We start from the raw sequence: 226969 nt of genomic DNA, 5'->3' as shown, positions 1-226969 counted from the left end.
GGTGCCGGCGATTATTCGATGCGGGTCTGGGTCGATCCGCAAAAGGCGGCCGAGCACGGCCTGACCGCGAGCGACATTGTCAAGTCGATCCAGGCCCAGAACGTCGAGGCCGCCGCCGGCGTGGTCGGCTCCTCCCCGAACGTCAGGGGTATCGACCTGCAAATGTCAGTCAATGCCGAAGGCCGGCTCGCCAACGAGGAACAGTTCGGCGACATCGTGGTCAAGACCGGCACCCGCGGCGAAGTCGTGCGGCTGCGCGACGTCGCACGCATCGAGCTTGGCGCGTCCGAATACGGCCTGCGCTCGCTGCTCGACAACAAGCAGGCGGTGGCGATCCCGATCTTCCAGGCGCCGGGCTCCAATGCGCTCGAGATTTCCGACCATGTCCGCGCCACCATGGCCGAGATCAAGAAGAACATGCCGGAGGGCGTATCCTACCAGATCGTCTACGATCCCACCCAGTTCGTGCGCTCCTCGATCGAGGCCGTCATCCACACCCTGCTGGAGGCGATCGCGCTGGTGGTGCTGGTCGTGATCCTGTTCCTCCAGACCTGGCGTGCCTCGATCATTCCGCTGCTGGCGGTGCCCGTGTCGATCGTCGGCACCTTCGCGGTGATGCATCTGTTCGGCTTCTCCATCAACGCGCTCAGCCTGTTCGGCCTCGTGCTCGCGATCGGTATCGTCGTCGACGACGCCATCGTCGTGGTCGAGAACGTCGAGCGCAACATCGAGGGCGGCCTCTCGCCGCGCGATGCCACCTACCAGGCGATGCGCGAGGTCTCCGGCCCGATCATCGCGATCGCAATGGTGCTGATCGCGGTGTTCGTGCCGCTCGCCTTCATCTCCGGTCTGACCGGTCAGTTCTACAAGCAGTTCGCGCTGACCATCGCGATCTCGACCGTGATCTCCGCCGTCAACTCGCTGACGCTCTCGCCGGCGCTGTCGGCGCTGCTGCTCAAGGGCCACAACGAGCCGAAGGACCGGCTGACGATCATCATGGAAAAGGGCCTTGGCTGGTTCTTCCGCGGCTTCAACAAGGCGTTTACGCGCTCGTCAGAGAATTACAGCGGCACCGTCACCAAGGTGATCTCGGGCAAGGCGGCTGTGATGGGCCTCTACGTGGTCCTGGTCGGCGTGACCGCCTTCCTGTTCCAGCAGGTGCCGAGTGGCTTCGTGCCGGGCCAGGACAAGCAATATCTGGTCGGCTTCTCACGACTACCCGACGGTGCCGCGCTCGATCGCACCGAAGAAGTGATCCGCAAGATGAGCGACATCGCGCTGACCCAGCCGGGTGTCGAGAGCTCGGTCGCGTTCCCGGGCCTGTCGATCGCAGGCTTCACCAACTCGTCCAACGCCGGAATCGTGTTCTCGACGTTGAAGCCGTTCGACGAGCGCAAGGGTCCGGCCCTGAGCGGGAACGCCATCGCGGCGGATCTCAACAAGAAATATTCCGGGATCCAGGAAGCCTTCATCGCCATGTTTCCCCCGCCGCCGGTCAACGGCCTCGGCACCATCGGCGGCTTCAAGCTGCAGATCGAGGACCGCGCCGGTCTCGGCTATGAGGCGCTGAACGAGGCGACGAAGGCGTTCATGGCGGCGATGCAGAAGGCGCCGGAGATCGCCGGCGTCTTCTCGAGCTTCCAGGTCAACGTGCCCCAGCTCTTCGCCGACATCGACCGCACCAAGGCGCTTCAGCTCGGCGTGCCCGTGACCGAAGTGTTCAACACCCTGCAGATCTACCTCGGGTCCTACTACGTTAACGACTTCAACAAGTTTGGTCGCACCTACTCCGTCTACGTCCAGGCCGACGCGCCGTTCCGCGCCCGCGCCGATGACATCAGGCAGTTGAAGGTGCGCTCGTCCTCGGGCGACATGGTACCGCTGTCGGCGCTGCTCACGATCCGCCAGAGCGCGGGGCCTGAGCGTGCTATCCGCTATAACGGCTTCCTGTCGTCCGACATCAACGCGGCGGCTGCTCCCGGCTTCTCATCGGGCCAGGCGCAGGAGGTCGCGACTCGGATCGCGGCGGAGACGCTGCCGCCGGGCTTTGCCTTCGAATGGACCGACCTGACCTATCAGGAGTTCATCGCCGGCAATTCCGGTCTCTGGGTGTTTCCGCTGGCGATCCTGCTGGTGTTCCTGGTGCTGGCGGCGCTCTACGAGAGCCTGACCTTGCCGCTCTCGATCATCATGATCGTGCCGATGGGGCTGCTGGCTGCGATGTTCGGGGTCTGGATCTCGAAGGGTGACAACAACGTCTTCACCCAGATCGGGCTTATCGTTCTCGTCGGACTCTCCGCCAAGAACGCCATCCTGATCGTCGAATTCGCGCGCGAACTCGAATTCGCGGGACGCACGCCGATCCGGGCCGCGATCGAGGCGAGCCGCTTGCGACTGCGTCCGATCCTGATGACGTCGATGGCGTTCATCATGGGCGTCTTGCCGCTCGTGCTCTCGACCGGCGCGGGCTCGGAGATGCGGCGCGCGATGGGCGTCGCGGTGTTCTCCGGCATGATCGGCGTCACCGTGTTCGGCCTGTTCCTGACGCCGGTGTTCTATGTGCTGCTGCGGACCGTCACCGGCAACAAGCCGCTGGTGCATCACAGCAGCGACACCAGCGCGGCGCGGGTCCAGGGTCTCAAGCACGAAGGCGCAGGCCACTAGATCAGGGAAATCCCCGAGAGCAACAACAGAACGAGCACGGTCTTGCGAAAGACCGTCTCGTTGACCCGGTGAAAGGCGATCACACCGAGCGCTGAGCCTGCGAACAGCGCCGGCAGGCTGATCACGAGGTCGACGAACACCTTCGACGATAGATCCTGGTGTCCGACCAGCAGCGCGATCGCGAAGACCTGCATCGCGGCGATGAACGGCTGCACCAGGCCGCGCTGCTCGCTCTTGGGCATGCCGCGCATGTCGCACCAGATCGTGGGGATCGCGCCAGGCATCGCGGTCAGGCCGCCGACCAGCCCTCCCCCGAACCCGATCAACGCGACCCAGGGCCGGCCGACGGCTTCGCCCGCCGTCACCAGCGTCGGCCGCAGCAGCATGTAGGCCGCATAGAGCGCGACGATGATACCGAAGCCGCGGCGGAGCAGATGCGTGTCGGTGGATTGCAACAGCGACACCGCAATGGGAACGCCGATCAATCCGCCGACGATCAGCAGCAGACTGCCCTCCCACCGGATGCTGCGCCGAAGCGCCCACAGATTGGTGGCCTGCACGCCGATGCTGCACGCCATCATCAGCGGCACGGCCTCCAGCGGCTGAAACACGCGAAGCAGAATCGCGCCCGCCACGGCCGAGAACGCGAAACCCGAAAGCCCCGAGACGAAGGCGCCCGCGAACACGGCGACGCTCACGAGAAGGCTGGTCGTGATATCAGGCACGATGCGTTCTCCGGGTCAGTCGTAGGGTGTCTGCGTCGCCGGGACATCGGCAGTCCCGGTGCAGAGTTCCGCATCGTGCGAATTCAGGAGAGGCCGAGAGACCGGCTGCGCGTGCGAACGCTCCAGCATCGCCAGCCCGACCAGTTGAAGCGTGACGAGCGCCGCCGTCAGCGCGGCGGCGACAATGTTGACGTTACGCGCGTTCGAACGTGGTGCGGCCGGCCGCGCGCTCGCGCGGATCAACTCTGTTGGCATTTTCAAAAGTATCCTCTTCATTGCAGACGGGAACAATTTCATTCAAACGCGACGTTTCATGCGACTGCTCCAGCAAATGGCCGTAGCGCCGCAACGCGCGCTTCGCGTCGATCTCGCGCTGCGCGCGGAATGCCGCGCCGATGCGCGCGACGATGTCGCGGAATTTGCCGGCCGGAGCTGGTGACGCCTTTCGCATGACAATCTCCTCTCAACTTGTGCGAGAGATTGATGAGGTTCACTTCCGCTTGCTGTGAGTTGCTTCACACGAAGATCGAACGCGTCGAGCAAGAAAACGTGTGAGTTCTCGTAGAAGAGAGCGCGGAGAATCGCGTCATTCGATCGAACGACCCGCGATAACTTTCTAATGATGCTGCTGCTTGAACCTATCGCGAGCCGGAGCGATTCGCTTGCGCCTTCGGAAAGCGCGTCAGTGCAGAACCGGATTGGAAAATCCAGCCGCGAGCTTCACGAGGTCCGCCTGTCGCGAGACGCCGGTCTTCGCGAACACCCGATGCAGATGCGTCTTCACCGTCGTCTCCGCGATGCCGAGCGCCACGGCCGTCTCCGGCACACCGCCGACCTCGACGATCGATTGCATGACCCTCAGCTCCGCAGGGGTCAGTTCGAACGCGCGGTCGATGAGGCCGGCACATGAGCGGCCGTCGAGTTCCGCCTTCCAGATGAACAGGGCGCCGACCGCCGACATGCGCTCCGCCGCGCCTTCACGCAACAACGACGGCAGCGCGATGACGTGCGCGACGTAGTAGGAGCCGTCATGCGACATCAGCGGAATCTTTCGTCCGGCGGCGGCCGCGACGGCAACCTCGCCTGCGTCACGGAAGATATCGCGCAGCGCCGAATTTGCCGCGGAAGATCGTGCCGCCAGCCGGCCCGCGACAGAGCGCAGGACATCATCGGCGGCGAGCAACGTGTCCGCGGCAGGATTGCTGTGGACGATGTTGCAGGCCGTATCGAGCAGGATGACGCCGGCATTCAGCCGATCCACGACATCGGCGAGCGCGATCGCCCGCTGCTGCTTCCGCTCGATCGCCCGGTTGATCAGCAGCGCCCGGCTCGCATGCGGAACCAGGAATTGCATCCGCGCCCGCTGCTCCGCATCGAGCATCCCCTTGCCGGGGATCACGGTGATCAGCATCGGACACGGCGACTTCGACTGTTCCAGAACGACGCTGGCGACATCGACGCAGCCCTGGGGCCGCAGCCATTCCTGATAGAACCGCCCGCGGCGATATTCGTCGAAATTCACGAGATCGGGGATGTTACGAACCTCGCCATAGCGAGGCAGCCGAGCCAGCGGATCGTACTGGGCGTAGGTCTCGGCATAGAGCTGGATGTAGTGCGGATCGACACCGCAGTAGTAATGCGTCGCACCGGACTTGCTGACCGGATCCTTCGAAATCAGCCCGCAAGCCTGGCTGCCAATGAACGCATTGAGCTTGACGACGACATCGCTCCACAACTCAGGGTGGAGACCCGCGTCATATATATTCTCGATCAACTCGGACTGTTTGGGAGGTCGAGACATCAGAACAGCCAATGGTGACTTGGAGATCGCGAAATGTTCGTCATGCCCGGCGGCACAATTGAGTCTATCGTGGGAGCAAAAGGTTCAACCCCGACAGCGATTGACCAATCAGTTGACGAGCGGATTGGAGAATCCCGCCGCGAGCTTGACGAGATCGGCCTGACGCGAAACGCCGGTCTTGGCGAACACCCGATGCAGATGCGTCTTCGCCGTGGTTTCTGCGATACCGAGCGCTGCCGCCGTTTCCGGGACGCCACCGACCTCGACGATCGACAGGAATACGCGCAGCTCGGCCGGCGTGAGGTCGAAGGTCCGTGCGATCAGCTCGCCATAGGACTGCCCGCCAAGCGACACCTTGCGCAGGAGCAGCGCACCGGCGGCATCGACCACCTGCTCGCTGCCATTTCGCAGCACGGACGACAGCGGCAGAATATGCGCGACATAACGCTCGCCGCTCGGCGAAAGCAGCGGGATCGCATGGCCCCGTGTGGCAAGCAGGGCAATTTCGCTGCGGGTCGCAAGTGCCTCGCGCAGCGTCTGATTGGCCTCCACGCTGCTGGTTACGAGCTGCCCGGCAACGGACCGAACCACGTCGTCGGCGGCAAGCAAGGCGTGACCGGCCGAATTCGCATGCACCACCCGGCAAAAGGCATCGAGCAGGAAGATACCGGACGCCAGATTGTCCAGAACATCCACCAGCGCCGTCGCCAGTGTCAGTTGCGAGGTGATGGCGCGGTTGATCAGCAGCGCGCGGCTGGCGTGCGGTACGATCAGCGAGAGCCGATGCTTCATCGCCGGGTCCACCATGCGCCGGCCCGACAGCACTGTCATCATCACGGGGCAGCTCGCATGCGATGTCTCGAGCACGACGTTGGCCGCGTCGCTGCAACCCTGCGGCTGCATCCACTCCTGGTAAAAGCGCCCTTTCCGGTATTCACCGAAATTGACGAGATCGGGGATGCTGACGATCTCGCCATGCGGCGGCAGCACCGTCAGCGGGTCGAACTTCGAATGGGTCTCTGAATAGAGCCGGATATAGTGCGGGTCGGCCCCGCAATAATAATGGGTGACGCCGAATTTGCTGATCGAATCCTTGGAAAACAGCCCGCAGGCCTGCCCGCCGACGAAATCGCGAATGCCGGCAACGGCGTTGTTCCACAGCGAGGGATCGAGCCCCGCGTCATAGATGGACTCGACCAGTTCGGGCAGCTTCCGTAGTCCGCGCATGGCTTGAAATGGCCTGAGTGATCAATATCACCAAACATACTACAACCACAGCATGCGGCGTCCTCCGATCGGAGGAGGCGCCGGCCGGGCGGATGGGGCCCGGCCGGCGGGCATCGCATTCGAGCCGCCAGGGCTGATGCCGGCTCAGAACGCGACGCGAACGCCACCCTTCGCTGTGCCGGTGCGGCTCCGGTCGGACATCATCATGCCCTCGACCGCGCCGAACACGGATACGTTTTGGGTGGTGCGGTAGTCGAAGCCAAAGCCGGCCATCGCAGCATTGTTAAGTACTTGGCGCCGCGACCTGTTGTCGGCGTTGCCGCCCCGGAAGGTGAAGCCGGGACCGTCATGCCTGGTCCCAGCCGACCTTCTCGACATTTTCTGACCAGACCGCGGCGCGATAGACCTCTCGTCCGCCGGCATCCCTGACGCGAATCCAGGCGTCGCGATCGCGCAGATCGTCACGCCAGACAAACAGATGTCTCGCCATCTCGTCGGCCACGACGAACGTGGCCCTAGCCTGCTCGAAGACCATGCCGCCCGGATCGATCTTCACGACATTGTCGACCAGGAGATCAAAGAAGAAGCGGCGCATTCACAACTCCGATTGCCGGCGCCGTCCGAAACACAGCGTCATCGTTCTACTCCGCGCGCCAGAAGACGTAGTCGGCCGAATACGCGCACTGCGATAGGCACCCGCCTGGTCGCGCGAGCCGCGCACCGCGCGCAGTCACAGAGCTTCGCCGCTCCTGACGCCGCTGGGCGTCGCGCCATAGGCCCGCCGGAAACAACGATTGAAATAAGAGAGATCGCCGAAGCCCACGTCGTAGGCGATCGAGCTCACCGGCCGCCCGGCGAAGTCAGGCTCGCGCAGCATGCGATGCGCGCGTTTGAGGCGCTGCCCGGTCAGGAAGGACGAGAACGTCTTGCCGTCGGCTTCGAACAGCCGCTGAAGGTAACGTGTGGTCACGCCGAACTCCTGCGCCACAGTCGCGACCGAGAGGTCCTGATGCCAGCAATTGTTGACGATGAAGGACTTCACCTTCCGCAGCCGCGCGGCCCGGACGCCTCGGCGCCCGGCCAGCTCGTGAACCTCATCCGTCGCGCCGAGAACACGCGCCATCAGATCGTGGAGATGTGCAACAGCGAGCTGGCGCAATGCGGGCACCGCGAACGCGCGCTCGCGCACCAAAGACGTCGCGTAGTCGACCAGCAGGCGAAGTCCGGTGGCGCGCTCCGGAATGATTCGCATCACGGTGTCGTCGATGTCCACGATCATGGGCGCCAGCACCCGCCGCGGCACGCGCAGCGACAGACAATTTCCAAGCGAGAGGCGTTCGTAGATCGTCGCGTCCTCCGCGCTCGTCAGAACCGCGTCACCGGGATGAAGCCTCAGATCTCGTCCTCGCGCAGATACTTCGACGATGCCGGATCGGTTGATCATCAGGCCAAGGCTGTCGTTGCCGTCGACGACCAGTTGCTTGGTACGGATGACCCGCGCTCCGACCAGCCCGCCGATCACCAGCTGGACGTCCGGCAAACCATGGGATGTGAGGCTCGCCGCGAACGGTTTTTCGTCCGTCGGCTCGACCTCCGCCTTGAGCACGCCGCGGCAATAGAATTCGCGCAGCAGCGGCACACGCTCGTCTTCGGGAATGTGGTCCGTCGAAACATTGAGAATGGAAAATTCGTCCTTGCCGCTCACTGCAATTTCTCCAACCGACAGGCAGGCTCGCTCACGCGCTGTCGTCTCCCGCACCCGCGTCCGGTGCCGGCGCGCATTGCTCCGTGGCGCACGCTGCCCTTCTCATTCAAGTGGCGCCATATACGAAAGTATCAAATGACGCGCGTCGTACGTTCGGAGGACCAGACGATCCTGCTCATCACAATGGATTGACATTGCATCGCCGCGCGGCTTGCGCCGTCAAATGAATCACATGGTGTCGTCGTCGCGGCGCGTTCGCTGTACAAACGGCGCGGTGAAGCCGGCCGCGATCTTCACGAGGTCGGCCTGCCTGCCGGCACCGGTCTTCTCGAACAGGCGACCGAGATGCGTCTTCACCGTGGTCTCGGCAATGCCGAGCTTTGCCGCGATATCGGGAACGCCGCCGACCTCGACGATGGCCATCAGCACGCGCAATTCGGACCGCGTCAGCCTGAAGGCCGCAGCAATGGCGTCGGGCACGAGCGATGGCACCATCGCGGCCTTCTGTACGAGGAGCACCGTGGCCGCGACGTCTCGCGGCAGGCTGCGCTCCCGCTTCAATGGAAGGACTTGGACGAGATAGTGCTGACCGTCCGCCGACGTCGCGAGCCCGATGCGGCGGCGACCGGCCGGGTGAGTTTCACCATCTGCGGCAACTTCGAACAGGCCGCGGAATATTTTGTCGGCCTGGGTGCTACGGACCACGATCCGGTCGCCGACCATCGCGAGCAGGTTTGCATCGACGAACAGCTGCCGGCACGCCGCGTTGGCGTGGACGACCCGGCCATCCGCATCGAGCAGGCAGATCGCCGTGCTCAGGCCGTCGAGCACATCGGCAAGATCGTCCACGGTGTGCGAGCGAGCCCTGATCTGCCGGCCCATGATCCTGGAACGCTGGATGTGGGGTGCGAGCAGCCGCATGCGTTCGCGCATCGCCTCGTCGACGGTTCCGCGGGATCGGTGGCGCAACACCTGCAAGACCGTGGTACGCGCGTCCGATCTCTCGAGCGCGACGGTCGCGAGGTCTATCGCGCCCTGCGGCTCGACCCACTCGCGATAGAAGCTCGTCGCCACGAAGTCCGCGTGCGGCATGATATCGGTCACGCCGATGGCGTGCCCGGCCGCAAAAGCGAGATGACGATCGAGCAGAGGATCCTGCTCGACATATCTGTCGCGGTAGAGCTGGCGGAAGCGGGATTCGGTGCCAAAATGCTGGTGAATCTCGATCGAGAGCCTTGCCGCATCGCGGGACAGGATGGTCGCGGCACACCCGCCGACGAAATGGGAAACCTGTTCCAGCGCGCCGCTGCGCAGCGCAGGATCGACCGCCGCATCGTAGATCTCGCCGACGAGAGACGAGAACCGGTTTGCCTGGAGGATCGTCATCGGAACGACGATGCGATCGGCGTGCGGCCCCGGTGACGAAGGGAGCTTGCGCATTGGACATTGGCAGAGCCGACAGAGCGGTCGATCGTCGCCGTCGGCGTAGAAAAAGCAGTGCAACGAGATGCTAAAATATCGAACATCGTCCTTGCGTAACGTCAACCGCAGGGTGCGGCTTGGACGTTTTCGCCAAAGACTAGGATAAAAGCGAACAGCACGCGGGCTGTGTGCTGTGGGTCACGCGCCCTCGCGCTGCTTGCTCGATCGCGCGCGCTGTGCGCGGCGCAGCACTTTATTTCCGGTTCTCCTCGCAGAACTTCAGCGCGGCCAGCGCCTCGCCGGCGCGCGGGATCTGCATCTCGATGCTGTCCTCGTCATCATCCTCGAAATCGAGCGAGAGACGCCTGGCCTTCGACAGCCGGTCCATGATCGTCTGGTCGTATTCGAAGATGCCGCGCACGGTGGTCTTGTCCATGACCTCCCACTTCGCCTTCTTCATGATGTCGGCGTCATCGGTGCCGACGTCGGCCCGGAGGATCTCGCCGACCTTGTCCCACTCCCAACCGTCATAGATCATCACGATCACGATGGCCTTCTCGGAATAGGTGATCACGATGACGTAGTTGCGGTTCTCGTCTTCCTTGTCCTTGTAGCCGCGGCTCGCATTGCAATGCGTGTCCTGCGCGCGCTTCTCGATGGTCCAGTCGCCGACCCTGGATTGCTGCGCGAACGCCGGCCCTGTGCTCGATACGGCTGCGCCCAAGGCGCCCGCGCTCAGCAAAGCGGCAAGAAGGAATCGTCTCATGTCAGCCTCCAGCGTTCCCCACGCGGAGATGACCACCTCAGCCTGCGGCCCGCAAGGGCTCGAGGAGGCTGATCCCGGCCGATGCTGAACGTCGCCGGCCCTACACCCGCCTGGGGATGATGGCGATCGGGGTGAAGGTGTAAACCTCCTCGCCGTTCTGGTTGAACATGGTCCATTTCACCAGCGCGATGCCCTGCGGCTTCGACTTCGACGGCGTCAGGCTCATGACCTCGCCGACCAGATGCAGGCGGTCATTGGGCCGTACCGGGATGGTCCAGCGCAGACCGTCGACGCCCGCGCCGATCAGCGGATGCGGGCCGAACGGGCGGGCCTGGATCGCGAGGTTCATGGCGATCGCGGCGGTGTGCCATCCTGATGCAGCCAGGCCGTTGAACAAGGTCTGCTTGGCGGCCTCGTGGTCGAGATGCATCGGCTGCGGATCGAACTCGGCTGCAAAGCGCTTGATGTCGGCTTCGGTGACTTGCACCTCGGGGGATTTGAACCGCATTCCGATGGTGAGATCGTCGAACCACTCGACCTGCGCCATGATTTTGCCTCGCAGTATGACTTGCCGCCCACCCGAAAGGCGCGGCTGAAGGACTGAGCAGAGCGGGATGTAGCGGGTCTGCGGTGCACAAACCAGCCTTGGGGTTCCCCGCGAAACCCGTTTCCCAAAACGACGAAACACGCCTGAAACAGATTGCCGGTTATCTGGTTGTCAAAATCATACAGGGACGGCCACCATGCAATTCTTCCTCGACCTCATCGTGGATTATGCCTGCTGCCAAAATCTCGTCTCCCAGCCGCTACGGTAGGATGAGCTATGATCGAGCTGATCTCAGCCGTGCTCGCGCTTTGCAGCGTAGCTGTCTTCGCGGCACATGCTTTGGATGCCTACCGCACCACGCACTCCTGATCTGTACGCCCTCCGGCCGCTAGAACGGGCGCCGGTAAAAGTGCTCCGAGTGCGTGGCCGGCGGAAACCGGTTGGCGAGCGCGATTGCCGCGTTCTCGTCAGTCTCGAGCGCGACCTTCTGCGCCAGCATCACGTCGCCGGGCACGAGAAAGCCTGACGGGACGAAGCACCATCCCATCGCCGCACGCCCCTCATCGTCGATCTCATGGACATTGGCGGCCGTGCCGTAGTGGATGCGGTACCTTTTGCCGGTATCGCAGCCGATGACATCGAAATACCGATGCTGCTCGAATTGCGCGCGCTGCGCCGCCGACAGCCATTCGGCCAAAAGCCGGCGGCCGCGGGCATCCGGCGTGTTCTCGCCGAAGAAGCGCCGATAGAGCTCGCGCAGCGCATGCAGACGCGCACGCGCCGGCGCACGGAGCCAAATTGCCGCGATCATGAGCAGCTCAGATCAACCGCCGACCAGGCGGGGATAGAACAGCGTTTCGTGCGCGGTCGGATCGAATGACTTGATGCGGGTGACTTCACCGGGTCCGGTACGATAGGCGGCGGTGAAGCCCGCTCCGGTCAGCTCACGAAAGCGCCGTTCGGCTCGCGCCAGCGCTTCGACATTGTCAGGATCAAACTCGTGGCGCGTGTCGCCCGTCTGGTCCATCACGATCTGGGTAGCCATATTGAGTCTCCTCATGCCAGCCCTGCCCCCGATCAAAGCAAACCTCGTGCCGTCAGTTCCTCAACGCAAGAACTTTCTCGTGCGCGGCCGAGCCTTCATGCGGCCTCAACGCAACGCGGCCGCCCCTCCTCCCTCGTCGATCTGCCGTCCCATCAGGGCGATTGCCTTCTGATAGACGCCGGCAGCATTCCAAGCCTCGATAGCGGCAAAATTCGGTTCGCCCGGCTGGTAACCGGCTCCTGCGCGCCAGCCATGAGCTTTCAGGAAATTCGCCGTCGAGTTCAGCGCATTGGCGGCAACCTCGAGATTGCCGGTGCCATAGGCCAGGATGTTCTTGGGCATGAACTGGGTCTGGCCGACCTCGCCGTGCATGGAGCCGCGGGTCGCCCCCGACAGCGTGCCGCGGTCGATCAGCTTGAGGGCGGCATAGAGCTGGTCGGTAAAAAATTCGGGACGGCGGCAGTCATAGGCAAGGGTCGCGATCGACGACAGCATGTTCTGGTTGCCGCGCTGGCTGCCGAACCCGGTCTCCATGCCCCAGATCGCGATCAGCGGCCCGGGCGGGACGCCGTAGCGCTGCTGGATCGAGGCGAACAAGGCGGCCTGCGACTGCTTGAGCTGCCGCCCCTTGGCGACGATGGTGGTGGCGCCGCGCTTGGCGAGGAACTGGTCGAGCGTCAGCGAGAAGCTGCGCTGCCCGCGGTCGGCTGCGATCGTGGCACCGGCGTAATTGGTCTGCATCAGCGCCGAGAGTGCGGTTTGTCCGACGCCCTTGCCCTGCGCCTCCGCGCTGAACTCGCGTTTCCAGGCCTCAAAGCCCGCCGGCGAGCTGCCGCATTGCGCGGCCTCGGCCATGGATATCAGGGACATGGGCGCCAGCGAGAGAAGCAGCGCTGCAGCGCCGATCATGGCCGTCGCAACGGTCCTGCCCTTGGTCATTCCCTGGTCCTCTCACATAAACGTGCGCGACCGGCTCGCGCGGGCCCATGATCCTACGTCGGCCCTGATCGCTCAAGCCCCATCCGGCGCAACCTGTGCCTTGACACCGGGGCAACCGCCTACCCTTCCCCGTCGCGGCCGAGCAGGAAATCCACCATGATGCCCTGGTGCTGCTCGTACATGTCCGTACCGGTCCCGGTCACGCAGCCGATCCTGCGGGCCGCAGCGATGAAGGGCGAGACTTCCGGCTTTGTGATGACGCAGCCGCAATAGGCCGTCGGCGCAAGCCGCGCGACATCGACCGGCAGCGGATCGCCCTCCTTCATCCCGGCGGGTGTCGCATTGGCGACGAAATCGAAGCCCGCGGGATCCCCGGTGCCGACCCGCACGGGCGTTCTGCCGCGCCCGTTGAGCCGGCCGATCAGTGCGTCGCGGCGCTCGGCCGCGCTGTCGTGAATCGCGAGATCGCTCACGCCGGCCTCGACCAGCGCCAGCGCGATCGCCGATCCTGCGCCGCCGGCGCCGACCAGCAGCGCCCGCATGCCCCGGGGATCGATCCCCTTCGCCCGCGCCGCACCGACGAAGCCGAGGCCGTCCACCATGTCGCCATGCCATGAGCGGTCGGCGCGCCGGCGCATCAGGTTCGCGGTGCGCAGGAAATGTGCGCGCTCGGTCGCACTGGCGCAGGCCTGGTAGCAGGCAAATTTGTGCGGGATGGTCACGACGATGCCGTCGAGGTTCTTCAGCCGCGTTGCCACCGAGAGGAAATCCGGCAAATCCGCTGGCGCGACCTGAACCGGAACGAGAATGCCGTCATGGCCGCGCGCAGCGAAGGCGGCTGTCACGCCTGCCGGCGAGCGCACCTGCGCGATGGGATCGCCGACAATGACGTAGAGCCGCGTCGCGCCTGATAGACCCGGGATCATCCCGTTGAAGCCGGAACCTGAGAGCCGCCCGCCTCGATCCCGTGGGTCAATTCCAGGCCATCCAGATTGCCTTCCTTGCGCCATTTGTCGAGCAGCCGCAGGAACGCCACCGGCCCGCGCCAGTACTGGCTGTTTCTTGCCGCGATCGGGTCGAACACGCCCTCGTTGTTGTAGTAGCCCGGCGTGCACTCGGCCAGATAGGTCTGACGGCCGAGCGCGGCCTTGACGACCTCGTCGACCCAGGCGTTCTCGGCGGCGAGCGTCGGCTCCAGCGTCCGCGCCTTGCGCTTGCGCACTTCTGCGATCACATAGGCGATGTGCTGCGACTGCTCGTCGATGATGTGCGGAAAATTGGCGCTTTGGCCGGCCTGCACCGTGACGATCAGGAAGCAATTCGGGAAGCCACGGCTGTAGAAGCCATGCAGCGTCTTGACGCCATCGCGCCATCGCTCGGACAGGCTCACGCCGTCGCGGCCGTAAACCTCGAAGCCCATGCGGCGGGCGTAATCGGTGCCGACCTCGAAGCCGCTGGCATAGATCAGGCAGTCGAGCTCATAGGCCTTGCCGTCAACCACGACGGCGTTCTCGGTGATGCGCTCGACGCCCTGCCCTTTGGTGTCGACCAGATGCACGTTGGGACGATTGAAGGTGTCGAGATATTCGTCGTGGAAGCATGGGCGTTTGCAGAACGCCTTGTACCAGGGCTTGAGCGCCGCCGCGGCGGCTTCGTCCTTCACGACGTTATCGACGCGCGCGCGGATCTCTTCCATCTTGCGGTAGTCGGCCTGCTCGATGACCTTCAGCGCCTCTTCGAGCGAGGTCACCGGCTGCGGCTGGCGGCGCGGCGCCAGCAGGATCTCGCCAAGCAGGCCGGTCCAGCCGTCCTGCACCAGGTCCCGTTCGAACGGCTCGCCGGAGATGACCGCAGTGAAATTGTCCATGCGCTCGCGCTGCCAGCCGGGCTCGAGGCTCTGCGCCCAGCTTGCGTCCGTCGGACGGTCATCGCGCACGCCGATCGCCGATGGCGTACGCTGGAAGACGTAGAGCTCCTTCGCCGAGCGGCCGAGATGCGGCACGCATTGCACGGCGGTCGCGCCGGTCCCGATAATGCCGACGCGCTTGTCGGCGAGACCGGTGAGACCGCCTTCAGCCGTGCCGCCGGTATAGCCATAATCCCAGCGGCTGGTGTGGAAGCTGTGTCCCCTAAAGGTCTCGATGCCGGGAATACCCGGCAGCTTTGGACGGCTCAGCGGGCCACCGGCGAGAATGACGAAGCGCGCGCGGATGCAATCGCCACGATCGGTCTCGACCAGCCAGCGTCCCTCCTGCTCCTGCCATTCCATCCGCGAGATGATCGTCTGAAACAGCGCGCGCTCGTAGAGGCAGAAATGACGGCCGATGCGGCGGGAGTGTTCGTAGATCTCGGGCGCGCGCGCATATTTGCGCACCGGCATGTAGCCGGTCTCTTCCAGCAGCGGCAGATAGATGTAGCTCTCGGTATCGCAGGCCGCACCGGGATAACGATTCCAGTACCAGGTGCCGCCGAAATCGGCGGCCTTTTCCACGATACGAAAATCCTCGATGCCGGCCTCGCGCAGACGCGCGCCACAGAGCAGGCCGCCGAAGCCGCCGCCGACGATGAGAACTTCGGTCTCCTCGCTGACAGCTGCGCGCGCAAATCCGGGATCGGCCCAGGGATCGTCGAGGTAGCGGCCGAAATCGCCTGCGACCTCGACATATTGCGCCTTGCCCTCGGCGCGCAGGCGGCGGTCGCGCTCGTCGCGATAGCGCGCGCGGAGTGCGGAAATATCGACCGTAGATTCGCCGGCTGCACCGGTCTTGTGTCTTTCCGCTGACATCGATTTCCTCCACGGCGGACGCTGCTTCGGATCAGTTAGCCCCGAAAAAGTGACGCATGCAATCGCGTCCCTCGCTTTTTGCGTGAACGTCCCGTGACGTTCCGCTAACCTCGCACGAAAATCACAAGCGTACGCCACGCAACGACGTGGCAATCCGGAGGAGACCATGCAGGGATTGATGATGGATATGCCGCTCCTGATCAGCGGCCTGATCCAGTATGCCGCGGACTATCACGGCGAGGCCGAGATCGTCGCGCGCGAGATCGAGGGCGACATCCATCGCTACACCTACGCCGACGCCCATCCACGCATCAAGCGCATGGCGCTGGCTCTGAAGCGGCTCGGCATGAGGCAAGGCGACCGCGTCGGCACCCTGGCCTGGAATACGCACCGCCATTTCGAGATGTTCTATGCCGCGCCCGGCATGGGCTACGTGCTGCACACCATCAATCCGCGGCTGTTCCCCGAGCAGCTCGTCTACATCATCAATCACGCCGAGGACCGGCTGCTGTTCATCGACCGCGCCACGCTGCCGCTGGTCGAGGCGATCGCGCCGCAGCTGAAGACGATCGAGGCCTATGTCGTGATGTCCTCGCGCGAGCGGATGCCGGAGACCAAGCTTGCGAACGTGCATTGCTATGAGGATCTCCTCGCCAGCGAGAACGACGCCGGTTTCGTCTGGCCGGAGTTCGACGAAAAATCCGCCTCCACCATCTGCTACACGTCGGGCACGACCGGCAATCCGAAGGGCGTGATCTACTCGCACCGCGCCGCCATCCTGCAAACCATGACCTGCTGCAATTTCGACTTCCTGCCGGGACATCTCGAAGGCGTACGCGAAGTCATGATGCCGATGGCGCCGCTCTTCCACGGCAACGGCTGGAACATGCCGTTCACCGCGCCTTACACGGGATCAAAGCTGGTGCTACCCGGCCGCAACTATGAGCCCGACAAGCTCTATGAGCTGCTCGAAGGCGAGAAGGTGACGCTCTCCGCCGGCGTGCCGAGCTTCTGGCTGATCCTGCTCGACTGGCTGGGTCGCACCGGCAATAAATTCTCGACGCTGCGCGCGACGCTGTCGTCCGGCTCGGCGCCGCCGCGTGCGATGGTCGAGAAGCTCAAGCGCGACTATGACATCGACTACATCCAGGCCTGGGGTATGACCGAGGCCCTGGGCTGCTCGATGCCGGGCTTGCGGCCCGGCTCCGAGCATCTCGGCGACAAGGAGAAATTCGACCGGCGCCAGGTGTCGGGCCGCGCCTGCTTCGGCACAGCCTTGCGCATCGTCGACGACGGCGGCAACGAGCTGCCGCGTGACGGCAAGACCGTCGGCCATTTGCGCGCCCGTGGCCCGTGGGTCGCCTCCGGCTACATGAAGCTTGACGAGGGCCTCGACCGTGATGGCTGGCTGATCACCGGCGACATGGCGGTGATCGACAGCCAGGGCCACGTCACGCTGACCGATCGCTCCAAGGATGTGATCAAGTCCGGTGGCGAATGGATCTCCTCGATCCAGCTCGAGGACGTCGCCTTGTCCCACCCCGATGTGCTTCAGGCCGCCGTGGTCGCGATCAACCACGAGAAATGGCAGGAGCGTCCGCTGCTCCTCGTCGTCCGCAAAAAAGGCGCGACCGTCGACGGCAAGACCTTGCTCGACCACATGCGCCCGAAGATCGCGAGCTGGTGGATGCCGGATGCGGTCGAATTCCTGGACGAATTTCCGATGACCGGCACCGGCAAGGTGCTCAAATCCGCGCTGCGCGAGAAGTTCCGGGGGTACCGCGTCGTCTGAAGTGCGCGCGCCTTGCCGTGCCCGGTCTTCATCTTTTGGTAGATTCGACGGCGATATATCGAGGTGTCGCTAACTCCAGGGATCGAGGACAGCATGGCGTTTTCCGGATTGGGCCTGCATCTCGGCAATCTGTCGCGCCTGTCGAATGCGCAGACGCGCTCGATCAGCCCCGAGAATTTCACCGGCGAGAAGGGCAAGGGCGGCATCTCGGTCGACGGCCCTGCCGCACGCCAGGCCCGCGATCTCGGTCAGGGCTGGAAGATCTCGCCCTATGTCGTCATCGAGCCCGGCGCGACCTTTACGCTCGGCGACATTCAGGGCCAGGGCGCGATCCAGCAGATCTGGATGACGCTGGCGCGCGGGCGCCTTCGTCACTCGATCCTGCGCATCTACTGGGACGACCAGGCGCAGCCAAGCGTGGAATGCCCGGCCGGCGATTTCTTCGCCTGCGGATGGGAGGAATTCGCGCAGGTGTCCTCGCTCGCGGTCTGCGTCAATCCCGGCCGCGCCTTCAACTGCTACTGGGAAATGCCGTTCCGCAAGCGCGCGCGCTTCACGCTGGAGAACCGCAGCGAGGAGCAGCTCACCGTCTACTACCAGATCAACTATGCGCTGACCGACGTGCCCGAGGACTGCGCCTATTTCCATGCGCAGTTCCGGCGTACCAATCCGCTGCCGTACAAGGAGGTCTACACCATCCTCGATGGCGTCAGCGGTGCGGGCCATTATGTCGGCACCTATATGGCCTGGGGCGTCAACAACAACGGCTGGTGGGGCGAAGGCGAGATCAAGTTCTTCATCGACGGCGATGGTGCATTCCCGACCATCTGCGGCACCGGCACCGAGGACTATTTTTGCGGCGCCTATAATTTCGATCCCTATGTCGCGCATTCCGGCCAGGGTCCGGCGCAACAATCCCGCTACCAGGAATTCACCACGCCCTATGCCGGCCTGCCGCAGGTGATCCGTCCCGATGGCGCCTACAAGTCGCAGCAACGCTTCGGCCTGTACCGCTGGCACATCCCCGATCCCGTGCGCTTCCGCTCCGATCTGCGCGTGACGATCCAGGCGCTGGGCTGGCTGCCGGGCGTCAAGGAGGCGAAGTATCTTCCATTGCAGGACGACATCGCCTCGGTCGCGTTCTGGTACCAGACGCTGCCGACCCCGCCCTTCCCGACATTGCCCGGCCCGGATTATCTCGAAATCGGCTAGCCGCCCTTCCCTGCGCTCACAGCATTTGCGCCGCCCGGACGTCGTGAAGATCGTCCGGGCGGCGCCTTCGTGTTCGGCGCCGGCTACCAGGAATACTGGAGCCCCACGCGTCCAAGGGCGCGCACGTCGCTCCACGACTGCGCCGGAAGCGCCACGCCAAACTCCGTCGCGGTCCGGTTGGACGTGGACGTCAAGCTGCCGCGATCGAGACCGAACGCGATGCCCATGGTCAGTGACAGGTTTCCCTGGATCCTGATCATTCCGACCACACCGGCGGCATGCTGCCCGTCGAAGACGGCCCAGTGCGTCGAGATCGCATAGTTGGTCCCGTCGGGCAGGAACGGATTGACGAGCGAAGTCGCCATGGCCGTTCCCGTCGCTGCACGGGTAATCTGGCGTGCGAGATCGAACTGGCTCTGCACCGTCTGCCCCGCGTTCACGCAGGTGTCAGTACCCGGTATGTAGAAGAAGTTGGCACCGTAGACCGAGCAGATCTTTTCGTACTCGACCGCAGCATGGCCGGGCGTCGGGATCGCCAGAACCAGAGCGGCAGTCGCAAGGATAGCGCGCAGGTGACGTCGGAAGACGTCTCGTGCCGCGTTGATTTGCTTCCACATGTTTGTCTCCAATCAGTGACGTTGGCGCGGCTCAGTAACGAGCAACGATGGCATCGCCGTTGAAGCGGTAGTTCACGCCGAGCTTCACGAGATGAAGGTCATGGTCGACGTTCTGGGTGCTGATCCGTGTGCTCAGCGCGATCGCGGCCGGACCGAAATACAGGTAGTCGTACTCCAGTCGCGCCGAGAGATTGCTCGTCAGCGCGTATTCAAGGCCGACGCCGCCGGTCAAGCCGGTCCGCTGGTGGTTCACGTCGAGCGGAGCAACCGTGCCGACATAGGCCTGGTAGGCGACATTTGCCCAGGCAACGCCGCCTTTGGCGTAAGCCAGTACGTTATCAAACGCGTAGCCGATGCGACCGGTGCCCGTCGCCATCGCCTGGTACGACACTGAAAGCCCGGACAAGATGGGGTTCGCGGGATCGAACGGACGATTGCCCTTGATCGACGCCCAGGAAAGATCGAGCTCGGCACCGACCACGATGTTGTCGAACTGCCAGTTGGCGCCAACCTGCGCACCTGCGAGCGCGCCCTTTGTGTCCATCGTGAAGCGATCTTGCGCGAATGCGAAGCTCGGGTCGACGAGCCGGCTGCTGCCCATGCCATAACCGCCATGAGCACCAATGTAGAAGCCGTTCCAGAGCGGCACCGGAGCGACGACCGGAGCCTTCACGGTCATGTCGGCCGCGTTCGCGGATGTGGCGGTGAGCGGCATGGCCGCGAGAAGCGGCGTGACGGCAGCAACGCAGGAGAGGAAGCGGCGCGCCGATCGCGAGAGAGAGATTGTCATGGGATGGTCTTTCAAATGTCAGAATGAATTTTAGGAGCGAGTGTCGCGTGCATCACCAGGCGTACATGAACCCCGCGCGGCCGAGGCCACGGACGTCACTCCACGATTGCGCCGGGATCGCCGTGCCGAATTCCGTCTGCGTGCGGTTGGTGAGGGACGTGAGGCTTCCCTTGTCGAGGCCGAGCGAGAAGCCGCCCGAGAACACGAAATTGCCGGAGACCCGCACGAGCCCTGAGAAGCCCGCTGCGTGCTGGCCGTCATAGGTCGCCCAGTGGGTCGAGACCGCGTAATTGGTGCCGGTCGGAAGCCACGGCGCGACGAGCGACGCGGCCATCGCGGTGCCGGTCGAAGCGCGGGTCTGCGCACGCGCGAGATCGAACTGGTTCGTCGCGATCTGGTTGGCGTTGGTGCAGGTGTCGGTGCCCGGAATGTAGAAGAAGCCGGCGCCGTACAAGGAGCAGACCTTGACGTACTCGACTGGAGCGGCGGCGTGGCTTGGTGCGGCGATCATGGCGCCGAGGCCGGCGGTGACGACTGCGGCGATCTTGGACATGGTGGACATGATGTTGTCTCCGAGGATTTCTGTTGAATGTTGTTTCGATGTGCCGGGGAATTAACGCGGGAGGCCGCTGTCGCCGTTGAAACGGACGTTGATGCCGGCCTTCACCACCTGGACGAAATGCTTGATCTCGGAGGTCGTGTCCTGGCTCACCCAATGCAGCGTTTCGGTGGGGAGAAAGATCGCGTTGTATTCGACCTTGGCGGAGACGTTGCGCAGGAAGGCCACTTCCAGGCCGACGCCGCCGACGGCACCGAACAGCTCGCGGTTGTAGTTGGTGATCTCCGGGGTGAACCGCGACGAGAGCTCCATGCGGGCATAGGCGGCACCGCCCTTGGCATAGGCGAGCCATTGGCCCGATGCGTAGCCGACACGGCCCGTCGCGGTCGCGAGGGCGGTGTAGCCGACCCCGTTGGTGGTGCTCGACGTGAGAAGGGGCGAGGTGCTGGTGTTGCCCTTCACGAAGGACCAGGAGCCGTCGACCTCGGCACCAAGGACATAGTTGCCCAGCTGCCAATTGTAGCCGAGCTGCCCGCCCGCGAGCGGTCCGTTGTAGTAGGCAAAGAACGGATTGTTGGCGGGGCTGTTGAGGGGATCGCGAAACTCCGACTTCCCCCATCCCCAGCCGCCATGGACACCGGCGTAGAATCCAGACCAGGAGACGACGGGTGCAGGCAGCGGACCGCCGGCGAAAGCAGGTGAAGTAATAATCGCGCTCACCGCTGCAACGGCGGCGGCGAGCCTGATGCGGTGAGTGACGGAACGTCCTGATTGCGTGTGCATGTCGATGTCCATTTCCTTTTCAAATTAAAGATGCTTCTCTTATATTTCTCTATTTTAGATTGTGCCTTGAGATGCAACGTTTGGATCAAGCCCTTGCTTGCTTTTGAACGAACGAAACCGGCGACCGCGCAGCTTGCGGATCGACGGGACGAACTACCGGTTGTTGGAAGAACCCGCGCGCAGTCTAGGACAGTGCGCTCCGCGTCCTATCGACTGGCGAACTAGGGGCGCGCGATCCGTAAGGATGTGCTTCCGTAGTCCCCTTGTGTTGTCATGACTGCTGCCCCCACTTTTGATTGAGGCCGATCTTAGGCACGACCTTTCGGATTGCCAGTCGCGTCAAAGTCACAGTTGCTGATTGTTTCCCACGCGCTTCTCATTCGGTGCACAAACGCAAGACAACGCATGAATGGACGTTAATATCGCTACGCAACAGGTGAGCTCTGACGCGATTTGCGCAGAGCCGCGCCGATGAAAATGCGATGAGGCAAGCGCCGCTATCGCCGACTCGATTCTGATGCAGGCCGGCCCCGCGTGCAGGCGCTGCTTGATCTACAGGAGGTCCAGATGCTCTACCCGATGTCGCCCAAAGTCGTCGAACTCAAGCGCAAGCTCGAAAGTTTCATGGACCGGCACATCTATCCGAACGAGGAGCGCTTCTATCGCGAAGCGGAAGAGCTCGGACCGTGGAAGGTCTATCCCGTCGTCGAGGAGCTGAAGCCGCTGGCGCGCGCCGAAGGTCTCTGGAATTTGTTCCTGCCGGAGTCCGGCCACGGCGCGGGTCTCACCAATCTCGAATATGCCCCGCTCTGCGAGGTGATGGGGCGCACGCATCTGGCGCCCGAAGTGTTCAACTGCTCGGCGCCCGACACCGGCAACATGGAGGTGCTGGAGCGCTATGGCACGGAGAAGGACAAGGAGCGCTGGCTGAAGCCGCTGCTCGCCGGCGAAATCCGCTCCTGCTTCGCCATGACCGAGCCCGCCGTCGCATCATCCGATGCGACGAACATCGAAAGCTCGATCGTGCGCGACGGCGACCACTACGTCATCAACGGGCGGAAATGGTACACGACCAACGCGACCGATCCGCGCTGCAAGATCTGCATCTTCATGGGCAAGACCGATCCGGACAATCCCGACCGCCACAAGCAGCAATCCATGATCCTCGTGCCGATGGACACGCCGGGCATCGAGGTCAAGCGTCCCCTCCCCGTGTTCGGCTTCTACGGCGTGCCCGACCGCGCTTCCGAGGTCGTCTTCACCAATGTGCGCGTGCCCAAGGAGAACATGCTGCTGGGCGAAGGCCGCGGCTTCGAGATCGCACAGGGCCGCCTCGGCCCCGGCCGCATCCATCACTGCATGCGGCTGATCGGCCTTGCCGAGCGTACGCTGGAAAAGATGTGCCGCCGCGTGCGCAGCCGCGTCGCCTTCGGCAAGCCGGTCTCGGAGCAGACCGTGACGCAGGAGCGAATCGCGGAAGCCCGCATCATGATCGAGCAGGCCCGGCTGCTGACGCTCAACGCCGCCCATGCGATGGACACGGTCGGCAACAAGGTCGCGAAGGCCGAGATCGCGATGATCAAGGTCGCCGTGCCCAACATGGCCTGCCAGATCATCGACTGGGCCATCCAGGCACACGGCGGCGGCGGCACCTCGAACGATTTCGGTCTGACCCAGGCCTACGCGACCGCGCGCCTGCTGCGGCTTGCCGATGGGCCGGATGAGGTGCACCGAAACCAGATCGCGCGGTTCGAGCTGAAGAAATACTCGAATGCCTGAGCAGACGCTGGTTCGTCAGTCCCGAGCCGACGCCTGAGCGTCGGAGTCTAATCGATGCTTGGCGGCTCCTGGATGGGTGCAGAGACATTTTGCTTCGAAATCGCTTCGAGCATCGCTCCGAAAATGATGATCGGCAGATAGAACGCAAGCATGATCGTATTCCTCCTGCTGTGACAACCTTGGCCTGCAGGACCAGGTTCCTCAAATTGACACTCGCCCGCCTCGGAACAATTTCGTCGCTTACCGAGCTACCGACGAAACCGAGTCGCAGGCAGTATCAGGAACGCATCGCGTCAATCGCATGGGCGATCAGAACGACTGCGCTCGCGGCAATGAGAAACACAAACAACCAGCTCATGTCCGCCTCCGATCCCGGAAGTGAACGCGGTCATCCATGCACAGTCAAAAACCATCGGTCTGGAACCGCTATTCAACGGCTGGCTGATGCTTCGCAGCAACATTTGCGTCCGCTCGCGGCTCTATCGGCAGAATGCCAGAAGGAGCAACGCGCTGACGACGCAGGCTGCCAGGACTAAAAACCAAACGCCCATACGGTCCCCCGACTCACACAAGCGCGTCAGGATTAGCCCTGCGATTTGGCATTGAAACGCCTGTTGGTGGTTTTCCCCAAGCCAGGCGCGATCCATGGGCTCGTTGCGTTAGTCCAATACCTCTACCGTCGCGGAGCGGCCGGCGACGAGCGAGATGGTGTCGGGGACATTGTCCAACGCGATGCGCACCGGGACGCGCTGGGCGAGCCGCACCCAACTGAAGGTCGGGTTGACATTGGCAAGCAGGTTCGCGCCCTCAGCGCGGTCGCGGTCCTCGATGCCGGCGGCGATGCTCTCGACATGGCCTGACAGCGTGACCGTTTCGCCCATCAGGCGGACCCGCACCTTGTCGCCGGTGCGGATGCGCGCGAGCTTTGTCTCTTCGAAATAACCCTCCACGTGCAACGTATCCGTGTCGACCAGCGCCATCACGCCCTTGCCGGCCGTGACGTAAGCGCCGGGACGCAGATCCATGTTGGTGATGACACCGTTCACGGAGGCGTGGACCTCGCTGCGATCGAGGTTGAGCTGGGCGACCGCGCGGTCGGCGACGGCCTGATCGAACGCCGCCTTGGCCTGGAGCTGGGTGGCCAACACCTGCTCCTGCTTCTGCTGCGACACCGCATCGGTGGTCAGCGCGCTGTAGCGCTTCAAATCGGAATTGGCCTGGTCGAGCGTGGCCTGATGACCCGCCACCGATGCATCGGCTTGCCGCAAGGCCAGCGCGAAACGTTCGCGATCAATCCGGAACAGCACATCGCCGCGATGGACTTTCTGGTTGTCCTTGACCAGCACCTCCGTGACGAACCCGGATACGTCAGGCGCGACCTGCACCACGTCGGCGCGGACGCGGCCGTCGCGGGTCCAGGGCTGCTCCATGTAATAGACCCAAAGTTCACGGCCGACCGCGAGCGCGGCGACGACGGCGAGAACGGTCAGCGCAAGGCGGCCAAACCAGGCGAAATTCCCCTTCATGGCAAAAACTCCGAGAGATAGACGACGCCGCCGAGAAGACAGACGAAAATCGCGAAATCGAACAGCGCACGGTGCCAGACCAGCCGGTAGAGGTCGAAGCGCTGCATGAGCCGGCGCAGGATCGCGCTCAGGACATAGGCGACGATGATCCACAGCAGTAACGCCGGCACCAGCACGCCATAGATGTCGATCACGTATCTCATGCGGCAACACTCTCGCCTGTACGCGGCCGGTAGGCCGGTGCGTCCGGGAACAGGCCGCGGCGGATGCCGACGAGGCCGATCAGAGCGTCTTCGCGCGCGCTGTCATTGGAATCCGTCACCGCTTTGGCCAGCGCCCGATCGACGCTGGTCAACAGCTCGGTCGGCATTGCTCCACCGGCATGGCTGCGGCAAGCGATCGCGAGCTGATCAAGCATGTCGTCGATGACGGCAATGGTGGTTGCGGCAAGCCCATAGCGGGCGCGGCGCAGGTCGATGATATTGATCCCGATTCGAAGCTGCACGAGGCTGTCGGCATCGTGGCGATCGCTCTCGGAGAGGAAGGCGATCCGCTGCACCAGAAGGCCCAGACGGTGCAGCATGAGGCCCGCAAACTCTGCCCGATCATGCTTGCCACGGCGCTCGGCAGCGACTGCGAGCGTCTTCCAGCTCGATAGCACCAGGCGATTGGCGATCCACTCGGCGCCGACCCCGCGCGCGATCCGCGTCACGAGCTCGGCGATGACGACGCCGACGAAGAAGGCGACCGCGGAATTGGCATAGGATGCGAAATCCGCGCTGTAGGTCGATTGCAGCGCCAACAGCGTTGCGGTGTTGGCCGCGAGCGCCATGCCTGTTCCCGCCGTTGCCGGCCGTCCGATCAGGAAGCCGTAGAGCAGAAAGGTCGGCGCCAGCGCGACGATCAGAACCTCAATATGGGAGATCGTGGGCACCAGCGCGAACAGATAGATCGCGACGACCACGATGGCGACCAGCGACCACAGGCCAAAACTGCGGATGAAACGTGCGGGCTCGTCCTGCGCGGCAAAGAAGGAGCATGCGACCGCCGCCATCATCGGCGCCGAGGCGCCGTCCGGCCAGCCGGTCCCGATCCAGAACGCGCAGCAGATCAGGATGGCCGTGGCCGCGCCGGCCGCCGACCACAAGGCAAGGCCGCGGTCGCGATGGCGCACCGGCGCGGCGCCGGCCTCGGAACGGAAGGCCAGATCGAGCGTCGAAACATTGCGGCTCTCGGCGATGGCCTCGCTGAGCACGTGGCAGTCGCGCGAGAGGTCGACCAGCTCGCGCAGCCGCAACAGCAGGCTCGTGGTGATGATCCGCTCCCATGAGGCGCTGTCATCGAGCACCGCCTGTCGCTCTGCAATCATGGCGCGGATCGGCTCGGCCGGTTGCCGCGCGCCGACATCGCTCGCAATCCATTGCGCAAGATCCTCCAGCAGCCGCTTCAGCTCGGGCTGCCGGCGCAACGCCTCCTCCCCCAGCGCAGCCAGCCGATCCTCCAGCGAGGCGATCACCGGCAACAGCATCAGCATGCGCAGCCGGATCTCGCCGAGGCCAGTCACCGCATTGCGATCGGTCAGCCGGTCATACGCAAGATGAGTGGAAAGCGTGTCGATCTCGACGATGTCGGTCGCAAGCTTGAGTCGCCTGCCGCGGCGCGTTTCACTCGTTCCCTGACGAAGCAGCACCGCCTGGCTCACGCGCTGCGCATCCGACAGCCAGGCGTCGACGCGATTGGCAACGGCTGGCGCGACGCTGCGGGGAAAGACGATGGTGGAGACGAGGCTCGCGCAGATGATGCCGAGGGAAATCTCCTCCACCCGCGCAATGGCGGTATCGAAGATGGCGCCGGGCTCGGAGACGGAGGGAAACCCGATCAACGCGACCGTGTATCCCGCCAGCATGAAGACATAGCTGCGCGGCGTGCCATCCAGCAGCGACAGATAGAGGCAGAGCCCGACCCAGAGCGCGATCGCGAGGCAAAGCAATTCCGGCGCATCGATCAGGTTCGGCACCAGCGCCACCGTCATGGCGGCGCCGACCAGCGTGCCCATGACGCGGAAGAACGCTTTTGAGCTGGTCGCGCCCGCCAGCGGCTGCGAGGTGATGTAGACCGTCGCCATCGCCCAATAGGGCCGCGGCAGGTCCATGGCGAAGGCGATGACGAGCGCCAGCATCGACGCGGCAAACGTCTTCAACGCAAAAATGACGTCCGCGTGGCGGACCAGGAACGGCTCTTGCGCACGCATGCTATTTCGTCTCTGGACCGGTCTTGGTGTCCTGCAGGCGACTGGCCCGCTGTTCGATGCGCTGAAGAGTTTCGAAGGTTATCGCAAGTTCGTCCGCGCCGATATCCTTGAGCAGGCTTGCCCGCACCCGGCGCAGCACCCGGTTGGTCTCCTCGACCTTGACCTCGCCCGCCTTGGTCAGATGGAGCGTTTTGGCACGGCGGTCACTCGGATCCTCGCGACGTTCAACCAGCCCCTCGGCCTCGAGCAGATCGATCAACCGGACCAGCGACGGCCCCTCGATGCCGAGCTCGTCGGCGAGCACGCCCTGTCGCACGTTCTCGCCCTGCCGCGACAGCACCAGCAGCGGAATCGCGGTCGCATAGGACAGGCCATGATCGGACAGCGCCTGATCCGACTCGCGGCGCCAGATGCGGGCCAGTCGCGCGATGAGACGGCCGATCTCGCCGTGGATATGAGCCTGCGAGGGAGCCATGCAAATTAGATAGGACGCGAACTATTAGCCTGCAACTATATAATCCGGCGTATCGCAATCGATCACGCAAATGCGAACGAGGACAGCGCTGGATGGGACCGGGTTCCGCGAGCGGGGCAAGGGAGACGATGGCGGGCGAGAGCACGCTGACGCTGGTCCCGACCTTCGTGGTCGTCGCTGTGGACGCCACGGGCATGGGAATCATCCTGCCGTTGCTGCCGTTCTACTCGCAGCGGCTCGGCGCGACGCCGTTCCTGCTCGGCGCGCTGATCTCGGCCTATGCCGTCTGTCAGCTCATTGCCGGCCCTGTGGTCGGCATGCTCTCGGATCGGTACGGCCGGCGGAAGGTTCTGGTCGTCAGCCAGATCGGGACTTTCATCGGCTTCATCCTGCTCGCATTGGCGGGCAACCTGACGCTGGTGTTCCTGGCACGCATCATCGACGGCCTGACATCAGGCAACATCTCGGTCGCTCACGCCTATGCCGCCGAGCACAGCGCGCCGGCAACGCGCAAGCAGGCACTCGGCATGACCAGCGGTGCGATCGGAACCGGGCTGCTGCTCGGCCCTGCTCTCTCGAGCTTCCTCGTGCATTACGGCCAGACCGCGCCGGTGTGGGCTGCGGCCGCGCTCTCGCTGATCAGCATCGTTGCGACGATCGCCCTGCTCCCGCCTGATCACCCGGCGTCCGAGCCGCTCTACCAGCACCGCGTGCCTGAGCCGACGCTGACCCGCAGCCTGCTCGGCATGCGCTATGCCTGGCGGCTGCTCGGCCTGCTCATCGTGTTCTTCTTCGTCAACTCGATGTTCCTGTCGCAGATCGGCCTGTTCCTGTCGGCGCGGTTCTCCTGGGACGGACATCCCTTCGGCGCGCGCGAGCTCGGCTGGATGTTCGCCTATGCCGGTTTCATCAACATGGTGGTTCAGGGACTGCTCATCACGCGTGTGAGCATCATCGCGTCAGACCGCAGCATCGTGATGGCCGCGTTCGCTTGCATGGGTCTCGGATTTGCCGGACTTGCGGCCCGCGACAATGTCGGCCTGCTCGCGATCAACCTGACACTGATCATCGTCGGCACCATGTTCGCGCGCAGCACGCTGACGGCCGAGCTGTCGCGCTCGACCGCGATCAATCGTCAGGGCATGATTATGGGCCTGAACCAGTCGCTGATGTCGGGCGCGAATATCAGCGCGCCGCTCCTGAGCGGCGCGCTGATCGGTCATCGGCTGTTCGTTCCGTGGGCGCTTGCTATGGCCGCCATCGCGGCGATCGGCGCGGCGCTGGCTGGCCAGCTGCTGGATGCACCGCGGGCGCGCTAGCTCCTCGCCTCACTTCACCAGATAGACGTCGGGGTCAGCGCTCGAGCTCGGCGACTTGAAAGCATTGCGCAGGGCCGCCGACATCGGGACATTGTAGTTGAGGCCGTTCGGCGGAGTCGGCGATTCCAGCCAGCGCTTGTAGAGCACCTCGATCTCCGGGCTCGCGTAAAGCTCCGCGGTCGCACGATCGGCCAGCGCCTTGAACGGCGCATCCTCCCGCCGCAGCATGATCCCGAACGGCTCGGCCTTCGAGAACGTCTCCTCGCTGATCATGAACAGCGCCGGCTCCTTCGACCGCGCAATCGCGACCGCAAGCTGGACGTCGTCGAGCGCGTAAGCCTGAGCGCGGTCGGTTTCCAGCAGCAGGAACGCTTCGGCTTGATCCACGGCCGGCATTATCCTGATGCCGAGATTTCGCTCGGTGTTGACCTTGGCAAGCTGATTCAGATTGACCGAGCCTGCCACCGCCGTGACGGCCTTGCCCTTGAGATCGTCAATGGTGTTGATCTTCGCGGCTTTCTTTGCTGCAAACCGGGTCGCGCTGAGGAAATGCGTGTTGGTGAAGGCGACCTGCTTCTGGCGGTCGGCGTTGTTTGTTGTCGCCGAGCAGTGCAGATCGAGGGTGCCGTTGACCATCAACGGAATCCGGTTCGACGACGTCACGGCGAGCGTGTCGACGGCGATGTCGGGCATGCCGAGCTGCTTCTTCACGGCATCCACGATCTTGAGGCAGATATCCATCGCAAAGCCGATCGGCTTCTGGTTGCCGTCGAGATAGCTGAACGGAACCGAGGCCTCCTGATAGCCCAGCGTGATCTTCTTGGTCTCCTTGACCTTCTGGAGCGTGCCCGACAGGTCCTCGGCTGAAGCTGCGCCCGCAAGACATGTGACGGCCAGGATAATTGTGGGAAGACGCATCGCAGGGCTCCTCAAGGGGGTCATGGGCTGCGCCGCGGCGCAGCCGCGCGTGTGATAGCCCAGAGCCGGACCAACCGCCAGACGAGGTTCCGCCTATCAGCTATCGCGGTTTTATATCGGCCGGACCTAAGGGGGGCGTGGCGCCCCGCCCTATTCGCAGGTGAGCTGCTGCTCGAACCAGCCGGAGACCCGCTCCGACAGCGGCGGCCAAACGCGCTGGAAGTTCGAGAGCTTGCCGACATTGACGCGGTACATCGCCCGCAATTCCTGCTCGATGGCCGGCAGGTCAACGCCCATGCAGGCCCCGTCCTTCGCGATCGCCTTACCGGCAACGACGACCTCCTTCACCAGCGACGCATTGCCCCGCGCGAACAGAAGCGCCATGGGGTCAACGGGCATGATCTGATCTCGGTCCAGCCGGTCGAGGTCGATCACGACGAAATCGGCGGGATTGCCTGCGACGAGCGCGCCGCTCCCGGGCGCGCCGGTGGCACGACGCCCGTTGCGGACAGCAAGCGCGAACAGCTCGGCCGGCGTCCATGTCGCCCTGAAGCCGAGACCGCCGTGGACCATCTGCACCAGCCGCATCTCGCGCAGGATGTCGTCGTCCTCGTCCAGCGCCAGCCCGTCGACGCCGACCGCGATGGCGCAGCCACATTTGTGTGCGGCGGCGATCGGGGCGAGCCCCGAGCGCAGATGCATGTTCGAGCTGAAATTGGTGACGATGCGCGCGCCGGAGGCTGCGATCATCTCCAGCTCATCGGGACGGGCGTGGATGCAGTGCGCCAGCGTCAGCCGCTCCGAGAGGAAGCCGATATCGCGCAGCCAGCGCACCATGTCCGGAAAGTTTTGGTCGGCCCAGGCGCGCTGATAGACGGTCTCCAGCAGATGCATGTGAATGCGGCGGCCCGTCTGCGCCGAGTTCTCCGCCACCGCCTCCAGCAGTGGCTTCGAACACCATTGCACGCCGGCGGGCCCGAGCTGCACGTCGACCATCGGGCCGGAGATGGCCGCGGCAATCGCATCGGTCAGCTCGATATAGGCCTTCGGAGACATCGGCGCGCGGACAAAGAGGTCTTCGATGCTCTTGCGGTCATCACTGGGGAGGCCGGAGAGAATCGGCTCGGCATCGCCATAAACGATCGGATTCAGGTCCCGCACCGCGAGGGCAAATGCCACGCGGATGCCGACATCGGATGCCGCCCTCGCAATCGCCTTGGCTTCATCGAGCAACGGCATCGTCCCGCTTGGGCGGGTGTAGTGCACCATCATCGCCGCGCAACCAGCCCTGGCGGAATGTGCCAGTGCGGAGGCCGCGGTCAGATAGGGGTCGATGGGCGAACCGAGCGCGGTGCGCAGGATCCAGCTTTCGAGGGGCATGCCGACCGCCCCGAAGGACGACGCGGTCGCGCGCGCATGATCATGGGCGTTGACGAAGGCGGGAATGACGAAGGAGCGAGGGCCGCCGGCAGGCCCCGCTCCTTCAAGAATGTCGGTGATGATACCGTTATCGTGCCGCAGCACGACATTGTCGGTCACACCGAGATCGGGGCCACGGAACAGGCTGGTTGCCGCAATCTCCGTGGCCATGACCGTCTCTCCAAACTTAGTTGGCAGTATACACCAACTCCCGCTCCGCGCGCGGCGGCAGGAACTCGCGCGAGAACACCTCTGCGGGCGTCGGCGCGCGGGCGAGCTGATAACCCTCGACAACGATGCCGATCGCGCGCGTCATGCGGTCATCCTTGATGTCGCCGATGCCGATCTCCTTCATCTCGGGCGAGACGATCAGCTTGTCGAAGGAATATTGCAGCCGGCGCTTCTCGACGGCGACGTCGATCAGATTGTCGTAGTTCAGCGCCGCCTTCATGCCGGCGTTCTGGTCCTTGGCCACCGCGATTGCGCCCTTGTTGATGGCGCGCACGAGCCCGGCCACGGCCTTCGGGTTCGACGCGATCAGCTTCTTCGAGACCATCACACCGTTGGAATAGAGATCGAGGCCGTACTCACCGAACGAGAACCATTTGAAATCCTTGTCGGGGTCCTGGCGGTTGAGCACCAGGTTGAAATAGCTGGTGATGTTGAACACGAGCGCGGCGTCGATGTCGCCCTTGATCAGCATCGGCTCCTGCAGGTTCGGGGCCATGTTGGAGATCTTGATCTTCTCGCCATCGAGCCCGTTCTTGCGGGTGAACACCGGCAACAGGCGCGTCGTCGGCGTGCCCTGCGCGCCGCCCAGCGTGTGGCCTTCAAAATCCTTAATGGTGTTGATGCCGCTGGTCTTCTTTGCGACGATCGCGAACGGCGGCTGGTTCCACATCATGTAGACCATGACGGGCGCCTCCTGCGGCTTGGTCGAGGCGTTCTGGATGATGGCGTTGACGTCGCCGAAGCCGGCGTCATAGGCCCCCGACATCACGCGCGTGACGGTGGCGCCGGAGCCCTCGCCCTGGTCGATGACGACGTTGAGGCCTTCCTCTTTGAAGTAGCCGTTGTCCTTGGCGTAGAAGAATGCGGCATCGCTGCCTTGCGTCTTCCAACCCAGCGTGAACTTGATCGTGGTGTCCTCGGCCGCGACGCCCCCCGCAGACAGGGCCAATCCCAGCAGCGCGACAGTTACTTTTCTCAACATCGAGACCTCCTCAGCTTCGTTGCATGACGGTTCAAGAATTCAGGTGGCGATCACGTCGTTCTTGCGCGTAGCCCAGCCGGTGACACGGCCTTCAATCAGCGAGAACACGGCGTAGAGCGCGACACCGAGGCCCGCGAGCACGAACAGGCCGGCGAACACCAGCGGCACGTTGAAATTCGAGGACGCGGTCATCATGACGTTGCCGATGCCTCGGTTGGAGGCGACCGTCTCCGACAGCACCGCACCGACGAAGGCATAGGAGATCGCGACCTTCAGCGAGGCGAAGAAGAACGGCATGGTCCCGGGCAGACCGACATTCCAGAGGATGTCGAACTTGCTGGCGCCGAGCGCCTTCAACACGTCTTCGAGCTCGGGCTCGGTGGTCGCAAGGCCCGTGGCGATATTGACGACGATCGGGAAGAAGCAGATTGACAGCGCGGTCAGCACCGCCGGCACCGTGCCGGAGCCGAACCACAGCACGAAGATCGGCACCACCGCGACCTTGGGGATCGAGGAGAAGCCGATCAGCAGCGGATAGCAGGTGTCATAGGCTGTCTTGGAGACGCCGATGATGGCGCCGAGGGCGACCCCAAGCGCAACGCCGAGGACGAAGCCGAACATGGTGGTCGCGAGCGTCTGCACGATGTGCGGCCACAGCACCGGAAAGCGCTGAAACAGCGTGACAAAAACCTGTGATGGCCGCGGCAGCACCAGGTCCGACATGCCGGTCATCAGGCAGAACAGCTCCCAGGCGACGAAGAACAGCACGATCAGTCCCGCCGACCATGCCTTCTGCCTGACATCGATCCCGAACATCAGCCTGTCCCCTGTTGGGCTGCACTGCGCGCATCCTCGATGAAGGCGCGCAGCTTCTGGTTCAGCGCGACGAAATCCGGCTCGAACGTCATCGCGACGGTGCGCGGGCGCGCGAATTCAACTCGGCTGTCGTCGAGGATGCGACCCGGACGCGCGCTCATCACGCAGATGCGGCTGGCGAGGAAACCGGCCTCGCGCAAATCGTGCGTCACCAGCAGCACGGTCGGCTTGTGCGTCATCCAGAGGTTCTGGAGGATCGCCCACAGCTCCTCGCGGGTGAACTGATCGAGCGCACCGAAGGGCTCATCAAGCAGCAGCATCCGCGGCTCATGGATCAGCGCACGGCAGAGATTGGCACGTTGGAGCATGCCGCCGGATAGCTGCCAGGGATAGCGGCTGCCAAATCCCCTGAGGCCGACCTGCTCCAGCAGCGCGTTAGCTTTGTCGCGAAACTCGGTCTTGCGCAGCTTGCGGAAGTTCGAGCGGAACGGCTCGACGATCTTCAGCGGCAACATGATGTTCCGCTCGATCGTCATCCACGGCAGCATGGTCGGGTTCTGGAAGGCCATGCCGACCCGCAGCGCCCGCGCCGCGACCTCGCGGCCGCCGACAATGACGACGCCGCTGGTCGGCTGCACCAGACCGGAGACGAGGCGCAAAATGGTCGATTTGCCGCATCCGGACGGGCCGACCAGTGCGACAAACTCGCCGTCGGCGATCCGCAAGCTGGTCGTCGATAGAGCGGGCACGGCGCGGTCGCCGCGCCCGAAGGTCACAGTGGCCTCGGACAGCTCGATGGCAACAGGGCCGGAGCCTTCGGGAACGGGCTGGCCGTCAAATTGGGCGTTGGGTTGCATGCGCATCACAGCCAAAGTGCATGCAAGCTGGGTGCCAGTCGGTCACATCCGCAAAATCAATGATTTGGCCAAATACATCGTCGGATGGCCGGATTCGATTTAGGCAATCCGGACGCCAAACTGTATGCAATTGGAGCGCTGGATTGGCGCGGGGTTGTGCTAATGAGTGTTCGACCCTCCCCGCAAGGATTCGCCGATGGCGGCGCGCACCACCAGCAAGAGCTCTGAATCATCGGACAAGGTCGGCGTGATCTGCCGCGCGCTCAGGCGCGCGATCATCGAGCAGGCGCTGGAGCCCGGTGCAAAGCTGCCTGAGGATGCGTTGGGCGAACGTTTCGGCGTCAGCCGCACCATTGCGCGCCATGCGCTGGGGCAGCTTGCTGCCGAGGGCCTGGTCGAGCTCCGCCGCAACCGGATCGCGGTGGTGGCGACGCCGAGCTGGCAGGAGGCGCGCGACGCCTTCGACATCCGCATTCAGCTCGAGGGCCTCGTCGTCCGCCAGCTCGCGGGCAAGCTGAGCAAGAGCCAGATCGCCGAGCTGAATGCCCATGTCGATGCCGAGGACCGCGCACGCGGCGGCACGGATGCAGTTTCGATCCGGCTCGCCACCGAATTCCACATCCTGCTCGCGCACATGACGAACAGCCCGATCCTGGTGCGCTATGTCAGCGAGGTCGCCTATCGCTGCTGCCTGACGCTGTCGCTCTACAGCCGACCGCATTCCACCGAATGCGCGATCAACGAGCACCGCGCCATCATCGCATCGCTCGCCAAGGGCGACGAAGCCAAGGTGATGCAATTGATGCATCATCATCTGGATTCCGTGGCCAATCGTGCATTGGTGGCCCCCACCCCGCAACGTGGCCGCGACCTGCTCGATATTCTCGCGCCTTATGCGGATGAAGTGACGAGCGACCGCGTCGTCAAGCTGCCGAAAGTGGCCCGCAGGGGTTAGGCCTCAATCCCGCGCTGGACCAGGATACGCTCGGCGCTGTCGTTCCAGACGTCCATCTTCACGATCTGCCCGCCCCGCACGACAAAGCGATCGACATAGCGATTGCCCTCGAACGGCGTGCCGTCCATCCACTCGCCATAGAGCGTGCCGACGCTGTAGACGACCGTCTCGTCCGCGCCGGGGCAAACGTCGAACCGGTCCATCTTCTTCTTGACCCAGCGGTAGCGTTTCGCATTGAAGCCGGTCGGGCCGTGCGGATGATCGAACTCGCGCCCGCCGGTAAACGTGATCACGGTGCCCGGCTTCATATAGGCCGCGGCGGCGTCGGGATCGGGTATCATCGAGGCCGTGAGATAGGCCTCCACGATCTCGGCGTCGGTCATCGGGCGTTCGGCTTTTGCGGGGGCGGACATGCTGGGCTCTCCGAGGTATCGGCATTCTACGAGTTGCGCCCCAAAGTGCATGCACATTTTTTGAACAACTTGGTGGCATAACTGCACACAATCTGGAGCTGCCCACTTCCCCAGCTTCCGCTAGGCTACCACAGCTGAATCCGACGCCATGACCGCCCAACCCGCCTTCGACCTGATCTTCCGCAACACGCTGTTGCGATCACCCGCCGCACCCGTCGATATCGGCGTGAAGGGCGGCCGCATCGCCGCGATCGAGCCGCAGCTTGCCTGCGAGGCCGTCGAGGTCGATGTCGGCGGGCGCCTCGCCCTGCCCGGCTTCGTCGACACCCACATCCATCTCGACAAGGCCTGCCTGCTCGGCCGCTGCGGGCACAATCACGGCAGCGTCTCGGACGCGATCCGCGCCGTGGCCGGGATGAAGAAGGACTTTACGGTCGAGGACGTCTACGCGCGCGGCGCAAAAGTGCTCGAACGCGCCATCGTGCATGGCACAACGCGCATGCGGACCCATGTCGAGATCGACCCCCGCATCGCCTTGCGCGGCTTCGAGGCGGTCAAGGCGCTGAAGCGCGACTATGCCTGGGCGATCGACCTGTCGCTCTGCGTCTTCCCGCAGGAAGGCCTGACCAACGACCCCGGCAGCGAAGAGCTGCTGGTGCAGGCGCTGCGCGACGGCGGCGAAGCAATCGGCGGTTGTCCCTACATGGACACCGACCCGAACGCGCACCTCGAGCGCATCTTCGATCTCGCGCAGGAATTCGACGTCGACGTCGACCTCCATCTCGATTTCGATCTCGATCCCTCCTGGTGGCACCTCGACGAGGTCTGCCGGCAGACCGAGCGGCGCAACTATGGGGGACGCGTGGCGATCGGTCATGCCACAAAACTCTCGGCGCTGCCGCCGGAGCGGATGAAGGCGGCCACCGCGCAGCTGGCGACATCAGGCGTTGCCGTCACCGTGCTGCCCGCAACCGATCTCTACCTAATGGGCCGCGAAGCCACCCACAACGTGCCGCGCGGGCTGACGCTTGCGCACAAGCTCGCCGGCGACGGCGTGCTGTGCTCGGTCGCCACCAACAACGTGCTCAATCCGTTCACGCCGTTCGGCGACGCCTCGCTGCTGCGGATGGCAAATTTCTACGCCAACGTCGCGCACGCCTCGGTCAGCGACTTCGATACCTGCCTCGATCTCGTGACCGAACTGCCGGCGCGGCTGATGAACCTTGGCGATTACGGTATCAAGGTCGGCAACCCCGCCGACCTCGTCGTGCTCGATACCCAGGACAGCCGCTTCGCCATCGCCGAGTTGCCGGACATCGTGATGGGCTTCAAGGCTGGCCGGCAGACGTTTGAGCGGCAGCGGCCCACTTTGTTCGGCCCGGGCTGACCGACTTTCCGCGCCTTGCGCCCTACCCGCAGCTTGCGCGATGATCATCGCAATCGACCAGCGGAGCAACCGGATGGCCTTCGACACGATCTTCCTGAACGCGCGCTTTGACGGCGGAGCCCGGCATCACATCGCCGTCGCCGACGGCCGCATCGCCGCGATCACGTCCGTCGATGAGCGTCCCGCCGCAAACGAGACCATCGACCTCGGCAACGTCCTCGTCGTTCCCGGCTTCGTCGAAGGCCACATCCATCTCGACACCAGCTTCTATGGCGACGCCTGGCGTCCGCACAAGCCCTGCACCAGCGGGTTCGACGTGCATGAGCGCGTCTCCTTCCAGGCCCAGAACATGGCCGTATCAGCGCCGATGGATGTGCGCGCACGCAACCAGCTCGACCTCTGCATCGGCCACGGCACCACGCAGATGCGCAGCCACATCATGGTCGACGGCTCGGTCGGCCTGAAATCGCTCGAGACGATTTTGCGCGTGCGCGAGGAATACAAGGGCCTGATCGACATCCAGCTCGTCGCCTTCCCCCAGAGCGGCATCCTGATGAGCCCGGGCACGCCGCAATTGCTGGACGAGGCCATCGGGCTCGGCGCCGACCTCGTCGGCGGGCTCGATCCCGCGAGCTTCGATCGCGATATCGAGAAGCATCTCGACGTCGTGTTCGGCGTGGCCGGCAAGCACGGCGTCGACGTCGACATCCATCTGCATGACATGGGCACGCTGGGCGCGTTCGAAATCGAGCAGATCGCAGCGCGCACCCGCGCGCTCGGTATGGAGGGACGCGTTGCCGTCAGCCATGCTTACGGGCTCGGCGACATCCCCATGGATCAGCTCAAGAAGATCGCCGACACCCTCGCCCGCTCGGGCGTCGCGATCATGACCAATGCGCCGGGCGCCCGGCCCTTCCCGCCGATCCTGGCCCTGCGCAATGCCGGCGTCACCGTCTTCAGCGGCAACGACAACATCCGCGATTCCTGGTGGCCCTATGGCGACGGCGACATGCTGCGCCGGGCCACGACGCTCGGCTATCGCTCGGGCTTCAACATCGACGAAGAACTGCGCGTCGCGTTCGATGTCGTCACCGTATCAGGCGCAAAAGCGCTGCGGCTCGAAGGCTATGGCCTGCGCGTCGGCGCCAAGGCCGATTTCGTGACACTGAATGCCGAGCATATTCCTGAAGCCGTTGTCGGAGTGCCGCACGGGCGCTCCGTGTACAAGGAAGGCAAGCTCGTCGCATGCGACGGTAAGATTGTCGGGAAGCGCGGCTAATGATCGGATCTTTTCCGTTCGATTATACCGCTAGCTTTCCTCACTCCCCAATCCGGTAGAATCCCTGACCGTAAATACGCGCATTGCACGACAGGCCAAGGAGATCATACTAAGACCCGCACTGACATCTGCGTTCTCCGGGGAAGTATGGAATGTTCAGCGCATTCAGCAGCATCGATTACCATTCCATTCGGGCCAACACGCCCGCCGAGATGGCCATCAAGCGACTGACCGGCATCGGCGAAGTCCTGTCGGGCATCGACATATCGGCAATCCGCACGCAGGACGACATGGCCCGCGCGCTGTTGACGCTCGATACGGCCGACAAATGCATTCGCACGATTCTCACCGAGTTCCGCACCGAGCGCACCACGGAAGTCGTCCGCGAAGCCACGAGCCTGATCAGCCTGATCGAGCTCGCGCGCGACGAACTCTCGGACTACGCGGCGGCAGCAGAGTCTTGAGCTGAATGCGCGCTGGATCTCAGCGCTTGATCTTCGCCAGAATGCGATCCGCCTCGGTGCGCCAATCGGCGCTGCGGGCAAATTCCTTCGTCCCCTTGATGCCGAACAGGCCGTCATCAGCGAGATCGGCGACCCACGCCTGCCGCTCGGCGGTGCCCTGCGCCGACCATGGCGTCAGCCCGACCTCGCGCACGGTCTCGGCGACCTCCCGCACCTCTTCGGCGCGGCGACGGCCGTGCTCGATCACGCGCTGGAAGCAATAGGCGCCCTGCTTCTCCCAGTCGATCGCCGGAAACGTCTCCGCGAGCGAAGCCAGCACGGCGTCCTCGACGCCATAGGCGCGCGCGGTGGTAAAGCTCTCGATGACCATGGCCTCCAGGCCCTTGATCATGATGCTGCGGCACATCTTCACCGCCGAGGACACGCCGAGCTTGTCGCTCGCAACCTTGGCCGCAAAGCCAATCGCGTTCAGCAGCGGCTCCAGCTCCGTCGCGCCGGGACCGCCGAGCAGCAGCGGCACCTTGATACGATAAGGCGGCACCGAGGTCATCACCGCGCCCTCGACATAGCGTCCTGCAGCGCCGTCGATCAGGGCGGCGGCGCGCTGCTTGGCACCCGGCGAGGCCGAATTGAAATCCAGGAACCAGGTGCCCTGGTTGATTGCGCCAGCGCAGGCTTTTGCAACGGGCACGGCCTGGCTCGCCGTGACCGCGGAGATGATGAAATCGGATTTCGCGGTCAGCTCGGCGTGAGACACCGCCAGCGTCACGCCGAACTTCGCCGCATGCTCCTTCAGCGGAGCGCCGTGCCCGCCTCCGAGCTTGATGTCGTAAGCGGCCACCTTGATGTCCTGCTGCCGCAAATCTTCAGCCAGGATCCTGCCGACCTCGCCGTAGCCGACGAGCCCGATCTGCCAGCGCCTGGGATCACCTGCCATCAATTCAATCCTCGCGTCGCCTCGTCGAACAGTTCCTCGACCGCATAGCGGCGCGGGATCAGCGCCTGCTGGAATGCGTAGTCGACGATCAGCTCCAACGGTTTTCTGTTCGCTTCGATCCCGAACGGAACGAGGTCGGGCGTCGCCGCGGGTCCCACCTGCGCCTTGTTCCGCTTCAGGAGATCATAGATGCCTGTGACCAGGTCGGGGCGCGATCTCGCAAGCTGCTCGGTCACGACCACGAGATGATTGACCGGGACGACGCCACGACGGGTGTACCATTTGGCAGCCTCTGCGGCAGGATCGGAGAATAGCGGCTTCAACGTGGGATGATCAGAGGCCTCGCCGAGGACGGCGTCGAGCTCGCCATCGATCAGCATCTGCAAGATCTTCTTGTCCTTCGGCGCACGCTCGGTGGTGTCGACATATTCGGCAACGTGCGGATCCTCGAAGGTGATCCAGCGGATCTTGTCGAGATTGACACCGTAGTCGTTGGCGAGAATGCCCCTGATCCATGCGCCCGTCGTCGTCGTGAACGAGCGGATGCCAACGCGCTTGCCTTCGAGATCGGATGGCCCGAGCGCTCCCCTTGCAGGGTTGTAGAGCGCGTAGGAATGCTGAAAGCGGCCGAGCATGGTCGCCGGTAGCAGCACCAGCGGCTTGCCATGCGCCTTCGCCATCAGATAGGTGACGATCGCCATCTCGCAGACGTCGAACGCCTGCTCGCGCACCATCGGCTTGAACGCCGTGTTGGTCGGCGTGTACGCGATGAAATCGAGGTCGAAGAGGTCGGAGCGGAGCTCGCCGCTCTTCACCGCCTGCACGTGAGGGTGACTGCCGAGCACAGCCTTCAACTTGAGACGATCCATCCGCCCGCTCCGCTGATTGCCTTAGACGTCCTCGGGATTGTCGACATAGACGAGCCCGGCTTTCGCCAGCGCCTCGCGCATGTTGTACATGTCGAGGCCGAGCTCACCGGAGGTCAGCCGCTTGCGCTTGCCGCCCTCGTCCGCGTTGCGCTTCTTCGCCTTTTCGGCGACCTCAGAGGCATAGCGCTTGGGCACCACCACCACGCCGTCGTCATCGGCCACGATGATATCGCCGGGATCGACGTTGACCCCGGCGCAGACCACGGGAATGTTGACCGAACCGAGCGTCGCCTTGACCGTGCCCTTGGCCGAGACGGCGCGCGACCACACCGGAAACTTCATCTCGTGCAGCGCTTTCACGTCGCGGCAGCCGGCGTCGATGATCAGCCCCTGCACGCCGCGCGCCTGCAGCGACGTCGCGAGCAGCTCGCCGAACATGCCGTCGGTGTTATCAGTGGTGCAGCCGACGACGAGGATGTCGCCTTTCCTGCACTGCTCGACGGCGACATGGATCATCCAGTTGTCGCCGGGCTGTGCCAGCACCGTGACGGCGGGGCCAGCGATCGACGCGCCGGCCCAAACGGGCCGCAAGTAAGGCTTCATCAGGCCGAGGCGACCGTAAGCCTCGTGAACGGTCGAGACGCCGTATTCCGCCATCCCGGCGGGATCGGCACGCTTGATGTTGCGAACGACGACGGGCTTCATGCCAGCTCCTCCGCAACCGTCGGGAACAGGCGCTGATAAGCCTCGCCATAGGTCATGGGCACGCCGGTGTTGCGGCTGCCCTGGATGCCACGGTTGAGCGCGACGCGCTCGTAGTAACCCCAGAGATGTTTTTGCGCGGCGAGGATCTGGAACGCCTCGTACTTCTCCTTCCAGACCTCGTCGATCTTGAGGAGCAGGTCCGGCTTGTAGTTGCACTGCTCGGGCTGGTGCGGCTCGAACAGGAACACCGGGGGCGCCGAATATTTGTACTGCGCGCCGGGCTTGTGGCCCATCGCCTGCGCGACCACGCGGGTCTCCTGCGCGAAATGCGCCGCGTTCGGATGGTCGAAATTATAGGGATCTTCCAGCGCATGCGTCAGCACGAAGCTCGGATTGAGCTCGCGGTAGATGTCGACCATGCGATCGAAATGCGCCTCGGTGAGCTTCAGCGGATAGTCGCCGCAGTCGAAGAACTCGATTTCGGCGCCGAGCAGCTTCGCCGCCCGCTCCGCCTCGTCCTTGCGGCCGGCCTTGACCGATTCCAGCGTCGCGCCCTTTTCCTTCCAGGCGAACTGGCTCTCGCCGCGCTCGCCAAAGGACATGCAAACGATCTTCATGCGATAGCCCTTCTTCGCATGCAGTGCGATGGCGCCGCCGGCGCGCCAGACGAAATCGCCGGGATGGGCGGTGATCACGAGACCTGTTTTCATGGGACGAACTCCCCTCTTTCCTTGATAAGCAACGTATCGATCGCGAGCACCGTCATGTGTCGAACCCGAACAGGCGCGCGGGATTGTCGACCAGGATCTTCCGCTGGAATTCCGGCTCCGGCGCGAACAGCGGGATCAGGTCGACGAGGTCGCCGTCATTCGGCATCACCTTGACGTTGGGATGCGGCCAGTCGGTGCCCCAGATGACACGGTCGGGCGCGGTCTCGACGATCTTTCGCGCGAACGGCACGGCGTCGGTAAAGGGCGGACCGGCTGAGGACACCCGCTCCGAGCCGCAGATCTTGACCCAGCATTTTTCGTCGCGCTGCATCAGTTCGATCACGATTTTGAACGGCAGCTGGTCCAGCCCTTCCGACGCCTTCACCCGACCCATGTGGTCGATGGTGTAGCTCAGCGGCAGCTTTGCCAACATGTCGGCATATTCGGGCAGGTCGATCGCGTCGAAATGCAGATCGATGTGCCAGCTGAGCGGCGCGACCATCGCGATGACGCGGTTGAACACGCTCTTGTCGGGGACGCCGCCGAGATGGCGCACGAAATTGAAGCGGCAGCCGCGGAAGCCGCCCTCGTGCAGCACCTGGAGGCCACGCTCGGTGATGGTGTCGTCGATATTGGCAACCGCGCGATAGGCGCCATTGCTCTGCGCGATCGCATCGAGCGCGACCGTGTTGTCGGTGCCGTGCACGCTGGCATTGACGATGACGGCGCGCTCGACGCCGAGCTTGGCGTGCAGCGCACGAAAGTCCTCGAGCGGTGCATCCGGCGGCGTGTAGGAACGGTCAGGCGCGTACGGATATGTCGCCCCGGGCCCGAAGATGTGGCAATGCGCATCGCAGGACAGCTTTGGCAGCTTGAACTTCGGGATGCGCGTGTTCAGATCGGGCGGCGGAATGGTCGGCGTGTACATCGTTGTCATCAGGTGAACCGCCGAGCGAGATCGCTTCTTTCAAGTCTTGCTGCTGACGACCGGCCGCCGCCGTACCGGCGCAGCCTGATCGAGCGCCGGCGCCTGGAAGGCGGCGACGGTGGCCTGCACCAACTGCTCGATGGCGCTGGCGGCATCGCTGCCGTCGGCCTCGCCGCGCGACAGCCGCGAGACGCGATCCGGCGTCACCAGCGAGTAATAGAGCGCGCCGAGCAGGAAGTGGCTGCGCCAGACGATGTCGGTGCGCGGAATATGCGGCAGGCTCTCGTGGACTGCGTCGATGAAGGCGTGGCTGGTGTCGTCAAAGGTCTGCGCGATGATTTTTCGCACGACCTCGTTGCCTTCGGCGGACATCACGGCGCGCAGCCGCGTGAAGCGCGCCCCGCCCCCGGCGAGATCGCTGCCCGAGGTGAAGGCCGGCACCACATAGGCGCGCACGATCGCCTCCAGCCGGTCCTGGAGGTCGCGCACGCGCTTGGCTGCGGCGAGCAGCTCGGAACGGCGCAAATTCATCGGCCCGCAATGGCGCTGGTAGATCTCCAGCAGCAGACCGTCCTTGGTCTTGAAATGATAGGTCACACTGCCGGGATTGGCGCCGGCGGCCTGCGCGATGTCGCGCACCGAAACGGCATTGAAGCCGTTGGTGGCGAACAGCTCTTCGGCCGCGGCGAGGATCGCCTCGCGCATGTTCGGCTTGCGGGCCGTTTCCTTGCTGGTGGGCTTGCGTACCATGTGATTTGTACTATCGTACAAAAGATCAGGTCTCGTCAACAAGAACCATGGGCGGCGTCCGGACGGCTCGGAACACCGAGGCAGGATGCGAAAGCCCGCAAGGAGTGCTGGAAAATGCTGGGTTTAAACAAGACAATCGGCGGTTTGATGCTGGGTGCCGGCCTGCTGCTCGGCGGCACCGCGCACGCCGCCGACAATTACCCGAGCAAGCCGGTCCATATCCTAGTGCCCTACGCGGCAGGCGGCGCCGTCGACGTGCTCGCGCGTACGCTCGGCCAGGCGCTGGCGAAGACCTGGGGCCAGCAGCCGGTGATCGACAACCGTCCAGGCGCCGGCGGCATCGTCGCCTCGCAGGCGCTGACGCAGGCCGCCCCCGACGGCTACACGCTGATCCTGGTCGCGAGCGGCCATCCGCTCAACCAGTTCATCTATCCGAGCGTGCCCTACGACACGTTCAGGGATTTCACCGCGATCACCGAGGTCGCCTCCTCGCCGCTTGCGATCGTGGTCGCGAAGGACAGTCCTTACAAGACGCTCGACGATCTCCTCGCCGCCGCAAAGAAGGAGCCCGACAAGCTCTCCTACGGCATGTCCGGCAACGGCACCTCCGCGCATCTCGCCGGCGAGCTGCTCAAATACATGTCCGGCAGCAAGATCGTCGCGATCCCCTACAAAGGCGGCGCTCCGGCGCTGACCGCCGTCATCGCTGGCGAGATCCCGCTCAGCATCAATCCCCTCGCGGAAGCGATCGGCCAGCTCGAAGGCGGCCCGGTGCGCGCGCTCGCAGTGACCTCGGCCGAACGCTCCAAGGCGCTGCCGAATGTTCCGACCGTCGCGGAATCAGGCGTCCCCGGCTACGACGTCTCGGTCTGGTGGGGCGTGCTCGGTCCGGCCAAGATGCCGCCGGAGATCGTGGCGAAGCTCGAGACCGATCTGAAGGCGGCGCTGCAGGACCCGAATGTGCTGTCGACGCTGGGCAAGATCGGCGCCTCGCCGGTCGGCTCCTCCGCCAAGGACTTTGACGCCTACATGCACGCCGAGGCGACCAAATGGGAGCCGGTGCTGAAGGCCGCCGACATCCGCGCGCAGTGAGGCTCGTCACATGAGGACCTATTCCCGGCGATTTGCGCGCACCGCCCTGCTCGCATTGGCAACGACCGGCCTGCTCGGCGCGCCCGCGCGCGCCGATGGCGAAGCCAGGCTGCTGGCGCCGAGCGGCAGCTTGCGTGTCGGCATCTATCCGGGCAGCCCGACCTCGATGGTGACGGATGCGGCCGGCAAGCCGCATGGCCTCGCCTACGATCTCGGCGGCGAACTGGCCAAAAGGCTCGGCGTGAACGTCGACTATGTCAGGTTTCAGCGCGTCGCCGACATCGTCACCGCGATCCATGACGGCCAGGTCGATTTCACCGTGACCAACGCCACGCCGGCCCGCGCCAACGAGGTCAGCTTCAGCCAGCCCGTGCTGGCGATCGAGCTCGGCTATCTCGTCCCGGCGAATTCGCCGATCGGCAAGATCGAGGACATCGACAGACCGGGTGTGAAGATCGGCGTCACCAAAGGGTCGACCTCGGAACGCACCTTGCCGGCGAAGTTCAGAAACGCGACCATCGTTCCCGCCGAAAGCGTCAAGGTCGCCATCGCCATGTTCGGCCGCGGCGAGATCGACCTCTACGCCACCAACAAGCCGACGCTGTTCGAGATGTCCGACCAGATGCCGGGCGCGAAAATCCTCGACGGCAATTGGGGCGCCGAGCATATGGCCATCGCGATCCCCAGGGGGCGCGAGGACGCCCTTCCCCTGCTCAACCGCTTCGTGACGGACGAGCAGTCGTCCGGCGCGCTGGACACGATCCAGCAGCAGGCCGGCCTGCGCGGCGCAACCAAGGCGACGCGCGAGTAGCTCGCGGACTGGGGTGAGGTGTCCTCCCGCCCTGCCCAATACAGTATTCCCCCAATGCAACCGTCCCCGGATTGCGCTAATTTGCGTCGATCATGACTCGCCGAACCGGCAGCGCCGATCTTCCCCTTCACACCGGCCGGGTTCCACCCTGGCTCGCCACCCGCATGTCGTCGCTGGGCGCGATCGTCACGCAGGCGATCGTGCATCATTATGGACGCGACGCCTTCCTGCAGCGGCTGTCGCATCCGTTCTGGTTCCAGTCGTTCGGCGCTGTGATGGGGATGGACTGGCACTCCTCCGGCATCACGACCTCCGTGATCGGCGCCCTGAAGCGCGGGCTCGACCCGCTCCAGGATGAGCTCGGCATCTATGTCTGCGGCGGCCGCGGCCAGCATTCGCGCAAGACGCCGGACGAGCTGTTGCAGCTCGGCGAGCGCGTCGGCTTCGACGGCGCAAAGCTCACGCGCGCCAGTCGCCTGGTCGCAAAGGTCGACAGCGCCGCGGTCCAGGACGGGTTTGACCTTTATCTGCACGGCTTCTTCGTCACCGCCGACGGCAAGTGGACGGTGGTGCAACAGGGCATGAACGGCGACAAGCGGCAGGCCCGCCGCTATCACTGGCATTCGGAAGCATTGAAGAGTTTTGTCGACACGCCGCATAGCGCGATCGACGGCCCGCAGCAGGGCGAGATCGTCAATCTCACCGATCACCGCGCCGATGTCTCGCGCGCCGCGCAGCTCGAACTGTTGAGCGGTCTCGGCCCCGATCGCATCCTCACGGAATTCGAACGCCTCGTCGGGACGGCGCCCGCGCCGGCGCAGGCGATGCTGCCGCATCTGATCATGCCCGCGCATCATGATGTCAGGCCCAAGGACGTGTTCGCGCGCCGCCTGCACGGCACGCTGGCCGCCGCGGCCGAACGCGGCCCGGTCGATTTTCCGGAATTGCTGCTGACGCCTGGCGTCGGTGCGCGCACCGTGCGCTCGCTGGCGATGGTTGCCGAGGTCGTGCATGGCGCGCCCTATCGCTTCAACGATCCCGCGCGCTTCTCGCTCGCCCATGGTGGCAAGGACCGGCATCCCTACCCCGTCCCGATCAAGGTCTATGACGAGACCATCCGCGTGCTGAAGGGCGCGGTCCAGAACGCCAAGCTCGGACGCGAAGAGGAGATGCAGGCAATCAGGCGGCTCGACGACCAGGCGCGGCGGCTGGAGCGGACTGCCAGCGGTCCGTCGGTCGAGGCCTACATCGCCGGAGAGCGTGAAGCCTCGCCCGATCTCGACGGCCGCTCCGTGTTCGGCTGGGAGCGCGATGTCGTGGCGTCACGGAAATCGACGGGCTGACTGTCCACCGCGACGACCGGCAACTCCGCGATGGCACGCATGCCCGGCCGCTTGCGCCAGTGAATCTGCGCGGGATCGACGGCGAGACCGAGCTTCGGCCATCGCGCAAGCAGCGCCTCCAGCGCACAGGCCGCCTCGATCCGTGCGAGCTGATGGCCGAGACAGAAGTGAATTCCCGTTCCGAACGAGATGTGGCGGTTCGGCTTGCGCGTGAGGTCGGGCCGCTCGGGCTGGTCATGCACCGCCGGATCCATGTTCGCCGCGGCGAGCATCACCATGACGCGATCGCCCTTTTTCAGCGGCACGCCCGCAAGCTCGATATCCCGCCGCACATAGCGCGGCTTGGAAAACTGCACCGGTGACACGAAGCGCAAAAACTCCTCGACAGCGAGCCCGACACGGCTTCGGTCTTGCTCCAGCCAATCGCGCAAGCCCGGATTTCTGAGGAGCTCGTAGACCGAGCCGCTGATCAGATGCGTCGTGGTCTCCGATCCTGCCGCGAGCAGCAGAAACACCATCGACACCATTTCGTCCGGCGTGATCTGGCCACCCTCACGCTCGACCTGAACCAGCTCGGCAATCAGGCCCTCGCCGCCCTGCACGCGCCCGACCTGCAACTGCCGTTCGAGATAGGCGCGCATCTTGCGAAACGCGAGCAGCAGGCGGAAGAAGCTGACGACATTCGTCAGCGACGACATCTTGTTGGCCCAGGCGATGAATCGTGGCCGATCGGCCGCAGGCAGGCCCAGCAATTCGCAGATCACCGACACCGGGAGGATGCGGGCGTAACGCTGGACGAGGTCGGCGGGGCTGCCATCGGCGAACAGGTCGTTCGCCAGGCCGTCGGCGATGGCGCGAATGCGTGGCTCCATCGCCACGATCGCGCGGCGGCGAAAAGCCTCGTCCACGATGCTGCGCAGCCTCGTGTGATCAGGCTCGTCCATCGTCAGCATGTTGTTGGCGATGGTGGTGACGAGTTTTGGCATCCACCAGCGCAGGCCGGCGACTTTGCCGTCCCCCTTGCGCAGCGTGAAGGTGGTGCCGTCCTTCAGGACCTGCGCCGTGGCGTCATGGGTCGTGGTGACCCAGACATCGCCGACCAGAGGAAATCGCGTCGCGATCACGGGGCCGGACGCGCGCAGCGCCGCGATCGCCTTGGGCGGATCGCGGAAGAAGGCCTCGCTGGTGAAATCGAGGCGCGGTGTCATGGGATCACCGTATTGGTTGGTGGCGCCTCAACCAGATCGTGTGTACGCGGCGACGCGCAAGGGCCGGAACCGCGCGAGAAGAAGCGAGCCTATCCGCGCCCCGGCGAGCGTTGGCCGGTCTTGCGCTGCTGATTGGTGTAGGCGTCCCAATGGCTCCAGCTACCGTTGGCGAGGCTTTGCAGATCGGTGCCGAGGGGGCGGCGCGTGCGCTTGTCGTGATCGGCGATGACGCGCTCGGATAGCGAGATCTTGCGCTTGAGTTCCGCAATCGTCTTCTGGGTCTCCCCATTCCGCTTCGAAGACGCGATCTCGCCCATCGTGAAGCGCGCGGTCTCCAGCGCCTTCAACTCGGCGCGGTTCTTCTTCAACTGGACCCGGTGCCAGGCGATGTTGCTGTCGCTGTCCGCAACCATGTGGGAACTCCGCTGATTCGTTCCCACAGTGTATCGCGCACGGAATCGGCGCCGCAACGCCCGCCGAACGGCGGAAATACGGTCTTATTACGCGAAAAACCCGCGATCAGCGCTCGGCAAAGGCCTTTTCGACCACGAATTGGGCCGGCTCGCCGTGATTGCCCTCAATGAGGCCACGCTCGCCCAGCAGCACGCGGGTGTCAGCGACCAATGCCGGGCTGCCGCAGATCATGACCCGGTCATGGGCGGCTTCCAGCGGCGGCAGGCCGATATCGGCGAACAGCTTGCCCGAGGTGATGAGGTCGGTGATGCGGCCGCGGTTGCGGAAGGGATCGCGAGTCACGGTCGGGTAATAGATCAGCTGATCGCGGATGTACTCGCCGATCAGTTCGTCCTTCGGCAGCGTCTCGGTGATCATCTCGCCATAGGCGAGCTCCTTCACATGCCGGCAACCGTGCAGCAGCACGACCTTCTCGAACCGCTCATAGGTCTCGGGGTCCTTGATCACGCTCAGGAACGGTGCGAGGCCGGTGCCGGTGCCGATGAGGTAGAGGTTGCGGCCCTCTTCGAGATTGTCGATCACCAGCGTGCCGGTGGCCTTGCGGCTGACGATGATCTCGTCGCCTTCCTTCAGATGCTGGAGGCGCGAGGTCAGCGGACCGTCCGGCACCTTGATCGAGAAGAACTCCAGCGTGTCCTCGTAATTGGCGCTGGCGACGCTGTAGGCCCGCAACAGCGGCTTCTCGCCGACCTTGAGCCCGATCATGGTGAATTCGCCGTTGCGGAAACGGAAGGTCGGGCTGCGGGTGGTCTTGAAAGAGAACAGCGTGTCGGTCCAGTGGTGGACGCTCAAAACGCTTTCCTGATTGAAATTGCTCATCTCACCTTCCCTGTCGCTTCCAATGCGGTTCCGAGGCGGGCAGCTATGCGTCGTTTGTACACGATCATTCGTGTACTAATGAATAATCCTGCTTGCTCCCGGGGTCAAGGCTGCCCAAGATCGCGAGCGTTGCAGTTAGGAACAAGGAGCCCCTTCCATGGCGCATGACGCACCCCAGGCCACCGGACCCTCGAAGCTCGTGATCCGGAATATCGGCCTGATCCTGTCCGGCGCCCTGGAAAAGCCGATCCTGGACGGCGACACCATCGTCGCCGAGAACGGCAAGATCACCGCGATCGGCCGCTTCAAGGACCTCAACACCGAAGGCGCGACCACCATCGTCGAGGCCAACGGCACCACGGTCGCGCCCGGCCTGATCGACAGCCATGTCCACCCTGTGGCGGGCGACTGGACGCCGCGCCAGAACCAGATCGGCTGGATCGACAGCAATTTGCATGGCGGCGTCACCACGATGATCTCCGCCGGCGAGGTTCACATGCCCGGCCGCCCGCGCGACGTCGTCGGGCTGAAGGCGATGGCGATCTTCGCACAGCGCGCATTCTGGAATCTGCGCCCGGGCGGCGTGAAGGTTCACGCCGGCGCGCCGGTGATCGAATGCGAGATGGTCGAGGAGGATTTCAAGGAGTTGGCCGCGGCCGGCGTCAAGCTGCTCGGCGAGGTCGGCCTCGGCGGCGTCAAGGACGGTCCGACGGCGCGCAAGATGGTCGGCTGGGCCCGCAAATACGGCATCCAGAGCACGATCCACACCGGCGGCCCTTCGATCCCCGGCTCCGGCCTGATCGACAAGGACGTGGTGCTGGAGGCCGACACCGACGTGGTCGGCCACATCAATGGCGGCCACACGGCGCTGCCCGACGACCAGATCCGCTGCATCTGCGAGGGCTGCAAGCGCGGCCTCGAGCTCGTTCACAACGGCAATGAGCGCTCGGCCCTGTTCACGCTGCGCATCGCGCGCGAGATGGGCGACCTGCACCGCGTCATCCTCGGCACCGACGCACCCGCCGGCTCCGGCGTGCAGCCGCTCGGCATTCTGCGCATGGTCTCGATGCTATCCTCGCTCGGTGACCTCCCGGCCGAGATCGCGTTCTGCCTTGCGACCGGCAACACCGCGCGAATGCGTCAGCTCGATTGCGGCCTGATCGAGGTCGGCCGCTCCGCCGATTTCGTCATCATGGACAAGGCCCAGCATTCGCCCGGCAAGACCATCCTGGAGAGCGTGCAGCTCGGCGACCTCCCCGGCATCGGCATGACCATCATCGACGGCATCGTGCGCACCCAGCGCAGCCGCAACACGCCGCCGGCCGGCCGGGTGCCGGACGTGGTGGCGAAGTGACGCAGCCGGAGCGGCTCGCCGCTCCGCGTCGCGCCTCGCAGGCGTTGAACAAGTCTGCTGCCTGCCGCGTCTAACGCAGGCAGCCCTCGGCGGCGGCAGTTCATTGCTGGACCATCGAGGGAGACATGAAAAGTTCGCTGCGGATTGCCGCCGGTATCGCCGGTGCGGTGGCAGGCTTCATCGCCACGATCGGGCTGCTCGAGCTGACCGGCTTCGGCAATCGTGCAGACCCGATCACGACGGGGCTGGTCGCCCTGTTCGCCATCGCCCCCATCGGCGCAGTGATCGGCCTGGTGCTCGCCACCAAGCTGGCGACACGCAAGGACGACAATAGCGGCGGCCTCGCACGCAACAGCCTGAAGTCACTCGGCGTCGTCGTCCTGCTCTGCCTCGCCGCCGGTGTCACTTACGCCGTCTACGCGTATACGACCGCCACGCCCTGGCTCAATCCGAACGCCAGCAATCCACTGCTCGTGTTCGAGGTTCGCTTTCCGGCCGGCGTCGTGGTGCCGACGTCACCGCAGGGCATCGCAATCGAATTGCAGACCGACCTCAACACCATGCCGGGCGAAGTGACCCCCGCGGCCTTCTATCGTGATGGTGAGCAGCCCGTCATCGCAGGCGAAGTCGAGCTTGCCTTTAGAACCTCGCACCGGCAGCTCACCGTCAACATCCAGGGCCAGCCGAGCCGGATCTATCCGATCGACTTGACGGCCCGGGCGCCGCATACGCCGGAGTTCGGCACGTGGCGGCGGCTCGCCGATGGCAGCGAAATCCGCTACCGCGCCAAATGGCCGGGGAAGACGTAAGGGATCAGCGCTTCTTTGCGATCTCACAGCGCACGTAGGTCTGGCGCTTGGCCTGGCCGACCGGGCCATTCTCGATCACCAGCCGGCCATCCGCCGCAACGGAGACTCGGGGATTGGAGCGAAACTTTTCGCCCTCGCCTTCGCAGGCAAGCCGCATCTTCCAGCTTTGCTTGCCGTCTGCGGTGATCTCGCTGGCGCGGCAGCGCGTCTCGTACCAATAGAGGCGGTTGCCGCCTTCGATGCTCATTCGGCTGGCGCTGTCCTGATCGCAGCAATCCTTTTTGGTCGACGCCCAGAACCCCTCATAGGTCTGCGCCGCCCAGGCAGGAGCGCATTCGCCCGCCAGCGAAGCACCAAGACCCAAAATCAGTGTGAACCGCGTCGCCGCTCTCATATCGGAAGACCTCGACAAACCCTTCATCGAGGTTAGTCGCCAGTCCCCGCAGCTTGTTCAACTGCCGTAGGGTGGGCAAAGCGTAAGCGTGCCCACCGTTCTTCGCCAAGCCGCAGAGAGGGTGGGCACGGCGCTTACGCGCCTTTGCCCACCCTACGGCGCCTTACTCACCGCAGCTTGTTCAACAGCGCCATCAGCATCTCGCGCTCCCTGGCGTCGAGCGGCGCAAGCGTTTCCCTGGTGATCGCGAGCGCACTCGGCGCGACCTTCTCCGCAAGCTGCTGACCGGCGCGCGTCAGGCTGACCAGCAGCCGCCGCCCGTCCTCGGGGTCCTGGCTGGTCTCGGTGAGCCCGCGCGCCGTCAGCCGATCGATCACGCCCTTGATGGTCGCGACATCCATCGCCGTCAGCCGCCCGAGCTGGTTCTGCGAGCACGGCCCGGTCTCGGCCAGCTTCGACAATGCCGCCCACTGCGTCGGCGTGAGATTGGTGCCGATGTCGCGCGAGAAGATCGAGCTGTGGCGCTGCCAGACCTGACGCAGGATGAAGCCGACCTGCTCGTCGAGCACGTAAGACGATTTTGCCGGTTTGACGCTTTTCTTCGCCGCGACGCTTCTTGCCATCCGCTCCCCGCCCCTTACAACGACAGATGCGCGTCGCGGATATCCGGACGCGCGTCGAGCTCGGCCATGGTGCCGCCGAAGCAGATACGGCCACGCTCGATGATATAGGCGCGATCGGAGATCAGCCGCGCAAAGTGCAAGTTCTGCTCGGACACGACGATGCTGACGCCTTCCTTCTTCATGGTCAGGATGGCATCGACCATCTGCTCCACGATCTTCGGCGACAGGCCTTCCGAGGGCTCGTCGAGCAGCACCAGCGACGGATTGCCCATCAGCGTGCGCGCGATGGTGAGCATCTGCTGCTCGCCACCGCTCATGCGGCCGCCCGGTCGGTTCTTCATCTCACCCAAATTTGGAAACAGCGCGAACAGTTTTTCGCGGGTCCAGTGCGGGGCGTTCGGACGCTTCGGCTGCCGGCCGACCTCGAGATTCTCCTCCACCGTCAAATCAGTGAAGATGCGCCGCTCCTCGGGCACGTAACCAAGCCCGTCGCGCACGATCTCATGCGTCGGGCGCGCCGAGACATCCTTGCCCTCGAACATGATGCGCCCCGAGCGCTGGGCAACGAGCCCGACGATCGAGCGGAACGTCGTCGACTTGCCGGCGCCGTTGCGGCCGAGCAACGCCACCACCTCGCCCTCGCCGACCTCGAAACCGATGTCGAACAGGATATGCGCCGGGCCGTAATGGCTGTTGAGGTCTTGCACCGTGAGCTTCATGCGGAGGCTCCATGCCCGGCATCATAAAGCAGGCCCTCGCCGAGATAGACGGCCTGCACCTGCGGATTGCCGCGCACCTCGGCCGGCGAGCCTTCGGCGATCAGCGTGCCGCGGTTGAGTACGATAATGCGGTCGGCATGTTCGAACACCACGTCCATGTCGTGCTCGGTGAAGAGCACGCCGATCGATTTTTCCCGCGCGATCTGCGCCGTCAGCCGCATCAGATCGACGCGCTCACGCGGCGCCATGCCGGCGGTCGGCTCGTCCATCAGCAGCAGCTTGGGATCGTTGGCAAGCGCCACCGCAAGCTCGAGCCGCTTGAGGTCGCCATAGGCGAGCTCGCCGCAGGGACGATCGGCGTAGCCGCCCATGCCGACGAGCTCGAGCAGCCGGCCCGCCTCTCCGCGGTCGAAATTTGGGGCCGAGCCGAAGAGATTGAACAGCTGCTTGCCATGCGAGATCAGCGCGACCTGCACGTTCTCGCGCACGGTCATCGTCGCGAAGGTCGCGGTGATCTGGAAAGTGCGTCCGACGCCGAGCCGCCAGATCTCGCGCGGCTTCTTGCCGGTGGTCTCCTCGCCCAGCAGGCGGACATGGCCGGTATCAGGCTTGTTCTGGCCGTTGAGCATGTCGAAACAGGTGCTCTTGCCCGCGCCGTTCGGGCCGATCAACGCCAGAATTTCGCCTGATCGCAGCGAGAACGAGACGCCGCGCACGGCGTGGATGCCGCCATAGGATTTGGACAGACCTTCAACCGCGAGAAGTGGGGGTGCGACGCTCATTCGACGGACTCGATCGGCTTGGCGAGCAAGGGAGATCCCGGCGGCGATGTCTTCCTGCGCCGCTGCGCCAGCATCTCCAGCATGCCGACGATGCCCTTCGGGAAGACGACGACGATCAGCACGATGAAGCCGCCGAGCACGAGCTTTGACAGGTCGGTCTGGCTCACCAACCAGATGTTGAGCGCCTTGTAGACGATGGCGCCGATCACCGCGCCCGATACCGTCTCGACGCCGCCGAGCAGCACCATGACGAGTGCGTCGACCGACAGCGAGATACCGAGATTGTCGGGGAAGACGCTGCCCTTGAGGTAGGCGAACAGCGCGCCGCCGATGCCGGCGGTCGTGCCTGCGATCACGAACGCCGTCCACTGGATGCGCTTGGCATTGATGCCGACCGCCTCGCTGCGCAGAGGCGAGTCGCGTGTGGCCCTGAGTGCGTAGCCGAACGGCGAGAATACCATGGCCCGAAGCGCGACCGTCACGAGTGCCGCAACGCCGAGCGCCAACCAATAGAAATGCCCCGGGCTCGCCGCCCAGCTTGACGGCCAGACGCCGAGTATGCCGTTGTCGCCGCCCGTTACACTCACCCACTGGAACGCGATCGACCAGACGATCTGCGCAAACGCAAGCGTCAGCATCGCGAAATAGACGCCGGAAAGCTGCACCGCGAAGAAGCCGAACACGGCCGCGCCCATGCAGCCCAGCAGCGGCCCGAGCAGCAGGCACACGATCATCGGCAACCCTGCCATCTTGGCGAGGAAGGCGACGCCGTAGGCGCCGAGTCCGAAATAGGCGGCATGCCCGAACGACGCGAGCCCGCCGACCGACATCAGGAAATGCAGGCTGACGGCGAAGATCACGAAGATCGCGATCTCCGAACCGACCGTGAGAACATAATTGCCGGCGAACAACGGCAGCGTCGCCGCGATGACGAGCGCGGCAAGCGCCGCGAGCCGCTCGTTCGACGTCAGCGGCCGCCAAGGATTGACGGTGAGGCCTGGTGTCTTGCGCGCGGGCGCCTCGGGCTTGCCGAAGAGACCCCAGGGCCGGACGATCAGCACCACCGCCATCACCAGGAAGACCAGGATGATGGAGATTTTTGGAAAGATCAGGATGCCGAAGGCGTTGAGCTCGGAGACCAGCACCGCCGCGACGAAGGCGCCCACGATACTGCCGAGGCCGCCGATCACGACCACGACGAAGACCTCGACGATGATACGCAGATCCATGGCGTGATGCACGGCATCGCGCGGGATCTGGAGCGCGCCGCCGAGTGCGGCGAGGAAGACGCCGACCGCAAACACGGATGTGAACAGCCATTTCTGGTTGACGCCAAGCGCTGCGACCATGTCGCGGTCCTGCGTCGCCGCGCGCACCAGCACGCCCCAGCGCGTGCGCTGGAACAGCAGCCAGAGAATGCCGAGTACGACCGGGCTGAGCACGATCAGGAACAAATCGTAGCTTGGGATGTTCTGGCCGAAGAAATCGATGGCGCCCTTGAAGCCCGGCGCGCGGCGGCCGACGAGATCGTCGGGGCCCCAGATCAGCACGACGAGATCCTCGACCATCAAGGTCAGGCCGAAGGTCGCAAGCAGCTGGAACAGCTCGGGGGCATGATAGATGCGGCGCAGCAGCACCATCTCGACGATGACGCCGATCAAGGCCACGGCAAACGCGGCGATGACGATCGCGCCCCAGAAGCCGAACGCGCCCGAAAGCCGCTCGGTGAGCGTGAAGGCGATGTAGGCGCCGATCATGTAGAAGGCGCCATGCGCGAAATTCACGATCCGCGTCACGCCGAAGATGATCGACAGGCCCGAGGCCACCAGGAACAGCGACGCTGCGCTGGCGAGACCGGTCAGAAACTGTACGACATAAAAGGCCATCGGCGGTCCGGGTTAAGAATAAGTCTCAGTATGGGGCTTCATCCTTCGAGACGGCGCTACGCGCCTCCTCAGGATGAGGTCCGGGACCCTCATGGTGAGGAGCGCGGCAACGCCGCGCGTCTCGAACCACGAGGCCCCGGTTCCTCTTCACATCAATCCTTCGGACGCAGCTTATCGACTTCGGCGTCGCTCGGCAGATAGTCCGAGCCCTTCTTGTAAGAAGAATCCACCATCACGCCCTTGCCGTCCTTCAGCGCGGTCTTGCCGACATAGGCACCGAGCGTCGACTGGTGGTCGATCTTGCGGAAGGTGATCTCGCCGAACGGCGACGGCATCGACAGCCCCTCCGCCGCTGCGATCAATTTCTCCGGATCGGTCGAGCCGGCCTTCGCAAGGATCGCAGCAGCCGCCTTGATGGTCTGGTAACCGACGATCGAGCCCAGGCGCGGATAATCGTTGTACTTGGCCTGGTAGGCCTTCAGAAACGCGTCATGCTCGGGCGTCTTGATCGAGTACCAGGGATAGCCGGTGACGATCCAGCCCTCCGGCGTCTCGTCCTTGAGCGGATCGAGATATTCAGGCTCGCCGGTCAGGAACGAGACGACCTCGCGCCCCTTGAACAGGCCGCGGGTGTTGCCTTCACGCACGAGCTTCACGAGGTCGGCGCCGAAGGTGACGTTGAGGATCGCTTCGGGATTGGCTGCGGCAACCGCCTGCACCACCGGACCCGCGTCGATCTTGCCCTGCGGCGGCCACTGCTCGTCGACCCACTGGATATCAGGACGCTTCTCCGACATCAGCTTCTTGAACACCGCGACTGCGGACTGGCCGTATTCATAGTTCGGCGCGATGGTCGCCCAGCGCTTGGCCGGCAGCTTGCTGGCTGCTTCCACCAGCATCGCCGCCTGCATGTAGTTGGAGGGGCGCAGACGGAAGGTGTACTTGTTGCCCTTGGACCAGGTGATGGCATCCGTCAGCGGCTCGGCCGCGAGGAAGAACACCTTCTTCTGGTTGGCGAAGTCGCTGACGGCGAGGCCGATATTCGAAAGGAACGTACCCGTCAGCATCGCAACCCCCTCGCTGGAGACGAGCTCGTTGGCCGCGGTCTGCGCATCGGCCGGCTTGCCGCCGTCGTCCTTGGAGACGACGACGAGCTTCTTGCCGTTGATGCCGCCGGCCGCGTTGACCTGTTCGACTGCGAGCTGCCAGCCCTTGCGATAGGGCTCGGTGAACGCCGGCAACAGCGAGTAGCTGTTGATCTCGCCGATCTTGATCTCCTGCGCCACGGCCGAATGAGCCATGCCGCCCGCCAGCAGCGCGAAGGCCGCGCCCACAAAAGTGTTTCTCGCTCGCATCCCAACCTCCAGTTTTGAACTCTCTACGTCTTCAGCGTGATCTTGTCGGAGAAGCTATGCCCGCCTCCCCGGTTCAAACTCTATCTCAAACCGTCTTCGCCTTTCACTTCCGCAACCGTCAGGCCGCCGACGCGCGGCAAGGGGCGGCCGCTATCGGTGACGGCGACCGCGACCATGATCTCGTTGGCGCACGGCGCGTCGTTGATCTGCACCTCCATGCCGTCAAAATGGCTGCGCACGAAGGCCGCGTCCTTGTGACCAAGGGGAATGTCCAGCGTCGTGCCGGGGCCGCTGCGCTTCTTCGACGACGGGATCAGCGCTGCGCCCTTGCTCAGAACCTTGCGCACCGGGGCACCCATCTTCGGATGCAGGATAGCCGCCGCATGCTCCAGCTCGCCGTTCTCGCCGACCGCCGCGGCCTTGCCGTAGCTCTGCGCCTTCGCGCCATCGATGCCGAGCGCCGCCACCGCGCGCTTCGCCAGGAGATCGCCGAGCTCCTCGCCGATGGCGATCAGGGGCGAGAGATCCTCGACATATTTGCCGGCAAAGGGATTTTCGATCACGGCGATCGCCGCGGCACGCCGCGTCGGCGGCGAGACCTGGCGGCCCATTTCCATCTGCGTCTCTTCGACGACGGTGACGATCTTGCGGATGATCGCGCTCATGTTTCGCTTCCCTGTTCAGGCATAGACCGCGTTCTCCAGCATGAGCGGGCGCGTTCGTTGCTCTTCTATATCCTTGGTTCCGATGACAAGCATATCACCACAAAGCTGCAACACGGCACCCTCGATCAATCCGCGATCGAACAATTGCCGTGCACATTCCGCGCCAGATTCCAGCGCGGCCGCGACCTCGCTCTGTGACAATTCACCGACATTGCGGGTGACGAGACGCACGCCGAGGTCGCTGTCGGGCTGAAGCTCGTTCGCAGGCTTTCTGATGATGACGGGATGCCCGGGCAGATCGACGGCATTGGCGATGACCGTCGCGGCCGCATCGGCCTGCGATGCGGTGGCAGCCAGCACCGTGACCGCGTCGGCAATGCCGAGCGAAAAGCTGCGGCCATGACGCCCGCTGGTCGCAATGCCTCGCGCGGGATCACCTGAGTAGACCCTCATCTTGCGCAGCACGCCGTCACGATCAGGCCGATCCATCAGGCCGACCGAAAAATGCTCGCCCTCGCCGAGATGCAGCGCGATATCGCCGCCATTGTTGACATAGGCCTGATCGAGCGCCGCAGCGCCCAGCATGGCGCCAAGAATCTCCTCCGCCACGCTGCCGGCAACCGCGGCCATCGGCGTAATGAAGCAATCGGCGGCATAGGGTGCGACAGCAGCGTGCATCCGACGCGCCACCACGCCTTTTAGCGAAGTCTGCTTCTCAGCAGCCGTCCGCAGTTCCAGAAGTTCGGCGCAGAGTTCGTCGAGCAGTCCGGTGAATCGCTGCGTCGCCGCCTCATAGGCCGCACGCACTGCGTCCGCGCGCCCCCTCGCCTCCACGATCAGATCAATCGGTCCATCCTGCAAATGCAGCCGCCGGCCACCAGACAGCAATGCGATTTGCGGGAGCCTGGTCATGCCCGGCGTCCCGGAATCGGGTTCTGCCAGGGCAACTGGCGAACATCTTCGCCGTTCTGCACCTCGGAGAGCGGTTTGACGTAATCCATGTGCCCGCCGAGCGCGGCGTAGTCCGACAGCTTCATCGTGAACTCGATCGGCGCGACCAGCGCCGGTGTCGGAACGTAGCCGAACGCGCCTGCAGGCATCTGTGTCACGTCGACCATGTAGGTGATGCCGCCGCCCGGCCAGACATAAACAGGCGCGCCGCCGCTGGTGACGCGCGTCAGCGCGTCCTTCACCGAACGCGTCAGCCGTACCGGATTGTCGGTGACGCCAGCGCGCAAGGAGCCGCCGGCCCCCGCCATGAACAACACCGTGCACAGCGCCGGCTCGCAATTCTCCTGGATGCGCTCGACCGAGAACTTCAGGTCATCAGGCATCTCGGTCTCGACCGGCTTCAGGGCTTCGTCGAGCACGTAGTAAGACGAATGCTCGCCGGTCGTGGAGACCATCAGCATGGTCAGACCAGCCTTGGCTTCCTTGGCATCGAACGGCCCGAGAATCGCCAGCGGATCGGAGATGTTGGTGCCGCCCCAGCCCGTGCCGGGATCGGCGACCTGGAAATAGCGGCCCGGCGTCGAGCGGCGGCCCTTCATCTTGATGCCGGTGTCGGCGATGTCGAGCAGCTTGCCGGCCTGATGCTCAGAGAGCACGCCGGTGATGTGGTCGTCGACGACGACGACCTCGTCGACCTTGCCGTGCCATTGCTTGGCGAACATGCCGATCGTCGCCGAGCCGCAGCCGACGCGCATGCGCTCTTCTTTCATACCGTTGACGATCGGCGGCTGGCCGGCCTGCACCACCACGCTGGCGCCGCCGTCGATGGTCAACTCGACCGCCTTGCAATTGGCGAGATCCATCAGCGTGTCACAGGTGACGCGGCCCTCTTTCTTGGAGCCGCCGGTGAGATGATGCACGCCGCCGAGCGACAGCATCTGCGACCCATATTCGCTGGTCGTGACGTGGCCGACCGCCTCGCCTTGCGCGCGGACGGTCGCGGTTTCCGGGCCGAGATAGCGGTCGGTGTCGATCTTCACCTTGATGCCGCAATAGGAGAAGATGCCCTCGGTGACGACAGTCACCATGTCGACGCCATCGATCTCGGACGAGACGATAAACGGCGCCGGCTTGTAGTCGGGATAGGTCGTGCCCGCACCGATCGCCGTCACAAAGGTTGAGGGCTCGTGGACGATCTTGCCGTCCCAGTCTTCGGTGCGGCTGAACGGAACGAGCTTGCCGCCATGCGAGACGGTGCGTTCCAGGATCACGTGCGGGTCGACGCGGACGAGCTTGCCATCGTGATTGGCATAGCGATCGCAGGCGCCCGCCGCGCCCGGCTTGATGTAGCACATCACCGGACAGGCATCGCAACGGATCTTGTCGATGGCGGCGCTCGTCGTTTCAGTCACCATGTCCAAAGCCAGCCGACTGCAGTTATCATTCGTATACGAACGATGTTGCGCGCCCTCCCGAAGGCTGTCAAGCGGCGGTGCGGCGCAAAAGATGCGGCTGCCGCATAAAACCCCATTTGCCTATCCGCTCTGTCCACAAAGAAGGCAGTCGCGCTGCAGTGCGGCATGCGCGGCTTGCACGTTTGTGTACAAACGGTATCGTCGCGACGTAGGTTTTGACGAGCAATTGGCCACGGGCTTGGGAACGAGGATGACGCAGACACCGATCCGCCTCACCGTGAACGGCAGGATCCACGAGATCACGGCAGCGCCGCAGACGCCGCTGCTCTATGTGCTGCGCAACGATCTCGCGCTCAACGGTCCGAAATATGGCTGCGGCCTAGGCGAATGCGGCACCTGCACTGTCCTGATCGACGAGCAGGCCGCGCGCTCCTGCGTGATTCCCGTGAGCGGCTGCGCAGGCCGCGACATCCTGACGCTCGAAGGGCTCGGCACGCGCGACAAGCCGGATGTGGTGCAGCAGGCCTTCATCGACGAGCAGGCCGCGCAATGCGGCTATTGCCTCAACGGCATGATCATGACCACCAAGGCGTTGCTCGCGATCAACCCGCGGCCGACCGAGCAGGAGGCGCTCGCGGCGCTGCGCTACAATCTCTGCCGCTGCGGCACGCATGTCGAGATCCTGCGCGCCGTGATGCGCGCATCCGGCCAGATCACTGAGGCCGTTGATTGATGGCCTCCCCTCTTTCGAACGGAGCTGAGCGGCAATCGGGTTCGCTCGTCGTCGTCCGCACCGTGGACGAAGTCACGTCCGAAACCTTCGTCCGCATCACCGCGGATGGATCGGTCTCGGCCTATAACGGCCATGTCGATCTCGGCACCGGGATCCGCACCGCACTCGGCCAGATCGTCGCCGAAGAGCTGGATGTGTCCTTTGCGCGCGTCGTCGTGGTGCTCGGCGACACCGCCGTGGTGCCGAACCAGGGCGCGACGATCGCCAGCGAAACCATCCAGATCACCGCCGTCCCCCTGCGCAAGGCCGCAGCCCAGGCGCGGCACTTTCTGATCGCGCGCGCAGCCGAGCGGCTGGAGTTGCCGGCCAGCGACCTCAAGATCGAAGACGGCCTCGTCCGCGGGCACAACCGCAGCGTCAGCTATGGCGAACTGATCGGCGGCGAGACCATTCGCCTCGAGCTTGCCGACGACGTCGCGCTCAAGCCCGTTGGCGACTACGCCATCGTCGGCCAGTCGACGCCCCGCGTCGACCTGCCCGCCAAGGCGACCGGCGAGCTGACCTTCGTGCACGACATTAGGGTGCCCGGCATGCTGCACGGCCGCGTGGTGCGCCCGCCCTATGCCGGCGTCGATGCCGGTCCGTTCGTCGGCACCAGCCTGATCGCGGTGGATGAGTCCTCGGTACGCGACATTCCCGGCATCATTGCCGTCGTGCGTATCGGCGATTTCGTCGGCGTGGTCGCCGAGCGCGAGGAGAACGCGATCCGCGCGGCGGAGCAGCTGGCGGTGCGCTGGAAGCCGACGCCTGGTCTGACCGATCTCGCCGACGTCGAGACCGCGCTCCGCGCCCATCCATCGACGCCGCGCACGCTGATCGACAAGGGCGATGTCGATGCGGCGATATCAGGCGCGGCCAAGCCGATGCAGCGCACTTATGTGTGGCCGTACCAGATGCATGCGTCGATCGGCCCCTCTTGCGCGGTCGCCGACGTCCAGGACGGCAACATCCGTGTCTGGTCGGGCACGCAGAACCCGCACGTGCTGCGCAGCGATCTGGCGCTCCTGCTCGAGCGTCCCGAGAGCGAGATCGAGGTGATCCGCCTGGAGGCCGCCGGCTGCTACGGCCGCAACTGCGCCGATGACGTCACCGCGGACGCGCTGCTGCTGTCGCGCGCCGTCGGCCGCCCCGTACGCGTGCAGCTGACGCGCGAGCAGGAGCACGCCTGGGAGCCCAAGGGCACAGCGCAGCTCATCGACGTCAATGGCGGGCTCGACGCGGACGGCGGCGTCGCCGGCTACGACCTCGCCACGCGCTACCCTTCCAACGCTGCGCCGACATTGGCGCTGCTGTTGACGGGGCGAATCTCGCCGGTGGCCGATGTGCTCCAGATGGGCGACCGCACCGCGATTCCGCCTTACGACTACGACCACATGCGCGTCGTCGCCCACGACATGGCGCCGATCGTGCGCGCGTCCTGGTTTCGCGGTGTCTCGGCCCTACCGAACACTTTCGCGCATGAATCCTATATCGACGAGGCCGCGACCGAGGCCGGTGTCGATCCGATCGAATACCGCCTGCGCTACCTGAAGGACCAGCGCGCCATCGATCTCGTCAACGCGGTGGCCGAGCGCGCGGGCTGGACGCCACGCCCCGTGCGCGAGGAGAAAGACGGCGAGATCGTGCACGGGCGCGGATTTGCCTATGCGCTCTATGTCCACAGCAAGTTTCCCGGCTATGGCGCGGCGTGGTCGGCCTGGGTCGCCGATGTCGCCGTGAACAAGTCCACCGGCGATGTCAGCGTCACGCGCGTCGTCGCCGGGCAGGACTCCGGCCTGATGATCAATCCGGACGGCGTGCGCCACCAGATCCACGGCAACGTCATCCAGTCCACCAGCCGCGCGCTGATGGAGGAGGTCTCGTTCGAGCGCGGCGCGGTGGCGGCGCGCGAATGGGGCGCCTATCCGATCATCCCGTTCCCCGACGTGCCCAAGATCGACGTGCTGATGTTGCCGCGTCAGGACCAGCCGCCGCTCGGCGTCGGCGAGTCCGCCTCGGTGCCGAGCGCAGCCGCGATCGCCAACGCGATCTTTGATGCCACCGGTGTGCGCTTTCGCGAGCCGCCGTTCACGCCGGAACGCATCCTGAAGGGATTGCACGGTGAGGCATCGCCCGTGCCGCAAGCCCTGCCCGCACCCGCTGCGCCAAAATCGTCCGGCATCTGGGATAATCCCTTCGCCAAGCGCGCCGGCATCTTCGCGACGATCGCAGCCGTCTGCACCGCCGCGATCGGCATCGGCGCAGCATTCTTGCCCGGGCGCGCCATCGCGCCGATCGCACGTCCCGATCCATCGGTCTATTCCGCCGCGACGATCGCGCGCGGAGAGCAGCTTGCAGCACTCGGCAATTGCGCGGAGTGCCACACCAGCCTCAATGGCGTGCTCAACGCCGGCGGCCGCGCACTTCAGACGCCGTTCGGCACGATCTACTCAACCAACATCACGCCCGACGTCGAGACCGGCATCGGCGCCTGGTCCTATCCCGCCTTCGAGCGCGCGATGCGCGACGGGCTGCACCGCGACGGACGGCAGCTCTACCCCGCCTTCCCCTACACCCATTTCGCCAAGACCAGCGACGCCGACATGCAGGCGCTCTACGCCTACCTGATGACCCAGCCTTCGGTGCGCGCCACGGCGCCGGCGAATGCGCTCGCCTTCCCGTTCAACCTCCGCCCGCTGCTTGCGGGCTGGAATGCCCTGTTCCACAGGACGAGCGAATTCAAGCCCGATCCCGCCAAATCCGAGCCGTGGAATCGCGGCGCCTATCTCGTCGAGAGCCTCGGCCATTGCAGCGGGTGTCATTCGCCGCGCAACGCACTCGGCGCGGAGCAAAGTGAGGCCTATCTCGCCGGCGGCTTTGCCGAGGGCTGGGAGGCGCCGGCACTGACCTCGCTCTCACGCGCACCGATCCCGTGGAGCGAGGACGAGCTGTTCGCCTATTTGCGCACCGGCCATTCGCGCTATCACGGCGTCGCGGCCGGCCCGATGGCGCCGATCATCAGAGACCTCAAGGCCCTGCCCGACCCCGACATCCGCGCGATGGCGGTCTATCTCAACTCGTTCAACGACACCGCGATCGATGCGCAGGGCCAGGATGCACTTGCCGCAAAGCTTGAAAGCTCAACGCAGGTCACGGTGGCACCCTCCACCGGCGCGCGGCTCTATCAGGGCGCGTGCGCCGTCTGCCACGAGGTCGGCGGCCTGCCGCTGTTCGGAACTCGGCCCTCGCTCGCGCTCAACAGCAATCTGCACAGCGCGACATCGGACAATCTCGTGCAGGTCGTCCTGCACGGGGTCAATGAGCCCGTCTCCAGCGAACTCGGCTACATGCCCGCCTTCAAGAACAGCATGAGCGACGCGCAGGTCGAAGAACTCGTCACCTTCCTGCGCAAGCAGTTCGCACCGGACAAGCCCGCCTGGACCGGCGTCAGCGAGACGATCGCGCGGGTGCGCACCTCAACGCATTGATCTTTGGAGCATGACCCAATCGGAAAACCGCTTCACGCTTTGCGCTAACGCGACCCTTCGGGTCCGGGTCTAGCCGTGCTTCTTCGCGTCCACCGGCGGTGTGCCGTGGGTGTGGAACGACTCGATCGTCTTCAATCCCCACGCCTGCCCCTTCTTGCGCTCCTCCTCGGTCCACACGATCGGCTTCCAGTCGGGGGCGAGGATGAGGCGCGCGCCGGCGTTGGCGACTTCGACGCGGTTGCCGCCGGGCTCGTAGACATAGAGAAAAAAGGTCTGCTGGATCGCGTGCTTGTGCGGGCCAGTCTCGATGTGCACGCCGTTCTCCAGGAAGATATCGGCGGCACGAAGAATCTCCTCGCGGCTGTCGAGCGCGTAGGTGACGTGGTGGAAGCGGCCGGGCGTGCCGGAGTGGTCGAGCGAATAGGCGAAGTCGTAGCTCTTGTTCGACATCGTCAGCCACATTGCCGCTTCCCGCCCATCGTTGAGCACGATCTGCTCGGTGAGGCGGCAGCCGAGATAGTTTTCGAAGAACTCGCGGTTGGCCTTGATGTCGACGGCGAGACAGTTGAGGTGGTCGAGACGGCGAACATTGACGCCGCGCGCAGGGAAACGTTGCGCCTGGTTCTTCAGCGCAGGTCTAAGCTCCGGCGGCGCCTGGTACCATTCGGTCTCGTAATAGAGCTCGACGATATGGCCATCGGGATCGCGGCAGCGGAAGGTCGGCCCCTGCCCCATGTCGCCGTCGATCCAGCCGATGTCGAAGCCGGAGCCTTTGAGCGCGGCGACGCGGCGCTCCAGCGCCTGCTGGCTGCGCGCGCGCAGCGCCATATGCTCCATGCCTGATGTCTTCGACGCCGTCAGCTTGAGCGAATAGCGCTCGTAATCGTCCCAGCCGCGCAGGTAAACCGACTCGCCCTTCTGCCCGCTGACGGTCATGCCCATGACGTCGACGAAGAATTTCAGGCTCTCGTCGGGCTTCGGCGTCAGCAGCTCCATGTGGCCGAGATGAGCAAGATCGAGGATTGGTTCGGGCTGCATGCTTTCCTCCAAGACTTGGGCTTTAAGGCGTGGCTGCGATCCGCCGGACCGGATCGCGCAATCGGACGCAAGGCTGCAAACGCGCTCAAGTGTCCGGGGGCGGCATCCAGGCCGCAGGTTCATTTGTACTAATGTACAAATGATTAGGTCCCGTCAACAAATCAAAACATCGCCGCCCGGATCGAATGACGCGCCAGCCGGGATGACCTCCATCCCCGAACGGCGGACCGACTGGCCGAATGGTAAAATCTTCCTTAAGCGCTGTCGGGCCTATCGGCCTAGAAAAGCGGCATTCCCCTACCGATTCCGCCCGCAAGTATGCATTAGGAGCAAATCTCTCAACCGAATTGTCGCAGATTTAACAAAGCCCCCGCGCCTGCCGTTTAACCGTTTGTCCAGCCGCGGCACGCATAGTCAGGGTTAAACCCCTTGCTCATGCCAGGTTCATTCATCGTGACATCCTTTGGACGCGTGATTTCGGTACGCGGGTCGCTCGCCCGGGTCGGGCTGCTGGCGGCAAGCCAGATGCCGGTCTCGGAAATTCGGGCCACCGTCGGCCGTTTCGTCAGCATCCGCTGCGCCAGCTCGGTGATCGTCGCCATGATCACCGAGGTGTCCTGCGAGAACCTCTCGAGCTCCGACTACATCGCCATCGCGTCGGTCGACCTGCTCGGCGAAATCCACAATGCCGCCGACAAGGCCAAGTTCCAGCGCGGCGTCACCAACTATCCGACCATCGGCGATTCCGTCGACCTGATCACGAGCCAGGAGCTGCGCACGATCTACGCGCCGACCGGATCGGACCAGATCAATGTCGGCTTCCTCCAGCAGGACCGCTCCGTCGTCGCCTATGTCGACGTCGAGGAAATGCTCTCCAAGCATTTCGCGGTGCTGGGATCGACCGGCGTCGGCAAATCCACCGGCGTGTCGCTGCTGCTCAACGAGATCCTGAAATCACGCCCGAACCTGCGCATCTTCCTGCTCGACGTGCACAACGAATATGGCCGCTGCTTCGGTGATCGCGCGCTGGTGCTCAACCCGCGGAACCTGAAGCTGCCGTTCTGGCTGTTCAACTTCGAGGAAATCGTCGACGTGCTGTTCGGCGGCCGCGCCGGCGTGCCCGAGGAGCTTGACGTCCTCGCCGAGGTGATCCCGATCGCCAAGGGCATCTACACCCAGTATCAGAACACCGATCGGCTCGGCCTGAAGCGCATCGATCCCAAGCAGGTCGGCTTCACCGTCGACACGCCGGTACCATACCGTCTGGTCGATCTGATCTCGCTGATCGACGAGCGCATGGGCAAGCTGGAAAACCGCTCTTCGCGCATCATCTATCACAAGCTGATCTCGCGCATCGAGGCCGTCCGCAACGACCCGCGCTACGCCTTCATGTTCGACAACGCCAATGTCGGCGGCGACACCATGGCCGAGGTGATCAGCCATCTGTTCCGCCTGCCCGCCAACGGCAAGCCGATGACGGTGATGCAGCTCGCCGGCTTCCCGGCCGAGGTCATCGATTCCGTCGTCTCGGTGCTGTGCCGCATGGCCTTCGACTTCGGCCTGTGGAGCGACGGCGTGTCGCCGATGCTGTTCGTCTGCGAAGAGGCGCACCGCTACGCCTCCGCCGACCGCAATGTCGGCTTCGGGCCGACCCGCAAGGCGGTGTCGCGCATCGCCAAGGAAGGCCGCAAATACGGCGTCTATCTCGGCCTCATCACCCAACGTCCGGCCGAGCTCGACGCCACCATCATCTCCCAGTGCAACACGCTGTTCACGATGCGTCTGGCCAACGAGCGCGACCAGGCGCTGTTGCGCGCCGCGGTGTCGGATGCCGCCGCGAACCTGCTGTCCTTCGTGCCATCGCTCGGCACCCGCGAGGTGCTGGCGTTCGGCGAAGGCGTTGCGCTGCCGACCCGCCTGCGCTTCAAGGAGGTGCCGCCGCACCAATTGCCGCGCGGCGAAGCCACCATCTCAAGCGTGCCGTCGGTCACCTCCGGTCACGACATGCATTTCGTCGGCGCCGTGCTCGAGCGCTGGCGCGGCGCTACCTCGCAGCGCGACGTGCCGAACGACCCGGTGTTTTCGCAGCCGCCCGCGAAGACGCTCGCGACCGCCGAAGCGCCGATGCTGCAGCCCTCGATGGGGCTGGACCCGGATCGCTTCTCGCTGCTGAAGAAGCCGCTGCGGTAAGGAACGGACACCGCTTCGGCAAATTCCGCTGTCATGCCCCGGCATGACCGGAGCATCCAGTACGCCGCGGCCCCTCGATTCAATCACGATCGCCTCTGGAATTTCCCGAACAGCGGACAGTCGTGAAAGACGGGGAATGCCCCCGGATATCGCGGCTCAAGGCCGCGTCTCGCGGATAGCCCAAGGCTTGTCCTTCGTGCTACCCTTGCCTTTTAGAGCCGGTTTGAGCACGCGGGGCGCGAGGATGTCCGTGGGCGGTGCCAATATTGCGGATCGTAACATCATAACGGTGCTCGCCGTCGACATGGTGGGTTCAACTCGCCACATCGCGGCTTGCGATCCCGATGAAGCTCAAGCGTTTTTGGACCAGTGGCTGGATCACATCCGCAACTCCGTGGAGCGCCTCGGGGGACAGATTGTCCACTATGCGGGAGACGGTGGCATTGCCATATTCGGCTGGCCAACCGCATATGAGGATCATGCGGATCGTGCGTGCATCGCAGCCTGGGACATTCAGAGTCATAGCCAGTCGTCCGGCCCCAGGGGAGATCCGGTCAATTTTCGCGTCGGACTTCACTCCGGCCTGGTCGGCTTACGCATAGGCGGCAAAAATGCCATCGCCCGTTTCGACGTTGCCGGAGCGACTGTGCACGTTGCTGCCAAGCTGCAGCAGGAAGCAGCGGCAGGCGAGATCAGGGTTAGCGCCGAAACCGCAAAGCTGTGCCGATCGCCACTCGGCCTTACGGCGCACAAGACGACTTCGGGAATCGCCGATCGGGTCATCGAGGCCTACACGCTAAATGCCCGGCCGGACGATGTCGATCACAACGAAATCGCCAGCCGCTATCAAAATCCGATCGTGAATCGGGTCGACGAACTTGCGGCGCTTCGGGAGCTACTCCCGCGCCCGGGCGCCAAAAGCTGCTCCGTCACGCTGCTGGGCGAACCAGGTATCGGTAAGAGCCGCCTTGCGACAGCCGTAATGACCGAGGCACTGACATCCGACGTGCGATGCTGCGTCTTTTATGGCGGCGTACAGAAACGTGCCACCGCATTCGCCGCCGCCCGCACCTTGGTGGGCGACATGCTCGCTGCAAACAGCTCATCTTCGGATGCACATATTCGTGAGGCTCTCGCGGAACTGCACATCGAGGCAGCCGATCGCAGAAAGCTCGAAGCCCTATTCATCGCCGGAAAAGCGTCCTCTCGCCAACGATTGACCGACAATACGCAAACGCAAATTGCACGTGCACTTGTCAATGCCTTCCTCGCATTGGCGCTTGATAGACCAACTCTCTTGCTGATCGAAGACCTCCAGTGGATCGATCCGGAAAGCCGCCATTTCCTGAAATTACTCGCGCGCGCAAGTACCCCAAAGCCGCTTTGCATATTGCTGACCGGACGTCCGGAATCATCAGACCAGTCCATGGAGATTGCGGACTCGCTCATTCATCTACAACCGCTGTCGCGGGCCTGCATGGAGGCTTTGGGACGCCAATTGTGGCCGAAAACGCGATCCCCGACCGTGTTTGCGAGAGCAATCGATCGCGCCGACGGCGTCCCCTTCGTATTGGAAGAGTTCCTGCGTTCGGCGGACGCGACGAACGCAACGAGCGAACATTCGCTACCTCAGAGCGTCGAGTCCGTGATTCATGCGCGGCTGCAACGGCTTTCTCCGAAGTTGAAGGCATTCGTGCAGACGCTCAGCCTGCTGGGAGACGAGGTCGAAATCCAATTGGCTACGACGGTGCTCGGCGTGGACGTAGGCGAGCTGCTGACTGCGTTGTTCGAGCTTGCCCGATTTGCTTTTGTCCATCCGCTTGCGGGTAACTCCGTGCGTTTCCGGCATCAGATCATCGCCGAGGCCTGTGCAAACACGATACCGCGCGGCCGGCGTCTGGAAATCCACCAGGCCGCTGTCCAGGCGATCATTCGGCGTTACCCGAATCTGGATGGTCGTTACGAACAGTTGGCCTTTCATGCAGAGGAAGCCGGAGATGCTGATGCTGCACTTGGCTATCTCTGGGACGCCGCCGTCGAAGCGCGCCGGAACGCCGCAGCCTCATCGCTCAGTTTGATATACGACCGGGCGATCAAGCTCATCGAGCGTCTTGGGGAAGCCGCCGAAGAAAAGTATGTCGACTTCGGTCGAATGAGCTTCGCTTCGATGCTGCAACTCGGCGAATTCAAAAAAGTAAATATGCATTTGCCACGAACGTTGGAGCTGGCGCGGCGCCAAGGCAGGATTGCTCACGTGTGCAGCGTCCAGTCGCAACTCGGGATGGTCTACTGGTTTGAGGGCCGGTATGAAGAAGGGCTGCAAATAACGAGCGAGGGATTGAGAACGGCTCGAGCGCTGAAGTCGACCGCACTCATATTTTCAAATCAGACCATCATGGCAAATGTGTTGCACAGCATGGGCCACGTCCATCGCGCGATTGCGGCGATGGACGAACTGAATGAAATGCTCACAGGAGAACTCGAGACTGCCCGTCTCGGGACACCGGCCGGTCCAAAATGCACGGTTTTGGCATTCAGGAGCTGGTTCATGAATGCAACAGGTCAATATGCGGAGGCGCTCGGATTTGCATTGCGTGCATTGGAGATCGCAGTTCGTGAACAGGATACATATGGGCAAGTGCTCGCCCGCATTACGATGGGGCGAAATCTCCTCATGCTCCATCGAAATGACCAGGCTGTGGAATGCCTGTCGATTGCAAGGGAGATCGTCGAACGTAACGGCTACGATGCCAGCAAGGCCAACCTGACCGGAGCAATGGCGACCGCTCTGGCACGAACAGGCCAGGCACGTCAGGCCGTCGACCTGATAGACGCTTGTATGGAGAGCGGCACGCATCTGCGGACAGGCCAGATCGAGCTCTGCCTTCTCTATACGGGTTACGCTGAGGCTCTCGTTCGGGACGGGAAATCCGAACGTGGCCTGAGCGCCTTGGATGACGCTCTTTCCATCGCCAGGACCATCAGGAATCAATGGCTGATTGTCGAATGTCTTGGCTTGAGGGCGCGACTGCTCGCCGAGGCGAAGCCCGGCACCGCCCGCGTCGTTGAGGATCTCGCCGAGATGCACGCGATTTGCGATCAGTTTGGCATTGTTGCCTGGGACGGATCCCGGCTCGCGGTTTAGCAAGGCCGCTCGTGTCGAGACACACCAGTTCACCGGGCCCGTTTCGTGGGCTCGCCGCGCTTCAACGGGCGTGGCATGCAATCCGGGGCTCCGACCCGGACCAACGACCTTGACGGGACTTTGCCAAGAAGTACAATCTCGAGCATCGGACGGCTATTTCTGACAGCTCTCGTCGCTACCGGGCGAGCTGCGTCTCGCCCAGCTCCGCATATCTGCACAGATTCTGGTTTCGAGAAAACGGGTGGTTCAATTGTAGTTCATGGAGGGTCATGCGATGCGTCGTATCGCTTTCCTCATTGGCTTTGCGCTGGTCGCCGCCGCAAGTTCGGGAATTGAGACCGCTCTCGGCGATCCCATTTATGTCGATCAAGGCCCGAAATGGACAGCGGAAGACAGGGCCGACTACTACACGCGCGACCAAGGCTCCCGCTTAATCAACCTCACCTGGTTACGGGCATTGAAAGCGAAGGACGGACAACCGTTCCTCTCGGATGGTCTGACCCGATACGGCTTTCTCCCAAATCCGGGCAATAATACCGACCTCCCCGTCGGCCTCCACACCACGGGTCCCGCAGAGTCCCAGATGGTCGGGATAACATGCTCCGCGTGTCACACGCGGCAGGTTGAAGTTGGGGGCAAGACGTACCGCATCGACGGCGGTCCGGCGTTTATGGATTTCCAGGAGTTCCTGAGCGACCTGGACAAGGCGGTAGGAGACGTAACCGCCAGCGACACGGCATTCGCTGCATTTGCTGCGGCCGTCTCCCAACCTGCGACACCTTCTGCTGCCGATGTTGCCGCACTACGTCAGAGGGTTGATGCATGGCACCGGCGCGTTCATGCATTCGTGACCGGTACATTGCCGCCAGTTGGTTGGGGCCCCGGACGTCTGGACGCGATCGGGATCATCTTCAACCGCATATCCGGCACCGACGTTGGGCCGCCGCCCGATTTTTTGATCCCGGAGAACATGAAGATTGGCGATGCTCCGGTGCGCTATCCTTTCCTGTGGAATTCACCGATGCAGAACCAGACCGACTGGGCCGGTTTTGTGTTGAATGGAAACCGCGTCTTCGCACTAGCCCGGAACGCGGGACAGGCTCTCGCATTCGGCAACTTCGAACCAAGGCGCTCGTTCGGCCCGTTCTTCAACTATGCCAACTCCATCAACTTCGATGGACTGAAACGACTTGAGGAATTGCTCCTGAAGATGGGCCCGCCAAAATGGCCATCAGATTGGCCTATCGACTCGAAGCTGGCTAAAGACGGTCAAAAAATCTTCGAGAGGCAGTGCAGCAAGGGGTGTCACGAGAAGAAGGAAGTCCGTGCCCTGCGCGACCTGTTTGTTACGACGTGGGTGACGCCGATTCAGAACGTCGGCACCGACACACGTCAATTCGACGAGCTTGGTTGGAGGGTGAAGACCGGCGCGCTGAAGGGAGCAGGTATCCCGTTGATCGCCAGGCACCTCGAGGAGGAGGATTATGCCGTCCACATGATGTTCAGTGCAGTCGCCGGAGCGATCCTCGACAATAAGCTGTATCTGGGGAGCGACGTCGGCTCTGGTGACGGCTTTGGCTCCTCGTTGCCTCCCAACGCCCAAAAGGCGCCCTCCACATCCCTCTCTCTGTCACCGGCTCCGGTCAAGGCGTCCATCGCGCCGCCCAGCAGCGCGCAACCTCCGAACCAGCCAGAAAGCCTGACGATCGAACCTGGGACGCTTCTTGAGCGGACCCTCAACAGAGGCGAGTATGAAGCTCGCGTGCTGGAGGGAATTTGGGCCGCAGCGCCTTATTTGCACAACGGCTCGGTGCCGACATTGGCGGAATTGCTCGTACCGCCTGCGAAGCGCATGTCACAATTCAAAGTTGGCGCGAGATACGACATCAAAAATGTTGGTCTTGACGTCACACAAGAGGGGCCAAATCGTCCGGTCACCGATTGCAATGACCTCAATTCAGGAAACAGCCGATGCGGGCATGACTATGGCACGCGCTTGAGCGACGACGAAAAGAAGGCACTCCTCGAATATTTAAAGACTCTTTGAGAGCCTCGGCTCTTTCTGCACTAGCCAGGATGTAGTCCGCGCAAGCGCTTTGCGCGAAGGACTGCGATCGACTATGTTCCGCGTTTCCCCGAGAGCCCCATCCGGAACATCGTCATGTCCCCTCCTCCTTCACAACGCTTCCCCGCACCCGCCCTCGACACGCTCCCCGACGACATCCGCACGCGCCTGCTCGCCGTGCAGGAGAAGAGCGGCTTCGTGCCGAACGTGTTCCTGACGCTGGCCTACCGGCCCGACGAGTTCCGCGCGTTCTTCGCCTATCACGACGCGCTGATGGAGAAGGACGGCGGCCTCACCAAGGCCGAGCGCGAGATGATCGTGGTCGCGACCTCGGCGGCCAACCAGTGCCAGTATTGCGTGATCGCGCACGGCGCGATCCTGCGCATTCGCGCCAAGAACCCGCTGATCGCCGACCAGGTCGCTGTGAACTACCGCAAGGCCGACATCACGCCGCGGCAAAAGGCGATGCTCGATTTCGCGATGAAGGTCTCGGCCGACGCACAGCGCGTCTCCGAGGAGGACTTCGCGGCGCTTGCACCGCACGGCTTCAGCGACGACGACATCTGGGACATCGCCGCAATCTCCGCCTTCTTCGCGCTGTCCAACCGGCTGGCAAACTTCACCGGCATGAGGCCGAACGAGGAGTTTTACCTGATGGGGCGCTTGCCGAAAAAATGACGGAGCTCGACTGGCCCGAAATCCTTGCTCGTCTCGGTGCCGCGACCGTCGCCGCCGGCGCGATCGGCCTCGACCGCGACCTGCACGGCAAGCCGATCGGGCTGAAGACGCTCGGCATCGTCGGGCTCTCCACGGCGACCGTGGTTCTGCTCGCCCTGCAGCTCGCCGAGCCAACCAAGGTCGCCGATGCCACCAGCCGCGTCATCCAGGGCATCCTGACCGGCATCGGCTTTCTCGGTGCCGGCGTCATCGTGCATCAAAGCATGGGATTTCGCGTCCGCGGGCTGACCAGCGCCGCCTGCACCTTTCTCGCGGCCTGCATCGGCATCGTCTGCGGTGCCGGACAGTGGAAGATCGTCGCCGTCGCGCTGGCGCTCGCCTTCGTGCTGTTGACGGTGGGCCGCCACATCGAGCGACGGTTGCACCGCGTGCTCGGCGGCAAGGAGGATGCGCACACCGCTGAGACGTCTCCGGACGCGCCGCCGCGGACCTAGCCGGCTGCGCCAGCACGCGGCTCTCACATCCGTCACGTTTTCCGTCGCTGGCTCCAGAAGCTTCCGATACCGACGATGGCGGTGACGAGCAGAACGGCAACGAAGGTCTGGATGATCGTGAAATTCAGGGCATCGCGCGCGACGAACAGCGCGGTGATGGCACCGGCAACGATGAAGAGAATGCGAAAGATTGCGCTCACGGTGATGCCTCCGGGTCAGCATGACTCGGAGCCACCTGCGCCCTCGACATTCAGGCAACACCGGTTCGGCAATCATGCCGACGGACCATAGCGCCCTGCGCCGATACGAATTTGCGGTAGGTCAAGTCGCCTGCGCGCCTCAAAGCATTGGCGACTGATGCAGGTAACGGCCGTCGAAATCGGCAAGGTCCAGAAATTTCCGCTCGTCCAGCACCGTGACGCGGCCGCGGTGCAGCTCGACGATGCCCTCCTGCCGCAACTGCTTGATCACGCGGTTGGCGTGCACCCCGGTGATTCCCAGGGCTTCGCCGATCTGCTCCTGGGTCAGCGGCATCTCGAAGCTGTTGCCGTCAAGACGCTCGATGACCCGGAGGCGTTCGCGCAGCTCGATCATGACATGGGCAAGCCTTGCGGGCGCGGGACGCTGGCCGACATTGACGATCCATTCGCGAAACATGGCGGCGTCGATCAGCGTGTCTCGCCAGAACATCTCGGCGACGCTTGGACTGCGCTGGTGCAATTTTCGCAGCGTTTCGTGACTGATGAAGCCGAGCGTGCACGGTGTCAGCGTCGACAAATCGTGATCCATCACGTGCAGGAACAGGCTCATCAGGTCGGGGATCTCGCCGGGGATGTGGATGGAGAGGATCTGACGCTTGCCGCTTGCTATCGTCTTGGAACGCGCACAGAAGCCGTCTGCGATCAGGCAGCAATCGGTTGCGCGCTCGCCGTCGCGCACCACGGGCGTCTCCGCCGGATATTGACGAACCGCAATTGGGAGCGCCTCGATCTCCTTCACGTCGTCGTCCGAGATGCCCGAAGATGTACGCAAACGCCTGACAAGCGCAGCACGGATCGTATCGCTAGGCACGCGAGCTAGCTCCGGTTGGTATGAGGTGGGACCTGTATTGCAATCCCTGGCGCCGAAGCGCCGCTGCAATGAAAAACCCGCGATCCACGCCCCCGGTTCCAACAAAAGTTAAGGACGCCACTCGCCTCCCCATGGTTGGCTTCGCGCCGGAAAGGTGCAGTCATGACCAAGAAGCGCAACCGCACGCGACCGGCCCTGTCACTCCAGGAGCGCCTGAACAGGTTCACGCAGGACGCCCGCGCCGCGGCCAAGAAGCTGCCCGCCGGCACCGAACGCCACACACTGTTGCAGAAGGCGCGCAACGGCGAGGCAGCCGCCGAGATCGAACGCCTTCTGTCCTCACCCGGCCCGCAGGACCAGAAGTGATCGTCCCACCGTTGCGTAGCGGCGACTGCGAGGCGCTACACCGCTAGCGCTGCGCCATCAACTCGAGCGCCGGAGCAAAGCGCTCGGAGAATGTCAGCGTCTTGGCGTGGCGAACTGCGGCAAACGATGCCGAGATTCCTGCTGTGGCGACTGCGAGCAAGGCGATTACGAAAACCAGACGGCGCATTTCGGCCTCCTGTGTGAGCTCGACTACCCCACAGAGATGGGGTGGCTCTGTTTCAGGACGGTTTCATCCCTGCAGAAAATGACTTCGCTCAAGCGGCTGTGATGAGATCCAGCTTCTCGGGCCGCTGCGCCGTAACCAACTAATAATCATCGTCGTTGTCTTGCGACGGTCGCGAGCGGTACCGGGAATTTCACGCCAGCGGCCACGATCATGAATCGCAAGACTGCCGCGATAAGCAGTATTCGCAGCAATGCGGAGTCATCGAGGATTGCTCAAATGAACGTCGTCATCCGGAAGCTCAATGGTCTGTGGCACCTCGTCGTCGGCTCGTGCCAGATCCGAACGCCCTTCCTGGCAACCCAGGACCGCGCGTTGGTCGTGAGCTACGCCCGGCGCGTCTACCCGGGCGCCAAGATCTTCCAGCGCGACTGATGCGAGCGGTTGCGCCTAATCGTCATCCGCCGGCCCGCACCAGCCGGGCAGATAGACAGCGTCCTTGCTCTTGGCCGCGGACAGGGCCTTCTCGAGCGCCTTGTCGAAATTGGCATCGACTGCCTTGCGCGTCAGTTTCCGGCGCAGAAAGTCGGCCCACAGGAATTCCGAGAACGGCGTGGTATCCTTCGCGAAGCCGCCCATGCGGCGGAGCTCGCCGGCAAGGCTTCGGAATGGATCGTCCTTGAGATCGACGACCGATTTCGGCAGATCGCGGAACGGCCGCCGTTCGCCCTTGGAATCGTAAGGATAGACCCAGCGCTTGTTGTCCATCACGCCCCAGAAAGCCTCGCGCTCGACCATTCTGAGGTCGCCGACCACGGTCACCAGCACTTCCTTGACGCCCTCGTCGTGCAATGCGCGGCCGAGATGATGATGGTCGATCACGTAGTAGCGCTGGTCCGGTCCGTAGACGACGGGGATCATGTGATTGCCGAGCAGGTCGGCCTGCTTCTTCTTGTCGTGCTCGCGCCAGCGCTTGCGCTTCTCCTTGACCTCGCGCATGCCGACCGTCATCTGCGTCGGCCGGAGCGACAGGATCGGCACCGGATGCACTCTCGGTTCGCGCGCGTTGGTGGTGGTCATGATGAAGGCCCCTCACATGGTTGCAACCGGTGGTCCAGTTCCCTTGATTATGCCATGGGCCGCGCGGTGGCAAAATGCGTTCGATCCGGCCGCGGAGATCACAAGCGGATGTACACGGGAGCCGACGGTGCGTGCTTCGGCGGTGTTGTTGCAACGCAACCTCAGCTTCCTGTCACCGACCTGACAGCCGGCGGCGCATTCGCTCGCGAGCCGTTCCGGAAAGATGCCATGCAAGATAGTGCGAAAGCGCAATGCACGTGCGCGTTGAGAAGATTTTCTGCAAGGCATTCACGACGTATGCTATCTAAAAATCGCTGCTTCGGAGTGATCCCCGCACCATGAAAACACAGCGGCCCATCAGCTCGGATGACGAGCACCGGGTGCTCCAGTTCAGGCCGCGCAACGCGTCTCCCCCGCCGGTCCAACGGGGCAGCGGTACCGTCCAGCCGCTGCGCGTCGCGCCCGAGCCGCTCGACCTGTCGCGCTACGAGAAGCCCCGCCCGGAACCGGACAATTTCCGCCACCGCATGCTCGCCAATATTGCGGCGCTCGCCTTCACCATCGCGCTGACCGCAATCGGGATCTGGCTCGCGGTGAGCATTGCCGACCTGCGCCGCACCCAGGATTGCGTGCTGATGGGCCGCCGCGACTGCGCCAAGATCACGACGCCCCATATCTAGGCACCCCCCGGGTGAAAAGGCCGCCGACGGCATCCCCAGCCCTGTCGCCGGGGCCGCCCGGCTCCATTGAACTCAGGGCGGCGCTCCGATATACGGGCTTTCGACCCGGCCAGAGGGGGGGTTGAGGGCATCATCGGGGCGCGATGCCCACCCACCGTTCCACTCTGGAACCTCAGACAAATATCAGCAATATATCAAAGGCTTAGTGATGTCCTCCACATTCGATCAGGTCGCTACGATCATCGCTGAAACCTGCGACATCCCGCGCGACACGATCACGCCGGATAGCCACGCCATCGATGACCTCGGCATCGACAGCCTCGATTTCCTGGACATCGCGTTCGCGATCGACAAGCAGTTCGGCATCAAGCTGCCGCTGGAAAAGTGGACCCAGGAGGTCAACGACGGCAAGGCGACCACCGAGCAGTATTTCGTGCTGAAAAATCTGTGCGCCCGCATCGACGAACTGGTTGCGGCCAAGGGCGCGAGCGCCTAAGCGCGCGATCATGCAACTCGAATACTTCCACATGATCGATCGCGTCGTCGACCTCAACGTCGACGCGAAGACGATTGTCGTCGAAGCCCTGGTCCCCAAGGAGAGCACGATCTTCGAGGGGCACTTCCCGGGCTATCCCCTGATGCCCGGCGTGCTCCTGATCGAATCGATGGCCCAGGCCTCGGGCTGGCTTCAGCTCGGCGTGCTCAAGTTCGAGCGCATGCCGATCCTGGCCGCCGTCAAGGAGGCCAAGGTCCGCGGCTCGGTCTTCCCCGGCGATCTCATGACCATCGAGGCGACCCTGTCGCATCAGGGCTCCGGCTATGCGGTGACCGAGGCCAAGATCAAGGTCGGCGGCAAGCTGCGCGCGAATTCGACGCTCACCTTCACGCAGATCCCCTTCCCCAATGCGGATATGCGCGGCTTCATGGACGCGGTCGCCAAACGCGTCGGCTTCCCGCAACAGGCCGGATCGCCATGACTGACACTGCTTTGAAGCCCGGCCAGACGGAAGTCTGGATCACCGGCATTGGCCTCGCCACCTCGCTCGGCGAAGGCCTGGACGCCAACTGGGCCGCGCTTCAGGACAAGCGCATCAATGTCGACGAGAAGGGCTTTGCGCCCTGCATCGTGCATCCCCTGATGCCGGTTAGCTTCGACAGCCAGATCCCGAAGAAGGGCGACCAGCGCCAGATGGAAGCCTGGCAGCGCATCGGCACCTATGCCGCGGGCCTTGCGCTCGATTCCGCCGGGATCAAGGGCAACAAGGACATCCTGTCGAAGATCGACATGGTGGTGGCCGCCGGCGGCGGCGAGCGGGACCTCAATGTCGACTCCGGCGTGCTCACGGCCGAGGCCAAGGGCGCCAATGCGCCCGGCTTCCTCAACGAACGGCTGATGAGCGATCTCAGGCCGACGCTGTTCCTGGCCCAGCTCTCGAACCTGCTCGCCGGCAACATCGCCATCGTGCACGGTCTCGGCGGCACCTCGCGCACTTTCATGGGCGAAGAGGTCGCGGGTGCCGATGCGGCGCGCATTGCGCTCGCGCGCATCGCCTCGGGCGAGAGCGACATCGCGCTGATCGGCGGCTCCCACAATGGCGAGCGCAAAGACCTGATGGTCCTCTACGAATTCGGCGACTTCAACCTGAAAGACAAGTTTGCTCCGGTGTGGGCGCGCAAGGATCACCCCGGTTTCGCGTTGGGATCTGCCGGCGCGTTCCTGGTGCTGGAATCGAAGGCGCACGCGGAAGCGCGCGGCGCAAAGCCGTTCGCAAAGCTGTCGAGCGTCGTTGCCGACCTCGCCCGGCGCAAGCAACCCGGCGACACGGCCGCGACGCTGGAGAAGCTTTGGGAAAAGCTGCCTAGGCGCGAGGGCAAGGGCGCGATCATATCGGGCGCGACCGGCGCGGAGCCCGCGACGTCAGAGGAGCGCGGCTTCCTGAAGGGCCATGCTGACTTCCCGGTGCGTTCGACCGGCACGATGTTCGGCCACGCCATGGAAACGCAATTCCCGCTTGGCATCGCGCTCGCGGCGCTGTCGATCTCGCGCGGTGCGCTGTTCCCGCCGAACGATTCCACCGGGACCGAGATTGAAATGCAGGGCGCGCCCACCCAGATTGTGGTGGTGGGGGCCGGACACTGGCGCGGCGAGGGCATGGCTCTGGTCGAGGCCGTAAGCTGAAGCGCGTCGCGCTTTGGCGGATGCTCTAGCTCAATCGGGGGATCGACATGACTGCACCACGCGACAAACTCGGGCGTCCCGTCGTCGTCGTCACCGGCATGGGCATCATGACCTCGCTCGGCAACGGCAAGGCCGACAATTGGGCGAAGCTCGTGGCTGGCGAATCCGGCATCCGCACCATCACGCGCTTTCCGGTCGACGGCCTGAGGACGACGATGGCCGGCACGGTCGATTTCGTCAGCGTCGATCCGTTCTCCTCCACCGGCCTGTCCGAGCGGATGGCTGAGCTCGTCACGCAGGAAGCGCTCGCGCAGGCCGGCATCGGCGCCAAGGCCGATTTCCCCGGTCCGCTCTTCCTTGCAGTTGCACCGGTCGAAGTCGAGTGGCCGCAGCGCCGTGAGCTCGGCCGTGCCGTCGGCGCGCAGGATATCACCTATGACGATCTGCTGCGCATCTCCGGCGGCGGCAAGTACAGCGCCTATCACCACCGCTTCATGTTCGGCTCGGTAGCAGCTTATCTCGCCGAGACCTTCGGCACCAAGGGCTCGCCGATCTCGCTGTCGACGGCCTGCGCCTCGGGCGCGACCTCGATCCAGCTCGGCGTCGAGGCGATCCGCCGCGGCGAGACCGATGCCGCGCTGTGCGTGGCAACCGACGGCACCGTGAACCCCGAAGCTCTCGTGCGGTTCTCGCTGCTCTCGGCGCTGTCGACCCAGAACGATCCGCCGCAGGCGGCCTCCCGCCCCTTCTCCAAGAACCGCGACGGTTTTGTCATGGCCGAAGGCGCCGGCGCCCTCGTGCTGGAAAGCTACGAAGCAGCGACCGCGCGCGGCGCAAAAATCCTCGGCGTGATCGCCGGCTGCGGCGAGCTCACCGATTCCTTCCACCGCACCCGCTCTTCGCCTGATGGCAAGCCGATCATCGGCTGCATGAACAAGACGCTGGCCGATGCCGGCATGACGCCGGACCAGATCGACCACATCAACGCGCACGGCACCGCGACGCCCGAGAACGACAAGATGGAGTTCAACACGACATCGGCCGTGTTCGGCGATCTCGCGCAGAAGATCCCGGTGACCTCCAACAAGTCGATGGTCGGCCACACCATCTCGGCCGCGGGCGCGGTCGAAGCGATCTTCTCGCTGCTCACCCTCGAGCATCAGCGCATTCCGCCGACGATCAACTACGACAATCCGGATCCCACGATCCTGTTCGACGTCGTCGGCAACAAGGCGCGCGATGCCCGCGTCACCGCGGTCATGTCGAACTCGTTCGGCTTCGGCGGCCAGAACGCCTCGCTGATCCTGACCCGCGAACCGGCCTGACCGGACGCATGGCGCTGCTTCCTGCGAGCACGAAGGCCCGCGCGCGGGAGGCCGCCAAGTCGATCGGCGGCAGCCTGATCGGCGCCGCCACCGTCGGCATGCTGCGCACCACGCGCTATTTCGATCCGGCCAAGACCTCGGACTTTTTCGCACGCGTCGTGAAGACGATCGGCCCGCGCCTGCGCGAGCACCGCATCGGCCGCGCCAACCTCACTGCGGCCTTCCCCGAAAAGTCGCCGGAAGAGATCGAACAGATTTTGATGGGCGTGTGGGACAATCTCGGCCGCGTCGGTGCCGAATTCGCCCATATGGACCAAGTCTGGGATTACGACCGCGATCATCCGGACAAGAGCCGGATCGAACTGCCCCAGCGCAGCATCAAGCTGTTCGACCAGATCCGCGACGACGGCAAGCCGGCGCTGATCTTTGCAGCCCATCTCGCCAACTGGGAACTGCCGGCGCTCGCCGCCGTCGCGCATGGGCTGGACACTGCGATCCTCTATCGCCGGCCGAACATCGCCTCTGCCGACCGCATCATCCAGGAGATGCGCCAGGTCAACATGGGCACGCTGATCGCTGCGGGGCGCGACGCGCCTTTGCGCCTCGCGCAGGCGCTGAAGGACGGCAAGCACGTCGCCATGCTGATCGACCAGTACCTGACCGGCGGCGTCGAGGTCACCTTCTTCGGCCGCAAGACCCGCGCCAATCCGATGCTGGCGCGCCTGCTGCGCCAGGTCGAATGCCCGATCCACGGCGTCCGTATCATCCGCCTGCCCGGCAACCGTTTCCGCGGCGAGCTGACCGAGGAGATCCCGCCGGTGCGCGATGCCGACGGCAAGATCGACATCCAGGGCACGACGCAGGCGATCACGAGCGTGGTGGAAGGCTGGGTGCGCGAGCATCCCGAGCAGTGGCTGTGGCTGCATAGAAGGTGGCGGTAGCGAGCCGTCAAACGGCTAACGCGGCTACCTAGTCCTCATCCTGAGGAGCGCGAAACGCGCGTCTCGAAGGATGCAGGCCCGGCCGGTGGCCTCGCCCTTCGAGACGCGCGCGAAGAGCGCGCTCCTCAGGGTGAGGGTCTGGCCTTCTCTCTACCGAAAGACTTCGTCCCAAACAAAAAGGCCCCGGCGCATGACCGGGGCCTTCGCGTTCAAGCTCTCGAACCGTTCAGTACTTCGCGACCACCGGTCCGCCGAACGTGTAGTTCACGCGCACCGTGCCGATGTCGATGTCCTGGCTGATGCGGTGGGTGCTTGGCGGCGCGGCGAAGGGGGCAATGGTGTTCGTGGTCACGTCCCGGCTGCCCATGAACAGATGATCGTATTCGACAGCGACGGACCAGCCCGGCGCGAAGCCGAACTCGATTCCCGCTCCCACGGTCCCTCCCCAACGCGTCTCGGAGCCGACGGCACCGGTCTGGCCGGCGACGACGGCGAAGAACGGCGCGAGAGCGGCCGCGCCGGCCGGCGTCAGCGTGAGCGAGTATTTGTCGTGAACGACGGCGGCACCGCCCTTGGCATAAAGCAGCACATTGTTGAAGGCGTACCCGACCTGCCCCGTGAACAGGCCGAAGGCGTTGACCTTGGTGACGTCGTTGAGGAGAGAGGTGGTACCAAAGACGGCATACTGGCTCGCGTTGCTGCCCCTAAAATCGGCCCAGTTGCCCTGCGCCTCCAGGCCGAACACCCAGTTGGTCGCCTGCCAGCGATAGCCGACCTGGCCACCGACGGTGGCGCCCGTCGCGTTGTGGCACCCCTCGGGAACTGACGGCACGATCGGGAAGCCGGAATCGTTGAAGATGTCCCAGCAGGTGTGCGCAGAACCGCCGCCACCGTTGATACCGAGATAGAGACCGCCCCAATTGTAGACCGGCGCCACGACAGGAGCCTTGGTGTAACGCGGGGCCATGTCGGCCGCCGACGCAGCGGTGACGAACAGCAACGAGCCAGCCGCAGCCAGAACAAATTTCTTCATCGGGGCAATTCCTATGAACGAATATATTCCGGTTCCATACACCGGAACCGCGCCGGACGCTGTCACCCCAAGGACACATCCGGATACCATCGCAACGACGTCAGGTTGTATGCGCAATCTGAGAAGACCGGCCGCAGATCGGCACCGCGCGCGCTGCTTCAGGTCATTGCGTCCGCGCGTCAATGAAGTCAGGCGTCATCGCAACTTAAGCACCGCCACCGCCGGCGACCCGCAGGTGACGCTTCTACTGTGCATGGGGTTGTTTTGCAGATTTTGGCTTCCGGGCGGTCCCCAGAGCGACTACCTTCCCGTCTTCACCTTTGTCCACAGCCGGTTGATGATCCGCTGCGTCGCAGGCTCACGCGCCGTGATGACGAACAGTTTTGTTAGCGTCGCCTCGTCCGGATAGATGTTCTTGTCGTTCAGGATCTTCGGTTCGACCAGCTTCTGGCTGGCGAGGTTGCCGTTGGCGTAGGACAGGAAGTCCGAATTCTTGGCGGCGACATCAGGACGGTAGAGATAGTTGATCAGCTCGTAGGCTTCCTTGACGTTCTTGGCATCCGCGGGGATCGCGAGATTGTCGAAGAACATCTGCGCGCCCTCTTTGGGAATCGCGTAGCCGATCTCGATGCCGCTTTTAACTTCAGCCGCGCGGGCGCGGGCCTGCATGATGTCGCCGGACCAGCCGACCACGATGCAGATCTCGCCGGTGGCGAGCGCGCTGAGATATTCGGACGAGTGAAACTTGCGCACCGACGGGCGGACTTTTGCGACGACGTCGGTGGCCTTGTCGAGGTCGGCCTGCCTGGTCGAGTTCGGATCGAGTCCGAGATAGTTCAGCGCCGCCGGAAAAATGTCGTCGGCGGAGTCGAGCATGTGGACGCCGCAATCTCTGAACTTCGCCAAATTCTCCGGCTTGAAGACGATGTCCCAGCTGTCGATCTTCGCGTCGGGCCCGAGGATCTGCTTCACCTTGGCGACGTTGTAGCCGATGCCCGTCGTGCCCCACATGTAGTTGGCGGCGTAGACATTGCCGGGATCGTAAATGCCAAGGCGCTCGGTCACCACCGGCCAGGCATTGGCCAAGTTCGGCAGCTTCGACCTGTCGAGCTTCTGGAAGATGTTGGCCTTGATCTGGCGCTGGAGGAAATAGGCCGTGGGCACCACGACGTCGTAGCCGGACTTGCCGGCCATCAGGCGCGTCTCCAGCGTCTCGTTGGCGTCGAACGTGTCGTAGACCACCTTGATGCCGGTCTCCTTGGTGAAGGCATCAAGGACGTCAGGCGCCATGTAGTTGGACCAGTTGTAGAAGTTGACGACCCGCTCCTCGGCTCCTGCGGGGGCGGAAAACAACGTCAGCGCCGCGGCGATTGCAAAACCAAGGCAAAGCCAGGAGCGGCCGACGTTCGTCATCTTTCCTACCTCTTGCGTCCGCGCACCGCGTCCGACAAGCGCTCCAGCGCGGTGTCGAGCGTCTCGTCCTTCTTGGCAAAGCAGAAGCGGACCACGGAGGTCACCGCGTCCTGCTCGTAGAAGGCCGACACCGGGATCGCCGCAACCTTGTAGTCTTTCACAATCCGCCAGCAGAACTCGGTGTCGCTCTCGTTGAGCCCGAGCGGCGACAGGTCGACGGTGAGGAAGTAGGTTCCTTGCGACTTCAGCACGGGGAAGCCGAGGCTCTCCAGCCCCTTGGTCAGGCGGTCCCTGCTCCGCGTCAAATCCTTGCGCATCGACAGGAAGTAGTCGTCGGACTTGCCGAGGCCGTAGGCGACGGCGGCCTGGAGGTTCGGCGCGGTGGTGAAGGTCAGGAACTGGTGCACCTTGGCGGCCACGCGCAGCAGCGGCGGCGCGGCGCAGACGAAGCCGATCTTCCAGCCGGTCAGCGAGAAGATCTTGCCGGCCGAGCCGACCTTGATGGTGCGATCGCGCATGCCGGGGATGGTGATCAGCGGGATGTGCTTGTGCTCGTCGAAGGTGACGTGCTCCCAGACCTCGTCGCAGATCGCGATGACGTCGAACTCCTGGCAGTAGCGGGCGAGCAGCTCGAGGTCCTCGCGCGGATAGACCACTGCGGACGGATTCAGGGGATTGTTGAAGAGCACCGCCTTGGTCTTTGAATTGAAGACGCTTTTCAGCATGTCCTCATTCAACCGCCAGTGCGGCGGCTCGAGCCGGACCAGGCGCGGAATGCCGCCGGCCTGGCGGATGATCGGCAGGTAGGAATCATAGACCGGCTGGAAGCAGACCACCTCGTCGCCGGGCTGGACCACCGCGAGGATCGCCGAGGTCAGCGCCTCAGTGCCGCCGGAGGTCACCATCACCTCGCTCATCGGATCGAGCTTGAGGCCGTGCCAGTGACCGTAATGAGTCGCGATCGCCTGGCGCAGCTCCGGCAGGCCCATCATCGAGGGGTACTGGTTGTAGCCGTTCAGCGAGGCATCGGCCGCGGCGCGGCGGATGTCCTCAGGCCCGGGATCATCGGGAAAGCCCTGGCCGAGATTGATGGCGTTGTTGTCGCGCGCGGCCTGCGACATCGCCTCGAAGATGGTGACGGGAAGGTCGGCAAAGACCTTGTTCAGCGAGGAGCTCTTGGTCGTCATCGCGAGGTCAGCCACCGACCTTGCTGGGAAGACCCGCCGCCTTCCACCCCAGCATGCCGCCGGCCAGATGCTTGTCATAAGGCAGACCCGCCGCCTGCGCCGCGAGCGAGGCCGTCACCGAGCGCTTGCCCGAGCGGCAGGCGAACACGACCTCCTTGCCCTGGGGATCGGGGATCGCCTTGGGATCGAAGGTCGAGAGCGGCACGACAACGCCGTAAGGATAGGCCTCAGCGTCGACCTCATTCGGCTCGCGCACGTCGACGAGCAGATAGCGCCCTTCCGCGACACCCTTGGAGACCTCGTCCGGGGTCAGATCCTGTACCTGGTTTGCCACATCATCCTCCAACGTCACGAGCCGCCTGCCGGGGCGATCCCGGCGGGCGGCAACCTCGCCTCTCGGCAGGCGAAAATCAAGCGCTACAAAGGCTTGAGCTGCATGCCGCAAGTTAAAGCTAAATCGCAGCGACTTGAAGTGCGGCTTTCAGGATGCCTGCGCCTGCTTCGCATCCCACCACGCGCTCGGTGTCATTCCCCGCGAAGGCGGGGAATCCAGTACGCCGCGGCCTATCGATTCAACCACAACTGTCTCGGAGTACTGCGTCGCCCGGTCAAGCCGGGCGACGACGGCGGTGGGGCTAGATCGTGACCTGGGTACCGACCTCGACCACGCGGCCGGAGGGGATCTGGAAGTAGTCGGTGGCGTCGTTGGCGGAGCGGCTGAGCGAGATGAACAGCCGGTCCTGCCAGCGCGGCATGCCGGAATGGGCGGCGGGTTTGAGCGCCCGCCGCGACAGGAAAAACGAGGTCGACATGATGTCGAACTGCCAGCCGAGCTTGCGGGCGATCGCCAGCGCCTTCGGCACATTGGGCGATTCCATGAAGCCGAACTTCAGCGTCACCTTGGAGAAGGTCGGTGAGATCTGCTCCAGTCTCACGCGCTCGGCGGGATCGATCCGCGGGGTCTGCGCGGTCTCGATGGTGAGAATGACATTCTTCTCGTGCAGCACTTTGTAGTGTTTCAGACTATGCATCAGCGCGGTCGGGGCGCTGAGCGGGTCTGAGGTCAGGAACACTGCGGTGCCGGGCACGCGCTGCGGCGGCCGCTTCTCCAGCATCGCCACGAGGTCGGCGAGCGGGAATTCGAGCTTGCGCGACTTCTCGAACAGCAGCCGGCTGCCGCGCCGCCACGTGTACATCAGGATGATCATCAGCGCGCCGAGCGCCAGCGGCACCCAGCCGCCCTCGAACACCTTGAGCAGGTTGGCGGCGAGGAAGGTCAGGTCGAGGAACAGGAACGGCACGATCAGGGCGGCGGCAGCGAACGGCGACCACTTCCAGACCTTCCAGATCACGACGAAACCCATCATCGCCGTGACCACCATGGTCCCGGTGACCGAGATGCCATAGGCCGATGCCAGCGCGCTGGAGGAACGGAACAGCAGCACCAGCAGCACCACCGCGACCAGCAGAAGCTGGTTGATGCGCGGGATGAAGATCTGGCCCGAATGGGCTTCAGAGGTATGGCGAATTTCGAAGCGCGGCAGCAACCCGAGCTGAATCGCCTGGCGCGTCAGCGAATAGGCACCGGTGATGACGGCCTGGCTCGCGATCACCGTGGCGGCGGTGGCGAGAACGACCATGCAGCCGCGGAAAAAGCCTTGCGGGAACAGCTGGAAGAACGGGCTCACGATCGCGCCGGGATCGCCGAGGACGAGAGCGCCCTGCCCCAGATAGTTCAGCGCCAGCGACGGCAGTACGATGAACAGCCAGGCGGTCTGGATCGGCCGCTTGCCGAAATGGCCGAGGTCGGCATAGAGCGCCTCGGCACCGGTGACCGCCAGGAACACGGCGCCCAGCGTCACGAAACCAATGATGCCGTGGTGGAACATGAAGGACACGGCGTAGAGCGGGTTCAGCGCGAACAGCACCTGCGGCTGCTCGATGATCGGGTGGATGGCCGCGATCGCGATCACCGCGAACCAGACGCACATCACGGGACCGAAGAACGCGGCGACGCGGGCGGTGCCACGCGACTGCACGGCGAACAGGCCGACCAGGATGATCACGGTCAACGGAACGATGTAGGGCTCGAAGTGCAGGGTGACGTCCTTCATGCCTTCGATGGCCGACAGCACCGAGAGCGCCGGCGTGATCACGGCGTCGCCGTAGAACAGGGCGCCGGAAATGATGCCGAGCAGGACGATGGTCGCCCCGCCGGTGCCGACCGCGCGCTGGGCCAGCGCCATCAGCGCCAGCGTGCCGCCCTCGCCATTGTTGTCGGCGCGGAGCAGGATCACGACGTATTTGAGCGTCACCACGACGATGAGCGCCCACAGGATCAGCGAGAGCACGCCGAGCACGGCCGCCGGCGTCGGCACCCCCTCCGCGCCCGAGGCCGCCATCACCGCCTCGCGGAACGCGTAGAGCGGGCTGGTGCCGATATCACCGTAGACGACGCCGATGCTGCCGAGCGTCAGCGCACCGAAACGGGCGGTGGTGTGGGCTTCGCCATGCCCATTGGCCGCCGCCGTTTCCGGGGCGGAAATCGCTACGTCACTTGTCATGGGAGAGCCCAGTGGCCTCTAGAATGCTTCACTGCACAACGGCGGAAGAGCGCGCGGCTTATAGTCCTGCGCTGCCGGCATAGCCTAGCCCGATTTTGGGCCCTTGCCATGCGAAATTTGCATGACTTGGCCAATTGCGTTCAGATGGTGACTTGGGTGCCGACTTCAACCACCCGCCCGGTCGGAATCTGGAAATAGTCGGTGGCGTCGTTGGCGGACCGGCTCAGCGCGATGAAGAGATGGTCCTGCCACAGCGGCATGCCCGACTGCGCCGAGGCCTTGAGCGACCTTCGCGACACGAAGAACGAGGTCGACATGATGTCGAACTGCCAGCCCTGCTTGCGGGCGATCGCCAGCGCTTTCGGCACGTTCGGCTGCTCCATGTAGCCGAAGCGCAGCCTGACCTTGGAGAACTTGTCGCTGATCTTCTCCATGCGGAACCGCTCGGACAGCTCGACCCGCGGCGTGTGCGCGGTCTCGATGGTCAGGACCACGTTGTGCTCGTGCAGCACCTTGTTGTGCTTGAGATTATGCAGCAGCGCGGTCGGCACGAAGGCGGGATCACTGGTGAGGAACACCGCGGTGCCCTTGACGATGTGCGGCGGGCGTTTTTCGAGGCTGCGGATCAGGTCGTCGAGCGGCACCTCGATCCGGCGCGTCTTCTGGAGCAGGATGCCGGTCCCCTTGCGCCAGGTCCAGATCGTCCCGGCCATGACCGCGCCGAACAGCAGCGGCACCCAGGCGCCCTCGAGCAGCTTGAGCAGATTGGCGCTGAAGAAGCTGATGTCGACGACGACGAAGGGCACGATCACCGCCGCAGCCGTCGCAGCGCGCCAGTTCCACAGTTTCCAGATCACGACGAAGCCCATGACGCCGTCGGCGACCATGGTGGTGGAGACCGCGATGCCGTAGGCCGAAGCCAGATTGCTGGGGGTGTGGAACAACAGCACCAGCAGCATCACGCCGATCAGCAGCAGCCGGTTCACACGCGGCAGATAGATCTGGCCGGCATGGGTCTCGGAGGTGTAGCGCACCTCGAAGCGCGGCAGGAGGCCAAGCTGCACCGCCTGATAGACCAGCGAATAGGCGCCGGTGATCACGGCCTGGCTCGCGATCACGGTTGCCGCGGTCGCAAGTCCAACCAGCGGCAGCACCAGACTCTCGGGCACCATGCGATAGAACGAATGCTCGATCGCGCTGGGATCAGACAGCACCAGCGCGCCCTGCCCGAAATAGTTGATCAGGAGCGCGGGCAGCACGAAGAACATCCAGGCCGACTGGATCGGCTTGCGGCCGAAATGGCCGAGATCGGCGTAGAGCGCCTCGCCGCCCGTCACCGCCAGGAACACGGCGCCCAGCGTGACCAGACCGATCGTGCCGTGCGACAGCAGGAATTGCAGTGCGTAATAGGGATTGATTGCCGCCAGCACCGACGGATCGTCGGCGATGTGCACGGCGCCCATCACCGCAAGAACGGTGAACCAGATCACCATCACCGGCCCGAAGGCCGAGGCCACCAGCGCCGTCCCCTTGCTCTGGACCGCGAACAGCAACACCAGGATGATGACGGTGAGCGGTACGACATAGTGGTCGAAGGCGGGGGTCACGAGCTTCAGACCCTCGACCGCCGACAGCACCGAGATTGCCGGCGTGATCATGGAATCGCCGATGAACATGGAGGCGCCGACCACGCCGAGCGCGAGCAGGAACCAGCTTCGCCGCCCGAGCGCGCGCTGGCCGAGTGCCATCAGCGAGAGCGTGCCGCCCTCCCCGTTATTGTCGGCGCGCAGCAGCAGCAGGACGTATTTGGCGGTGACGACGATAAAGAGCGCCCAGAGAATCAGCGAGAGCACGCCGAGCACCATGACCCGCGAGACAGGCTCGCCATGGGCCGCGCCCCTGACCGCCTCGTGGAATGCGTACAGCGGCGAGGTGCCGATATCGCCGAAGACAACGCCGATGCTTCCGAGCGTCAGGCCCCAGAAACCCGAGGTGACCGGCCCGTCCTGAGCGTCGGTCGATGTGATGCTCGCCGTCATGTGAGATGAGAAACGCTTCTTCCCGAGAATTGATCCGGCGCCTTTTGACCGTTCCGGCGCGCCTGTCAATCGGCACACCACCATAGCAGCCGCCGGGGCTGATGCTGTGACGGCGCAGCAACGATCGTTGTTAGCGCGACGACATGCCTCAGGTAAGATGGTAGCGCAAGTGCCTGGAGCCTTCCGCTCCGCGGGAAGCAGAATGGGCCTCGAGATTCCGGGTTTGACGCGCTTTCCTCAGGCGAAACCGGCGGCCGCTTCGCGCGAAACGCTCTAAGGCTTCAAATTCGGCGGCAGCGGCGGATCCTCGCGCATCAGCGTGATCGTCACCCGCCGGTTGGCCGCGAGCGAGGGATCGTCCGGAAACAGCGGCTGGGTGTCCGCCTTGCCGGCGACGGCGAAGATGTGGGACGGCGGCAGGCCCTCGCGTTCGAGGATCTGACGCACCGCGTTGGCGCGATCGGCCGACAGGTCGAAGGCGCCATAGTCGCTGCGGGTCGGCACGAATCCGGCCGCGGTGTGGCCGGCGATGGAGACACGGAGCGGCGTTGCCTTCAGCGGGATCGCGAGCTTCTCGATCAGGCGGCGGGTGCGGTCATACGGCACCTTGGAGCCGTCGGCGAACATCGAGCGGCCATCCTGGTCGACGATCTCCAGGTTGAGCCCCTGCTTGGTCTCCTCGAACATGATGTGCTTGGACATCTCGGTCAGTTCCGGCATGTCCTGCAACGCCTGGCGCAGCGAGGCCGCGGCGAGCGCAAAGTTGCGGTCGACCTTGATCTTCGCGCCCGACGTGCGGTCGCGGTCCTCCTGATCCGGCGTCGGCGTGTTGGAGGCGTCCTCGGGCTGGATGTGGTCGACATTCTTCAGCCGCGGGCGGGTCGGCAGGCCGTCGGACTCGACGATACCGGCGTAGCGCGCCTCGCTCTGCACGCCGAATGCGTCGCGCATGGAGCCGGCAACGATCTTCAGCTTGTTGGCGTCCTGGGTCGAGAACGCGACGAGCATCACGAAGAAGCTCATCATCAGGCCCATCAGGTCGGCGAAGGTCACGAACCAGCCGTGACCGCCACCGTGAGCATCGCCGCGCTTCTTCTTGGCCATCTCTCGAGATCCCGGGCGGCGGCTTTACGCCGGCACCGGCTCGCCTTCGGCGTGACGATGCTTCTCCGGCAAATAGGCCAGCAGCATTTCGCGCACGAGCGTCGGGCTCTTGGAGTCACGGATCATCAGGATGCCGTCGATGATCAGCGTGCGGTTGGTTTCCTCGTCGAGCAGCTTGCCGTGCAGCTTGTCGGCGATCGGCAGACAGAACAGGTTCGCGACGAGCGCACCGTACAGGGTTGCGAGCAGCGCGGTCGCCATGAACGGGCCGAGCTTGGAGGGATCGGTCATGTTGGCGAACATCTGCACCATGCCGATCAGGGTGCCGATCATGCCGAAGGCCGGAGCGCAGTCGCCGATGGCGCGGTAGATCTTGCTGCCTTCGTCGAGGTGCATGAGGAAGTTGTCGCGGTCGCGCTCGAGATTGTCGCGGATGAAGTCGAGGTCGTAGCCGTCGGCGACGTAGCGGATGCCCTTGGCCAGGAACGGCTCGTCGGTCTCGACCTTTTCGAGGCCGACCGGGCCCTGCTTGCGGGCGATCTCGGCGATGCGGGCGAGCTCGTCGACGAGGTCGTGCGCCGACAGGCGGCTCATGGTGAAAGCGAACTTGGCGCCGAGCGGAAGGCCGTGCAGGAGCGCGCTGAGCGGAAAGCGGATCATGGTGGCCGAGACCGAGCCGCCGAAGATGATGATCATGGCATGTTCGGAGATGAACATGTGGAGGTCGCCGCCCATGAAGATCATCGCCGTAATGACGATGATGCCCGCAATGAGCCCGACGCTCGTCATGATATCCATGGGACACTCCAACGCGAACGCAACAACGGCCGTCCTGGCCGCTGGCGCGGCCCAACCCTGAACCGCATCGGAAACCCTAGAGTGCCCCCCTTAAAGCCGCGTAAAGGTTAAGTTGAGCCGGGGCGCCAGACCGGCGCAGCGCGCTGACAGGACGCCGGCTTTGCCCGCGACCGGCAGGAATCTCAATACTTCGCTAACCATGATCGCGGGGCGCCAGGACGGCAGCTCAGGACGAAAGCCCGGTCAGCTCGAGGCTGAGTGCGCGCAGGAGCCTGCGTGCGCCGGCATCGTAGGCCTGCGGATTGGCGCGGGTCTCGTTCATGCCGTTGAAGAACAGTCCGCTCTTGCCGGCGACATCGTCGCCTTCGACGAGGTGCAGGATCGCCGCACCGCCCTGCTCCACCGTCGAGATCGGCGTGATGCCGCCGGCGCGCACCATCGTGGTGTTCATGTAGGTCGCCGGATGTAGCGCGTTGACGGTGATGCCCATGCGCTTCAATTCCTCCGCGAAATCGATGGTGAACATGATCTGCGCGAGCTTGCTCTGGGCGTAGGCGCGTGAACCGCTGTAGCCCTTGCTGATCATGACGTCGTCGAAATCGATCGGATGCTGACCGAGGGAGGCAACATTGACGACGCGCGAAGGTGCCGCGGACGTCAACAGCGGCAGCAGCAAGTGCGCAAGCAGGAAGCCCGAGAGGTAATTCACCGCAAAGCGCAGTTCGTAGCCGTCGGGACTCTCCTGACGTTGCGGTCCGTCGTTCTGCGAGCCGATGCCGGCGTTGCTAACGAACACATCGAGACGCTGGTGATCGCGGAGAACGGCCGCGGCGAGCTCTCGCGTGCCTGACATCGACGACAAGTCGGCCTGGTAGAATGTCGGCGCGGCGTGGCCGGCCTGCACGATCTGGTCGATCAGCGCCTTCGCGCGCACGGCATCGCGGCCGTGGAGCAGGACCCTCGCACCTGCTTCGGCCAGCCGGCGCGCGACGTGACGGCCGACGCCGTCCGTCGAACCGGTGATCAGGACGGTTTTGCCAGTCATCTTCATTGTGCGTCCTCCGACTGCGGCCCTGCGCCACATCCGCGACGAGAGATCATGCAGTATTCTATCGCCGGGCGGCATGCTCCATCGCAGGAGCCGTTTTGCCATGTTGACGCTGTTCGGTCTTCTCACCGCGCTGCCCGCGGTACTGGCGCTCCACCTGCTCGAGCCAGGGCTCGTCCTGCCGGCGTTCAGCGTCTTGCTGTTTGTCGAGGCGGGCTTTGCCGTGATCGCAGCGCGCTTGATTCATGTCCCAGATAACGCCGAAAACATCACCCTCTGGGATCTCGCCGGCGGCTTCACCCTGATCGGATGCGCCGCCGCAGTCTTCGGCGAGCCGGATCAGGCCGCCCTGTTTCTGACGGAACAGGGCGGCCCACGGCCGGCAACGCGGCCCTAAGTCGTTCGGTCGCCCGTTAGTGAATCTCCGCCGAGCGCTTCAGCGCGGCCTTCAGCTTCTCCAGCGAGAAGTCGGGGCTGCGCGCGATCTCCAGGATCGGCGTCTCGCGGCGGCCACAGAGTTCGGCAGCCTCGGGAAGCTTTGCGGCGATGTCGAGCGGGATCACGATCGCGCCGTGCTGGTCGGCGTGGATCAGGTCGTCGGATTTCACGGTCATGCCGGCGACGCGCACCTCGCCACCAAAACTTTCCGCATGCACCCAGGCATGCGACGGGCCGATCGAGCCGGCCAGCGCCTGAAAGCCCGGGGCCCATTGCGGGATGTCGCGAATAGAGCCGTCGGTGACGACGCCGAGGCAGCCGAGCGCCTTGTGCACGTTGCTCTGCACCTCGCCCCAGAACGCGCCGTAGCCGACGTCGGGACCGTCAATGTCCTGGATCACCGAGATGCGCGGACCGTGGCCGGTGCCGACATATTCGTAATATTCGATGCGGCGCCTGGACTGCTCTTCGGCCGGCAGCGAGGACTTCAGCACCGAGCGGATCGCAACCGTGCGGGCATAGCCAACGATCGGCGGCAGGTCGGGAAACGGGCAGACCAGTTGCTTGGTGGTGTAGCCGATCAACCGGCGCTCCGGCGCCACGATCTCCATGGCATTGCAGATCGTCGGGGTGTCATAGCGGCCCAGCGCTTCGAGGACGGAAGCGGGCAGCGGCCCGGTCGCTTTATCAGTCACGGCGTTCTCTCCCAGATTGGCGGCCGCTGTTGGCGCGGTGCCGCCGGCACAGGGCGATATAGCCGAGATCGGGCTTCAACCCAACTCGGCCGCCTTCATGGCAGATATCCGCGAAAACCGCTCAGTGCATGATCCGGAAAAGTGCGCAGCGGTTTTCCGAAAAGATCATGCTCAAACAACAACCTAAAGCGCGATGACGATTCAGCCAAATCTCATTGCGCTTTAGTGCAGCCGTCCGGGCCGGTCGTCGTCGTCGTGCGGCGGCTCCGACAAATTGGCCAGCGTCGGCGCCGAAGGCGGCGACGGGACCTCGCCTCCGGACGGCGCGGTGGCCGCCATCGCGCGCGCCTGGTCGCGGTAGGATTTGTAGCCGAGCGGCAAACCGAGCAGATACAGTACCGTGCCGATCGACAGCACGTGCCAGGGATAGGCGATCAGGATAGCGATGAAGACGATCACCGCGACGAACGCCGGCAGCACCAACTCGGGCGGCACGCGCATGCGCTTGGTCTTGCCGGAGAATACCGGCAGGCGCGACACCATCAGGAAGGCGATCAAGAGCGTATAGGCCGCCGTCACCGCCGCGGGCAGCCGGCCGAGATCGAGAAACGCGACGTAGATCGGCAGCAGCACCGTGATCGCGCCGGCCGGCGCCGGCACACCGGTGAAGAAATTGGCGGCGAAGGCCGGCTTGTTCGGATCGTCCATGGTGGCGTTGAAGCGCGCGAGCCTCAAGCCCCCGGAGATCGCGAACACCATGGCGGCGATCCAGCCGGCATTGCCGAGCTCATGCAGCTGCCAGAAGTACAGCATCAGGCCGGGCGCGACGCCGAAATTGACGAAGTCGGCGAGGCTGTCGAGCTCGGCGCCGAACTTGGACTGGCCCTTGATCATGCGTGCGACGCGACCATCGATGCCGTCGAGCGCGGCCGCGAACACGATGGCGTAGACCGCGAGCGTCATCCGCCCCTCGATCGACAGCCGGATCGAGGTCAGGCCGGCGCAAATCGCCAGCAGCGTGATGACGTTGGGCACCAGCATCCGCACCGGGATCGGGCGGAACCGCCGGCGGCGCACGTCAGGATCTTTGAAATCGTAGGGGGTCATGGATTACCTCAAGGCGAGATATAGCAAGCCCCGTCCCCCTCCGCCATTGCGGCGGAAGGCCCTGATGCACCTACCAATGGTTAATTGGCGCGGTAGGCGCGGCTTGGGTCGTCCCCGGCAAGATCGGCCAAAATCGTCTCTCCGGCGATCGCGGTCTGCCCTTCCGACACCAGCGCCTTGGTACCCAGGGGCAAATAGACGTCGAGGCGCGAGCCGAAGCGGATCAGGCCAAACCGCTCGCCCGCCCCGATCGCCTGCCCTTCCCTGACGAAGCAGACGATGCGCTTGGCGACGAGCCCCGCGATCTGGATCACGCCGATCTTGGCCGTCGGCGTCGTGATCACGAGCGAATTGCGCTCATTGTCCTCGCTCGCCTTGTCGAGCTCGGCGTTGATGAACAGGCCCGGCCGGTAGGCGATGCGGTCCACCCTGCCCGCGATCGGGCTACGGTTCACGTGGCAGTTGAACACGCTCATGAACACCGAGATGCGCGGCAGCGGCCGGTCGCCGAGCCCGAGCTCGGCCGGCGGCAGCGCCATAGTGATCATCGAGACGCGGCCGTCGGCCGGCGACACCACGAGCCCCTCGCGCACCGGCGTCACGCGCACGGGGTCGCGGAAGAACAGCGCGCACCACACGGTCAGGATCGTGCCGATCCACCCGAGCGGCGACCACAGCCAGAACAGGATCAGGCTTGCCAGCGCAAAGCCGCCAATGAAGGGATAGCCCTCCTTGTGGATCGGCGGGATCTGACGCTGGATCGAATCGAGGATGGACATCGCTATCTGCCGCCTGGGGAGTTGATGGCGCCGGGTCGCCCCCGCGCGGTGGAGTTGTTTAGGCCAGAGTTGGGACCCGAGACAAGGTCACTCCGCGGCCGCCGATGTCGCGAGGGCGTCATCGACCGGCGGCGGCTCCCGGTTGGGCGCCTCGCTGGAATCCGCCATCTTGGCCAGTTTCTCGCGTGCCGCCTCGGCCTCGCGCTGCCTGTTCCACATGCTGGCATAGAGGCCGCCCTGCACGAGCAGCTTGGCGTGGGTGCCCCGCTCGGCGATCCGGCCCTGGTCCAGCACGATGATCTCGTCGGCGCCGACGATGGTAGACAGCCGGTGCGCGATCACCAGCGAGGTGCGGTTCTTCGACACGCGGTCGAGCGCGCCCTGGATCTCGTGCTCGGTGTGGGTGTCGAGCGCCGAGGTCGCCTCGTCCAGCACCAGGATCGGCGGCGCCTTGAGCACGGTGCGCGCGATGGCGACGCGCTGCTTCTCGCCGCCGGACAGCTTCAGGCCGCGCTCGCCGACCTGGGTCTCGTAACCCATCGGCGCCATGCGGATGAAATGGTCGATCTGCGCCAGCCGCGCCGCCTCTTCGACCTCGGCATCATCGGCATCCCAGCGGCCGTAGCGGATGTTGTAGCGGATGGTATCGTTGAACAGCACCGTATCCTGCGGCACCATTCCGATCGAGGCGCGCAGTGAATCCTGCGTGACCTCGCGGATGTCCTGGCCGTCGATCAGTATCTTGCCGCCGGAGACGTCGTAGAGACGGAACAACAGACGCGAGATGGTCGACTTGCCCGCACCGGACGGGCCAACGATCGCGACCGTCTTGCCGGCGGGCACCTCGAAGCTGATGCCCTTGAGGATCGGCCGCGTCGGCTCATAGGCAAAGCGCACGTCGTCGAAACGCACGATGCCGGCGGAGATGACCAGCGGCTGCGCATCGGGCATGTCCTTGATCTCGGCCTCGCGTCCGATCACGCCAAACATCTTCTCGATGTCGATGATGGCCTGCTTGATCTCGCGATAGACCATGCCCATGAAATTCAGCGGCTGGTAGAGCTGGATCATCATGGCATTGACCAGCACGAAATCGCCGACCGTGTTGGTGCCGTTGCGCACGCCGATCGCGCACATCAGCATGGTCGCGGTCAGCCCGAGCGTGAAGATCACGGCCTGGCCGGTGTTGAGCACCGCGAGCGAGGTATAGGCCTGAACGCTCGACTCCTCGTAGCGCGCGACCGACTTGTCGTAACGCTGCGCCTCGCGCGTCTCCGCGCTGAAATATTTCACGGTCTCGTAGTTGAGCAGCGAGTCGATTGCCTTGGTGTTCGCCTCGGTGTCGGAATCATTCATCTTGCGGCGGATGCCGATCCGCCACTCGGTCGCGATGTAGGTGTAGTACATGTAGACCGCGACCGTGATCAGCGTCGCGACCACGTAGCGCCAGTCGAACTGCCACAGCAGCACCGCAAGCAGCAGCGTGACCTCGACGATGGTCGGGATCAGCTGCAGGATCACCATGCGCACGATGACCTCGATACCCTCGCGGCCGCGCTCGAGCACGCGCGTCAGGCCGCCGGTCTTGCGCTCGAGGTGAAAGCGCAGCGACAGCTCGTGCATGTGGATGAAGGTGATGGTGGCGAGCTTGCGCACCGCATGCATGGCGACGCGAGCGAAGATGCCGTCGCGCCATTGCGTCAGCACCGCCATCAGGATGCGCGTCACGCCATAGCTTGCGGTCAGCAGCAATGGCGAGGCGATCACCCAGAGGTGCCAGTTGTCGGGCTGCACCGGTGCGGTGTTGGCGCCGGTCAACGCATCCGTCGCCCATTTGAAGCTGAACGGCACGGTCAACGTGATCAGCTTGGCGGCGAGCAGCAGCACCATCGACCAGACCACCCGCATCTTCAGGTCGAAACGGTCGCCCGGCCAGATATAGGGCCACAGATGCGCCAGCGTGCCCATCAGCGTGGCTCGCTCCAGCGATCCCCCTGCGGGAGGATCGGGAACGTCTGCGCCGTCGAACGATTGAGGTTGGTCCATCAAGAAGCCTGAAAGCCCGCCGGGTGCGGGCAGCGTTACGATTTGCGGTTTTCGCCCGTCATATAGAGCCTTCCCGATGCCAGCGCACCCCGCCAGATGGCGAATCTTTGATTGTTTGTCGCCATTTACCGGTAGATTTCCGGGTGATCCGAATCACCGATTGGGCTTGACGCCCCTGCGCTGCAATGCATCATGGCACCAATGAGCACGATCAAAACTGTCTGCGTCTATTGCGGCTCCGGCCCAGGAACCAATCCCAGCTTCACCGAAGGCGCCAAGGCGTTCGGCAAGGCTCTCGCCGAGAACAACGTCCGCCTGGTCTATGGCGGCGGCTCGCTCGGCCTGATGGGCTCGGTCGCGACCTCCGTGCTCGATCACGGCGGCACCGTCACCGGCATCATTCCTGAATTCCTCCGGAAGCGCGAGAACGCGCTGACCCGCGTGCAGGAGATGATCGTCACCCCCGACATGCACGAGCGCAAGCGGCTGATGTTCGAGCGCTCCGACGCCTTCGTGGCGCTGCCGGGCGGCGTTGGCACGCTCGAAGAGCTGGTGGAGCAGCTGACCTGGAAACAGCTCGGCCGTCACGCCAAGCCGGTGCTGCTAGCCAACATCGACAATTTCTGGGAGCCGCTGTTTTCGCTGCTGTCGCACATGCGCCAGACCGAGTTCATCCGCGCCGGCCTTTCGGTCGACATCCTCAAGGCCGATCGCGTCGAGGATATTCTGCCGAAGCTGAAAGCGGCAGCGGCACAGATCGCCGAATCTGAAACGCAGCTCGCCCCGGAAGTGGCGCGCAAGCTCTAGCGCCTTACTCCGCCGGAAACGTCACCGCCTCGATCCGGTTGCCATCGGGATCGGTCACGAAGGCCGCGTAGTAGCGCACGCGGTCATGCGGACGGATGCCTGGCGCGCCGTCGGACGCACCGCCGGCGGACAGCGCCGCGGCGTGAAACGCATCGACCTCGGCCGTCGTCTTCGCCCGCAAACAGATGTGCACGCCGCTCTCCGCTGCCACGCGCGGCATCCCCTCGCGCAGATTGATCCAGAACTCGGGATAGGTCTTGCCGAAGCCGACCGTCCGCGGCCGCACGACGAGCCGCGCGAGCCCAAGGGCGGCGAGCGTGGTCTCGTAGAATTTTGCGGAGCGATCGAGATCGGTGACGCCGACGGAGATGTGGTCGATCATATACCGTACTCCCTCCCCTCGTCATTGCGAGCGAAGCGAAGCAATCCAGAGTCCCTCCGCGGAACGATTCTGGATTGCTTCGTCGCTTCGCTCCTCGCAATGACGGCGTTTGTGGCCGCGCCGTCCCTTACGTAGCCGTCCCTTACGCCGGCGCCCCCGACTTCACCAGCTTGTAGATCACCGAGTCCATCAGTGCCTGGAACGAGGCGTCGATGATGTTCGGGGACACGCCGACCGTGGTCCAGCGATCGCCGTTCTCGTCCTCGCTCTCGATCAGCACGCGCGTGACCGCGCCGGTGCCGCCGTTGAGGATACGGACGCGGTAGTCGATCAGCGTCAGGCCCTCGATGTACTTCTGGTACTTGCCGAGATCCTTGCGCAGCGCGACGTCGAGCGCGTTGACGGGGCCGTTGCCTTCGGCGGCCGAGATCAAACGCTCGCCGGCGACGTCGACCTTGACCACTGCAAGCGCGACGGTGACGCGCTCGCCGTGCGAATTGTAGCGCTGCTCGACATTGACGTCGAACTGCTCGACCTCGAAATAATGCGGCACCTTGCCGAGCGTCCGCCGCGCCAGCAGATCGAACGAGGCGTTGGCGGATTCATAGGCGTAGCCGGCAGCCTCACGCTCCTTCAATTCCTCGACCAGCCGCGTCAGCTTGGGATCGCTCTTCTCGTAGGCAATGCCGGCCCGGTCGAGCTCGGCGATGACGTTGGAGCGTCCGGCCTGGTCTGACACCAGCACCTTGCGATGATTGCCGACCAATTCCGGCAGCACATGCTCGTAGGTCTGCGGGTCCTTCAGCACGGCGGAAGCATGAATGCCGGTCTTGGTGACGAAGGCGCTCTCGCCGACATAGGCCGCATGCCGGTTCGGCACGCGGTTGAGCATGTCGTCGAGCGTGCGCGAAACCTTGACGAGAGTTGCGAGCTTTTCGGGCGTGACGCTGATCTCGAAGGCGTCGGAAAACTCCTTCTTGAGCTTCAGCGTCGGGATCAGCGAGCACAGATTGGCGTTGCCGCAGCGCTCGCCAAGGCCGTTCAAGGTGCCCTGGATCTGCCGCGCCCCGGCCCGCACCGCGGCCAGCGAATTCGCCACCGCCTGCTCGGTGTCGTTATGGGCGTGGATGCCGACATGGTCGCCCGGGATGTGCTTCGTCACCTCGGCGACGATCGCTTCGATCTCGTTCGGCATGGTGCCGCCATTGGTGTCGCACAGCACCACCCAGCGCGCGCCGGCCTCATAGGCGGCCTTGGCGCAGGCGAGCGCGAAGGTTGAATCCTCCTTGTAGCCGTCGAAGAAGTGCTCGCAGTCGAGCATGACCTCGCGGCCCGCGGCCTTCGCCGCCGCGACGCTGTCGCGGATCGACGCCAGATTTTCTTCCTTCGTCGTCTCCAGCGCGACGCGCACCTGATAGGCCGAGGACTTCGCCACGAAGCAGATCGCATCGGCCTTCGCTTCAAGGAGCCCGGCCACGCCGGGATCGTTGGAGACCGAGCGCCCTGCCCGGCGCGTCATGCCGAAGGCGGTGAAGCGCGCATGCTTCAGTTTGGGCTTGGTGCCGAAGAACTCGGTGTCGGTCGGATTGGCGCCGGGATAGCCGCCCTCGACATAGTCGATGCCGAGATCGTCGAGCATCGCCGCGATGACCTGCTTGTCGGTCAGGGTGAAATCGACGCCGTTGGTCTGCGCGCCGTCGCGCAGCGTGGTGTCGAACAGGTAAAGGCGCTCCTTGCTCATTGTGCGGCTCCGAGCGTCTTCTTCATCGTGGTGTTGGCGAGCCACTCGTCGTTGATGGTGATGCTGTTGCGCTGCATGGCGACATAGCCGCGCTTTGCGAAGAAGTTTTGCGCGGTGTCGCTGGCATCGACCGACAGGCTGGTCGCGCCACGGCCGCCGGCGAGCTTCTCCAGCGCGTCCACCAGCATCGTCGCGATGCCCTGACCGGTCACGGCGGGATGCACATAGAGCATATGGATGTGATCGGCCCCGCGCAGCGAGGCGAAGCCGACGGGCGAGCCCTCCAGCGTGGCGACCAGCGTGAGATCGGCCGCGAGCCGCTTGCCGAACTCTTCGGTTTCCGCCGCTTCCATCCAGGCCTGCTGCTGCGCCTCGTTGTAGTCTTCGCCGGTCAGCTCCTCGATGCTTGCCGTGAAGATCGCGGCGAGAACCGGCACGTCATCAGGCAGGAACGGCCGCAAGCCGGGTTTTGGCAAAGTCTGTCCCATCGTCTTCACCACATCCCATAGAGTTTCAGCGCCAGCGCCACGGCGGCCGCGAGCAGCAGGATCTTCAGCGCGATGTAATAGAGCCAGTGCCGCGGAAAAGGCGTGTCGGGTCGCTTCATCGCGCGACCTCCCAGGTCGTCCCGTCCTTGGAGTCCTTGATCGCAACGCCCATCGCGGCAAGCAGATCGCGAATGCGGTCGGACTCTTTGAAGTCCTTGCGGCTACGGGCGGCCGTCCGCTCCGAGATCAGGCGCTCGACTTCCCTGGCATCGACCCCGCTGGCCTGCTGCTTGCGCCCTTCCCACTGCGCGGCGCTTTCGGAAAGGAAGCCGAGCAGGTGCAACGAGCCCGCCAGCGCGCCCACGTCGCTGCCACGCAGGCCATGCAGCGCCGCGATCGCCAGCGGCGTGTTGAGGTCATCGAGCAACGGCTCGACCACGGACGCGGCCGGCTGGCCGGGCTCGGCGTCGGCCGCGACCCGATACCAGTCGTCGAGCGTCCTGGCGCTCTCCTCCAGCGACTTCAGGGTCCAGTCGATCGGCGAGCGGTAATGCGTCTTCAGCATGTTCAGGCGCAGCACCTCCCCCGGCCAGTCCGCGAGCAGCTCGTGGATGGTGACGAAGTTGCCGAGCGACTTCGACATCTTCTCACTCTCGACCTGGAGGAAGCCGTTGTGCATCCAGTAGTTCGCCATACGCTGCTGATGAAAGGCGCAGCAGGTTTGCGCGACCTCGTTCTCGTGATGCGGAAACACGAGGTCGATACCGCCGCCGTGGATGTCGAAATACTCGCCGAGATGCTTCCAGGCCATGGCCGAGCACTCGATGTGCCAGCCCGGGCGTCCCTGCGCGGTGATCCCGGCCGGCGACGGCCATGCCGGCTCACCCGGCTTGGACGGCTTCCACAGCACGAAGTCGGTATTGTCCTTCTTGTAGGGCGCGACGTCGACGCGGGCGCCGGCGATCATCTCGTCCAGCGAGCGATTGGACAGCGCGCCATAGCGCGGCAACTCGGAATTGGCCGCGTTCATCGCCTGCGGCGAGAACAGCACGTGATCCTCGGCTGCATAGGCAAAGCCGCCCTTGATGAGCCTTTCGATGATCTCGCGCATCTCGCCGATGTGCTCGGTCGCGCGCGGCTCGACGCTCGGCCGAAGCGCCCCGAGCGCGTCGACGTCGGCGTGAAACTGCTTGCCGGTCTGCTCGGTGACCTTGCGGATCGCCTCGTTGAGCGGGAGCCCCGGAAAATCGCGCGCGGCGCGGTCGTTGATCTTGTCGTCGACGTCGGTGATGTTGCGGACATACGTCACGTGCGCCTCGCCATAGAGATGGCGCAGCAGCCGAAACAGCACGTCGAACACGATCACCGGCCGCGCATTGCCGATATGGGCGAAGTCGTAGACGGTCGGTCCGCAGACATACATGCGGACGTTCTTCGCATCGAGCGGCACGAAGGTGCGCTTGTCCCGGCTCAGCGTATCGTAAAGGCGCAATTCCATATGGATACCCGTCGGCTGATGGCCGGGCGTCCGAGGCTCTCAATGTTTTTGAGAAAAGACGGCTCCAGCCAGCGAATCGCTAGCTCGTAATCTCGCGGCAAATGCCACAAATGGCGAGGAGACCGTTCATGCGGGAACATATGGGCTATCAGGCGCCCCCGCGTCAAGAGAGCCGCGAAAACGCCGTTTTATCTCCGCAAAGCGCGGCCGTCCCGCCTTGATGGTTCATCATCCTTAACCTTTTGAGTTTACTTGGAACCCGGCGGTTCCCTAAAGCCCCGGTGCACCCATGCGATCCCTGCTCGCGCTCGTCTCTTGTGCCTCCATCATCGCGGCATCCAGCGCGCTCGCCGAGACCCGCGTCTTCATCATCGCCAACCAGGCGGACGGCTACGGTGTCGACCAGTGCCTCGCCAAGGGTGAGAAATGCGGCGCACAGGTCGCGCGCACCTATTGCCAGTCACGCGATTTTGCCCAGGCCTCGGCCTACCGCCGCGTCGATCCCGACGAAATTACCGGCTCTGTCCCCAAAACTGGCGCAAACTGCTCCCATGGCCATTGCGACGAATATGTCGCAATCACCTGCCAGCGCTGAATTCCCTCGGAGCTGGCGGACCTTAGGACCAGTTTTCGGCCCCTGAAACGACGTGACGATGCCGCAGGAAGCGGCTATTGGAGGGCGCGCGTCGGCCCCCAAAATCACGCTGGGCCGTGACCTCGCTAGAATGGCGGATATGCCTGAATTTTTGTCTCTCTCCCGTGCTCGCTCCATCCTTGCCTGCACCGTGCTTCTGAGCACGGTCGTGCTCGCCAACGGTGCTTTCGCGCAAGCCGGCCCGCCCGGCCCGCCGCCTCAGCCCGGCCAGAACGGGCTTGGCCCCAATCCGATGTGCGTGCGGCTGGAAGGCCAGCTCGCCGGGCTCGATCGTGGCGGCGGCGGTGGCGACCCCGCGCGCGAAGACCAGATCCGCCGCTATCAGGATTCCCAAGCCAAGCAACAGGCCGAGCTCGACCGCGTCACCATGCAGGCCAAGCGCATGGGCTGCGATTCCTCCGGCTTCTTCTCACTGTTCAACGGCCAGTCGGCGCAATGCGGCCCGGTCAACACCCAGATCCAGCAGATGCGCGCCAATCTGGACCAGATCACCGGCAATCTCGAACGCCTGCGCGGCGGCGGCCCCGGCGGCTTCAGCCCGGAGCGCGACAACCAGCGCCGCTCGGTGCTGGCGGCGCTGGCGCAGAACAATTGCGGCCCGCAATATGCCAACGCCGCGCAATCGCAAGGCGGCGGCAACTTCCTGAACAATCTGTTCGGCGGCGGCGGCAACAACCCCAACAATCCGCAAGGCGTGCCGCCCTCCGATCTCGGACCGCAATCCGGCACCTACCGCACCGTGTGCGTGCGCACCTGCGATGGCGCCTATTTCCCGGTCTCGTTTGCCACCGTGCCGGCGCGCTTCCCCGACGACGAGAAGACCTGCAAGGCGCTGTGCCCGGCCGCGGAAGCCGTGCTCTACACCCATCGCAATCCCGGCGAGGACATGAACTCCGCGGTCTCCACCAGCGGCCAGCCCTACACGGCGCTGCCGACCGCGTTCAAATTCCGCAGCGAGTTCAACCCGTCCTGCTCCTGCAAGGCCGCGGGCCAGACCTGGGCCGACGCGCTGAAATCCGCCGACGACAAGGCGGCGGCCGAGCAGCAGGGTGACATCATCGTCACCGAGGAGAGCGCCAAGAAGATGCAGCAGCAGCGGCTCAACAAGGGCACGCCTGCGACTGCCAAGAAGGGCGCGGCTCCCGCGCCGACGACGGCCAGCGCGCCGGCTGCGGCCGCGCCTGCTGATACCGGCACGGCCCCCCCGTCGTCGGAGAACAAGCCGATCCGCTCGGTCGGTCCGACGTTCCTGCCGCAGCAGCAGAAGTAGGCTCTAACCCGTCATGCCCCGCGAAGGCGGCCGCCAGGTGCGGCCGTTTCGCTGTTACTGCTTACCCTCGCGGCTCCACGGGAAGAGATTGGCCGGAAAGTCCGCTGCGTAGCGCTTTCCCTTCGGGGGCGGGGGCGGCTCGTCCGGTGGATTCGGATTCGGCTCGACCACCCGCCGATAGAGGTGCCAGGTGGCATGACCGAGCACCGGCAGGACGACAGCGAGACCGACGAAGAACGGCAGCGAGCCGATCACGAGCAGCGCCGCGACGATGAGGCCCCATCCGGCCATCGCAACCGGATTTGCGGCCACTGCTCGGAGCGACGTGCGGATCGCGTCGATCGCAGTCGCATGCCGGTCGAGCATCAACGGAAACGACACGACGCTGACGCACAAGGCCACAACCGCAAACAGGAAGCCACAACCGCAACCGACGATGATGAGCGACCAGCCCTCCGGTGTCGTCAGCACGCGCGTTGCGAAGTCGGGAATGCTTGCGGCCGCCGCGTGACCGAAGATCGTGACATAGATTGCGTTCGCGACACCGATCCAGGCCCCGAACAGGACCAGCAGGAGCACGCCGAGCTCGACCATGGCGCCGAACGACGGTGCGCGCAGCACCTTGATCGCATCCCATGCATCGACCTCCTCGCCGCGCTCGCGACGCCGGCTGAGTTCATAGAGACCGATCGCGGCAAAAGGGCCGATCAAGGCAAAGCCGGCAGCCAGCGGAAACAGGAGCGGCAGCACCGAATAGCCGAGAACCATCCTGAACAGGACGAGACCGAGAACGGGATAAATCACGCACACGACGATCGCGTGGCTCGGCATCGCCTGGAAATCCTCCCAACCCAGGCGTAGGGCCTCGGTCAGGTCGGACAAGCTGATCTTGCGAATGGGGTAGGAGGCCGCTTCGCCGAACAGGTGCCGCTTTATGATGTTGTCGGGATAAAGAGTGGCCATGGACACACCCTCCTCTGCTGAAAGTCGCGGCGGCAAACGGCGCGCTTTCCGGCCGCGCGTATCCGCCCTTATGTGCGGGAGACGCGATCGAGCCGAGTACGGCAGTTCCAGGCTCAACGAGGAAGGAGCTTAGCCGGACGAAACCCGTCGCGACCTGCGCCCCGAGCTTAGCGCGCGCGATCTGGAATGACCAGCGCTCCCGGCGGGGTGAATTGTGCGTCGCATATTTTGTGCGATGCATCACATCGAGAATGCGACTGACGCTCGCCAGCTTGCACGGCAACATGGATCGCCCACGCCGCCTAAGCGTGTTGACATGCTATTGACGCCGGGTTCGCGGGGGATCATTTTAAAAGTCTGGACGCCCCCAGCGGTCGCGGTGTTCCTCTTGAATATCGCGACCGGTTGAATGGGCGAGGCAAGAGGCGCGGTGATGGCGCATATGTCAGCATAGATGTCCGCGTAGAGAAAGTCCGCCATCGCGACAGACGTGAGCTCCGCCCTGGATTCGTATCCGTAGCCTTCGATGGCAAGGATGGATCAGGATGGCTGTCGCACTGATACTGCTTCTGGTCGCGATCGGCTCGGTGCTGTTTCACCTCTACAGCCCGTGGTGGTGGACGCCGATCGCCACGAACTGGGCCTATATCGACCACACCATCAGCATCACGTTCTGGATCACGGGCTTCGTTTTCGTCGCGGTCATCGCCTTCATGGCCTATTGCGTCTTCCGCTTTCACCACAAAGAGGGAAGACGGGCCGACTACAATCCGGAAAACAAAAAGCTCGAATGGTGGCTGAGCGTCGGGACCGGCGTCGGCGTCGCCGCCATGCTCGCGCCCGGTCTCGTGGTCTGGCACCAGTTCGTGACGGTGCCTGCGGATGCCACCGAGGTCGAAGTCATGGGCCAGCAATGGCAATGGAGCTTCCGCCTTCCGGGCAAGGATGGGCGGCTGGGCACATCCGATGTCCGCAACATCGCTTCCGACAATCCGATGGGACTCAATCGTGACGACCCGCACGCGCAGGACGACGTCGTGATCGAGAACGGCGACCTGCACCTTCAAATGGGAAAGCCGGTCAAGGTTCTGCTCCGCTCGGTTGATGTCCTGCACGATTTCTACGTGCCCGAATTCCGCGCCAAGATGGACATGGTCCCTGGCATGGTGACCTACTTCTGGATAACGCCGATCCGAACCGGAACGTTCGATGTTCTATGTGCGGAGCTTTGTGGCGCTGCTCATTATCAGATGCGGGCCAAGGTCATCGTCGACGAAGAGCGTGAATATCACGCTTGGCTGGAGCAACAAAAGACGTTTGCCGAATTGTCGCCGGTAAGAGCTGTCGTGAAGGCGACGTACCAATCCGGTGGCAAGTAGCAGGCTGCCGCTGCGAAGATGGATCGGGTGCACGAGGCCGACGCCTCACCCCCGATGGAAACGACCGAGGAGGTTTCTATGGTCGATATTCCATATGAAGGGATCGCAGGCATCCCGCCTGCCGAAGTACCTGAAGTCGAGCTCTATCATCCAAGGAGCTGGTGGACACGGTATGTCTTCTCGCAGGACGCCAAGGTGATCGCCATTCAGTATTCGCTGACGGCCTCGGCCATCGGGTTGGTGGCCCTGGTGCTGTCGTGGCTGATGCGACTGCAACTGGGATTCCCCGGTACCTTCTCTTTCATCGATGCCAACCAGTACCTCCAGTTCATCACCATGCACGGCATGATCATGGTGATCTATCTGCTCACCGCATTGTTCCTCGGCGGCTTCGGCAACTACCTGATCCCGCTGATGGTCGGCGCCCGGGACATGGTCTTCCCCTATGTGAACATGCTGAGCTACTGGGTCTACCTGCTCGCAGTCCTGGTACTGGCCTCGACATTCTTCGTGCCCGGCGGCCCCACCGGCGCCGGCTGGACGCTATACCCGCCGCAAGCCATCCTCTCCGGAACGCCCGGGCAGGATTGGGGCATCATTCTCATGATGTCGTCCCTGATCCTGTTCATCATCGGCTTCACCATGGGCGGGCTCAATTACGTGGTCACGGTTCTGCAGGCGCGCACCCGCGGCATGACGTTGATGCGCCTGCCCCTCACGGTGTGGGGCATTTTCACGGCGACCGTCATGGCGCTGCTGGCATTCCCTGCGCTCTTCGTTGCCTCGGTCATGCTGCTGCTCGACCGTCTCCTGGGAACCAGCTTCTTCATGCCCTCCCTCGTCGAGATGGGCACGCTTTCGAAATATGGCGGCGGCAGCCCGCTGCTCTTCCAGCACCTGTTCTGGTTCTTCGGCCACCCCGAGGTCTACATCGTCGCCCTGCCCGCCTTCGGAATCGTCTCGGATCTGATCAGCACGCATGCGCGCAAGAACATCTTCGGTTATCGCATGATGGTCTGGGCCATCGTGGGGATTGGTGCGCTCAGCTTCGTCGTGTGGGCACACCACATGTATGTGAGCGGCATGTTCCCGCAATTCGGGTACTTCTTCGCCACCACGACGCTCATCATTGCCATCCCCACCGCGATCAAGGTCTACAACTGGGTGCTGACGCTGTGGCGCGGCGACATTCATCTCAGGGTGCCGATGCTGTTCGCCCTCGGCTTCATCATCACCTTCGTGAATGGCGGCCTCACCGGCCTCTTCCTCGGCAACGTCGTCGTGGACGTGCCCCTCTCGGACACCATGTTCGTGGTCGCGCATTTCCACATGGTGATGGGCGTGGCGCCGATCATGGTCGTGCTCGGCGCGATCTATCATTGGTACCCCAAGGTCACGGGGCGGATGCTGAACGACCTCCTCGGCAAGTTTCACTTCTGGGTCACCTTCCTCGGCGCCTACCTGATCTTCTTCCCCATGCACTATCTTGGACTGCTCGGGGTTCCGCGCCGGTATTTCGAACTCGGCGACACGGCGTTCATCCCGTCCTCGGCCCATACACTGAACGCCTTCATCTCCGTGGTGGCTTTGACCGTCGGCTTCAGCCAGATGGTGTTCCTGTTCAATCTTGCCTGGAGCCTGTTCAAGGGTGAGGCCTCGGGCGGCAATCCGTGGCGGGCGACGACGCTGGAGTGGCAGACGCCGGAGACGCCCCCCGGACACGGCAACTGGGGCAAGGAGCTCCCGGTCGTGTACCGCTGGGCCTATGACTACAGTGTGCCCGGCGCCGCGGAGGACTTCATTCCGCAGAACCAGCCGCCACGCGCGACGCAGCTCGTTCAGGGAGCTGCTTCGTGAGCGCCATCATCCTGTTCCTGGCTGTGCTTGCGGTGATCGCCGGATGGTGGCTGTCGCAGCAGCGGCTGATGGCCAAGCCCTGGCTGGAGGAAGGCTCGGTCGGTGACTTCCCCGGCGGCGATAGCATGACCTGGCCGGCAGCGAAGGTCGGACTTGGCGTGTTTCTCGCTGTAGCGAGCGCACTGTTCGTCCTCTTCATCAGCGCCTACTCGATGCGCATGAGCGTGGTGGACTGGCGGCCGCTGCCGGTCCCGCGGCTGCTGTGGGTCAACACGGGCGTCCTGGTCCTGAGCAGTGTCGCGCTGCAATGGTCGTACGTGGCTGCCGGGCGAGACGATACCGAGAGCGTCAAGATCGGTCTGCTCGCCGGCGGCGCTTCTGCCGTGATCTTCCTCGCCGGACAGCTCCTGGCCTGGCAACGGCTCGGGGCTGCCGGATATTTCGTGGCGTCCAATCCGGCCAATTCCTTCTTCTACCTGTTGACTGCGGTGCACGGGCTGCATCTGACGGGCGGCCTGGTGGCCCTCGGGCGAACCTCGGCCAAGGTGTGGCGCGGCACCGAGATCGCCGACATGCGCTTGAGCGTGGAGCTGTGCGCCATCTACTGGCACTTCCTGCTGTTGGTCTGGCTTGTCCTGCTCGGTCTTCTCACGGGCTGGACCGACGATTTCGTCAACATCTGCCGTCAATTGCTGAGCTAGGGAGGCGAGACCAGATGGCTGAAACCGTGCTGACACATTCGAGCCAATCGCCTGCGCGGCTTGAAGGCTGGCGCGGCATCGCCGCCGACTGGGCGTCCGATCAGCGCGCCTTCAAGAACGTGTCCTGGGGCAAGGCCATGATGTGGATCTTCCTCCTCAGCGACACCTTCATCTTCAGTTGCTTCCTGCTCTCCTACATGACGGCGCGCATGTCCACGACCGTGCCGTGGCCGAATCCCAGCGAAGTCTTCGCCCTCAATATCGGGGGCAACCACATCCCGCTGATCCTGATCGCCATCATGACCTTCGTCCTGATCAGCAGCAGCGGAACAATGGCGATGGCCGTCAATTTCGGCTACCGCCGGGATCGCGTGAGAACCGCAATCCTGATGCTGGTCACGGCGGCATTCGGCGCAACCTTCGTCGGAATGCAGGCGTTCGAATGGACCAAGCTGATCATGGAGGGCGTTCGACCCTGGGGCAATCCATGGGGCGCGGCGCAGTTTGGCTCAAGCTTTTTCATGATCACGGGTTTCCACGGCACCCACGTGACGATCGGCGTGATCTTCCTGATCGCGATCGCGCGAAAGGTCTGGCGGGGCGACTTCGACATCGAGAGGCGTGGCTTCTTCACAAGCCGCAAGGGCTATTACGAGATCGTCGAGATCATGGGCCTGTACTGGCACTTCGTCGATCTCGTGTGGGTGTTCATCTTTGCATTGTTCTATCTTTGGTGAGGTCGGCGCATGACAAACGCGGCGGTACACATGGAAGGCCAGCTCCACGCTCCGGCGCACGGCGCAGTCGCAACAGCAGCCGTGCACGCCAAGGGGCAACAGCACCCGATCAAGCTCTACCTCGTGGTCTGGGGCTGGCTGTTCGTCCTCAGCACGTGCTCCTACCTCGTCGACTACTTTGGCCTACACGGCTACCTCAGGTGGTCGCTGATCCTGCTGTTCATGGTGTTGAAGGCCGGCCTGATCGTCGCCGTCTTCATGCACATGGCCTGGGAGCGGCTGGCCCTCACCTATGCCATCCTGCTGCCGCCGATCGCGGTAATGGTGTTTGTGACCATCATGGTGCTCGAATCCGAATACACCCACTTGCTTCGGGTGATGTTTTTCGCAACCCCGTCGTAGCGGCAAGCTGATTTCGCACTGTCATGCCCCGCGAAGGCGGGGCATCCAGTAACCCGTGTCAGCAGTCGGTTCCTACAATGCCCGCCACGGAGTACTGGATCATCCGCCCCCGCGGATGATGACAGCGGTGGGGCGCCATCGCCTGCCCCGCCGCGCGGCTCGCATCAGCCCTCGAACGCGTCGATCGACGCCTTGCTGCCGCGTGAGACCAGTGTCTCGTCCGCCGCAGGCGACGGCTCGCCCTTGTCGCGAAAGCGGTTGGTGATGGGATAGCGGCGGTCGCGGCCGAAATTCCGGGCCGTCACCTTCACGCCCGGTGCAGCCTGGCGGCGCTTGTATTCGGCGACGTTGAGCAGATGATCGATGCGGGTGACCGTCTCGCGGTCGAAGCCGGCGGCGATGATCTTGTCGAGCGGCTCCTCGCGCTCGATCAGACGCTCCAGGATGGCGTCGAGCACGTCATAAGGCGGCAGCGAGTCCTGGTCGGTCTGGTTCTCGCGCAGCTCCGCCGTCGGCGGGCGCGTGATGATATCGGGAGGAATCACCTCGCCCGCAGGCCCGAGCGCGCCGTCGGGCTTCCAGTGGTTGCGCAGCGCGGCCAGCCGAAACACCTGCGTCTTGTAGATATCCTTGATCGGATTGAAGCCGCCGTTCATGTCGCCATAGAGCGTGGCGTAGCCGACCGACATTTCCGACTTGTTGCCGGTCGTCACCACCATCGGCCCGGTCTTGTTGGAGATCGCCATCAGCAGCGTGCCGCGGGTGCGGGCCTGCAGGTTTTCCTCGGTGATATCGGGCGGCAGATTCTTGAAGATGCCGGACAGGATGGTCTCGAAGCCGGTCACGGCTTCAGCGATCGGCAGCACCTCGTAGCGGATTCCGAGATGCCCGGCGAGCTCGCCCGCGTCCGCGATCGAGCTCGCCGCGGTGTAGCGATAAGGCAGCATCACGCCATGCACCTGGTCGGCACCGAGCGCATCGACCGCAATCGCCGCGCAGAGAGCGGAGTCGATGCCGCCGGAAATGCCGAGCAGAACGCCGGGAAATCCGTTCTTGGCGACATAGTCGCGCAAGCCCAGCACGCAGGCCGCGTAGTCGGCGTGGTCGCCCTCCGGCTGCGCGGCGATCGGCCCGGCGCAGCGCCAGTCGTCGCCGTTCCTGGTGAAGCGCAGTGTGGTAACGCTCTCTTCGAACGCCGGCAATTGCGCCGCGAGCGAGAGATCGCCGTTGAGCGCAAAGGAACCGCCGTCGAACACCAGCTCGTCCTGGCCGCAAACCTGGTTGAGATAGACCAGCGGCAGGCCGCTCTCGGTGACGCGCGCCACGGCGACCGAGAGGCGCACGTCGCTCTTGTCGCGGGCATAGGGCGAGCCGTTCGGCACCAGGATGATCTCGGCGCCGGTCTCGGCCAGCGTCTCGACCACGTTCTCGTAATCCTCGGACTCCTCCAGCCAGATGTCCTCGCAGATCGGCACGCCGATGCGCACGCCGCGTACGGTCACGGGACCTGCGGCAGGTCCGCGCGAAAACAGCCGCTTCTCGTCGAACACGCCGTAATTCGGCAGATTGCACTTGAAGCGAAGTGCGGCGATTTTTCCGCCATCGAGCAGCGCGCAGGCATTATGGAGCCTGCCGTCCTCGACCCAGGGCGTGCCGACCAGCACCGCCGGGCCGCCATCGGCGGTCTCGCGCGCGAGCGCCTCGATCGCGGCACGGCAGGCGTCCTGGAACGCCGGCTTCTGCACCAGATCTTCCGGCGGGTAGCCGGCGATGAACAATTCCGGAAACAGCACGAGATCGGCGCCGTCGGACCTGGCTTGCGCGCGCGCGGCACGCGCTTTCGCGGCATTGCCCTCGATGTCGCCCATGGTCGGATTGAGCTGGGCGAGCGTGACCGCGAATACGTTGAGACGTTCGGTCATGGCCGCCGCACTCCGCTTCAGAGGAACCCCAATCGCTCGACGATGGCGATGATCCAGAATGCGCCGGCCATCAGCAGCGCAACCCCGACCGCGGCCGAGCCCATGTCCTTGACCCGGCCGATCTGCTTGTCGTGATCCATGGTCAGGCGGTCGGCAAGCTTCTCGATCGCGGTGTTGAGCAGCTCGACCGTCAGCACGAACGCAACCGAACAGACCAGCTCGACCGCCCGCAGCGCCGTCGCGGCGACGAACCATGCCAGCGGCACCGACAGGATGAGCGCAAAAATCTCCTCGCGAACGGCCTGCTCCGACCGGAACGCGAAGGCCAGACCGTTGCGTGAATTGATCGTCGCCTTCCAGATCCGCAGCAAGGTGTTAGAGCCCCGCGGCGACCGGCATCGGCCTGGCCTTGCCGGCGCGTTCCTGCTTGAGGAGCTCCGCGATCAGGAAAGCCATGTCGATCGATTGCTCGGCATTAAGGCGGGGATCGCAGACCGTGTGGTAGCGGTCGTTGAGATCCTCGTCGGTGATCGCGCGGGCGCCGCCGATACACTCGGTGACGTCCTGACCGGTCATCTCCAGATGCACGCCGCCGGCGTGCGTGCCTTCCGCCGCATGGATGGTGAAGAACGACTTCACCTCCGACAGGACGCGGTCGAACGGGCGCGTCTTGTAGCCTGACGTCGAGGTGATGGTGTTGCCGTGCATGGGATCGCACGACCAGACCACAACCCTGCCCTCGCGCTTCACGGCGCGGATCAGTCCAGGCAGATGGTCGGCGACCTTGTCGGAGCCGAACCGGTTGATCAGCGTCAGCCGGCCAGGCTCGTTGTCGGGGTTGAGCACGTCGATCAGCTTCAAGAGCTCGTCGGGCTTGAGCGACGGGCCGCACTTCAGGCCGATCGGGTTCTTGATGCCGCGGAAATATTCGACATGGCCGTGATCGAGCTGACGGGTGCGGTCGCCGATCCAGATCATGTGGCCCGAGGTCGCGTACCAGTCGCCGGTAGTGGAATCGACGCGGGTCATGGCCTGCTCGTAGCCGAGCAGCAGTGCCTCATGGCTGGTGTAGAAATCGGTCGCGCGCAGCTCGGGATGGGCCTCGAGATCGAGGCCACAGGCGCGCATGAAATTGAGCGCGTCCGAGATGCGGTCGGCCAGCTCCTTGTAGCGGCGGGACTGCGGGCTATCCTTGAGGAAGCCGAGCATCCACTCATGCACGCTGCCGAGATTGGCGTAACCACCGGTCGCGAACGCACGCAGCAGGTTCAGCGTCGCAGCCGACTGGCGATAGGCCATCAGTTGGCGCTGCGGGTCCGGCACGCGCGCTTCCTTGGTGAAGGCGATGTCGTTGACGATGTCGCCGCGATAGCTCGGCAGCTCGACGCCGTTCATCTTCTCGGTCGGCGACGACCGCGGTTTTGCGAATTGGCCGGCAATGCGGCCAACCTTCACCACCGGCACCGCGCCGGCATAGGTCAGCACCACCGCCATCTGGAGCAGCACGCGGAAGAAATCGCGGATGTTGTTGGCGCCGTGCTCGGCAAAGCTCTCGGCGCAATCGCCGCCCTGGAGCAGGAAGGCCTCGCCGGCCGCAACGCGCCCCAGCGCCTTCTTCAGGTTGCGCGCCTCACCCGCGAACACCAGCGGCGGAAAGGTCGCAAGCTGCGCCTCGACGTCGGCCAAGGCCTTGGCGTCGGGATAATCGGGCACCTGTAGCACCGGCTTGCTGCGCCAGGACTCGGGCGTCCACCGCTCGGACATCGCAATCTCTCCGTGAAGTAAAAAAGCACAACCTGATCTGTGGGTTGCGAGGGCCGCCTTATACACAGCCCGGTCCCCGGCCGCCAGTTGTAAATCCATTTCGCACTGCAAACCCTTGCGGGGAAAGCCGAATTCGCATTTGCTGAGGGCTGGCAAGGAAACTGGCAGGACATCGGCTGCCCATGGACGCGGCGCGCGACGACGTTTTCATCGACGAGATCACCTTCCCGGCGACGGACGGGTATCCGCTGGCCGGCACCCTGTTCCTGCCGCGCGGCACCAAACGCCATGCCGTGCTGATCAACTCCGCCACCGCCGTCCCGCGAAAGATCTATCGCGGCTTTGCCTCCTACCTTGCCCATCGCGGCTGCGCGGTCCTGACCTACGATTATCGCGGCATCGGCGATTCCCGGCAGCCGGCGATGGTCGGCTACAACCAGCCGAAATCGCTGGTCGGCTTCAGGGCCTCGATGTCGGACTGGGCCGCGCAGGACGTCACCGCCGCGGTGCGCTGGATGCGCGAGCGCTACACCACCCTGCCGCTCGCCTATGTCGGCCACTCCTTCGGCGGCCAGGCGCTCGGGCTGATCGACAACAACCGCGACATTTCACGCGCCGCCTTCGTGGCCTCGCAGGCCGCGACCTGGCAGCTGATGGCGTCGCCGGAAAAATATCGCGTCTACGCCTTCATGAATTTCGTCGGCGTACCGCTCGTCCACGCGCTCGGCTACGCGCCGGCCTGGGCCGGCATCGGCGAGGATCTGCCCAAGGGCGTCTTCCTGCAATGGGCCGACTGGGTCTCCAGCCCGCGCTATCTGTTCGACTCCAAATTACCGGCGCTGGAGAACTTCGCAAAGTTCAAGGGCGAGCTGCGCGCGCTCTGCTTCTCCGACGATCCCTGGGCAACGCGGCCCGCGGTCGAGCTGCTCGCGAGCGGCTTCTCCGCGATCAAGCCGGAGGTGCTGACGGTGAAGCCGTCCGACGTCGGCGCCAAGGCGATCGGCCATTTCGGCTTCTTCCGCCCCGAGCACCGCGACACGCTGTGGCGCGGCGTGGCGGAATGGATCCAGGGGGAGTGACATTACGCGGCCGCCGCGGGCAGTTTGATGACGATCCGCAATCCGCTTCGTTCGCCCTCCGTGATGTTCGCAGCGTCGATCGATCCCCCAAGTCGATCGACAATCCGCTTGACGATCGAGAGGCCTAGACCGACGCCCTCGCCTTGCGGCCGCTGCCCACGGAAGAACGGCTCGAATATCCGGCCGATCTCTTCGGGGGAAACGCCTGGTCCATTGTCCTCGATCCGAAGCACAGCCTTGGTGCCGTCCCGGTAAATCGCCACATCGATCCTGCCGCCCACCGGCGTGAAACGGAGCGCGTTATCGAGAAGATTGCGGATCATGGCTGCGAGCATGACCGGCTCGCCGCGCACCGGAACAGACTCGGCCCGTTCGAAACCGAGATCGACGCCGCGACTGATCGCCTCCCGCAAGAGATCGGCGATGACGCTCTTCGCCGCGTGATCGAGCTCCACAACCTCCCATTGCCCGCAAACGGGGGGCGCAGCGTCGTGTCGTGCCAGCGCAAGCAACTGCTCCAGAAGATGCTTGCTGCGACCCATGCCCTGCCGAAGCGCCGCAAGGCGCTCGCGCGCGGCCGGTGGCAGTTCGACATGATCGAGATTCTCAGCCTGTACGCTCAACGCCGTAAGCGGAGTGCGCAGTTCGTGCGCGGCGTCCGCGATAAACCTTCGCTGCTGCCCTATCATCTCGTGCATGCGCTGCAACAGGCCGTTGATGGAAGACACGAACGGATTCAGTTCGCTTGGGAGGTCGCGCAGCGGCAAGGCCGTCATGTCATCCGCACGCCGTGCGTTGAGTTCGTCCGCCAGCCGGACCATGGGTCGAAGCGATCCGGCTATGACAAGGGCGATCACCAGCATCAGGCAAGGGATCAGCGCGGCGATCGGAAGCACGGTGCGGAGCGCCATGTCACTTGCGATCTCATCCCTGACCCCCGTGCTCTGGGCCACAGCAAACCGGCTGCCGTCGGATCGCGTCTTCAGCACCACCCGGACCGGCTTTCCCTGACGCGTGGCATCGCGCATCCCATCCTGTAGCCGCCACAACTGGCGCTCCTCGGGCGTGCCTTGCGGCGCCTTGCCCAGCTCCATCAGCCAGACCTCGGAGTTTTCATCGACCCCATGGAGGTCCTGAGCTCCGGTGAAGCCACCGCTCTGAACGAGGCCCGCGATCTGGATGAGCACGGAGTCCTGCGTCTCGATCGCCTCATCGAATGCCCACCGGTGTGCGAAGACGCCTCCGATGAGGCCGGTTACCAGCACGATCGTCGTCAAGCTGATGAACAGCCGGCCGCGCAGCGAGTTGATCATGGCGCGCGATCCACCATCCACCCCATCCCGCGCACGTTGCGGATCGCCTCCGTGCCGAGCTTCTTTCGGATGGTGTGGATCAGGAATTCGACCGCGTTGCTTTCGACCTCCTCGTTCCAGCCGTAAAGCTGCCGCTCGAGTTCGCTCCGCGACAGGATGGTGCCGGGGCGCGTCAACAAAGCCTGGAGCAACGCGAACTCGCGCGCGGTCAGGAGGGCCGTTTGGCCACACAGCGACGCCTCGCGGGTCGCAGGATCGAGACTGAGCCTGCCGTTGCCAAGCACAGCGGGCGCACCGCTGCCTTCGCGGCGAAGCACCGCCCGCATCCGCGCCAGCAATTCGCGTATCTCGAACGGCTTGACCAGATAATCGTCGGCGCCGAGGTCGAGGCCTTCGATCCTGTGATCGACGCCATCCCGCGCGGTGACGATAATGACCGGGCACCTGCAGCCATTCGCGCGCAACTGCCGCAGGACATCGCGGCCGTCCGCGTTCGGCAGGCCGAGATCGAGCAGCAGCACCTCGTAAGACTCGGCTGAGGCGGCAAGCAGCGCGGACTCGCCATCCCTCACCCAGTCGACGGCATAGGCAGCATCCTTCAGCGCCTGTTCGACGGCGGCTCCAACCATCCGGTCGTCTTCGATCAGCAGTACCCGCAAAGCTCGATCCTCGAAACCGCCGGGCCATCCGGCCGTCAAAATCATGACCGTTCCGACTTAGCGCAGAGTTAGGGAACGCCAGCAGGCCCAAAATGCGGCGAAGGCCGCGCTGCATTGAAAATTCTCGCCCCTAAGCCCGGCCTAAGTCGCCTGCGCGACGGTCTCGCATCGCTTCGGCTTTGGGAGATTTGGGCGTGTCGCAATATTCAGGTTTTGGCGCAAGACGGATGCTGAACAAGGTTCCGGAGGTTACGGCGATCTTCTGGGCCATCAAGATTCTCTCGACCACGGTTGGCGAGACCGGCGCCGACTATCTCGCGGTGCATGTCGGCCTCGGCGCCAGCCTGACCGCGATCTGCATGAGCGGCCTGCTGGTCGCTGCCCTGCTGCTGCAACTGAACCGCCGCGTCTACGTGCCCTGGATCTACTGGCTGACCGTCGTTCTCGTCAGCATCGTCGGCACGCAGCTCACGGATCTCCTGACCGACAAGCTCGAGATCAGCCTCTACATCAGCACCGCGGCGTTCGCTTGCGCGCTCGCCGCGACCTTCGCGGTCTGGTACGGCGTCGAGCGCACGCTGTCGATCCACAGCATCGTGACGACGCGGCGCGAGCTGTTTTATTGGACGGCAATCCTGTTCACCTTCGCGCTCGGCACGGCCGCAGGCGATCTTGCCACCGAAGCACTTGGTCTCGGTTTCCAGCTCGGCGTTGCCGCCTTCGGCATGCTGATCGCGGCGGTGATGATGGCCTATTACTTCGGCGCCAATCCCGTCCTCACCTTCTGGCTTGCCTACATTCTTACCCGTCCGCTTGGCGCCTCGCTCGGCGATCTGCTCTCGCAATCGCGCGAGTACGGCGGCATCGGACTCGGCACGATCCAGACCAGCATCGCCTTCCTGACCGTGATCGTCGGCCTCGTCGCCTGGGTGACCTTCGAGGGCGACGGCAGGCGTCGCGCCGATCCGGCGCAATAGCTTCAACCGCGAAATCCCGCTCTCTGCATGAAGCAGGAGCTCCACCAGGAGAAACCACATGATGAAACTGATTTCCGCCGTCGCCGTCTGCCTCGTGACGACCTTCGCAGGCGAGCCGCGCATTCATGCGACCCAGCACTTCACCTTCGTGCCGCTCGCGGAAGCCGCGACCGCAAAGCTCGGCGATCTCACGCCGTTCCGGAGCATCGTGGTCGACGTCGCCGCGCTGATCGACAAGGGCGACCTCCCCGCCGCCAAGACAAGGATCAAGGACCTCGAGACCAAATGGGACGAGGCCGAAGCCGGATTGAAGCCGCGCGCGGCAGCCGATTGGCACACCGTCGACAAGGCGATCGACCGCGCGCTGGAGGCGCTGCGCGCGAGCGCGCCGGATGTGGCGAAGTGCAAACAGGCAGTCGCTGATCTGCTCGCGACCATGGATACCGCCACGAAGTCCTGACGCCTCTGCGCGCCATCATCCCGTCAGCCGCGGATCCCGGTCCGCGGCTGACGTATCAACGAGGACACCATGGAAGATCAGACCAAAAGCAATATCATCAGCGAGAGCAAGGTCCCCGAGGTCACGCTCGGTTTCTGGATCATCAAGATCGCCGCCACCACGCTCGGCGAGACCGGCGGTGACACCGTCACCATGACGCTGAACTGGGGCTATCTGGCCGGGACCTGCCTGTTCCTCGCGGCCATGATCGTCCTGGTCGCGGCGCAGGTCCGCGCGCGCAAATTCCATCCGGCACTGTATTGGGCCACCATCGTCGCATCGACCACCTTCGGCACCACGATGGCCGACTTCGCCGACCGCTCGCTCGGCATCGGCTATACCGGCGGCTCGACGCTGCTGCTCACTTGTCTCGTGCTGGTGCTCGGCCTCTGGTATCGCGCCGAGGGAACGATCTCGGTCAACAGCGTCAGCACACCGCGCGTTGAGGCGTTCTATTGGGGCGCGATCACCTTTTCGCAAACACTGGGTACTGCGCTCGGCGACTGGATCGCGGATACCGGGGATATGGGCTATCGCGGTGGCGCACTGATCTTCGCGGCCGGACTCGCCGTTATCGCAGCACTTTACTTCTGGACGCGCGTCTCACGCGTCACGTTGTTCTGGGCCGCCTTCATCTTGACGCGTCCGCTGGGGGCGACCGTCGGCGACTTTCTCGACAAGCCGCTCGACCACGGCGGCCTGGCGCTGAGCCGGCCGCTGGCCTCGGTCGTGATCGCAGCTTTTATGCTGGGGTGCCTGCTGCTGCTCCCGCAACGCGCGGGGCAGCATCCCGGCAACACCCCGGCGCCGGAGCAAGCCTGAATGGCCGAACGTTAGCGGATGATGGTCGTCAGAGACGAGTAGCGCCGGTTCGGCTTGGCCTCGCCCGGCGCAAACTGCGCGAAGGCCTCGCTGACGCGGACCGCCGGCGGCGTATCGCTGGCGAAGCGGAATTCCTTCGGCCGCGGCGCGTAGAAGCTGGCGCTGTAATAGGCGTCGTCGAAACGCGCCTCGCCGACGCCGAACAATGCGTCGCAGACGAACAGGAGCGCATACACTCCTGCAACCGCCGCAACGATCTCCCTCAGAACAGACATGCCGATGCCCCAACCTTTTGCAGGCAGGATGCACGCCGGTTCCAAAGCGGAGGTTTAAGGCAGCAGCCTTCTTGTCCGCAGGGTTTTCCGCCACTGAGCGGAATGCAGACAATTTTATCGATTTCGAAAAAAGAGCCCGCCTGACCGGGATCAGGCGGGCCCAGGATTGGCCGATCGGGAGGTTATCACACGGCCAGATTCATCCAGACAGCCTTCGGCTCGGTGAAATTGTCGAGAGCGGCGGTGCCATGCTCACGGCCGAGGCCGGAGTCGCGCTCGCCGCCCCAGGGAAGGCGCACGTCGGTGTAGCCATAGGTGTTCATCCAGACCGTGCCCGCGCGCGCCCGCTTGGCGAAGCGCTGGAGCTTGCCGATGTCGCGGCTCCAGACCCCGGCGGCGAGGCTGTAGGCCGTGCCGTTGGCGATCCTGAGCGCATCGGCCTCGTCCTTGAACTTGATGACGCTGACGACGGGGCCAAAAATCTCCTCCTGCGAGATCCGCATCTCGTGTGCGACGCCTGCGAACACCGCGGGGCTGATGAAATAGCCGCGATCGCCGACCTTCTCGCCGCCGGTGACGAGGGTCGCGCCCTCCTTCTGGCCGATGTCGACATAGTCGAGGATCGACTTCATCTGCTTCTCGGAGATGACGGGGCCGAGCGCCGTCTTGCGATCGAGCGGGTCGCCGATCCTGAGCGACTTTGCGCGCGCGGCCAGCCGCTCGACGACCTCGTCATAAGCCTTCTCCTGCACCAGCACGCGGGAGCCGGCCGAGCACACTTGGCCGGCATTGAAGAAGATGCCTGAGGCCGCAGCCTTGGAGGCCGCTTCAAGATCGGCATCGTCAAAGATGACGTTGGCCGACTTGCCGCCGAGCTCGAGCGAGACGCGCTTGAAGTTGCTCGCCGCACCCTTCATGATTCCACGGCCCACGCCGGGCGAGCCGGTGAAGGTGACCTTGTCGACATCGGGGTGATTGACCAGCGCGTCGCCGACGACGCGGCCCGGACCGGTGACGACGTTGAAGACACCCGCCGGCAGGCCCGCTTCGAGTGCGAGCTCGGCGATGCGCAGCGCCGACAGCGAGGTCAGCTCGGCCGGCTTCATCACGATGGTGCAGCCGCAGGCCAGCGCCGGCGCCAGCTTCCACATGCCGATCATCAGCGGGAAATTCCACGGCACGATGGCCGCGACCACGCCGACCGGCTCGCGCACGGTATAAGTCAATGCATCGTCGCGCACCGGCACGACGTCGCCGCTGATCTTGTCGGCCCAGCCGGCGTAGTAGATCAGCGTGTCGACCGCGGCCGGAAAATCCTGGCGCGTCGTCGCTGAGATCGGCTTGCCGGCATCGATCGATTCGAGCTCGATGATTTCTTCTGAATGTTGCTTGAGCAGGTCCGCCCAGCGCAGCAGGATCTGGCCGCGCTCCGACGCCCGCATCGTGCGCCACGGGCCTTCGAATGCCCGGCGCGCGGCTGCCACGGCGTGCTCGACATCGGCCTCATTACCCTCGGCGACGATGGCGATGACCTGCCCGGTGGCGGGATTGAGGGATTTGAAGGTACGGCCGGAGCTGGCGGGGACGCGGCGGCCGTCGATGAGCAGATGCTGCGGCCGGGACATGAATTCGGTGGCCGGCGAGTGCGCAAAGTCATATGCAACGGACATCATATTTCCTCCTGTTCTGGTATACCAGACTAGGCGCCTATTGGCTGGAGTAAATATGATATGGTTTGCAAATGGACGTCCCACATATGAAGCGAAGTTCATAAGGAAGACCCATGCTTCAGATCGAGATCGAGGCCGTCTGGCGGTTTCGCCGGGAAGGCAATCCGCGCACCGTGGTGGTCATGCTCGGCGTCCTCAACGAAATCCGGAAGACCGGAAAGATCACGAGCGCGGCCAGCGATGTGCACCTATCCTACCGGCACGTCTGGAATCTGATCGAGCAATGGTCCGAGTTCTTCGGAACCCCTCTGGTCGAAACCCAGCGCGGCAAGGGCTCGAAACTCACGCCCTTCGGCGAACGGCTGGTGTGGGCCGGCGAGCGCATGCAGGCCCGGCTCGGGCCGCAGCTCGAAAACCTGGCACAGGAGCTGGCGAGCGAGATCAAGCCGTTCCTCGAACAGCGCCCTTCGGTGATCCGCGTTCATGCCAGCCACGGCTTTGCCGTGGCAAAACTGCGCGAATTCCTCGATCGCGAGCCTGGCATCGGCGTCGACCTGCGCTATGTCAGCAACCAGCATTCGCTGGTCGCGCTGGCGCAAGGCGCCTGCGATCTCTCGGGCCTGCATCTGCCACACGGCGCGTTGCGCGCGCAAGGCATCAAGGCGGCGCGCGAATGGCTCGACCCGCGCGAGGATCGCATCATCAGTTTCGTCACGCGCGAGATGGGGCTGATGGTCGCGCGCGGCAATCCGCTGCGCATCGCTTCGCTTCATGACCTCACTGGGCCAAAAGTCCGCTTCGTCAACCGCGACCATGATTCCGGCACGCGGCTGTTGTTCGACCAGCTGCTTGCCGCGAACGGCATCGACGAGAGCAAGATCAACGGCGCGCAGCAGATCGAGTTCACCCACGCCGCCGTCGCGGCCTATGTCGCGAGCGGCATGGCGGATGCGAGTTTTGGCGTCGAGGCGGCCGCCCGCCACTTCGGCCTCGATTTCATCCGCATCCTCACCGAGGATTATTTCTTCGTCTGCAAGCGCGCCTTCCTCGATACCGGGCCGATGCAGCGCATCCTGGAGATCATGCGCAGCGCCGATTTCCGCGCCGCCGTCGCCACCCTGCCCGGCTACGTGCCGTCGGATACCGGCAACGTGACTGGCGTGAAGGCGTTTCTGGAGATGCACGCCGTGCGATGATGCTCGGCTCGGCAACGATCTCACGTCCGGCCGATGGGATACGCGTTACGGGGACTATCGGCAGCGGCCGACCTTCGTCGGCTCGCTCAAGTTGATCGTCAATCATATCTGATCCGGCGCGGCACCTTATTGCCGAGCGCTCGGACTCAGCAGGCAGGCCGCAAGCTCGGTGCGGTTGTGCACGCCGAAGCGTCGGCACAGGTTCGCGACGTGCTCCTTCACGGTCTGATCGGAAATCCCCATCTCGCGGGCGATTTCCTTGTTGGTCTGGCCGCGGCAGACCCGGATGGCGACGTCCGCGGACCGTGGCGGAAGCGATGCCGAGAGCGTCGCCACCGGCGTCGTTGCCGGCTCGGGGACCCGGATTGCGGCAGGATGGGCGTCGATCGCGCCCGCGTTCGTCATGTTGGTCAAAGCGAGCGAGCCGGCCCGACACAGCATCTCCATGCGCTGCCGCGACCGCATCGTGTACGGCGCGTCCGTATCAGTCGTCGCCGTAAACAGCACGCCGACGATCTTCTGCCCGCACCACAACGGGCCGCCCATGTTGTATGCAAAGCCCCACTCGTGCAGCATCTCGAAGGACGGACTGTGCCGCCATTGCTGCGGACCGATCACCGTTTCGCCGTCGACCGCGCGGCCTTGGGTCATGATGCAGTCGAGCACGGGGTCGCGCTTCCAGAAGCCGGCCCTGTAATTGTCGAGCAGGCCTTCTGCGACGTGCCGGCTGTAGACCAGTTCCGGTTCGAGCCCGTCGAGCAAATAGAGGCCGACGGTCGGCGATCCCGTCAATTCCGTGATCGCCGAGCAGCAGGCAATGCCAAGGGCGCGCACCGAGCGGCTCTCGGCGATGGACATCAGCCGATCTGCGAGCTGGCGCTCGGGCAGACCATCCAAATGCTCCTGCTCGGCTCTCACCGCCACTCCTCGCGCGAACGCGCGGTGCCCTCGGACACACGCGCGTCATTGCCGATTGTTATAGGCTTAAAATTTCTGCCTCGCCTGACCTTTGGTCAAGCGAAAAGAAGCGGCAAAACACGGCTCTCCCGGCCCAGCTTTGCGGCAGAGCAGCATGGCCAACACCCCCCATGATGGGGGATTGCTGCTTTAGCCGCCTCATCTCTAGCATCCTGGCCATCGGGATCGCGTAACGACGTTCGCGCGGTTCCGAAGGGGACATCTCGACACCAACGCGAGCCCGTCGCGCGCACCAACAGTCGTTGGCGCGTGTGGGCGGAGTCTTGCCCGCGACCGGCGTCTGTTCCGCCCGACCCAGATCTTCGTGACCAGCAGCGTTGCGCGAAGAACCAACAGCCCGACGTGGAGACACCGACCATGAGCCCTTCCGTGCAACTCGCCGTAAAGCCTTCCGCGACCCCGACGGTGGCCGAGTTCCATGCGCGCCTCGACGCGCTGCTACCGCTGGTCGAATCCAGGGCCGCGGAGGCTGAGACACAGGGCTATCTGACTGACGACGTGGTAGCGGCGCTACGCAAGGCCGGCATCTACACCATGCTGTTCCCGAAGGAGGTCGGCGGCGCCGAGCTTCTGCCTTACGACGCCATGACCGTGATCGAGCGGCTCGCTTACGCACACGCCTCCGCCGGCTGGTGCGTCATCGGCAACAACATGGAAGGCACGACGCTCGCCATCTACATCGAGGACGAAGGCATCAAGAAAGTCTTCGCGGGCGGGCCCGACATCACGATTGCCGGCAACGGCGTGCCGCGCGGCTTCGCCCGACCGGTCGATGGCGGTTACATGATCCGTGGCAACTGGGCCTATGGCAGCGGCATTCAGCACGCCGAGTGGGTCCATTCAGGCTGCTTCGTCACCGACGCATCCGGCAAGGACATGGTGTTCGGCCCGAACGGCCAGCCCAAGATCGTCGTCACCCACCATCCGCGCGCGACCATCAAGTTGATGGGCAATTGGGACGTGCTCGGCCTGCGCGCGACGGGAAGTTTCGACTACACTTTGAGCGAGGGCGACGAGCTGTTCGTACCCACGCACATGACCTACGATTTTGACATTGGCGCGCCGCGCCGAGGTGGCGTGCAGGGTGCGCTGGGACTGGCGGGCTACAGCGCCTGGGCGCATTCCGCCTGGGCCGTCGGTGTCGGCCGCCGCATGCTCGACGAACTCGTCAAGGTGATCGTCCAGCGCCAGGATCCATTCGGCAAGTCGCGCGACAGCGCGAGCTTCAAGTTCCAGTTCGCGCAGGCCGAAGCTCGTTTCCGCGCAGCACGTGCGTTGGTCCACGAAACCTGGAAGGACGTCTCGGAGACTTGCGCCGGCGGTGAAAGTCCGTCGCTGGAGCAGATGACGATGATCAAGCTGTCACTGCGCCACGTCCACGACGTTCTGTCGGATGTCGCCACCTTCGCGCATCGCGCCGCGCGCGGCGCCTCGCTGCACAACACGCCGATGCAGCGGTTCTATCGCGACATCCATTCGGGCACGCAGCACATCCTGATGGCCGACCAGATCGTCGAAGAGTGCGGCCGTGCGCTGCTCGGCCTCCCCGGCCCTGGTGCGCAATGGACGGTCTTCGGGGTGACGGGCTGAGCAAGCGACCAGACACGAGGGCGTCGAGGTGAGGACATCCCGCATCGTTGGCTTCTGCGGCAATAGTTGGCGCCCGGCGAAGTCGCGCATGCTGGTGGAAGCCGTCGCCGCCGATCTTCAGGCGCAGCATGGACTGAAGACCACCGTCCTCGACCTTGTCGACGCCGGTTGCGGCATCGCCGGCTTCACCCGGACTGCACTCGATGACAACGCGCGCGCCGTCGTCGAGGCCATCGAACAGGCCGACGGCCTCGTGATCGGATGCCCGGTGTTCCAGGGCTCTTATCCCGGATTGTTCAAGCACGTATTCGACTTGATCGAACCCAGCGTGCTGCGCAACCGCCCGGTGCTGCTGACCGCGGTCGGCGGCGGCCTGCGCCACTCGCTGGTGGTCGAGCACCAGCTCCGCCCGCTGTTCGGCTTCTTCGAAGCCTGCACCGTTTCGACGGCGATCTACGCCAGCAGCGGCGAGATCGTACCAGGCGAGCCGCTCGCACCAATGACGGCCGCGCGGCTCGCCAACGCCGTCGAACAATTCGCCTCACTTCTCAGCGGTCGCCAGGAAGCCGCCGCATGACTCACCAACGCCCGGCTCTGCCGCCTTCAACCGGAGACGACCATGCTTGATACCGTCAAACCCTCACCCGATCTCACCGGCTTCTCCCGCGCAGAACATACGATCAACGGCGTGCGGACCGTCGTTCACAGCATCGGAAGCGGCCCGGTGCTGGTGTTCCTGCACGGCACCGGCACCTTCACCGGCTTCGAGATGGCGCGCGATTGGGCGAAGCGGCACACGGTCATCATCCCCTATCATGCGGGCTTTGGCGATTCCGGCGACGCCGAGACGATCGACACCGTCGAGGATCACGTCCTTCACTACATGGATCTGTTCGACAAGCTTGGCCTTGAGCAGTTCGACCTCGCCGGGTTCTCGCTCGGCGGATGGCTTGCCGCGGAGTTCGCGATCCGTCAGCCGCATCGGGTCCGCAAGCTGGTACTGGTTGCGCCCGCCGGTCTTGTGGTCGGAAGCGCGCCTGCGCCCGGATTGTTCGAGATCGCACCGCAAGAACTGCCAGCCTATCTCGCGCACGATCCGGCCGCGGCACTCCGTTACTTTCCCAAGGCGCCCGATCCGGCCTTCGACGCCCGGCTTGGACGCGAGGTCACGGGCTTTGCCAAGCTGATCCGCAGCGAACCGCAGGGCAATCCCAAGCTCGCGCACTGGCTGCATCGAATCACGATGCCGACGCTGGTGCTCTGGGGGGCCGCAGATCGTTTGCGCCCGACCGCCCAGGCAGATGCCTGGAAAGCAGGGCTCCCCAACGCACGCGTGACGCTGGTGCCGGCGACCGGTCATCTCGTGTTCGAGGAAACGCCGTCTTCTGCACACTACGTCACCGATTTTCTCGCCGATTGATCCGCACACAACAGAGGACACCACCATGATCGAGATGCCTCCGGGCGTGACCCCTGCCAAAGAAGGCTTTGGCAACGTCATCTGGAACATTCTGGGCCAGACCTACACGCTGAAGCAGCATTCCGAGGCGTCGATGGCCTGGCATGCCGTGTTTCCGGATGGCACCTTCGTGCCGCCGCACGTGCATCCGACCCAGGATGAATTCGTCTATGTGCTGAGCGGCCGCTACGACCTCTGGCTCGACGGCAAGGACTTTGTCGCCAAGGCCGGCGACCTCGTCCGCATGCCCAAGGGCATCCCCCACGGCATTTTCAACAAGTCGGGTGAAACCGCCACCAGCCTGTTCTGGGTCGCACCGACGCGTTCGCTGAAAGAGCTGTTCGAGCGCATCCACAATCTCCCCGATCCGCAGGAGGTCGTGCGACGTGCCGCCGAACACGAGGTCAACTTCCTGCCGCCGCCCGCCTGAGGCCACGCCGATTCCGTCGACACGCAAACCGCGAGAACCGATGATGACCATGCTGACAACAACTTGGACGTCCATCTCCGAGAACGACCGCCGTCGGATAGCCCGGTGGCAAAAAGGCATGCTGGCCCTCGCCATCCTCTGCGAGATCTTTCTCGCCGCCGACTGGTATGCCTTCGCGGCCGTACTGCCCTTCGTCTCCGAGAGCCTCAAGCTCAATCCCGCCGAGGCTGGGCTTGCGCAAGGCATCTTTGCGCTGACCTACGGTATCGGCATGGTGGTGTGGTCTCCGGTCAGCCGGTCGATGACGGCGCGCAACATGCTGCTGATCGGGCTTGCGGGCACTGGTATCGGCATGGTGCTCCAGGTGTTCGTACAAAGCTACACACAGCTCTTGATGCTCCGGCTCGTGATCGGCTTCTTCGACGCCGGCATCTTCATCGGCAACATGAAGCTGATCTTCGGCTGGTTTCCGCAAAGTCGGCGTGGCTCGGTGGTAGGCATCATCCTCGCCGCCTACAGCCTCGCCATCACCATGGATTTCGCGCTCGGCATTCCCCTGACGATTGCGACCGGTTGGCGGACCTTCTTCGCCGTGCTGGCAATCGGCACGCTGCTCGTTGCAGCCGTCGACGCACTCGTCGTCCGCAACAATCCGCGCGAGCTCGGCATCGACGGTTTCACCTGGGGCAACGAAACACCGCAGGAGCACCTGCCGCTCGGTGAGATCTTCCGCTCGAAATGGATCGCGGTCGGCGGCTTCGGCATCGTGGCCTGCACCTTCGCGATCGCCGGCACCGCCACCTGGGTGGTGCCGGCCTTCATCACAGTACAGCACATGCCGCCGGAAGCCGGCGCTGTCATTGGCACCGTCATGGGGTTGTCGCAGGTGCTATTCCTGGTGATTGGCGGCTACATGTCCGATCGACTCGGCAAGCCCTTCATGATCAAACTCACCGCATGTCTCGCTTTCCTGACCGCGCTGATGTTCCTGTGGAGCGTGGTCACACCGATGTCGTTCTCGATGCTGGTGCTGTTTGCAGCACTCAGCGGTATCGCGCTTCTCGGCGGCGGCGCTATCTTCGCCCTGCTCAGCGAAAAATACTCCGACGCGCTCGCACCGGCCGCGATTGGATACGCCGAGGTATTTGGCATCTTCTCGGCCTTCGTGGCGCCCTGGATGATGGGCGCCATCATCAACGCCTCGGCCGGCTCGTTCACCGGCGCCTTCATTGCTTTCGCGGTGGTCGAGCTCATCATCGTCGGCCTTTTGATGATCCTCGCCCGCGAGGACGTCAGTCAGGGCGCGGTGGTCGGAAGCCCCGCGGAATAAGATGCAGCGATCAAGGGCACGGGCTGAAGCCCGTGCTCTGGGGACCTCGACGAAGGACCATCTTTTGGGAAATCAGGCGCCCTCACCTTGTCCGCGGCGGGCAAGAGTGGCAATCTCGCATGCAAGTGCCCCAAGAGACCCCGTCATGCCGCGCGCGAGCGCCAAATCGCTTCCCCAGCTCAGTCTGCGCATCGACCTCGATGGCGAGGATCGGATCGGGCCCGGCAAGATCGAGCTTTTGGAGCAGATCCGCGAGCAAGGCTCGATCTCGGCAGCCGGCCGCGCCATGGACATGTCCTACAAGCGTGCCTGGGACCTCGTCGACGAGATCAACCGTATCTGCGGACATCCGGTGGTCGAGCCGCAGGCCGGCGGCAAGAACGGCGGCGGCGCGATGCTGACGCCGTTCGGCGAAAAGCTTGTCGCGCGCTACCGCAAGATCGAACGCGACGCCGCGCGCGCCGTGCACAAGGAGCTGGAAGCGCTCAGGAGTGACATCGGCCGTTCGCGGAAATCGTGAACGGGCGAGCGCATGGACGGATAGCAGCCCGGCCGCTGGCGGCTCGCTATCGCATCCAGCGTGGCAGGGGCAGATTTTTCTTGCGCAGGAATTCCGGGTTGAACAGCTTGGATTGATAACGCTGTCCGCCATCCGCGAGGATGGTCACGATGGTTTTGCCTGGACCGAGGTCGCGCGCAAGTCGCATGGCTCCAACGATATTGATCGCGCTTGAGCCGCCCAACACCAGTCCTTCGTGCTCGATCAGGTCGAACAGGACAGGCAAGGCTTCCTCGTCCGTAATCTGATATGCCGTATCGATGGGCGTGCCTTCGAGGTTCCGGGTGACACGGACTTGCCCGATCCCTTCGGTGATGGAGTCTCCCTCTGTCGTCAGTTCCCCTTTGGTGAACCAATTGTAGAGAGCGGCCCCCATGGGATCGCTGAGCGCAATCTTGATGCCGGGATTTCGCTCCTTGAGGGCCCGCGCGATCCCACCCAAGGTACCGCCGCTCCCGACGGCACATGTGAAGCCGTCGATTCTTCCATCCGTCTGCTGCCAAATCTCCGGACCGGTCGTGCGATAGTGCCCCTCCCGATTGGCGACATTATCGAACTGATTGGCCCAGAAGGCACCGAGCTCCTCGGCGAGCTGGCCGGAATAGCGCGCGTAATGACCTGGATTGGAATAGGGTACGGCCGGCACTAGGCGCAGGTCGGCACCGCACAACCGCAACATGTCCTTTTTCTCCTGACTTTGCGTGTCAGGCATCACGATCACGCTTCGATAGCCGCGTGCATTCGCCACGAGCGCTATGCCGATTCCGACATTGCCGGCTGTTCCTTCGACGATGACGCCTCCTGGCCCAAGCTTGCCGCATCGTTCGGCATCGTTGATCATGGCCAGCGCCGCGCGATCCTTGATCGAGCCGCCGGGATTGAGAAATTCGGCCTTGCCATAGATCTCGCAACCCGTGGCCTCCGACGGCATTCGTAGCCTGATCAATGGCGTGTTGCCGATAGCGTCCAGGAAACCCGTTCGAACATCGCTCATCGCTTGCCACCTCTACCCGCCCGCAACTTTAGGCTGGCGAACAGGCAAAGCGATTCTCTAGTTCAGGCGAGGCGTGCAACATTTCCAGCGCTCGACCGGCCCAATCGGCAATTCCATTCTTAGGCGGTGTTTTGTTTGCGCCTTTGGCCCAAGCCGCTAGTTCGGCCGCACCGACATTTCCGGCATCGGCTGGGTCAGCGCTTCGCCGAGCAGGCTCTGCTCGGCTTTCGGGATCGAGAAGCGCACCTTGAAGCCGTCCTCGGTCTGAAGCGTGATGATGCGCTGGGTCGTGTCGGTCGCCTGCTCAATCGCCCAAGACGCCAGCGGATAGGCGTAGCGCAGGCTCTGGTCGCCGTAGCGGGCCTTCAGCGCCGCCTCGAGCAGCCCGGGCAGCGTCATGATGAGGGCGCCGACCTGGTTGAGCGAGACGCTGACCGCGGCGGGGTTGCCCGCCAGATCCTCGAAGCCCAGCGAGATCGCGCCGCCGTCGGACGCCACCTCGCAGGTCGTGAGCTGCCTCACCTTGATTTCCATCGCCAGTCCCGGAACGCGGTTCGCTATATCCATCACGATATATCGATATGTCCACCCGCGTCCAGCCCTGCTTTTCTGGAATTGATCGAACCGGCCGCCATGGTCGGCCCGGCGAAGCCGTGATATATAGTTCGATATAACGAGGCCCCGAACGGCCTGTTTCTGCAAGGGAGCGCAAAGCCAATGAGTGACTACAATCTTCTCATCGACGGCAAGATGGTGCCCGGCGACCAGACCATGCCGGTTCTCAATCCCGCGACCGAAGAGGTGCTGGCGCAGTGCCCGCGTGCCTCGAAGGCGCAGCTTGATGCCGCCGTCGCCGCGGCGAAGGCCGCCTTCCCGGCCTGGGCCGCGACCCCGATGGTGGAACGCCGCAAGCTCGTGAACGAGATGGCCGACGTGATCGAGGCCAATTCGGGAGAGCTCGCCCACATCCTCACCAGCGAGCAAGGCAAGCCGCTTGGCGACGCCACTGGCGAAGTCCTCGGCATGGCCGCGTTCTTCCGCTACCTCAGCTCGCTCGAATTGCCGATGAAGGTAATCGAGGATTCCGGTGACCGCAAGGTGGAAGCCTATCGCCGCCCGCTCGGCGTCGTCGGCGCCATCATTCCCTGGAACTATCCGCTCCTGATCCTCAGCTTCAAGCTGCCGTCGGCCCTGCTCGCCGGCAACACGCTGGTGGTGAAGCCGGCGCCGACCACACCGCTCGCGACCCTGCGCTTCGCCGAGCTGATCAAGGACGTCTTGCCGAAGGGCGTTCTCAACTTCATCACCGACGCCAACGATCTCGGCGGCGAGATGACCAAGCATCCTGATATCCGCAAGATCTCGTTCACCGGCTCTTCCGCCACGGGGCAGAAGGTGATGGCGAGCGCGGCGCAGACGCTCAAGCGCATCACGCTCGAACTCGGCGGCAACGACGCCGGTATCGTGCTCGACGATGTCGACCCGAAGAAGGTCGCTCCCGGCATCTTCGAGGGCGCGTTCCAGAACTCCGGCCAGGTCTGCCTCGCCATCAAGCGGCTCTACGTCCACGAGTCCGTCTATGACGAGCTCTGCAACGAGCTGGTCGCGATCGCCAAGAGCACGGTGGTCGACGACGGCGCCAAGCAGGGCACCAAGCTCGGGCCGCTGCAGAACAAGATGCAGTACGAGAAGGTGAAGACGTTCCTCGAAGACGCGCGCAAGAACGGCAAGGTGGTCGCCGGCGGTTCGGCGATGGACCGTCCCGGCTATTTCATCGAGCCGACGATCGTGCGCGACATCCAGGAAGGCTCCAAGCTGGTCGACGAGGAGCAGTTCGGCCCCGTGCTGCCGCTGATCAAATATTCCGACAAGAACGATGCGATCCGCCGCGCCAACGCCACCACCTACGGCCTCGGCGCTTCGGTCTGGTCGTCCGACGTCAAGCGCGCGCACGAAGTCGCAACGCAGCTCGAGTCCGGCACGGTCTGGATCAACAAGCACCTCGACATGGCCCCGCACATCCCGTTCGGCGGCGCCAAGCAGTCGGGCATCGGCACAGAGTTCGCCGAGGAAGGCCTCGCCGAATTCACCCAGCTCCAGATCATCAACGGCCCGCCGGCGGCCTGATCCGACATCCGGGGCCGCGGCAAAACCGCCGCGGCCCCGTTCTCTTTGCGACGAAGCAGAGGCCGACCATGTTCGATGCGCAATGCGACCTCGCCGCCCTCGTCTACGAGGCGCATCAGGACCCCGACGCGGTCCTGCGCAACTTCGCGGCGGATCTGAATGCGCGTGGCTGTCGCGTCGTCGGCATGGTTCAGGCCGGGCAATGCGCGGATTCGAGCCTGTCGGCCGTGCTGCTGCACAGCGGCGAGACGCTTCTGCTCGCGCAGGATTTCGATCCGGCCGCGCGCGGCTGCCGCCTCGATCTCGCGCGGCTGCAAAATGCGGGGATGCGGATCGCGGACGCCCTCTCGCATGGCGCAGATCTCGTCATCATCAACCGCTTCGGCAAGCGCGAGCGCGACGGCAAGGGCCTGTCTCATCTGATCGGACGCGCGTTCGACGCCGACATTCCCGTGGTGATCGCGGTTGGCAGAGACCATTTCGCCGACTGGATCAAGTTCGCCGGCGGCATGAGCGTCAGGCTCGGCTGCGAGCGCGACGCGCTGGAGGCGTGGTGGCGCAGCATCTCCATAAGCAACGCGCGGCTTGACGTCGGATCACATCCTACGGTGTGCGAAATTCTGAAGTGAACGATCTGAGCCTGCCGGACTCGCGTACTTGTCCGTGAAGTCCTCACAGCAGCGCGCCGACTTCCCCTGTCGCCGCTGCGCAGGCAGTAGTTTCCCGGAATATGGCCGACGGTCGGGCCTCTGATACGCTCGTGCGGATTCAACCCGCTCACCCCGACATGCCCTGGGTTCCCAAAATGCCGGTCCGTCGGCTAAAGCCATCGCGCGTCCTCGGCGTCGAGCGCTTCTCGGACTTCGACGAATTTCGCGCCAACGAGGTGCTCGGTCTCGGCACCAGCACGCCGCTCCATCCGCGGGAATTCTCGCTGTCTCGCGCCATCCTGCCACTCCGCGACGGGCTCTTCGTGCTCCAGCGCTCCTTTGCACGGCGGTTTGAAGCCGAGATCGGCACGGACAACGGCGTCGGCCTCGTTGTTCCCCTGACCTTTCACTCCATCGCCAATGGCCGCGAGGTCGATAGTTCGATGATCGCCGTCATGCGCGGCAAAGCCCCCGTCAAGGCGATCGAGCATCACCCCAACACTTACCTGATGCTGCGCTTCAACTCGGACATGCGCCATCGCGGCTGGGCGGATTTCGACACAGGCCTCGCCTATGTCCGCACGCAGGACGAGCCGATGACGCGCCTGCGCGCGGCTATCGTGGAGATGTTCTCGCTGGCGTCGGCATGCAACGATCCCCGGCAATTCGAGGCGCTCTACCGCCCGATCCAGGAAACGCTGCTCGCCGGCCTCGACGCCACCCTGCTGCCGGCAGGCGCACGCAGCGCCCGCCCCGGTTCATTCGACAAGCACCGCAAGCTGATCGCGCATCTCGACGACGTCGTTGCGCTGTTCGGCAGCAAGCCGCTCTACAGCGACGACCTCGCCGCCGCGCTCGGCGTGTCCGTGCGCACGCTCCAGGTCGCGACGCACGCGGTGCACGGCGTGAGCCTGCACCACTATCTGCGCCTCAAACGGTTGTGGGCCGTTCGCGTCCAGCTCATGACCGGGGGCGATGGCTTGACCGTCAAGGCCGCCGCGCTCGGCAACGGCTTCTGGCACCTGGGCGACTTCTCAAGAAGCTACAGACTGGCCTTCGGCGAAGCGCCGTCCGAGACGCTGGCACGCGGACGGCGTCCGTTGCATCTGGCCATCGGCGCCTGAGAGCGCGGATCGCCCCTCAGGCGTGACCCTTGCGGTGCCCGCTCTCGCTGATGCGGTCGACCCAGGCGATACCGATTGCGGAAATGATGAAGGTCAGGTGGATCAGCACCTGCCACATCACGCCGGACTCGGTGAAATTGCTGCGCGTGGTGCCGAGATTGCCGGCCTCGATGAAGGTCCTGAGCAGCGAGATCGAGGAAATGCCGATGATCGCCATCGCGAGCTTGATCTTCAGCACGCTGGCATTGACGTGGCTCAGCCATTCCGGCTCGTCCGGATGGCCGTTCAGGTTCAGGCGCGAGACGAAGGTCTCGTAGCCGCCGACGATCACCATGACCAGCAGGTTCGAGATCATGACGACGTCGATCAGTCCGAGCACGACCAGCATGATCTGCTGCTCGCTGGCGTCGAACGAGTGCGCGACCAGGTGCCAGAGCTCCTTCAGGAACAGCAGCACATAGACGCCCTGCGCGACGATGAGGCCGACATAGAGCGGCACTTGCAGCCAGCGCGAGCCGAAGATGAGCTGGGCGAATGGGCCGATTTTCGGTCGCGGCCCGGCGTGCGCCGAAGGTGCTTTGGGTTCAGGCGTCATGGATCACTCCGGATTGCAGGCAGGAATTGTCGCCTCAGAGACTCGCGATGACGGGCGCGAGTTCGAGCGAACCGCGATAGATCATCTCGAAGGCGACGTAAACGATGATGGCGAGACCGACATAGGCGATCCAGCGCTGCTTCTGCAACACCCGGCCGAGCAGATCGGCGGCGACGCCCATCATCGCGACCGACAGCAACAGTCCGAACGCGAGGATGTAGGGATGCTCGCGCGCGGCGCCTGCGACCGCGAGCACGTTGTCGAGCGACATCGAGACGTCGGCGGCGACGATCTGCAACGCCGCCTGCCCGAAGGTCTTGCGCGACGCCGGTGCGCTGCCCGCGCTGCCACCGTGGCTCAACGCGAGCTCGGTGTGCGCGGACTGCTCGCGCAGCTCGCGCCACATCTTCCAGCACACCCATAGCAACAGCACGCCGCCGGCGAGCAGCAGGCCGATCACCTGCAGGAGCTGGGTCGCGACGCCGGCGAAGACGATGCGCAAGGCTGTGGCGGCGACGATGCCGACGATAATGGCGCGGCGGCGCTGCTCGGCCGGCAGGCCGGCGGCGGCAAGGCCGATGACGACGGCGTTGTCGCCGGCCAGCACGAGGTCGATCAGGATGACCTGGAGCAGCGCGGTCAGCGCGTCGGCGGTGATGAATTCAGTCATGATTGATCATTTTTCGATGCGGACGGATCGAGCCATTGCGGCTTCTTCCGCTCGACCCAGTCAAGGACCTTGGAGCGCGAGGCGCGCAACGCGGGGACGTCTTCGGCGAGCAATGCGAGGCCGAGCGGCAGCATCCAGACTCCGAGCACCGGCAGGAAGGAGAGCACGCCGCCAACAATGAGCAGCGCGCCCGACGGGATCCTCACCCAGCGGCTGGACGGTTTCAGCAGATAGGTGACGGTGTCGCCCATGCGCGGCGGCAGGCGGCGGACGAGCTTGTCGAGACGCGGATCGCCACCGGCCATCTGGCCGGTGGTGACCAGGTTTCCTGTCGTACGCTCGTCCGATGCTGTGCTCATGCTCACTCCTGCGCGGCGGCGCGCCGTTCAACGCCTGCGCTGCCCGGCGCCACCGGCTTTGCGCGCGGCAGCACCAGCGTCAGCAGGCGCAACAGCTTGATCGCCTGCACCTCATGGGGATGCACGTCCTCGTCCGCAGCCGCGACGCGCTCCGACAGTTCCATCAAATGGGCCGACAGCGGCAGGTCCGAGACCGGACGCAACGTGTCGATCACCACATTGGCAAAGTCGGGCTCCTCGAGCCGTTCCGCCAGTTCGTCGAATATCGCAAACAGCCGGTCGTCACTCATGTGCGGCGCCAGTCCGCGATCCCTGATGAAGCGGATCACCTCGTCGCGCTCGACCGGCGAAACGCGCCGGTCGGCGACGGCGACGAGCGCGCCGGCGATCACCAACGCGACCGCAGCCTGCTCGTTCAGCCTGGACGGTTCTGTGATCTCGATCTCGGTCGGATTTGAAGTGGCGGCGTCGGACATCGTAGCTCCCTTACGTTGCGAAATGACCGCGCGGGGCTGCGATGGGGACGATTGAGTCGGAGAGAACTCGAGAAGGCCCGACGATCGGCCGATCCATCGCATTCGCGCGGGACAGGTCATCCGACATCGCGAGGTTTTGCCGACATGGTCGGCGTCCTCGCCAGAGGGGCCCGGATTCTTGTTCGCTCCAGACATAAAGATGGGTGGGCCGGAATCAAGGCAACAAGACTGCGACCAGCCGCCGCATCGGGTTCCGTGTTGCTGGATGTGGTTAAGCAATAGTGCGCGTCTCTCCGTGTCCCGGACGCGCTGCAACGCCCTTCGCGTTGTTGCGCAGAGCCGGGACCCAGAAGGCCAAGCATTCCGCCGCAATATGGGCCCCGGTTCAGCAGCGCACCGCCGAAGAGGCGCTACGCTGCGTCCGGGGCACGAGACCGCCGTTTGACGCGCAACCTACCTCACGACCTCGACAAGATGCGCGCGCGACGGTGCGGGATCGAACCTCTCGCCGAAATATTGCGTCTCGTGCGCCACCAGTCCTTCGCGGAATTCCATGATGCTGACGACATAGGACGGCACGCCGTCATAGGTCAGCACGAACTCGCTCACCCAGAGATCGCCGCCGCCGACGATCCGGCGGACCGTGAAGCGCTTCTTGTTGGGCTGCACGAACCGGCTCTCCTGAATCGTCCTGCGGCCGCGGATGCGCTCGCCGGACTGCGGATAGTCGAGCACGGCGTCCTCGCGGTAGATGTCGTGTTCGGCCTCGAAATCATTCGCGTCCGACGCAGCCCAATGGCGCTGAAGGGCCGCCAGTATCGCCTGATCATCCATCGCGATCTCCCGTCTTGCGGTGTCTGCTCCCCAGATCGGGGCGCGGACAGCCGGCGACAAGACTGTCTAGCAACGTCTAACAACGACTAACGGGCCAAAATTCCGACATGGATGCAGATTGGCATTGCCGCGACCTGGAAACCGCCAGAGCCGCGCCCGTCACACCGGGGAACCCCATGGCCCGTTTGCTTTCCGTCAATGTCGGCCTGCCGCGCGACATCGCGTGGCAAGGCAGGACCGTTCATACCGGCGTCTGGAAGACGCCCGTCAGTGGTCCGCGCAGGGTGCGCCGGCTCAACATCGACGGCGATGGCCAGGGCGATACCGCCGGTCATGGCGGCGAGCAGCGCGCCGTCTACGTCTACCAGCAGGAGTCCTATCAATACTGGCAGGAGCACCTCGGTCGATCGAACCTCGTCCAAGGTCAATTCGGCGAGAATTTTACCGTCGAGGGCCTGGCCGACAGGGACGTCTGCATCGGAGACCGTTACAGGATCGGCTCTGCCCTGCTCGAGGTGACGCAGCCACGCGTCACCTGCTACCGGCTGGGGATTCGCATGGAGGAGCCGGACATGGCCGCGCTGCTTGTCAGGCACGGCCGGCCCGGCTTCTATTTTCGTGTGATCGAGGAAGGCGACGTCGAGGCCGGCGACGAGATCACGCAGATCGCTGATGGCCCCGAACGCATGAGCGTGTCCGAGATTAATGCGCTGCTCTACCTGCCGCCCCACCCGCGCGACGGCCTGGAGCGCGCGCTGAAAATTCCGGCGCTGAGCGGCGGCTGGCGTCATTCCTTCGAGGCGCTGCTCGAGCAGCAGCGCAAGGATACGACGGCGGGAAACGCCGGGCTCGGCCCGGCGTCGAGCCCGCCTCCGGCCTGGCGCGGCTTCCGGCCGTTTCGCGTAGCGCGCAAGATCGCCGAAAGCGGCAACGTGACTTCGCTGATCCTCGAACCCACAGACGGACATCCCGTCGCCGCCGCCCTGCCCGGGCAATTCGTCGCCGTACGGCTCGGCACCTCCACTGCACCGGCGATGACGCGCAGCTATTCGCTGTCGAGCCGTTCCGATGCCGCGTCCTGGCGCATCAGCATCAAGCGCGAAGCCCACGGCGCGGCAAGCCAATATGTCGCCGACGAGGTCAAAATTGGCGACGCCGTGCAGATCGGCGCGCCACGCGGAAGTTTCACACTGCGGCAAGATGCACGGCCCGTTGTCTTGCTGAGTGCCGGCATCGGCGTAACGCCGGTGCTTGCGATGCTGCACGCGCTCGCCGCGGAAGCATCGACGCGAGAGGTCTGGTGGCTGCACGGCGCCCGCAACGGTCGCGAACATGCGTTCGCCGCCGAGGTGCGTGGGCTGTTGACTGGGCTGGCCCACCATCACAGCCATGTCTGCTACAGCGCGCCCGACCCGGGCGATCGTCTCGATGTGGATTTCGACTCGATCGGACATCTGGACCTCCGGGTGCTTGAAACCCTCGGCGTCCCCTCAGACGGCGATTTCTATCTGTGCGGGCCGGCACCGTTCATGACCGATCTCTCGCGCGGGCTTGCCGGACTCGGCATCGCAGCGGATCGCGTTCACACCGAGATGTTCGGCGCGGGACCATCCCTGACACCCGGCATAGCGTCCTCCCCGCAGAAGCGGGCGCACTTGCCGGCCGGCGCAACCGGCCCGGGCCCGATGGTCTCGTTCGCCCGCAGCGGCCTCAATGTTTGCTGGGGACCGTCATATGCCAGCCTGCTTGAGCTCGCCGAAGCGTGCGACGTTCCCGTGCGCTGGTCGTGCCGCACCGGGGTCTGCCACAACTGCGAGAGCGGGCTCGTGGCCGGATCCGTCAGCTACGCGCCGGATCCGCTCGACGCACCAGCGGACGGCAATGTCCTGATCTGCTGTTCACGGCCCCAGGGCGACGTCGTGATCGATCTGTGAGTGTCGGCACTCACGCCGGACATGCGAGAGTTCGAAGACATGGGAGAGTTCAATGCGACCTGACATGACGCCGGGAGTAACCTTCCCCGATTACGAGCTCAGCGACCACACCGGTAAGCACCGAAAGCTCTCCGAGCTCCAGGGTGGCGATCCGATGGTGCTCGTTCTCGGCCGCGGCGGCTTCTGTCCGAAGGACCGCCGCCAGGCCGAAGGCCTGCTGCAACTCCATCGCGAGATGGAGGTCGGCTATTGCCGGCTGGCCACGATCACCACCGACAACATCACCCAGACCAACGAATATCGCAGCGGCGTCGGCGCGCACTGGCCTTTCCTGTCGGATTCGCGGCGGATCGTTCAGAAGGATCTCGACATCGCCGAATACACCGATCCCGTCCACAATCCGATGATCCCGCATGTCATCGTGCTGGAGCCCGGCCTGCGCGTTCACAAGATCTATAACGGCTACTGGTTCTTCGGACGCCCGACCGTCGAAGAGCTGCGCCAGGATCTCCGAGCCGTCAGCATGAATTGCCGTCCGGACTGGGACATCACCGCGCCCGGGCTGAAGGCCCTCTGGGATCAGGGCCACAAGGAGCATTTTTATCCCTACGGCAAGGCTTACGTCGAAACTCTCGGCGAACGGGACTAGAAACACATTCCGGCATCGTCCGTTCGGACGAATGCCGAGCCAGGAATGTGGATGATCCAGATGAAGACGACTCCCGGCGATCGCGCCGGCCGCATGGGCGCGCGCCAGATCTACGAAGCCCTGAGGGATCAGATTCTGACGCGGGTCTACGGCATCGACGGCCTGCTGCCGTCGTCGCGGGCGCTTGCCGGCGAGATGGGCGTGGCGCGTTCGACCGTGACCGTCGCCTATGAACAGCTCGCCGCCGAAGGTTTCATCGAGACACGCCATGGCGCGCGGCCGCGCGTTGCCCGCGCCGTCGTCGAACGCGGACGCGCACGCGCCGCATCGCGGCCCTCGGCGCGCAAGCCGCTTCTGTCGGCCTTCGGCGAGCGGCTGCGGTCGGACCCGCCGCGCTGGATCGAGCCGCCGCGCGGGCTCATCGCCAACTTCCGCTATGGCGAGCTCTCGCCGTCGGATTTCCCGGTGCTGGCATGGAAGAAGGCCGTGACGGCGGCGATGGCGCGCAAGCCCGAGCGGCTCGCCTATGACGACCCCTGCGGCGCGCTGCGGCTGCGGACTGCGCTTCAGGGCTATCTGTGGCGATCGCGCAGCGTCCGCTGCGAGGTCGATCAGATCGTTGTCGTGAACGGCTCGCAGCAGGGGCTCGACATCTGTGCGCGCCTCCTGCTCGATGCCGGCGACCGCTTCGTGATGGAGGATCCCGGCTATCAGATGGCGCGGCACACGCTCGCGGCGACGGGCGCCGAGACGGTGCCGATCCCCGTTGACGCCGATGGACTGGAGACAGCGCGGCTCGACGGCATCGAGGCCCGGCTCGCCTATGTGACGCCGTCGCATCAATATCCGCTCGGCGGCGTCATGCCGATCGGACGCCGGCACCAATTGCTCGCCTGGGCACGCAAGCACGACGCCTACGTGATCGAGGACGATTACGACAGCGAGTATCGCTACGACACCAAGCCGATCCCGCCGCTGCATGCGCTGGAGGGCAGCGACAACGTGATCTATCTCGGCACCGTCTCCAAGACGCTCTCCCCGACCTTGCGGATCGGCTACCTGGTCGTGCCCGCCGGGCTGCGATCCCTGTTCGCGGCCGCCAAGCAGATCATGGACCGGCACACGCCGCTGATCGAACAGCACGCTCTCGCTTCGTTGCTCGAAAGCGGCGCCTATGACAGCCACGTCAGGCGCGTGCGCCGGCGTAACGCCGAGCGTCAGCAGGCACTGATCGGCGCGTTGCGCCGCCGGTTCGGAGATCGCGTCCGGATCGAGGGCACGGCGGCGGGCCTGCACGTGGTGGCGTGGCTCGACGATCTGCCGCAGAAGTACGAGGATGCATTGATCCGAGCGGCTCGCGCGAAGGGCGTCGGCATCTATCCCGTCTCTGCGTTGTTGGTCGGCCCAAGCCGGACGCCGAGCCGGACGCGGAAGACCGTCGGTCTCGTCATGGGCTATTCGGCGCTGGAGATCGCGCAGATCGAGAGAGGCTGCAAGCTTCTCGCACAGGCCGCCGCCGAACTGGACTGATTAAATCACGTAAAACTGGCCGTTTCGTATAGGCCAGATTTCGGCTATCTCCGCATCGAGAACGGAGACACGCCATGTACATCCCGCCCGCCTTCAAGGACGACGACATCGAGAGCATCCGCGCGACCATCCGTGGCGCCCGGCTCGCCAGCCTGGTGACGGCCACTGCCGAGGGCCCGGTCGCCACGCCCATGCCGCTCTTCCTCGACGAGAGCGAAGGCGAGCACGGCGTGCTCTATGGGCATGTCGCCAGGGCCAACCCGCAATGGAAGCTGCCGCCGATCGGCGATGCGCTCGCCATCTTCAATGGCCCCGACGCCTATGTGACGCCGTCCTGGTATGCGACCAAGCAAGAGACGGAAAAGGTGGTGCCGACCTGGAATTACGTCGCCGTGCACGCCTATGGTCCGGTGGAATTCTTCCAGGAGCCGGAGCGCCTGCTCGAGGCCGTGACGCGGCTGACCAAAAAGCACGAAGGCGCGCGCGCAAAGCCGTGGGCGGTCAGTGACGCGCCCGCTGACTTCATCGCCGCGCAGCTGCGAGGGATCGTCGGCGTGCGCATCCCCGTGGTGCGGTTCGAAGGTAAGCGCAAGATGAGCCAGAACCGCCCTGAGGCCGATCGGGTCGGCGTCGCGCAGGGTCTCGCCGCAAGCGAGAACCACGGCGATCGCGAGGTCGCAGCGCTGATCCCGCTGCCAACCTGAGTCAGCTTGCGCAGGAATGCGCGACGACGCGCTCGCCCCTCACAACGGCTTCCGCCAGTTTGCGCCCGACGTCACCGAAATCCGATAGGGCAAGATAGCCTTGCGCGTAGGCTTCCTGCGTCAGGCGTTCGAAGCGCTTGTCGTCTCCGGTCGACCATTGCTTGGCGATGTAGTCTGCCCCGGCTTTCCCGAAAATCTTGGGGTAGTGTTCCATGTCGTTCTGACGACGATAATAGTAGTAGTCGATATGGGCGACGAATTGCTTCCGCCCCTCTCCCGCGCAACGCGATCCATAAGGGCGCTCGAACGCCAGAGCGGTCTCGCGGCGCAAGCCTGCGCGACCGTCCACGAAGATCTCCTCGTTGGAGCCATAACCCGGACCATCGACCGGTGCTGCTGGTTGCTGGGTTGTCTTCTGCGGAGCGAATGCCCAGGCGGCGACCTGCCAGATGACAAGCGCCCAGACAATGAACCAGGCGCGGCTCATTTGAAGCTCGCCGACGCCTGCTGCCGTGGCAAGCATACCGGAGACGGATCAAACAACATACCAGGCCCGGTGAACCAGAGAACGACGTCGCGGATATCCTCCGGGAAGTCTTCCTTGACGATGCCCTTTTGTTTGAACGCCTCGGCCAGCTGCGCCTTGACGCGAACATCCAGCGGCGTGGAATACGCGGCGTTCGCCCGATCGCGCTTCTCTTCACTGCAGAACATGCCCATTCTCGGATTTGGGCAGTCGTAGATCTTCACCCAGCCCCGCGCATAGGCCTCCGTAGCCGCCCTCAGGTTCGCCTTCATGGTGTCGTCGCACGGCGACATCGCGTAAGCGGTGCTTGCCTGCAATGCGTCCATCCGCAGTGCGTCTTGCTTCGGGTCCTTGTCGCTTTGCAGGGTGTGCTCCGCTTCCCAATCCTTCCGCTGCTTGGCCTTTGAACGCTCATCGCCGAACGAGGAACTGAGCGTGGGCCTCAATTCACCGACCAGCGAAACGTGCGACACCGGAAATCCGCGCATCGCCCAGGAGACGCCCACGAACGTGGAGACGAACGCCATGCAGGTGAAAAGAACAAATCGGCTCATGATGCGCACTCAAAATTCGCGGCAACCTAACCGTGTCGGCGTTAAGAGATGTATTAATGCGCGGGTTCCCGCAATGCAGGGTAAATGAACGTCTAAAACACGCCGCAGAAATGATCCGGACTTTGCAGAACACATCGCCGGGAACCCAACACAGGCGATCTTGTTGGTGAACCTTACGCCACATCCTGACAGGAAGGCCGCATGTGCCGCTGGATCGCGTACCGGGGCGAGACGACCTCGTTCGAACCTTATGTCACCGAGCCCGAGCATTCGCTGATCGCACAGAGCATCCGCTCGCTGCAGTCGACGGCGGGCTCGAACGGCGACGGCTTTGGTCTCGGCTGGTATGGCGAGCATCCGGAGCCCGGCCTTTACCGCGAGACCCGTCCGGCCTGGTCGGACGAGAACCTGCGCTACCTCTGCCGCCATCTGCGCTCGCATCTGTTCTTCGCCCATGTGCGCGCCGCCACCGGCACGGCGGTGACGCGGCAGAATTGTCATCCGTTCGCCTGCGGCCAGTGGATGTTCATGCACAACGGCTTCGTCGGCAGCTGGAATCGCCTGCGGCGCAAGGTCGAGGCGCTGATCCCCGATGCCTACTACCCCTCGCGGCTGGGCACGACCGATTCGGAGGCCGTGTTCCTCGCCATGATGGGCGCGGGACTCGACGGCGATCCCCTTGGCGCAACTCAAGCCGTGCTGCAATCGCTCGTGAGCCTGGTCAACGAGGGCGAGCTTCGTGAGCGCCTGCGTTTCACCAGCGCGATCGCAAACGGCCGGGATCTCTATGCGTTTCGCGTCGCGGTCAACGATGCCACCAACACGCTCTATTATCGCGAGGCCGGCGGCGGCCAGGTCGTCGTCGTGTCCGAGCCGTTCGACAAGGAAACGGACTGGACGGAAGTGCCGCCGAATCACGCGCTGGTCGCGCGTGCATCCGAAACCGTGAAAATTGTTCCGTTCGACCTTGCAATTTCCGGTGGGTCCGACGCGGAACCGGCCCGTGTCAGGCGGATTATTGCCCGCAGGTAATACCACTGCCGGGTGGCCCTATGACATTTGCTTCAGACGTTTTGAAACTGCTGCGCTTCGATTCCTCCGATGACAGGCAGCACCTCGTCATCCGCTCTGCCGGCGGACGCGGCAAGGCGGCTGAATATTCCTTCGGCATCGAGGAGGAATACTTCCTCGCCGATCGTCGCAGCTTCGAGGTCGCGATCGAAACGCCCAACGCCCTGTTCGAGTCGGTGAACTGGTCCACCGGCGGCCAGGCGATGCGGGAGATGCTGCAATCCCAGCTCGAGGTTGCCACCAACGTTCACGTCGATGTCAATGACGCCCGGGAAGAGCTGCGGTTCCTCCGCCGCGAGGTCGCCAATGTCGCCGCGCAATACGGCTTCGTCATCATGGCCTGCGGCACGCATCCGACCGCGGTCTGGCGCATGTCGCAGCCGAGTCCGAAGCCGCGCTACGAGGAGATGATCGAGGATCTGCGCAGCATCGGCCACCGCAACATGATGTGCGGCATGCATGTGCACGTCCAGCTGCCCGATCCCGAGAAGCGGATGGCGGTGATGCGGGCGATGCTGCCGCATCTGCCGCTGTTCATCGCGCTGTCGGCCTCCTCCCCGTTCTGGAATTCCCACAAGACCGGGCTGAAGGGCTACCGGCTTGCCGCCTATTCCGAGCTGCCGCGCACCGGCTTGCCCGAACTGTTCGAAACCAGGCACGACTACGACGAATATGTCGGCGCGCTGCAACGCTCCGGCGTGATTCCCGACGAGAGCCATATCTGGTGGGCGATGCGGCCGTCCATGAGGCATCCGACCCTCGAGCTTCGCGCGCCCGACACCTGCACTTTCATCGACGACGCCGTTGCCATCGCCTCGCTCTATCGCTGCCTGACGCGCCATCTTTATCTGCGGCCGCATCGATCGAAGGAGGTCACGGTGGTCGAACGCGCGATTGCGGTCGAGAACAAATGGCGGGCGCAGCGCTACGGCACCGATTGCATCTTTGCCTCGAAGGACGGGCCGGTCACCATCTCGGAGCAGCTCGCCCGGATCGTCGACGACGTCGCCGAGGACGCAGCCGCGCTGAACTGCGCCGCCGAGGTCGAGCACTGCCGGACCATCTTGGAGCGTGGCAGCTCGGCGGAATTCCAGCTTCGCGCCTATCGCGAGAATGCGGAGGACATCGGGGCGGTCTCGCGCTGGATCGCAGCCTCGACGATCTCGGGCGCGAGCGCTCCGATCGGAAGCGTTCGTGCGCCGTCATAGCGCCCGCGCAAGCTTGGCGAACGACAATGTCGCTCCTGAATTCGGTGATCCTGGAGGAACGCGTGAATCGCGTCACGTCTTGCGCTGGCTGCGGCCACGGACTTGTACCGCTGCTTTCGGCCAAGGGCCGCGCGGAGCTCAGCTGCCTCTGGTGCGAAGGCATCGACGCGCGAACGGTGGACATGGCGAAGTGGGCGGACAGCCCGATCGGCAAGCCCGAGCGGATCACCCGTCAGCCGTTCGAATGAGCGGTTTCACATGCCCGGCCGCCGGCCTTTGCTGATCGACGCGACCTGCGCGGCTGCACGCCCGCGCCGGGGCTTGCCGACAAATTAGACAAACCGCGCCCCGTCGCCGGGGTTGTGGGCTCGGCGATGAGGCCCAGGCAAGCCAGCCTGACGCGCCGTCTAACCTCAGGTGCGATCTCGATTTTTCATCGCGCCGTGCGGGGCCGCCGAGCCCGCGCATCGTGCTGCATCTCGACTGGCCCAGAATTCGCAAGGCAGCGTCAGGCCTGATTCCCTGCTCCCACGAGTTGGCGCAGCAAGATGCGTGCGCCCGGAGACCGGATGAGCGGCAAAGATCGGAGAGTGCCATGAACGTGCATGCCGCCGGCGATCTCAAATTTACCGGCCTCACCCATCCGAACGGCGCGCCGCTACGCCTCAACGCTCAGGATTTCGTGGCGATCGATCGCGACAGGAATGCCAGGTTCGAGCCGACGTACCGGCCGCAAGCCCTCTACAACCGTGCGAACGAGGGCTTCCACGCCAACAACGAAACTTTCCTCCTGCACGAAGTCGCGACGAACCTGCCGATCTACCGCCCGGACACCGGCCCCACCGATTTCCATCTTCATCTTCCGCCAGGCGGCTTTCAGCTCGTGCTGGTCACCTCGGGCGCCTTCACCTTCGACTACGACGGGCGCTTCTACAATGTCGGCCCCGGCGCGGTGATGCTGCAAAGCGCGATCGTCCACCGCCAGCTGTTCTACACTTGGTCGGGACTGTCGACCGAAGAAAACCTGAAGACGCCGCAGACCGTGGTACCCGATCCGATCTCGATGGGCTACTCCGGCAAATTTCTCGAAGCCTTCGTGACCGATCCGACGACCTTTCCGAATCCGACCATCGTCGGTCCGGACCAGATCAACGAGGCCGAGACGCCGCGCGTGGCCTGGAGCCACCCGCTGCACAACCGGCCGGCCGACGCGGGCTTCTGGCTTCAAGATCCCCTCGCGCTGGATGCGTTGTTCAAGCCACTCGTCGACGGTCCGATCAAATCGGCCTTGCCGGTGTACGTGCGCGACATCGGCATCGAAGTGCCGAGCGGCCATCTCGTCACCGGCCACATCATCGCAACCGACCCACCCGGCCAGTCGCTGCTGCCCAAGAGCACATCGACGACAACAGACGCCAGCTGCTTCGCCAAAGGCGAGGTCGCAATCTACCGCGTCATTCGCGGCACGGCTGAATTCAAGAACAAGGCCGGTGAGGTGTTCGAGCTTGCGGCTGGCGATGTGGTGACGGCGGGCAAGAGCTCGATCAGCCTCGTCGGCCTCGGCGAAAACACGCAAGTCCTCCGGCTCGGCCTTCTTAAGGGCATGAACGAGCTTCGCGGCTGGACGCCGACCCAGCGCGACGAGATCGACGGCCTCGCAGGCCAGATCATCACGCACAAGGACGTCCGCCCCCTGCGCACCGAGGGCAAGCCGGTCGGATATTTGTACGCGTAGCCGCACGAAAAGACGGCCCGCCGAAGCGGGCCGTCGCGATCTCATTGGCGCAATGATCCTTAACGCACCGATCCACCGTAGAGCTGCCGCTCCTTGCGAACTTCGTCCGCACCGTAGGGCTTGCTGGCGGGATCGAACGACTTCCATCCGGTCTTCTGCCAGGCGGCGCTGCGGTCACGCAAATTGACGGACGACTCGTTCAGGACCGCGTCAAGGCGGGATCGATCGGCATCTGCGACCCGCGCCGACACCAGCGTGCCTCCCCGACGCACGCCCTCGGCGTAGGAGTCCGCATCTTCCCGCGAAATGCCGGCCTCAGTCATCGCTCCGACGACACCGCCGGTTGCGGCTCCGGCGGCCGCGCCGACCGCGGTCGCGGCGAGCCAACCGGCCGCAACGACGGGTCCGAGGCCGGGGATTGCGAGGAGGCCAAGACCGGCGAGAAGGCCGGCAGTGCCACCCACGCCCGCACCGATGCCGGCGCCCTTGCCGGCACCTTCGGCGCGATCGTCGACGCCATCGCGGTCACGGTCCACCTTCTTGTCGGTGTTGAACCAGCTGTCCGAATTATTGGCGACGATGCTGATGTCCGAATGCGGCACGCCGGCAGCTTCGAGACGCTGAACCGCCTGCTGCCCAGTGCTGTAGTTGTCGTAAAGACGAGAAATTGTAACGGTCATTGTGTGTCCTTCTTATTTGCTTAATGGCTTACTTGGCCGAATTGACGTTGCCTTGAAAGTCGACGCTGACCGCGGTGGCAGATCCACCCTTGCTGGCATGGCCGCGCCAAACGCCGTTGTCGTCCTTCTTCAGCTCGGTGACGTTGGCGTAGCCGGCATCCTCGATCTTCGACTTGGCTTGTCCTTCGGTGAAGCTGTTGCGACCTGCGACAGGAGCGTCGGAGTTGTTTTGCCCCGCGCTGTTGACCGCGCTGTTGTTCGGTCCGGACTGCGCCGGTGGATTTTGCGCCGAGGCCGGAGTAGCTGCGAAGGCGGTGGCCGCCGCGAATAAAGAAATACAAACGAAGAATGATGGGCGCTTCATGATGGTCTCCAGTGTCTAAGGAGTGAGCCAAGCCCCCATCAGGGCTTTAGTTCCTACGTCTCGCGCTGTGACATCTCCTTCACGCTCAGGTTCTGAAGAATATCATCCACGTCATCACCATGAGGATGACTGCAAGTCAGCGCGCGCTTCACGCCAAACGTCCAATCGGACCCTTGGTGGTTCGTTACTATTGGCAAACGGTGAAAGCTCGGGCTCGAGATCTGCGCTGGCTATCCAGGCAAGCGGCGTCCCGGAGCGGTCAGACAGGAGTTGATATCGGCAGCCATCTTGTTCCGGTGTGCCTTGCTCAGCAGCGCATCCCGCTCTGGGCCGGGTTCAAGGTGCGAGGCCTCTTCACGCAGCCTCAGTGCATCAGCTGCGAGACGCTCGGCAAGTGAATCCGCCTGACGCACGCGGTTGCGCTTCTCATTCATGACGAACGCCCCTGCGTTGGCATCGGAATCAAATCAGCGCTTTGCGGCTGCGGTCGCGAGACCGGCGGCGTCGCGCCATCGAGCCACTCCTGCGTCTCCGCGAGAGCGAGCCAGGCATCGCCCATGCTCCTGAACTGCTTGCGCGCCGCGTCGTTGGCAGCGGTGTCTTCCAGCGTCAGGCAGTGCCCGGCATTCTGCCGAAGATGCTCGGACTGGCTCAATTGGATATCAGTGCTGCTCGTGGCATCGGCAGAGGTCTGCCAGGAGTTCTTGCACACAGGGCACCGCCACTGATTGACGAAGTTCCCGGTGGGCAAGTAGGTCGCATGCAAGGGAGCCGCCACTATTCGCCCGCAGGCGGTACAGCCGTTGGGCCGTTGTGACGGGGATTGCTGTGTCTCGTCCTGAACCGCTTTCGCGCTCCAGCGGCGATCGAACTTGCGGCAGAGATGCAGGGGATAGGAGATAACGTTCAATGCGCGCCTCCGGTTGTGGCGGGAGCGCGGCAGCGTCTCTCTGTCACCGGCGCCTGTCATGTCTGTGCGGGTGATATCCTGGATATGGTGTCGCAAATGACATTCACCAGTGCGCGGTCCCGAGAAACCACGCCTTTGCCTCCGATCTACGTCAATGGCCGACTGCGGGCTGCATCCATTGGATTAGGAACATCTCTCCATCGGATTAGGAACATCTCTCCATCCCTCCTGTTGCGTCTGCACGACATGATCCGTGAATGCGCATGCCGGGACGTCCGGACCAGCACTGTTCCGGGTCCCAAGAAGGCGAAATCGATCCCTGCTCGATGGTGCTGATCCGGTCTCCGAACCGCACCCGCGATGCACGGAAATCTCCTCCGACAAGAAGCCCGCGCCATCGTGGTCGTGATGCGACCAAGGGCGTCAATGCGGAAGCGTCCCTTACCACTCTCCAACAGCTGGCCGCAGTCAGCGAAAGTGTCACATGCGCATACTGAAAAAACGGTCGCCATCTTTGGCGGCCACGGCCCTTCATGCTCTCGCAGAACATCCCTTGGCCTCCACGGTTGCCGCGACGGCCGGCCTGCTCGCAGCGGCCGCGTTCGTCAATCGGCGCCTTGCCGACAAGGCGCAGCGCGATAATCCGCCCCAAGGGCGGTTCATCGACATCGACGGTGTTCGGTTGCACTATGTCGAGCGCGGGTCCGGACGCCCGCTGGTCCTGCTCCATGGCAATGGCAGCATGATCCAGGATTTCGAGTCGAGTGGCCTGATCGATCTTGCGGCCAAGGATTATCGGGTCATCGTGTTCGACCGTCCCGGCTTCGGGCACAGTCTGAGGCCGCGCAACGTGGTGTGGACGCCGGCGGCCCAAGCCGACCTCTTCAAGGACGCGCTTGCGCACCTCGGCGTCGACAAGGCGATCGTGCTCGGGCATTCCTGGGGCGCATCGGTTGCGATCGCCCTGGCAAGCAGACATCCCGCGATGGTCGAAGCCTTGATACTGGCGTCGGGCTATTATTTCCCGACGGCCCGCACCGACGCGATGATGGCGATGGCCGGGCCGGCCGTCCCCGGGTTTGGCGACATCCTCAGCCACACGATCTCACCAATCCTCAGCCGCCTGATGTGGCCGGCGATGCTGCGGCAACTGTTCGGACCCAAATCCGTCCCGCAAAAATTCGACGGCTTCCCCAAATCACTGGCGGTGCGTCCGTCGCAGCTTCGTGCGGGTGCCGCCGAAGCAGCCTTGATGGTCCCTTCTGCGATGCTGTCGGCAAAGACCTACGGCGAACTGGCCATGCCGGTCACCATCCTGGCCGGCGAGGACGACCGCCTCATCGACATCGACGAACAGTCCGGCCGACTGCATGACGAGATCAAGCACAGCAAGATGCGTCGCGTCCCGAATGCGGGTCACATGATCCAGCAATCAGATACGGCTGACCTGATGGCCGCTGTCGACGAAGCCGCGGCGGAAACGCTGCATTGAGCCACCTGATTCTCCCGAGAAGCATCTGGTCGCGGCACGATCCGAGTTAGGAACGTCCAACACAGCGCTCAGTTGGCCCCGGTGTCTCCTGTAGTCAAAGGTCATTCCATGTATCATCACGTCAAAAAGCTCATGTTCACAGTCCGGGTCGACGAGCCCGATCCCCGGTTCGGCAATATGCTGCTGGAGCAATTCGGTGGCGCCAACGGCGAGCTTGCGGCCGCCATGCAGTATTCCATTCAGGGTCTCAATTGCGAGGATCCTGACCGTAAGGATCTCCTCATGGATATTGGAACCGAGGAGTTGAGCCACCTTGAGGTCGTCGGATCGCTCGCGCGCCTGCACTTGAAGCCCATGAAGTTCGATCGCGAAGCGGCGGAAGCCGATCCCTTGATCGCGATTGCCGGAGGCGGCGGCGTCAATCTGTTCAACTCGCAAGGCAGTGCCTGGACGGCGGATTATCTCAAGATCACCGGAGAACTCGACGTCGATCTGCGCAGCAACATCGCCGCAGAAGCTCGGGCCAAGATCGTCTATGAGCGCCTGATCAATTTCTGTGATGACGCCGGCACCAAAGACGCCTTGCAATTCCTGATGACACGGGAAATCACCCACATGAAGGCGTTCTCACGCGCGCTGGAAAGCATGAACAAGCCCACGTTCAGCATCGGCCGCATCGCTCCGACGCCCGGTCTCGTGGACCAGTTCTTCAACGATTCGACAGGATCCGGCGACAATGGAGAAATCGACACCAGAGGTCCCTGGAATGAAGGCGAGGACTGGGTTTTCATGGAATCACCGGCACTCCAGAACGGCGATCCCGGTGCGGCGCCTTCCATCGTTGCCGAGAGCTCGCCATCGGAACCGTCCGTTGGCCTTGACGACCTGCTGATCGATCAGCTGCGGGATCTCCTGCACGCGGAGAAGCAGTTGACCAAGGCATTGCCTCAGATGATCGAGGCTGCCCGCTACGACCAGCTCTCTGAGCTGTTCACAGTTCACCTGGCCGAAACCGAAGCGCAGATCGAGCGTCTCGACGAGTGCTTCGAACTTCTTGGGAAGAAGCCGCGCGCCAAGGCTTGCAAGGGCATGCAGGGGCTTGTCGAGGAAGGCGACGAAGTGATCAAGGAGGGCGCCAGGAAGGACGATGCCGCCGCGGATCTCGCGTTGATCGGTGCGGCACAGCGTGTCGAGCATTACGAGATTGCCGGCTACGCGACCGCCCGCAACCTGGCGCAGCAGTTGCGTCACACCGCCGTCGTCGCGCTGCTTTCCAAGAATCTCGCCGAGGAAGAGAACGCGGATCAGTTGCTCAATCAGGTCGCACGTTCGTTGATGTCGGTTGCGAAGATGCCCGCCGCCATCGAGCAGACCTTCGCCGAGGATGAGCCCGCCGGAGGCTAGGTCGGCCTTGAACCATTGACCACAAGGCAACGCGGCCCCTGCAGGGGCCGCTGCGCCACCACAGCCGGAAAGGATCTAGCATGCCCCCGAAGATCAAAGAACATACCTGCCCGCTGTGCAATGGAACCGGCTTTCCCAAATCCAAGGAGCCAACGCACCCGGGTCGCAAGATCTATCCGGTCAAATGCGAGTCCTGCCAGGGCAAGGGCAAGATATCGGAGATGACGTGACGTGATCTCAGTGCTTTGAGGTCGCGCTGAAGGCCGGTCCTACTCCGCCGCCTGCCGTACATGCCGCGCCGTCGGCGTGCGCATGGTGACGAGCTCTTCGGCCGCGGTCGGATGCAGCGCGATCGTCGCGTCGAAGTCGGCCTTGGTCGCCTTCATCTTCACCGCGATCGCGACCACCTGGGTGACCTCGGCGGCGCAATCGCCGACGATGTGGCAGCCGAGCACGCGGTCGGTCGAGCCATCGACGACGAGCTTCATCAGCACGCGGGTGTCGCGGCCGGACATCGTCGCCTTGATCGGCCGGAACGTCGTCTTGTAGATGTCGACGTGGCTGAATTGCGCACGCGCCTCGGTCTCCGTCAGACCGACCGTGCCGACCTCCGGCTGCGAGAACACCGCGGTCGGGATGTAGGAATGATCGACCTGCACCTCGCGCTTGCCGAACACGGTGTCGGCAAACGCATGCCCCTCGCGGATCGCAACCGGCGTCAGGTTGTGCCGGTGGGTGACGTCGCCGATCGCATAGATGTTGTCGACCGAGCTCTTCGAGAAATGGTCCACCGCGATGCCGCCATTCCCGGGGTTGATGGCGACGCCGGCCTTCTCCAGGCCGAGATTGGCGACCGACGGATGGCGGCCGATCGCGAACATCACCTGGTCGGAAGCAAGGCTCGAGCCGTTCGACAGATGCGAGGTGAATTCCTCGCCGTGCCGATCGACCTTCGCCACCGTGCAGCCGGTGAGAATGGTGATGCCCTGTTTTTCCATCTCGCTGCGGACGTGGGCGCGAACGTCCTCGTCGAAACCGCGCAGGATGTTGTCACCGCGATAGATCACGGTGACGTCGGAGCCGTAGCCGGCGAAGATGCCGGCGAATTCCAGCGCGATATAGCCGCCGCCCTGGATCACGATCCGCTTCGGCAGCTTCTTCAGATGGAACGCCTCGTTGGAGGAGATCACGTGCTCGATGCCGGGGATCGAGGCGCCGTGGTTGGGCGCGCCGCCGGTGGCGATCAGGATGTATTTTGCGGTGATCTTCCGGTCGTTCTCGAGCAGGCGGACGGTGTGCTTGTCCTCGATCACCGCGCGACTCTTGACGACCTGCGCGCCCGACTTCTCGACATTCGTCGTGTAGGCCGCTTCCAGCCGCGCGATCTCCTTGTCCTTGTTGGCGATCAGCGTCGGCCAGTCGAAGGTCGCGGGCGGAACGGTCCAGCCGAAACCGGCGGCATCTTCCAGCTCGTGACGGACATGCGAGCCGATCACGAACAGCTTCTTCGGCACGCAGCCGCGGATCACGCAGGTCCCGCCCATGCGGTACTCTTCCGCGATCATCACGCGCGCACCGTGACCGGCCGCGATGCGGGCGGCACGCACGCCGCCCGAGCCGCCACCGATGACAAAGAGGTCGACGTCGAATTCAGCCATTGTCCACTCCGACCTCTTTTTTCAGCGCATGATCCGGAGACGTGTGCAGCGGTTCTCCGATAGGATCATGCGCAAATAACAGCCTAAAGCGCGATGACGCGCTTCAGGGGTTTCTGATCAGATAGGTACTGTCAGATTTCCTTGCCACGCTTGCGCATCTCGGCACGGAAGGCACCCATCACGGTCTCGGAGAAGTTCTGGGCCCAGGAGTTCATGAAGGCCATGCTGAGGCCGATGGCGCGCGGCTCGGCGTCGATCAGCTTCTTGCCCAGCGGCGACTTGTAGAAGGTGACGAGGTCCTTCAGTTCCTGCTCGGTGAACTCGCTGGCATAGATCTGCGCCATGCCTTCGCCGATCTCGTTCTGGCGGCCGTTGAGCTGCTGGGCCACGATCGGCGCGACCTCGCTGAGCTCCTTCTGGTAGTTGAGATTCTGCTGGATCAGCGTGATCTTGGTCTTCTCGACCATGCCAGGCACGGCGCCCTGATACATCGCGGTGGCGTTCTTGATCTGCAGGATCTCCTTGGCCGCCGCGATCGCCGCAGGCGAGGCCTTCGGCGGGGCGGGCGCGGGAGCAGCCTTCTGGGCCGGCGCGGCCTGCTGCGCGATCGCCGGGACCGCCAAGACGGCCAGTCCAGCAGCAAGCGTCGCGGCCGGCAAGAATCTCAATACGCTCTTCATTCCTAGTCTCCTTTCGGCTTACGCCGTTCAATCACGCGAATTCCCTCGCCGCCCGCCAAAACGGCCGAGCTGGCCAAGCCGATAAACAAGCCATGCTCGACCACGCCGGGGATCGAGCTCAACGCCTTGGCGAGGCCAGGCGGATCCACGATGCGTCCGAGCTGAGCATCGAGAATCCAGTGGCCGCCATCGGTGACGAAAACGTGGCCATCCTTGTCGCCGCCTTTGGCTTTGCGGACCGCCATTTGCCCGGAAACGCCGCATTCGGCAAATGCCTTCTCGATCGCGCGGCGCGTCGCGCCGAGCCCGAACGGGATGACCTCGATCGGCAGCGGAAAGCGGCCGAGCGTCGGCACCCATTTGCTGTCGTCGGCAATCACGATCATGCGATCCGAGGCGGCTGCCACGATCTTCTCGCGCAGCAGCGCGCCGCCGCCGCCCTTGATCAGGTTGAAGTCGGGATCGATCTCGTCGGCGCCGTCGACGGTGAGGTCGAGATGATCGATCTCGTCCAGCGTCGTCAGCTTCACACCGCAGCGCTCGGCATCGAGGCGCGTCGCCTCCGAGGTCGGCACGCCGATCACTTTCAACCCGGCCTGCACGCGCTCGCCGAGCAGCTCGACGAAATGCTTGGCGGTTGAGCCGGTGCCGAGCCCGAGCCGCATGCCGTCACGCACCTCCTCGAGGGCGCGCGCCGCAGCCTGCCGCTTCAACTGGTCCATGTTCACGATGCGCCCGCCCCTGAATTTTAGAGTGTGCCGCCGATAGGTTGCTTGCGGCGGCCTATGTAGCCTCGTTTTTCCTGCCGGAACAGGCCTCCGGGCCGATCTTATAAGGTGAACTTATGGCTTCGGCCCTTGCGCCGATCCGGCCGGCCCGATAGCGCTGGGACCATGACCTCCCCTTACACCCTCGTCTTCGATCTCGACGGCACGCTTGTGGATACGGCGCCCGACCTGATCACCGCGCTGAATTTCGTGCTCGACCGCGAAGGGCTGCCGCCCGTGCCGATGGCCTCGGCCCGCAACATGATCGGCGCCGGCGCCCGCAAGCTGATCGAACGGGGGCTGGAGGCCGAAGGCCGCATGGTCACGCCGGCGGACATGGACCGGATGACGGCGGATTTTATCGCCTATTACGCCGACCACATCGCGGTCGAATCCCGCCCGTTCGAGGGGCTCGAGGCCGCACTCGACCAGTTTGCGGCCCAGGGCCACCGGCTGGCGGTCTGCACCAACAAGCTGGAATGGCTGTCCAAGCGCCTGCTGGACCAGCTTGATCTCACCCGCCGCTTTGCCGCGATCTGCGGCGCGGACACCTTTGGCGTCCAGAAGCCCGATCCGACCATTTTCCGCGAGACTGTGGCGCGCGCCGGCGGAGCGGTCAAAGCCAGTATCATGGTCGGCGATGCCGGAACCGACGTCGGCGTCGCCCGGCGCGCCGGGGTGCCCGTGATCGGGGTCAGCTTCGGCTATACGGACGTGCCGATCGCCGAGCTGAAGCCGGACCGGCTGATCCATCACATGCGCGACCTGCCGGCCGCGGCCCACAGCCTGATGACTGCCTAGGAACCACAAGCCTCTGAGATAACTGCCGTATTCTACGGAACCCTGCGTTAACCATCTATTAACTATGCGCAGCGCGCCGGTTGCTTGCTTGGAACGACGCTCGTAGGTTCGCCCGGGGATGTGGCGGTTCGTCGCAGTTAGAAGTGGGTGGTCATGCGTCGTGTCATCGCGATTGCGCTAGCGGGAGCGAGCCTTGGCGGCTGCTCCTCGATGTCTTGGGACATGTTCAAATCGGCGCCGCCGACCGTCCAGGTTCGGCTCGAATCCAATCCTCCGGGGGCCGACGCCACGACCTCGCTGGGTGCGGGTTGCAAGACCCCCTGCTCCGTCTCGGTTCCCGCCCCCGACGCGCCGTTCACCGTCGCTTTCGCGCTGCCGAAATATCAGCCGGCCAGCGTGCCGGTGAACGTGATCAAGAATCCCGGGGATTTCACCACGCCCGCCTCGGTCACCACCGACCCGAATCCGGTGTTCGCGGAACTCCAGCCGGCAGTGCCGCCCAAGCCTGTGAAGAAGCCGCACCGGCCGAAGAAGCCGAAGCCGGCCGCAGCCGCCGCGGCGCCTGCGGATGCCGCACCCGCTGCGGCCCCTGCGGATGCTGCACCTGCTGCCGTGGCGGCCTCGCCGTTTCCCGATCCGAACGCAGGAAAGCGCTGATCCAGGCGCTGATTACGTATACCACCCGATTGTCCTAGCCGCGTCCGGTGCTTAGATTGCTTCCAGAGCACCACTGAAGCAAAGGTGCGCCCGTCGCCGTAAGTGACAAGGCATTTGGCAAGGCATCTGGTATGAACGGACCTTCCGCGAGCCCTCTCGCAGCAGCGAGCCCCCGCGACGCGCTGTCGAGCGCGATGACCGATCCGTTCGGGCGGACCATCTCGTATTTGCGCGTATCCGTCACCGACCGCTGCGATCTGCGCTGCTTCTATTGCATGTCGGAAGACATGACATTCCTGCCCAAGGCGGACCTGCTGACGCTGGAGGAGCTCGACCGGCTCTGCACGGCCTTCATCGCCAAGGGCGTGAAGAAGCTGCGGCTCACCGGCGGCGAGCCGCTGGTCCGCCGTAACGTGATGACGCTGGTGCGCTCGCTGTCCCGCCACCTTTCGAGCGGTGCCCTGAGCGAGCTGACCCTGACCACCAACGGCACCCAGCTTGCGAAACACGCCCGGGAGCTCGCCGATTGCGGCGTCCGCCGCATCAACGTCTCGCTCGACACGCTCGATCCCAAGAAATTTCGCGAGATCACCCGCTGGGGCGAGATCGACAAGGTGCTGGAGGGCATCGAAGCCGCGCGTGCCGCTGGGCTTGGCGTGAAGATCAACGCGGTGGCGCTGAAGAACCTCAACGAGGACGAGCTTCCCGACCTGATGCGCTGGGCGCACGGCAAGGGCATGGGGCTGACGCTGATCGAGGTCATGCCGATGGGCGAGATCGGCTCGGGCCGTATCGACCAGTACCTGCCGCTGTCGCTGGTGCGCGCGCGTCTCGCCCAGCAATTCACGTTGACCGATCTGGCCGAGAGCACCGGCGGGCCGGCGCGCTATGTCAGCATTGCCGAGACCGGCGGCAAGCTCGGCTTCATCACGCCGATGACCCATAATTTCTGCGAATCCTGCAACCGGGTGCGCATCACCTGCACGGGCACGCTGCACACCTGCCTCGGCCACGAGGATGCTTCAGATTTGCGCAAACCCCTGCGTGCATCTGACGACGACATGCTGCTTGCGGATGCGATCGACCGCGCCATCGGGCTGAAGCCCAAGGGCCACGATTTCATCATCGACCGCCGCCACGACCGCCCCAGCGTCTCCAGGCACATGAGCGTCACGGGCGGCTGAGGGATTCGCGCCCTCCCCGCCATAAGCTTTTGACTCGGCGTCAATTTGCCCATTTTCCGATTGACGGCGCACAAGCCCGCTGGTTTGGTGCAGCCGCCTTTGCTTGCCCGGCAGCAATAAGCCGGCCGCGCCCCTTTGGCGGTCGCGGTCAAGACGGCAAGGCACGAGGGGAGGACTGACGCCGCAATCGCTCCGGAATATTGTCCGTGCGGTCGCGTGCTTTTCGCACGCCGGCCAGGCGATGCGTGCTGAAGCCTCCCGTAAAGTGTTGGGCCGCGACGGCGACGGAGAGAAAGTAAGATGCGTCCATTGCTGGCGGTGAGCAACGCCATCGACGCCCTCAATGAAAAGATTGGGTACGTCTGTAACATCCTGGTGCTGCTGGCGTGCCTGGTCAGCGCGGCCAATGCCATGATCCGCTATGCCTTCAGCAACTCCTCGAACGGCTGGCTGGAGCTGCAATGGTACATGTTCGCCATCCTGGTGATGTTCGGCGCGTCCTACACCTTCAAGCGCAACGAGCATGTCCGCGTCGAGATCTTCTACCTCACGCTCTCGGAACGCGGCCAGCTCTGGCTCGACATGATCGGCACGCTCTGCTTCCTGATCCCCTCCTGCCTCCTGCTCGCCTATCTGTCCTGGCCGTTCTTCATGCAGGCCTATAACGTCGGCGAGATGTCGGGCAATGCCGGCGGCCTGATCCGCTGGCCCATCAAGTTCGTGATCCCCGCCGGCTTCGTGTTGCTGGCGCTCCAGGGTGTTTCCGAAGTCATCAAGCGAATCGCGGCTCTCCAGGGCTATGTGACGATCGACGCCAAGTACGAGAGGCCGACCCAATGATTACGCTGGAAATGATGCCGCCGCTGATGTTCGGCGGCCTGGTTCTGGCGATGCTGATCGGCTTCCCCGTCGCGTTCACGCTCGCGGCGGTCGGCTTATCCTTCGGCTTCCTGTCCATTTATCTCGGATTCTTCGACCTCAACTTCCTCCAGGCGATTCCCGGCCGCGTGTTCGGCAGCGTGCTTTCCAACGAGCTGCTGCTCGCGATCCCGTTCTTCACCTTCATGGGCGCCATATTAGAGAGATGTGGACTAGCCGAAGACATGCTGGACTCGATGGGCCAGCTGTTCGGCCCGGTCCGCGGCGGCCTCGGCTATTCCGTGATCATCGTCGGTTTCATCCTCGGCGCCATCACCGGCACGGTGGCGGCGCAGGTCATCGCCATGGCGCTGATCTCGATGCCGGTGATGATCCGCTACGGCTACAACATGCGCTACATCACCGGCGTGCTCGCGGCCTCCGGCACGATCACGCAGCTGGTGCCGCCCTCGCTGGTGCTGATCGTGCTCGCCGACCAGCTCGGCAAGTCGGTCGGCGACATGTATCTCGGCGCCTGGGGCCCCTCGGTGTTCCAGATCATGCTGTTCGCCGGCTACACCTTCATCCTCGGCCTGATCAAGCCGAGCCACGTGCCGCCGGTGCCGAAGGAAGCGCGCACGCTGACCGGCTGGGCGCTGTGGAAGAAGTGCCTGATGGGCATCATCCCCTCGGCCGTGCTGATCTTCGTCGTGCTCGGCACCATGATGATGGGTCTTGCGACCCCGACGGAAGCCGGCGCGATGGGCGCGGTCGGCGCCATCGTGCTCGCCGCGATCCATCACAAGGACTTCACCTCGAAGGACCGCATGATCCTGATCGGCGGCGTGATCGCCGCCGGCGTCGGCACCATCGTCGCGATGCTGTTCACCGAGAACCTGGTCTTCAGGCTCTCGTTCGCCGTCACCTATCTCGCCGTGGCCTGGATCTGCATCCAGGCGGCACGCATCCCCGAGCTGCGCGACCTCATCAAGCAGGGCTACGAGTCCACCATGCGCCTCACCTGCATGGTCACCTTCATCCTGATCGGCTCGACCTGCTTCTCGGTGGTGTTCCTCGGCGTCTCCGGCGGCGTCTGGCTCGAGCATCTGCTGACCTCGCTGCCCGGCGGCGTGTGGGGCTTCCTGATCTTCATCAACCTCTTCATCTTCTTCCTCGCGTTCTTCCTCGACTTCTTCGAGATCGCCTTCATCATCCTGCCGATGATCGCGCCGATCGCGCAGAAGGTCCTTGCGCCGGTGGTGGGACCGGACGCGGCGCTGATCTGGTTCGGCGTGATGCTGTGCGTGAACATGCAGACCTCGTTCCTGCATCCCCCGTTCGGCTTTGCGCTGTTCTATCTGCGCGGCGTGGCGCCGAAGGAAGTGAAGAGCTCCGACATCTATTGGGGCGCGATCCCCTGGATCGGCCTGCAGCTGATCATGGTGCTGCTCGTGATCATCTTCCCGATCACGGTGACGGGCCTGCTCGACAAGCCGCTCAACGTCGACCTCGACAAGGTCAAGATCGAGGTGCCGCAGATCGACCTGCCGCCGCTGGATCTCGGACCGCCGCAGAAGTAGCGGCCGCGCTTTCTTCCTTCTCCCCTTGCGGGAGAAGGTGGCGCGAAGCGCCGGATGAGGGGTTCTCTCCGCGCACTCGAATGAGCGTTGGACCCTCACCCGTCTCGCCGCTATCGCGGCGAGCCACCCTCTCCCGCAAGGGAAGAGTGTGAAGTGACCCACACGTGACAAGCAACGCAAACACGGGCATACCCGGCCATCCTCCAACTGATGGACCTCCGCGCATGTCCCGATCGCTCCCTGCTCCGTCGCTCGCCCCATTGATCGCATCGCTCTGGCTGGCATGTGCTGCAACGGTTGCGCATGCGGAACCGATGACCGACGTCCATGCGCTGGCGCAAAAAGAGCAACAGGCGCTGCTCGACACGCTGCGCGACCTCGTCAGCATCGAATCCGGCAGCAAGGACATCGACGGCCTGAACCAGATCGCCGAGCGCGTTGCCGGCCAGCTCAAGCAGCTCGGCGGCACGGTGGAGATTTTGCACCCCACCGACGTCTATCGCCTCGACGACACGCCCGAGACAATCGGCCCGGCCGTGCACGCCGTGTTCAAGGGCACCGGCAGCAAGAAGATCATGCTGATCGCCCACATGGACACGGTGTACCTGAAGGGCATGCTGAAGGACCAGCCGTTCCGCGTCGACGGCGACAAGGCCTACGGCCTCGGCATTGCCGACGACAAGCAGGGCGTCGGGCTCATTCTCCATACCGTGGCGATGCTCAAGAAACTCAACTTCAAGGACTACGGCACGCTCACGGTGCTCACCAATGGCGACGAGGAGATCTCCTCGCCCGGCTGGCGCAGCACCATCACCAAATTCGCCGCGGATCAGGACGTGGTGTTCTCGTTCGAGGGCGGCGGCACCGACGGCACGCTGCGCCTTGCCACCAGCGGCATCGGCTCGGCCTATCTCACGGTGCACGGCAAGTCCTCGCACGCGGGCGCTCGGCCCGAGGGCGGTATCAACGCGCTGTACGAGCTCTCGCACCAGGTGCTGCAGATGAAGGACCTGTCCAAGCTCGAGCAGGGCCTGAAGCTGAACTGGACGGTCTCGAAGGCCGGCACCAACCGCAACGTGATCCCGGCCGACGCCTCGGCCCAGGCCGACGCACGTGCGCTCAAGGTCGCCGATTTCGACGAGTTGCAGAAGGCGCTGCAGGAGAAGATCAAGAATCGCCTGCTGCCCGACTCCAGGGTCGAGCTGAAATTCGAGGTGCGTCGTCCGCCGCTGGAGGCCAACGACGCCTCGCGCCGCGTCGCGGCCTACGGCAAGACGATCTATGGTGAGGTCGGACTGTCTCTCAAGGTCGACGAGAAGGCGACCGGCGGCGGCACCGACGCTGCGTTTGCCGCGCTCAAGACCAGCGGCGCCGTGGTGGAAGGCATGGGCCTGTCAGGCTTCGGCGCGCACTCCAACGATGCCGAATATGTGCAGATCAACAGCATCGTGCCGCGGCTTTATCTGGCCACGCGCATGATCATGGACCTGTCCACGGGCAAGCTGAAATAGCGGCGTCTTCTTCCCTTCTCCCCTTGTGGGAGAAGGTGGCGCGAAGCGCCGGATGAGGGGTTCTCTCCGCGCGCATGACTAAGAGTTGGATTCGCGGAGAGGACCCCTCACCCGTCTCGCCGCTTATCGCGGCGAGCCACCCTCTCCCACAAGGGGAGAGGGTGAAGAAGCCGTCTTCTCCGCCAGCCTAAACCGCAGCGTGAACTCCGCGCCGCCGCCTGGAAGATTTTCCACCGCCACCGTCGCGGCATGATCGTCCGCGACCCCGCGCACGATCGAGAGCCCGAGGCCCGCGCCGTCGCTGCGCTGGCGGTCGGCGCGCCAGAAGCGCTGGAAGATCAGCTCGCGCTCGGCCTCCGCAATGCCGGGGCCGCAATCGCGCACGCGCACCGAACCGTCCTCGCGCACCTCGACGTCGACGGCGGTATCCTTCGCCGTGAACTTGATGGCGTTTTCGGCGAGGTTGAAGATCGCGCGCTGGAGCATCTCCGCATTGCCGTGGATCAGCACCGGCGCGTCGGCGCCCTTCAGCGCGATGTCCTTGTGCTGTGCGATCGCGAACGGCGCGATGGAGCCGACCACCTCGGCGCAGACGGCGCGCAGGTCCGCGGTCTCGCCGGGATCGAGCACCAGGGTGTCGAGCTCGGCGATCTCCAGCAGCTGGGCGACGATGCGGCTCATGCCTTCGATGTCGTCGTGCAGCGCCTGCCTTGCGGCGCCATCGCCCAGCGTCTCGATCCGCGTGCGCAGGATCGTGAGCGGCGTGCGCAATTGATGCGCGGCATCCGCCGTGAACTGCCGCTGCACGCGAAATCCGTCCTCGAGCCGGTCGAGCGCCTGGTTGACGGCGGTGACGAGCGGCATGATCTCGCGCGGGATCTGCTCCGTCGGCAGGCGGATGTCGGTGCGCGCCGGCCCGATATTGCTGGCCTCCTCCGAGGCCTTCCACAATGGCGCGATGGCGCGGCGGAAGATGATGATGTCGGCGGCGAGCAGGATCAGCAGGATCGGAATGGTGATCCACCCGACCCGGCGGAAGAAGTTCGAGATGATGTCGTCGATGATGACGTCGCGATGCGCCAGATCCTCGGCCACGCGGATGCGCACGATCTTGCCGTCGATGATGCGGGTGACGCCGGCGCCGGAAATCGTCTCGGAAAGCGTCGGCGGCGCCGACGCGGCCGCTCCCGTTTTGCGGCGGGACGAAAACAGCAAACGGCCGTCGGCATCGCGGATGTCGTAGAGATAGCGGCCGTAGGCTTCCGAATAGAGGCCCCGCAGGCTGTCCGGCAGGTTGAACGTCAGCAGGCCGTCCGGCGCGGCGACAATGCGCTCGGCCAGCACCTCGGCCTGCGCGCGCATGGCTTCGCGGTGCAGCTGGTCGACTTCGGAATTGAGCAGCCAGAACAGCACCAGCGGCAGGAAGATCGCGACCACCGCGACCGCCACGATGTGCATGAACACGATGCGCCAGATCAACGATTTGAATGTCGGCGATCTGCCATAGGCCCCGGCGGCCGCCACGCTATTTCTCCTCGGACATGAGATAGCCGACGCCGCGGATGGTGTGGATCACGACCTTGGCGCCGTGCTCGGTGAGCTGCTTGCGCAGCCGCGAGACGTAGACCTCGACCGCGTTGGAGGCGACCTCGCCTTCGAGCCCGAAGATATGGTCCTCGACGTTCTTCTTCGGCACCACCCGCCCCTGCCGGCGCAGCAAAATCTCCAGCACCGAGGTCTCGCGCGCGGAGATGATCCGCGGCTGGTCGTCGACGAAGATCTGGCGGCTTTCGGTGTCGTAGACGAGATTGGCAAGGCGCAACGAGCGGCCGAGCAGCTGGCCGGGCCGGCGCAGGATCGCCTCCAGCCGCGCCACCAGCTCCTCCATGGCGAACGGCTTCGCGAGATAGTCGTCGGCGCCGCTGCGCAGGCCGCTGACGCGGTCCTGCAGGCCGCCGCGCGCGGTCAGCACCAGCACCGGCAGCGGCTCCATCTGCCGGCGCAGCTCGCGCAGCACCGACAGGCCGTCGCCGTCGGGAAGGCCGAGATCGAGGATCATCGCAGCGTAGCTGACGCTGCTGACCGCCTCGCGTGCCTCGGCCGCGGTGCTCACGATGTCGCTCTGGTAGCCGGCGGCCGACAGCCCGGCGGCAACGAGCCGCGACAGCTCGACATTGTCCTCGACGATCAGAAGGCGCATCGCAGTCCCGCCGGATGTTCCGGTGCAAACACGGCTCGCGCCGCATCTTCGCTCTCTTCCACCATTCCGGCCGCCTCGGCCAGCGAAAAAGCGCGTGGCAGGTTCGCCCGCGCCCCCTGTCAGGTTCGTGTAAGCCGATCTGGGCACGTTCCCATGATGGTTTACTCGATCACCTCATCCGCGCCGGCAATGACTGCTGCGGAGAACGGATGGCCGAGCAGTTTCGCTGCCTTCAAATTGACAACGAGCTCCACCTTCGTGACGAGCTGAACCGGAAGATCGGAAGGCTTCTCGCCCGACAGAATGCGTCCGGCATAGATACCCGCGCGACGGTGCGACTGCACGAAATCTCCTCCGTAGCTCATCAAACCTCCAGCCACGGGAAAGTCCCGGGTCTGCGTGATTGCGGGCAATTGATATTTCATCGCGAGAGCCGCCAGCCGGGCACTGCGAAATGCAAAATAAGGGTCGGAGGTAAACACAACTCCGCCTGGCCCGTCCCTGGCAACGGCCGCGAACACGGATTCAAATTCATCCTCCTTGCTTGCGCTATAGATCTGCAGTTGAACCCGCAGGGTTTCTGCGGCCGCCTGAAGCTTCTGCAATTGTGATGGTGCGGTCGGACTTGTCGGGTTGGCGACCACCGCCAATCTGGTCGCCGTGGGCAACAGGTCGCGCATCAGCTCAAGCCGCTTTGGCGACACATCGACGCTCAGGCTCGATACCCCCGTGATATTTCCGCCCGGCCGCGACAGGCTGTCCACCACGCGTAGCTGAACGGGGTCGCCGCCCATCTCGAACACGATGGTCTTGGTCGTACCCGTACCCTTCGCGGCAAGTGCCACGGGAGCGCCGCCAGGAGCCACGATCAGGTCTACATTTCTGGCGACCAATTCGGCAGCCAGGGCTGGCAATCGAGAATATTGTCCGGCGGCCCACTGAAAGTCGATCGCCACATTGCGCCCCTCGACGAAGCCGGCTTCCTCCAGTCCCTGTCGGAAAGCCTCAAGTCGACTGCCAAAGAGCTCGGGTGACTCCGGGCAAAGATATCCGATGACCGGCATGGAGGGCTTCTGCCCATACGAGACGGTCGTCCACGTCGCGGCGCCTGCCATCCAAAGAAGAAAATCACGCCGTCTGGCGCGTCTGCGTAGCGTTGCTGCTTCAGAGTTGGCGCACCTCATGCCCACGGACCCGCTGCCGTCAGCCGTTTGCCGGAGCATAGTCCCGGATACGCGGACAGTCTCTAGCGGATTGTGCCGGGCATCCCGCGGCCACTCGGCTCGAGAGCCTCGAAGGATATTCCGAAGACTGGAATGGCTTCGTCAAATCCTTTGATCTCGCGGCCCCCGAGATCCTCAACGGGCCGCCTGCCCTTGACGTCGGCGGCGACTTTGGCGTCGATCAGGATTTCCTTGTCTGCGGCAGATGCGCACAGCCGGGCCGCAAGATTCACGACGCTTCCAATGGCGGTGTAGTCGAGCCGGTCCTCGTATCCGATCCGGCCGACAGTCGCCGGCCCGCTGGCAAGGCCGATTCCGAAACCAATGTGGTAGCCACGCGATCGCCAGCCGGCGATGAGGGCTTGTACGTTCGTCTGCATGTCGATGGCGAGATCGATGGCTCTCAATGCAGGCTCTACGACCGGGACAGGTGCGTTCACCAGCACCATCAGTCCGTCTCCGGAGAAATTGATCAGCGTTGCCTCGAATTTCGTGATGACCCTGCCAAGGCTTTCATAATATTCCGACAGTACGCTCATGACGTCCTCGGGCGCGGCGCCTGCTGAAAACGCGGTGAACCCCCTCAAATCGCAGAAGACAACGACGACTTCCGTACGGCGGCCGTCCAGCACGCTGTCATCGCCGGCTCGATCGACGAGATCGGCGACCTGGGGGGCAAGGAACCGCTTGAGCTTGGCGATGCGCTCCTGGTGCTGCTGCGCCAGCGCCAGCTCGGACGCCATTCTGTTGAAACTGTTTGCAAGACGCTGGAACTCGTCCCCGGTGTGGATCGAGATGCGGTGGTCGAAGGACCCGGCACCAATCCTCTCCGTGCCCTCCTCGAGCAGCTTGATCGGCTCCGTCATCCGGTGCGCCAATGCATAGGCAAGTATCCCTGCGAGCATGGTGCTGATTGCGAGGAGCATTGCCGTCCGCCACAGGGCGGAATAGATCGGTGCGTAAGCTTCGGATAGCGGCTGCACGACCACGACTGTCCAGTCGGGGCCCTGTACGGGAGCAGCGCTGGCGGCAACATAGTGTCCTTGCGCATCCCGGCTCGTTGCGAAGCCCGCTTTCGACCCTATCGCGTCCCGCACAGCCCGAAATGGCTTGGAGGTTGCTTCCTCCGCCCCGCGGAGCACGAGGCTGATGTCGGGATGGGCGATCAGGCGACCCGATCGGTCCAGGACGAAGGCGGATCCGGTCTTTCCGACCTTGATCGCCGAGATCACGTCCCAAATCAGCTTGAGGTTCACTTCGGCTATGACTGCGCCGACAGCCGGCCGGTTGCCGGCAATCCCGACCGTCAAGTACGGTTCGGAGCCTCGATTGTAGCTGACGTCGCTGAACCAGATCTGAGCTGCGCGGGCACCAACCAGGGCGGGATCGGCTGATCGGTCCGTGCGGCTCTCGATACGATTGAGGCCGATCCGCGAGATGTAGAGACGCTCCAGGCCATTGCCGTCGAGGAGTGTGAGACTGACGATGGCGGGCGCTTGTCGAAGCAGGCGCAACGCGTCGGTCCGCCGGCGTTCGTCGAACTCGTCACTCCATGGAAGCTGAACCAGCCAGCCAAGCTGACTCGTGATGCCGTGGATGAAATCGTGAATTTCGGCGGCCGCGGATGCGGACTGGAGGCTAAGCCACTGGTCGAGCCTCGCGCGCTGATCGCGATAGCCGAACCACGCTTCAATAACGCCGTTGAATGCAAGTGGGATCGCGACAGCCACGAAAAGCGCGAACAGATATTTATGAAAAAGGCCGCGAAACCGATCCTGAGGAATCATGATCCGGTCTCCTGATAATCACATAAATACAATGAGCCAGAATAACATGTCGCTCCGCCGTCGGGTGGAGTTCATTCGAACCCGAGCGTACCGGTGCACCCTTCGCGCTTTCTAGGGCGGACCAGCCACGCGGTCCGGCGACAAATTGGCGCCATGGCTGAATTGTCCGCCGATGTCAGCCTCCGGCTGACTGGCCTTCGCGCCGCACGCCGGCTTTTGACCGCCCTGAACGGGCGTTGCTGCCGGGCAGACGTAGCATGCGCCGCAGCCACGTTGATCTAGGTCAAGCATCACCCCCGCCTTTGGCCTCACGTCATGTTCAGCCCAATTTCAGGCGGCGACGTCGCCCTTCAGTTCGCCGGCGTCCGGCAACTTCCGGCTCGGCGTCGCATTCTTCCAGTGGCCTCCTCTCCCTCCTGATCCTGCAGCAGGCTTACTGGGGGGTCGTCGACGAGGACCTTGCTCATGATAACAATTCCAGAACTGACGTCCCAGGCGCTCGGTGCGTTCCTCATCTCGGAGACAAAAGGCCGCTTCGGCTCATCGCATGCCAGCTTGCCGGAATTGCTCCCTTACGCGGCGAAGCTGGCCCTGGAATGTATCGGCAACAGCGATGCATTGTATCACAACGTGGAGCACACCCTGTTGGTCACGCTGGTGGGGCACGACATCCTGATCGGCCGCTCACTTCTGAGGCAAACCACGGCCAGCGATTACGCTCACTTTATCCTGGCCTGTCTGATCCACGACATCGGCTACGTTCGGGGCGTCATCTACGGAGACCAGGAGGGCGCCTATGTCGTTGATGGTACCGGCCGAACGGTTGAGTTGCCGGTCGGCTCCTCCGATGCAGCGCTTGCGCCCTATCACGTCGATCGCTCAAAATTGTTCGCGGTGGAGCGCCTCGACGCGGTCGACCAGATCGACGCCGCGCGCGTTGCCCAGGCCATCGAATATACCCGCTTTCCCTATACAGACGCACCAACGAGCGAACTCAAGGATGATCTGGACGAGGAAGAAGGTTTGTTGCTGCGCGCCGCTGATCTGATCGGCCAGCTCGGCGATCCGAACTACATGAAGAAATCAAATGCGCTCTTCTATGAATTCGAAGAGATAGGGCTCAACAAATCGCTCGGATACGCCACACCCGCGGACGTGGTGCACAAATATCCGCAGTTCTACTGGACCAAGGTCGCACCGCAAGTCCCGACGGCGATCCGTTATTTGAACGTAACCTCGAGCGGAAGACAATGGATCAGCAACCTGTATGGCAATGTCTTCCGCGCCGAGCGAGAGGTTAGACTATCTGGTCCGCAGCTGTAGATCGGTATTCGGCTTTTGACTCGGAGCGGACGGCCGGACAATCATTGTGCATCTGGTCGCATTCGTAGGAGACGACCAAAGCCGCCACACCGCCCGAGCAGGTGAGAGAGTCGATCTCCGCGCTTGCTTTCGAGAGCATATGCACGAACTCTCAGATGCTTGCCTCTTGGCGCTTGCGAGGTTCAGTGCGGTTGACAAGACATGCAAGGAGCGGCTCAGCCAAGAGTGCGCGAGCGTTGTACCCGGACAGGGCCGCCTCGAGTCTTGCCATATTGCGAACCACATTGGTAACGCCCGCTGTCCCATTTGCGGCATTCGCGCACAGTTGATGCGCTCAAGAGATAGGGGCAACCTGAGCTTGCATAGTGAAGGAGTGTGCGGTCATGAAGTTAAAGCACAAGATCGTACTGATCACAGGAGCGGGCCGAGGCCTGGGCAAGGGCATCGCGAAAGCCTTCGCCGACCAAGGCGCCAAGGTTGTCGTCAACGAGCGCGAGGAGAAGAACGCGGCCGATACCGTGGCGATGATCAAAGGCGCGGGTGGCGATGCAATCCCCATCGGCGCGGACATCTCGTCCAGCAAGGACGTGGAGAACATGTTCGCCAAAGCCGTAGAGCACTACGGCACGGTCGACATTCTGATCAACAATGCCGCCATCACGCCCTCCAGCGACGCAAGCCGAAAGGCCCGGGCCGCATTCCTCGAGATGATCTCGACGCCTATCGAGAAACATTCCCTTGAGATCACCAAGAACATCGACGACGCCGAGTGGAACCGGATCATCAACGTCAACCTGACCGGCGTCTTCTACTGTACCCGCGAAGCGCTCAAGATCATGGAAGCCAAGAAGTACGGCAAGATCGTCAACATCGCCTCGATCGCGGCTGTCTCCGGCATGTCGTTCCATAGTCCGCACTACTCGGCGTCGAAGGCCGGGGTGGTCGGCTTCACCCGCTCGGTCGCGCTCGAGGTGATCGGCGCCAACGTCAACGTCAACTGCATCGCCTGCGGCGGGATCCTGACAGAGTCCTGGGACGCTGCATTCAAGGCCATGGGCAAGGAAACGCAAGCCCGCCAGTTGCAGATGATTCCAGCCGGACGCATGGGCAAGATCGAGGAATACGCTTCCCTTGCAGTCTATTTGGCCAGCGACGACGCCGCCTACATCGTCGGCCAAACCATCAACATGAACGGAGGCGTCGTGACCTAACCCGGCGCCGTCGATCGACGGATCCGCCCCCAATCAGCGCAGGAGTTCGCCATGGCTCTTTCGACCGCGACGCTGTCTGCCCAGGAGCACGCCATACAGCAAGGGACCAAGGTTCTCCACGGCGCCGCATCGGACCGCGTCGTTCGCATATTCGAAGGCATGCGCGCCTACGGTCCGCCCCGCGTGGCACTTGAGCGCTCCGTGCTGTTCACGGAAACCTTCAAGGCCACCGAATCCCAGCCGCTCGTCCTGCGCTGGGCGAAGGCGCTGAAGCACTACGCCGAGAGATCGACGGTCGCTATCCTCGACGACGAGCTCATCGTCGGGCGGCCGAACACCTGGCTCGGGCGCTGGGCCATCGTGTACGCCGAGCTCGACGGCGCGATCATGCCCGACGGCGTCAAGGAGTTCAAAAAAAACAAAGGAAAAATCGGCGAAGTGGTCGTGATGGAGGACGACGAGCGGATCATCGACGAGGTCCTAACGCCCTACTGGACGGGCCGCGACTACGCCTCGAACTTCCACGACGCGATCCCCGAAGAAACCCGCTTCATGATGTACGGGCCAAACCCCAAGGACATCCTGACCATGACTTGCGTCGTGGTTGCGACTTCGAACCAGCGGCACTCCCAGAACTGGACGCCGGACTGGAACAAGCTCCTCACGCTCGGCTGCAAAGGCATCCGTGAGCAAGCCAAGGCCAGACTAGCGGCGCTCGATCATCCACGCGACGCCATCCACAAAGAGCCGTTCCTCGAGGCCGTCATCATCACCTGCGACGCGATGAAGATCTGGTCGGAGCGCTACGCCGCGGCGGCCAAGGAGAGGGCTGCGACGGAACCCAATCCAAAACGCAAGGCCGAGCTCCTGACCATCGCCGACATCTGCACCCAGGTCCCGGAGAACCCGGCGCGCCTTCCACGAAGCCCTCCAATCCCAGTGGTGGGGCCAGATGTTCAACCGCATCGAGCAGACCAGCTGCGCGATGGGCCAAGGCCGCATGGACCAATATCTGCTCCCCTATTATCAAAAGGATCTCGCAGAAGGCCGGCTGACGAAGGAGGCGGCTCAGGAACTGCTGCAATGCCTGTGGCTGCAGATGTCCCAAGTCACCGAGATCAAGATGAATCCGGTGGCCGCCGCCGGGACCGAAGGCTTCTCGCAGTTTGTCGACGTCTGCCTCGGCGGGCTGACGCCCGACGGGCAGGACGCTACCACCGATCTGTCCTACGCCATCCTGGAATCCGTCCGACCGCTGCAGATTACGGCGCCCGACGTCTGCGTGCGCATCCATGCCAACACGCCGGAGAAGTTTCTGCATGCCGTGGTCGACGCCATCAAGGACGGCAAAGGATATCCGAAGCTGCTCAATGACGAGATGGTCATCCCGTTCTACCTGGCGAATGGCGCCAGCCGAAAGGAAGCCAACGACTGGAACATCTCGGGCTGCTGCGAGAACCGCCTCATCAACCGCGAGACCAACGTCACGGCCAACGGTGGCTTCAACTACGGCTCGGCGGTAGAGACGACTTTCCGCAACGGCAGGCTCAAGGTCTGGAAGGATCTGAAGTTCGGGCTAGAGACTGGCGATCCCCGCGCCTGGACCAGCTTCGATGACGTCTGGAAGGCGTTCGCGGCGCAGGTCGAACATCTCGTCCGGCACGCGCTGACCCAGCAGTATGTCGCGCTGAAAATGGCCGGCAATTATTTCGCTTCGCCGCAGACTTCGATGCTGCACGACCTCGCCATGGAGCACTGCCGCGACCTGCACAGCCACGGCGACTACATCCCCGGAGGGCTCGACCACTCCTGCCTGGATACGGTCGGCAAGGGCACCGCGGTCGACAGCCTGGCTGCCGTCAAGCACCTGATCTTCGACACCAAGCAGTTGACGTGGGACCAGCTTCTGCAAGCGATCGAGAGCAACTGGGAAGGCAACGAGGCGATCCGGCAGATGTGCCTGAACGCGCCGAAATACGGCAACGGGGTCGACTGGGTCGACAGGATCAGCCTGGCGATCGATCACCTCCTCCTAGAATTGTTGAGGAAGTATCCGAAACCGAACGGCCAGTGCTTCATCCTGCGCTGCATCCCCATCACGTTCCACGTCCCGCTCGGCAAGGTTACCTGGGCCACCCCCAACGGCCGCCCAGCCCACGAATATTTGTCGGAAGGCATCTCGGCGTCGCACGGCATGGATCTCAAGGGCCCCACGGTGGCGTTGACGTCCATGGCGCATGGGCGCGACACCAGCTATCGCGAGAAGGGCGGCGAGCTCATCAACATGAAGTTCGCTCCCGGCAACGTCGCCGGCGAGGAAGGCACGCGCCGGCTGATGCAGATCGTCCGCACCTGGTCCAACCTCAAGCTTTGGCACGTCCAGTTCAACATCCTGAATCGCGAGACCCTGCTGGCCGCGCAGAAGGATCCGGAAAAGTACCGCGACCTCGTCGTCCGCATCGCGGGCTATTCCGCGTACTTCGTCGATCTCTCTCCGTCCCAACAGGCAGAGATCATCGCGAGAACCGAAGAGGCCGCCTGAACGCAACGGGTAGCAGATGAGCACCTCCGCGAGGCGAATAGCGATCAATTCCGGCGGGGCTTATGTTCCCGGCTGGAGTGCCGTGGTCGCAGGTGCCGTGGTGGCCGCACACGAACTGGATTGGGAAGTCTTCGCGATCAACAACGGCTACGAAGGGCTGCTGTTCAGCGATCGTTATCCCAACGGGGGGCTGACCAGGCTGACACCCGATTCCGTCGAAGGCCTCCTCAGTGGCGGAGGCGACCTGACGACCTCGCGCGTCAATCCGTTCCAGGTCCGAACGGTCGACGATGACTACGTCGAGGAAATGGACCGATCCGACGACCTCCTGGCCTCGGCAGGACGCGAACGGATCGACGGCGTCATCAGCGTCGTCGGCCGTCGCGCCATGAGCGTCGCCTGGAAGCTGGAGCGGAAGGGGCTCAAGACGATATGCGTTCCGGAATCCGTCGAGAACGACGTCGCGGCGACCGCGTACTCGTTCGGCTTCAATTCCGCGCTGGAATTCACCATTGAACTGCTCGATCGAATCCGCACGGCGGCGCGCGCCGGGCACAAGATCGCGGTGGTCGAGATACTCGGCGAACACGCCGGCTGGCTGGCGCTGCAGGCCGGCATCGCGGCGCTCGCGGACGCGATCCTCATTCCCGAAATTCCCTACGACTTGGATCGCGTTTCGCAGCGCCTGCTCGACCGCGGCCGTCACCCTGCGCTTGTCGTGGTGGCGGAAGGAGCTCGGCCGGCAGAAGACGGCCGATCCGACACTGCCAAGGACGAAGCCATCGAGGCAAGGAGGCGCGCCCTGTCGCCGGGCTCGACGGCGCAGGTCAGCGGCCAAAGAGTGATCAGACGTTCCGGAGCGGCCGCCGAAAGCGTGGCGCCCGAATTGCAGCGGCGCACCAACATCGAGACGTTCTCCTTCGTGCCGGATCAGCTGCTTCGCGGCGGGAAACTCACCGCGGTCGACCGGCAGATCGGCTTGGCCTATGGGGCCGCAGCAGTCCGCGGACTGAACGAGGGCCGCAGCGGGGAGATGGTCGCATTCAAGCCGCCGCATCTGGCCTACGTTCCGCTCGGCCAGGCCGTCAACGGCATCCGGACGGTCCCGCCCGCCAGCGAGTTCATGGTCGCGGCGCGGGCGCTCGGCATCTGTCTCGGCGATCACGGAGCCGCCCGATGACCAACAACGTCGCGTCTGACGGACCGCCCAAGGGCCTGGTGGTCAACATCCAGCACTTCTGCACCGAAGACGGGCCCGGGCTTCGCTGCACCGTGTTCCTGAAGTTCTGCTCGCTCCGCTGCAAGTGGTGCTCCAACCCGGAGACGATCGGCAGGCTGCCGGAGCTCGCCTACAACATGAACAAGTGCATCGGCGCGAAGGCGTGCGGCCGCTGCCTTCACCCGCCGGCGCCGGAAGGCGCCATGTACGTCGTCGACGGCCTGGACGACCGGATCCACGTCAACTGGGACCTCGCCAGCGAATGCGGCGAGGAAACGGCGTCGGTCTGCCCCACCGGCGCGCTTTACCTGTTCGGCCGCGAGATGACCGTGGACGAGGTCCTGAACGAGGTCGAGCAGGACCAGGCGTTCTTCGCGGATTCCGGCGGCGGGATCACGGTGAGCGGCGGCGAGTGCATGCTCTCCCCCGACTTCACCGCGGCGCTCCTCGAGGAAGCCCACAACCGCGGCATCAACACCGCTGTCGAGACTGCGAGCAACGTTCCGTACGCCAACATCGAGAAGGTCGCGCCACACGTCGACTACTACTATCACGACATCAAGAGCATGGACGCCGAGCGTCACAAGAAGTGGTCCGGCGCCAGCAACAAGCGAGTGCTCGACAACCTGAAGCGTCTCTACGAACAGTTTCCCGACAAGAAGTTCATCGCGCGAACCCCGGTCATTCCAGGTGTTAACGACAGCGAGGAGAACATCCGCGCGACGCTGGATTTCATCCGACCTCACCCGAACGTCATCAAATACGAACTGCTGCCGTACCATCGCTTCGGGCAGTCCAAATACGGCTTCCTGGGCCAGAAGTACGAACTGGAAGATTTCCCGTCGTTGCCCGAGGAAACGATCGTCCGCCTGCGCACCATCGTGGACGAGGCGTTCGGCCGGAAAGGATGGTCGGAAGTCAACGACCCGCTGCAACCGCCGGGCAGCGCCACGACAGGATAATCGCTGCTTCGGATGGGAACAGGCCGATGACCGCCACCGAACTACTGACGCCCCTGAGCATAGCTCTGGTGTTCGCCATGGCCATCACGGCAGGCTTGAAGGTCGGTATCGATGAAATCGTGTCCTCGCTCGGACGCACTCGGCTGATCGTGTTGGGGCTCGTGGCGAGCTTCATCTTGGTGCCGCTCATCACGGTCGTCCTGCTCCACCTCTTCCAGGCGCCGCCGCTGGTCTCCGCCGGCTTTCTCATCGTCTCGGTGTGCGCCGGCGCACCGTTCTCGGTGCCGGGTACCACAGTTGCAAAAGGCGATGTGCCCTACGCGGTCGACCTGATGATCATCTCGGCTGCGCTGTCGGCCATTTTGGCGCCGCTCCTGCTGGCGCTGCTGCTCGCCCGGCTTCCCGGCGCCGGCTCACTTACCATCGACTATTTCGGTATCGCCAAGACGCTGCTGATATCGCAGATCATTCCGCTGGCTCTCGCGCTGGCCTTCCATCACTGGAAGCCGGACGTTGCCGCGCGGTTGGCGAAGCCGATGGAGATGGTGCAGAACCTGCTCGTCGTGGCCGTCGTGGTGTGCGGCTTGATAGCGCAATGGAATCAGCTCGCGAAGTTCAGCCTCTGGGCGTTCGGGGGCATGCTGCTGCTGGTTCTGATCGGCACGCTCGTCGGCTGGATCCTCGGCGGGCCGGAAAAGGAAACGCGCAAGGCGCTCGCTTTCAGCACCCCTCAGCGGAACACGGGCATCGCCATGGTGATCGCAAGCGCCAATTTCGCCGGAACGCCCGCCGTCACGGTCACGGTGGTTCTCGCGGTGTTTCTGACGCTCAGCGGGCTCATCATGCAGTTCGTCCTGCGCAGGCTGTAAGGCGGCAGTTGGGAATGGTCATCGTAGCGGTGCTGACGCCAGCATTATCACGTCTGCATTAGGACCATCGCAGACGTGGCGTGCTCGATGCGAATTTCGACTTTTTACGGATAGCGGACCTCTGCAAGCGACAGGGCGACACTGGCTACCGGCCTTAAGCTGACCTCGTACGGTGCTCCTGAAAAGCGGCTCTGAGTTCGGCCAGTTGGTCGCTCGTTGCTCCCAGCTCTGCGTCGGCTCGATCTGTGAGCAAGTCGACGTAGGCAATCGGCTGATCGAACTGGCTCGCTGTGAAGTCGTACCGCCGCCCTTCGATCCGATTGTAGAAATGATCGCCCGCCGGCAGACGCGTCTTCAGCAGCTCGCCGCCGAAGAGTTCGTGAACGAGCAGCGCCGTGACGTTGCACTGCCCTGCCGCGGGATTGTTCGGCGTCCATTGGCTGGAAGTCGACAGCGACCATGCCTTGCGCAGCGCGCTTTGAACTTCATCGGGATCGAAGCTCATCGTCACCTCACGGGGTCGGCACCGAAGATCAATTTCGGATTATACGATGTTAGCTTTTTGCCACTGTTTTGCCCGACGTGTCAAACGGGTTCGTTGCTGGGTCGAGCCCCAACTCCATCCACCCGTCATTGCGAGCGTAGCGACTTGTCCGCCGAAGCCTCGGCGAAGGCGGAAGCAATCCAGAGTCCATCCGCGGTGACAGCCCGGATTGCTTCTTCCCAAGGGCTCTTCACAATGACGATGCGGGAACGGACGCGCGGCAAATGACGATGTCATTCCAGATGCCGCGATCAGGCAAAATCGCCGCGTTGGCCCCGGTTGCGCGACGATTGCCCCTTCCCGCTGATTTGCCCCAACGGTCCAGATGGTTGGCAGCATTTACAGGGCAACCTGCCCTCACCCTGCTTCTACTGTGCATGGGGTTGTTTTTCATATTTTTGTTTGGGCGGCCGCTGGCGGCAAAGAAAAAGCCCGGCCTCGCGAACGAGGCCGGGCTCTGTCGTCTTGCGACGTTTCGAAAGATCAGCCGCGGGTGCGCGAGCGGATCATGAAGCTGTCGTAGGTGTATTCGGCGACCTGCCACCACAGATATTCGTCGGAGCGGTAGGCCTGCATGGCGTCGATCGACTTCTTGAAGTCGGGGTTCTTGGCCGAGATCTCGCCCCACAGCTCGTTGGTCGACTTGAGGCAGGCCTCGAGCACTTCGTTGGTGAAGGGACGAAGCTGGGTGCCGCCGGCGACCAGACGCTTCAGCGCCGCCGGGTTCTGCATGTCGTAGCGCGCGGCCATCCAGCTGTTGGCGTTGGCCATCGCGTTGGTGAGGATCGCCTGGTAGTTCTTCGGCAGCGAATTCCACTTGTCCAGGTTGGTGAAGGCGTGGACGGTCGGACCGCCTTCCCAGAAGCCGGGATAGTAGTAGTACTTGGCGACCTTGGCGAAGCCGAGCTTCTCGTCATCGTAGGGGCCGACCCACTCGGCGGCGTCGATGGTGCCCTTCTCCAGTGCCGGATAGATGTCGCCGCCGGCGAGCTGCTGCGGCACGACGCCGACCTTCTGGAGCACCTGGCCGGCGATGCCGCCGATGCGCATCTTGAGGCCGGAGAGGTCCGCAACGGTCTTGATCTCCTTGCGGAACCAGCCGCCCATCTGGGTGCCGGTGTTGCCGCAGGGCTGACCGATCACGTTCGACTTCTTGAAGAACTCGTTGCCGAGTTGCTCGCCGCCGCCCTGGTACCACCAGGAGTTCTGCTGGCGCGCGTTGAGGCCGAACGGCACCGAGGCGTAGATCGCCCAGGTCGGGTCCTTGCCGACATAGTAGTAGGAGACGGTGTGGCACATCTCGACCGTGCCGTTCGAGGTCGCATCGAGCGCCTGGAGGCCGGGGACGATTTCGCCGGCGGCGAACACCTGGATCTGGAATTTGTTGTCGGTCATCTCGGCGACGTACTTCGCCAGCTGCTCGCCACCGCCATAGATGGTGTCGAGCGACTTCGGGAAGCTCGACGTCAGGCGCCACTTGATCTCGGGCATGGACTGCGCGATCGCCGGCGAGGCCACCGCGGCGGTCGCCGCCGCGCCTGCTGCCGACACTTTCAGGAAATCACGACGCTTCATCTTCAGGTCTCTCCTTGTTGGGGCGTTTCCCCTAAACTTCCTCGTTGTCGCCGCTCGTTCCGGCGACGCGTTTTTGTCGCGTCGAACCGAAGGGGCTTGACTGCCGTGGCCTTTAACACGGAAGCCCCGCTTTCGGAACGCGACAATGGCATGACGGGGCTCTACGAAAGTCGCATGTCCCCAAAAGACCGGCTCAGGCCGCGGCGATAACGCCTTTGAGCTGGTCCCGGACCTGCCCCGCAATGGCGCGATAGATCGCCGCATGAGGACCGTCCGGCTCGCTGTCGACCACGGGATTACCGGCATCCGAGGTGGCGCGAATCGCCATGTGCAGGGGGATCTCGCCCAGGAACGGTACCCCGAGCTTCTCGGCCTCGTGGCGCGCGCCGCCATGGCCGAAAATGTCCGATTTCGTGCCGCAATGCGGGCACTGGAAGTAGCTCATGTTCTCGACGATGCCGAGCACGGGCACGTTGACCTTCCTGAACATCGCAAGCCCCCGCCGTGCATCGATCAGGGACAGGTCCTGCGGGGTCGAGACGATCACGGCGCCCTTGAGCGGTACATTCTGCGCCAGCGTGAGTTGGGCATCGCCGGTGCCCGGCGGCATGTCGACCACGAGCACGTCGAGGCTCCCCCATGCGACGTCGCGCAGCATCTGCGTCACCGCCGACATCACCATCGGACCTCGCCAGATCATCGCGGTCTCTTCCTCCACCAGGAAGCCGATCGACATGATGGCGAGGCCGAAACGCTTGAGCGGAATCATCTTGCGCTCGCCGTCCAGCGCCGGCTTCTCGTGCAGGCCCGTCAGCCGCGGCACCGAGGGGCCGTAGATGTCGGCATCGAGCAGCCCGACCCTGAGGCCGAGGTCGCGCAGGCCCAGCGCCAGGTTGAGCGCTGTGGTCGACTTGCCGACGCCGCCCTTGCCCGAGGCGACCGCGATCACGGCGGCGACACCCGGAATCTCGGACTGGCGCGCCATCGGCGATTGGGCGCCGCCCTGCGGCGGTGGCTTGTGGGCGTGGACCGGCTGCACGCCCGGCGTGCCGCGGCTCGGCGTTGGCGGCGGAGGTGGTGTCGCACCCGGCTTGCGCTCGGCGGTCAGCGCCACCATCACGGTGGTGACGCCGGGAATGGCGCGCACCGCGGCCTCGGCCTCGGCCCGGACGGATTCCCAGGCCCGCGCCTCGGCGGCATCGACGTTGATCGAGAAGAACACCTTGCCGTCGGCCGCGCTGATCGCGCTCAGCACATTGGCATTGGTGAGCGCGACCCCGCGGGGCGACTTGATCCTGGCGAGGCTGTCGAGAACCTGTTGCTGCGTCACGCTCAAAGCGCATCTCCTGAACAGAGCATGATCCGGAAAAGTGTGGAGCGGCTTTCCGATCAGATCACGCTCAAGGCTTGAGGATGCCCCATTAGAGCGGAAACGGCCAAAAGGCTACTGCTTGCCGATATCGTCAGCCATCTCCGCGGGGGCAGCCCCCTGCTCCGCAGCGGCCTCGTAATTGAGCTCGATCATGACCCCGTTGGGGTCGTGGACGAAGATCTGCCAGAGGTCGCCGCCGGGCACCTGGCGGGAGTCGAATTTCATGCCCTTGGACGTCAGCCGCTGCTTCATGCCGTCGAAACCGCGGCTGACGAAGGCGACATGGTGGACAACGCCGGAATCCGGCTTTTGTGGCTCCGAGGTCGGGGAAATATCGACGAGGTGCACCACCGCCTTGCCCTCGCTGTACATCCAGGCCCCCGGGAAGGCGAAATCGGGCCGGGCGCCTTTTTCCAGGCCCAGCACGTCCTCATAGAAGCGGACCGTCTCGGCCAGATTCCGGGTCCGGATGTTGAAATGATCGAGGACACCAACACTCACGCCGCCCATGCTTTCGCTCCCTTTTTTTATGTAGGACCTTAAGTCCCGCCATCCTAGCACAGGCGGCTGCCAAACGAAGCCGTTGCCCTCTGGCCTCAAGGGTTTATGGTGCGCTCCTAATCCGCCCTCATAGCGGAACCAGGCGCCCCCTCGCCCGGCAAAAACCGTAAAACCCAAACTACGGACAAGGTACCACACATGGCTAAAGTCGCTTTCCTCGGTCTCGGCGTGATGGGCTTCCCCATGGCCGGACACCTCGTGAAAAAAGGGGGCCATGAGGTCACCGTCTACAACCGCACCGCGGCCAAGGCGAAGGAATGGGCGGACAAGTTCGGCGGCAAGACGGCTGCGACCCCGAAGGCCGCGGCCGAGGGCCAGGATTTCGTGATGTGCTGCGTCGGCAACGACAACGATCTGCGCGCGGTCACGATCGGCCCCGACGGCGCGTTCGCCGGCATGAAGAAGGGCGCGACCTTCGTCGATCACACCACCGCCTCCGCCGAGGTCGCACGCGAGCTCGATGCGGCCGCCGCGAAGGCCGGGTTCAAGTTCATCGACGCTCCCGTCTCGGGCGGCCAGGCCGGCGCCGAGAACGGCGTGCTGACGGTGATGTGCGGCGGCACGCAGGACGCCTATTCCGGCGCCGAGCCGGTCATCACGGGCGCCTATGCGCGGATGTGCAAGCTGCTCGGGCCCGCCGGCTCCGGCCAGTTGACCAAGATGGTCAACCAGATCTGCATCGCGGGTCTGGTCCAGGGCCTCTCCGAGGGTATCCACTTCGCCAAGAAGAGTGGCCTCGACGTCGCCGCCGTGATCGAGACCATCTCCAAGGGCGCAGCGCAGTCCTGGCAGATGGAGAACCGCTACAAGACCATGAACGAGGACAAGTATGATTTCGGCTTCGCGGTCGAATGGATGCGCAAGGACCTCTCGATCTCGCTGGCCGAAGCCCGCCGCAACGGTGCCAATCTGCCGGTGACCGCGCTGGTCGACCAGTTCTACGCCGAGGTCGAGAAGATGGGCGGCAAGCGCTGGGATACGTCGAGCCTGCTCGCGCGCCTTAACCGCTGACACCTGTCGAACTGATCCCGCCTTGCTGATCGCGATCGCCGTCATCTTCGTTCTGGCCTATGCGGCGATCGCGCTCGAACACCCGCTCCGGATCAGCAAGAGTGCCACGGCGCTGATTGGCGCCGGGCTGCTCTGGGCGATCTACGCGGCCACGATCGGCGACCACGCCATGGTCGGCCGGCAGATCGACGAATCCGTCGTTTCCACCGCGCAGATCGTGTTCTTCCTGATCGGCGCGATGACCATCGTCGAGGTGATCGACGCCCACGACGGTTTCGAGGTCATCACCTCTCGCATCAGCACGACCAGTCAGGTCCGCCTGATGTGGCTGATCGGCTTCGTGACCTTCTTCCTCAGCGCGATCCTGGACAATCTGACCACCACCATCGTGATGGTCTCGCTGATCCAGCGGCTGATCGCCAGGCGCGACGACCGCCTGCTGTTCGCCTCCCTCATCGTCATCGCCGCCAATGCCGGCGGCGCCTGGACCGTGATCGGCGACGTCACCACGACCATGCTGTGGATCGGCGGGCAGATCACGCCGTTGAAGATCATGGGTTCGGTGTTCCTGCCCTCGCTGGTCAATCTGCTCGTGCCGCTCGCCTTCATCAGCCTTCTGGTGAAAGGCAAGACCATCGCGCCACCACCCAAGGACGACGGAGTTCAGCTCGTCGGGTCGTTCGAGCGCAATCTGATGTTCTATCTGGGGCTCGGCGTATTGATCGCCGTGCCGGCCTTCAAGGCGGTCACGCATCTGCCGCCCTTCATGGGCGTGCTGCTCGGGCTCGGCATCGTCTGGCTGGTCGGCGAGGTCGTTCACCGCGACAAGGACGAGCATGTTCGCCGGCCGCTGACGCTCGCGCATGCGCTGACGCGGATCGACATGAGCTCGATCGTGTTCTTCCTCGGCATTCTGCTGGCGGTCGCCTGCCTCGAGCATGCGGGCCTCCTGTCGATGCTGGCGCGCTGGCTGGAGGCGACGATTGGCCGCCAGGACGTCATCGTCGTCGTGCTCGGCCTGCTCAGCGCCGTCATCGACAACGTGCCGCTGGTGGCGGCGACCATGGGCATGTACGACCTCGGCCACTACCCGCCCGACAGCTTCCTCTGGGAATTCATCGCCTATTGCGCCGGCACCGGCGGCTCGATCCTGATCATCGGCTCGGCCGCGGGCGTCGCCGCCATGGGGCTCGAGCGGATCGAGTTCCTCTGGTACGCCCGCCGCATCGCCATCCCCGCGCTCGCGGGCTATCTGGCGGGCGCCGTGGTCTACGTCGCCCAGCATGCGGCGCTGCACTGACCGGCACTACGCGCATTCAAAATTAACGCCGGGTTAACGTAATTCTTTAGCTCCTTAAGTCACCTCTTAAGGATTTCTTGCCAGAGATAGACAATGCAGAAGGCCCGCCTTTGCGCGGGCAGGAATGTTGTTGTTCGATGAGTAAACCCGCTGAAAAGCCAGAGGTCGTGCAGCTTCCGGCCGAGCCGGTGAGCGCGCCATCGGCGAGCAGCCGCCGGGCTGCGTCGCAGCGGGTACGCGAGGCGCGCGACAAGTTAACGTCGACCAGCGGAACCCGACCGGCTTTCGACGCCGAGATGCTGCGCCAATATGCCCAGACGCGGCTGTCGGCCTCCTATGTCGTGATGCTGCTGGTGGTCGCCACCGGCGTGCTGTTCGGGCTGTGGATGCAGCCGATCCCGGCCGCGGCCTGGACCGCCGGCATGCTCTGCATCCACGCCGCGATGATCCGCAGCTGCCACCGTTTTCTGGCAGAGACCTCCTCGCCCGCGGCGACGCGCACATGGCGGACGCACTTCGTCGTGCTCGACCTGCTCTATGGCCTGTGCTGGATGGCGATCCTGATCCATCCCGTGCTCGACATGGTCACGGAAACGCTGATGATGTTCCTGATGCTGCTGGTGATCGCAGTGTCGAGCATGCTGGCCGCCAATCTGCCGATCGCCGCCCTCGCAGCCACGGCGCCGGTCGCGGTCGCGATGGCGCTGAGCTTTGCAATCACCGGCGCGCTCGACAATTACATCCTGGCGGCGCTCGCGCTCGCAGCCGAAGGCTATTTCGTGCTGCTGGCGCACCGCCTGCACTCCTCGACCTTCGCCACGCTCGAGGCACGCGCCGAGAAGGACGCGCTGATCGGCGAGCTCGAACAGGCCAAGGCGATCTCGGACGAAGCGCGCCACCGCGCCGAATCCGCCAACGTCGCAAAATCACGCTTCCTCGCGCAGATGAGCCACGAGCTGCGCACGCCGCTGAACGCGATCCTCGGCTTCTCCGAGGTGATGAAGAGCGAAATCTTTGGTGCACACGCGGTGCCGGTCTACAAGGAATATTCCGCCGACATCCATAATTCCGGCGTGCACCTGCTCAACCTCATCAACGAGATCCTCGATCTGTCGCGGATCGAGGCTGGCCGTTACGAGCTCAACGAGGAAGCGGTGTCGCTGGTCGGCATCGTCGCCGACTGCCATCATTTGATGAAGCTGCGCGCCTCGAGCCGCGGCATCACCATCCACGAGGTGTTCGAGCAGGCCATGCCGCGGCTCTGGGCCGACGAGCGAGCGATCCGCCAGGTCGTGCTCAACCTGCTCTCCAACTCGATCAAGTTCACCCCGCAAGGCGGCGAGATCTGGCTCAAGGCCGGCTGGACCGCTTCGGGCGGGCAATATCTCTCGGTGAAGGATTCCGGCTCCGGCATCCCCGAGGACGAGATCCCGATCGTGCTCGCCTCGTTCGGCCAGGGTTCCAACTCGATCAAGTCGGCCGAACAGGGCGCAGGGCTCGGCCTGCCCATCGCCAAGAACCTGATCGACCTGCATGGCGGCACATTCACGCTGAAATCGAAGCTGCGCATCGGCACCGAGGTGATCGTCACCTTCCCGCCGGAGCGCGTGATGAGTGCGCTGGCGCCGATGTCGGACGATTCTCCGCCGCTCCAGCCGGACAGTTCCGCGGTGCCCGACGAGAAGCGCCGGCCGCGCCACAAGCCGATCATGAGCGCAGGTACGGGCTCTTAACGAGATGCTTGCAGACATGCCCGACGATCCCCCACTATGGCCACATGAGCAAAGAAACGCCGTGCGTCGCCGTCTGCATGATCGATCCCAAGACCAGGCTGTGCTTCGGCTGCGGCCGGACCTTGCCGGAGATCGCGCGCTGGCACGCCATGGAGAGCGCGGAACGGTTCGCGGTGATGGCGCTGTTGCCGGCACGCATGGCGGACGCGGGTTTGCAGCCGATCGCGGGATCGCCGAAACGCGCCTGACCGCCCTGCGTCGCCTCGGAGGCGCGCAATGATCCGCTTCCTGCTCGTTCTCGTCATGCTCGCCGGCACGGCCGGTGCCGTTGTCGCCTATGGCGATCCCGACCGGATCGTGCGCGCGAGCAACAAGGTCTCGCACATGTTTCGCGCGCAGATCGCCCCCCCGGCCCCGGCCGTGCAGATCCAGCGCGGCCAGGGCGGCGAGTTCGCGCTGCGCGCCAAGATCAACGGCGTCGCCGCACCGATGGTGATCGATACCGGTGCGACCTCGGTGGTGCTGACCTGGGAAACCGCGAAAGCGATCGGACTGCCTCTCGAGATGCTCGAATACGACGTCGATCTCGAAACCGCGGGTGGCCACACCAAGGCAGCCCGCCTTACGCTCGACCGTCTCTCCGTCGGCCACCTCGTCGAAAAGTCGGTGCCGGCCCTCGTCGTGCCCCGCGGGCAGATGAAGACCAATCTGCTCGGCATGAGCTTCCTCGACCGCCTGGAGAGCTGGGGTGTGCGCGCCGACAAGCTGATGCTCACCGGCTACCCGGAATTGCCAGATCGCCGCGCGTTGCGATAATGCGCTTCGCTACCCGATCCGTGCGCACGATCCAGGCCCAATCAGCCGGGACTGCCTGAGCCGCACAACGCGATCGGCGCTTGTTAAATCGCCCTTGGCCGCTCTGGCGCCAGTCAAACTGACGGCGCCGCTCCATCCCCGGCACATCCTGCGCCGACGCATTGCGCGGACCAAACAATATCGAGACGCTCACCAGGATCACTATGGCCATGAAAATTGGCATCGCTGGTCCCTCATCAAATCGACCCACATGACGGGTCCGAGCCCAACGTCTCCGACGCGAAAACAACCGCGAACGTCACCGCATGAAATGCTGCGAGGGCCGAAGGATCGTCGGACGAGTAAATAACAGAGCAATAAACAATCTTTGATTGTGGAGCGCATCTTGTCTAACGCTTCATTGTCGCAACCCTCTCGATCCACCCATCATTGCGATGTCGAGTATTGTCGCTTCGTCATCATGACGGACAGCGGCCGATCTGGCGCCTCGTAAGGCCACCTTTGCGCCAGCGCGCTGCGCAGCATCGGCGCGGCTGCCAGCCAACCGCCTAACTCGAGCCCCCGCGAACAATCCATCGATGTGGCATTTCCTCTATTTACAAACCGCCTAGTCGGTTTATAACAATCCCATTCCCGGATCGGGGTTGGACAAGGCTGCTCCGTGAGGTGCGGCCAAGTGGGAGATTGAGAGTCATGACTGCCAGAGCCGCCTTACGCCGCACGATGCGCGCCCTGCCCTTTGCCGCGGTGTTCGCCGCGAGCAGCGCCTGCGCTGCCGACCTGTCGCCGCGCTACGCCGCACCCTCCTCGGCCTACACGGCGCCGCAGCCGGTGTATTCGTGGACGGGTCTCTATGCGGGCTTCAACGCCGGCTACGCAGAGAGCGGCGACGACGCGTTCAATAATCTCGTCGGCATCAGCGGCGGCAAGGTCAAGGGCGCCGTCGGCGGCGTGCAGATTGGTTACAACTACCAGCTCTCGCCGATGTTCGTGGTCGGCATCGAGAATGACTTCGAGGGCGGCGACATCAAGAACCGCGACGCGCTCAACAGCGCCGCGGTGAGCATCCCCTGGTACACGACCGGCCGCGCCCGCGCCGGCATCGCGACGATGGATTCACGGCTGCTGTTCTTCGGGACCGCTGGTCTTGCCACCGGCGAGTTGAAGGACGGGCCGATCAACAAGATGAAGATGGGCTGGACCGCGGGCGGCGGCGTCGAATGGGCGTTCCTGCCGAAATGGTCGGCCAAGGCCGAATATCTCTACACCGAGTTCGAGCACGACGATCTGCCGGACTGGAACGCCGCGAAATTCCACACCTTCCGCGTCGGCGTGAACTATCATTTCGATCTGCTCCGCTGAGACGGATCGACGAGGAGCCGGATTTTCACGATCCGGCTCTTCACCCGTTTGGGCTAGGCCGCGGCCTCCGCCGGAGCGCGCGCACCGACACGTGCGATCGCGTCGCGCAGCACGTCCACACCGGCGCCCGGCTTCACCCCCTGCTCGGCAAGATGGCGGCGGAAGGCGCGCGCACCGGGCACGGCGTGGAACGCCCCGACGAAATGCCGCGTGATCGCATGCAGCCGCGTGCCCCGCGCAAGCTGCTGCTCGATATAGGGCATCATCGCTTCGAGCGCGTCCTGCATCGTCGCATGCGGCGCCGCTTCGCCGAAGATATCTTGATCGACGGAGAGCAGCCGCCATGGCTCCTGATAGGCGGCGCGGCCGAGCATCACGCCGTCGACGTGCTCGAGATGCGCTTTCGCCTCGTCGATACCGGGGATGCCGCCGTTGATGATGATGGGCACATCAGACATCGCGCGCTTGAGGCGATAGACGCGGTCATAGTCGAGCGGCGGGATGTCGCGGTTCTCCTTCGGCGACAGACCGTTGAGCCAGGCCTTGCGGGCATGCACGATCAGCGCATCGCAGCCTGAGGCGACCACTCCACGCGCAAGCGTATCGAGCGCGACCTCCGGATCCTGATCGTCGATGCCGATGCGGCATTTGACGGTGACGGGAATGGAAACCGCGCCCTTCATCGCGTCGACACATCGCGCCACAAGCTCCGGCTCCGCCATGAGGCAGGCTCCAAAGCGGCCATCCTTCACACGATCCGACGGGCAGCCGACATTGAGGTTGATCTCGTCATAGCCGAACTCTTCGCCGATCCGCGCGGCCAGTGCGAGCTCGCGCGGATCCGACCCGCCAAGCTGAAGCGCCACCGGATGCTCGACCGCGTCGAACCCGAGCAGCCGCTCCCGGTCGCCATGAATGATGGCACCGGTCGTCAGCATCTCCGTATAGAGCAGCGCCCGCCGCGTCAGATGGCGATGGAACACCCGGCAATGCCGATCGGTCCAATGCGGAGCTGCCCTTTGTAGCTGCCGTTGTCGTTCTTGGTGACGTATCCGATTGCGGTCATGGTCTTTGTCCTTTGTTCGCGAGGAGCCGATCCCCTCGCGATGGCTGGACCGTGATGGGAAGCGAAACGCCTTCGAACCCGCGTTCACGCGGGGCGTAGCGCATGCGGAGCACCTGAGCCGATGGCTTTTTTGGAGCGAAGCGGCCGCGAGGAGCCGGACTTGTCCGGCGGGGAAAAAAGCTATGCGAGCGAGGGTTTGGCAGGCGGAGCCCTTCCCATAGGTCACTCAGCCACGCGCAGGGAGATCGGACCCGCTAACACAGAAGGACAAAGGCCGACGCACGTCGGAATGTCTCGAGACGATGGCGCTCGAGGGCTACCGCGGTCTCTCATCAGTGCCTCGGCGTCGACATCATCCCCAACCGCGCCAAGGCCGCCGAGACCCGCTCTGACGTTCGTGACATGCCCCGACGTATCGCGATCGCTACAGGTTGGACCTGCTCCGGCGAAACAGCAGCAAAGACCATGTGAACCTCGCCCTGGCAGCGCCAACCTCCGGCCTGCCAGCTCTGCCGCATTCTCGGCCGGGCGGCCGGCGAGGACGACAACAGCGCTCGTCGCCTTGATCTGGAGATCCACCGACTGACGCCAACGGTCTCTTTGCGCCTCGCGGCGCGCTGATCGAGTCCGCAAGCTTCATGCAGCCCGGCATGACCATCGGTATCGGCGCCGAATGGATGTTCGCGCCGAACTGGTCGGTCTTCGCCGAGTATAACTACATGTGGTTCCTCGACGACAGCGCGCGGGCGTTCACACTGGCCGGCGGCGGCGCGGGTGAAGTCATCAACGTCCAGCAGCGTGCCTCGACCGCGCTAGTCGGCGTCAACTACAAACTCCAGTGGGATGCCCCTGTCGTCGCCAAATACTGAAGTCTCTCGGCAAACCTCCACCCCCCTCGAGCCCCGGTACGTCCGGGGCTCCTTTTTGAGCGAGGCTTCGGTTCAGGCCAGCCCTCCAATTGTCCGATCTGTGCAACGCCACCAGGGGAAGTCTCATGGGTTTGCGCTCTTGGCTTCTCATCCTGGTGACGGCCGCCTTCGCGCACGTCATTCTTCATGCCTTGGATCGCCAGATCGACGCCGGCATCCATCGCCTGTCGGAGGCAACGATCAACCATCCTGGTGCAGGCAGCAGTGCGGAGCCCGACCTGAGATCGGTGACGGCACGAAGCGCCTACATGCGCAACGAACGTTGAACGCACCTCAACCTCGTCCCGATCCTATGCCGTTCCTATGAGATAAGCCTGCCTGTCCCCTCGAAATCATACTGGTCGCGAACGATATTGGTCGCGCCATTCAGGGCAAATTCTCGTTCCAGTGCGCCCGCGCACCTACTGTAAGGAGTATCTTCGTGCTCCACCCCGCTCCCTTCACCGATCGCGACCAGGTGGTCGAGACCATGATCTCGCTCACCCATCTGTCGAATCTCAATCGCGCGATCGTCGCGGGCCGTGGTAGCGCCGAACTCTATCAGGCGCTGCGCCAGCGCGGCTTCACCCGAATTGGACTGCCCTCCATCTTCTTGCGTAAGCCGGCCTTTTCCGTCGGCCTCATCACCGTGCAAGACATGTTCAGTGAGTTCGAGATGGCGCTGTCCCAGATCGCACCATCTCTCGGCCCGACCGCTGCAATCGCGGTGCTGATCAAGTCGAACGAGGCGGGCTTCGCGCTCAAGGTCCGCAAGAAGCTCGAACAGCTCGGCTTCCGAATCGAGGCCGGGGTCAGATGCCGTCAGGGCTTCGTGATGTCCGCCTACCGGCAGGATTCTGCCCAGATGAAACGGGCGGCCTGAAACGCGGAGCTGCGGCTGAGTGCGTCTATATGAGTTTCCTATGCGGCGACGCCGCAGGCGCTCTCGCTTTCCTACATCCCGCACGTCATCATGCTGCAGCAGGCACGTTGCGGCGAACGATCGCGATGTATTGGGAGCATCATGACGTCGCCCTACTACCTCGCCATGGCCGCACTGTTGGGCCTGGTGACAACGTCCTCCTCCCTGATCGGCGCCGCGATCGGACTTCACGCCCCCTTTTCAAAGCGCCCCCAGGCGCCGCACCTCAATCTGTGTTGCCAGCCCTGGAAACGACGCCAGCACCCCCTCAATCGCATTGCAGTGCGAGCAGACGAAGAAGCGGGATCTTCAAATCCCGGTTTCAACAGGAACAGGCGATCTCCAGTCATGTCCGTTCTCCCGAAGTCGACGGAAACTTCAATGGCCGAACAGCCGGTAGCTCCGATCCGCATCGCGCAAGTGCCGGCTCTCATTGGTCCAGCCTACTGCACGCCGATAGCTGCCGAGCACTGCGGCTTGCTTCAACGCGGCGACGTCGACCTGTTGCGGCGCGTCGGCGAATGGCGAGACGAACAGCGCGTCCTCGGGGCAGTAGAGCTCGCACAGGAAGCAGGTCTGGCAATCGCTCTGGCGCGCGATCCTGGGAATGTCGTCGGTCTTGTCGAAGACATTGGTCGGGCACACGTTGACGCAGATATCGCAAGCCGTGCAGCGCTCGGCATCGATGACCTCGATCATTCCGCGGCCTCCGCGTACTGAGAGGAACGCAGCGGGCGCGCCGAGGTCCAGACATCGTCGAGCCCTCCGGTCGTCACGTAGTGGCGATAGCGGTCGTCCTGCTCGGGATAGTCGTCGCGGCGATGCATACCCCGGCTCTCCTGACGCGCCAGCGCGCTCCGATACATCCAGCGCGCCGTTGCGAGCATTGCCGTGGCCTCACGTGCGCGAAGCAGATCCTGCTCGTCTGACGCGTCGGCATTCGATGCCTCAGACCAGAAGCCGTCCAGACGCCATAACGCCTCGCTGAGCCGCCCGGCTTCGCGGAAATAGTTCAGCTCGTACGGAAACACTTCGTCCTGAACGCTCCGTGCGAGCGCGCCGCCCTGCAGCGGCCGCCCGTTGCCGGAGCGCAGACCAACTGTGCCGCGTCGGAACCTCTGTCGTCCGCTCGCGGTACCCAGCTGTCGCGCAAACTCGGCGGCGCCCTGACCAGCCCAATACCCCGACGACATTGCCCAGGCCGCATTGTGGCTACCGCCCCCGGTGAAACCACCGCAGATCAGCTCGCGGGTTGCCGCGTCGCCCGCAGCGTAGAGACCGGGAACGGTAGTCGCGCAGCTGTCGTCAACGATCCGCAGCCCACCCGTACCGCGGACGGTCCCCTCGAGGCGAAGCGTGATCGGAAAACGCTGCGTGAACGGATCGAGGCCGGTCCGGTCGAACGGCAGGAAGAAGTTCGGCTGAGATACCCTCATATGCCGCTGGGTCTCGGCGTTGGCCTCGTCGAGCCGGGCGTACACCGGGCCCTTGCGCAACGCCCGAGCAATAATCGACCGGCCGCCCTTGGATGACGCCCCCGGGATTACACTGCCTTCCTCGTCGGTGAAGTTTGCCCAGCTGTAGAACAGGGTCTTGGTCACGGAGCCGAATGCCGGCGAGATAGCATAGGCGTTGGAGAACTCCATGCTGGTGAATTCCGCGCCGGCCTCGGCCGCCAGGAGATAGCCATCGCCGGTCAGAACGTTCGAGCCCAACGTCTTGCTAAGGAACGCGCATCCGCCGGTGGCGATCACCACAGCCTTCGCATTGACCACCCAACGGTCGCCTTTCTGCCGTCGCAGGCCTGCGGCGCCGGCCACCACGCCGTTCCCATCCACCAAAAGCTCGAGCGCCGGCGAGTGATCCAGAATGGTGACGCCGGCTTGCTTCGTTCGCTTGCGCATCAGCCGCATGTATTCCGGACCCTGGAGCGAATTCCGCTGCGGCTTGCCGTCGTCATCCGAAGGATAAGGATAGCCCCAATCGGCGAGCTGGTTGCTCTGGGCGTAGGTCCGGTCCAGCACGCGCGCCATCCAGCGACGGTCCTGGAGGTGGCCACCGAGTTTCTCACGGCTGGCCATCGCGGCCTCGCGGCGCTCCGGAGCGGGGTCGACGTACCAGACACCGGTGCCGGCCGCCGCGGTCGCGCCTGAGGTGCCGCAAAACCCCTTGTCCGCCAGCACGACGCGCGCGCCGCGGCCGGCGGCGCTGATCGCCGCCCATGTGCCCGCGGGACCGCCACCGAGCACCACCACATCGGCATCGAACACGACGGATCCTGCCGAACTCGATAGCTTCTCGGCACGGCCAGGTGGGTTTGTCATCGCTCGTCTCCGGATTGAACCTGTTCAGAACGCGGGTATCTGACCCGGCAGCTTGTCCTTGATGGTCTGGCGGACCGTATCGTTCTGATAGGCGCGCACCAGCTTCGCGACCCAGGGAGCATCCTTGTCCTTCTCGCGAACGGCGATGAAGTTGTTGTAGGGATTGTTGACCGAGGATTCGATTGCGATGGAGTCCTTGCGGGGAATGAGGCCGGCGGGGACGGCGTAATTGGTGTTGATGACCGCAGCATCGACGTCGTCCAGGCCGCGCGGCAGTTGGGCGGCGTCGATTTCACGGATCCTGAGCTTCTTTGGATTTGCGGTCACATCGAGCGCGGTCGGCAGGATCCCCACGCCGTCCTTGAGCTCGATCAGCTTTTCGGCCTGAAGCAGCCGCAGGGCCCGGCCACCGTTCGAAGGATCGTTGGGGATGCCGATCGACGCCCCCTCCTTGATCTCGGCAACCGACTTCGCCTTGCGGGAATAGAGCCCGATCGGTGCGACGATCGTCTCGCCGACGGCGACGATCTTGTATCCCCTGGTCTTGATCTGGTTGTCCAGGAACGGCTTGTGCTGGAAGGCATTCGCATCGAGATCGCCGACATCCAGCGCGGCATTGGGCAACAGATAATCGTTGAAGACGACGACCTGCACATCGAGGCCGTCCTTGGCCGCGATCTCCTTCACCTTCGCCCAGATGATTTCGGCATCGCCGCCCGATATCCCGACCTTGATCTTCTGATCCGCGGAGGCCGGCGCGGTGAATAGTGCAAAGGCGGCCATCACGAGCAACAAGCGACGTCTCATGGTCTACGATCTCCTTATCGAGCGATAATCTGTTCCGACGTCTAGCCGACGCGGGCAACCAGGACGTCCGCCGTGGCATCCGCGAACTCAGACGACATGTCGTTGAAGAGAGCAAGTTCCTGAACCGTCGCAGCACGCGGGCGATGGTTCGAACCCTTGGAGCCTTGAAGGAAGAAGCGATCCACAGCCTGCACAAACCCCGGCGAGCCTGCAATCTCCGATGCGTGCCTCTCACTTCCCGCCACGAAGGCAAAGCTCATCTGATTGACGTCGACGACATAGATCATGGTGCAGTTTCCCAACGGACGGCGCTCTCCTAGCTGCTGAACCCCGCCGGGATGAAGGCCGGGATCTTCTCTTCGATGAACTGCTTCACTTCCGGCGAGTTGAACACCTGGATAAATGCCTTCAGGCGCGGATCGTCCTTCTTGTCGGGCCGGGCCGTGAAGCGCAGCACGAGCCCGTCATCAACGGTGCGGTCGATGATGAGCGCAGATTTTGGATCCCCGCCGGCCGGAATGAGGTAGGTGATGTTGACGAGCGCCAACGTTACGTCGTCGAGCGACCGATAGGTTTGGGCGGGGTCGAGCTCGACGATCTTGAGGTTCTTTGGATTCTCGATGATGTCGAACTTGCTGACCGAGAAGCCCTTACCGGGCGCCAGCTTGATCAGCCCGGCCCGCTCGAGCAGGATCAGCCCGCGTGCGCCGTTGAGCGGCTCGTTCGGAATGGCGACGCTGTCGCCGGACTTGATGTCGTCGAGCTTCTTGATCTTCTTCGAGAACAGACCGACCGGCGCAATGACGCCGACCTTGTCGACCTGCACAAGGTTGAAGCCGCGCTGCCTATTCTGAAGCGCGAGATAGGTTGCATGCTGAAACAGATTGGCGTCGACATCGCCGCTGTTCACGACCTCGTTCAATGCCACCCAGTCCGACAGCTCGACGATCTTGACGTCCTGCCCTTTCTCCTTGGCGAGCTTGGCGGCAAAGGACGCCAATTGCCCAACCGGGCCGGCGCTGGTCGCGATCTTCAGCGGCTCGCCGGCGAAGGCGGCCGCCGTGAGAGCAAGCCAGAGACCTGCGGCCTGGGCGGTGCGACGAAGAATTTTCATGATCTCAAGTCCCATTACGATTCAGATGATGTGCCTCACGCAGCCTTGCGCGCCCCAACGTCGGCCTGTGCGAGCGCCTGACCGAGATCCGCCAAGATGTCGTCGGGATGCTCGATCCCCACCGACAGGCGTACGTAGCCGGGCGTGACCCCGGCGGCGAGCTGCTCGGCTGCGGTCAGTTGCTGATGCGTCGTCGATGCAGGATGAATGGCTAACGACCTGGCATCGCCGATATTGGCGACGTGATAGAACAGCTTGAGCGCGTCGACGAAGCGACGGCCGGCCTCGACGCCCCCTTTCAGCTCGAAGCCGACCAGCCCGCCATAGCCGCCCTTCAGATAGGCGTCCGCCCTGCGCCGGTTCTCTCCGTTTTGCAGACCGGGGAAGATCACGTTCGAGACCGAGGCGTGCTTGGCGAGGAAGTTCGCGACCTTCACCGCATTCTCGTTGTGCTGGCGGATGCGCAGCGGCAGGGTTTCGAGGCCCTGGATGAACTGGAAGGCATTTTGCGGCGCGATCGATGCGCCGAGGTCGCGCAGCAGCTTGACGCGGGCTCGCAAGATGTAGGCGATCGGGCCAAGCGGCTTCGCGGCCTCAGTCCAGATCGCGCCGTGGTAGGCCTCGTCGGGCTTGTTCAGAAGCGGAAAGCGATCGGCATGCGCGGCCCAGTCGAAGTTGCCGCCGTCGACGATGGCGCCACCGATCGCGGTGCCGTGGCCTCCGATATACTTCGTGGTCGAATAGACCACCACCGCAGCGCCATGCTCAAACGGGCGTGCGATCAGCGGCGACGCCGTGTTGTCGAGGATCAGCGGCACGCCAAGCGAGCGGCCAATGTCCGCGACCTCCTTGATCGGGAATACGTGCAGCTTGGGATTCGGAAGCGTCTCGCCGAAATAGGCGCGCGTCTTGGCGTCGGTCACGCGACGGAAGTTTTCGGGATCGGCGGGATCGACAAAGCGCACTTCGATGCCGAACTGCTTCAGGGTCTGCGATAGCAGCGTCCAGGTGCCGCCGTAGAGATCGGTCGAGGACACGATATTGTCGCCGGCCTGGGCAATGTTGAAGATCGCGAAGGCGGAAGCCGTCTGTCCAGAGGCAACTGCGAGGGCGGCCGCCCCGCCCTCGAGTGCAGCAAGCCGATCCTCAAAGGCCTGCTGGGTTGGATTGCCGATACGGGTGTAGATCGGTCCGAGCTGCTCGAGCGCGAACAGGCGCGAGGCGTGATCGGCGTTCTCGAACTGGAACGAGGTGGTCTGATAGATCGGAACCGCGACCGCGCCGGTGGCGGGGTCGGAGCGGTAGGATCCGCCATGCAACGCCAGCGTCTCGAAGTTCCGGGTCTCCAAGGTCATCTGCAATTCCCTTTCGATCTCGAGAGCGCGCCATGCGCGGCAAGCCGTGCTTGTCGACGAAAATGATGCGGTCGGATTCTGCTGCTGTCGAGCGTGTCTGAAAAATAGCGATGCGCGTGCTGCGTCATTGCAGCTTCGCAACGCGTTTGTTCCCGGTCCTTCGCTGAATTGGAAACAAACTCGCTCGCGCAGAATGTTAGAAATGCTCACGCGAAGAGATGTTCTTTGCAATTGACGATTGGGCCCGACCATGACGAGACCGCGCGAGCTGCGCATTAACGCTTTCAACATGACTGCGCCCAGCCACAATTGGGCGGGCCTGTGGTCTCATCCGCGCGATGCGTCCATCGACTACAACACGCTCGATTATTGGGTCGACTACGCCAGGACCGCGGAACGCGGACTGCTCGATGGCATCTTCCTGGCAGATGTGTTCGGCGTTTACGACGTCTATGGCGGCACAGCCGATACCGCCGCCCTGCATGCGGTGCAGCTTCCGAACGCGGATCCGACGCTGCTCGTAGCCGCCATGGCGCTCGTCACCAGCCATCTCGGCTTCGGCATCACATCGAACCTGACCTTCGAGCATCCCTATCAGCTCGCACGTACGTTTTCGACGCTCGACCATCTCACCAAGGGCAGGATCGGTTGGAACATCGTCACGGGCTATCTCGACAGCGGCGCGCGTGGGATGGGCCTTCCGGCTGGTCGCGCCCATGACGAGCGCTATGACGCGGCCGAGGACTTTCTGACCGCGGCTTACAAGCTATGGGAGGGAAGCTGGGAGGACGATGCGGTTCGCCGCGACCGCGGCAGCCGCGTCTTCACGGATCCCGCCAAGCTCCACCGGGTTCTGCATGATGGTCCCTACTTCAAGGTTGACGGCATCCATCTCGCCGAGCCCTCGCCGCAGCGAACGCCGTTGCTGTATCAGGCCGGCACCTCGAAGCGCGGCCGTGCCTTCGCCGCCCGGCACTCGGAAGCGATCTTTCTCAACGGTCAGACCAAGCCAATCCTCGCACGCGCTGTCCGCGAGATTCGAGAAGTGGCCAAGACCTATGGCCGCGATCCCTACGACATCCGCGTGTTTGCCGGCGCGACCGTGATCGTGGCGCCGACGCGGACCGAGGCGAATGATCTGCTCGAGGACTACGCGCGGCATGTCGATCAAACCGGCCAGCTCACTTTGTTGTCGGGCTGGACCGGCATCGACTTCTCGACCTACCGGCCCGACCAGCCGATCGAATATGTCGAGAGCAACGCCATCCAGTCGATGGTCGAGAATTTCACGGTCCGGAGCGACCGGCCGGTCAATGTCGGCGACCTCGCCAGATTGAGCCGCGCCGGCGCCCGCTCGCCCTTCGTGGTCGGCTCGCCGCAGGACGTCGCCGACGAGCTGATCGCTTGGGCTAACGAGACCGACGTCGACGGGTTCAACCTGTTCCGCCTGGTCGCGCCGGAGTCGCTGAACGCCTTCGTCGACCTCGTGGTGCCGGAGCTACAATCGCGCGGCGTCTACAAGACCGCCTATCGCGACGGCACGCTACGCGAAAAGCTGTTCCCGGGACGCGGCCCGCGGTTGCACACGACACATCCCGGCGCGAGCTTCCGGCGTGCGCCTTCCACGACTGCGCTCCAATCCGACGCCGCCGAATAGCAAGGGCGGAGCTCACGCCTGCGTGCGATGCTCGCGGAACGCGGCTGCCAGCGCCCCCAAGGCGGCCCGTGACCGCCGATCGGTCAAGGACGAATGAAGCACGACCTCGGACGGCGGCAGCTTGGGAAGCCCAAGCTTCTCGCCGATGTCGATCGTGCCACTCGGCGCGATCCGATACGACAGCGGCGCGATGGCGAGCCCCGCCACGACGGCGGCGTGAACCGCCGAAGAGCCGCCTCCCAGGAACACCTCGATCCATTTGATGCCGACCGCATCCAGCGCCTGCGTGGCTACGTTGCGCACGCCGCAGGTCGGAGCCAGCGCAGCCAGACGTAAGGGCTCTCCCGGCCTGTGCTCGAACCCCTGCGCCGCAAACCAGCCGAAGCGCTCACGCGCCAGCGTCTCGCCATCACGACGATCGTCCTCGCGCTGGACGATGGCCGCATCGAGCCGTCCCTGGTCGAACAGGTCGAGGAGGTTGCGCGAATTGTCGAGCGGGACCTCGATGGTCAAATTCGGATCGTGCGCGTGGAGACGTGACAGCAGGGCTGGGACTTCCGGCCCGGCGACATGCGCAGCGATACCAAGTCCGAAGTGACGCGGAGACGCATTGAGCCCCGCGATCGCGCGTTCGTGAGCAACGATCAGCTCCCGCGCGCCCTGCAGAAAGGCCGTCCCTTGCGCAGACAGCCGGACCGATCGCGGCGTCCGCTCGAGCAACCGATGCCCGATGCGATCCTCGAGCCGCTTCAGCTTGACGCTGATCGCGCCTTGCGTCGTCCCCAAAGCCTTGGCGGCACGCGTGAAGCTGTGAAGGTCGGCCACCATCACAAAGGCTCTGACGGCATCGACATCGAGCGAGAGCATTCCATCATCCGGCTTTGTTGTCTCTGAAATCTATATCGATCGGATTTTGTTGTGGTCAAGGGCCCCCTATGTTCGCTCAGCCTGACGCGGGCCTAAGCGCACGGGACGCCAATCCCTCCCGGAGCGAGCGATGGCGCATGCGTGCTGGCAATCGACACCATGTTTGGAGGTCACGGCCTTGACGGTCTTATCGTCACGACGAAACACGATCGCCCTGGCCGCAACGTGCCTCGCGTCCCTCATGTTCGGCCTGGAGATATCCAGCGTACCGACGATCCTGCCGACGCTCGAGACGGTGCTGCACGCCAGCTTCCAGCAGCTGCAATGGATCATGAATGCCTACACCATCGCGGTCACGACGGTGCTGATCGCAACCGGCACGCTGGCAGATCGCTATGGCAGAAAGCTTGTATTCGTGGTCAGCATCGCCGTGTTCGGCCTCGCCTCCCTGATCTGCGGTCTGGCGGAAGACGCGCTCCTCCTCATCGTCAGCCGCTTCTTCCAGGGCATGAGCGGTGGTGCGATGCTGATCTGTCAGGTGGCGGTTCTCTCCCATCAATTCCGGGAAGGCCCCGAGCGCGCACGCGCCTTTGCCGCCTGGGGGATCATCTTCGGCATCGGTCTTGGTTTCGGACCGATCATCGGCGCGACGATCGTCGCGGTCTCCGGCTGGCAGTGGGTGTTCCTGATCCACGCATTCATCGCAATCGTCACGATCGCGCTCGCGGTGACCGGCGTGCGCGAGTCGCGCGATCCCGAGGCAAAGCACCTCGACATCGCAGGCATTGCGACGCTCTCGACGTCGGTGTTCTGCGTCGCCTTCTATATCACGGAAGGCCCCGACTTCGGCTTCACTGGACCAACCGGCCTTACGGTCGCCGCGACGGCCGTTCTGAGCTTCATCGCCTTCGTGTTGGCGGAGTTGCATAGCGCCCGCCCGATGTTCGACTTCTCCGTGTTCCGGATACGCGCCTTTTCTGGCGCGCTGCTCGGATCGGCCGGCATGAATTTCAGCTTCTGGCCCTTCATGATCTACCTACCGATCTTCTTTCGCAGCGCCCTCGGTTACGACAACGTCGCAGCTGGCCTTGCGCTTCTCACTTACACGCTTCCGACGCTTGTGATTCCGCCGCTCGGCGAACGGATACTGCTGAGGTTCGGCGGCGGCATCGCCATTCCGGTCGGCCTGTTCGTCATCGGACTTGGCTTCATGCTGATGTGGGCCGGTAGCGGCGTTGAGCATGTTACCTGGTTGACACTGGCGCCAGGATGTCTGCTTGCGGGCGCTGGCCTTGCTCTCACCAACACACCGGTGACCAACGTCACGACGGGAGCGGTGTCGAGCACGCGAGCCGGCATGGCATCGGGCATCGACATGAGCGCCCGCATGATCGCGCTCGCCATCAACATCGCCTTGATGGGCTTCATCCTGATCGCCGGCATTTCCTCCCGGCTGAGCAGCGCGCTTCCCGGTGCGCTCGATGCCAGCCATCTGCAACACCTTGCGGAGCGGATCGCCGGCGGCACCGCAGGCATGTCCGACTTCCCCGAGCTGAGCCTCCTGCCGGCAGCGGAAACTGCCGTGCAAGATGCGCTGATCCACGGCTTCAGGCTGATGATGCTCTATGGCGGACTGTCCGTCTGGATCATGGCGCTGGTAAGCTTCGCGATTTTCGGCGAGAGCTACGCCGCACGGAAGCGCTCCGCGAAGAACAGCGATGAGCCAAGCTGTGTTCCCCGCTCATCGCCCTGATCGGATGCGTCAAGGCAGTGCGCTACGACAACATCTTTTCCACGCCGATAGCTCCATTCTCAATTCCCAGCGCACGAGAGAATGTTCGTTTCCTTCTGCGCCCGACTGCGAAATTGCCACGCGGACCCGTTTGCCGGCAAAGTGAGCCGTCCAGTCTCCCCAAACAGAGGTCGAGACGGCAAGGCAGTTTCGTTGAACAGGATACCCGAAATGCATCATCTCACGTTCCGCCTGCGAGCACTTGCCGCGGTTGCGCTCGGCCTCTTGGCCGTGGCGTCCGTTCAGCCCGCGAGGTCGGAGGAGATCCGCATCGGCTATCAAAAATCCTCGACACTAACGGCGATCCTGAAGACCAACGGGGAGCTGGAGAAGGCGCTCGCGCCGCTCGGCGTCACCATCTCGTGGCACGAGTTCAGCAGCGGCCTGCCGCTGCTGGAAGCCATCAACATCGGCAGCATCGATTTCGGCGCGGACGTCGCCGACACCGTGCCGATCTTCGCGCAGGCCGCGGGCGCCAAGCTCGCCTATATCGCGGAGGAAGCAGCCTCGCCGGCTGCGCAGGCGATCGTCGTTCCACAGTCTTCAACTATCAAGACCATTGCTGAGCTCAAGGGCAAGAAGATCGCCGTCACCAAGGGCGCCGGCAGCCACTATCTGCTGCTTGCGGCGCTGGCGAAATCCGGACTCAACTTCAAGGACATCACGCCCGCTTATCTGACACCCGCCGACGGCCGCGCTGCGTTCGTTAGCAACAACGTCGATGCCTGGGTGGCCTGGGATCCGTTCCTGACCAGCGCCTTGCACCAGACAAAGGGCCGCACCCTGACGGACGGCAGCAACGGTCTCGCGAGCTACAAGCGCTACTATCTCGCTTCGGCCGCGTATGCGGACAAGCACGCCGAGGTGCTCAACGTGATCTTCGCAAAACTCTCCCAGACGGGAAAATGGGTCAAGGCCCAGCCGAAGGACGCGGCCACATTGCTCGCCGGGCTCTGGGGTATCGACGCCGCGACCGTCGAAGAGGCCAACAGCCACCGTTCCTATCAGGTTGGCGCGGTGACCGGCCCGGGCCTGTCCGAGCAGCAGCGCATTGCGGACGCGTTCCACGCCGAGGGCCTGATCCCCGTGAAGATCGATACCACGGCGATCAAAATCTGGGCGCCGAAGGGGTCCTGACTTCCGGCTTAGGCCGCGCTCAAGCCACGCTGGATGTCCGGCACGGATGCCAGCAGGCTACTTGTGTAGGCGTGCTGCGGTTGCCTGAGCACGGCCTCGGCGCCACCCTGCTCGACGATGCGGCCGTTCTGGAAGACCAGCACGCGGTCGCACAGATGCTCGATGACGCCGAGATCATGCGAGATGAACAGCAGCGCCGTTCCGAGCCGCGATTGGAGCTCGGCCAGGAGATCGAGCACCTGGGCCTGGATGCAGATGTCGAGCGCCGAGACCGGCTCATCGCAGACGATGATGGCGGGTTCAGCCGCTAGCGCCCGCGCGATCGACACCCGCTGACGCTGGCCGCCGGACAATGATCGCGGCACGCGGTCGAGATGATCGGCACTCAGGCCGACCAGTTCGAGCAGCGACACGATCCGGTCCAGGCGCGCGATGCGGCTATCGGCGCCCGGAAGATTTTCCGCGATGATGTCCTTCACGCGATAGCGCGGATCGAAGCTGCTGAGGGCGTCCTGCGGAATGTATTGCATCTTGCGACGAAGCCGGCGGCGCCCAGCTTCCGCGACCGAGGACCAGGGCTCTCCGAGCAATGTTACCTCACCGTCATCCGGGTGAAGCAGCCCGAGCACGATCTTGGCACAGGTGGATTTTCCCGAGCCGGATTCGCCGACGATACCGACGACCTCGGCGGCCCTGACATCGAAGCTGATGTCCTGCAGGACCACCGACTTCGCCCGTCCGGCGGCTTTCGGCGCAATGAAACTCTTCGAGATCTCCTTGACTTCGAGCACGACCTCGCCTGCCGCCTGTCGCTGCGGCAAGGGCTCCCGCACGATGGAGACCGCCGTCGCATCGCTCGCACCGGGCTCGAACCTCGCCGACGCGAGCCTGGACCCGCGCGACCGCCCCGACGGAATCGCCGCGATCAACTGCCGCGTATAGGGATGGCGCGGATGGGTAAGGACATCGCGCGTCGGCCCACTGTCGACCACCCTGCCGTCGCGCATCACGATGACACGGTCGGCGATGCCGGCGACCACCGCGAGATCGTGACTGATGAGCAGGAGACCCGCCCCCTCCCGGATTCGATCCGCCAAGACCTGGAGCACCTGCGCCTGGACGGTGACGTCGAGCGAGGTCGTCGGCTCGTCCGCGATAATGAGATCGGGGGCAGCCGCGATCGCCGACGCGATCAGCGCGCGCTGGCGCAGGCCACCGGACAATTGATGCGCATATTGCAGAGCGCGATCAGCGGGGTTGGGAATGCCGACCTTGCCGAGCGTCTGCAGCGTCCGATCCCGGATAGCGCCTGCATCGGTCAGAATGCGATGGCTCGAAATGACCTCGGCAACCTCCTGGCCGATCGTGCGCAAGGGATCGAGCGAGACCAGGGCATCCTGCATGACGAGCCCGGTCACGGTCCCGCGCAGCTTTCGCCAGTCGGCTTCGCCGAAGCTGCGAGCGTCACGTCCCTTGATCTCGAACCGGTGCGCGGCGGTCCTCGCGCCGTCGCCGGCGAGATTGAGCAGGCTTCGCGCGGTGATGCTCTTGCCCGAGCCGGATTCACCGACCAGGGCAACGCATTCGCCGGGCCTGATCGACAGATCGAAATCAACAACGATCGGCTTGCCGCCATTGGCGCCGGCAAAGCCGATGCTCAGTCCCTGCACCTCGACGATCGGCGCTGCCCGATCTATCTGCGAACCTACGCTGCTCATACGAGCCGCCCTTCAAATCTCTGTTGTAGGTGATTGCCGATCACGCCGAAGGCGATCACCGTCGCGGTGATGGCGAGGCCCGGGAAGACTCCAGGCCACCAGGCGACGCGCAGCACATCCCGGCTCTCCGCCAGCATCACGCCCCATTCCGGCGTCGGCGGCTGCGGTCCGAGCCCGAGGAAGCTCAGGCCGGATACGATCAGGATCGTCGAGCCGATATAGACGGTGGCGATGATCGGGATGGCAACAAGGACGTTGGGCAGGACGTGCCGGATGAACACTTGCCAGCGGCTCAATCCGTAGATCGCGGCCTGCGTCACGTAATCGGCATCGCGTATCAGCTGAGTCTGCGCCCGCACCACGCGACCAAATTTCGGGATGCCGGCGATGCCGACCGCGATGGCGATGTTGAGCATGCCTTGGCCGAGGAAGGTCACGATCAGCATGGCGAGCAGCACGCCGGGAAATGACGACAGCATATCGAACAGGCGCGACACGGCCTCATCCAGAATGCGATTGCGCTGGCCCGCGATGATGCCGAGGACAATGCCTGCTCCGAGTCCGACCGCAACACCGCCGAACCCGATCAGGAGCGAGTAGCGCGTGCCGAAGACGGTCCGCGCGAAGACGTCGCGGCCGAGCCGATCGGTCCCGAACAGATGCGCCCAGCCCGGCGGCTTCAGGCCCTCGCTGAAATCGCCGACGAGCGGATCGAAGTGCGTGAACAGCGAAGGCGCGATCGACGCCGCGATCAGGAACGCGACGAAGACGAAGGACAGGACGAGCCCGAACGGCAGACGGCGCCGAACAGCGATTGCAGCCAGAGAATGTGACGCCTCGAAGCCAACGAGGTCTTGTGGGGCCTCGAGCGGTACGGCCGTGTCGAAGGAGCGATGCGACGGCGCGGTCATTGGGCCCTCAATCTCGGGTCGATCAGCACATAGAGGATGTCGAGCAGCGTGGACGCGGCAACGTGGATGAAGGCTGCGAGCAGCACGACGGTGAGCACGACCGGTACGTCGTGGGTCAGCACCGCGCCCAACGTTACCGTGCCGAGGCCTGGCCGGCCGAACACCTTCTCGGTGATGACCGCACCACCGAGCAGGCCGCCGATCAGCCAACCGCCTAACGTCACCGCCGGCAAAAGAGCGTGCCGCAACACGTGACGCCAGCGAATGACGAGTTCGCCGACGCCGCGCGACCGCACGGTCGTCACGAAGGGCTGGTCGAGCGTCTTCTCCATGGCTTCACGCAGAACCTGCGTCAGCAGGCCGGCGGTCGGCAATGCCAGGGTGATCGCCGGCAGCACGAGGGAATTCCACCCCTCCGCGCCCGATACCGGAAACCAGCGCAGATTGAACGAGAATGCCATCAGCAGGAGGATGCCGAGCCAGAAGACGGGCGTCGAGGCGAACACCAGTTCGACGAACGAGGCCAGCTCGCGCGAGAACCGCCCTCGCCCCGCAGTCAGCAGCGCGATGAAGCCGGCAATCACGATCGCAAGCACGCCGGCGGTGAGCGCAAGCTCGACGGTCGGCAGAAGCTGCGATCCGACGACCTCGATCACCGGCTGGCGCAGCACATAGGACGTGCCGAAATCGCCGCGGAGGATGCGCGACAAGAACTCGACGTACTGCTCGGGCAACGAGCGATCGAGGCCCCATTCGGCTGCGATCGCCTCACGGAGGCCGGGATATTCGACGTCACCGGCGAGGATGTCCTGAATGCGGCCCGGCAGCGCATGCAACGCGAGAAACGTTGCTGTCACGCTCGCCCAGGCCACCACCAGGCTGGTGAACAGCCTGGAGACGATGCGGAACCACATGGCCTACTTCTTCGCGATCCAGAAATCGTAGGCGCTGGACGGCGAGTCGAGGCCGGCCTCGAAGCCCAGACCGTTGACGTTGCTCTTCGCCGCCAAGAACCACCTCGGCGCGAACAACGGCACGATGAAGGCCTGGTCCACACCCCGCTTCTGAATCGCGTCGGTGAGCTGCCGCTTGCGGACCGGATCGGTCGTCCGCAACGACTCGTCGATCTGGCTCGTGATCTCCTGGTCTGGATTGGGAATGTTGGAATAGAGGAAGCCCTTCGATCCCAGCATGTCCCAGAGCTCGCGGGCAGGATCGGACGGATTGTCCGTATTGGGATAGATCACCCAGGTGCCGTTGGCGTTGTTCTTGGCGTATTCGCCCGCCGTGATCAGGCGCAGGTTGAGATCGAGGCCGACATTCTTGCGCAACGCCGCCTGGACGCCCTGGATAAGGATGTCGCGATTGTCGCGCACATAGGGCTGCGGATAGCCGACCTCGATCGAGAGGCGCTTGCCGTCCTTGGTGCGGAAGCCTTCGGAATCGCGGCCGGTCCAGCCGGCTTCGTCGAGCAGCTTGTTGGCGCCAGCAATGTCGTTGCCCCAGGAACCGAGCAGTGCCTTGTTATAGGCGGGATTGGCCGGGCCGATGATCGACCAGGCGCGCGGCACGGTGCCGAGATAGACCTGCTTCACGATCGGCTCCAGATCGAAACCGTCGCGCAGCGCGCGGCGCACGCGAACATCGTCCGCCGGCGGGCGCGTGTAGTTGATGTTGAAGGTGAAGGACGTGCTGGCGCCGGACGGGCCGGTCAGCAGCTTGAAGCCCGGCTGCTCCGCGAACAGCGGCGCATCGGTCGGCTGCACGCCCTCGATCAGATCCACCTGCCCCGAGGTCAATGCGCCCGTGCGAACGGCATATTCGGGGAGGAAGCGGAGAGTGACGCGGTCCAGATGAGCAGGTCCGTTATGCGCGGCATTGCCAGGCGCCCAATTATAGGCCGCGTTGCGCGCGAACACCGCGGACTGGCCGCGTGTGTAGCTCTCGAACACGAACGGTCCGGTGCCGGCCAACCCGCGTCCACCTCCGCAGAGATCACCCTTCGCCAGCGATTTCGGCGAGATCAGGCCGAGCTTCACATTCGAGGTCGACTCCAGGAAACTCGAATCCGGCGTCGACAACACCAGTTTGACCACATAGGGCGAGACCACTTCGGCACGATCGTAGGCCTGGAGCAGCGAGACCGCGGTGACCGCGTTCTCGGGCTGCTTGACGAAATCGTAGTTGGCCTTGACCGCTGCAGCGTCGAACTTCTCCCCGTCGTGGAAGACGACGTCTTCCCTCAGCTTGTAGGTGTATTCCTTGCCGTCGGTCGAAATCGACCACTCGGTCGCAAGCCAGGGTGCGAACGTGCCATCCGCCTTCTTCGCGATCAGCGAGTCGATGTAATTGCGGGCCACGAAGAACGCGGCCTGCTGTGACGAATAATGCGGATCGAAGCATGATGGCTCGGTCGTCACGCCCCACCGCAACGCGCCTCCGGAAACCGGCTTGTCTTCGGCATACGCTACATTCGACGCAAGCAAGGCAATCGCCACGCCGCTCACCAGCAAATTATTCTTCTTCATCCGCGTCACTCGCAATCGTTTCTGCTGCTGCCCCTGCAATCGGCGCATCGAACATCATCAATTGAAGGATGACGTTCGTTTGCGCTTCATCCGATCTGCACGAGGCGTTATCTCTTGTTGCATCGCGATGTAATTCGTCGTCGCGCGCAAACGCAACATGCAAACGGTCGCGACCACGGCTGCACATGAAATTTGACAAATTATTCGAGCCCTCGCGCCGACGGTGGATGAAATCGACGACATCGAACGCCAATCCGACAATTCGATGCTGCACGGTCGTTGCGCATCGTGACCCGACAACCAGCTGACCTTTGGAATCCCCATGTCGCCACGCCAATTGCACCTGAACGTCAACCTGCTTCACTCCGGCGTATATCCGTCAGCCTGGCGACTGCCCGACAGCGATCCACGCGCCTTCTTCGATCTCGGTCATTATGTGCGCGTGGCTCAGATTGCCGAGCGCGGCAAGTTTGACGCAATCTTTCTGGCGGACTCGCCAGCCGTGAACGACCGCATCGACTACCGGTCGTTCACGTCGATGGAGCCGACCATCGTGCTGGCAACAGTTGCCGCAACGACCAGGCACATCGGTCTGATTGGGACGGTGTCGACGACCTACAACGAGCCCTACAACATCGCACGCCGTTTCGTGACGCTCGACCACGCCAGCGGCGGCCGCTCGGGATGGAACGCGGTCACCACGGCAGATGCCGCTTCAAGCCGCAATTTCGGTCTGTCGTCGGTGACGGAACACAAGGCACGCTACGAACGCGCCAAGGAGTTCACGGAAGTCGTCCACGCATTGTTCGACAGCTGGGAGGACGACGCCTTTGTGGGCGACAAGGCGAGCGCGCGATTTGTTGATACGTCGAAAGTGCACCCGATCGCGCACCGCGGCCCGCATTACTCGGTGGCAGGACCGTTGAACGTCCCACGCTCACCACAGGGGCGACCGGTCACGGTGCAGGCGGGTGGCTCGAACGACGGGCGCGATTTCGCGGCAGCCTATGCAGAAGCCGTATTCACGCTGGCGCAGAGCATCGAGGAAGGCGTCGCGTATGCGCGCGATCTGCGCGCACGCGCCGCGTCCTATCGTCGTTCCGGCGATTCCATCATCATTCTGCCCGGGCTCGCCACCGTCATCGGCAGCACCGAGGCCGAAGCCAAGCGGCGACAGGACGAGCTCTGGGAACTGGTGCCGATCGAATACAGCCTGGCGCGGTTGGCCGGCACGCTTCAGATCGACCCTACCCTCCTCGAGCTCGACAAGCCCCTGCCGGATCCCCTGCCGCTTCCGGTCAATGCCAACCACACCATGTTCCAAGGCACCGTGAATATCGCACGGCGTGGCAATCTCACAGTCCGACAGCTGATCCGCGCGCTCGGAGGCGGCGTCGGACATCGCATCATCGTCGGCACGCCGGAGCAGATCGCCGACGACATCGAGGCTTGGTTCAAGGCGGGTGCCGCCGACGGTTTCAACCTCATGCCAGACGTACTGCCGTCCGGTCTGGAGACCTTCGTCGATACCGTCGTGCCCATCCTACAGAGTCGCGGGCTGTTCCGCACCGAGTACGCCGGCTCGACGCTGCGCGATCATTTTGGCCTGCAGCGACCAGTGAGCCGATATGCGAAGCGGTCGCCGGAGGTCGCATCAGCCTAGCTGTCCCGACTATCTACCCCAGAGATCGAGCCCGCCCGTCGGCGGGCTTGGCCGATCGCCTGGCCCGCACGCGCGGAATTACCTCGAGTGCAAATCGCCGCATCTCGGCCTCGAACGGCTGGAATTGCAGCATGAAGAGCTCGATGCCGGCCGCATGGAACGCCTCGATGCGCTCCGCCACCTCGTCATAGCTCCCGACCAGCCCCGCGGCGGTACCGCCATTGCTGCCAACGCGCGGCGTCTTCTGCATGGTCTGCATCATCACGACCTTGGGGTCGGTGTTGTGCTTCTGGATCGCCTTCATCGGCGCATCCTTTGCGGCGAGGCTCAGCAACCGCTCGTAAGCGGCCTGCGCCAGCTCCCGGGTTTCGCGTGCGACGACGAAGGCCGACAAGCCGAAACGGAGCGGCGGCGCGGCATCGCGCGGGCGCACTGCGACATCGGCAATCAACCCGGCCACATCCTCCAGCGGCTGGCCATTGATGAACCAGACGTCGCCATGGCCTGCAACGAGGCCGCGCGCCGGCTCGGACTCACCGCCGACATAGATGGCCGGACGCTTGCGATACAGGCTGGTCGGGCGCAGGGCATAGTCCGTGACGTTGAAATGCTCGCCCGCATAATTGAGACGTTCGCCTTCCATGAGGCGCGAGACGACAGATATCCACTCGCGGCCGTAGGCATAGCGAGCGTCATGGTCCGGGAAGCCGATCCCGGCCTTCTCCAGTTCGGGACGGTTCCAGGCATTGACCAGATTGATCGCAAACCGGCCACCGCTGATGTTCTCGATCCCGAGTGCGAGCTTCGCCAGCACGACGGGGTGATAGAGATAGGGCTTGATCGCAGCAATGATCTCGATGCGCTTGGTCAACGCCGCGATCGCTGCCGCGGCACTCCAGGCCTCGAGCTGATCGAGGTCTTCCTGATGCGGGTTGATGGTGTGCTGCGCGATCAGCGTTGAATCATAACCGAGCTCTTCGGCTGCAAGGATGAGATCGCGATTGCGCTCCCATGACGCATCATAAGGCTCTTCGGGATCCTGATGCGCCGCGCGCGGCCCATGCACCAGCGCCCAAATGCCGAAGCGAAGAGGTGCAGTCGCCATCGTGCTCTCCTGTAACTTTCTTTGGCCATGCTATCGATCGGTACCTGTTCTCGCCAACGGCTGATGCGAGATCAAGCACATCCGCCTCAAAAGATTTTCTTTGTCGTGCAGCGGCGCCGCAACGACAGCAGATCACTCCGTATCGAATGACAATTGAAATAGCGCTCTATTTCTGTCGGGCCGATTTCGTGGGACATTTTCCGCGGACGGCAAGTCATTGGCGTCGCACCTCCCGGATCGGATGCAGGAGGTGGAACGAGGTCTCGCGTCTTGAGCAATATCGAACTGAGCCAAATCGACAGTACGGCGATCGGCGCGGCTAACGCGCCGTCAACGCAGGGCAGCGTTCAATCGCCGGCGCGAGCCAGCAAGCTTGGTGCTCGCGGCCTTCAGCTCCTGTCCTGGATCGCGCCCGCGATGCTCGTGATTGTCTGGGAGGCGCTTGCACAGGCGGGATGGCTTTCGCCACAGGTTCTGCCCGCGCCGAGCAAGGTCATCCGGACAGCGTTCAAGCTTGCGACCACCGGGAGTCTGTTGAACGACCTCGGCGTCAGCCTCCTGCGTGCCGCAGCCGGCTTTGCGATCGGTGCCGCTGTTGGCGCCACGCTGGGCGTTCTTGTCGGCTTCTCGCGGGTAGCGGAAGCCGCGATCGACCGCAGCGTGCAGATGATCAGGGCCATCCCCTTCCTCGCCGCGCTCCCCCTCGTCATCGTCTGGCTGGGCGTCGGCGAAGCGGAAAAGATCTTCCTTGTCGCACTTGGCGTCACGTTCCCGATCTACATCAACACCGTGCTCGGCATCCGCCAGGTCGATCCGAAGCTGCTTGAGCTGGGACGGGTCCAAGGCCTAAGCTCGCTCCAACTGATCTGCAGGATCATCCTTCCAGGCGCGCTGCCGTCGATCCTGACCGGTGTTCGTTACGCTCTCGCCACGGCGTGGCTCGCGCTGGTGGTGGCTGAAACCATCGGCGCGCAGTCGGGGATCGGCTTTCTCGCGATGGATGCCCGCGAATTCCTGCGCACCGATGTGATTGTCCTGACGATCGTGATCTACGCGCTGATCGGCGTCGCTGCCGATGCCATTGCGCGCTTTCTCGAACAGCGCCTCCTCGCCTGGCACCCGAACTACGGAGCAGCGAGATGAACGTGCACGTCGCTCCGCAGTCCTCGACGCCATTCAAATCCGGGCCCGCCGTCGTCGTCAGCAACCTCATCCGCAGCTATGGCAGCCGCGTCGTCATCGAGAAGCTGAACCTGCGCATCGATCGCGGCGAGTTCGTCGCCCTGCTCGGCGAAAGTGGCTGTGGCAAGACAACATTGTTGCGGGCGTTGGCCGGGCTGGATCCCATCCAGGGTGGCCGTATCGCGGCGCCCCGCCGGCCGGCCGTGGTGTTTCAGGAGCATCGGCTGCTGCCCTGGGACAATCTCTGGCGCAATGTGGCGCTCGGCTTGCAGGTTCCAGATCCTCGCGAACGCGCCGCCGAAGCGCTCACCGAGGTCGGCCTCGGTGACAGGCTCGACGACTGGCCCCGCAATCTGTCCGGCGGACAAGCCCAGCGCGTGGCGCTCGCCCGCGCGCTGGTGCAGCAGCCCGAGCTTCTGTTGCTCGACGAGCCGTTTGCAGCCCTCGATGCGCTGACTCGTATCCGGATGCACGAGTTGGTCCGCGAACTGGTTGCCAATCATCAGCCCGGCGTCCTGCTCGTCACCCACGATGTCGACGAAGCGATCGCGCTTGCCGATCGGATCCTCGTGATGCGCAACGGCGCGATCGCCTTCGACCATCGCGCCGTGCGTGACGGCTCGACACCCATCTCGCGTGCCGAGCTCCTCGACGAGCTTGGCGTGGTCCCCCATTCTCCCAGCTAATCATCCGGAAGGCCAACATGTCCGACTCTCCATCTGCCAAACCATCCCGGCGCAGCTTCCTCGGCTCCGCAGCTTTTGGCATTGGCGCGCTCGCCGGCATGAATATCAGCGAATTCGCCCAGGCCGCGCCTGGCCGTACCACCGACACGGTCCGCCTGACCTGGGGCCTGAGCGGCCTCAATCTGATCGCCAAGGAGCGCGGCGAGTTCGAGAAGGTGCTGGCCAAGGATGGCATCAAGGTCGAGTGGCTCGGCCCCTTCCCGAATCATGCGCCGACCTTGCAGGCGGTGACGGGCGGCAGCACAGATTTCAGCTTTGGCGGCAGCACCACGCCTGCGCTCGCCGCGATCATCGCCGGCTCGCCGCTAGTGTTCACCCAGTTCGTGGTCTACGAGCCCCGCACCACGGCGATCATCGCCAAGGACGGCTCGGGCATCGACAGGATCGAAGATCTCGTCGGCAAGTCGGTCGCGGTCAATCGCTCAGGCCTCGGCGAATTCCTGCTGGTCGCCGCACTCGAGAAGCACAAGGTCGACCGCTCCGCGGTGAAGTTCGTCTATCTCAATCCGCCCGATGCGGCGCCCGCACTCGCCTCAGGCAAGGTCGACGCCTGGTCGATGTGGAGCCCGGGTGTCGACATCGCCCGGCTCGAATACAAGGCGCACGACATCTTTCTGGAAGGCCGCGATCTCGAATTCCAGATCGACTACACGTCCTATCTGACCACCCGCAAATTCGCGACCGACAATCCCGCCCTCGTCCGCGCGGTGAACGACGCCTTCCGCGCCGAAGGCAAGTGGATTTCGGAGAACAGCAGGGATGCCGAGCACATCGCGCAGAAGGCTGGGAAATACAGCGATCAGGTCCGCGACCAGTTCATCGCGATGAACCGCAAATACCGCTACTTCGCGGTCAACGACGAGCGCTTCATCAGCGAGCTGCAAAAGGCCGCCGACTGGCTCGCGGCCCGCAAGGTTCTACCCGAGCCGGTCAAGGTGACCGACCATCTCGCCCAGCTCTAATAACAGGCCAACACTATGAACAAGACCGTGTCCGCCCCCTCCCTCGGCACACCCGAACCGCTCAAGACCGGCTCGCCGGAGCTGGAGGCGCTCCTCAACCAGATCGCCGAGGGCGCCAGTGACCGCGAGCGCGACCGTGTCCTGCCGTTCGAGGTCATCGATCTCATTCGCCGGGCCCGCCTTGGCGCGTTGCGGCTGCCGTTGAACGCCGGTGGCGCCGGCAGCACGATCCGCGATCTCTTCGCCTTCGTCATTCGCCTCGGCGAGGCCGACGCCAATGTCGCGCATATCCTGCGCAACCATTTCAGCGTGGTCGAGCGCCTGGTGCGTTCCCCCAAGGACGAGCAGAGCCGGCAATGGCAGAAGGCGGTCGCCGAGGGCGCCATCATCGGACTAGCGACGACCGAGCTCGAAAGCCCGCGCGTCGGTAATGTCACGCCGGGGACGACGTTCACGCCCGACGGGAACGGCGATTATCTGCTGAACGGCACTAAATATTACAGCACCGGCACGCTGTACTCGGACTACGTACTGGTGCGCGCGGCCGATCCGTCCGGTGCGACGGGCGCCACGATCGTGCCGATCAAGCGCGAGGGCATCGAGCTGGTCGATGACTGGGACGGGCTCGGACAACGGCTTACGGCGACCGGCACCACGCACTTCCGCAGCGTCAAGGTCAGGCGCCAGGAAGTGGTGTTCGACACGCCGGACGGCGGTTATGGTGTGCCCTATTCCAACACGTTTGCGCAGCTGTTTCTGACGGCGATCGTCGCGGGTATTGCGCGTGCGACGCTGCGCGATGCGACAGCCCTGGTCCGCTCGCGCAAGCGTACGTTTTACTACGCGCCCACCGAGATCCCGACCGACGATCCGCTCCTGCAACAGACGGTCGGCCAGATCGCCAGCGGCGCTTTTGCGGCCGAGACGGTGGTGCTCGCGGCCGCCGAGGCGCTCGACCGTGCAACCGATGCGTTCGACGCCGGCGCGGCGAACGCTACAGAGGCGGCGCACACCGCCGCGCTGCTCTCGGCAAAGGCCAAGATCATCGCCGATGATTTCGCCATCCGAGGTGGCAGCCTGCTGTTCGATGTCGGCGGCGCATCGGCGACCAAGAAGGTCACCAACTTCGATCGTCACTGGCGCAATGCGCGCACGCTCTCTTCGCACAATCCGACCACCTACAAGGCGCGTTCGATCGGCGAACACGAGATCAACGGCACGCCGTTGCCCGCGAAGGGCTTTTTCTGAGAGCGAACAGGCCGATCCACGGCGTCCGATGCGAGGAGCGACAGATGGGAAAGTCCGACATTCATCTGGTCAGCGGCGATGACGAGGTCGAGCATCAGTTTCGAGCCGTGATGCGGCGCCTGGCCGGCGGCGTCACCATCATCACGGCCGGTCGCGACGAGGACATCACCGGCATGACGGTGACGTCCCTGACATCGCTCAGCGCCAGTCCGCCCCGGCTACTAGTCAGCGTCAACCGGCAGGCCTCGTCCTTTGCTCGAATCGCGCGCTACGGCGTATTCGGCGTCAACATTCTGGGATCGGATCAGCAGGCCCTCGCCGGGCGCTTCAGCGACGGAAGCTTGAAGGGCCACGAGCGCTTCGACGGGATCAGATGGTCCGCGGGGGCGGCCGGCGTGCCGCTGCTTGGCGACACTCTCGCAACCATCGAATGCAAGGTCGAGGAAATCATCGAACGGCACTCGCATGGCATCATCATCGGCAGCCTGTTGAGCTTCGAGCTGTCCCGCGAACTGTCGGGCCTGGTGTATTGGAACGGCCAGTACATCAGGATCACCCATGACTTCGACCTCGACCTCCTCGCCGAGATCAGCATTCCGTTGGCCCATGTCAGATAACCCGCCGGAATCGCCCAGCGGCGGGCGCTGGCAGCTTGACAGGATTGTCGCCGAGCTTCGCCTCTCGCGCGAAGAAACACACAGCATAAGGCGCGACGGAGAGGCGCGACGCGCTCCCTCGCGCGAGGCGCTTCAGGCCATTCTGGATGGCCTCACCGAGGCGCTATTTCCGAGGCATTACGGTCAGTTCGACCTCGACGGCGAGAATATCGACTATTTCGTCGGCAATCGCCTGAGCATCGCCCTCGACGGCCTTTGCGACCAGATCCACCGCGGCGCACGATTCGTCGGTGACGAGCTGATCCCGGGCTACCGGCGCGAGGACGCGGTCGAGCTGACGCGGCAGTTCGGCGAGCGCCTGCCGGTGGTGCGTGGACTCCTGATCTCCGATCTGAGAGCCGCCTTCGTCGGCGATCCCGCAGCCAGGAACTTTCCGGAGATCCTGATCGGATATCCGGGCATGACGGCGATCATCCATCACCGGCTGGCACATATCCTTGATGGGCTCAATGCGCGCTTGATCGCCCGACTTGTCGCGGAGATCGCTCATACGAGAACCGGGATCGACATTCACCCCGGCGCCAGCATCGGATCCGGCTTCTTCATTGATCACGGGACCGGTGTGGTCATCGGGGAGACCGCAATCATCGGCGACAATGTCCGGATCTATCAGGCCGTGACGCTCGGCGCGCGCCACCTTCCAACCGACGACGATGGCCATCTGATCAAGGGCGATGCACGGCATCCGATCGTCGAGGACGACGTCGTGATTTATGCCGGCGCAACCATCCTCGGGCGGATCACGATCGGCCGGGGCGCGACGATCGGCGGCAACGTCTGGGTCACCCAGGACGTGCCGCCGAACAGCATCGTGACGCAGGCCACCGCCCGCAACAAGCAGGGTTAGGCGGCCGGCGCCTTCCAGCGCATCAGGCGGCGTTCCAGCGTCTCGAGGATCGCGTTGAAGACGAGGCCGATCACGGTAATGCCCAGGATGCCAAAATACATCTGGGGGATCAGGAAGCTGTATTGGCTGTTGATGATGAGATAGCCGAGCCCCGATTTCGCGCCGACCATTTCTGACGCCACCAGGACCAGCATCGCGGATGCGCTCGCCAGACGGATGCCGACGAAGATCGTCGGCAATGATGCCGGCAGGATCACCTTCCGGAACAACTGGCTCGGTGTCGCGCCCATCGTCCGCGCTGACTTGACCAGCAGCGGATCGACCTGGCGCACGGCTGCGATCGTATTGAGAAGTAACGGCCAAGCGCAGCTATAAACCACCATGGTGACCTTCGAGAGCTCTCCAATGCCGAGCAGCAGGATGAAAACAGGGAGCAGCGCAAGTGGCGCCGTGTTGCGCGCGATCTCGATGATCTGGTTCAGGAAGTCGCCGAGCCGGGCGTACCATCCCGTCAGCACACCCAACGGCACGAACAGGACAATGGCGATCAGGAAGCCGCTCAGGGCTCGCAGCAGGCTTGCACCGACGTCGTCATAGAGTTCACCGCTCTGCGCGAGCTGCCAGCCCGCGGCGATCACCTCGGAGAACGGCGGCAGGAACGTCACGTCGATCAACCCGAGGCGCGGCGTCGTCTCCCAGACAGCCAGGAACACCAGCAGCAGCAGGGATCGTTGCCCGATTGTGCCGAACCATCGCACTAGGCTGCCCGTCGCGGCGGCAACCGCGCCGGCGCGTGGTCTGACCCGACCCTTCGGACTCCCCTCGGCGAGTTCCAGCAGCGTCAGGATCTCCAGATTAGACATGAGCCAACTCCTTCTTTCCTGCGCGCTCGCCGTCCGGCGCGGGCACCTGGGAGCCCTGCGCCTTCAACACTTCGTCGCGCAGCAAGGACCACACCTCGTGCCTGACCTGCCCGAACTCGGGCAGCGAGCGGACGTCCTCGGTCTCGCTGTGCAGCTCGGCGGGAATATCGACAATCTGCTTGATCCGGCCGGGGCGCGAGGTCATCACGGCCACGCGCTGGCCGAGCACGACGGCCTCGTCGATGCCGTGCGTGATGAACAGGATGGTTTTCCCGGTCCTGCGCCAGATCCGCAGCAGCTCGCCTTGCAGCGTCTCACGCGTCTGTGCGTCGAGCGCGGCAAAGGGCTCGTCCATCAGCAGCACCTCCGGATCGTAGGCAAGGCTTCGCGCGATCGCAACGCGCTGCTTCATACCGCCGGAGAGTTCGTGCGGATAGCGATCGGCAAAGCCGGACAGTCCGACCAGATCGAGATAATGCAGAGCCCGCTCGCGCCGCTCCCTGGCTTTGAGACCCGCAATATCGAGCCCGAACTCGACGTTCTGAGCGGCTGTACGCCAGGGGAACAGCGCGTACTGCTGGAACACAATGCCGCGGTCGCGCGCCGGCCCCTCGATGACCTTTCCATCGAGCAGGATGCGTCCGCTGCTCGGCGCCGTCAGTCCGCCGAGCAGATCCAGCAAGGTCGACTTGCCGCAGCCGCTCGGCCCGACCAGCGTCAGGAATTCGCCGGCACGAACATCCAGCGTGATATCATCGAGCGCGGTGAAGCTCTGCGCCGGCCCGCCATCCTTGCCGCGGACCAGGAACTCCTTGCGGACGTGCTCGAAGCGGATCTTGGCCATGGTCATTTGGCCTCCGCGGTCTTGCCGGGGCGGAAATGGTTGAACTCGTTGGTATAGATGTCCGATGGCTTGAGCTGGTCCTGCTTCAACAGACCGTCCTTGACCAGCCAGTCGATCCACACCTGGAGCTCTGCATCGCCGATCACCCCGCCCCTGGTCGCGACACCCGTGCTCTTCCAGTACTTGATGGGTGTTGCGTCCTCGTTGCGCTTGCGATCGGCAATGATGCGTTCGAAGCGGGCGCGGACCTCCTCGGGCGGCGTCGTCTGCGCCCAGGCGATGGCACGGGACACGCCCTCGATCAGCTTGCGGGACGCGTTGGGATTGTCCTTGATGAACTTGTCCCGCAGCACATAGGACCCGCCGGTGAAGTTTCCGAAGATGTCCGAGTCCGCGAACAGCCTGCGGATGCCGCCGCGCTCCAGCGCCTTGTCGCGCAGCACGCCGTTCAGCGTGCTGACCTCGACCTGCCCCTGCCGCAGCGCCTGCTCACCGGTGACCGGCGGGATCGCAACCAGCGTCACTTGCTTCGCCTCCGCCGGCGTCAGGCCATTGCGGGCCAGATACTCGCGCAGCACGAATTCGAGATGCGCCCCCAGCGTGTTCACCGCGACCCTCTTGCCGATCAGGTCGCGCGCGGTCTTGATCGGACTGTCCTCCTTCACGTAGTAGCCGTTGTAGGTGTTATCGTCCGAGCCGTAATAGCCGACAACAGCCTTGATCGGCGCCCTGGCTGCGATCAGCTTGATGATCGCGCCATAGAACGCGCCGCCGATATCGATGTCGCCGGTGACGACGGTCTGGATGTCCTGCGGACCGCTGATGGTGTTGCCGACCCATTTGAGCTTGAGCGGCGTGAGATAGCCGAGATCGTCGGCCAGTTCGATGAACGTCACCTGCCCGGCCCAGCCCTGGTAACGAATCTCGGTCTTTTCGAGCTGCACCTCGGCCATGGCACTGCTGGCGAGAGCCGTCAGGCCGAGGCCGGCCAGACCGAGTTGCCGCCCTCTTGCCCGCAGGCCGGCAACCAGACGACGCAACGCAGAGATAGCGATCTTCATTGTGTTCACTCCATTGCTCGGTTCAGGCGGCCTTCGCCTGGGGCTTCGCCGCCTTGATACGGGTCACGCTGCTGCGGCCGTCGATGCTGACCGGCACCTCGCCATCGATGGTGGCACGCCGGACCACGCGGTGCTGGTCGCCGTAATCGTTGACCGCGTAGTGCTGGGTCGCGCGATTGTCCCAGATCACCACGTCACCTTGCCGCCAGCTCCAGCGCACGGTGTTCTCGGGTGCGGTGATGTGCGACTGGAACAGGTCGAACAGTTTCTGGCTGTCGTATTTCGACAGGCCGACAAAGCGCTGGACGAAATTGCCGAGCACCAGCGTCCGTTCCCCGGTTTCGGGATGGACGCGAACGACGGGATGCTCGGTCTCGTAGACGGTCGCCGTGAAGACCTCCTCGAATTGCTTCCGGTCAGCCTCGCTCGCACGGGTCTTGACTGCATAGTCGTAGGCATTGCTGTGCACCGCCCACAGCTCGTCCGCGAGCTTGCGCAGCGGAGCCGGCAGATCCAGATAGGACGCCGCCGTGTTCGACCAGATCGTGTCGCCGCCGAACTCGGGGATCACGACGCCGCGCAAGACTGAGATCTTCGGATAAGCGTCGACGAATGTGACGTCGGTGTGCCACTGGTCGGCGCGCCCGCCTCCGCGCGCGGAGTCAAGTTCGAGGATCGAGGCCGTTCCCTTGGTGGAGCCGACCGTGGGATGTGGCACCAGCTTGCCGAGCCGATGGGCAAAACGCTCCTGCTCGGCATCGTCGAGATGATTCTGGTCACGGAAGAAGATGACTTTGTGCTCGAGCAGCACCTGGTTGATCGCCGCAATCGTCCGATCCGGAAGATCGCCCGAAAGCTTGATGTTCCTGATTTCGGCGCCGATACGGGCCGATCGCTTGACGATATCCGAACGCGGAATGACGTTGTCGATGGTGATTCCGTCTGTCATGTCATCTTCCCCGAGACCGCGATCCATTTGGACAAGGCTCCGCCGTTCGCCGATCGCTGCTGCGATGGCGGAGTGAAAGGCAGTGATGTTGCGATCGATCCTCTTGCGAGACCGCCGTCTGCTCTGGCGACAATCGCGTCTGGCGGGATCTTCCCCAGGGGCTGCATCGATGCAGCCCTTGTTCAGTCACAGGATGCTAACTCAAGGACTTCGGAAATAGCTTCCAAAGTTCGAGGCCGTTAAGAAACAGACGCATCCACGATCATGGCGTGTCCAGTTGCGACTTGCACTCTGCTCTATTCTGCCGCGACGATATTCGGCGACCGCCAGACGGCCGACGCGTAAAGGGCCGGCTCGAAGTCGTCGGCGATCGGCCCGTTGATCCGCGCCTCGTGCGCCGGAAGGTCGTCAAGGAACAGATCCCTGCTGATCCGCGCCACGACGCCCGGAATATCGCGCTTGAAGCTCGGCACGTCCCCAATCGGCAGGCCGAAGCTGACGAATGCCGCGGGGTTGAACACGTGGATGTTCCGCAAGTAAGGCGCGCGGCCGGGCTCCTTCTCCAGGAGTTCATGGCCCGCACCGAGATAAGGGTGTGCGCCCAGGGGCTCGTCCTGCTCGTCCGCGGCCGGAGAATAGCGGTCGCGCCATAGCAGGATCTCGTCGGAGAAGGCGGCGAGCTCAGGCCGCTTCGCCAGATCGACCTGGTAGCCCGTACCGGCGATGACGAAATCGAATACGATGTCGCCCTGCGGCGTGGTCGCGAGCAGCCGCCGTCCGAACGGCTTGGCTGACGTCCACGGCGCTGCCAGATGAAGGTGGAAGTTGGGGAACTTGACCGCACGCGCGATTGCATCGGGCGGCGGCGTCGATCCCGCGCGACGGAAGCGAATGGCCTGATGCCAGCGCACCGCGTCCGGGAGCGCCCCGTAATTGTCGTATGCGCCCGGATATCCACGCGTCCTGATCACCGGCTCCGAGGCCACCCTGCCGCGGCGTGCAAAGAGATGCACCTCCCTCGCCCCTGCTTCGAGCGCAACAGCCGCGGCATCGAACGCGGAGGCCGCACTGCCCAGCACCGCGACCGACTTGTCGCGGAGCCTGTCGAAATCGATCGCCTCCAACGTATGCGCGTAAAGTTCCTTTGACAGATTGCGGGAGAGCACGTCGGGGACGGACGGACCGCCGTTGCTTGGGAAACCGCCGGCCAGGATGATCTTGCGGGCCGTTTCCGTCTTCGCTTCGCCCGCTATATCGAGATGAAGCCGCAGGTGGTCCTGCGCCGGTTCGATAAGAACAAGCTTGGTACGATAGCGCACCTCGATGCCGAGCGTGTTGCGGTACCAATCGAGGTAGGCGGCCCAATCCACGCGGGCAATGCGATCGATCGCTTCATACGCGGCCGCGCCGTGGCGGGCCTCATACCAGGACTGGAAGCTCAGTCCGGGTAGGCCGAGCTCGGGTCCGGGCAAGCTCTTCGGCGTGCGCAGCTTGTGCATGCGCGCGCTGCTCAGCCATGGACCGGACGACGCCGCGTCATGTGATGCATCGATCACCGTGACCTTGCCGATGCCGGCACGGCGCAATGCAAAGGCGAAAGCGCTTCCGGATTGCCCGCCCCCGATGATGGCGACGTTGTGCTCGCCCCCGTGACGATCCGGAACCCAGTTCTGCGGATCTGGACCAATCAGACGCAGGGTTTCGCGAGCCGCGTCATCGACATCAGACTGAAACATGTTGCACCCGGATTTGTCTGCATCAGATGCGATCAAATCGTAGAAGCCAACGACACTCAGTCAATGAAATGGAATCGGTTTTGTTTGGCGGCCCGAACAACGAACCCACCGCGAGGGCACAGCGTGTTGAAAGATTTGCGTCGATAGCGCGGAGCAAGCCAGGAAGGGCGACCGGACATTCGCTCGTACGTCGGCTTTAAATTGAGACGATCGGTTCGTGACGTCATCTACTGAATGCGCTCCCGCCACTAGATTCATGCTCGCATCGCACCGAACAACGTAAATCCATTTCATCGACTTTTCTCACCCCGGCAACATAGAGTTCGTCTCGATCAAGCCGTCTCGACGGCTCGTTGGAGATTTTGGAAAGCACGATGTCGACCGCCGGCGTCATCAGCCTTGAACGGGACACGCCCGAGCTTGCACGGACCTACGAGCAAGCCGGCATCCTCCAGTTTCACCATGGCAAATTTCTCATTGGACCGCTGGCTTTGAAGTCAGGGGATCGCGTGCTCGATATCGGCGCCGGCACCGGCCGCCTGACCGAATTCGTCGCGGGACTTGTCGGCCGGACCGGGCGCGTGATCGGCATCGACCCGTTGGAGAACCGGGTCGCCATCGCGCGTCCGCGCGCCTCGGGGACGCTGACCTTCGATGTCGGCCGTGCCGAGGACCTTTCGCGCTTTGGACCCGCGGAATTCGACGCCGTCTACCTCAACAGCGCCTTCCACTGGATCGCGGACAAGCGGCAGGCGCTGCGTGAGATCGAACGCGTCCTCAGGCCGGGCGGCCGGATCGGGCTGAACGTTCAGGATCCGACCAAACCTCACGAGTCGCGAACCCTGCTCCGCCAGGCGATCGAACAGGCCGGCTTCGGCGAGAGAAGCAGCGAGTCGCATCGCGTGCTCGGAGCAACCGACGACGAGCTCAGAGCCCTGTTCGCCGAGGTCGGGTTCGTCGATTACCGAAGCGACCTGCGCTCGCTCGTCGATCTGCACGGCGACGTGACGTCGGTGCTGGGATGGTCCGAGGCCAGCGCCTTCGGCAACTTCCTTGGCGGCTTTTCGCCGGCGGAGCGGGCAGCGATCGACGCGGCCTTTGCAGCGCTAGTCGAGGCGAGGCGTACCCCGGAGGGCCTGCGCCTGGAGCGATATCTGCGTTTCGCCTTCGCGCGAAAGCCGGGGTCACGCACCGTCACTTCCGTCTCGTAGCCGCTCCGCCTCTTCTCGCATTTGGACATTCGAACCATGGGCAACCAACGGCAGCTTGTTCTCAACCTCTTCATCTATCCAGGCGGCCACCACGAAGCCGCGTGGCGCTACAAGGGATCGTCGGCGGAACGCATCCTCGACATCACCTTTTACCAGGAGCTGGCGCAGCGGGCCGAGGCCAGTAAATTCGACGCCATCTTCTTTGCCGACGGTCCGGCCCTCGCCGACAACGTTCGCTATGCCCAGCGCTTTCGCTTCGAGCCGATCACCTGGCTGGCTGCGATTGCCGCAGTGACGAAACGCATCGGCCTCATCGCAACCGCGTCGACCACTTATACCGAGCCTTACAACCTCGCGCGCCTGTTCGCCTCGCTCGACCATCTGAGCCAGGGTCGCGCCGGCTGGAATATCGTGACGACCAGTGCGCCACAAGCAGCGCAGAACTTTGGCCTGCCCGAACACCCCCCGCATCACGAACGCTACGAGCGCGCCCGCGAATATCTCGACGTGATCTCGCGGCTCTGGGACAGCTGGGAGGATGACGCGCTCGTCAACGACCCCATCTCGGGCATTTTTGCCGATACCAGCAAGATCCACACGCTCGACCATGTCGGCAAACACTTTCGCGTGCGCGGCCCGCTCAACATTTCGCGCGTGCCGCAGGGCCGGCCGGTCTATGTCCAGGCCGGCGCCTCCGACGACGGCCGTGCCTTCGCCGCCCACTTTGCGGAGGCGATCTTTACCGCGCATCAAACCGTGGACTCGGCGAAGGCGTTCTATACCGACATCAAGCGCCAGGCCCGCGCCTTCGACCGCGGTCCGGATGAGATCAAGATCCTGCCGGGCATTAGCCCTTTCATCGGCAGCACGCAGGCCGAGGCGGACCGGCTCCAGGACGAATTCAACGCGCTGATCCAACCGGAATATTCCCTGACCCAGCTGCGCCAAATGATCGGCGTCGATCTCACCGGCTATGATCTCGACGGCCCCGTCCCGCGCCATCTCATCGACACCGCGAGCGCGCGCGGCGTTGCCAGCCGCTTCAAGCTGGTGGTCGATATCGTCGATCGTGAGAAACCGACGATCCGGCAGCTGGTGCAGCGCCTCGCCGGCGCCCGCGGCCACTGGGTGATTGCGGGCACGCCGGAAAAGATCGCCGACAACATCCAGACCTGGTTCGAGGGCGGTGCGGCGGATGGATTCAACGTGATGCCGCCCTGGCTGCCCGGCGGCTTCGACGTCTTCGCCGAGCAGGTCGTCCCGATCCTGCGCAAGCGCGGCCTGTTCCGCGAGGACTACACCGGTACGACCCTGCGCGAACATTACGGCCTGGCTCGTCCCGCCAGCATCTACTCCAACGCGGTCAAGGCGATCGCCTGACACCGCTTCCGCACTGACATCCCAACTCGAGACCAGTAAGAAGACATGAAGACAGCGTTGTTTCTCCTCTCCGGCCTTTTGGCTCTTTCCCCTTTCGCCGCCGAAGACGCCTTGGCGCAGCAGCCCGCGAAGCCGGAGCTCCGGGTCGGCTTCGTGCCGGGGCCGTATATCGACGAGTTCAAGGTCGGCGTTGAGCCAGAGCTGAAGAAGAAAGGCTACAAGATCCGCTATGTCGAGTTCTCGACCGGCCTTGAAGCCAACAATGCGGTATTCAAATCCGAGATCGACGCCAATGTGATGCAACACACGATCTTTCTCGATTCCTACAACGAGCGGCAGAAGACCGATCTCGTCGGCATCGTCCACGTCCCCACCCCGCCGATGGGCCTCTATTCGAAGAAGCATCCGCTGGGCACGCCGATCAAGCCGGGCTCGAGTGTCGCCGTGCCGAACGATCCGGTCAATCTCCAGCGCGCCCTGTGGGTGCTGCGCGATCTCGGCCTGATCGATATCCGCGACAGCAAACCGGTCGACGTCACCGAGCTCGACGTCATCAAAAATCCCGGCGGCATCAAGATCGTGCCGCTCGAGGCCGCACAGGCGCCACGGGCTCTCGACGACGTCGACTTCGCCGCCGTACAGGGCAATTTCGCGATCTTCAGCGGGCTGAAGCTGACCAATGCCTTTGCGCTGGAGAAGATGACGACGCCCTACATCAACGTCCTCGCCGTGAAGAAGGCCAACGCCAATGCCGAATGGGCCCAGGACATCGTCGCCGGTTACAAGTCGCCGACGTTCAAGACGGCAATCCGGGCCGACCGGTTCTATGACGGGTTCACTTTGCCCGATTACATGAAGTGAGGGGATCGCATGTTCGATTTCACGCTTGAATGGGCCAGCCGCCGTTCCACCGCCGAGCGCGCGATCGACGCGCGAGCGATGACCAATAAGCTTCGTTTCCAGGAGGCTTTCGTCCTCCCGCTGGTCTTGCTGATCATCTTCCTGTTCGCACTGGGCATCATGACAGGAGCTCATTTGAACGGACGAGCAAACCACGCTTTGCCGTATCTCGTGTCGGGGGGCATGGGTATGCCCATGCTCTATCCCGCATCGGAGTCCTGTCGCAGGCCATCGAACCTCGGTTCCCTGCCGCGGCTCCGGCAGGCTGAAGTGCTTGCGCTACTGACGGCCGACTAGCGGCAAGACTATGCCTTCCATGCTTTCGGCGCGGCGATGGATATCAAAATCATCCATCTCAGCCGAGCATCGTGGAATTTTCCAGCCGCGCTCGCGACAACGCCAGCATGATTCGACCAAACTGATTCCGACGAGTGTGTAGCAATGTTCAATTCCACCCCTGCCGTGATAGCTTTTCCGGGTTCTCGTCCTACACCGTCGTCCGGAGTGAACATGAGCTACGTCATCTCGCTGCATTCAGGCTTCGCTCGTTTGATCGAACAGGCACGTGGATGGTTCCGGCGCTCGCTGCGGCCACGGACAGGCGGCTCGGACAACACGCAGGACGATCTCTACGAGATCTTCCTTTTCTGGCCCCACGGCTGACGCCCGGCAACGCGTCCAACTTTTCATCACACTGAGGTTTATGACATGACCGACGCTGCGTTGCAGCTCGCCGAGACTGGCCGCCGCCTCGACGCCATCGACCGCAAGATCCTGACGGTGCTCCAGGAGGATGCTTCGCTCTCGGTGGCCGAAATCGGCGACCGGGTCGGCCTGTCGTCGACACCATGCTGGAAGCGCATTCAGAGGTTGGAAGCGGACAGCGTGATCCTGAGACGGGTTGCACTAGTCGACCAGAACAAGATCGGGCTTGGCCTTTCGGTATTCGTCTCCGTCGAGAGCTCCGACCACTCGGATGCCTGGCTGAAACGCTTCGCCGAGGCCGTCAGCGCCATGCCCGAAGTGATGGAATTCTACCGGATGGCCGGCGATGTCGACTACATGCTGCGCGTCGTGATCCCCGACATGCAGAGCTACGACGTGTTCTACAAGAAGCTCATCCACGCCGTGCCGCTGAAGAACGTCACCTCACGCTTTGCGATGGAGAAGATCAAGTCGATCACGGCGCTGCCGATTCCAGCGGCTGTGACGGTGGAATAAATGCTGACGAACCGCGAGCCTATGTCACGCGACGAGTTTACCGATAGCGCACCAAAGCATCCCGACTGACGCTACCCCCTTAGACTAGAGTTTTTGGTGAGCCTACCAACGGACAGTTGCCATCGCCTGTCGCCACGCCACATATCCCGCTGCTCTCAGACATCGCGCGGCTTGCTCGAAGCGCGCTTGGTCCACTTTTCAATGTCTGCTCACAGTGGCCTTGATGGGATTTTTCTTGATCTCCCGGTGCACACCAGCGCTCCGCTTTCTGCAGAATGTCTTTTCAATTTGGTGATGCGCCACGCGACATAATGCGCCTGAGAGGACGGTCTCGACGCCGAACTCGGGTTGGCGCGCGAATGAAGCGGCAATCGTTGCGCTGTTCGGTCACGGACAAACCTAGATCGGGCGCGTTCGCAATGAAAACAAAATGACCATCGCGTCCACTGCCCCGCCCCGACGCTTTTGTTGTCTGTCCCAAGTGAAATTTGGAATGGCCAGGTCCCTTTGTTTCGCTTCTCCTACGAGGAAACGCTGATCGTGCCGTAACGCTTTCGCGAAACGGTGACCTGATCGCGCATCAATCATCAGGGGCTCTTCATGACTGCACGTTTCCCAATGTTCTCGCTCTCCCGGCGCCGCCTCCTCGCTGCGGCCTCCGTGATAGCAGCAGCGACCTTGACGGCGATGGCAGGTCTCTCTCCAGCTCGAAGTGCCGGCGCTCCACCGAACGGCGGCGACATCACCTTCCTCATCGACTCGCTCGGCAGCACCTGGATTCCGAACAACAGCGCGATCTCCAGCTTCCAGGGCCACATCTGGGGCCACGTGACCGACAAGCTCGTCTATGTCGATGCTGACGGCAAGGTGAGCCCCTGGATCGCCGAAAGCTGGGAGCAGAACGGCGAGGCCACACAGTTCACCCTGCACCTCAAGAAGGGCGTGACCTTCTCCGACGGAACACCGCTCGACGCGTCAGCCGTGGTCGCCAATCTCGACATCTGGCACGCAGGCCGGCGGAACGAGGGGATCAATCCGATTGGCCTCTTCCCGAAGACTTACGACCACGCCGAGGCGGTCGATGCAGCCACCGTGAAGGTTGTCTTCAAGGCGCCGACGCTCGGGTTTATCCCGACGCTCGGCTATCACGGCTCGATCCTCATCTCCCCGAAAACGATCGCGCAGCCCGCCGCGCAGCAGGCTGATCTGGCCAAGACATCCGGCAGCGGCCCGTATGTGGTCGCTTCCTGGAAAGAGGGCGACTTCGTCAAGCTGGTCAAGCGCAAGGATTACAATTGGGGGCCGGCAGCCGTCGGCCACACCGGTCCGGCCTACCTCAACTCGATCACCTACAAACTCGTGACCGAGCCGTCGCTGCGGGTCGCCGCTGTCCAGTCGGGACAGGCCGATGTCGCCTACAGCCCCTCACCGCAGGAACTGAAATCGCTCAAGGAAGCGGGCTTCACGGTCGCGACCCCGCGCTATCTCGGTTTCGTCAACGGCGTCGCGATCAACACCAAGCTGGAGCCATACAATGACGTGAAAGTGCGCCAGGCTCTTCAAGCCGGCATCAACCGGAAGGAGATCATCGACACCGTCTATACGCCTGACTGGAAGCTGGCGACGTCCTTCATCCAGAGCAACGTGCCGGGTGCGACCGACCATAGCGAGCTCCTGGCCTACAATCCCGGCAAGGCGGAGAAGCTTCTCGACGAAGCCGGCTGGATCAAGGGTGCTGGCGGCATCCGGACCAAGGACGGCAAGCAGCTGTCGCTCACGCTCCACTCCAACCCCTATCTTGCGACGGCAAAGTCGATCGACGAGCTCATCGCCCAGCAACTCGGCAAGCTCGGCTGGAAGGTCACCATTCGCGCCTACGACGTCGTGACGTTCGGCGAGAAGGTCCGGTTCGGCGGGCCGGCCGTGCCGGCCTACGAGGTGACGCGCAGCTTCATCGACGCCGGCACGGTGGCCAGCATCCTCACCGACGCCAACAACGGCGAGAACTGGTTCAACCTCGGCGACAGCGACAAGAGGCTCAATGAACTGCGCGATAAGATCGCCGGCGCTGCCTCTTTCGACATTCGCAATCCGCTGCTCGACGAGTTGCAGACCTACGTTCTCGAGCAGGGCTATTTCATCCCGCGCACGCAGATCGTCCAGCGGATCTACGTACAGTCCCCGAAGCTCAAGGGGGAGGTCTACAACGGCATCGCCTACGCCAGCTATTACACGGCAACGATCGGCGAGTAATCCGCAGTGCAAACAAGCAGCGTAAGGAGGCGACCGGCATGAGAAGCGCCTACCTGTCCTATGCCGCGAAGCGCTTCGCCCAAGCCGTCGTCGTTATCCTGCTGGCTTACGTCTTCACCTTCGTCGTCGTCAGTATTTTGCCTGGCGACCCCATCACCAACGTGCTGCGCGACCCGCAGAATGGATTCAGCGAGGATCAGATCAAGGAGATCATCGCCGCCCAAGGCCTGGACCGGCCAATTCCGATCCAGCTCTGGGCGTCCTTGTCCAACTTCGTGACCGGCGACCTCGGCCTGTCGATGCGATCCAACCGGCCTGTGACAACCCTGATCGCCGAGGTTCTCCCTTCGACACTGATCCTTGCATCCGCAGCTTTCGCCATCGCGCTGCTGCTGGCGGCTACGATCGCCTACGGCACCCAGTTCCTTCCGAAACGGTTCGGCCAGGGCTTGCTGCGCGGCTTCCCATCGTTGTTCCTGTCGGTGCCGAACTTCGTGATCGGCCTGGTGCTGATCCACATTTTCGGCTTCCAGCTCGGGTTCTTTCGCGTAATCGCGCCGGACAGCTTGTGGGCGACCCTCTTCGCCGCGGTCGCGCTCGGCATCCCCATCTCCGCGCGGATCACCGAGGTGCTGATCGCGAACCTCGACAACGAGTCCGAACAGGAATACGCCGCCGTTGCCCGCAGCCGTGGGCTCGGGCAGATGCACCTCTTTGCCAGGCACCTGCTCAAGCCGTCTTCGCTCCCGGTCATCACCGTCATCGCACTCGCCATCGGCGAACTGCTCGGCGGTTCGCTGATCACCGAGACGGTGTTCGGACGCACCGGCATCGGCAGCCTGGTGCAGCGTTCGGTGAGCACGCAGGACCTGCCTGTCCTGCAAGCGGTCGTCTCGCTTGCGGCAGTGGTGTTTGTGCTCGTCAACCTGATCGCCGACCTCGTCTACCCGCTGCTGGACCCGCGCGTGAAGCTGATCGGCGGATGCAAAGTCCGCCCGACCACCGCCGACGAAGGCCCCGCTGGCATGTCCCCGGCGGTGACATCATGACACTCGTCTCCGTTTCCTCCTCGCCACGCATCACGGCGATCAGCCGGCTGACAGCCCTTCGGGTGCCGCCGACCGTCGCGCTCGCCTTCGTGGTCATCGCGATCGTAATCGCCTGGTCGCTCGCGCCGAGCTTGTTCACGAGTCATGATCCCGCCAGCGGCGTCCCCGCTGACAAGCTGCTCGGCCCCAGCGCAGCGCATTGGTTCGGCACCGATCACCTCGGTCGCGACCTCTATACCCGGGTCGTCTATGGCACGGCCTCCTCGGTGACGAGCGCGCTCATCGCGGTCGTCATCGCCGCGGTTGCCGGCGGGCTCATCGGCCTCCTGGCCGGCTTCCTCGGCGGCTGGATGGACATCGTGCTCGCCCGCCTGGTGGATGTGCTGCTGGCGATCCCGAACTTCCTGCTGGCGGTCATCGTCGTCACCGCGATCGGTTTCGACACCACGAACGCTGCGGTTGCGACCGGCGTCTCGGCGGTCGCCGTGTTCGCGCGGGTAATGCGCTCGGAAGTGATCAAGACCCGGCAGGCCGTTTTCGTCGAGGCGTCGTTCCTGATGGGCGGCTCGCGCTGGCACATTCTGTTGCGGCACGTGCTGCCGAATGCATCGCGCTCGGTGCTCCCGCTCGCGGTGCTGCAGTTCGGCCTGTCGATCCTGGTGATCGCCAGCC

The 226969-nt window shown here is 64.0% G+C and carries 222 protein-coding genes and 3 pseudogenes (2 of these 225 only partly in view); 103 read left to right on the top strand and 122 right to left on the bottom strand.

Features of this window, described 5'->3' with window-relative positions; all coding sequences use genetic code 11:
• On the top strand, positions 1-2664 hold the 3' portion of the coding sequence (locus IVB46_RS25255) for a multidrug efflux RND transporter permease subunit (RefSeq protein WP_247307276.1). 540 nt of this gene lie to the left of the window's left edge; only the last 2664 of its 3204 coding nucleotides appear in the window; its start codon lies beyond the left edge, outside the window; the stop codon is at positions 2662-2664.
• Here IVB46_RS25255 and IVB46_RS25250 read toward each other — a convergent pair.
• The 15 genes from IVB46_RS25250 to IVB46_RS25185 all read right to left on the bottom strand — a co-directional run bounded on the left by IVB46_RS25250 (position 2661) and on the right by IVB46_RS25185 (position 15626).
• The gene (locus tag IVB46_RS25250) at positions 2661-3389 is read right to left on the bottom strand and encodes a sulfite exporter TauE/SafE family protein (RefSeq protein WP_247307274.1); all 729 of its coding nucleotides are present in this window, start codon (positions 3387-3389) and stop codon (positions 2661-2663) included. The genes IVB46_RS25255 and IVB46_RS25250 overlap by 4 nt on opposite strands.
• A gap of 193 nt (positions 3390-3582) precedes the next feature.
• On the bottom strand, positions 3583-3840 hold the full coding sequence (locus tag IVB46_RS25245; protein WP_247307272.1) for a hypothetical protein: 258 nt from the start codon (positions 3838-3840) through the stop codon (positions 3583-3585).
• Positions 3841-4071: 231 nt separating this feature from the next.
• Positions 4072-5190: a helix-turn-helix transcriptional regulator gene (locus IVB46_RS25240; protein ID WP_247307270.1), complete on the bottom strand. Its 1119-nt coding sequence runs from the start codon at positions 5188-5190 to the stop codon at positions 4072-4074.
• A 108-nt stretch (positions 5191-5298) separates the two neighbouring features.
• The gene (locus IVB46_RS25235) at positions 5299-6417 is read right to left on the bottom strand and encodes a helix-turn-helix transcriptional regulator (protein WP_247307268.1); all 1119 of its coding nucleotides are present in this window, start codon (positions 6415-6417) and stop codon (positions 5299-5301) included.
• A gap of 144 nt (positions 6418-6561) precedes the next feature.
• The gene (locus IVB46_RS44915) at positions 6562-6690 is read right to left on the bottom strand and encodes a hypothetical protein (RefSeq protein WP_256468636.1); all 129 of its coding nucleotides are present in this window, start codon (positions 6688-6690) and stop codon (positions 6562-6564) included.
• 73 nt (positions 6691-6763) lie between these two features.
• Positions 6764-7012 carry a hypothetical protein gene (locus IVB46_RS25230; RefSeq protein ID WP_085404769.1) on the bottom strand — a complete coding sequence of 83 codons (249 nt, stop codon included), beginning with the start codon at positions 7010-7012 and terminating at the stop codon, positions 6764-6766.
• 135 nt (positions 7013-7147) lie between these two features.
• On the bottom strand, positions 7148-8122 hold the full coding sequence (locus tag IVB46_RS25225; RefSeq protein ID WP_135214390.1) for an AraC family transcriptional regulator: 975 nt from the start codon (positions 8120-8122) through the stop codon (positions 7148-7150).
• 228 nt (positions 8123-8350) lie between these two features.
• On the bottom strand, positions 8351-9508 hold the full coding sequence (locus IVB46_RS25220; RefSeq protein ID WP_166105728.1) for a LuxR C-terminal-related transcriptional regulator: 1158 nt from the start codon (positions 9506-9508) through the stop codon (positions 8351-8353).
• Between the two features lie 289 nt (positions 9509-9797).
• A complete protein-coding gene (locus IVB46_RS25215) occupies positions 9798-10310 on the bottom strand; it encodes a hypothetical protein (RefSeq protein ID WP_247307267.1) in 513 nt (170 codons plus the stop codon).
• A gap of 100 nt (positions 10311-10410) precedes the next feature.
• On the bottom strand, positions 10411-10857 hold the full coding sequence (locus IVB46_RS25210) for a MaoC family dehydratase (protein ID WP_014496047.1): 447 nt from the start codon (positions 10855-10857) through the stop codon (positions 10411-10413).
• Positions 10858-11245: 388 nt separating this feature from the next.
• Positions 11246-11668 carry a hypothetical protein gene (locus IVB46_RS25205; RefSeq protein WP_247307265.1) on the bottom strand — a complete coding sequence of 141 codons (423 nt, stop codon included), beginning with the start codon at positions 11666-11668 and terminating at the stop codon, positions 11246-11248.
• Positions 11669-11680: 12 nt separating this feature from the next.
• Positions 11681-11902, bottom strand: a complete 222-nt coding sequence (locus IVB46_RS25200; RefSeq protein ID WP_166094819.1) for a hypothetical protein — start codon at positions 11900-11902, stop codon at positions 11681-11683.
• Between the two features lie 105 nt (positions 11903-12007).
• On the bottom strand, positions 12008-12841 hold the full coding sequence (locus IVB46_RS25195; RefSeq protein WP_038932011.1) for a lytic murein transglycosylase: 834 nt from the start codon (positions 12839-12841) through the stop codon (positions 12008-12010).
• Positions 12842-12960: 119 nt separating this feature from the next.
• Positions 12961-13767 (bottom strand): shikimate dehydrogenase, encoded by an 807-nt coding sequence (locus IVB46_RS25190; RefSeq protein WP_247343701.1) that lies wholly within the window; start codon positions 13765-13767, stop codon positions 12961-12963.
• Positions 13764-15626 carry an NAD(P)/FAD-dependent oxidoreductase gene (locus IVB46_RS25185; RefSeq protein WP_247343698.1) on the bottom strand — a complete coding sequence of 621 codons (1863 nt, stop codon included), beginning with the start codon at positions 15624-15626 and terminating at the stop codon, positions 13764-13766. The genes IVB46_RS25190 and IVB46_RS25185 overlap by 4 nt, the downstream gene beginning before the upstream one ends.
• Positions 15627-15792: 166 nt before the next feature.
• On the opposite strand from IVB46_RS25185, the gene IVB46_RS25180 reads away from it, so the two are divergent.
• Positions 15793-17418, top strand: a complete 1626-nt coding sequence (locus IVB46_RS25180; RefSeq protein ID WP_247343695.1) for a long-chain fatty acid--CoA ligase — start codon at positions 15793-15795, stop codon at positions 17416-17418.
• Between the two features lie 93 nt (positions 17419-17511).
• Entirely contained in the window at positions 17512-18630 is a 1119-nt protein-coding gene (locus tag IVB46_RS25175) for a glycoside hydrolase family 172 protein (protein ID WP_247343691.1), read from the top strand.
• A gap of 83 nt (positions 18631-18713) precedes the next feature.
• On the opposite strand, the gene IVB46_RS25170 is transcribed toward IVB46_RS25175, so the two are convergent.
• The 4 genes from IVB46_RS25170 to IVB46_RS25155 are packed head-to-tail and all read right to left on the bottom strand — an operon-like array spanning position 18714 to position 21379.
• Positions 18714-19247, bottom strand: a complete 534-nt coding sequence (locus IVB46_RS25170) for a porin (RefSeq protein ID WP_063983914.1) — start codon at positions 19245-19247, stop codon at positions 18714-18716.
• Positions 19248-19278: 31 nt separating this feature from the next.
• Complete coding sequence (locus tag IVB46_RS25165) at positions 19279-20037, bottom strand: outer membrane protein (RefSeq protein ID WP_071915031.1); 759 nt, start codon at positions 20035-20037, stop codon at positions 19279-19281.
• 52 nt (positions 20038-20089) lie between these two features.
• A complete protein-coding gene (locus IVB46_RS25160; RefSeq protein WP_063983916.1) occupies positions 20090-20599 on the bottom strand; it encodes a porin in 510 nt (169 codons plus the stop codon).
• Between the two features lie 51 nt (positions 20600-20650).
• A complete protein-coding gene (locus IVB46_RS25155) occupies positions 20651-21379 on the bottom strand; it encodes an outer membrane beta-barrel protein (protein WP_247343687.1) in 729 nt (242 codons plus the stop codon).
• Positions 21380-21946: 567 nt separating this feature from the next.
• Between IVB46_RS25155 and IVB46_RS25150 the strand changes: the two genes are divergently transcribed.
• On the top strand, positions 21947-23158 hold the full coding sequence (locus tag IVB46_RS25150; RefSeq protein ID WP_247343683.1) for an acyl-CoA dehydrogenase family protein: 1212 nt from the start codon (positions 21947-21949) through the stop codon (positions 23156-23158).
• A 659-nt stretch (positions 23159-23817) separates the two neighbouring features.
• Here the strand turns inward: IVB46_RS25150 and IVB46_RS25145 are convergent.
• From IVB46_RS25145 to IVB46_RS25130, 4 genes are read right to left on the bottom strand one after another with little or no spacing between them, the layout of a single operon-like run.
• A complete protein-coding gene (locus tag IVB46_RS25145; RefSeq protein ID WP_063983918.1) occupies positions 23818-24684 on the bottom strand; it encodes an HlyD family secretion protein in 867 nt (288 codons plus the stop codon).
• Positions 24681-24887, bottom strand: a complete 207-nt coding sequence (locus IVB46_RS25140; RefSeq protein WP_028146630.1) for a DUF1656 domain-containing protein — start codon at positions 24885-24887, stop codon at positions 24681-24683. Before IVB46_RS25140 ends, IVB46_RS25145 begins: the two co-directional genes overlap by 4 nt.
• Positions 24884-26935: an FUSC family protein gene (locus IVB46_RS25135; protein ID WP_247307256.1), complete on the bottom strand. Its 2052-nt coding sequence runs from the start codon at positions 26933-26935 to the stop codon at positions 24884-24886. The genes IVB46_RS25140 and IVB46_RS25135 overlap by 4 nt, the downstream gene beginning before the upstream one ends.
• A 1-nt stretch (position 26936) precedes the next feature.
• On the bottom strand, positions 26937-27410 hold the full coding sequence (locus IVB46_RS25130) for a MarR family transcriptional regulator (RefSeq protein WP_063983920.1): 474 nt from the start codon (positions 27408-27410) through the stop codon (positions 26937-26939).
• Between the two features lie 92 nt (positions 27411-27502).
• Here IVB46_RS25130 and IVB46_RS25125 point away from each other — a divergent pair, with 92 nt between their 5' ends.
• On the top strand, positions 27503-28729 hold the full coding sequence (locus IVB46_RS25125; RefSeq protein ID WP_247307251.1) for an MFS transporter: 1227 nt from the start codon (positions 27503-27505) through the stop codon (positions 28727-28729).
• A 9-nt stretch (positions 28730-28738) separates the two neighbouring features.
• Here the strand turns inward: IVB46_RS25125 and IVB46_RS25120 are convergent, their stop codons facing one another.
• From IVB46_RS25120 to IVB46_RS25100, 5 genes are all read right to left on the bottom strand, one after another.
• On the bottom strand, positions 28739-29647 hold the full coding sequence (locus IVB46_RS25120; RefSeq protein WP_071915048.1) for an amino acid ABC transporter substrate-binding protein: 909 nt from the start codon (positions 29645-29647) through the stop codon (positions 28739-28741).
• 150 nt (positions 29648-29797) lie between these two features.
• Positions 29798-31237, bottom strand: coding sequence for an amidohydrolase family protein (locus IVB46_RS25115; RefSeq protein WP_247307248.1), 1440 nt, complete (start codon positions 31235-31237; stop codon positions 29798-29800).
• 16 nt (positions 31238-31253) lie between these two features.
• Positions 31254-32279, bottom strand: a complete 1026-nt coding sequence (locus tag IVB46_RS25110) for an ABC transporter substrate-binding protein (RefSeq protein ID WP_247307245.1) — start codon at positions 32277-32279, stop codon at positions 31254-31256.
• Between the two features lie 39 nt (positions 32280-32318).
• Entirely contained in the window at positions 32319-33095 is a 777-nt protein-coding gene (locus IVB46_RS25105) for an ABC transporter permease (protein WP_247343681.1), read from the bottom strand.
• Entirely contained in the window at positions 33095-33952 is an 858-nt protein-coding gene (locus tag IVB46_RS25100; protein WP_247343678.1) for an ABC transporter ATP-binding protein, read from the bottom strand. Before IVB46_RS25100 ends, IVB46_RS25105 begins: the two co-directional genes overlap by 1 nt.
• A 196-nt stretch (positions 33953-34148) precedes the next feature.
• Here IVB46_RS25100 and IVB46_RS25095 point away from each other — a divergent pair, with 196 nt between their 5' ends.
• On the top strand, positions 34149-34907 hold the full coding sequence (locus IVB46_RS25095) for a GntR family transcriptional regulator (protein WP_247307239.1): 759 nt from the start codon (positions 34149-34151) through the stop codon (positions 34905-34907).
• Here IVB46_RS25095 and IVB46_RS25090 read toward each other — a convergent pair.
• Complete coding sequence (locus tag IVB46_RS25090; protein ID WP_247307236.1) at positions 34904-35320, bottom strand: nuclear transport factor 2 family protein; 417 nt, start codon at positions 35318-35320, stop codon at positions 34904-34906. The two genes, IVB46_RS25095 and IVB46_RS25090, sit on opposite strands and share 4 nt — an antisense overlap.
• Positions 35321-35468: 148 nt before the next feature.
• Here IVB46_RS25090 and IVB46_RS25085 point away from each other — a divergent pair, with 148 nt between their 5' ends.
• From IVB46_RS25085 to IVB46_RS25075, 3 genes are all read left to right on the top strand, one after another.
• A complete protein-coding gene (locus IVB46_RS25085) occupies positions 35469-36707 on the top strand; it encodes an amidohydrolase family protein (protein WP_247307232.1) in 1239 nt (412 codons plus the stop codon).
• A 73-nt stretch (positions 36708-36780) separates the two neighbouring features.
• Positions 36781-37986, top strand: coding sequence for an amidohydrolase family protein (locus IVB46_RS25080; RefSeq protein WP_247307299.1), 1206 nt, complete (start codon positions 36781-36783; stop codon positions 37984-37986).
• A 152-nt stretch (positions 37987-38138) separates the two neighbouring features.
• Positions 38139-38450, top strand: a complete 312-nt coding sequence (locus IVB46_RS25075; protein WP_247307230.1) for a hypothetical protein — start codon at positions 38139-38141, stop codon at positions 38448-38450.
• A gap of 19 nt (positions 38451-38469) precedes the next feature.
• Here the strand turns inward: IVB46_RS25075 and IVB46_RS25070 are convergent, their stop codons facing one another.
• From IVB46_RS25070 to IVB46_RS25045, 6 genes are read right to left on the bottom strand one after another with little or no spacing between them, the layout of a single operon-like run.
• Positions 38470-39387 (bottom strand): NAD(P)-dependent oxidoreductase, encoded by a 918-nt coding sequence (locus IVB46_RS25070; RefSeq protein WP_247307227.1) that lies wholly within the window; start codon positions 39385-39387, stop codon positions 38470-38472.
• A complete protein-coding gene (locus IVB46_RS25065) occupies positions 39387-40256 on the bottom strand; it encodes a hypothetical protein (protein WP_247307224.1) in 870 nt (289 codons plus the stop codon). Before IVB46_RS25065 ends, IVB46_RS25070 begins: the two co-directional genes overlap by 1 nt.
• A 21-nt stretch (positions 40257-40277) precedes the next feature.
• The gene (locus tag IVB46_RS25060; RefSeq protein ID WP_247307221.1) at positions 40278-40961 is read right to left on the bottom strand and encodes a 4-carboxy-4-hydroxy-2-oxoadipate aldolase/oxaloacetate decarboxylase; all 684 of its coding nucleotides are present in this window, start codon (positions 40959-40961) and stop codon (positions 40278-40280) included.
• Positions 40958-41671 carry a PIG-L deacetylase family protein gene (locus IVB46_RS25055; protein WP_027517331.1) on the bottom strand — a complete coding sequence of 238 codons (714 nt, stop codon included), beginning with the start codon at positions 41669-41671 and terminating at the stop codon, positions 40958-40960. The genes IVB46_RS25060 and IVB46_RS25055 overlap by 4 nt, the downstream gene beginning before the upstream one ends.
• Before the next feature lie 52 nt (positions 41672-41723).
• The gene (locus IVB46_RS25050; protein WP_247307217.1) at positions 41724-42608 is read right to left on the bottom strand and encodes an amidohydrolase family protein; all 885 of its coding nucleotides are present in this window, start codon (positions 42606-42608) and stop codon (positions 41724-41726) included.
• 30 nt (positions 42609-42638) lie between these two features.
• Positions 42639-43349, bottom strand: a complete 711-nt coding sequence (locus tag IVB46_RS25045; protein WP_166094647.1) for a TetR family transcriptional regulator — start codon at positions 43347-43349, stop codon at positions 42639-42641.
• Positions 43350-43463: 114 nt separating this feature from the next.
• Between IVB46_RS25045 and IVB46_RS25040 the strand changes: the two genes are divergently transcribed.
• From IVB46_RS25040 to IVB46_RS25030, 3 genes are all read left to right on the top strand, one after another.
• On the top strand, positions 43464-44441 hold the full coding sequence (locus IVB46_RS25040) for a tripartite tricarboxylate transporter substrate binding protein (protein WP_247307214.1): 978 nt from the start codon (positions 43464-43466) through the stop codon (positions 44439-44441).
• Between the two features lie 10 nt (positions 44442-44451).
• Complete coding sequence (locus IVB46_RS25035; protein WP_247307213.1) at positions 44452-45252, top strand: ABC transporter substrate-binding protein; 801 nt, start codon at positions 44452-44454, stop codon at positions 45250-45252.
• A 92-nt stretch (positions 45253-45344) separates the two neighbouring features.
• Positions 45345-46595 carry a DUF763 domain-containing protein gene (locus IVB46_RS25030; RefSeq protein ID WP_247307212.1) on the top strand — a complete coding sequence of 417 codons (1251 nt, stop codon included), beginning with the start codon at positions 45345-45347 and terminating at the stop codon, positions 46593-46595.
• Here IVB46_RS25030 and IVB46_RS25025 read toward each other — a convergent pair.
• From IVB46_RS25025 to IVB46_RS25015, 3 genes are all read right to left on the bottom strand, one after another.
• Complete coding sequence (locus IVB46_RS25025) at positions 46496-47803, bottom strand: cytochrome P450 (RefSeq protein WP_247307211.1); 1308 nt, start codon at positions 47801-47803, stop codon at positions 46496-46498. The two genes, IVB46_RS25030 and IVB46_RS25025, sit on opposite strands and share 100 nt — an antisense overlap.
• An 89-nt stretch (positions 47804-47892) precedes the next feature.
• A complete protein-coding gene (locus IVB46_RS25020) occupies positions 47893-48216 on the bottom strand; it encodes a hypothetical protein (protein WP_166352348.1) in 324 nt (107 codons plus the stop codon).
• 106 nt (positions 48217-48322) lie between these two features.
• Positions 48323-49096: a ferredoxin--NADP reductase gene (locus IVB46_RS25015; protein WP_063983946.1), complete on the bottom strand. Its 774-nt coding sequence runs from the start codon at positions 49094-49096 to the stop codon at positions 48323-48325.
• Between the two features lie 157 nt (positions 49097-49253).
• Between IVB46_RS25015 and IVB46_RS25010 the strand changes: the two genes are divergently transcribed.
• Entirely contained in the window at positions 49254-50450 is a 1197-nt protein-coding gene (locus tag IVB46_RS25010) for an amidohydrolase family protein (protein ID WP_247307210.1), read from the top strand.
• A 125-nt stretch (positions 50451-50575) separates the two neighbouring features.
• A complete protein-coding gene (locus IVB46_RS25005; protein WP_247307209.1) occupies positions 50576-51259 on the top strand; it encodes a hypothetical protein in 684 nt (227 codons plus the stop codon).
• A 4-nt stretch (positions 51260-51263) separates the two neighbouring features.
• On the opposite strand, the gene IVB46_RS25000 is transcribed toward IVB46_RS25005, so the two are convergent.
• The 9 genes from IVB46_RS25000 to IVB46_RS24960 all read right to left on the bottom strand — a co-directional run bounded on the left by IVB46_RS25000 (position 51264) and on the right by IVB46_RS24960 (position 60049).
• Complete coding sequence (locus IVB46_RS25000; RefSeq protein ID WP_247307207.1) at positions 51264-51653, bottom strand: hypothetical protein; 390 nt, start codon at positions 51651-51653, stop codon at positions 51264-51266.
• Between the two features lie 167 nt (positions 51654-51820).
• Positions 51821-52276 (bottom strand): MarR family transcriptional regulator, encoded by a 456-nt coding sequence (locus IVB46_RS24995; RefSeq protein ID WP_063983949.1) that lies wholly within the window; start codon positions 52274-52276, stop codon positions 51821-51823.
• 14 nt (positions 52277-52290) lie between these two features.
• On the bottom strand, positions 52291-52995 hold the full coding sequence (locus IVB46_RS24990; protein WP_247307205.1) for an ABC transporter ATP-binding protein: 705 nt from the start codon (positions 52993-52995) through the stop codon (positions 52291-52293).
• Complete coding sequence (locus IVB46_RS24985; protein WP_166352338.1) at positions 52992-53777, bottom strand: ABC transporter ATP-binding protein; 786 nt, start codon at positions 53775-53777, stop codon at positions 52992-52994. Before IVB46_RS24985 ends, IVB46_RS24990 begins: the two co-directional genes overlap by 4 nt.
• Positions 53774-55663 (bottom strand): ABC transporter permease, encoded by a 1890-nt coding sequence (locus IVB46_RS24980; protein WP_247307202.1) that lies wholly within the window; start codon positions 55661-55663, stop codon positions 53774-53776. Before IVB46_RS24980 ends, IVB46_RS24985 begins: the two co-directional genes overlap by 4 nt.
• Before the next feature lie 152 nt (positions 55664-55815).
• Positions 55816-57018 carry an ABC transporter substrate-binding protein gene (locus IVB46_RS24975; protein WP_063983953.1) on the bottom strand — a complete coding sequence of 401 codons (1203 nt, stop codon included), beginning with the start codon at positions 57016-57018 and terminating at the stop codon, positions 55816-55818.
• Positions 57019-57098: 80 nt separating this feature from the next.
• Complete coding sequence (locus IVB46_RS24970; protein WP_247307199.1) at positions 57099-57683, bottom strand: amino acid synthesis family protein; 585 nt, start codon at positions 57681-57683, stop codon at positions 57099-57101.
• Between the two features lie 15 nt (positions 57684-57698).
• Positions 57699-58595: a UPF0280 family protein gene (locus IVB46_RS24965; RefSeq protein ID WP_247307181.1), complete on the bottom strand. Its 897-nt coding sequence runs from the start codon at positions 58593-58595 to the stop codon at positions 57699-57701.
• The gene (locus IVB46_RS24960; RefSeq protein WP_247307179.1) at positions 58592-60049 is read right to left on the bottom strand and encodes a 6-hydroxynicotinate reductase; all 1458 of its coding nucleotides are present in this window, start codon (positions 60047-60049) and stop codon (positions 58592-58594) included. Before IVB46_RS24960 ends, IVB46_RS24965 begins: the two co-directional genes overlap by 4 nt.
• Before the next feature lie 250 nt (positions 60050-60299).
• On the opposite strand from IVB46_RS24960, the gene IVB46_RS24955 reads away from it, so the two are divergent.
• On the top strand, positions 60300-60782 hold the full coding sequence (locus IVB46_RS24955) for a (2Fe-2S)-binding protein (RefSeq protein ID WP_247307177.1): 483 nt from the start codon (positions 60300-60302) through the stop codon (positions 60780-60782).
• Positions 60782-64309 (top strand): molybdopterin cofactor-binding domain-containing protein, encoded by a 3528-nt coding sequence (locus tag IVB46_RS24950; protein WP_247307174.1) that lies wholly within the window; start codon positions 60782-60784, stop codon positions 64307-64309. The genes IVB46_RS24955 and IVB46_RS24950 overlap by 1 nt, the downstream gene beginning before the upstream one ends.
• A 69-nt stretch (positions 64310-64378) precedes the next feature.
• Here the strand turns inward: IVB46_RS24950 and IVB46_RS24945 are convergent, their stop codons facing one another.
• Complete coding sequence (locus tag IVB46_RS24945; protein WP_247307170.1) at positions 64379-65347, bottom strand: catechol 2,3-dioxygenase; 969 nt, start codon at positions 65345-65347, stop codon at positions 64379-64381.
• A gap of 435 nt (positions 65348-65782) precedes the next feature.
• Here IVB46_RS24945 and IVB46_RS24940 point away from each other — a divergent pair, with 435 nt between their 5' ends.
• The 5 genes from IVB46_RS24940 (at position 65783) to IVB46_RS24920 (ending at position 73919) form a co-directional block, all read left to right on the top strand.
• Positions 65783-67537 (top strand): ATP-binding protein, encoded by a 1755-nt coding sequence (locus IVB46_RS24940; RefSeq protein WP_162136488.1) that lies wholly within the window; start codon positions 65783-65785, stop codon positions 67535-67537.
• A 250-nt stretch (positions 67538-67787) separates the two neighbouring features.
• A complete protein-coding gene (locus tag IVB46_RS24935) occupies positions 67788-70682 on the top strand; it encodes an AAA family ATPase (protein WP_247307167.1) in 2895 nt (964 codons plus the stop codon).
• A gap of 274 nt (positions 70683-70956) precedes the next feature.
• On the top strand, positions 70957-72729 hold the full coding sequence (locus IVB46_RS24930; protein ID WP_247343673.1) for a di-heme-cytochrome C peroxidase: 1773 nt from the start codon (positions 70957-70959) through the stop codon (positions 72727-72729).
• Positions 72730-72843: 114 nt separating this feature from the next.
• On the top strand, positions 72844-73425 hold the full coding sequence (locus tag IVB46_RS24925; RefSeq protein WP_071915102.1) for a peroxidase-related enzyme: 582 nt from the start codon (positions 72844-72846) through the stop codon (positions 73423-73425).
• Positions 73422-73919 (top strand): MgtC/SapB family protein, encoded by a 498-nt coding sequence (locus IVB46_RS24920; RefSeq protein WP_247307148.1) that lies wholly within the window; start codon positions 73422-73424, stop codon positions 73917-73919. Before IVB46_RS24925 ends, IVB46_RS24920 begins: the two co-directional genes overlap by 4 nt.
• Before the next feature lie 32 nt (positions 73920-73951).
• On the opposite strand, the gene IVB46_RS24915 is transcribed toward IVB46_RS24920, so the two are convergent.
• Both IVB46_RS24915 and IVB46_RS24910 read right to left on the bottom strand, forming a co-directional pair.
• Positions 73952-74119, bottom strand: coding sequence for a hypothetical protein (locus tag IVB46_RS24915; protein ID WP_247307146.1), 168 nt, complete (start codon positions 74117-74119; stop codon positions 73952-73954).
• Positions 74120-74258: 139 nt separating this feature from the next.
• Positions 74259-74990 carry a Crp/Fnr family transcriptional regulator gene (locus IVB46_RS24910; protein WP_247307143.1) on the bottom strand — a complete coding sequence of 244 codons (732 nt, stop codon included), beginning with the start codon at positions 74988-74990 and terminating at the stop codon, positions 74259-74261.
• A gap of 162 nt (positions 74991-75152) precedes the next feature.
• Here IVB46_RS24910 and IVB46_RS24905 point away from each other — a divergent pair, with 162 nt between their 5' ends.
• The gene (locus tag IVB46_RS24905) at positions 75153-75356 is read left to right on the top strand and encodes a hypothetical protein (RefSeq protein WP_247307141.1); all 204 of its coding nucleotides are present in this window, start codon (positions 75153-75155) and stop codon (positions 75354-75356) included.
• 43 nt (positions 75357-75399) lie between these two features.
• Here the strand turns inward: IVB46_RS24905 and IVB46_RS24900 are convergent, their stop codons facing one another.
• On the bottom strand, positions 75400-75543 hold the full coding sequence (locus IVB46_RS24900) for a hypothetical protein (protein WP_166094525.1): 144 nt from the start codon (positions 75541-75543) through the stop codon (positions 75400-75402).
• A gap of 276 nt (positions 75544-75819) precedes the next feature.
• Between IVB46_RS24900 and IVB46_RS24895 the strand changes: the two genes are divergently transcribed.
• The gene (locus tag IVB46_RS24895) at positions 75820-75975 is read left to right on the top strand and encodes a hypothetical protein (protein ID WP_166352319.1); all 156 of its coding nucleotides are present in this window, start codon (positions 75820-75822) and stop codon (positions 75973-75975) included.
• A gap of 15 nt (positions 75976-75990) precedes the next feature.
• Here IVB46_RS24895 and IVB46_RS24890 read toward each other — a convergent pair whose 3' ends face one another.
• Positions 75991-76620, bottom strand: a complete 630-nt coding sequence (locus IVB46_RS24890; protein ID WP_247307139.1) for a ParB-like protein — start codon at positions 76618-76620, stop codon at positions 75991-75993.
• 338 nt (positions 76621-76958) lie between these two features.
• On the opposite strand from IVB46_RS24890, the gene IVB46_RS24885 reads away from it, so the two are divergent.
• The 6 genes from IVB46_RS24885 to IVB46_RS24860 all read left to right on the top strand — a co-directional run bounded on the left by IVB46_RS24885 (position 76959) and on the right by IVB46_RS24860 (position 81745).
• Positions 76959-77300, top strand: coding sequence for a hypothetical protein (locus tag IVB46_RS24885; RefSeq protein ID WP_063983965.1), 342 nt, complete (start codon positions 76959-76961; stop codon positions 77298-77300).
• A 208-nt stretch (positions 77301-77508) separates the two neighbouring features.
• Complete coding sequence (locus tag IVB46_RS24880) at positions 77509-77796, top strand: acyl carrier protein (protein ID WP_007592476.1); 288 nt, start codon at positions 77509-77511, stop codon at positions 77794-77796.
• A 10-nt stretch (positions 77797-77806) separates the two neighbouring features.
• The gene (locus IVB46_RS24875) at positions 77807-78277 is read left to right on the top strand and encodes a 3-hydroxyacyl-ACP dehydratase FabZ family protein (RefSeq protein WP_063983966.1); all 471 of its coding nucleotides are present in this window, start codon (positions 77807-77809) and stop codon (positions 78275-78277) included.
• Positions 78274-79479 (top strand): beta-ketoacyl-ACP synthase, encoded by a 1206-nt coding sequence (locus tag IVB46_RS24870; protein ID WP_247307137.1) that lies wholly within the window; start codon positions 78274-78276, stop codon positions 79477-79479. Before IVB46_RS24875 ends, IVB46_RS24870 begins: the two co-directional genes overlap by 4 nt.
• A 47-nt stretch (positions 79480-79526) precedes the next feature.
• Entirely contained in the window at positions 79527-80804 is a 1278-nt protein-coding gene (locus IVB46_RS24865) for a beta-ketoacyl-ACP synthase (protein ID WP_063983968.1), read from the top strand.
• A gap of 8 nt (positions 80805-80812) precedes the next feature.
• Complete coding sequence (locus IVB46_RS24860) at positions 80813-81745, top strand: lipid A biosynthesis lauroyl acyltransferase (RefSeq protein WP_247307135.1); 933 nt, start codon at positions 80813-80815, stop codon at positions 81743-81745.
• A gap of 226 nt (positions 81746-81971) precedes the next feature.
• Here IVB46_RS24860 and IVB46_RS24855 read toward each other — a convergent pair whose 3' ends face one another.
• The 9 genes from IVB46_RS24855 to IVB46_RS24815 all read right to left on the bottom strand — a co-directional run bounded on the left by IVB46_RS24855 (position 81972) and on the right by IVB46_RS24815 (position 92934).
• On the bottom strand, positions 81972-82778 hold the full coding sequence (locus IVB46_RS24855) for an outer membrane beta-barrel protein (RefSeq protein ID WP_247307133.1): 807 nt from the start codon (positions 82776-82778) through the stop codon (positions 81972-81974).
• A 300-nt stretch (positions 82779-83078) separates the two neighbouring features.
• A complete protein-coding gene (locus IVB46_RS24850; protein ID WP_247307130.1) occupies positions 83079-84191 on the bottom strand; it encodes a polyamine ABC transporter substrate-binding protein in 1113 nt (370 codons plus the stop codon).
• 5 nt (positions 84192-84196) lie between these two features.
• Positions 84197-85378 carry an aminotransferase gene (locus IVB46_RS24845; protein ID WP_247307127.1) on the bottom strand — a complete coding sequence of 394 codons (1182 nt, stop codon included), beginning with the start codon at positions 85376-85378 and terminating at the stop codon, positions 84197-84199.
• 7 nt (positions 85379-85385) lie between these two features.
• Entirely contained in the window at positions 85386-85712 is a 327-nt protein-coding gene (locus tag IVB46_RS24840; protein WP_028170872.1) for a rhodanese-like domain-containing protein, read from the bottom strand.
• Between the two features lie 301 nt (positions 85713-86013).
• Entirely contained in the window at positions 86014-87942 is a 1929-nt protein-coding gene (locus tag IVB46_RS24835; protein WP_028146684.1) for a potassium transporter Kup, read from the bottom strand.
• A gap of 140 nt (positions 87943-88082) precedes the next feature.
• Positions 88083-89981, bottom strand: a complete 1899-nt coding sequence (locus IVB46_RS24830; RefSeq protein WP_071915124.1) for a potassium transporter Kup — start codon at positions 89979-89981, stop codon at positions 88083-88085.
• A gap of 273 nt (positions 89982-90254) precedes the next feature.
• Positions 90255-91085, bottom strand: a complete 831-nt coding sequence (locus tag IVB46_RS24825; protein ID WP_014496126.1) for a flagellar motor protein MotB — start codon at positions 91083-91085, stop codon at positions 90255-90257.
• Between the two features lie 24 nt (positions 91086-91109).
• The gene (locus IVB46_RS24820; RefSeq protein WP_028146686.1) at positions 91110-91883 is read right to left on the bottom strand and encodes a MotA/TolQ/ExbB proton channel family protein; all 774 of its coding nucleotides are present in this window, start codon (positions 91881-91883) and stop codon (positions 91110-91112) included.
• A gap of 226 nt (positions 91884-92109) precedes the next feature.
• The gene (locus IVB46_RS24815) at positions 92110-92934 is read right to left on the bottom strand and encodes an SDR family NAD(P)-dependent oxidoreductase (RefSeq protein WP_247307120.1); all 825 of its coding nucleotides are present in this window, start codon (positions 92932-92934) and stop codon (positions 92110-92112) included.
• 100 nt (positions 92935-93034) lie between these two features.
• Here IVB46_RS24815 and IVB46_RS24810 point away from each other — a divergent pair, with 100 nt between their 5' ends.
• Positions 93035-93328 carry a hypothetical protein gene (locus IVB46_RS24810; protein ID WP_085404826.1) on the top strand — a complete coding sequence of 98 codons (294 nt, stop codon included), beginning with the start codon at positions 93035-93037 and terminating at the stop codon, positions 93326-93328.
• Between the two features lie 16 nt (positions 93329-93344).
• Here the strand turns inward: IVB46_RS24810 and IVB46_RS24805 are convergent, their stop codons facing one another.
• The 4 genes and pseudogenes from IVB46_RS24805 to IVB46_RS24790 all read right to left on the bottom strand — a co-directional run bounded on the left by IVB46_RS24805 (position 93345) and on the right by IVB46_RS24790 (position 97996).
• Entirely contained in the window at positions 93345-94064 is a 720-nt protein-coding gene (locus tag IVB46_RS24805) for an RraA family protein (RefSeq protein WP_247343670.1), read from the bottom strand.
• Between the two features lie 222 nt (positions 94065-94286).
• Positions 94287-95171: a phosphatidylcholine/phosphatidylserine synthase gene (locus tag IVB46_RS24800; RefSeq protein WP_166094396.1), complete on the bottom strand. Its 885-nt coding sequence runs from the start codon at positions 95169-95171 to the stop codon at positions 94287-94289.
• 80 nt (positions 95172-95251) lie between these two features.
• Positions 95252-95971: pseudogene (locus IVB46_RS24795) on the bottom strand (phosphatidylserine decarboxylase); the annotation flags it as partial.
• A gap of 66 nt (positions 95972-96037) precedes the next feature.
• A complete protein-coding gene (locus IVB46_RS24790; protein WP_247307115.1) occupies positions 96038-97996 on the bottom strand; it encodes an ABC transporter ATP-binding protein/permease in 1959 nt (652 codons plus the stop codon).
• Between the two features lie 201 nt (positions 97997-98197).
• On the opposite strand from IVB46_RS24790, the gene IVB46_RS24785 reads away from it, so the two are divergent.
• Positions 98198-98803, top strand: coding sequence for a TIGR00730 family Rossman fold protein (locus IVB46_RS24785; protein ID WP_071915130.1), 606 nt, complete (start codon positions 98198-98200; stop codon positions 98801-98803).
• A 4-nt stretch (positions 98804-98807) separates the two neighbouring features.
• Here the strand turns inward: IVB46_RS24785 and IVB46_RS24780 are convergent, their stop codons facing one another.
• The 4 genes from IVB46_RS24780 to cysS form a co-directional block, all read right to left on the bottom strand.
• Positions 98808-99185: a VOC family protein gene (locus IVB46_RS24780; protein ID WP_247307112.1), complete on the bottom strand. Its 378-nt coding sequence runs from the start codon at positions 99183-99185 to the stop codon at positions 98808-98810.
• A gap of 142 nt (positions 99186-99327) precedes the next feature.
• On the bottom strand, positions 99328-100926 hold the full coding sequence (gene cimA, locus IVB46_RS24775) for a citramalate synthase (RefSeq protein ID WP_247307109.1): 1599 nt from the start codon (positions 100924-100926) through the stop codon (positions 99328-99330).
• On the bottom strand, positions 100923-101414 hold the full coding sequence (locus IVB46_RS24770) for a GNAT family N-acetyltransferase (protein WP_063986451.1): 492 nt from the start codon (positions 101412-101414) through the stop codon (positions 100923-100925). The genes cimA and IVB46_RS24770 overlap by 4 nt, the downstream gene beginning before the upstream one ends.
• A 115-nt stretch (positions 101415-101529) precedes the next feature.
• Positions 101530-102912, bottom strand: coding sequence for a cysteine--tRNA ligase (gene cysS, locus IVB46_RS24765; RefSeq protein WP_247307107.1), 1383 nt, complete (start codon positions 102910-102912; stop codon positions 101530-101532).
• A gap of 289 nt (positions 102913-103201) precedes the next feature.
• Here cysS and IVB46_RS24760 point away from each other — a divergent pair, with 289 nt between their 5' ends.
• Positions 103202-103507, top strand: coding sequence for a hypothetical protein (locus tag IVB46_RS24760; protein WP_063983982.1), 306 nt, complete (start codon positions 103202-103204; stop codon positions 103505-103507).
• Between the two features lie 130 nt (positions 103508-103637).
• A complete protein-coding gene (locus IVB46_RS24755) occupies positions 103638-104837 on the top strand; it encodes a DUF2865 domain-containing protein (RefSeq protein ID WP_071915135.1) in 1200 nt (399 codons plus the stop codon).
• A 54-nt stretch (positions 104838-104891) separates the two neighbouring features.
• Here IVB46_RS24755 and IVB46_RS24750 read toward each other — a convergent pair whose 3' ends face one another.
• Entirely contained in the window at positions 104892-105800 is a 909-nt protein-coding gene (locus tag IVB46_RS24750) for a DUF2189 domain-containing protein (protein ID WP_166105719.1), read from the bottom strand.
• Positions 105801-106345: 545 nt separating this feature from the next.
• Between IVB46_RS24750 and IVB46_RS24745 the strand changes: the two genes are divergently transcribed.
• The 5 genes from IVB46_RS24745 to IVB46_RS24725 all read left to right on the top strand — a co-directional run bounded on the left by IVB46_RS24745 (position 106346) and on the right by IVB46_RS24725 (position 110876).
• Complete coding sequence (locus tag IVB46_RS24745; RefSeq protein WP_247307104.1) at positions 106346-107179, top strand: cytochrome c oxidase subunit II; 834 nt, start codon at positions 106346-106348, stop codon at positions 107177-107179.
• A 78-nt stretch (positions 107180-107257) separates the two neighbouring features.
• Positions 107258-109036, top strand: a complete 1779-nt coding sequence (locus tag IVB46_RS24740) for a cbb3-type cytochrome c oxidase subunit I (protein ID WP_166094331.1) — start codon at positions 107258-107260, stop codon at positions 109034-109036.
• Positions 109033-109737: a cytochrome c oxidase subunit 3 gene (locus IVB46_RS24735; protein ID WP_247307101.1), complete on the top strand. Its 705-nt coding sequence runs from the start codon at positions 109033-109035 to the stop codon at positions 109735-109737. Before IVB46_RS24740 ends, IVB46_RS24735 begins: the two co-directional genes overlap by 4 nt.
• A gap of 14 nt (positions 109738-109751) precedes the next feature.
• On the top strand, positions 109752-110474 hold the full coding sequence (locus IVB46_RS24730) for a heme-copper oxidase subunit III family protein (protein ID WP_247307097.1): 723 nt from the start codon (positions 109752-109754) through the stop codon (positions 110472-110474).
• A 9-nt stretch (positions 110475-110483) separates the two neighbouring features.
• Positions 110484-110876 (top strand): cytochrome C oxidase subunit IV family protein, encoded by a 393-nt coding sequence (locus IVB46_RS24725; protein ID WP_085404837.1) that lies wholly within the window; start codon positions 110484-110486, stop codon positions 110874-110876.
• 164 nt (positions 110877-111040) lie between these two features.
• On the opposite strand, the gene IVB46_RS24720 is transcribed toward IVB46_RS24725, so the two are convergent.
• The 3 genes from IVB46_RS24720 to IVB46_RS24710 are packed head-to-tail and all read right to left on the bottom strand — an operon-like array spanning position 111041 to position 114562.
• On the bottom strand, positions 111041-112798 hold the full coding sequence (locus tag IVB46_RS24720; protein WP_247307094.1) for an NAD+ synthase: 1758 nt from the start codon (positions 112796-112798) through the stop codon (positions 111041-111043).
• Positions 112799-112815: 17 nt separating this feature from the next.
• Positions 112816-113169 carry a diacylglycerol kinase gene (locus IVB46_RS24715; RefSeq protein ID WP_014496149.1) on the bottom strand — a complete coding sequence of 118 codons (354 nt, stop codon included), beginning with the start codon at positions 113167-113169 and terminating at the stop codon, positions 112816-112818.
• 4 nt (positions 113170-113173) lie between these two features.
• Complete coding sequence (locus IVB46_RS24710; RefSeq protein ID WP_247307091.1) at positions 113174-114562, bottom strand: 3-deoxy-7-phosphoheptulonate synthase class II; 1389 nt, start codon at positions 114560-114562, stop codon at positions 113174-113176.
• Between the two features lie 182 nt (positions 114563-114744).
• On the opposite strand from IVB46_RS24710, the gene IVB46_RS24705 reads away from it, so the two are divergent.
• Entirely contained in the window at positions 114745-115641 is an 897-nt protein-coding gene (locus tag IVB46_RS24705) for an alpha/beta fold hydrolase (RefSeq protein WP_247307088.1), read from the top strand.
• Between the two features lie 2 nt (positions 115642-115643).
• On the opposite strand, the gene IVB46_RS24700 is transcribed toward IVB46_RS24705, so the two are convergent.
• Both IVB46_RS24700 and IVB46_RS24695 read right to left on the bottom strand, forming a co-directional pair.
• Positions 115644-116954: an ATP-binding protein gene (locus IVB46_RS24700; protein WP_247307085.1), complete on the bottom strand. Its 1311-nt coding sequence runs from the start codon at positions 116952-116954 to the stop codon at positions 115644-115646.
• Entirely contained in the window at positions 116951-117613 is a 663-nt protein-coding gene (locus IVB46_RS24695; RefSeq protein WP_247307294.1) for a response regulator transcription factor, read from the bottom strand. The genes IVB46_RS24700 and IVB46_RS24695 overlap by 4 nt, the downstream gene beginning before the upstream one ends.
• Positions 117614-117840: 227 nt before the next feature.
• On the opposite strand from IVB46_RS24695, the gene IVB46_RS24690 reads away from it, so the two are divergent.
• The 3 genes from IVB46_RS24690 (at position 117841) to IVB46_RS24680 (ending at position 119911) form a co-directional block, all read left to right on the top strand.
• Positions 117841-118590: a hypothetical protein gene (locus IVB46_RS24690; RefSeq protein ID WP_247307291.1), complete on the top strand. Its 750-nt coding sequence runs from the start codon at positions 117841-117843 to the stop codon at positions 118588-118590.
• Positions 118591-118648: 58 nt separating this feature from the next.
• Positions 118649-119050: a hypothetical protein gene (locus IVB46_RS24685; RefSeq protein WP_247307083.1), complete on the top strand. Its 402-nt coding sequence runs from the start codon at positions 118649-118651 to the stop codon at positions 119048-119050.
• A gap of 69 nt (positions 119051-119119) precedes the next feature.
• Positions 119120-119911, top strand: a complete 792-nt coding sequence (locus tag IVB46_RS24680; protein ID WP_247307080.1) for a hypothetical protein — start codon at positions 119120-119122, stop codon at positions 119909-119911.
• Positions 119912-119922: 11 nt separating this feature from the next.
• On the opposite strand, the gene IVB46_RS24675 is transcribed toward IVB46_RS24680, so the two are convergent.
• Positions 119923-120186 (bottom strand): hypothetical protein, encoded by a 264-nt coding sequence (locus tag IVB46_RS24675; RefSeq protein WP_063983997.1) that lies wholly within the window; start codon positions 120184-120186, stop codon positions 119923-119925.
• A 185-nt stretch (positions 120187-120371) separates the two neighbouring features.
• Positions 120372-121856: an aldehyde dehydrogenase family protein gene (locus IVB46_RS24670; RefSeq protein ID WP_247343748.1), complete on the bottom strand. Its 1485-nt coding sequence runs from the start codon at positions 121854-121856 to the stop codon at positions 120372-120374.
• A gap of 113 nt (positions 121857-121969) precedes the next feature.
• On the opposite strand from IVB46_RS24670, the gene IVB46_RS24665 reads away from it, so the two are divergent.
• Positions 121970-123052, top strand: a complete 1083-nt coding sequence (locus tag IVB46_RS24665; protein WP_247307077.1) for a substrate-binding domain-containing protein — start codon at positions 121970-121972, stop codon at positions 123050-123052.
• Positions 123053-123178: 126 nt separating this feature from the next.
• Here IVB46_RS24665 and IVB46_RS45120 read toward each other — a convergent pair whose 3' ends face one another.
• Positions 123179-123970, bottom strand: coding sequence for a LuxR C-terminal-related transcriptional regulator (locus IVB46_RS45120; RefSeq protein ID WP_135214413.1), 792 nt, complete (start codon positions 123968-123970; stop codon positions 123179-123181).
• Between the two features lie 417 nt (positions 123971-124387).
• Here IVB46_RS45120 and IVB46_RS24655 point away from each other — a divergent pair, with 417 nt between their 5' ends.
• The 6 genes from IVB46_RS24655 (at position 124388) to IVB46_RS24630 (ending at position 129359) form a co-directional block, all read left to right on the top strand.
• Positions 124388-125620, top strand: a complete 1233-nt coding sequence (locus IVB46_RS24655) for an acyl-CoA dehydrogenase family protein (protein WP_247307075.1) — start codon at positions 124388-124390, stop codon at positions 125618-125620.
• Between the two features lie 28 nt (positions 125621-125648).
• Positions 125649-126197 (top strand): NAD(P)H-dependent oxidoreductase, encoded by a 549-nt coding sequence (locus IVB46_RS24650; RefSeq protein WP_071915146.1) that lies wholly within the window; start codon positions 125649-125651, stop codon positions 126195-126197.
• Between the two features lie 42 nt (positions 126198-126239).
• Positions 126240-127040 carry an alpha/beta hydrolase gene (locus tag IVB46_RS24645; RefSeq protein WP_247307073.1) on the top strand — a complete coding sequence of 267 codons (801 nt, stop codon included), beginning with the start codon at positions 126240-126242 and terminating at the stop codon, positions 127038-127040.
• A 25-nt stretch (positions 127041-127065) separates the two neighbouring features.
• A complete protein-coding gene (locus IVB46_RS24640) occupies positions 127066-127509 on the top strand; it encodes a cupin domain-containing protein (protein WP_028159377.1) in 444 nt (147 codons plus the stop codon).
• A 118-nt stretch (positions 127510-127627) separates the two neighbouring features.
• Positions 127628-128839 carry an MFS transporter gene (locus IVB46_RS24635; protein WP_085404941.1) on the top strand — a complete coding sequence of 404 codons (1212 nt, stop codon included), beginning with the start codon at positions 127628-127630 and terminating at the stop codon, positions 128837-128839.
• Positions 128840-128984: 145 nt separating this feature from the next.
• On the top strand, positions 128985-129359 hold the full coding sequence (locus IVB46_RS24630) for a winged helix-turn-helix domain-containing protein (protein WP_063984001.1): 375 nt from the start codon (positions 128985-128987) through the stop codon (positions 129357-129359).
• A gap of 46 nt (positions 129360-129405) precedes the next feature.
• Here IVB46_RS24630 and IVB46_RS24625 read toward each other — a convergent pair whose 3' ends face one another.
• Positions 129406-130392 carry a cysteine synthase A gene (locus IVB46_RS24625; RefSeq protein WP_039150086.1) on the bottom strand — a complete coding sequence of 329 codons (987 nt, stop codon included), beginning with the start codon at positions 130390-130392 and terminating at the stop codon, positions 129406-129408.
• Between the two features lie 156 nt (positions 130393-130548).
• Positions 130549-130926: a hypothetical protein gene (locus IVB46_RS24620; RefSeq protein ID WP_028159380.1), complete on the bottom strand. Its 378-nt coding sequence runs from the start codon at positions 130924-130926 to the stop codon at positions 130549-130551.
• A 183-nt stretch (positions 130927-131109) separates the two neighbouring features.
• Here IVB46_RS24620 and IVB46_RS24615 point away from each other — a divergent pair, with 183 nt between their 5' ends.
• The 3 genes from IVB46_RS24615 to IVB46_RS24605 all read left to right on the top strand — a co-directional run bounded on the left by IVB46_RS24615 (position 131110) and on the right by IVB46_RS24605 (position 134293).
• Positions 131110-132519, top strand: coding sequence for an aldehyde dehydrogenase family protein (locus tag IVB46_RS24615; protein WP_247307069.1), 1410 nt, complete (start codon positions 131110-131112; stop codon positions 132517-132519).
• A gap of 68 nt (positions 132520-132587) precedes the next feature.
• The gene (locus IVB46_RS24610; RefSeq protein ID WP_247343665.1) at positions 132588-133148 is read left to right on the top strand and encodes a DUF2478 domain-containing protein; all 561 of its coding nucleotides are present in this window, start codon (positions 132588-132590) and stop codon (positions 133146-133148) included.
• Between the two features lie 176 nt (positions 133149-133324).
• The gene (locus tag IVB46_RS24605; protein ID WP_247343662.1) at positions 133325-134293 is read left to right on the top strand and encodes a helix-turn-helix domain-containing protein; all 969 of its coding nucleotides are present in this window, start codon (positions 133325-133327) and stop codon (positions 134291-134293) included.
• Positions 134294-134309: 16 nt separating this feature from the next.
• Here the strand turns inward: IVB46_RS24605 and IVB46_RS24600 are convergent, their stop codons facing one another.
• From IVB46_RS24600 to IVB46_RS24580, 5 genes are all read right to left on the bottom strand, one after another.
• Entirely contained in the window at positions 134310-134888 is a 579-nt protein-coding gene (locus tag IVB46_RS24600) for a TIGR00645 family protein (protein WP_085404852.1), read from the bottom strand.
• 34 nt (positions 134889-134922) lie between these two features.
• Entirely contained in the window at positions 134923-135558 is a 636-nt protein-coding gene (locus tag IVB46_RS24595) for a TerC family protein (protein ID WP_247307055.1), read from the bottom strand.
• On the bottom strand, positions 135555-135917 hold the full coding sequence (locus IVB46_RS24590; protein ID WP_247307053.1) for a hypothetical protein: 363 nt from the start codon (positions 135915-135917) through the stop codon (positions 135555-135557). Before IVB46_RS24590 ends, IVB46_RS24595 begins: the two co-directional genes overlap by 4 nt.
• Positions 135918-135919: 2 nt before the next feature.
• Entirely contained in the window at positions 135920-136393 is a 474-nt protein-coding gene (locus IVB46_RS24585; protein ID WP_247307051.1) for a TerB family tellurite resistance protein, read from the bottom strand.
• A gap of 453 nt (positions 136394-136846) precedes the next feature.
• A complete protein-coding gene (locus IVB46_RS24580) occupies positions 136847-137227 on the bottom strand; it encodes a nuclear transport factor 2 family protein (RefSeq protein WP_208071012.1) in 381 nt (126 codons plus the stop codon).
• A 176-nt stretch (positions 137228-137403) separates the two neighbouring features.
• Between IVB46_RS24580 and IVB46_RS24575 the strand changes: the two genes are divergently transcribed.
• From IVB46_RS24575 to IVB46_RS24560, 4 genes are all read left to right on the top strand, one after another.
• Positions 137404-139161 (top strand): MOSC and FAD-binding oxidoreductase domain-containing protein, encoded by a 1758-nt coding sequence (locus tag IVB46_RS24575; protein WP_247307047.1) that lies wholly within the window; start codon positions 137404-137406, stop codon positions 139159-139161.
• A gap of 52 nt (positions 139162-139213) precedes the next feature.
• Complete coding sequence (locus IVB46_RS24570; protein WP_247307044.1) at positions 139214-139810, top strand: redoxin domain-containing protein; 597 nt, start codon at positions 139214-139216, stop codon at positions 139808-139810.
• Between the two features lie 51 nt (positions 139811-139861).
• Positions 139862-141340 (top strand): PLP-dependent aminotransferase family protein, encoded by a 1479-nt coding sequence (locus IVB46_RS24565; RefSeq protein WP_247307041.1) that lies wholly within the window; start codon positions 139862-139864, stop codon positions 141338-141340.
• Between the two features lie 74 nt (positions 141341-141414).
• The gene (locus IVB46_RS24560) at positions 141415-142044 is read left to right on the top strand and encodes an FMN-binding negative transcriptional regulator (protein ID WP_247307038.1); all 630 of its coding nucleotides are present in this window, start codon (positions 141415-141417) and stop codon (positions 142042-142044) included.
• Position 142045: 1 nt separating this feature from the next.
• Here IVB46_RS24560 and IVB46_RS24555 read toward each other — a convergent pair whose 3' ends face one another.
• Both IVB46_RS24555 and IVB46_RS24550 read right to left on the bottom strand, forming a co-directional pair.
• Positions 142046-142531 carry a hypothetical protein gene (locus IVB46_RS24555; protein WP_247307036.1) on the bottom strand — a complete coding sequence of 162 codons (486 nt, stop codon included), beginning with the start codon at positions 142529-142531 and terminating at the stop codon, positions 142046-142048.
• Positions 142528-143124 (bottom strand): hypothetical protein, encoded by a 597-nt coding sequence (locus IVB46_RS24550; protein WP_247307033.1) that lies wholly within the window; start codon positions 143122-143124, stop codon positions 142528-142530. Before IVB46_RS24550 ends, IVB46_RS24555 begins: the two co-directional genes overlap by 4 nt.
• Before the next feature lie 201 nt (positions 143125-143325).
• On the opposite strand from IVB46_RS24550, the gene IVB46_RS24545 reads away from it, so the two are divergent.
• From IVB46_RS24545 to IVB46_RS24530, 4 genes are all read left to right on the top strand, one after another.
• On the top strand, positions 143326-144156 hold the full coding sequence (locus IVB46_RS24545) for a class II glutamine amidotransferase (protein WP_247307030.1): 831 nt from the start codon (positions 143326-143328) through the stop codon (positions 144154-144156).
• 20 nt (positions 144157-144176) lie between these two features.
• Positions 144177-145403, top strand: coding sequence for a carboxylate-amine ligase (locus tag IVB46_RS24540; protein WP_247307027.1), 1227 nt, complete (start codon positions 144177-144179; stop codon positions 145401-145403).
• Positions 145404-145429: 26 nt separating this feature from the next.
• Entirely contained in the window at positions 145430-145651 is a 222-nt protein-coding gene (locus IVB46_RS24535; RefSeq protein ID WP_247307024.1) for a hypothetical protein, read from the top strand.
• A 347-nt stretch (positions 145652-145998) separates the two neighbouring features.
• Positions 145999-147138 carry a glucuronate isomerase gene (locus IVB46_RS24530; RefSeq protein ID WP_247307021.1) on the top strand — a complete coding sequence of 380 codons (1140 nt, stop codon included), beginning with the start codon at positions 145999-146001 and terminating at the stop codon, positions 147136-147138.
• Between the two features lie 59 nt (positions 147139-147197).
• Here IVB46_RS24530 and IVB46_RS24525 read toward each other — a convergent pair whose 3' ends face one another.
• The 4 genes from IVB46_RS24525 to IVB46_RS24510 form a co-directional block, all read right to left on the bottom strand.
• Positions 147198-147818 carry a hypothetical protein gene (locus tag IVB46_RS24525; protein ID WP_071915165.1) on the bottom strand — a complete coding sequence of 207 codons (621 nt, stop codon included), beginning with the start codon at positions 147816-147818 and terminating at the stop codon, positions 147198-147200.
• Positions 147819-147846: 28 nt separating this feature from the next.
• The gene (locus tag IVB46_RS24520) at positions 147847-148182 is read right to left on the bottom strand and encodes a hypothetical protein (protein WP_247307015.1); all 336 of its coding nucleotides are present in this window, start codon (positions 148180-148182) and stop codon (positions 147847-147849) included.
• Positions 148183-148412: 230 nt separating this feature from the next.
• Positions 148413-148616 (bottom strand): hypothetical protein, encoded by a 204-nt coding sequence (locus tag IVB46_RS24515; RefSeq protein WP_063984017.1) that lies wholly within the window; start codon positions 148614-148616, stop codon positions 148413-148415.
• Complete coding sequence (locus IVB46_RS24510) at positions 148613-149092, bottom strand: hypothetical protein (RefSeq protein ID WP_155795277.1); 480 nt, start codon at positions 149090-149092, stop codon at positions 148613-148615. Before IVB46_RS24510 ends, IVB46_RS24515 begins: the two co-directional genes overlap by 4 nt.
• Positions 149093-149576: 484 nt before the next feature.
• Here IVB46_RS24510 and IVB46_RS24505 point away from each other — a divergent pair, with 484 nt between their 5' ends.
• Positions 149577-150584: an alpha/beta hydrolase gene (locus IVB46_RS24505; RefSeq protein ID WP_247307012.1), complete on the top strand. Its 1008-nt coding sequence runs from the start codon at positions 149577-149579 to the stop codon at positions 150582-150584.
• Positions 150585-150692: 108 nt separating this feature from the next.
• The gene (locus IVB46_RS24500; protein ID WP_071915169.1) at positions 150693-151988 is read left to right on the top strand and encodes a DUF892 family protein; all 1296 of its coding nucleotides are present in this window, start codon (positions 150693-150695) and stop codon (positions 151986-151988) included.
• A 269-nt stretch (positions 151989-152257) separates the two neighbouring features.
• On the opposite strand, the gene gor is transcribed toward IVB46_RS24500, so the two are convergent.
• The 3 genes from gor to rpiA form a co-directional block, all read right to left on the bottom strand.
• Positions 152258-153646, bottom strand: a complete 1389-nt coding sequence (gene gor / locus IVB46_RS24495) for a glutathione-disulfide reductase (RefSeq protein WP_247307010.1) — start codon at positions 153644-153646, stop codon at positions 152258-152260.
• A gap of 131 nt (positions 153647-153777) precedes the next feature.
• On the bottom strand, positions 153778-154326 hold the full coding sequence (locus IVB46_RS24490) for a DUF2059 domain-containing protein (RefSeq protein ID WP_063984021.1): 549 nt from the start codon (positions 154324-154326) through the stop codon (positions 153778-153780).
• A 2-nt stretch (positions 154327-154328) separates the two neighbouring features.
• Positions 154329-155054 (bottom strand): ribose-5-phosphate isomerase RpiA, encoded by a 726-nt coding sequence (gene rpiA / locus IVB46_RS24485; protein ID WP_247307008.1) that lies wholly within the window; start codon positions 155052-155054, stop codon positions 154329-154331.
• Between the two features lie 165 nt (positions 155055-155219).
• On the opposite strand from rpiA, the gene IVB46_RS24480 reads away from it, so the two are divergent.
• The 6 genes from IVB46_RS24480 to IVB46_RS24455 all read left to right on the top strand — a co-directional run bounded on the left by IVB46_RS24480 (position 155220) and on the right by IVB46_RS24455 (position 161684).
• Positions 155220-155894, top strand: coding sequence for an HAD-IA family hydrolase (locus IVB46_RS24480; protein ID WP_063984022.1), 675 nt, complete (start codon positions 155220-155222; stop codon positions 155892-155894).
• 153 nt (positions 155895-156047) lie between these two features.
• Positions 156048-156551 (top strand): hypothetical protein, encoded by a 504-nt coding sequence (locus tag IVB46_RS24475; RefSeq protein ID WP_135214417.1) that lies wholly within the window; start codon positions 156048-156050, stop codon positions 156549-156551.
• 131 nt (positions 156552-156682) lie between these two features.
• Positions 156683-157735, top strand: a complete 1053-nt coding sequence (gene moaA / locus IVB46_RS24470; RefSeq protein WP_071915174.1) for a GTP 3',8-cyclase MoaA — start codon at positions 156683-156685, stop codon at positions 157733-157735.
• A gap of 300 nt (positions 157736-158035) precedes the next feature.
• Complete coding sequence (locus tag IVB46_RS24465; protein WP_014496195.1) at positions 158036-158575, top strand: TRAP transporter small permease subunit; 540 nt, start codon at positions 158036-158038, stop codon at positions 158573-158575.
• Positions 158572-160173, top strand: coding sequence for a TRAP transporter large permease subunit (locus IVB46_RS24460; RefSeq protein ID WP_166352235.1), 1602 nt, complete (start codon positions 158572-158574; stop codon positions 160171-160173). The genes IVB46_RS24465 and IVB46_RS24460 overlap by 4 nt, the downstream gene beginning before the upstream one ends.
• A 224-nt stretch (positions 160174-160397) precedes the next feature.
• The gene (locus IVB46_RS24455; protein WP_247307006.1) at positions 160398-161684 is read left to right on the top strand and encodes a M20/M25/M40 family metallo-hydrolase; all 1287 of its coding nucleotides are present in this window, start codon (positions 160398-160400) and stop codon (positions 161682-161684) included.
• Between the two features lie 123 nt (positions 161685-161807).
• Here IVB46_RS24455 and IVB46_RS24450 read toward each other — a convergent pair whose 3' ends face one another.
• The 4 genes from IVB46_RS24450 to IVB46_RS24435 all read right to left on the bottom strand — a co-directional run bounded on the left by IVB46_RS24450 (position 161808) and on the right by IVB46_RS24435 (position 166894).
• Entirely contained in the window at positions 161808-163208 is a 1401-nt protein-coding gene (locus tag IVB46_RS24450) for an ATP-binding protein (RefSeq protein WP_247307004.1), read from the bottom strand.
• 1 nt (position 163209) lies between these two features.
• Complete coding sequence (locus IVB46_RS24445; protein ID WP_028146749.1) at positions 163210-163884, bottom strand: response regulator transcription factor; 675 nt, start codon at positions 163882-163884, stop codon at positions 163210-163212.
• Between the two features lie 161 nt (positions 163885-164045).
• Entirely contained in the window at positions 164046-164948 is a 903-nt protein-coding gene (locus IVB46_RS24440; protein ID WP_231144575.1) for an ABC transporter substrate-binding protein, read from the bottom strand.
• A 182-nt stretch (positions 164949-165130) separates the two neighbouring features.
• The gene (locus tag IVB46_RS24435; protein ID WP_063984029.1) at positions 165131-166894 is read right to left on the bottom strand and encodes an adenylate/guanylate cyclase domain-containing protein; all 1764 of its coding nucleotides are present in this window, start codon (positions 166892-166894) and stop codon (positions 165131-165133) included.
• A 465-nt stretch (positions 166895-167359) separates the two neighbouring features.
• Here IVB46_RS24435 and IVB46_RS24430 point away from each other — a divergent pair, with 465 nt between their 5' ends.
• From IVB46_RS24430 to IVB46_RS24400, 7 genes and pseudogenes are all read left to right on the top strand, one after another.
• Entirely contained in the window at positions 167360-168217 is an 858-nt protein-coding gene (locus tag IVB46_RS24430; RefSeq protein ID WP_063984030.1) for a hypothetical protein, read from the top strand.
• A gap of 383 nt (positions 168218-168600) precedes the next feature.
• Positions 168601-169428 (top strand): 3-oxoacyl-ACP reductase family protein, encoded by an 828-nt coding sequence (locus IVB46_RS24425; RefSeq protein ID WP_247307001.1) that lies wholly within the window; start codon positions 168601-168603, stop codon positions 169426-169428.
• A 51-nt stretch (positions 169429-169479) separates the two neighbouring features.
• Positions 169480-171487 (top strand): annotated as a pseudogene (locus tag IVB46_RS24420) (pyruvate formate lyase family protein); the annotation flags it as partial.
• On the top strand, positions 171467-171970 hold the full coding sequence (locus IVB46_RS24415) for a glycine radical domain-containing protein (protein ID WP_256468638.1): 504 nt from the start codon (positions 171467-171469) through the stop codon (positions 171968-171970). The pseudogene IVB46_RS24420 and the gene IVB46_RS24415, both read left to right, overlap by 21 nt.
• Positions 171971-171986: 16 nt before the next feature.
• Positions 171987-173150 carry a 6-phosphofructokinase gene (locus IVB46_RS24410; RefSeq protein WP_247306997.1) on the top strand — a complete coding sequence of 388 codons (1164 nt, stop codon included), beginning with the start codon at positions 171987-171989 and terminating at the stop codon, positions 173148-173150.
• Positions 173147-174151 carry a glycyl-radical enzyme activating protein gene (locus IVB46_RS24405; RefSeq protein ID WP_247343656.1) on the top strand — a complete coding sequence of 335 codons (1005 nt, stop codon included), beginning with the start codon at positions 173147-173149 and terminating at the stop codon, positions 174149-174151. The genes IVB46_RS24410 and IVB46_RS24405 overlap by 4 nt, the downstream gene beginning before the upstream one ends.
• Before the next feature lie 26 nt (positions 174152-174177).
• Entirely contained in the window at positions 174178-175020 is an 843-nt protein-coding gene (locus IVB46_RS24400; protein ID WP_247306991.1) for a bile acid:sodium symporter, read from the top strand.
• Between the two features lie 154 nt (positions 175021-175174).
• Here IVB46_RS24400 and IVB46_RS24395 read toward each other — a convergent pair whose 3' ends face one another.
• From IVB46_RS24395 to IVB46_RS24380, 4 genes are all read right to left on the bottom strand, one after another.
• Entirely contained in the window at positions 175175-175525 is a 351-nt protein-coding gene (locus tag IVB46_RS24395) for a hypothetical protein (RefSeq protein WP_247306986.1), read from the bottom strand.
• A gap of 522 nt (positions 175526-176047) precedes the next feature.
• Positions 176048-177139 carry a TRAP transporter substrate-binding protein DctP gene (locus IVB46_RS24390; RefSeq protein ID WP_014496209.1) on the bottom strand — a complete coding sequence of 364 codons (1092 nt, stop codon included), beginning with the start codon at positions 177137-177139 and terminating at the stop codon, positions 176048-176050.
• 193 nt (positions 177140-177332) lie between these two features.
• Entirely contained in the window at positions 177333-178475 is a 1143-nt protein-coding gene (locus IVB46_RS24385; RefSeq protein ID WP_247306983.1) for an Mrp/NBP35 family ATP-binding protein, read from the bottom strand.
• A gap of 108 nt (positions 178476-178583) precedes the next feature.
• Entirely contained in the window at positions 178584-179021 is a 438-nt protein-coding gene (locus tag IVB46_RS24380) for a VOC family protein (RefSeq protein ID WP_063984035.1), read from the bottom strand.
• A 189-nt stretch (positions 179022-179210) separates the two neighbouring features.
• On the opposite strand from IVB46_RS24380, the gene IVB46_RS24375 reads away from it, so the two are divergent.
• The 6 genes from IVB46_RS24375 to IVB46_RS24350 all read left to right on the top strand — a co-directional run bounded on the left by IVB46_RS24375 (position 179211) and on the right by IVB46_RS24350 (position 185294).
• Complete coding sequence (locus IVB46_RS24375) at positions 179211-180083, top strand: NAD(P)-dependent oxidoreductase (RefSeq protein WP_247306979.1); 873 nt, start codon at positions 179211-179213, stop codon at positions 180081-180083.
• A gap of 22 nt (positions 180084-180105) precedes the next feature.
• Entirely contained in the window at positions 180106-181383 is a 1278-nt protein-coding gene (gene nhaD / locus IVB46_RS24370) for a sodium:proton antiporter NhaD (RefSeq protein ID WP_166094080.1), read from the top strand.
• A 137-nt stretch (positions 181384-181520) separates the two neighbouring features.
• Positions 181521-183116 carry a HAMP domain-containing sensor histidine kinase gene (locus IVB46_RS24365; protein WP_247306977.1) on the top strand — a complete coding sequence of 532 codons (1596 nt, stop codon included), beginning with the start codon at positions 181521-181523 and terminating at the stop codon, positions 183114-183116.
• A 44-nt stretch (positions 183117-183160) separates the two neighbouring features.
• Positions 183161-183364, top strand: coding sequence for a DUF1289 domain-containing protein (locus IVB46_RS24360; protein ID WP_247306974.1), 204 nt, complete (start codon positions 183161-183163; stop codon positions 183362-183364).
• Between the two features lie 28 nt (positions 183365-183392).
• Complete coding sequence (locus IVB46_RS24355; protein ID WP_071915186.1) at positions 183393-183932, top strand: TIGR02281 family clan AA aspartic protease; 540 nt, start codon at positions 183393-183395, stop codon at positions 183930-183932.
• Positions 183933-184625: 693 nt separating this feature from the next.
• Positions 184626-185294: an outer membrane protein gene (locus tag IVB46_RS24350; protein WP_247306973.1), complete on the top strand. Its 669-nt coding sequence runs from the start codon at positions 184626-184628 to the stop codon at positions 185292-185294.
• 53 nt (positions 185295-185347) lie between these two features.
• Here the strand turns inward: IVB46_RS24350 and dusA are convergent, their stop codons facing one another.
• Positions 185348-186277, bottom strand: a complete 930-nt coding sequence (dusA, locus tag IVB46_RS24345) for a tRNA dihydrouridine(20/20a) synthase DusA (RefSeq protein ID WP_247306971.1) — start codon at positions 186275-186277, stop codon at positions 185348-185350.
• 733 nt (positions 186278-187010) lie between these two features.
• Between dusA and IVB46_RS24340 the strand changes: the two genes are divergently transcribed.
• From IVB46_RS24340 to IVB46_RS24330, 3 genes are all read left to right on the top strand, one after another.
• The gene (locus IVB46_RS24340; protein ID WP_247343653.1) at positions 187011-187229 is read left to right on the top strand and encodes a hypothetical protein; all 219 of its coding nucleotides are present in this window, start codon (positions 187011-187013) and stop codon (positions 187227-187229) included.
• 125 nt (positions 187230-187354) lie between these two features.
• A complete protein-coding gene (locus IVB46_RS24335; protein WP_247315051.1) occupies positions 187355-187555 on the top strand; it encodes a hypothetical protein in 201 nt (66 codons plus the stop codon).
• A gap of 155 nt (positions 187556-187710) precedes the next feature.
• Positions 187711-188151, top strand: a complete 441-nt coding sequence (locus IVB46_RS24330; RefSeq protein ID WP_247315049.1) for a hypothetical protein — start codon at positions 187711-187713, stop codon at positions 188149-188151.
• A gap of 252 nt (positions 188152-188403) precedes the next feature.
• On the opposite strand, the pseudogene IVB46_RS24325 reads toward IVB46_RS24330, so the two are convergent.
• From IVB46_RS24325 to IVB46_RS24295, 7 genes and pseudogenes are all read right to left on the bottom strand, one after another.
• A pseudogene (locus IVB46_RS24325) lies at positions 188404-188540 on the bottom strand (DUF3088 family protein); the annotation flags it as partial.
• Positions 188541-188568: 28 nt separating this feature from the next.
• A complete protein-coding gene (locus IVB46_RS24320) occupies positions 188569-188889 on the bottom strand; it encodes a ferredoxin family protein (RefSeq protein ID WP_247315047.1) in 321 nt (106 codons plus the stop codon).
• The gene (locus IVB46_RS24315; RefSeq protein ID WP_247343649.1) at positions 188886-190514 is read right to left on the bottom strand and encodes an FAD-binding protein; all 1629 of its coding nucleotides are present in this window, start codon (positions 190512-190514) and stop codon (positions 188886-188888) included. Before IVB46_RS24315 ends, IVB46_RS24320 begins: the two co-directional genes overlap by 4 nt.
• Before the next feature lie 24 nt (positions 190515-190538).
• The gene (locus IVB46_RS24310) at positions 190539-191321 is read right to left on the bottom strand and encodes a MetQ/NlpA family ABC transporter substrate-binding protein (RefSeq protein WP_247315043.1); all 783 of its coding nucleotides are present in this window, start codon (positions 191319-191321) and stop codon (positions 190539-190541) included.
• A gap of 41 nt (positions 191322-191362) precedes the next feature.
• A complete protein-coding gene (locus tag IVB46_RS24305) occupies positions 191363-191608 on the bottom strand; it encodes a hypothetical protein (protein WP_247315041.1) in 246 nt (81 codons plus the stop codon).
• A gap of 29 nt (positions 191609-191637) precedes the next feature.
• Entirely contained in the window at positions 191638-192435 is a 798-nt protein-coding gene (locus tag IVB46_RS24300; protein WP_247343646.1) for a MetQ/NlpA family ABC transporter substrate-binding protein, read from the bottom strand.
• A gap of 35 nt (positions 192436-192470) precedes the next feature.
• Positions 192471-193790 (bottom strand): PLP-dependent transferase, encoded by a 1320-nt coding sequence (locus tag IVB46_RS24295; protein ID WP_247315037.1) that lies wholly within the window; start codon positions 193788-193790, stop codon positions 192471-192473.
• Between the two features lie 250 nt (positions 193791-194040).
• Here IVB46_RS24295 and IVB46_RS24290 point away from each other — a divergent pair, with 250 nt between their 5' ends.
• Complete coding sequence (locus IVB46_RS24290; protein ID WP_247343643.1) at positions 194041-195447, top strand: LLM class flavin-dependent oxidoreductase; 1407 nt, start codon at positions 194041-194043, stop codon at positions 195445-195447.
• Positions 195448-195459: 12 nt separating this feature from the next.
• Here the strand turns inward: IVB46_RS24290 and IVB46_RS24285 are convergent, their stop codons facing one another.
• On the bottom strand, positions 195460-196314 hold the full coding sequence (locus IVB46_RS24285) for a LysR family transcriptional regulator (protein ID WP_247315034.1): 855 nt from the start codon (positions 196312-196314) through the stop codon (positions 195460-195462).
• Between the two features lie 130 nt (positions 196315-196444).
• Between IVB46_RS24285 and IVB46_RS24280 the strand changes: the two genes are divergently transcribed.
• Together IVB46_RS24280 and IVB46_RS24275 are read left to right on the top strand one after the other, a co-directional pair.
• Positions 196445-198067 (top strand): MFS transporter, encoded by a 1623-nt coding sequence (locus IVB46_RS24280; RefSeq protein WP_256468630.1) that lies wholly within the window; start codon positions 196445-196447, stop codon positions 198065-198067.
• A gap of 210 nt (positions 198068-198277) precedes the next feature.
• Positions 198278-199243: an aliphatic sulfonate ABC transporter substrate-binding protein gene (locus IVB46_RS24275; RefSeq protein ID WP_247315033.1), complete on the top strand. Its 966-nt coding sequence runs from the start codon at positions 198278-198280 to the stop codon at positions 199241-199243.
• A gap of 8 nt (positions 199244-199251) precedes the next feature.
• On the opposite strand, the gene IVB46_RS24270 is transcribed toward IVB46_RS24275, so the two are convergent.
• Genes IVB46_RS24270 through IVB46_RS24250 form a run of 5 tightly spaced genes read right to left on the bottom strand, consistent with a single transcriptional unit; the run spans position 199252 to position 204653 of the window.
• On the bottom strand, positions 199252-200961 hold the full coding sequence (locus IVB46_RS24270) for an ABC transporter ATP-binding protein (protein WP_247343640.1): 1710 nt from the start codon (positions 200959-200961) through the stop codon (positions 199252-199254).
• Positions 200958-201872 (bottom strand): ABC transporter permease, encoded by a 915-nt coding sequence (locus tag IVB46_RS24265; RefSeq protein ID WP_247343637.1) that lies wholly within the window; start codon positions 201870-201872, stop codon positions 200958-200960. The genes IVB46_RS24270 and IVB46_RS24265 overlap by 4 nt, the downstream gene beginning before the upstream one ends.
• A complete protein-coding gene (locus IVB46_RS24260) occupies positions 201869-202786 on the bottom strand; it encodes an ABC transporter permease (protein WP_247315030.1) in 918 nt (305 codons plus the stop codon). Before IVB46_RS24260 ends, IVB46_RS24265 begins: the two co-directional genes overlap by 4 nt.
• A gap of 3 nt (positions 202787-202789) precedes the next feature.
• On the bottom strand, positions 202790-204400 hold the full coding sequence (locus IVB46_RS24255) for an ABC transporter substrate-binding protein (protein ID WP_247343633.1): 1611 nt from the start codon (positions 204398-204400) through the stop codon (positions 202790-202792).
• Positions 204387-204653 carry a hypothetical protein gene (locus IVB46_RS24250; protein ID WP_247315028.1) on the bottom strand — a complete coding sequence of 89 codons (267 nt, stop codon included), beginning with the start codon at positions 204651-204653 and terminating at the stop codon, positions 204387-204389. The genes IVB46_RS24255 and IVB46_RS24250 overlap by 14 nt, the downstream gene beginning before the upstream one ends.
• Before the next feature lie 69 nt (positions 204654-204722).
• Between IVB46_RS24250 and IVB46_RS24245 the strand changes: the two genes are divergently transcribed.
• Complete coding sequence (locus IVB46_RS24245) at positions 204723-206063, top strand: LLM class flavin-dependent oxidoreductase (RefSeq protein ID WP_247343630.1); 1341 nt, start codon at positions 204723-204725, stop codon at positions 206061-206063.
• 13 nt (positions 206064-206076) lie between these two features.
• On the opposite strand, the gene IVB46_RS24240 is transcribed toward IVB46_RS24245, so the two are convergent.
• Positions 206077-207168, bottom strand: a complete 1092-nt coding sequence (locus IVB46_RS24240; protein WP_247315026.1) for an LLM class flavin-dependent oxidoreductase — start codon at positions 207166-207168, stop codon at positions 206077-206079.
• Positions 207169-207585: 417 nt separating this feature from the next.
• Here IVB46_RS24240 and IVB46_RS24235 point away from each other — a divergent pair, with 417 nt between their 5' ends.
• From IVB46_RS24235 to epsC, 6 genes are read left to right on the top strand one after another with little or no spacing between them, the layout of a single operon-like run.
• Positions 207586-208311, top strand: coding sequence for an ABC transporter permease subunit (locus IVB46_RS24235; RefSeq protein WP_247315125.1), 726 nt, complete (start codon positions 207586-207588; stop codon positions 208309-208311).
• On the top strand, positions 208308-209036 hold the full coding sequence (locus IVB46_RS24230) for an ABC transporter ATP-binding protein (protein WP_247315023.1): 729 nt from the start codon (positions 208308-208310) through the stop codon (positions 209034-209036). Before IVB46_RS24235 ends, IVB46_RS24230 begins: the two co-directional genes overlap by 4 nt.
• A gap of 17 nt (positions 209037-209053) precedes the next feature.
• Entirely contained in the window at positions 209054-210058 is a 1005-nt protein-coding gene (locus IVB46_RS24225) for an NrtA/SsuA/CpmA family ABC transporter substrate-binding protein (RefSeq protein ID WP_247343626.1), read from the top strand.
• 15 nt (positions 210059-210073) lie between these two features.
• A complete protein-coding gene (locus IVB46_RS24220; RefSeq protein WP_249807547.1) occupies positions 210074-211306 on the top strand; it encodes an acyl-CoA dehydrogenase family protein in 1233 nt (410 codons plus the stop codon).
• Between the two features lie 44 nt (positions 211307-211350).
• Positions 211351-211923: a flavin reductase family protein gene (locus IVB46_RS24215; protein ID WP_085404163.1), complete on the top strand. Its 573-nt coding sequence runs from the start codon at positions 211351-211353 to the stop codon at positions 211921-211923.
• Positions 211913-212830, top strand: coding sequence for a serine O-acetyltransferase EpsC (epsC, locus tag IVB46_RS24210; protein WP_247315018.1), 918 nt, complete (start codon positions 211913-211915; stop codon positions 212828-212830). The genes IVB46_RS24215 and epsC overlap by 11 nt, the downstream gene beginning before the upstream one ends.
• On the opposite strand, the gene IVB46_RS24205 is transcribed toward epsC, so the two are convergent.
• The 5 genes from IVB46_RS24205 to IVB46_RS24185 form a co-directional block, all read right to left on the bottom strand.
• Positions 212827-213693: an ABC transporter permease gene (locus IVB46_RS24205; protein ID WP_247315015.1), complete on the bottom strand. Its 867-nt coding sequence runs from the start codon at positions 213691-213693 to the stop codon at positions 212827-212829. The two genes, epsC and IVB46_RS24205, sit on opposite strands and share 4 nt — an antisense overlap.
• Positions 213686-214543, bottom strand: coding sequence for an ABC transporter ATP-binding protein (locus IVB46_RS24200; RefSeq protein WP_247315013.1), 858 nt, complete (start codon positions 214541-214543; stop codon positions 213686-213688). Before IVB46_RS24200 ends, IVB46_RS24205 begins: the two co-directional genes overlap by 8 nt.
• The gene (locus IVB46_RS24195; RefSeq protein ID WP_247315011.1) at positions 214540-215598 is read right to left on the bottom strand and encodes an ABC transporter substrate-binding protein; all 1059 of its coding nucleotides are present in this window, start codon (positions 215596-215598) and stop codon (positions 214540-214542) included. Before IVB46_RS24195 ends, IVB46_RS24200 begins: the two co-directional genes overlap by 4 nt.
• Before the next feature lie 22 nt (positions 215599-215620).
• Positions 215621-216547, bottom strand: a complete 927-nt coding sequence (locus tag IVB46_RS24190) for a TauD/TfdA family dioxygenase (protein ID WP_247315009.1) — start codon at positions 216545-216547, stop codon at positions 215621-215623.
• A gap of 296 nt (positions 216548-216843) precedes the next feature.
• The gene (locus IVB46_RS24185) at positions 216844-218283 is read right to left on the bottom strand and encodes an NAD(P)/FAD-dependent oxidoreductase (protein WP_247315008.1); all 1440 of its coding nucleotides are present in this window, start codon (positions 218281-218283) and stop codon (positions 216844-216846) included.
• Positions 218284-218657: 374 nt separating this feature from the next.
• Between IVB46_RS24185 and IVB46_RS24180 the strand changes: the two genes are divergently transcribed.
• The 9 genes from IVB46_RS24180 to IVB46_RS24140 form a co-directional block, all read left to right on the top strand.
• Positions 218658-219494, top strand: a complete 837-nt coding sequence (locus IVB46_RS24180; protein WP_247315007.1) for a methyltransferase domain-containing protein — start codon at positions 218658-218660, stop codon at positions 219492-219494.
• Between the two features lie 36 nt (positions 219495-219530).
• Entirely contained in the window at positions 219531-220874 is a 1344-nt protein-coding gene (locus IVB46_RS24175; RefSeq protein ID WP_247343623.1) for an LLM class flavin-dependent oxidoreductase, read from the top strand.
• 45 nt (positions 220875-220919) lie between these two features.
• The gene (locus IVB46_RS24170) at positions 220920-221735 is read left to right on the top strand and encodes a MetQ/NlpA family ABC transporter substrate-binding protein (protein ID WP_247315005.1); all 816 of its coding nucleotides are present in this window, start codon (positions 220920-220922) and stop codon (positions 221733-221735) included.
• A 9-nt stretch (positions 221736-221744) separates the two neighbouring features.
• Positions 221745-222071 (top strand): hypothetical protein, encoded by a 327-nt coding sequence (locus IVB46_RS24165; RefSeq protein WP_247315004.1) that lies wholly within the window; start codon positions 221745-221747, stop codon positions 222069-222071.
• 213 nt (positions 222072-222284) lie between these two features.
• Positions 222285-222437 carry a hypothetical protein gene (locus IVB46_RS24160; RefSeq protein WP_247315003.1) on the top strand — a complete coding sequence of 51 codons (153 nt, stop codon included), beginning with the start codon at positions 222285-222287 and terminating at the stop codon, positions 222435-222437.
• Between the two features lie 45 nt (positions 222438-222482).
• Complete coding sequence (locus IVB46_RS24155; protein ID WP_247315002.1) at positions 222483-222995, top strand: Lrp/AsnC family transcriptional regulator; 513 nt, start codon at positions 222483-222485, stop codon at positions 222993-222995.
• Positions 222996-223595: 600 nt separating this feature from the next.
• Positions 223596-225248, top strand: coding sequence for an ABC transporter substrate-binding protein (locus IVB46_RS24150; protein ID WP_247315001.1), 1653 nt, complete (start codon positions 223596-223598; stop codon positions 225246-225248).
• Between the two features lie 38 nt (positions 225249-225286).
• Positions 225287-226297: an ABC transporter permease gene (locus tag IVB46_RS24145; RefSeq protein WP_247315000.1), complete on the top strand. Its 1011-nt coding sequence runs from the start codon at positions 225287-225289 to the stop codon at positions 226295-226297.
• Positions 226294-226969: the 5' portion of an ABC transporter permease gene (locus tag IVB46_RS24140; RefSeq protein ID WP_247314999.1), read on the top strand. 173 nt of this gene lie beyond the right edge of the window; 676 of the gene's 849 nt are visible here — the first part of the coding sequence; its start codon is at positions 226294-226296; its stop codon lies beyond the right edge, outside the window. Before IVB46_RS24145 ends, IVB46_RS24140 begins: the two co-directional genes overlap by 4 nt.

Source organism: Bradyrhizobium sp. 61 (assembly GCF_023073075.1).
Lineage (GTDB): Bacteria > Pseudomonadota > Alphaproteobacteria > Rhizobiales > Xanthobacteraceae > Bradyrhizobium > Bradyrhizobium barranii.
Note: the sequence above shows the minus strand (reverse complement) of the source record. Positions and strands in the feature narration are given on the sequence as shown.

Excerpts from the sequence above, each read along its gene's own strand:
- IVB46_RS25245 (WP_247307272.1), bottom strand. The coding sequence starts at position 3,840 with ATGCGAAAGGCGTCACCAGCTCCGGCCGGCAAATTCCGCGACATCGTC.
- IVB46_RS25240 (WP_247307270.1), bottom strand. The coding sequence starts at position 5,190 with ATGTCTCGACCTCCCAAACAGTCCGAGTTGATCGAGAATATATATGAC.
- IVB46_RS25235 (WP_247307268.1), bottom strand. The coding sequence starts at position 6,417 with ATGCGCGGACTACGGAAGCTGCCCGAACTGGTCGAGTCCATCTATGAC.
- IVB46_RS44915 (WP_256468636.1), bottom strand. The coding sequence starts at position 6,690 with ATGGCCGGCTTTGGCTTCGACTACCGCACCACCCAAAACGTATCCGTG.
- IVB46_RS25230 (WP_085404769.1), bottom strand. The coding sequence starts at position 7,012 with ATGCGCCGCTTCTTCTTTGATCTCCTGGTCGACAATGTCGTGAAGATC.
- IVB46_RS25220 (WP_166105728.1), bottom strand. The coding sequence starts at position 9,508 with ATGACGATCCTCCAGGCAAACCGGTTCTCGTCTCTCGTCGGCGAGATC.
- IVB46_RS25215 (WP_247307267.1), bottom strand. The coding sequence starts at position 10,310 with ATGAGACGATTCCTTCTTGCCGCTTTGCTGAGCGCGGGCGCCTTGGGC.
- IVB46_RS25210 (WP_014496047.1), bottom strand. The coding sequence starts at position 10,857 with ATGGCGCAGGTCGAGTGGTTCGACGATCTCACCATCGGAATGCGGTTC.
- IVB46_RS25205 (WP_247307265.1), bottom strand. The coding sequence starts at position 11,668 with ATGATCGCGGCAATTTGGCTCCGTGCGCCGGCGCGTGCGCGTCTGCAT.
- IVB46_RS25200 (WP_166094819.1), bottom strand. The coding sequence starts at position 11,902 with ATGGCTACCCAGATCGTGATGGACCAGACGGGCGACACGCGCCACGAG.
- IVB46_RS25195 (WP_038932011.1), bottom strand. The coding sequence starts at position 12,841 with ATGACCAAGGGCAGGACCGTTGCGACGGCCATGATCGGCGCTGCAGCG.
- IVB46_RS25190 (WP_247343701.1), bottom strand. The coding sequence starts at position 13,767 with ATGATCCCGGGTCTATCAGGCGCGACGCGGCTCTACGTCATTGTCGGC.
- IVB46_RS25185 (WP_247343698.1), bottom strand. The coding sequence starts at position 15,626 with ATGTCAGCGGAAAGACACAAGACCGGTGCAGCCGGCGAATCTACGGTC.
- IVB46_RS25180 (WP_247343695.1), top strand. The coding sequence starts at position 15,793 with ATGCAGGGATTGATGATGGATATGCCGCTCCTGATCAGCGGCCTGATC.
- IVB46_RS25175 (WP_247343691.1), top strand. The coding sequence starts at position 17,512 with ATGGCGTTTTCCGGATTGGGCCTGCATCTCGGCAATCTGTCGCGCCTG.
- IVB46_RS25170 (WP_063983914.1), bottom strand. The coding sequence starts at position 19,247 with ATGTGGAAGCAAATCAACGCGGCACGAGACGTCTTCCGACGTCACCTG.
- IVB46_RS25165 (WP_071915031.1), bottom strand. The coding sequence starts at position 20,037 with ATGACAATCTCTCTCTCGCGATCGGCGCGCCGCTTCCTCTCCTGCGTT.
- IVB46_RS25160 (WP_063983916.1), bottom strand. The coding sequence starts at position 20,599 with ATGTCCACCATGTCCAAGATCGCCGCAGTCGTCACCGCCGGCCTCGGC.
- IVB46_RS25155 (WP_247343687.1), bottom strand. The coding sequence starts at position 21,379 with ATGCACACGCAATCAGGACGTTCCGTCACTCACCGCATCAGGCTCGCC.
- IVB46_RS25150 (WP_247343683.1), top strand. The coding sequence starts at position 21,947 with ATGCTCTACCCGATGTCGCCCAAAGTCGTCGAACTCAAGCGCAAGCTC.
- IVB46_RS25145 (WP_063983918.1), bottom strand. The coding sequence starts at position 24,684 with ATGAAGGGGAATTTCGCCTGGTTTGGCCGCCTTGCGCTGACCGTTCTC.
- IVB46_RS25140 (WP_028146630.1), bottom strand. The coding sequence starts at position 24,887 with ATGAGATACGTGATCGACATCTATGGCGTGCTGGTGCCGGCGTTACTG.
- IVB46_RS25135 (WP_247307256.1), bottom strand. The coding sequence starts at position 26,935 with ATGCGTGCGCAAGAGCCGTTCCTGGTCCGCCACGCGGACGTCATTTTT.
- IVB46_RS25130 (WP_063983920.1), bottom strand. The coding sequence starts at position 27,410 with ATGGCTCCCTCGCAGGCTCATATCCACGGCGAGATCGGCCGTCTCATC.
- IVB46_RS25125 (WP_247307251.1), top strand. The coding sequence starts at position 27,503 with ATGGGACCGGGTTCCGCGAGCGGGGCAAGGGAGACGATGGCGGGCGAG.
- IVB46_RS25120 (WP_071915048.1), bottom strand. The coding sequence starts at position 29,647 with ATGCGTCTTCCCACAATTATCCTGGCCGTCACATGTCTTGCGGGCGCA.
- IVB46_RS25115 (WP_247307248.1), bottom strand. The coding sequence starts at position 31,237 with ATGGCCACGGAGATTGCGGCAACCAGCCTGTTCCGTGGCCCCGATCTC.
- IVB46_RS25110 (WP_247307245.1), bottom strand. The coding sequence starts at position 32,279 with ATGTTGAGAAAAGTAACTGTCGCGCTGCTGGGATTGGCCCTGTCTGCG.
- IVB46_RS25105 (WP_247343681.1), bottom strand. The coding sequence starts at position 33,095 with ATGTTCGGGATCGATGTCAGGCAGAAGGCATGGTCGGCGGGACTGATC.
- IVB46_RS25100 (WP_247343678.1), bottom strand. The coding sequence starts at position 33,952 with ATGCAACCCAACGCCCAATTTGACGGCCAGCCCGTTCCCGAAGGCTCC.
- IVB46_RS25095 (WP_247307239.1), top strand. The coding sequence starts at position 34,149 with ATGGCGGCGCGCACCACCAGCAAGAGCTCTGAATCATCGGACAAGGTC.
- IVB46_RS25090 (WP_247307236.1), bottom strand. The coding sequence starts at position 35,320 with ATGTCCGCCCCCGCAAAAGCCGAACGCCCGATGACCGACGCCGAGATC.
- IVB46_RS25085 (WP_247307232.1), top strand. The coding sequence starts at position 35,469 with ATGACCGCCCAACCCGCCTTCGACCTGATCTTCCGCAACACGCTGTTG.
- IVB46_RS25080 (WP_247307299.1), top strand. The coding sequence starts at position 36,781 with ATGGCCTTCGACACGATCTTCCTGAACGCGCGCTTTGACGGCGGAGCC.
- IVB46_RS25075 (WP_247307230.1), top strand. The coding sequence starts at position 38,139 with ATGTTCAGCGCATTCAGCAGCATCGATTACCATTCCATTCGGGCCAAC.
- IVB46_RS25070 (WP_247307227.1), bottom strand. The coding sequence starts at position 39,387 with ATGGCAGGTGATCCCAGGCGCTGGCAGATCGGGCTCGTCGGCTACGGC.
- IVB46_RS25065 (WP_247307224.1), bottom strand. The coding sequence starts at position 40,256 with ATGGATCGTCTCAAGTTGAAGGCTGTGCTCGGCAGTCACCCTCACGTG.
- IVB46_RS25060 (WP_247307221.1), bottom strand. The coding sequence starts at position 40,961 with ATGAAGCCCGTCGTCGTTCGCAACATCAAGCGTGCCGATCCCGCCGGG.
- IVB46_RS25055 (WP_027517331.1), bottom strand. The coding sequence starts at position 41,671 with ATGAAAACAGGTCTCGTGATCACCGCCCATCCCGGCGATTTCGTCTGG.
- IVB46_RS25050 (WP_247307217.1), bottom strand. The coding sequence starts at position 42,608 with ATGACAACGATGTACACGCCGACCATTCCGCCGCCCGATCTGAACACG.
- IVB46_RS25045 (WP_166094647.1), bottom strand. The coding sequence starts at position 43,349 with ATGGTACGCAAGCCCACCAGCAAGGAAACGGCCCGCAAGCCGAACATG.
- IVB46_RS25040 (WP_247307214.1), top strand. The coding sequence starts at position 43,464 with ATGCTGGGTTTAAACAAGACAATCGGCGGTTTGATGCTGGGTGCCGGC.
- IVB46_RS25035 (WP_247307213.1), top strand. The coding sequence starts at position 44,452 with ATGAGGACCTATTCCCGGCGATTTGCGCGCACCGCCCTGCTCGCATTG.
- IVB46_RS25030 (WP_247307212.1), top strand. The coding sequence starts at position 45,345 with ATGACTCGCCGAACCGGCAGCGCCGATCTTCCCCTTCACACCGGCCGG.
- IVB46_RS25025 (WP_247307211.1), bottom strand. The coding sequence starts at position 47,803 with ATGACACCGCGCCTCGATTTCACCAGCGAGGCCTTCTTCCGCGATCCG.
- IVB46_RS25020 (WP_166352348.1), bottom strand. The coding sequence starts at position 48,216 with ATGGTTGCGGACAGCGACAGCAACATCGCCTGGCACCGGGTCCAGTTG.
- IVB46_RS25015 (WP_063983946.1), bottom strand. The coding sequence starts at position 49,096 with ATGAGCAATTTCAATCAGGAAAGCGTTTTGAGCGTCCACCACTGGACC.
- IVB46_RS25010 (WP_247307210.1), top strand. The coding sequence starts at position 49,254 with ATGGCGCATGACGCACCCCAGGCCACCGGACCCTCGAAGCTCGTGATC.
- IVB46_RS25005 (WP_247307209.1), top strand. The coding sequence starts at position 50,576 with ATGAAAAGTTCGCTGCGGATTGCCGCCGGTATCGCCGGTGCGGTGGCA.
- IVB46_RS25000 (WP_247307207.1), bottom strand. The coding sequence starts at position 51,653 with ATGAGAGCGGCGACGCGGTTCACACTGATTTTGGGTCTTGGTGCTTCG.
- IVB46_RS24995 (WP_063983949.1), bottom strand. The coding sequence starts at position 52,276 with ATGGCAAGAAGCGTCGCGGCGAAGAAAAGCGTCAAACCGGCAAAATCG.
- IVB46_RS24990 (WP_247307205.1), bottom strand. The coding sequence starts at position 52,995 with ATGAAGCTCACGGTGCAAGACCTCAACAGCCATTACGGCCCGGCGCAT.
- IVB46_RS24985 (WP_166352338.1), bottom strand. The coding sequence starts at position 53,777 with ATGAGCGTCGCACCCCCACTTCTCGCGGTTGAAGGTCTGTCCAAATCC.
- IVB46_RS24980 (WP_247307202.1), bottom strand. The coding sequence starts at position 55,663 with ATGGCCTTTTATGTCGTACAGTTTCTGACCGGTCTCGCCAGCGCAGCG.
- IVB46_RS24975 (WP_063983953.1), bottom strand. The coding sequence starts at position 57,018 with ATGCGAGCGAGAAACACTTTTGTGGGCGCGGCCTTCGCGCTGCTGGCG.
- IVB46_RS24970 (WP_247307199.1), bottom strand. The coding sequence starts at position 57,683 with ATGAGCGCGATCATCCGCAAGATCGTCACCGTCGTCGAAGAGACGCAG.
- IVB46_RS24965 (WP_247307181.1), bottom strand. The coding sequence starts at position 58,595 with ATGACCAGGCTCCCGCAAATCGCATTGCTGTCTGGTGGCCGGCGGCTG.
- IVB46_RS24960 (WP_247307179.1), bottom strand. The coding sequence starts at position 60,049 with ATGGTGACTGAAACGACGAGCGCCGCCATCGACAAGATCCGTTGCGAT.
- IVB46_RS24955 (WP_247307177.1), top strand. The coding sequence starts at position 60,300 with ATGACGCAGACACCGATCCGCCTCACCGTGAACGGCAGGATCCACGAG.
- IVB46_RS24950 (WP_247307174.1), top strand. The coding sequence starts at position 60,782 with ATGGCCTCCCCTCTTTCGAACGGAGCTGAGCGGCAATCGGGTTCGCTC.
- IVB46_RS24945 (WP_247307170.1), bottom strand. The coding sequence starts at position 65,347 with ATGCAGCCCGAACCAATCCTCGATCTTGCTCATCTCGGCCACATGGAG.
- IVB46_RS24940 (WP_162136488.1), top strand. The coding sequence starts at position 65,783 with ATGCCAGGTTCATTCATCGTGACATCCTTTGGACGCGTGATTTCGGTA.
- IVB46_RS24930 (WP_247343673.1), top strand. The coding sequence starts at position 70,957 with ATGCGTCGTATCGCTTTCCTCATTGGCTTTGCGCTGGTCGCCGCCGCA.
- IVB46_RS24925 (WP_071915102.1), top strand. The coding sequence starts at position 72,844 with ATGTCCCCTCCTCCTTCACAACGCTTCCCCGCACCCGCCCTCGACACG.
- IVB46_RS24920 (WP_247307148.1), top strand. The coding sequence starts at position 73,422 with ATGACGGAGCTCGACTGGCCCGAAATCCTTGCTCGTCTCGGTGCCGCG.
- IVB46_RS24905 (WP_247307141.1), top strand. The coding sequence starts at position 75,153 with ATGACCAAGAAGCGCAACCGCACGCGACCGGCCCTGTCACTCCAGGAG.
- IVB46_RS24900 (WP_166094525.1), bottom strand. The coding sequence starts at position 75,543 with ATGCGCCGTCTGGTTTTCGTAATCGCCTTGCTCGCAGTCGCCACAGCA.
- IVB46_RS24895 (WP_166352319.1), top strand. The coding sequence starts at position 75,820 with ATGAACGTCGTCATCCGGAAGCTCAATGGTCTGTGGCACCTCGTCGTC.
- IVB46_RS24890 (WP_247307139.1), bottom strand. The coding sequence starts at position 76,620 with ATGACCACCACCAACGCGCGCGAACCGAGAGTGCATCCGGTGCCGATC.
- IVB46_RS24885 (WP_063983965.1), top strand. The coding sequence starts at position 76,959 with ATGAAAACACAGCGGCCCATCAGCTCGGATGACGAGCACCGGGTGCTC.
- IVB46_RS24880 (WP_007592476.1), top strand. The coding sequence starts at position 77,509 with ATGTCCTCCACATTCGATCAGGTCGCTACGATCATCGCTGAAACCTGC.
- IVB46_RS24875 (WP_063983966.1), top strand. The coding sequence starts at position 77,807 with ATGCAACTCGAATACTTCCACATGATCGATCGCGTCGTCGACCTCAAC.
- IVB46_RS24870 (WP_247307137.1), top strand. The coding sequence starts at position 78,274 with ATGACTGACACTGCTTTGAAGCCCGGCCAGACGGAAGTCTGGATCACC.
- IVB46_RS24865 (WP_063983968.1), top strand. The coding sequence starts at position 79,527 with ATGACTGCACCACGCGACAAACTCGGGCGTCCCGTCGTCGTCGTCACC.
- IVB46_RS24860 (WP_247307135.1), top strand. The coding sequence starts at position 80,813 with ATGGCGCTGCTTCCTGCGAGCACGAAGGCCCGCGCGCGGGAGGCCGCC.
- IVB46_RS24855 (WP_247307133.1), bottom strand. The coding sequence starts at position 82,778 with ATGAAGAAATTTGTTCTGGCTGCGGCTGGCTCGTTGCTGTTCGTCACC.
- IVB46_RS24850 (WP_247307130.1), bottom strand. The coding sequence starts at position 84,191 with ATGACGAACGTCGGCCGCTCCTGGCTTTGCCTTGGTTTTGCAATCGCC.
- IVB46_RS24845 (WP_247307127.1), bottom strand. The coding sequence starts at position 85,378 with ATGACGACCAAGAGCTCCTCGCTGAACAAGGTCTTTGCCGACCTTCCC.
- IVB46_RS24835 (WP_028146684.1), bottom strand. The coding sequence starts at position 87,942 with ATGACAAGTGACGTAGCGATTTCCGCCCCGGAAACGGCGGCGGCCAAT.
- IVB46_RS24830 (WP_071915124.1), bottom strand. The coding sequence starts at position 89,981 with ATGACGGCGAGCATCACATCGACCGACGCTCAGGACGGGCCGGTCACC.
- IVB46_RS24825 (WP_014496126.1), bottom strand. The coding sequence starts at position 91,085 with ATGGCCAAGAAGAAGCGCGGCGATGCTCACGGTGGCGGTCACGGCTGG.
- IVB46_RS24820 (WP_028146686.1), bottom strand. The coding sequence starts at position 91,883 with ATGGATATCATGACGAGCGTCGGGCTCATTGCGGGCATCATCGTCATT.
- IVB46_RS24815 (WP_247307120.1), bottom strand. The coding sequence starts at position 92,934 with ATGAAGATGACTGGCAAAACCGTCCTGATCACCGGTTCGACGGACGGC.
- IVB46_RS24810 (WP_085404826.1), top strand. The coding sequence starts at position 93,035 with ATGTTGACGCTGTTCGGTCTTCTCACCGCGCTGCCCGCGGTACTGGCG.
- IVB46_RS24800 (WP_166094396.1), bottom strand. The coding sequence starts at position 95,171 with ATGACCCCCTACGATTTCAAAGATCCTGACGTGCGCCGCCGGCGGTTC.
- IVB46_RS24790 (WP_247307115.1), bottom strand. The coding sequence starts at position 97,996 with ATGGACCAACCTCAATCGTTCGACGGCGCAGACGTTCCCGATCCTCCC.
- IVB46_RS24785 (WP_071915130.1), top strand. The coding sequence starts at position 98,198 with ATGAGCACGATCAAAACTGTCTGCGTCTATTGCGGCTCCGGCCCAGGA.
- IVB46_RS24780 (WP_247307112.1), bottom strand. The coding sequence starts at position 99,185 with ATGATCGACCACATCTCCGTCGGCGTCACCGATCTCGATCGCTCCGCA.
- cimA (WP_247307109.1), bottom strand. The coding sequence starts at position 100,926 with ATGAGCAAGGAGCGCCTTTACCTGTTCGACACCACGCTGCGCGACGGC.
- IVB46_RS24770 (WP_063986451.1), bottom strand. The coding sequence starts at position 101,414 with ATGGGACAGACTTTGCCAAAACCCGGCTTGCGGCCGTTCCTGCCTGAT.
- cysS (WP_247307107.1), bottom strand. The coding sequence starts at position 102,912 with ATGGAATTGCGCCTTTACGATACGCTGAGCCGGGACAAGCGCACCTTC.
- IVB46_RS24760 (WP_063983982.1), top strand. The coding sequence starts at position 103,202 with ATGCGATCCCTGCTCGCGCTCGTCTCTTGTGCCTCCATCATCGCGGCA.
- IVB46_RS24755 (WP_071915135.1), top strand. The coding sequence starts at position 103,638 with ATGGCGGATATGCCTGAATTTTTGTCTCTCTCCCGTGCTCGCTCCATC.
- IVB46_RS24750 (WP_166105719.1), bottom strand. The coding sequence starts at position 105,800 with ATGGCCACTCTTTATCCCGACAACATCATAAAGCGGCACCTGTTCGGC.
- IVB46_RS24745 (WP_247307104.1), top strand. The coding sequence starts at position 106,346 with ATGGCTGTCGCACTGATACTGCTTCTGGTCGCGATCGGCTCGGTGCTG.
- IVB46_RS24740 (WP_166094331.1), top strand. The coding sequence starts at position 107,258 with ATGGTCGATATTCCATATGAAGGGATCGCAGGCATCCCGCCTGCCGAA.
- IVB46_RS24730 (WP_247307097.1), top strand. The coding sequence starts at position 109,752 with ATGGCTGAAACCGTGCTGACACATTCGAGCCAATCGCCTGCGCGGCTT.
- IVB46_RS24725 (WP_085404837.1), top strand. The coding sequence starts at position 110,484 with ATGACAAACGCGGCGGTACACATGGAAGGCCAGCTCCACGCTCCGGCG.
- IVB46_RS24720 (WP_247307094.1), bottom strand. The coding sequence starts at position 112,798 with ATGACCGAACGTCTCAACGTATTCGCGGTCACGCTCGCCCAGCTCAAT.
- IVB46_RS24710 (WP_247307091.1), bottom strand. The coding sequence starts at position 114,562 with ATGTCCGAGCGGTGGACGCCCGAGTCCTGGCGCAGCAAGCCGGTGCTA.
- IVB46_RS24705 (WP_247307088.1), top strand. The coding sequence starts at position 114,745 with ATGGACGCGGCGCGCGACGACGTTTTCATCGACGAGATCACCTTCCCG.
- IVB46_RS24700 (WP_247307085.1), bottom strand. The coding sequence starts at position 116,954 with ATGATCAACTCGCTGCGCGGCCGGCTGTTCATCAGCTTGACGACGATC.
- IVB46_RS24690 (WP_247307291.1), top strand. The coding sequence starts at position 117,841 with ATGCTGAACAAGGTTCCGGAGGTTACGGCGATCTTCTGGGCCATCAAG.
- IVB46_RS24685 (WP_247307083.1), top strand. The coding sequence starts at position 118,649 with ATGATGAAACTGATTTCCGCCGTCGCCGTCTGCCTCGTGACGACCTTC.
- IVB46_RS24680 (WP_247307080.1), top strand. The coding sequence starts at position 119,120 with ATGGAAGATCAGACCAAAAGCAATATCATCAGCGAGAGCAAGGTCCCC.
- IVB46_RS24675 (WP_063983997.1), bottom strand. The coding sequence starts at position 120,186 with ATGTCTGTTCTGAGGGAGATCGTTGCGGCGGTTGCAGGAGTGTATGCG.
- IVB46_RS24670 (WP_247343748.1), bottom strand. The coding sequence starts at position 121,856 with ATGTCCGTTGCATATGACTTTGCGCACTCGCCGGCCACCGAATTCATG.
- IVB46_RS24665 (WP_247307077.1), top strand. The coding sequence starts at position 121,970 with ATGCTTCAGATCGAGATCGAGGCCGTCTGGCGGTTTCGCCGGGAAGGC.
- IVB46_RS24655 (WP_247307075.1), top strand. The coding sequence starts at position 124,388 with ATGAGCCCTTCCGTGCAACTCGCCGTAAAGCCTTCCGCGACCCCGACG.
- IVB46_RS24645 (WP_247307073.1), top strand. The coding sequence starts at position 126,240 with ATGCTTGATACCGTCAAACCCTCACCCGATCTCACCGGCTTCTCCCGC.
- IVB46_RS24640 (WP_028159377.1), top strand. The coding sequence starts at position 127,066 with ATGATCGAGATGCCTCCGGGCGTGACCCCTGCCAAAGAAGGCTTTGGC.
- IVB46_RS24635 (WP_085404941.1), top strand. The coding sequence starts at position 127,628 with ATGCTGGCCCTCGCCATCCTCTGCGAGATCTTTCTCGCCGCCGACTGG.
- IVB46_RS24630 (WP_063984001.1), top strand. The coding sequence starts at position 128,985 with ATGCCGCGCGCGAGCGCCAAATCGCTTCCCCAGCTCAGTCTGCGCATC.
- IVB46_RS24625 (WP_039150086.1), bottom strand. The coding sequence starts at position 130,392 with ATGAGCGATGTTCGAACGGGTTTCCTGGACGCTATCGGCAACACGCCA.
- IVB46_RS24620 (WP_028159380.1), bottom strand. The coding sequence starts at position 130,926 with ATGGAAATCAAGGTGAGGCAGCTCACGACCTGCGAGGTGGCGTCCGAC.
- IVB46_RS24615 (WP_247307069.1), top strand. The coding sequence starts at position 131,110 with ATGAGTGACTACAATCTTCTCATCGACGGCAAGATGGTGCCCGGCGAC.
- IVB46_RS24610 (WP_247343665.1), top strand. The coding sequence starts at position 132,588 with ATGTTCGATGCGCAATGCGACCTCGCCGCCCTCGTCTACGAGGCGCAT.
- IVB46_RS24605 (WP_247343662.1), top strand. The coding sequence starts at position 133,325 with ATGCCGGTCCGTCGGCTAAAGCCATCGCGCGTCCTCGGCGTCGAGCGC.
- IVB46_RS24600 (WP_085404852.1), bottom strand. The coding sequence starts at position 134,888 with ATGACGCCTGAACCCAAAGCACCTTCGGCGCACGCCGGGCCGCGACCG.
- IVB46_RS24595 (WP_247307055.1), bottom strand. The coding sequence starts at position 135,558 with ATGACTGAATTCATCACCGCCGACGCGCTGACCGCGCTGCTCCAGGTC.
- IVB46_RS24590 (WP_247307053.1), bottom strand. The coding sequence starts at position 135,917 with ATGAGCACAGCATCGGACGAGCGTACGACAGGAAACCTGGTCACCACC.
- IVB46_RS24585 (WP_247307051.1), bottom strand. The coding sequence starts at position 136,393 with ATGTCCGACGCCGCCACTTCAAATCCGACCGAGATCGAGATCACAGAA.
- IVB46_RS24580 (WP_208071012.1), bottom strand. The coding sequence starts at position 137,227 with ATGGATGATCAGGCGATACTGGCGGCCCTTCAGCGCCATTGGGCTGCG.
- IVB46_RS24575 (WP_247307047.1), top strand. The coding sequence starts at position 137,404 with ATGGCCCGTTTGCTTTCCGTCAATGTCGGCCTGCCGCGCGACATCGCG.
- IVB46_RS24570 (WP_247307044.1), top strand. The coding sequence starts at position 139,214 with ATGCGACCTGACATGACGCCGGGAGTAACCTTCCCCGATTACGAGCTC.
- IVB46_RS24565 (WP_247307041.1), top strand. The coding sequence starts at position 139,862 with ATGATCCAGATGAAGACGACTCCCGGCGATCGCGCCGGCCGCATGGGC.
- IVB46_RS24560 (WP_247307038.1), top strand. The coding sequence starts at position 141,415 with ATGTACATCCCGCCCGCCTTCAAGGACGACGACATCGAGAGCATCCGC.
- IVB46_RS24555 (WP_247307036.1), bottom strand. The coding sequence starts at position 142,531 with ATGAGCCGCGCCTGGTTCATTGTCTGGGCGCTTGTCATCTGGCAGGTC.
- IVB46_RS24550 (WP_247307033.1), bottom strand. The coding sequence starts at position 143,124 with ATGAGCCGATTTGTTCTTTTCACCTGCATGGCGTTCGTCTCCACGTTC.
- IVB46_RS24545 (WP_247307030.1), top strand. The coding sequence starts at position 143,326 with ATGTGCCGCTGGATCGCGTACCGGGGCGAGACGACCTCGTTCGAACCT.
- IVB46_RS24540 (WP_247307027.1), top strand. The coding sequence starts at position 144,177 with ATGACATTTGCTTCAGACGTTTTGAAACTGCTGCGCTTCGATTCCTCC.
- IVB46_RS24535 (WP_247307024.1), top strand. The coding sequence starts at position 145,430 with ATGTCGCTCCTGAATTCGGTGATCCTGGAGGAACGCGTGAATCGCGTC.
- IVB46_RS24530 (WP_247307021.1), top strand. The coding sequence starts at position 145,999 with ATGAACGTGCATGCCGCCGGCGATCTCAAATTTACCGGCCTCACCCAT.
- IVB46_RS24525 (WP_071915165.1), bottom strand. The coding sequence starts at position 147,818 with ATGACCGTTACAATTTCTCGTCTTTACGACAACTACAGCACTGGGCAG.
- IVB46_RS24520 (WP_247307015.1), bottom strand. The coding sequence starts at position 148,182 with ATGAAGCGCCCATCATTCTTCGTTTGTATTTCTTTATTCGCGGCGGCC.
- IVB46_RS24515 (WP_063984017.1), bottom strand. The coding sequence starts at position 148,616 with ATGAATGAGAAGCGCAACCGCGTGCGTCAGGCGGATTCACTTGCCGAG.
- IVB46_RS24505 (WP_247307012.1), top strand. The coding sequence starts at position 149,577 with ATGCGCATACTGAAAAAACGGTCGCCATCTTTGGCGGCCACGGCCCTT.
- IVB46_RS24500 (WP_071915169.1), top strand. The coding sequence starts at position 150,693 with ATGTATCATCACGTCAAAAAGCTCATGTTCACAGTCCGGGTCGACGAG.
- gor (WP_247307010.1), bottom strand. The coding sequence starts at position 153,646 with ATGGCTGAATTCGACGTCGACCTCTTTGTCATCGGTGGCGGCTCGGGC.
- IVB46_RS24490 (WP_063984021.1), bottom strand. The coding sequence starts at position 154,326 with ATGAAGAGCGTATTGAGATTCTTGCCGGCCGCGACGCTTGCTGCTGGA.
- IVB46_RS24480 (WP_063984022.1), top strand. The coding sequence starts at position 155,220 with ATGACCTCCCCTTACACCCTCGTCTTCGATCTCGACGGCACGCTTGTG.
- IVB46_RS24475 (WP_135214417.1), top strand. The coding sequence starts at position 156,048 with ATGCGTCGTGTCATCGCGATTGCGCTAGCGGGAGCGAGCCTTGGCGGC.
- moaA (WP_071915174.1), top strand. The coding sequence starts at position 156,683 with ATGAACGGACCTTCCGCGAGCCCTCTCGCAGCAGCGAGCCCCCGCGAC.
- IVB46_RS24465 (WP_014496195.1), top strand. The coding sequence starts at position 158,036 with ATGCGTCCATTGCTGGCGGTGAGCAACGCCATCGACGCCCTCAATGAA.
- IVB46_RS24460 (WP_166352235.1), top strand. The coding sequence starts at position 158,572 with ATGATTACGCTGGAAATGATGCCGCCGCTGATGTTCGGCGGCCTGGTT.
- IVB46_RS24455 (WP_247307006.1), top strand. The coding sequence starts at position 160,398 with ATGTCCCGATCGCTCCCTGCTCCGTCGCTCGCCCCATTGATCGCATCG.
- IVB46_RS24445 (WP_028146749.1), bottom strand. The coding sequence starts at position 163,884 with ATGCGCCTTCTGATCGTCGAGGACAATGTCGAGCTGTCGCGGCTCGTT.
- IVB46_RS24440 (WP_231144575.1), bottom strand. The coding sequence starts at position 164,948 with ATGCCGGTCATCGGATATCTTTGCCCGGAGTCACCCGAGCTCTTTGGC.
- IVB46_RS24435 (WP_063984029.1), bottom strand. The coding sequence starts at position 166,894 with ATGATTCCTCAGGATCGGTTTCGCGGCCTTTTTCATAAATATCTGTTC.
- IVB46_RS24430 (WP_063984030.1), top strand. The coding sequence starts at position 167,360 with ATGATAACAATTCCAGAACTGACGTCCCAGGCGCTCGGTGCGTTCCTC.
- IVB46_RS24425 (WP_247307001.1), top strand. The coding sequence starts at position 168,601 with ATGAAGTTAAAGCACAAGATCGTACTGATCACAGGAGCGGGCCGAGGC.
- IVB46_RS24410 (WP_247306997.1), top strand. The coding sequence starts at position 171,987 with ATGAGCACCTCCGCGAGGCGAATAGCGATCAATTCCGGCGGGGCTTAT.
- IVB46_RS24405 (WP_247343656.1), top strand. The coding sequence starts at position 173,147 with ATGACCAACAACGTCGCGTCTGACGGACCGCCCAAGGGCCTGGTGGTC.
- IVB46_RS24400 (WP_247306991.1), top strand. The coding sequence starts at position 174,178 with ATGACCGCCACCGAACTACTGACGCCCCTGAGCATAGCTCTGGTGTTC.
- IVB46_RS24395 (WP_247306986.1), bottom strand. The coding sequence starts at position 175,525 with ATGAGCTTCGATCCCGATGAAGTTCAAAGCGCGCTGCGCAAGGCATGG.
- IVB46_RS24390 (WP_014496209.1), bottom strand. The coding sequence starts at position 177,139 with ATGAAGCGTCGTGATTTCCTGAAAGTGTCGGCAGCAGGCGCGGCGGCG.
- IVB46_RS24380 (WP_063984035.1), bottom strand. The coding sequence starts at position 179,021 with ATGGGCGGCGTGAGTGTTGGTGTCCTCGATCATTTCAACATCCGGACC.
- IVB46_RS24375 (WP_247306979.1), top strand. The coding sequence starts at position 179,211 with ATGGCTAAAGTCGCTTTCCTCGGTCTCGGCGTGATGGGCTTCCCCATG.
- IVB46_RS24365 (WP_247306977.1), top strand. The coding sequence starts at position 181,521 with ATGAGTAAACCCGCTGAAAAGCCAGAGGTCGTGCAGCTTCCGGCCGAG.
- IVB46_RS24360 (WP_247306974.1), top strand. The coding sequence starts at position 183,161 with ATGAGCAAAGAAACGCCGTGCGTCGCCGTCTGCATGATCGATCCCAAG.
- IVB46_RS24355 (WP_071915186.1), top strand. The coding sequence starts at position 183,393 with ATGATCCGCTTCCTGCTCGTTCTCGTCATGCTCGCCGGCACGGCCGGT.
- IVB46_RS24350 (WP_247306973.1), top strand. The coding sequence starts at position 184,626 with ATGACTGCCAGAGCCGCCTTACGCCGCACGATGCGCGCCCTGCCCTTT.
- IVB46_RS24340 (WP_247343653.1), top strand. The coding sequence starts at position 187,011 with ATGACCATCGGTATCGGCGCCGAATGGATGTTCGCGCCGAACTGGTCG.
- IVB46_RS24335 (WP_247315051.1), top strand. The coding sequence starts at position 187,355 with ATGGGTTTGCGCTCTTGGCTTCTCATCCTGGTGACGGCCGCCTTCGCG.
- IVB46_RS24320 (WP_247315047.1), bottom strand. The coding sequence starts at position 188,889 with ATGATCGAGGTCATCGATGCCGAGCGCTGCACGGCTTGCGATATCTGC.
- IVB46_RS24315 (WP_247343649.1), bottom strand. The coding sequence starts at position 190,514 with ATGACAAACCCACCTGGCCGTGCCGAGAAGCTATCGAGTTCGGCAGGA.
- IVB46_RS24310 (WP_247315043.1), bottom strand. The coding sequence starts at position 191,321 with ATGAGACGTCGCTTGTTGCTCGTGATGGCCGCCTTTGCACTATTCACC.
- IVB46_RS24305 (WP_247315041.1), bottom strand. The coding sequence starts at position 191,608 with ATGATCTATGTCGTCGACGTCAATCAGATGAGCTTTGCCTTCGTGGCG.
- IVB46_RS24300 (WP_247343646.1), bottom strand. The coding sequence starts at position 192,435 with ATGAAAATTCTTCGTCGCACCGCCCAGGCCGCAGGTCTCTGGCTTGCT.
- IVB46_RS24295 (WP_247315037.1), bottom strand. The coding sequence starts at position 193,790 with ATGACCTTGGAGACCCGGAACTTCGAGACGCTGGCGTTGCATGGCGGA.
- IVB46_RS24290 (WP_247343643.1), top strand. The coding sequence starts at position 194,041 with ATGACGAGACCGCGCGAGCTGCGCATTAACGCTTTCAACATGACTGCG.
- IVB46_RS24285 (WP_247315034.1), bottom strand. The coding sequence starts at position 196,314 with ATGCTCTCGCTCGATGTCGATGCCGTCAGAGCCTTTGTGATGGTGGCC.
- IVB46_RS24280 (WP_256468630.1), top strand. The coding sequence starts at position 196,445 with ATGGCGCATGCGTGCTGGCAATCGACACCATGTTTGGAGGTCACGGCC.
- IVB46_RS24275 (WP_247315033.1), top strand. The coding sequence starts at position 198,278 with ATGCATCATCTCACGTTCCGCCTGCGAGCACTTGCCGCGGTTGCGCTC.
- IVB46_RS24270 (WP_247343640.1), bottom strand. The coding sequence starts at position 200,961 with ATGAGCAGCGTAGGTTCGCAGATAGATCGGGCAGCGCCGATCGTCGAG.
- IVB46_RS24265 (WP_247343637.1), bottom strand. The coding sequence starts at position 201,872 with ATGACCGCGCCGTCGCATCGCTCCTTCGACACGGCCGTACCGCTCGAG.
- IVB46_RS24260 (WP_247315030.1), bottom strand. The coding sequence starts at position 202,786 with ATGTGGTTCCGCATCGTCTCCAGGCTGTTCACCAGCCTGGTGGTGGCC.
- IVB46_RS24255 (WP_247343633.1), bottom strand. The coding sequence starts at position 204,400 with ATGAAGAAGAATAATTTGCTGGTGAGCGGCGTGGCGATTGCCTTGCTT.
- IVB46_RS24245 (WP_247343630.1), top strand. The coding sequence starts at position 204,723 with ATGTCGCCACGCCAATTGCACCTGAACGTCAACCTGCTTCACTCCGGC.
- IVB46_RS24240 (WP_247315026.1), bottom strand. The coding sequence starts at position 207,168 with ATGGCGACTGCACCTCTTCGCTTCGGCATTTGGGCGCTGGTGCATGGG.
- IVB46_RS24235 (WP_247315125.1), top strand. The coding sequence starts at position 207,586 with ATGCTCGTGATTGTCTGGGAGGCGCTTGCACAGGCGGGATGGCTTTCG.
- IVB46_RS24230 (WP_247315023.1), top strand. The coding sequence starts at position 208,308 with ATGAACGTGCACGTCGCTCCGCAGTCCTCGACGCCATTCAAATCCGGG.
- IVB46_RS24225 (WP_247343626.1), top strand. The coding sequence starts at position 209,054 with ATGTCCGACTCTCCATCTGCCAAACCATCCCGGCGCAGCTTCCTCGGC.
- IVB46_RS24220 (WP_249807547.1), top strand. The coding sequence starts at position 210,074 with ATGAACAAGACCGTGTCCGCCCCCTCCCTCGGCACACCCGAACCGCTC.
- IVB46_RS24215 (WP_085404163.1), top strand. The coding sequence starts at position 211,351 with ATGGGAAAGTCCGACATTCATCTGGTCAGCGGCGATGACGAGGTCGAG.
- epsC (WP_247315018.1), top strand. The coding sequence starts at position 211,913 with ATGTCAGATAACCCGCCGGAATCGCCCAGCGGCGGGCGCTGGCAGCTT.
- IVB46_RS24205 (WP_247315015.1), bottom strand. The coding sequence starts at position 213,693 with ATGTCTAATCTGGAGATCCTGACGCTGCTGGAACTCGCCGAGGGGAGT.
- IVB46_RS24200 (WP_247315013.1), bottom strand. The coding sequence starts at position 214,543 with ATGACCATGGCCAAGATCCGCTTCGAGCACGTCCGCAAGGAGTTCCTG.
- IVB46_RS24195 (WP_247315011.1), bottom strand. The coding sequence starts at position 215,598 with ATGAAGATCGCTATCTCTGCGTTGCGTCGTCTGGTTGCCGGCCTGCGG.
- IVB46_RS24190 (WP_247315009.1), bottom strand. The coding sequence starts at position 216,547 with ATGACAGACGGAATCACCATCGACAACGTCATTCCGCGTTCGGATATC.
- IVB46_RS24185 (WP_247315008.1), bottom strand. The coding sequence starts at position 218,283 with ATGTTTCAGTCTGATGTCGATGACGCGGCTCGCGAAACCCTGCGTCTG.
- IVB46_RS24180 (WP_247315007.1), top strand. The coding sequence starts at position 218,658 with ATGTCGACCGCCGGCGTCATCAGCCTTGAACGGGACACGCCCGAGCTT.
- IVB46_RS24175 (WP_247343623.1), top strand. The coding sequence starts at position 219,531 with ATGGGCAACCAACGGCAGCTTGTTCTCAACCTCTTCATCTATCCAGGC.
- IVB46_RS24170 (WP_247315005.1), top strand. The coding sequence starts at position 220,920 with ATGAAGACAGCGTTGTTTCTCCTCTCCGGCCTTTTGGCTCTTTCCCCT.
- IVB46_RS24165 (WP_247315004.1), top strand. The coding sequence starts at position 221,745 with ATGTTCGATTTCACGCTTGAATGGGCCAGCCGCCGTTCCACCGCCGAG.
- IVB46_RS24160 (WP_247315003.1), top strand. The coding sequence starts at position 222,285 with ATGAGCTACGTCATCTCGCTGCATTCAGGCTTCGCTCGTTTGATCGAA.
- IVB46_RS24155 (WP_247315002.1), top strand. The coding sequence starts at position 222,483 with ATGACCGACGCTGCGTTGCAGCTCGCCGAGACTGGCCGCCGCCTCGAC.
- IVB46_RS24150 (WP_247315001.1), top strand. The coding sequence starts at position 223,596 with ATGACTGCACGTTTCCCAATGTTCTCGCTCTCCCGGCGCCGCCTCCTC.
- IVB46_RS24145 (WP_247315000.1), top strand. The coding sequence starts at position 225,287 with ATGAGAAGCGCCTACCTGTCCTATGCCGCGAAGCGCTTCGCCCAAGCC.